The organism is Janthinobacterium sp. 344, assembly GCF_900112025.1.
Taxonomy (GTDB): Bacteria; Pseudomonadota; Gammaproteobacteria; order Burkholderiales; family Burkholderiaceae_D; genus Janthinobacterium.
The window spans coordinates 57,672-288,357 of sequence record NZ_FOKL01000005.1 but is presented as its reverse complement, the minus strand read 5'-3'; the positions used below and the strand labels follow the sequence as shown (position 1 = coordinate 288,357).

Here is a 230,686-nt window from a genome sequence, read left to right as displayed (position 1 = left end):
ACAGCGAGGGCGGCCGCATGCATGCTGCAGCACGGACAATCCATGCGCATCGCGCCCTTGGCGGGATCGGGCGCATCCGTGGACAACTTCACGGGCAGCATGTTCATGCCGCCCGCCACGGAGCAAATCTCGAAACTGGGCACGGCCTGGCCGCTGGCGACGGTGAACGCGCGCGACAGGGTCGGGGCGAGCGCGGCCATGAGGATGGCGAAGCACGCGATCCACAGGACGACGACGGCGCGGCCTTGGCTGATGAACATGGCGGCATTATAGCGGCCGCCCTGCCCCCAGGCCAAGCCCGCAGGTCAAGCCCTCATGCACATGGGATTACAGATCCACCTTCATGCTCAGCTTGATGGCGCGCGGCGCGCCGGACGCCAGGCGCGTGCCGGCGCCGGCCCAGTAGCGCTTGTCGGCCGCGTTTTCCACGTTGAGCTGCCAGACGACGGCCTTGTGCATGAGCGTGCCCGCATAGCGGGCGCCGGCGCTGAACAGTGTCACGCCGCCCAGGAAGGCCTGGTTCAGGTCGTTGACGGGACGGGCGCTGTAGTAATACGCGCCGCCGTTAACGGACAGGCCCGGCACGGTGTCGAAGGCGTAAGCGAGAAAGGCGCTGCCCGTGCGTTTCGACGCGTTTTCCGGCGCCTTGCCGTTGTAGTCGGCGTTGATGTGCTCGAAGCTCGGATCGAGGAATTGGGCCGACGTCTGCCACGACAGCTGGCGCGTCAGCTTGCCCTGGGTGGACAGTTCCACGCCGCGGTAGCGCTGTTCGCCGTCCGAGGTGAACACATTGCTGCTGTTGGTGTAATAGCCGGGGCGCGTGATGTCGAACAGCGCGGCCGAGACCAGGGTGCCGCCCGGCGTCAGCCAGCGCGCGCCCAGTTCCTTCTGTTTGCTGACGCCGGGCGCCATCTTGACGTTCTGGTTGACGGTGCCCGTCGGGCCTGTCTCCCCCTCTTCCAGCCCCCGCGCCGTGGACGCGTAGAACGACAGTTCGGGCGTGGCCTTGTAAATCAATGACGCCATCGGCGTCGTCTTGCTCACGTCGTAGTGGCTGGCGCCCTGGTCGCTCCGGTAGCTGGTGCGGCGCACGCCCACCACGCTTTGCCAGTGCGGGCCGAAGACCAGGCGGTCGAGCGCATACAGGCCCGTGTCGCGCGTGTCCAGCGCGGCCGTCGTCGGCGTCGTCGGCTTGGGACCGAACACGACATTCGTCACGGGCACGGGCTGGTACAGGTTTTGCGCCGCGATGGTGTAATTGCTCTGGTAGATAGGATCTTGCGACTTGTCCGTGCGCGAGGCGCCCAGGGTCAGTTCGTGGGCGATGAACCCCGTCTTGAACGTGCCGGCCAGTTCCGCGCGCAGCAAGTCCGACGCCGTCACGTGGTGCTGCATATTGCCCGTGATGCGGCCCGCGCCCGTTTCCACGGCGGCCGCATTGTTCAGGCGGAAGATGGCCAGGCGGCGGTCGCGCGCCGTTTCCGAGTGGCCCGCCTCCACCGTCAAGGCCCAGCCATCGGTGATGGCGTAATCGGCGCGCAATTGCGCGTTTTTCGTCTGCGCCTCGAAATTCGACCAGTCCGGGCCGATCAGCTTGCGCGGATCGACGGCGCGCGGCAAGGTGATCACGCCCTTCACGGCCGTGGGCAAGGCCACGCCCGCCTGTTCCGTCACCCGGCGGCGGTCGTATTCCAGGTCCGCCTTCAACAGCAGTTTATGCGTCACGCGCCAGTCCAGCGCGGTGGAAAGGAAGCTGCGGTTGCCGTTGCCGACATTGTCCAGGTAAGAGCCCAGGGTGCCGCCGGCCGCGTTGATGCGCACGCCGAATTCCTGCTGCGCGCCAAAGCGGCGGCCAATATCGACATTCGCCACGGCGCTGCCCCGGTCATCGAGACTCAAGCCCATGCTGGTGACGGGCTTGCCGCCGGCCCGCTTGGTGACGAAATTGACGACGCCGGCCGGCGACGTAAAGCCGTAGTACAGGGCCGAGGCGCCCTTCAGCACTTCCACCCGCTCCTTGTTTTCCATGGATACTTGCGAGAAGTTCATGATGGGCAGGGAACCATTGAGGCGGTAATTCGTGCGGTTTTCCACGGCAATGCCGCGTATCACCAGTTGATCCCACGTTTCGCCGCCGTTTTGCTGGCGCGTCACGCCGGCCGTGTTGCGCACGGCATCGTACAGGCCGGACACGGCTTGCTGCTCCAGCAATTCGCGCGTGATCACATTGACGGTCGACGGCACGTCCATGATGTTGGCGCCACGGAAACTGCCCGCCTCCGTGGTGACGGGCACCAGGCCTTGCGCGCGCGCCCCCGTCACCTGCACGGCCTGCATGACTTTCTCATCGCCAGCCGTCAGGTCGTCCTGGCCGTTGGCGCCATTCGCGGCGCTGGCCGCGTGGGCAGCGAAGGCCAGCGACAGGGCCGCGGCGACGGGAAGCAGTGGCAAGGAAGGAAAAGCTGTACGCATAAAGACGGGTCTTTCAACAGAAAACAGTAATGGAAGAAAACTTCAAGTTACCGCGCATAATATTCGTAACGAGAATCATTCGCAATGAATAAGTGATAATGCGTGAGAATGTCCAAGTTTCACAAGATAAACAGTCCGCTACGCAGCCTGTTATCACTTGAACACGTTTGGATTTTGCAGACGAGGCCGCAAAGAGGCATACTGACAGTCACGGCGCGCACGACGCGCCGCCCAACAAGATATGAATAAAAGGTCAGTCCGTGAACACAATCGACAAGAAAAGCGTGCAGACGAAATCATTTCGCTGGAAACGCTGGCAGCGCTGGGCCGTCGGCACAGGCTGCGCCCTGGCCGCCTACAGCGCGGCCGGCTTCTGGCTGGTGCCATATGTCATCAAGCACCAGCTGCCCACATTCGCCGCGCAGGAACTGGCGCGCCAGGCCAGCATCGCCGACGTGCGCTTCAACCCGTTTACCTTGCGCCTGGAAGCGGACAAGATTGCGCTGAAGGAAGCGGCCGGCGCCAATGGGCAGAGCGGCGCGCCGCTGCTGTCCATCGGCGCCCTGGCCGTGCAGCTGGAGTGGAAATCCATCGTGCGCCGCGCCTGGAGCCTGGCGGAAATCCGCATCACGGCGCCGCAGGCGCAGCTGACCATCACGCCGGACGGCAAGTTCAACCTGGCCGAACTGCTGGCCACCTGGCAACGCAACCATCCGGAAAAAAGCGACGGCGGCCTGCCGCGCCTGATCATCGCGCACTTTGCGCTGGAACAGGGCAAGGTCGACTGGCAAGACCAGAAGGCGGGCTACGCGGACAATTTCACGCCCATCGACTTTACGCTGGAGAATATCTCCACCCTGCCCGATGCCAACGGCAGCTATAGCCTCAGCGCCGATGCGGCGCGCGGCGGCAAGCTGCACTGGCGCGGCACGGCATCGCTGAACCCCATCCGCGGCGACGGCGAACTGATCCTGAACGACGCTTCCCTGCCCGGCCTGGCCGCCTACCTGAAAGCCTACACGCGCGCCACGGTGACGAGCGGCAAGCTGTCGGCGCGCCTGCCCTACGCCTTTTCGTATGCGGACGGCAAGCTGGAAGCCAGTATCCAGGGCGCCGGCATGGCCTTGCGCGACCTGGCACTGGTCCGCGATGGCAAAGGGGAAGCGTTTACCTCGCTGTCCACCTTGGGCATCGCCGGCGTCAACGCCGACCTGGCGCGCCAGAGCGTGACGGTGGACAAGATTAACCTGTACGGCGGCAAGGTGGCCGTGCGCCGCGATGCCAAGGGCGACATCGACGTGGCGAACCTGATGTTGCCAGGCAATCCTGCGCCGGCAGCCCCGGCCTCCACCGCGCCAGCCAAGCCCGGCAAGTGGAAAGTGGACTTGAAGCAGGTGGCACTGGCCGGCGTGGACGTCTCCGCCATCGATGAAACCGTCTCGCCCGCCCTGCAATTGAGCGCGCGACAGTTGCAAGTCCAGCTGCAACTGGGCTTGCAACAAGGGCCAGCGGGCATGGCGACCGTCATCGACGGCGCCAGCTTTGCACTGGCCGATCTGGCCATGCAGCGCGGCGCGCAAACGCCGTTCAAGCTGGCCCAGCTGGGCTTTACGGAAGGCAAGATCGACCTGGCGGCGCATGCCGTGCACCTGGGCGCCGTGACGGCCAGCGGCGCGCAGATCGACCTGGCGCGCAACCGGCAAGGCGAATTTGCCATCGCGCAAAAGCTGCCCGTGTTTACCTCCGGCAAGGCCGACGCAGCCAAGGACGCGCCCGCCGCGCCGTGGTCCACGCGTATCGACAAGGTGGAACTGAGCAAGTTCGGCGCCCGCTTCGACGACGCGGGCACGGGCATCAAGGGCAACCTGCAGGATGCGCGCCTGTCCCTGCACAACGTCAGCAACGACATGAAGCAGGCGCTGCCGTTCGAGCTGGGCGTCGGCCTGCGCGAAGGCGGCTTGCTCACCGCCAATGGCAAGGTCGTGCCCGGCACGGGCGCCGTCGATGCGCAGCTGAACCTCAAGCAATTGACCCTGGCGCCCGTGCAACCGTTGCTGGCGCAACATGTGAAACTGAAACTGGCGGGCGGCAGCCTCTCCGGCAGCGGCCGGCTGACGACGGGCGGCGGCGCGCCGAAAGCGCCAAAAGTGCGCTATGTGGGCGGCGTGGATATCGCCGGCCTGGTGCTCAATGAAACGGATGGCAAGCGTTTTGCTTCGTGGAAAAGCGTGCGCGCCGACAAGCTGACGGCCAGCGTGGGGCCCGATTTCGTCGATATTCCCGAGCTGCGCGTGGTCGAGCCGAACGCCCAGCTGATCATCGAAAACGACCGCAGCCTGAACGCCCAGCGCCTGCTGGTGAAGGCGCCGGAGCCGGCGCAAGCCCCAGTAGCGGCCAGCGCGCCCGCCGCTACGGCAGCGCCGGACGCCGCCTTCCCCGTGCGCGTGCGCCGCGTGCGCCTGCAGAACGCCAAGCTGGACTTTGCCGACCTCAGCCTGCGGCCCCAGTTCGCCGCCAAGATCTATGAATTGAACGGCGTCGTCACGGGCCTGTCGACCAAGCGCGATGCGCGCAGCCAGATCGAACTCGATGGCCGCATCGACGAATTCGGCCTGGCCCGCGTGCGCGGCCAGCTCAATCCCTTCGCGCCCACGGACAATACGGATTTGAACGTGGTCTTCAAGAACGTCGACATGGTCTCGGCCTCGCCGTACACAATGAAATTTGCCGGCTACAAGGTGGCAGAGGGCAAGATTTCGCTGGACTTGCAATACAAGGTGCGCAACCGCCAGCTCGACGGCACCAACCAGATCGTGCTCGACAAGCTGACCCTGGGCGAGCGCATCGACAGCCCGGACGCCTTGAAGCTGCCCCTGGAACTGGCGCTGGCCATCCTCAAGGATAGCGACGGGCGCATCGACCTGGGCCTGCCCGTGTCCGGCGACATGAGCGACCCGCAATTCAGCTATGGCGCGCTGATCTGGAAGGCCGTGGGCAACATGCTGACGAAAATCGTCACGGCGCCGTTCCGCGCGCTGGGCAACTTGCTGGGCATCAGCGCCGACAAGCTCGAAGCCATCGATTTCGATCCTGGCAGCGCCGTGCTGCTGCCGCCCGAGCGGGAAAAGCTCAAGCAGGTGGCGCAGATCCTGGCCAAGCGCGAACAGCTGAAGCTGGCCGTGCCGGGCCAGTACAGCGATACGGACGCGGCCGCGCTGCGCGCCCAGGCCGTGCGCCGCGCCGTCGCCGCCAAGGCCGGCATCAAGCTGGAAGCGGGCGAAGAGCCGGGCCCGCTGAACCTGGGCGAACGCAAGGTACGGGGCGCCCTGCGCGACCTGTACGCGGAACGCTTCGGCAAGGCGGAACTGGACAAGCAAAAGAAAGCGGCGGAAGCGGCCGCGCCTGCCCCGGCGGCGGCCTCGGCTGCCGCCTCCGCGCCAGCGGCGGCCAAGATTCCCGTCTGGCAGCGCCTGGGCAAGCTGATCGAAGGCGAGCCGCAAGTGGCCGACACGGGCGCCTTCTACAACGGCCTGCGCGCGCAGCTGGAAGCGAAGCAGCCGCTGCCTGCCGACGCCTTGAGCAAGCTGGGCGCCCAGCGCAGCGCGGCCATCCTGGCCGCCCTGCAGCAGGACGGCACGCCGGCGGCCCGGGTCAGCGCGGGCGCGCCGGAAAAGACGCAGGCCGCGCCGGGCAAGCCCGTGGGGCTGAAGCTGGGATTGGCGGCGCAATAAAAGAAGGCGTTGTCCGCCACAAACTTGCGGACAACGCCTTTCACCAGAAAACAACTTTATTTGAATTTATTTCTTGGGCAAGAATTTTTGAAGATCGAATGTGCCTACATCAAATTCAAATACAGGCGATCCTTCCTGATACATTTCCGCTGCAATGCGCAGTCTTTTTGCTTTTTGCAATTCCTTGAAAAATTTATCTCCATCGCGAAAATGGATCGTTGTCGTGCTTTGATCAGATGAGCCAACGGCCTTGTAATAACCCGGCGGACTGTCGTCGAATCTCACCTGTACCAGGCACTCCTGATAGGATTGGCACAATATCTGGCCCTTCTCGATCGAAAACATCACATTCTTCTTAGGCCGGCTATCACTCGTCAGTGTCAGGCTGGCAGTCTGCACACCGTTGTACGGAAAAGCAAAATCGACAGTATTACTACTATGCACATTGGCAAAGTAGACCATATCGCCGCTCATTTTATCTTCGTTGGTGAAGTAATACCATGGACTTACCGGCTTGACTTCCGCAACAGCGGCAACAGGGCTGCTATTTGCCGCAGCCTGCGTATTGGCATCAGGTGCTTTGGGAGAACAGGCGATCAAGGAAAGGAGAATTACTGTTATTGCGGAAAGTCGTATCTTTGTCATTGAAATCATTCACATATTATTTAAAATGAAATGCCGAATTGCAGTCTAACAAATGGCATTCCCACAAGCAACATGCAAACATAAAAATTTGCAGCGTCAATTAATCCCAGAAACGCTCGCCAATACAATATGCGGCACCGTCAATTGACAGTGCCGCACCGGACTTGCTTACTTCCCTTTCCCCGCCTCCTTCACCGCTTCGTCCGGCAAGGCAAACGCCACCAGGCTGTCGCCCATCTTCGTGCCCAGCGAGCCATGGCCGCCGGCCATCACCACCACATATTGCTTGCCCGTCTTGTCGGAGACATAGCTCATCGGCGTGGCCTGGCCGCCGGCCGGCAGGCGGGCTTTCCACACGGTCTTGCCGTTGCGCACGTCGTAGCCGCGGATATAGTAGTCGAGCGTGCTGCTGAGGAAAGCGACGCCGCCGCCCGTGGTGCTGATGCCGCCCAGGCTAGGCACGCCCAGCGGCAAGGCGATGGGCACGGGGGCGCTGTCGCGCGTGGTGCCGTTCTTGTGCATCCACACTTTTTTCATGGTGCGCAAGTCAACGGCGGCGATATAGCCCCACGGCGGCGCCTGGCATGGGAAGCCCAGCGGCGACAGGAAGGGCTTGATTTCCACGGCGAACGGTACGCCCGTCTGCGGCTGCAAGCCCATTTCCGTGCCCGTGCCGCCCGGCGCATTGGCTTGCGCGCGCGGCACCAGGCGTTCCAGGAAACCCATGTAGTCGGGGTTCACCAGCAGCAGCTGGCGGCCCGGATCGACGGCCGCGCCGCCCCATTCGAAGATGCCGAGCGGCCCCGGCGAGATGATGGCGCCCTTGATCTTGCCTTCGGCCACCGTCTGCGGCGTGAACGGTCCTTCGTAGCGGTGCTGGCGGAAGATGATGCGGCAGGCCAGCTGGTCGAACGGCGTGGTACCCCACATGTCCGTTTCGCTGATGTTTTTCTCGGGCAGGAAGGTCAGGGCCGAGAACGGCTGCGTGGGCGACAGCTTGTCGCCAGGCGCGGCGTTGGCCGTCGGCACGGGTTTTTCCGGCGCCGGCACCACCAGGCTGCCGTCGCGCCGGTCGATCACGTAGATATCGCCCCGCTTGGTCGTGGCCACCACGGACGGCACCTTGCCTTTCGGCGTGTCGATGTCGACCAGGGTGGGCTGGCCGCCGATGTCCATGTCCCAGATGTCATGGTGCACGGTCTGGTAGACCCAGCGCACCTTGCCCGTCGCCAGGTCCAGCGCGACGATGGCGCTGTTGTACTTTTCGCCGTTCGGGTTGCGGTTGCCGCCCCACGTATCGGGCGTCTCGTTGCCCATCGGCACATACACCATGCCCAGCTTTTCATCGATGCTGGAGACGCCCCAGGAATTGGGCGAATTGTTGGTATACGTCTTGCCATCGGCGATCGGCGCCGTATCGTCCGGGTTCGACGCATCCCAGTTCCACATCAGCTTGCCGGTGACGGGATCGTAGCCGCGGATCACGCCCGACGGCTCCTCGGTCGAAAAGTTGTCAGTGACGCTGGCGGCCATCACCACCACGTTCTGCGCCACGGCCGGCGGCGAGGTGGGCATCAAAAAGCCCCGCTTCTTCATGCCCATGCCGTGGTACAGGCCGATCACGCCATTTTCGCCAAAGCTCTTGCAGGCTTCGCCCGTATCCGCATTCACGGCGATCAGGGTGGCGTCCATGGTGGGGGCGAAGATGCGGCGCGGGCACTCCATGCCGGCCGCTTCGGGCGCCGGGTTATCCTTGGCGCGGCCCGCGTTCACGTCCCAGTAGGCCACGCCGCGGCAGATCATGTGCTGGTAGCTCGACGCGTCGCGGTTGATCTTCGGATCGTGGCGCCACAGCTCCTTGCCCGTGTCCGGGTCCAGCGCGATGACGATGTTATGCGGCGTGCACAGGTACAGCATGCCGTTGACTTTCAGGGGCGTGACTTCGTTGGCGATCTCGCCCGGGTCGTTCGGCCCCTTGAAGTCGCCCGTGTTGTACACCCATGCCTGCTTCAGCTGTCCGGCGTTGGCGGGCGTGATCTGCGCGGCCGGCGCGTAGCGGTCGCCATAGCCCGAGCGGCCATACGCGGCCCAGTCGTTGGGCGCCACGCCGGGCGCGTAGTCGCCTTGCGGCGTGGCCGCCATGTTTTCGGCGGGCACCTCGCCATGCAGGGTGTAGTAATCCTGGAACAGCGAGAATACGCCCACGGCCGCCGTCGCCACCACGGCGGCCAGCAAGGCGCTCTTGCCGGCGTCGCGCGGCTTTGCGCCCGCGGTCAATGGCGGATCGAGGCGCCGGTCGACGAAGGGCAGCAGCAGCCAGACGGCGGCGGCAAACCAGATATCGAGGCGCGGCAGCAATTGCCACCAGTCGAATTTCACTTCGATGACGGACCAGATGAGGGTGGCGAACAGCAGCAAGGCCAGGACAGGCTGGGCGCTGCGCCGCCCTTTCCACACGAGCGCGCCGGCAACGAGCATGCCGATGCCCGCCACGACGTAATACCAGGAGCCGCCAAGGCTGACGAGCCAGGCGCCGCCACCGGCAAGCGCCAGGCCCAGCAAGATAAAGATGACTGCGGTGAATACTAACAAGGGTCCAGGCCGGGCAGAGGCAGTCATGATGCTCCTTTACAAGAGTCAGTCGGCGGCGCGCGCCTGCGCACCGGATTTGATGGCGATCAAGGCAATTCCATTTTTTCACTAATTGGCAAAGCGTGGCACACGCGAGAACGAATAGTTGCCCGGTGTTGCTTTTCGCCACATCCCCATGCCCGCCGCCCGTCCGCCGCCGCGCCAGCCGGGCTCTTCCGCAAAGCGATTTTGATGAAAAACATAAAATAAATCAAATAAATAACAAATTTCTCGAATAAACCAATTTTTTATCGTAAAATGGCAATCATGAACCCTGGAACCGCAATTTTCCCGATTTTCAACCTTTGCAGTGGAGCGCCCATCATGACCATCGCCAAACGCCTGTACGCATTGATCCTCTCCGTCGTCCTGGGACTGGCCGCCCTGGCAGGATTCAACATCTACGAGATGGACCGCGTCTACACGGCCGCCAACTATGCCACGGTCAACACGGTGCCCAGCCTGCTGACCCTGAACCAGGCCTTCGTGCCCTTTGCGCAAATGCGTACCGCCGTCTGGCAGCACATGGCCAGCAAGGATGCCGCCCGGCGCGCGACGCTGGAAGCGGGCATCCGGGAGGCGCGCGCGGCCGTCGGCCAGGCGCTCGACAAATATGAGAAGGAAAATCTGTCCGACGAGCAGGACAAGGCTCTGCTGGCCAAGGACCGCGCCGTGCTGCTGCGCTACGATGGCGTGCGCGACAAGGTACTGGCCCTGTCGAAGGCGGGCGAACTCGACGCGGCACGCGACCTGCTGATGCAGAACCAGCCCGTCATCAAGGAGCTGGTCGATGCGCTGGCCGCCCACCACCGCTACAACGAGAGCCTGGCCAGCAAGGGTGCAGCCGACGGCGCCGCCGCCATCAGCAATGCACGCTGGATTTCCAGCGGCCTGGCCCTGGCCGTGACGGTCCTGGTGGCAGGCATGGGCCTGCTGCTGGCGCGGCGCATCGCCGCCTCGCTGGCCAGCGCCATCGGCGTGGCCCGCACCATCGCCAGCGGCGACCTCAGCGCGCAAATCAGCGCCACCTCGCAGGATGAAGTGGGACAGCTGATGACGGCCATGGCCGAGATGAGCGACAGCCTGGTGCGCATCGTGGCCGAAGTACGTTCCGGCACGGAAAGCATCAACACGGCATCGGGCGAGATCGCGGCGGGCAACCTGGACCTGTCGGCGCGCACGGAACAGCAGGCCGGCTCGCTGGAGGAGACCGCCTCGGCCATGGAAGAACTGACGGCCACCGTGCGGCAAAACGCCGACAATGCCCGCCAGGCCCAGCAGATGGCCGTCAGCGCCTCGGACAAGGCGGCGCACGGCGGCGAGGTGATGGACGATGTGATACGCACCATGGAAGCGATCGACAGTTCATCCAGCAAGATCGCCGACATCATCGGCGTCATCGATGGCATCGCCTTCCAGACGAATATCCTGGCCCTGAATGCGGCCGTGGAAGCGGCGCGCGCCGGCGAGCAGGGACGCGGCTTTGCCGTCGTCGCCACCGAGGTGCGCAACCTGGCCCACCGTTCCGCCACGGCCGCCAAGGAAATCAAGGCACTGATCAGCGACTCCGTGGCGCAGGTGGGCCAGGGCGGCAAGCTGGTGCGGCAAGCCGGCGCGGCCATGACGGAGGTGGTCGACACGGTGCGCAGCGTTACCGACATCGTCAGCGAAATCTCGGCCGCCAGCGTGGAGCAAAGCACGGGCATCGAGGAAATCAACCGCGCCATCACGCAGATGGATGAAGTCACGCAGCAAAATGCCGCCCTGGTGGAGGAAGCGGCGGCGGCATCGCAATCGCTGCAGGAGCAGGCGGGCAAGCTCGATGCCGTGGTGAGCGCCTTCACGCTGGCACCGGGCCAGGCCGGGGCGGCGCCGGCAGCAGCGCCCCGGGCGGTGCACGCGCCGGCGGCGCAGGCGGCCGCCGCGCGCAAGGCGCCGCTCAAGCTGGTCGCCACGCGCCGCGCGGCGCCGGCCAGGAGCACGGCCGCCGACGATGGCGGCGACTGGGAAGTCTTCTGAAGCACCGATCACACGACTGATGCACGAGCACCGGCACAGACCGCACTGGAGCACCGCCATGAACGCCTTTCTGACCGTTTATCCCTTCATCCGCTGCGAGGATATCTCGCTGATGCGCCCGGCACTGGCCATGACGGGCCTGGCATTGCTGCTGGCCGCCCTGCTGTGGCGCCGCATCCGCTGGCGCCAGGCGCGCCGCGCGCCGGCCGACCTGCATGCCGGCCTGGAGCAGTTGCTGCAGGCGCGCACGCCCGCCCCGGCCGGCAAGGCGGCAGCCGATCCCGCGCGTGCGCCACAGCCGGCGGCGCACGCGCGGGATCGGCTGCCGTTCGAGCAAGCACGCCTGGATGCCATGTTCGGCCACGACCGGCGCCTGCAGGGCGAGATCCTGACCCTGTTTGTGTCCGAAACGCGCGACCGGCTGGCCGGCATCGGCCATGCGCTGCGCTGCGAGCGCGCCGCCCCGGCACGCGTGCTGGCGCAGGAAATCCTCGACGGCAGCCATGCCATGGGCCTGATGCCCTTGCAGGCGCTGGCGCGCCAGGCCGTGCACGCGGGCTTTGCCAACGACATCGGCGCGCTGCGCCGCCTGCACGCCGACCTGCTGATGGCGCTCGACGCGCTGTCCCAGGCCGTCACGGCGCTGCAGACGGGCGCGGCGCAGGCGGACGACTGCAGCGGCATCGGGAGCCGGCCATGAGCGCACTGATCAACCTGGCGGCCCTGCGCGGCGGCGCCATCCTGCCCTCGCCCGCCTGGCGGCGCCAGCGGCTGACCAGCTTGTGCCAGCAGCAGGTGTCATTCGACGAGCTGGCCGAACAGATACGCTGCGATCCATCCCTGGCCGGCATGCTGATCGGCCTGGCGAACGGCGCCGTGCCGTCCGGCGGGCGCATGCATGCCGCCGTGAGCCCCGCGCTGCTGGCGGCGCTGGGCCGGCCCGCCCTGATCCAGGCGCTCGCCGCGCCGGTTGCCGCCTCGACCCGCTGCGCGCAGTTCGACGAGCCGCGCTTCTGGTGCCACGCCCTGGCCATGGCGTGCGCGGCCCGCCTGGCAGGCGACGCGCTGCAGCTGGCGCCAGCCGACGAACTGTTCACCTGCGGCCTGCTCGCCAATACCGGCCAGCTGGCCCTGGCCACGCTGCGTCCGCGCGCGTATGGGCAGCTGCTGGGGCGCCACGGCGGCGCCGCGTCGCGGCTGCTGTACGAGGAATCGCGGCACTTCGGCTACCACCGGCTGGCCCTGTCCGCCAGCCTCATGCAGGGCTGGGGCCTGCCGGAACCGCTGTGCAGCGCCGTGCGCTGCCATGCCGCGCCTCCTGGCTGGGGCCAGGCAGGCGGCATGCTGGCGCTGGCCTGGCTGCTGAAACTGGCCAGCGCCTTTGCCGACTTGATACTGGTCAGCGGCGCGGGAGCGCGCGGACCGGCCCTGGCCGCCGCGCGGGTGCTGGGCATCGATGCGGACCACATGGAAACACTGCTGCGCCACAGCCATGCCGACTGGAGCGAATGGCGCGACATCCTGGCACCGGAGGGCCATGCCTCGCCGTGCCGCGTGCGCGCAAGGCCGCTGCCCGTGACGGGCCTGGTCTTTAGTGAATTCATCTAATTTGTTGAAATTGATTTTTTTTACGCGAGTGCGTATCATTCCCTTACCTTATCTCCCACCATAAAGCCCATCATGCATACAGCAGACGTCTGCACTACACAGAAGGCCGCCGAAATCCTCGGCATCTCGGTGACATCCGTGCAGCAACTGGTCGAGGCCGGCGTGATCGAAGCCTGGAAGACCAAGGGCGGCCACCGGCGCATTCCCCTCGCGGCCGTGGAGGCATACAAGGGCAACCCCGGCCAGCATGGCCAGGAGCAGCGCACGGCGCGGCCCGCCCGCCCCGCGCCATCGGGCCGCCCGCCGTCCATTCTGGTCATCGAGGACAATCCCATCGAACGCGCGCTGTACGAAAAGCAGATCGGCTCGTGGGGCTTGCAGGCGGACCTGCGCTTCTGCGAGAACGGCTACCAGGCGCTGATGGAGATCGCCCGCGACCAGCCCGACATCCTGCTGGCCGACATCGTCATGGAAGGCATCGACGGCTATGAAGTGATACGCACCATCCTCGCCGACCCGCTGCTGGCCGACATGCACATCGCCATGCTGTCGAGCCTGACATCGGAGGAACTGGAAGAACGGGGCGGCGTGCCGCCCGGCGTCGTGTTCTTTGCCAAGCCGGTCAATTACGACGAACTGCGCGGCTACCTGCGCGCCTGCTGCGCCGGCCATGCGCGGCGCAACAGCCTGGCCGCCTAGCGCGCCACGCCCCCTCGCCCCGGAGCCCTTCATGCAAGCGTTTCGCCACATCGATCCGGCCGTGCTGTTCCAGGCCACCGGCCATGACCTGGAGATGTTCCGCGCCCTGTCGCAAACCTACCTGGACACGGCCCCGGCCATGCAGGCGCGCGTGGAGCAGGCGGTGCGCAGCGGCGCGGCGCAGGCCATCGTGCACAGTTGCCACACCTTGCGCGGCACCGTCGCCCTGCTGGGCGCCAGCGCGCTGACGGCGCGCCTGGCGGCACTGGAGCAACTGGTGCGCCACCAGGGCGTGGCGCCGCCCGGCTGGCTCGACGAGACGGCGCTCCTGCTCGGCGAAGTGGAGCGCGAGGTCCGCCGCAGCATGCTTGAATACACGGGCGCGCAGGCATGAACGCGCGCCGGGCCATCCTGCGCCTGGTACACCGCTATCCGCCACGCACCACGGCGGCCGTGGTCGGCCTGGCCCTGCTGTGCCTGCTGGCATTGCGCATCATCGTCGCCGGCGTGCTGCTGCACCGCGAGGCCGTGGACGACTGGAAACAGGACCTGTCCAACCTGTCGCTGCTGCTGGCCGAAAACACGGCGCAAAGCATGACGGCGGCCCGGCTGGTGCTCGACAGCGTCAGCGCCGAGATCCAGACGGCGGCGCCGGCCGACGCTGCCGCGCTGGCCAGGCTCGCCGGCAACCAGGCCATGCAGCAGACGCTGCGGCACAAGATCGGCGGCGTGCCGCAAGTGGACGTGGTGTCCATCGTCGGCGGCGATGGCAGCGTGCTGGCCTTCAGCCGCGCCTACCCGGCACCGCCCATCCGCCTCGACGAACGCGATTATTTCGATTACCACCGGCGCCACCCGGACGGCGGCATGCATGTCAGCGCCCCCGTGCAAAACAAGGGCAATGGCGCCTGGACCTTCTATATCAGCCGGCGCATCAACGGGCCGGACGGCCGCTTCCTCGGCGTGGTCCTGGTCGGCCTGTCGTGCGACTTCTTCAGCCAATTCTTCCAGCACACGAGCATCGGCGCCAACACCGCCTTTTCCCTGTACCGCAGCGACTACACGCTGCTGGCGCGCTGGCCCGCCGCCCCTGCCATGATGGGCCAGCGCAACCTGACGGGCAGCACCTACCGCCTGCTGGAACAGGGCCGGACGCATGGCGTCATCCAGGTGGCGCTGCCGCGCGCAGCCGAGCAGGGGCGCACGGTGGACCGCCTGGCCGGCATCCGCCTGGTGCGCGACTACCCGCTGGCCATCAACGTGACCGTCACGGACGAGGTCTACCTTGCCGGCTGGCGCCGCATGCTGCGCACCATGGGCGGCGCGGCGCTGGTGAGCCTGCTGGTGGCGGGCCTGGCCGTGGCGCTGATCATGGCCCTGCTGCGGCGCCGCGAACGCGACACGGCCAAGGCGCTGGCGCTGCAGGCGCGGGCGGAGGCGGCGAATGCCGCCAAGTCGCGCTTCCTGGCCATCATGAGCCATGAAATCCGCACGCCGATGGCCGGCATCGCCGGCATGGCGGAACTGCTGCTGGAAACCCCGCTCGACGCGACGCAGCGCCAGTACGCGGGCAACGTCAGCAATGGCGTGCACGACCTCATGCATATATTGAACGACATCCTCGACCTGTCCAAGGCGGAGGCGGGCCAGATGGGCATCGAACTGCGCGACTTCGACCCGCGCCGGCTGCTCGACGACCTGCTGGCGCTGCACCGCGCGCAAGCGGAGCGCAAAGGCCTGCCGCTGGTGGCCCAGGTCGATCCCGGCGTGCCGCCGCTGGTGTGCTCGGACCGCACGCGCATCGCGCAGATCCTGGGCAACCTGGTCAGCAACGCCATCAAGTTCACGGCGGCGGGACCGGTGACGCTGGCCCTGCGTCTGGCGCCCGGGCGGGACAGCCCCGGGCGGGACGGCAGCGGCTTCGCCCTGCTGTTCAGCGTCAGCGACCACGGCATCGGCATGACGCCCGAGCAGCTGGGCCGCGTGTTCCAGCCGTATTGCCAGGCCGACGCCAGCATCAGCGGCGCGTATGGCGGCACGGGCCTGGGCCTGGCCATCTGCAAGCACCTGGCCGAGCTGCTGGGCGGCGACATCGGCTGCGACAGCACGCCCGGCGCCGGCTCGCGCTTCAGCGTGCGCATCCCGTGCACGCCCGCCGCCGGCGCGCCGCCCGCCGATGCGCCGCCTGCCACGCCGCTCGCCGCGCCCGCACCCGCACCTGCACCAGCACCAGCACCCGAGCCCGCGCCTGACGCGGCGCCGGCGCCCCGCATCCTGCTGGTCGAGGACACGGCCATGAACCGCCAGCTGGTCTGCCTGCAGCTTGGCGGCCGCGGCTATGCCATCGAGACGGCGGAAAACGGCGAGCTGGGCTTGCTGGCCCTGGCGGCACAGCGCTACGATCTCGTGCTGATGGATTGCATGATGCCCGTCATGGACGGCTACCAGGCTTGCCAGGCACTGCGCGCGCGGGAACTGCGCAGCGGCGCCCCGCGCACGCCCGTCATCGCCCTGACGGCCGGCGTCACCGACGACGACCGGCAGCGCTGCGTGGCCGCCGGCATGGATGATTTTCTCTCCAAGCCCTTCACGGCGACCCAGCTGCGCGACCTGGTGGAACGCTGGCTGGCGCGCCAGGCACCTGCATCCTGCACGGCAGGCGCGCAACCAATTACAACACTTACCACAAATAATTTAAATTAATCGATAAAATCACGCATATTCGATATAATTGACCACGGAGAAGCAGCGCAGCTCCTGTCCTCGTCCGCAAGCGCGGCGGGGGCGAGGCAGACCTACCGTGGGAGGCGATATGCGGCACGACAAGAAACACCCCTTGCAATGGCAAGCCCTGCCTTGGGAACGCCTCGATACGCGCGTCCTGCTGTCCATGTTCATGGCCCTGCTGCTGGCCGGGCTGTGGGGCGTGACCCTGCTGCAGCTGGACCACGCCTACGACCAGGCCATCGCCGATGGCCAGCGCGATGCGCGCAGCATGGCACGGGTCTTCGACGAGCACGCGATACGCACCATCGAAGGAGCGGACCAGGCCGTCACCTACCTGCGCGGGCGCTACAATGCGCTCGGCGACAAGCTCGACATCGCAAGCGACCTGCAGCAGGGCCTCAATCCCGGCCCCCTGTACAACTTGTTTACCATCGTCAACGAGCGGGGCGACACGGTACTGGCGAGCCGCCCGTTCAAGCCCACCAACCTGGCCGACCGCGAGCACTTCCAGGTGCACGTGCGCGGCGACAGCGGCGACCTGTACATCAGCAGGCCCGTGCTGGGCCGCGTGTCGAAGAAATGGTCGATCCAGCTGACGCGGCGCATCAACCACCCCGACGGCAGCTTCAAGGGCGTGGTGGTGGCGTCGATGGACCCGTACTACTTCACGCGCCTGTATGACGAGGTCGACCTGGGCAAGAACAGTTCCATCGCCCTCATCGGCACCGATGGCGTGATGCGCGCGCGCCGCGTCGGCAGCGCCAACACCATCGGCCAGGATGTGGGCGACAGCGCGCTGTTCGCCCAGATGCACGGCCAGACGCGCGGCAGCTTCCTGCAGCGCAGCCCCATCGACGGCGCCTTGCGCTACTACGCCTTTGAAAAACTGGCGCACTACCCGCTCTACATGCTGATCGGCCTGGACCGCGACACGGTGCTGGCCGACTACGCCTCGCGCCGCGACCAGGCGCTGCTGATGACGGCCGTCACCAGCGCGCTGATCGTGCTGTCGTGGGCGGCGCTGGCCCTGCTGATCGGGCGCCTGATCGACAGCCGCGCCCGCGCCATCGCCGCCAGCGACGCCAAGTCGCGCTTCCTGTCGAACATGTCGCATGAGCTGCGCACGCCGCTCAACGGCATCCTCGGCTTTTCCGAACTGCTGCTGGAGCAGTTGCAGGGCGGCCTGGCCGGCCATGCGCAGGCCATCCGCGCCAGCGGCCGCCAGCTGCTGGCCATGGTCGAGGCGAGCATGGAACTGAGCGCCCTCGAGGGCGGCCAGCTGCAGCTCAGGTGCGTGCCGGAACCGCTGTCCGGCGTGCTGACCCAGGCGCTGGCGCCGTTCCGCCAGCGCGCGGCCGACAAGGGGGTCGCCCTGGCGTGGAGCGCCTGCACGGACACGCCGCCGCAGATCGCGTGCGACCGGCCGCGCCTGGTGCGCCTGCTAGGCATCCTGCTCGACAACGCGCTGCACTTCACGGCCGCCGGACGCATCGACGTGCGCCTCGCGCGCCAGGCCGGCATGCTGCGCATCGACGTGTGCGATACGGGCATCGGCATCGCGCACGCGCAGCAGGCCGCCATCTTCGACAAGTTCTCGCAGGCCGATGACGCGCCCAGCCGCGCACATGGCGGCCTGGGACTGGGCCTGGCCATCGCCCGCCACCTGGCGATCCTGATGGGCGGGCGCATCGCCGTGGCATCGGCGCCGGGACAGGGCGCCGTGTTCAGCCTGTACCTGCCGCTCGCCGACGCGGCGCACGCCGCCGGCCGCTACGACAAATTGACCACACTATCAACTGAGTAGTGATTTGCAAAAGTTGTTCTTCTTCCATAACCGGTATAGCATCGTCACATGATCCGACTTCCAGGTGGCAACGCGGTGCACAGACGACTGATTGAGTGGCTTTTTTTCCTCCTCGCACTGCTGATCATCGGCGCCACCCTGGCTTACCTGCATCTCGCCGAGGCCACGCGCAACGAAACGGCGGAACGCGAGCGGCTGGGCGCCATGACGGCGCTGCTGGCCAAGAATATCGAAGTCGACCTGGCCGCCACCAACCTGGTGCTCGAGGGCGTGATCCGCGACTTTCTCGGCGGCGCGGTGGAAGCGGGCGCCAGCCAGGCCCTGCCCCGGCGCCTGGCGGCGCTGGTCGATGCCATGCCCGGCGTGCGCACCATCCTGGTCATCGATGCCAGCGGCAAGCCCGTCGCCAGCAATATCGAGGAGCTGGCCGGACAGGACTTTTCGCGCCGCGGCTACTTCCAGACGGTGCGCGACGCGCCCGACGCGCACATGCTGTACCTCTCGCCGCCCTTCCGCTCGTTCAAGAACGACCTCGTGATGACGGCCGCGCGCATGGTGCCGGACCGGCAAGGCCGCTTCGCGGGCCTGGTGGTGGCCACTTTCGATCCCGAATACTTCACGGGCAAATTCCGCACCGCCATGTATGCGGCCGACGTATGGGCCGTGGTACTGCACGGCGACGGCCGGCAATTTCTCAATTATCCGGCCAAGGGCGCCGTCGACGGCAGCAACCTGGACGTGCCCGGCAGCTTCCTGCGGCGCTTCCGCGACAGCGGCCATCCGTCGGCCGTGCTGGACGCCGTGCGGGTACCCGGCGTCGCCGCCAGCCCGCCGCGCATGATGGCCATGGCCACGATCGCGCCGCCGGCATTGCACATGGACCGCGCGCTGATCATCGGCCTGAGCCGCGAGGAAGCGGCCATCGCCGCGCCGCTGCAGCGCCAGGCGGCGGGCTACGCCATCTTCTTTGCCATCCTGGCCACGGCCGGCAGCGCGCTGCTGTACTGGAGCCAGCGGCGCCGCCTGTACCTGGCCAAGTGGCGCGCGCAGCAGGAAAGCGCGCGCCAGGCCTTGCAGGCCGTGACGGACAGCGAGACGCGCTTTCGCACCCTGATCGAAGACGCGCCGCTGGCCATCGCCATCCTGCGCCATGGCCGCTTCGTCTATTCCAACCCGCGCTACCGGCATCTGCACGGCTATGCCCTGGAGGATGACTTGAGCGGCATGCCGTGGCGCGCCATGCTCACGGCGCAATCGCAGGCGGCGCTGACTGCCAACGAAGCGCTGATCGAAGCCGATTCGGCCAGCGAGCAGATGTTCGAGGCCGTCGGCCTGGACAAGCAGGGACGCCCCGTGCCCGTCTTCAAGACGACGGCCCGCGTGATGCTCAAGGATGGACCGGCCACGCTGATCTTTGCCCAGGATATCTCGGCGCAAAAGCAGGCCGAGGAAGCCATGCTGCTGGCCCGCGACGCGGCCGAGGCGGCCAACCGCAGCAAGGCGGAATTCCTCGCCAACATGAGCCATGAAATCCGCTCGCCGCTCAATGCCATCCTCGGCATGGCGTGGCTGCTGGAAAGGGGCCGCCTCGATGCGGAAGGCCTGCAGATGACGCGCAAGATCCGCGCCGCCGGCCAGTCGCTGCTGGGCATCGTCAACGACGTGCTGGATGTCTCCAAGATCGAGGCCGGCCACATGTCGATCGAACAGGCGCCGTTCCGCCTGGCCGAGGTGATCGACAAGACCGCCGCCAGCATGGGCGTCGCCGTGAATGACAAGCCCATCACCGTGCGCATCGGCCCCCTGCCCGACGACATAGACCAGGTGCTGGGCGATGCGCTGCGGCTGGAGCAGGTGCTGGTGAACCTGACCAGCAATGCCATCAAGTTCACGGCGCAGGGCAAGGTCGAGCTGACAACGGTGCTGGAAAGCCGCGACGGCGACGCCGCCGTGCTGCGCTTCTGCGTGCGCGACACGGGCATCGGCATCGCGCCCGACGTGCAGGAGACGATCTTCTCCGCCTTCGCCCAGGCCGACAGCTCCACCACGCGCCGCTTCGGCGGCACGGGCCTGGGACTGACCATCTGCCGCCAGCTGGTGCGCCTGATGGGCGGCACCCTGCGCCTGACAAGCGCCCTGGGCCAGGGCAGCGAATTCAGTTTCACGGTGCCGCTGCAGCTGCTGCCGGCCGACGCCCAGTCCTCGCCCGACATGCAGGGCTTGCACGTCCTGCTGGCCGACGACAACCGCGCCACGCGCGAGACGGTGGCCGCCGTCGCCCGGAGCCTGGGCTGGAGCGTGCATGCCGTGGACGGCGGCCAGGCCGCGCTCGAGTACGCCATGTCGTGCGCCGAGGGGGCGCGGCCCGGCGTCGCCCTGCTGGCCGCGCACCTGCCCGACATCGATGGACTGGCCACGGCGCGCGCGCTGCGCGAACGCCTGCCGGTGCAGGATTGCCCCGTCGTCATCCTGGCGGCCAGCGGCGCGCCGGCCGCCATGCCGGCGCGGCGGCATACCGATCCGGCCAATCCGGCCGACGCCGTGCTCAACGAGCCGGTGACGGCCTCCAGCCTGTACAACGCGGCGATGGATGCGCGGCAGCGCCGCGCCGACGCGGCCGGACTCGATGCGCGCCATGAGGCGCCGGCCGAACGCGTGCTCGCCGGCGTGCGCGTGCTGGTGGTCGACGACAGTGAAATCAACCGCGACGTGATCAACCATATCCTGCGCGACCAGGGCGCCCTGCCCGCGTTTGCCTGCGATGGCAGGCAGGCGCTGGACTGGCTGCTGGGCCATCCCGCCGACGTCGACATCGTGCTGATGGATGTGCAGATGCCCGTCATGGATGGCTTGCAGGCGACGCGCGCGCTGCGCCAGCTGCCGCAGTTCCACGACCTGCCGGTGGTGGCGCTGACGGCCGGCGCCTTCCAGACGCAGCAGGCAGCGGCGATGGAAGCGGGCATGAACCATTTCATCAGCAAGCCCTTTGACGTGCCGCAGACCATCGCCCTGATCGCGCGCGCGCATCGCCGCCACGCGCAGGGCTTGCCGCCCCTGCCGCCGGGCGTGGCCACGGCGACGCTGCCGGCCGCGCCGGACGGCACGGACCCGGTGATCGACCTGGCGCAGGGCCTGGCGCAGTGGCTCGACGAAGCCCCCTACCGCCAGCACCTGTCGCGTTTTGGCGTCACGTATCGCCACGCCGTCGGCAGCATGCGCGCCATGCTGGCGGCGAATGCCCGCGCCGATGCCGCCGCCCTGGCGCACAAACTGGCGGGCGTGGCGGGCAGCCTGGCGCTGCCGGCCACCTTGCACGCGGCCCAGCACGCGGAACAATTGCTGCACGCCGGCAGCGATGCGGCGGCCGCGCTCGATGCGCTGGAACAGGCGCTGGCCGATGCCATCGAGGCCGCCACGACGTTCACGGCACAAGCGCCGCCGCCCGGCGCGCCGGCCATGCGCGCCAGCGCGCCGGCCTCCGTGCTGCTGGCGCGCCTGCTCGAAGCGCTCGACCGCGACGAGCCGGCGCCCGCCGAGGCGCTGCTGCAGGAATTGGAACAGGTCCTGCCGTCGAGCTGCCTGGGGGCGTTGCGCAGCCACCTGGCCGACTTTGATTTCCGCGGCGCGAAACGGGCCACGCGCCAGCTGGCCGAGCAACTGACGCCGGGGGTGCCGGGATGAGCCTGCCGACCGTGCTGGTCGTCGACGACGAACCGACCAACCTGAGCCTGCTGCGCTCCATCCTGGCCGACAGCTATCACCTGGTCTTCGCCTGCAATGGCAGGGACGCGCTGGCGGCCGTGCTCAAGCACCGGCCGGCGCTGGTGCTGCTCGACGTGGGCTTGCCGGACATCGACGGCTATGCGCTGTGCCCGCAGTTGCGCCAGATCGACCCCACGCAGGCGCTGCAGGTGATTTTCATCACGGCGTATGGCGGCATGCAGCAGGAGTCGGCCGGCTTCGAGGCAGGCGCCGTCGACTACATCGTCAAGCCCGTCTCGGCGCCCATCGTGCGCGCCCGCGTGGCGGCGCATCTGTCACTGGTGCGCGCCACGGCGCTCGAACGCAGCTACCGCGACGCCATCCAGATGCTGGGACACGCGGGCCACTACAACGACACGGACACGGGCGCGCACATCTGGCGCATGGCCGCCTATGCGGCCGCCCTGGCCCGCGCCGCCGGCTGGGATGCCGAACGCTGCGCCCAGCTCAAGCTGGCGGCCGCGATGCACGATACGGGCAAGCTGGGCATCCCGCAGGCCATCCTGCGCAAGCCGGGGCCGCTCGACGAAGCCGAATGGGCCATCATGCGCACGCATCCGAAGATCGGCTACGACATCCTGTCGCGCAGCGACGCGCCCGTGTTCCAGCTGGCGGCCGAAGTGTCGCTGCGCCACCACGAAAAATGGGATGGCAGCGGCTACCCGGACGGCCTGCGCGGCGACGCCATTCCCCAGTCGGCGCGCATCGTCGCCCTGGCCGACGTCTTCGACGCGCTCAGCATGAGCCGCCCCTACAAGCCCAGCTGGCCCATCGAAACGATCATCGCCCACCTGAAAGCGGGCGCCGGCAGCCATTTCGATCCCTGGCTGGCGCAATTATTCATCGAACTGATGCCGCAGTTGCTGGCCATCCAGGGCCAATTCCACGACGTGGACATGGCGGCATGATGCCCCACCATGCGAGAAAGTCGCCATGCATGCGCCGGCCGATGGTAAACTTATCAAATTGAAAACTTGGAGGACATGATGATCTGGTGCCGTGATCTGCTGCTGAAGCTCCTCATGCTGGGCGTGCTGCTGTTCGTCGTGGGCGAATCGCTGTCCTACTGGACGCCGGAAATCCGCAAACTGCTGGCCTGGCGCCCGTTCTGAGCGCCGCCTAGCCTTCGCGCCCATCCACCCTGGCGCGCCACAGATACGGTGCGTACGCCAGCACAAACCCGGCAAACGCCAGCGACCAGCACAGACCCGCCGCCAGCAGCGCCGGCACATACAGCGACGCGGGTCCCGCCGCGGCCAGCAGGCGCGCCAGCGCGCCCAGCTGGATCAGCCAGTACATGCCCGCCTCCGCCCTGCCCGCCTTGAGGGGGCGGCCCGTGTGGCCCAGGGTGGTGCGCGTCATCATGCCGATGATCAGGCCCGCCATCGAGCCCACCGTCAGTGCGTGCAAGGCGGCGCTGGCCGGCAGCAGGCCGAGACTGGCCAGTCCCAGCAGCGCAAAGCCGATGCCTATCCACGCGTACGACAGGTGCAAGATCCACAGCAGCGGCACGCGCAAGGTGCGCTGCGGCTGCCAGGCCAGCAGATTGGCCAGCGAGACGCCGGCGGCGCAGAAAGCCAGCGGCGCCGTCAGCGCGCCTGGCGCGCCCGCCAGCCACGCGATCGCGGCGGCCGCCATGCAGGCCACGGCGGCCAGCGCCCGTTTCGGACTGGCCGCCGGCGCACTGCCGGGCGCCCCGTTGCGCGTGAACATGGGAATGACGCGCGCGCCGATCACGGACTCGATCAGCACGATGATGAAGATGGCCGCCTGCACGGGCAGCATCGGCGGCAAGGCCAACGCCCCCTGCGCGCCCGCGTGGTACAGGCCGTTGGCCAGCGCCAGCAATGCCAGCAGGCCGACAAGGAACAGGTTGCGCGTATTGCCGGAACGGCGCAGCACGCGGTACAGCGGATACGTGGCCAGCGGCAGGAACAGCCAGTCCACCAGCGCCGCCGCCGCGCCGGGAAAGCACGCCATGGCGACGCGCCCGGCCAGCCACAGTCCCGCCAGCGCCATCAGCGGCGCGCCATGCGGCGTGGGCAGACCCGTCCAGTTGCGCCCCGCCGTGTATAAAAATCCCACGACGACGGCCACGGCGAAGCCGAACACCATTTCGTGCATGTGCCAGCCCAGCCCCAGCCGCGCGCCGCCCGGCAGCCAGCCCAGGTAACTGGCCAGCCACAGGGGGATGGCGATGGCGGCAAACACGGCCGCCAGCAGGTAGAACGGGCGGTAACCCAGCTGCCAGACGGGGTGGCCGCTCTGCCAGGGCGCCGCGCCTTTTGTCATGCCGGGAGGGGTAGCTTCACTGATGGGGGTAAGGGCCATGATGGACTCGCCTTTAAAGATATATTCAATATACTACTTTAAAAGCACAGGAACTGCCATCGGCAAAAAGGACTAGAGAGATAGCGACAAGTCACCATGGGGTCTGACCCGGCGGGTCAGACCCCAACGCGGGCTACTTGCCCTGGCGGTGCTCCACCGCATACACGGCGGCCTGCACGCGGCTGTTCAGGTTGAGTTTTTTCAGCACGTTCTGCACGTGGATCTTGACCGTGCTTTCGGCCAGGTCCAGGGTGCGCGCGATGCCCTTGTTGCTCTCGCCGCGCGACAGGCAATCGATGATTTCCTTTTCGCGCGGCGTGAGCTTGTCGAGTTCCGAGACGGGTTCCTCGCGCCGCGTGCCCGCCTGCAGCTGCGCCACCAGCTTGCCCGTCATGGCTTCGGCGATGACCACTTCGCCGGCGGCCGCGCGGCGGATGGCGCGCACCAGGTAGTCGGCGTCGATATTCTTGATCAGGTAGCCGCAGGCGCCCGCGCGCAGGGCCGTGGCCAGGTCGTCGGCGTCTTCCGATACGGTCAGCATGACGATGGCCGTATCGGGGCAGTCGTGCTGCATCAGCTGCAGCGCTTCCACGCCCGACATGCCGGCCATGTTCAGGTCCAGCAGCACCACGTCGGGCTGCAGCTGGATGGCGCGCTTGATGCCTTCCACGCCGTCGGCCGCCTCGCCCACCACGCAAAACTCGGGTTGCCGCTGCAGCAGCGAGCGTATGCCGCTGCGGAACAGCGCATGGTCGTCCACCAGCATGACGGTGATGGGTTTGTCGGGAGTGTCCATGTTTTTACTTTCAGGTGGTTGCTAGGCGGCGCGCCGCTGTTCGCGCGACAGGTGCAGTTCGATGGTGGTGCCGCCGCCAGGGCAGGCATGCACGTCGAACGTGGCGGCGATGCGCTGCGCGCGCTCGCGCATGATGTGGATGCCGACATGGCTGTCGCCCTTCTCCAGCACGGCGCCGGCGTCGAAACCCACGCCATTGTCGCTGATCGTCAGACTAAAATCCTGGTCATCGGCCAGGCGCACCTCGACGTGGCTGGCCTGCGCGTGCTTGCGGATGTTCGATAGCGCTTCCTGCACGATGAATAATAGCTGTAATTGCTGTTCGCGGGGGAATGGCGCCCCGTCGACGTCGGCCAGCAGGTCGGCGGCGATGCCAGTCTGGCGGCGGAATTTGTCCAGCGCCGCGCGCAGGGAGCCGATCAAATCGTCTTCCATCAGACGGCTGCGGAAATTCGCCAGCAGTTCGCGCACGTCCTCGTAGCTTTCCTTCACGCCCGCGTGCAGGGCCGGGACGATGCTCGCCACTTCGTCGAAACGCGCATGGCGCACGGAGTCGTCGAGCATCTGCACCTGCAGGTTGAGGAAATTGAGGCTTTGCGCGATGCTGTCGTGCAGGCCCTGCGCCACCAGGTTGCGCTCTTCGGAGACGGCCATTTCGCGTTCGCGCGCGGCCAGGCGCAGGTTTTCCAGCGCGATGCCCAGCAGCTGGCCCAGGGTTTCCAGCAAGGCCAGCTCGCGCGCGGAAAACACGCGGGCCAAACGGAAATGCAGGTTGAAGAAGCCCAGGTGCTGTTCGTGCGCGTGGATCTGGAACACGGAGACGGTGGCAAAGCCTTCGCGGTGGCAGCGCAGTTCGTGCGCCCTGTCGATGCGGCGCATGTCGTGCACCTTCGCCACCTTCATTTCGACGGCCGTGCCGCACAGGCAGTCGCCCACCTTCAGGCAGTGTTCGGACGCCACCAGTTCCTCGGACAGGCCCGTATGCACCACCATGTGCAGGTTGCCCCGCTCGGCGTCGAGCACGCGCACGGTGGAGCCATCGGCTTCGAAATGCTCGACGATGCGCTGCATGAAGCCGTCGCAGATAGCTGCCAGAGGCTGCGGGCGCTGCAAAAAGGCGGCGCTTTCGTACAGCAGCGCCAGTTCGCGGTTGCGGTACTCCAGGGTGGCCGTCTTGCTGCGCACGCCCTCTTCCAGGTTGCCGTACAGCGCCTGCAGGCGATCGGCCATCTGGTTGAAGCCACTGGCCAGCTGGCCGAATTCGTCATTGCTCTCGACGGCCAGGCGCACGCTGAAATCGCGCTCCTTCATGCGCTGCATGCCCAGGCGCAGCCGGGTGACAGGCTCGATGATGAGCATGAACATCAGGTAAATCATGCTGACCGTGCCAAGGATGGCCATGGCCAGCAGCACCAGCTGCGAGGCGCGCAGCCAGAAGGTGCGCTGCTCGCTATCGTGCTCGATCAGGCGCACCAGCTGGTCGACCTGGCCGGCGAAGACGTCGGCGTCATGCCCGAACTGGCGTGCCTTGACGCTGGAATCGGCGGCCAGCGCGGCCGGGCGCAGGGAAGCGCGCCAGGCCTGGCCGATGCGCGCGAACTCGGACTTGATGGCGGCGCTGGGCGGCAGGAACAATGGCCGCTGCGGATCGCCGTGGGCGATCTTGGCCAGCGTTTCGTCGATCAGCAGCGCTTGCTGCTGCGCCTGTTCACGGGCCTCGCTGGCGATCAGCAGGGTCAGGCGGTAGGTCTGCATGCGCAGCCGGCCCGTCTCGTTGATGGCGGCCGAACTGCCTTCCAGCTGCCATGACAGGAACAGCGTGCAGCCGATGGCGCTCAAGGCCAGCACCAGCATGAGCAGCAGCGCGCCGACGATCTTGGTCGACAGCTTCTGCCACGAGGAAAACATCGCCTTGAATTTCATACTACCCCTAATAAATGCCTGTTTGTGGCCCCTATGCAGTCAAGTCAGCGACATCACTCCACCCACAGGCAAAGATCCGGGGTCAGACCCGGCGGGTCTGACCCCAGCAGTGACACCTCCACTCAGCCGCCCGTCTGTGCCATGAACCGGATAATCTTGTCCGGCTGCGTATTGAAATCATGCTGCCGCGGCTTGAGTTCGATGGCGGCGCGGATCGCCGCTTCCAGCTCCGCATCCGTGGCCCCGCCGCGCAGCATGGGGCCAAACGCGAATTGTTCTTCCTGGCCCAGGCACAGATACAGGGTACCGTCGACGGACAGGCGCACGCGGTTGCAGGTGGCGCAGAAATGCTGCGACATGGGCGTAATAAAACCGATGCTCGCGCGTCCATCGGGGGTCGCCAGGTAGCGCGCCGGCCCGCCGCCCAGTTCCATCGCCTGCGGCACCAGGCCGAAGCGGGCCGCCAGGCGTTCGCGCACGGGACCGAGCGGCATGTAGCCGGCATTGCGGCCCGTGCTGCCCATCGGCATGGCTTCGATCAGGCGCAGGATGAACTGCTGCTCGATACAGAAGGCCGCCATGGCTTCGATCTGGCCGTCATTGATGCCGCGCATGGCCACCATATTGATCTTGATCGGGTCGAAACCGGCCGCCTTGCCCGCCATCAGCCCATCGAGTATGGGCCGCAGGCTGTCGCGCCCCGTGATCTGCTGCATGCAGGCGCGGTCCAGCGAATCGAGGCTCACGTTGATGCGGTCCACGCCGGCCGCGCGCAGGGCCACGGCATGCTTGCCCAGCTGGGTGGCGTTGGTCGACAGCGACAGGTCGTCCAGACCGGGCAGCGCGGACAGCTTTTGCGCCAGCTCGGGCAGATTGCGCCGCAACAGGGGCTCGCCGCCCGTCAGGCGCACGCGGCGCGTGCCGAGGCGCACGAAAATGCCCAGCAAGCGCTCGATCTCGCCGAACGTCAGCCAGTCCTTCGGCTCCTCGAAACCGCGAAAGCCCTTGGGCATGCAATACGCGCAGCGCAAGTCACAGCGGTCGGTGACGGACAGCCGCACATAATCGATCGAACGGCCAAAACGGTCCTGCAACTTGACGCTACCCATGACGCGACTCCTGTTTCTGCTTCCATTGTACGGGCCGGGGCACGATCTGGCTGTGCCCCAGAAGGCCTAGCGGCCTACGCCTTTTGAGCTACGTATTTCTACTTACTGAACCAGCGGGCTGGTTGTGCCTTCCAGTTCGATGCCGGCGATGTCGGCCCGCCCCGCCAGCAAATGCAGATACTGGTGCACGGCGCGCTGCCACGCCGCGCGCGACAGGCGGTCGGCGATCTGCGCCTGCACGGCTGCGTACGGGATGGCCTGGCCTTCGACCCGGCGCCGCACCTGCACGATGTGGTAGCCGAAGCGCGTTTCCAGCAGGTGGCCGGCCAGCGCGCCCGCTTCCAGGCGGAACACGAGCGCGTCGAACTCCGGCACGCTCTGGCCCGGCGACAGCTGACCCAGACTACCGCCCAGCGCGCCCGAGGGGCAGTTCGAATACTGCGCCGCCAGTTCGCCGAAGCGCTCGGGCGCCAGCTTCAGGGCGTCGAGCACGGCTTGCGCCGTCGTGCGCAGCAGCTCCAGGGGCGCTTCCGGCGTCACCTGGAACAGGATGTGGCGCGCCTCGACCAGCGCGCCGCTGCGAAACAGCTGCGGGCGCTGCGCATAAAAGGTGCGGCAGGCCGCATCGTCGGCGGGCGGCACGCGCACTTCCTGCGCGAACAGCGCCTCGATGCGGTCGTCCTCGCCGGCGCCCGGCACGCCCAGGCGCTGCGCCTCGTCCAGCAGCAGCCGGCGCAGCACCAGTTCATGCACGGCCTGTTTCAGCGGATTGCCGGCACCGTCGTGATGCGGCAGTTCCTGCGCGATGTCGGCATCGTCGATATCGATGCCATTGACGGAGATTCCCATGATGTGACTCCTTTTTTAGCGGCGGCGCACGAGCTGCCAGGTGCGGCCCAGATAGCCGATGGCGCCAAAGCCGCTCCACACGTGCACCAGGCGGGTGAACGGGAAGATGACGAACAGCGACATGCCCATGAACAGGTGCAGCTTGAACACCAGCGGCGCGTCGACGATGAAGCTGGCCGCATCGGCGCGGAAAGTGACGATGTGCTGCGCCCAGGTCATCAGCAAGACCATCATGTGGCCATCCATGTGCGAGGCCGAGACGAAGATCGAGGACAGGCCCAGCAGCAGGGTCAGCAAGATCCACAGCATCACCAGCTTGTCGCCGGCCGTGGTGACGGCGCGCAGCCGGGCATTGCCGAAGCGGCGCGCCAGCAGGATCAGCAGGCCGGCCAGGCACAGGCCGCCCATCACGCCGCCGGCCGCCATGGCCACGCCCTGCTTCAGGCTGTGCGACACGCCCAAGGTATCCCACACCCAGACGGGGGTGAGCAAGCCGGCCGCATGGCCGAACAGCAGGCCGATGATGCCGATGTGGAACAGGATATTGCCCAGGCGCAGGCTGCCACGGTGCAGCAGCTGGCTGGAATCGGACTTCCACGTGTACTGTTCGCGGTCGAAGCGGATCAAACTCCCCAGGAAAAAGATGGCCAGGGCGATGTACGGGTAAATCCCGAAGATGAATTGATGCAGGTAATTACTCATGATGTACTCTCCTCATGCGGGCGCGGTGGGCCATTCAGGCGGCGCGCCGCGGCTGCGGGTGAAAATGCACGGGATGGACGCCGCCCGCGACCTGGCCCTGGCCTTGGCCCGGGCGCAGCAGCGGCTCGACGCCGTCCGCGCCGGGACCGAAGGTTTCCAGCGCTTCGTCCATGTCGCGCACGGGCGGCTCGGCCAGGGTTTCGGCCGCCACGGGACTCAGGCGCTCCAGTACCGCGAAGACGGGCGCATACGGGCTGCCGTTGGCCGCCAGCTTGCGGCCGATGTGCGCCAGCACGTGGACGGCGTCGCCCAGCAGCGGCGCGGAAGCCGCCTCGTCGAGCTGCGCCAGGAACTCCAGGAACAGGGGCACGAAGTCAGGCAAGTCGTCGCCCACCATCTGCAGGCCGTGGCGCTTGTATTCCTCCATCAGGTCGACCATGGCCTGGCCCCGGTCGCGCGATTCGCCGTGGATATGCTCGAACAGATGCAGCGAGTGCGAGGGGTTGCGATCAAAAGTAGCCACGTACTGCTGCTGCAGGTCGATCAGGGCGCTCGTTTGCAAGTGGGCCAGCAGGGGTTGCAGCAGCGCGTGTTGCTCCGGCACGGCCACCAGCGCCGCATCCAGCTGCGGCAGGTACGCGATCAGCTCCGGCTCCGGATACAGCAGCAGGCGCGAGAGGATCTGGTAGTGATGCATAGCGTGTTCCATATGAGTTCCTTAAGCGCCAGGCGCCGTTTTGCGCGACTTCGGCATCTGCATGAAGATGGCCGAACCGTGTTTTTTCTTGCCGAACAAGGTCGGCTCGCTGACCCCGTCCGAGCAGCCATTGCCGAAGCTGAAGCCGCACGAACCCTTCTCGTTGAAGCTGTCCTCGGCCATTTCCTTGTGGCTGCTGGGGATGACGAAGCGGTCTTCGTAATTGGCGATGGCCATGATGTGGTACATGTCCTCCACCTGCGCCTGGGTGAGGCCCACCTGTTTCAGCACCGTGAGGTTTTCCACCTTCTCCACGGTCTTGCTGCGCATGTAGGCGCGCATGGCCAGCATGCGGTCCAGCGCCGAGACGATGGGCGGCTGGTCGCCGGCCGTCAGCAGATTGGCCAGGTACTGCACGGGAATGCGCAGGCTTTGCGTGTCGGGCAGCATGCCGTTCACGCCCAGCTTGCCCGATTCGGCGGCCGCCTGGATCGGCGACAGCGGCGGCACGTACCACACCATCGGCAAGGTGCGGTACTCGGGATGCAGGGGGAACGCCACTTTCCACTCGACGGCCATCTTGTAGACGGGGGATTTCACGGCCGCCTCCAGCCACAGGTCCGGGATGCCCTGGCGGCGCGCCTCGGCGATGATGGCCGGATCGTGCGGGTCGAGGAACAGGCCCAGTTGCGCCTGGTATAAATCCTGCTCTTGCGGCACGGAGGCGGCAGCCTCGATCTTGTCGGCGTCGTACAGCAGCACGCCCAGGTAGCGGATGCGGCCCACGCACGTTTCCGAGCACACGGTGGGCTGGCCCGCCTCGATGCGGGGGAAGCAGAAGGTGCACTTCTCCGCCTTGCCGGACGACCAGTTGTAGTAGATCTTCTTGTACGGGCAACCGGAGATGCACATGCGCCAGCCGCGGCACTTGTCCTGGTCGATCAGCACGATGCCGTCGTCTTCGCGCTTGTACACGGAGCCGGACGGGCACGAGGCCACGCACGTGGGATTGAGGCAATGCTCGCACAGGCGCGGCAGATACATCATGAAGGTGTTTTCAAAGGTGCCGTACATCTCCTTCTGCATGTTGTCGAACAGTTTATCCTTGCTGCGCTGGGCGAATTCGCCGCCCAGGTCATCTTCCCAGTTCGGGCCCCACTCGATCTTTTCCATCTTTTTCCCCGTCAGCACGGAGATGGGACGGGCCGTCGGCGGCGTCTGCGACAGCGGCGCGCTTTGCAGGTGCTCGTAGTCGTAGGTGAACGGCTCGTAGTACTCGTCGATGGCGGGCAGGTTCGGATTGGCGAAGATATTGGCCAGGATCTTCAAGCGGCTGCCCTGGCGCGGCTCGATCTTGCCCGCCTCCGTGCGGCGCCAGCCGCCATTCCACTTGTCCTGGTTTTCCCACTGCTTCGGGTAGCCGATGCCCGGTTTCGTCTCCACGTTGTTGAACCATGCGTATTCGACGCCATCGCGGCTGGTCCACACGTTCTTGCAGGTGACGGAACAGGTGTGGCAGCCGATGCACTTGTCCAGGTTCAGCACCATGCCGATTTGCGCTCTGATTTTCATACCATGCTCCCGTCTTCTGTTTCCAATGGCCCTTCGAGCCAGTCAACCTTGTTCATCTTGCGCACCAATACGAATTCATCGCGGTTGGAGCCCACCGTGCCGTAGTAATTGAAGCCGTAGGCCAGCTGGGCGTAGCCGCCGATCATGTGCGTGGGCTTGGGCACGGCGCGCGTTACCGAGTTATGGATGCCGCCCCGCTTGCCCGTCATCTCCGCGCCAGGCACGTTGATGATCTTTTCCTGGGCGTGGTACATCATCGTCATGCCGGCCGGGATGCGCTGGCTGACGATGGCGCGCGCCGTCAGGGTGCCGTTCACGTTGAAGACCTCGATCCAGTCGTTGTCGACGATGCCGGCCGCCTGCGCGTCGGTCTCCGACAGCCACACGTGCGGTCCGCCGCGCGACAGGGTCAGCATGCGCAGGTTGTCCGAATACGTGGAGTGGATGCCCCACTTCTGGTGCGGCGTCAAAAAGTTCAGCGCCAGTTCCTTGTTGCCGTTCGGGCGGGTGCCCAGCAGCGCCTGCGTCGTCTTGGTGTTGATGGCCGGCTTGTACACGCACAGCCCTTCGCCGAAGTCGCGCATCCACAGGTGATCCTGGTAGAACTGCTGGCGGCCCGTCAGGGTGCGCCACGGGATCAGTTCATGCACATTGGTATAGCCGGCCGTGTAGCTGACTTCCTCGCTTTCCAGGCCCGACCAGGTGGGCGAGGAAATGATCTTGCGCGGCTGCGCCTGCACGTCGCGGAAGCGGATGCTGTCATGCTCGCGCGGCAGCGCCAGGTGCGTATGCTCGCGGCCCGTGATGGCGGACAGCGCGGCCCAGGCTTTCACGGCCACGTGGCCATTCGTCTCGGGCGCCAGCGACAGAATCATCTCGGCCGCATCGATGGCCGTATCGAGGCGCGGCTGGCCTTGCGACACGCCTTCGTCTTGCACCGTGCGGTTGATGCCGCGCAGTACCTCGACTTCATGCCCCGTTTTCCAGGAAATGCCCTTGCCGCCATTGCCGATGGATTCCAGCAGCGGGCCGACCGAGGTGAATTTCTTGTAGACGTCGCGGTAATTGCGCTCGACCACCGTCATGTTCGGCATGGTCTTGCCGGGAATCGCCTCGCATTCACCGGCGCGCCAATCCTTGGGATCGAAAGGCTGGCCCAACTCACCCGGGGTGTCGTGCATCAGCGGCGTGAGGATGATGTCTTGCTGGGTGCCCAGCAGTTCGCCGCCGATTTCCGAGAATTTCTCGGCCAGCCCCTTGTAGATTTCCCAGTCCGACTTCGATTGCCACAGCGGCTGCACGGCTTCCGACAGCGGGTGGATGAACGGGTGCATGTCCGAGGTGTTCAAGTCGTCCTTTTCGTACCAGGTGGCCGTCGGCAGCACCACGTCGCCGTACAGGCAGGTGGTCGACATGCGGAAGTCCAGCACCACCAGCAGATCGAGCTTGCCTTCGGCGGCCGGGCGCACCTTCACCTGTTTCGGCGTGAGGCAGTCGTCTTCGTCGCTGAGCAAGCCGTTCTGCGTGCCCAGCAGGTATTTCAGGAAGTATTCGTGGCCCTTGCCCGAGCTGCCCAGGATGTTCGAACGCCAGACAAACATATTGCGCGGGAAGTTGGCCGGGTTGTCCGGGTCGTCGCACGAGAACTGCAGCTGGCCCGCCTTGATCTGGTCGAGCGCATACGCGGCCGGCGCCTGCCCTGCCGCCTTGGCGGCTTTCGCCACCTCCAGCGGATTGGTCTGCAGCTGCGGCGCCGAAGGCAGCCAGCCCATGCGCTCGGCCTTGGCGTTGTAGTCGAGCAGGGTCAGGTCGCCCGTGCCGCCGGCCGCCGATGGCGAGGCGATGTCGCCCGTTTCCAGCTTTTCGTGGCGCCACTGGCTCGTGTGGGCATAGAAGAACGAGGTGCCGTTCATCTGGCGCATCGGGCGCACCCAGTCCTGGGCGAAGGCCAAGGGCGTCCAGCCCGTTTGCGGACGCAGCTTTTCCTGGCCCACGTAATGAGCCCAGCCGCCGCCCGACTGGCCGATGCAGCCGCACATCATCAGCATGTTGATGATGCCCCGGTACGTCATGTCCATGTGGTACCAGTGATTCAGGCCGGCGCCCACGATGACCATGCTCTTGCCGCGCGTCTGGTCCGCGTTTTGCGCGAACTGGCGCGCCACGGTGATGACGTCGGCGCGTTTCACGCCCGTGTGCTTCTCTTGCCATGCGGGGGTGTACGGCACGTCGTCGTCATAGCTCTCGGCCACGTTCCCGCCGCCCAGGCCACGGTCGATGCCGTAGTTGGCCAGGGTCAGGTCGAACACGGTGGTGACGATACCCGTCGTGCCGTCGGCCAGGCGGATGGTTTTCACGGGCACTTTGCGCAGCAGCATGTCGGCCGCGTCCTTTCCGCCGAAGTAGGCGAAACCCACTTCCGTGACGGCGTCGCTGTCGTTGATCATGGAGAGCATCGGCACGATGGGCGCACCGCTGCCGCCCGCCTTCTGTTCCAGGTTCCATTTGCCCGATTCGCCCCAGCGAAAGCCGATGGAGCCGGCCGGCGCGCAAATCGTCCCCGTGGTTTCGTCGATGACGAGGGTTTTCCATTCCGGGTTGTTGGTTTCGTCGAGGTTGTTGTCCAGGTGCGAGGCGCGCAGGAAGTAGTCGGGCACCAAGGTGCCGTTATGCTCCTTGAGCAGCACCAGCATGGGGAAGTCCGTGTACTGGCGCGCATAGTCGCGGAAGTAGGCGCTCTGCCCTTCCGAGTGGAATTCCTTGAGGATGACGTGGCCCATGGCCAGCGCCAGCGCCGCATCCGTGCCCTGCTTGGGCGCCAGCCAGATGTCGCCGAACTTCACCATTTCGCCATAGTCGGGCGAAATGGCCACGGTTTTCGTGCCCTTGTAGCGCACTTCCGTGTAGAAGTGGGCGTCCGGCGTGCGCGTCATCGGCACGTTCGAGCCCCACACCATCAGATAGGTCGAGTTGTACCAGTCGGCCGATTCCGGCACGTCCGTCTGCTCGCCCCACACTTGCGGGCTGGCCGGCGGCAAGTCGCAGTACCAGTCGTAAAAGCTCAGGGCCACGCCGCCGATCAGCGACAGGTAGCGCGTGCCGGAGGCATAGCTGACCATGGACATGGCGGGAATCGGCGAAAAGCCCACGATGCGGTCCGGGCCGTATTTCTTGATCGTCAGCGCGTTGGCGGCGGCGATGATCTCATTCGTTTCATCCCAGCTGGCGCGCACGAAGCCGCCCAGGCCGCGGATCGATTTATATTGTTTCGAGCGTTCCTCGTCCTGGCTGATCCAGTCCCAGGCCGTGACGGGGTCCATGCTCTTGCGCGCCTCGCGCCACATTTCCATCAGGCGGCCGCGCACCATCGGATACTTCACGCGCTGGGCCGAATACACGTACCAGGAATAGCTGGCGCCGCGCGGGCAGCCGCGCGGCTCGTGGTTGGGCAGGTCGGGCCGCGTGCGCGGGTAGTCGGTTTGCTGGGTTTCCCAGGTGATCAGGCCATTCTTGACATACACCTTCCAGCTGCACGAGCCGGTGCAGTTCACGCCATGCGTGGAACGCACGATCTTGTCGTGCTGCCAGCGCTGGCGGTAGGCGTTTTCCCACGTGCGGTCTTCATCGACGACGCTGCCATGGCCGTTCGAGAACGGTTCGGCGCTCTTGCTAAAAAATTTCAGACGGTCCAGAAAGTGACTCATGCTACCTCCACAATGCGCCGCAGGCAGCGGCGCCAGGTCATAAAAACGCTGCAAGCCGGATGGCCCTCGCGTCGATGCAAGCAGTCTAGCGACGCGCCCCGCGCCACGGTATTGGCAAGAAGTCGGTTTCGCGCACCAGGAATGCATAGATGGCTAGTCACACGGCTAGTCACTTGTACCTATGGGCGCGGCGCGCGCGCTGCGGTATACCTGTGGCGATCGATTAACCAGGAGAAAAACCATGCCCATCACCGATTACGCCAGCCTGCTGCGCAGCGCCCGCAGCCAGCAGCAGCCGCAGCGCCTGCTGTTCACCTTTACCCAGGCGCAGGCCCAGCCTGGCGGCCAGGGCAAGTCGCTCACGCCCGTGATGTGCGCCGACAAGCTGCCCGAGGAACTGGACAGCTTCGAGGCATTGAAGGAGGAGTCGACACGGATGCAGACGCACTGGGACGTGGTCTTCGTGGCGGGATTGGGCGGCAAGGATGGCCAGGCGCCCGCCGCGCAGGAGTGCGAAGCGCCCCTGCGCGCCATGGTGGTGGCCATCGAGCAAGGCCGCGTCGATACATTGCTGGCGTTTGACCGCAGCGGGGATTTGCTGCGGTTTAGCTAGCCAGTTGCTGCCATTTTCACCCCGGGAGCAACCCCTGGGGTCGGAGCCTGAGGGTCCGACCCCGGCATTTCATTCCCGGGTTCACACGTCCGGCCACGGCCGCTCATGCAGATGGCGCGCCCGCTCGATCGGGCAGACCAGCGGCAAAAACTGCTGCTGGCGCGCCGAATAGGCCATCAGCGCGCCGCTGTCGATGTCGAAATACCAGCCATGCAGTTTCAATACCCCCTGCTCCACCCGGCGTTTCAGCCACGGGTAGGTGAGCAGGTTGTCCAGCGACTGCAATATGCTGGCCAGCTCGCACGCATGGTGCTGTTCCTCCGACGAGCGGTGCGCCAGGTCGCGCCGCACGCGCTGCGCCACCGGTTCGGCGATGCGCATCCACTGGCCCACGAAGTCCGTTTCCTGGCCTTGCGCACGCGGCTGCGGCTGCAGTAGCGCGCGGATGCCGCCGCAGCGCGCATGCCCGAGCACGATGACCCTGGCCACCTCCAGCTTGCAGACGGCGAACTCGATGGCCGAACTGACGCCGGGCGGCGCCTCCGGCGTGCACGGCGGCACCAGGTTGGCGATATTGCGCACCACGAACATGTCACCCGGATCGCTGCCCGTCAACAGCATCGGGTCGACGCGCGAATCGCAGCAGCCGATCAGCAGGGTCGACGGATGCTGGCCATCGCGCAGGCTGTCGTACAGGGTCTGCGGCTCGCTGAAATACTGCTGCTGAAACAGGCTGAAGCCGTTGACGAATTTTTCCAGTTCTTCCATGACGCCCCCGGCTATCTAGCAAGGCATCGGCGCATTCTTGCGCGCATAGCACCACCAGGTGATCGCAATGCAGCTGACATAAAAGCCGATGAAGCACCACAGGGCCGCGTCGGGGCTGCCCGTCAGGGCGATCGAAGTGCCGTAGCTTTTCGGGATGAAGAAGGCGCCGTAGGCCGCCACGGCCGACGTGAAGCCCAGCACGGCCGCGCCTTCCTTGTTGGCGTCGATGATCGCCTGCTCCTGCGCCGCCTTGCCCTTGCCGGCCGCCGCGCGCTGGTGCTCCGTCAGGAAGATCACGGGGATCATGCGGAAGGTCGACGCATTGCCGATGCCCGTGCCGGCGAACAGCAGCATGAACATCCAGAAGAAGCCGTTGAAGCTGCCCGCAGTGTGCACACCTTCGCCGGCCTGCGGCATGAAGTACAGCACGCCCAGCACGGCGCCTATCATCAGCAGGAACGACCACAGGGTGACGCGGGCACCGCCCAGTTTATCGGAAATCACGCCGCCGGCCACCCGCGCCAGGGCGCCGACCAACGGTCCCAGGAACGCGTAATCGAGCGGGTTCACGTCGGGGAACTGGATCTTGATCAGCAGCGGGAACGCGGCCGAATAACCGATGAAGGAGCCGAAGGTGCCCGTGTACAGCCAGCACATGAGCCAGTTGTGCTTGCGCTTGAAGATCACGGCCTGTTCGGAAAACGAGGCTTTCGCGGAAGCGAGGTCATTCATGCCGAACCAGGCCAGCAAGGTACTCAAGGCGATGAACGGCACCCAGATGAAGCCCGCGTTTTGCAGCCACATCTCCTTGCTCACGCCATTCTTGACCCAGGTGAGCGAATCGCCGCCCCAGGCGCCGAAGACGGCAAAGGTGATCACCAGCGGCACGACGAACTGCACCACCGATACGCCCAGGTTGCCCAGGCCCGCATTCATGCCCAACGCGAAGCCCTTGCTCGCCTTCGGATAGAAAAAGCTGATGTTGGCCATCGACGAGGCGAAATTGCCGCCGCCGAAGCCGCACAGCAGCGCCAGGATCAGCATGGTCGGGTAGCCCGTGTTCACGTCCTGCACGGCCAGGCCGATGCCGATGGCGGGAATCAGCAGCGAGCCCGTGGAAATGGCCGTCCAGCGCCGGCCGCCGAAGATCGGCACCATGAACGAGTAAAAGATGCGCAAGGTGGCGCCGGACAGGCCCGGCAAGGCCGTCAGCCAGAACAGCTGGTTGTTACTGTAGGTAAAACCGATGTTGGGCAGGTTGACCACCACCACGCTCCACACCATCCACACGGCGAACGCCAGCAGCAGCGCGGGGATCGAGATCCACAGATTGCGCGCCGCCGTGGCCTTGCCCGTGCTCTGCCAGAAACTGGGAGTCTCAGGCTCCCAGGTATTGATCATGTAGCGGCTCATTGGTTTGCTCACAGCGGTGCTCCTGCAGGTTGAGGGATAGTTGCCGCGCGCTGCGACTTGAACGAGAAATGCATCCAGACGAGGGAGACGCAGACGGTGCCGTACAACAGCATGAAGGCGCTCGAACGCACGCCCGTCAAATCGACCAGGGCGCCGAACATCACGGGCAGGATGAAGCCGCCCAGGCCGCCGGCCAGGCCGACGACGCCCGAGACGGCGCCGATGTTGTGGGAAAAATCATCGCCGATGAACTTGAAGACGGACGCCTTGCCGACAGCCATGGCGATGCCGACGATGAACAGCAGCACGGTAAACCACAGCGGCGACAGGCCGATATGGAAGGCCAGCGGCCCCGTGACGGTTTCCACCACCATCTGCGTCTGCGGATACGACAGCAGGAAGAAGCACACCCAGCACACCCACATCACGGCCCACGTCACCTTCGCGGCGCCATATTTGTCCGAGATCCAGCCGCCCAGCGCGCGCAGCACGCCGCCCGGCAGCGAGAAGCAGGCGGCCAGCAGCGCCGCGTGGCTCAAATCAAAGCCGTATTCGGCCACGTAGTATTTCGTCATCCACAGGGCCAGCGCCACGTAGCCGCCGAACACCACCGAGTAGTACTGGCAATAGCGCCACACGCGCGGGTCCTTCAGCACCTTCATCTGTTCCGCAAAGCTTTCGCCCGATGGCGCCAGGTGCGATTTGTCCGTGTACGAAAACAGCCAGAAGAGGATGGCCGTGGCAAGCATGGCCGCCGCGTACACCTTGGGCAGCATCTGCCAGCCGAAGGCGGCGACGATGCCGGGGGCGACGAACTTGGTCAGCGCGGAACCGGAATTGCCGGCGCCGAAAATGCCCATGGCCAGGCCGCGGCGCTCCTTCTCGTACCAGCGCGCCACGTAGGGCGTGCCGACGGAGAACGAGCCGCCCGCCAGGCCGACGAACATGCCCAGCACAAGAAAATGCCAGTACGCGGTGGCGTAGCCGATCAGGTAGATGGGCAGCACGCTGGCCAGCATCAGCCAGAAGAAGACGCGGCGTCCGCCGTACTTGTCCGTCCAGATGCCCAGCGGCACGCGCACGAGGGAACCCGTCAGCACGGGCATGGCGGCCAGCAGGCCGAATTGCGTTTCGCTCAAGCCCAGGCTGGTCTTGATGGGGATGCCCAGCACGGCGAACATCATCCATACCGCGAAGCAGATCGTGAAAGCGAAGGTACTGCTGACCAGCACGGACGCCTGCTTGCGCCGCCGGCCCGGTTCAACCGCCTGGTGATTATTGTTACTGTTCTTGTTGGTGCCATCTAGGGTAGCCACGATGTTTCTCCATGAATGCACTGGCCGTCTGGCCAGCCGTCCCGACCAGCTTACGTGGCAGCGGCGCAAGGCACTATCGGCCACAGGGTGATTCCGGGAAGGCAATCTGGATAGCCGCATCGGCAAAAGTGACTAGACGGGCGGGCACCGCACTAGGCTGAATGGACGGCCGCGCCGGCCGGCGCGCCATCGCCAGGCTGGTGCGGACCGGCGCCGAACCCGGCCTGGAAAAGCCGGCCCGCGGACACGCAATTAGCGCCATCACCTGATCTGCATCAGGAACATGAAATTGCGTGGCAGAACCGCCTTGCCGCGTCACCGCTCTATCGTATTCGCCTCCCGCCGCCAGCATTCCCCCGTTGCGGCAAGGGCGCCACCAAGAGGAGCTAGCATGAAAATATTCTTTTGCACTATCCTGTTGCTACTTTTACAGGCCTTCCCCACATCGCCACGCGCCAGCGGCAGGCTGCCCGCGCTGGCCGCCAGCCAGTCGCAGACTTCCGTTTCCGGCCTGTCCGCAGGCGCATTCATGGCCGTGCAATACCAGGTCGCCTATTCGGGATCGGTGATCGGCGCCGGCATCGTCGCCGGGGGGCCGTATTACTGTGCCACCGGCCTGGCCACGAGTGCCGCCCTGTGCATGGGCTGGATGAGGCCTTTTGAACCGGTGCCGCAGCCCATGCTGCTCGCGACCGAATATTTCGCCAGCATGGGCTTGATCGACCCGCTCGACAACTTGCGGCACGAGCGGATCTATATCTTCAGCGGCCAGAATGACACAGTCGTGGTACCGCCCCTGGTGGACGCCACGGCCGGTTTTTTCAGGGCTGCCGGCGTGCCCGCCGAGAATATCGTGTATATCAAGAATATTCCTGCCGGACATGCCATGATCTCGCCTGCTTATGGCGGCGACTGCCCCGCGAATGGGGGCCAGTTCATCAACCACTGCGACGTCGACGGCACGGCATATGACCAGCCTGGCGCCATACTCGAACACATCTATGGCAGCCTCAATCCACCGGCGCGCAAGCGCACGGGCAAGGCGCGCAGCTTCAACCAGCGCGAATTTTCCGCAGGCTGGACCAGCCTGGATGCCGATGCCCATGTCTACATTCCCGCCATCTGCCTGCGCGAGCCGGGCTGCCGTATCCATGTGGCCTTTCATGGCTGCGAGCAGACCCAGGCCGATGTCGCCGATGCCTTTTATGAAAAAACCGGCTATAACGATTGGGCCGACAGCAATAAAATCATCATCCTGTACCCGCAACTGCGGCGTGTCGGCATCCTCAATCCCCTCGGGTGCTGGGACTGGACCGGCTACACGGGGCAAAACTACGCGTGGCGCTCGGGAGCGCAGATGTCCGCCGTGCATGCAATGCTGACGCGGCTGATGTCCGCCCCGGACTGACGCCAACCGGCCGGCGCCGGATGCGATGTGCCGGCGGGTTGGCCAGTGTGGAGAAAAAGACGCAAGATGAGGGCTGCGGCCAGCGTGGCCGCGCCTGCCCGCCGGCCGATATCGGCAAGGCAACCACCGACTGGAAAGGAGCATGCACCGATGTATGACACAGCAAACAGCGCCGCACGGGGCGACGGGAGCGCCACGCTGGTCCGCGCTGCCAGGCCCGAGGAGATCGACGCCATGCTCGCCTGCGATGCCTATGCGCAGGCGCACCCGCAGCGTGGCGATGCCGTGCGCGCCGCTGTCGGCAAGGGGCAATGCCTGCTCGCCGTGCGCGCCGGGCGGATCGCCGGCTATGTGCTGCTGCAACATGACTTCTTCGGCCACGATTTTGTCTCGCTGGTGGTGGTCTCGCCCGCCCACCAGCGCCTGGGCGTAGGACGGCGGCTGTTGGCCGCCGCCATGGCGGCATGCCGCACGGCCAAGCTCTTTACGTCGACGAACCAGTCCAACCTGGCTGCGCAGCGGCTGTTCGCCAGCGCCGGCTTCGTGCGCAGCGGCCGGATCGACCATCTCGACGAGGGCGACCCGGAACTCGTGTACGTCAAATTGCCGCGCTGAACGGGCGTCCTCCCGAAGGCGTATGGCGCGCTCGGCCAAAGGCGGCTATGCTGGCGCCACCGTCAATCAACGCCCTCCCTTCACGCATGGATTACCTGAGCCTCAAGCATTTCCACATGGGCTGCGCCGCCGCCAGCGGCGCGCTGTTCCTCCTGCGCGGCGCCTGGATGCTGCGCGCCTCGCCCGTCTTGCAGCAGCGCTGGGTAAAAGTGCTGCCGCACCTGGTCGACACGGCCCTGCTGGCCAGTGCCATCGCCCTGGCCGTGTGGAGCGGCCAGTCGCCGGGCAGCCAGCCCTGGCTGGCCGCCAAGCTGTGCGCGCTGCTGGCGTATATCGTGCTGGGCACCATCGCCCTGAAGCGGGGCAAGACGCCGGCCACGCGCGGCGCCGCCTTCGCGGGTGCCGTGCTGGTGTTTGCCTACATCGTGGCCGTGGCCGTCACCAAACAGGCCTGGCCCCTCTGATACATCAGAAGAGATAGCGCAGGGTCACGCTGGCATTGCGCGGCGCGCCCCAGTAGCCCTGGTTGTACATGCCGACCTGGCTGTAGTAGTGTTTGTCGAACAGGTTGTTGACGTTCGCCTGCACGGACAACTGGCGCGACAGCGCATATTTCGCCATCAGGCTGGCCACGGCGTAGCCGCCCTGCTCCACGCGCTCGACGCCGTTCGGGCCCGTGGCGTCGCGGTAGGCGCCGCTCTGCCAGTTCACGCCGCCGCCCACCGACAAGGCACGCCACGCGCCAGGCAGCTGGTAAGTGGAAAACACGCGCGCCAGCGTCTGCGGCACGTAGCTGTTCAGGCGCGCGCCGGTATGGTCCTTGGCCGCCGCATGCGACAGGCTGGCCGAGACGTTCCAGCCCTTCGCCAGCTCGCCCGACAGGTCGAGTTCCACGCCCTTGCTGGTGGTGCCGTCCGCCGCGTAATATGCCTGCGTCAGCGAATTGCCGACAAAGTGGCCCGTGTCTTCCTGCGCCAGGCCATCTTGCGCGATGCGGAACACGGCCAGCGCCGCGTTCAGGCGGCCGCCGAAATACTCGCCCTTCACGCCCGCCTCCAGATTCTTGCCCTGCACGGGATCGAGGTAGCGGCCGAAGCGGTCCTGGTTGCCCTGCGGCTTGAAGATCTTGCTATAGCTGGTGTACAGCGCATGCTGCGCGTCGATATCCCACACCAGGCCCGCATACGGCGTGACGGCATGCTTGGCATAGGCGTAGCTGCCGCCCCAGTCGTCGACGTGGTCCGCCTTGTAGCGGCTGTAGCGCGCGCCGACGATCAGTTTCAAGGGATCGGCCAGCGAAAAGCGCGCCGTGCCATAGATGCCGCGCTGCTGCACCGTGTCGAGCAGCTTCCAGCGGTAGAAGTCAGGGTCGTTCCAGTCCGGCTCCGGCGCCACGCCCTGCCACTGGTAGAAGTTGCCGTAATCGACGCTGCCGCCCGAGATGCCCGGATTGCTGGCGAACTGGTTGCTGCCCGAGACGCCGAACGCCAGGTCGTGCGTGCGGCCCAGCAGCTGCACGGGGCCCTGCACATAGGCGTCGACGCTGTCTTGGCGCCGCGTGCCCGAATAAAACCCGGGGCTGCCCGTCACGCCCTGCCCCGTGGCCTTGTCCGGCCAGGTGTAGGCGAAGGTTTCGGCGGCCGAGTAATTGCCCCAGCCGTGATTCAGCATGGCCGTCAGGTTCCAGCTGCCGCCCAGCTGCTGCTCCAGGCGCAGGAACGCCGTCTGGCTGCTGCTGAACCAGCGGCTCCACGTGGCGGCCGTGGTGGTGGAGCGGGAAAACGTGGCGCGCTCGCCATCCGCATACCACAGCGGCAAGCCGCCATACATGCCGCCGCGCGGGCGGTTGTCCTGGTATTCATAACCGGCGATCAGCACGCTGCCGGGCGCCAGGTCCGCCTCCACGGTGGCGTAGGCCATGGCTTTCTTGCCGTGGTACAGGCGCACATACGATTCGCTGTCCTGGTAGCTGGCCACGACGCGGCCGCGCACCTTGCCATCCGCCGTCAATGGCGTGGACAGGTCGGCACTGGCGCGGGCATTGTTCCAGGAGCCCAGGCTCAGGGCGGCGGCGCCGGCCAGCTGCGCCGACGACGCGCGCTTGCGCACCAGGTTGATGGTGGCCGACGGTTCGCCGGCGCCCGTCAGCAGGCCGGTGGCGCCGCGCACGATCTCGACCCGGTCGTAGGCCGTCATGTCCAGCGTGCTGTCGCCCACGTTGTAGGCATTGTCGACCGTGGTGGGAATGCCGTCGTACTGGTAGCTGGCGATGGAAAAACCGCGCGCGAAGAACGAGGTGCGGTCGCTGTCGTAGCGGTTGATGGCCACGCCGGCCGCGTTTTGCAGCACCTCTTCCACCGTTTGCAGATTCTGGTCGTCCATCTGCTGGCGCGTGACGACGCTGACGGCTTGCGGCGTTTCGCGCACGGACAGGCCCAGGCGCGTGGCCGAGCGCATGGCCTGCGTCGTGTACGACCCGCTGCCTTCCGTCGTGCCTTTGGCATCGGCGGCCGCCGTCACGGTCATCTCGGGCATGGTTTGCCCCATGCTGGCGGGCGCCGTTTCCAGCACATAGCCGCCATTCGCCTGAGGCACGGCGCGCAAGCCCGAGCCGGCAACGATGGCGTCCAGCGCCTCTGGCACGCTGTAGCTGCCCGCCAGGCCGGCGCTGCGCTTGCCAGCCACGCTGGCGGCCTGGTAGGAAATCATGGTGCCCGTCTCCTGGCCGAAGCGCACCAGCACCTGTTCCAGCGTGCCGGCCGGTATCGCCATGGCGACACGGCTGGCATTGGCGGCCATGGCGGCGGGCGCCATGGCCGTGGCGCCGCCGGCGGCCAGCAGCCACAGGGCCTGGCTGACGGCGATGGCGGCCACGCTGCGCTGGCAGCGCAAGGAAACGGCAGGCAAGAGAGAAGGTGTTTTACCAAGCATGGGACGATTTTCCTGAAAAGTGAATGAAGGGTTCACTGGGCTTGTCACGCGAAAACCGCAAACCCCTCACTTTTTCTGAAAATAGTTATGCTGCAGTCCATGTGCGCCCGCCGCCTGGCCGGTGCGGCGTCAGCGTGACCCAGAAACGCGTGGTCTGGCGCACGTCGACGGGCAAGGTACGCGCCAGCATGTCGAGCACCTGCGTCGTATCGGCCAGCGGGTAGATGCCGGACACGCGCAGGTGCGCGATGGCCGGGTCGCAGGCCAGGCGCCCATGGCGGTAGCGCGCCAGTTCCTGCACGAAGTCCGCCAGCGGCATGTCGTGCGCCACCAGCATGCCGGCCGTCCACGCATCCGCGCCGGCCGGCAAGGCTTGCACGGCGCCGGTCTGCGCCGCCGTGAAGCTGGTGTGCCGGCCCGCCTGCAGCCTGCGCGCCGCATCGGGCGACTGCCCCGGGAAAATATCCACGGCGCCTTCGAACACGCCAAGCTGCGTGCGGTCTTCTTCCACGCGCACGGCAAAGCGCGTGCCCACCGGTTGCAAGCGGCCTTGCGCCGTTTGCACGATAAACGGCCGGCGGGCCGCATCGCGCGCGGTCGTGACCATGATCTCGCCCTTGAGCAGCGTCACCAGGCGCTGGCCCGCGTCATAGCGCACGTCGATGCTGGAGGCCGTGTTGAGCGCGATGCGCGTGCCGTCTTCCAGCACGACGTGACGTAATTCTCCCGTGCCCGTGCGGTAGTCGGCCAGCCAGAAGCGCGCCTGCTCATCGCCGCCGGCCAGCCAGGCGCCGCCGCCCGCTGCCAGCAGCGCCACGAGTTTCAAGGACTGGCGCCGCGCCGCATTCGCCTGCGCGGGCTTGCGCGCCAGGGTGCCGTGCGCCAGCGCCGCAGGCAAGCCGCGCATGCGCGCCATGCACGCTTCGATGTGCTGCCAAGCCTGTTCGTTTTCCGCGTGGCCGGCCCGCCAGGCGCGCCAGGCCTGCTCCTCTTCCGGCGTGACGTCGCCGGCCTGCAGGCGCACCAGCCATTCGACGGCCTGCAGGCTGGCCGCTTCGGGCGTGAAGCCGCCCATCACGATGCCGGATGGGCAAAGAAACACTGGTGCATGGCCTTGACCAGGTAGCGCTGCACGGTGGCCAGCGAGACATTCAGTTCCAGCGCGATCGCCGCCTGCGGCATGCCGTCCAGCTGCGACAGCAAAAAGGCGCGGCGCACGGGCGCGGGCAAGCCATCGAGGCGGCGGTCGATGTCGAACAGCGCTTCGAGCAGGATCGCCTGCGCCTCGGGATCGGGCGCGTACTGCGCCGGCAGGCTGGCCAGGGTTTCCAGGTAGGCCGCTTCCAGGTCGCGGCGGCGGTACAGATTGCCCAGCACGCCCTTGGCCACCGTCGTCAAAAAGGCGCGCGGCTCGCGCGCGGCGATGCTTTCGTCGCGGTTGAGCAGGCGCATGAAGGTGTCGTGCGCCACGTCGGCCGCGTCAAAGGCGTTGCCCAGCCTGTGCCGCAGCCAGCCCTGCAGCCAGCGGTGATGATCGTGATACAGGCTGCCCACCTCCTGGTGAACGCCGGGTTGGGCAGCCGACACGGGATATCCTCGCCTACAAACAATAATGATTCGCATTCTAACTGGCAGGGCAAGGCTGGCGCAACCGCCGCGTTGGACGTGGCACGGCGACAACAGGACCTCGCCCTCTGCCCGTCCCTGCCCGGCGTCAGAACTTGTGACGTATACCCACCCCCACGCTGCAGCCGACGTCCTGGTCGCTGATCCTGTCGCGCATGGCGACGCTGTACACGTCGGTGCGCTTCGAGACGAGGTAGTCGTAGCCCAGCGAGACGGTATTGCGCCGCACCGCGCTGCGCCAGCCCGGGCCGCCGAAGTCGCCGCCGGCGCGCAGGCTGCTGCGGGCCCACGAGAACATGGCCACGCCGGCGCCCAGCGGCGCGCTGGCGCCCAGCTGCGCCGTGTCGGACTTCAAGTCGTGGCGGTCGTGGTCCGCGCCATCGGGCAGGCGGTTGTCCGCCTGTTGCCAGGTGCCGAACACTTTCACGGCCTTGAAATCGTAGGCGCCGCCGATGAACCACGTGGTCTGGCGGCTGGCCGCCGCCAGTTTGTAGACGGCGCCCGTGTCGATGTTGTAGGGCGTGAAGCTGAACACTTTTGAGTCGCCCGCCGTGGCATCGAGCGGATTGTTGACGGCGATGCGCTGCACGTAGGCGCCCAGGGTCAGGGGACCGTTGCCGTACATGGCGTTGGCGCCGACATTGTTCTTTCCGCCATTGCCCGCCTGTTCGCCGAACTGGTAGAACAGGCTGGCCGTCAAGCCGCCCATGTTCGGCGTGACGTACATGATCTCGTTGCTCCAGCCCGTGTCGCCGGCCGTCGTCGGCGCCCATTTCTGGCCACGGTAGACGCCGGACGAGGTCTGCGTGTGCACCAGCAGCGGCGCGAAGGCGAAGGAGCCGCCGAACGGATTGAGCGTGATCGACGGCACGAAGTTGGGCGCCAGGTCGCGGCCGATGGAAAAGCGGCCAAAGCCGCCCGCCAGGCCCACGTTGGCGTCGCGGGCAAACAGGGTGTCGGCGTCGTAGCGGCCCGCGCCGCCATTATCGGGACGGAAAAACCCCGTCAGGTTGAACTGCGCCTGCAGGCCGCCGCCCAGGTCTTCCACGCCCTTGAAGCCCCACCATGAGGTGGTCATGCCGCTGCTGTTGACGACGTTGGTGCGGCCCGTTTCACCGCTGCGCTGCAGCGAGCCGGCATACGCGTCGATGACGCCCGTGAAGGAGATGGACGATTGCGCCTGCGCCTGCTGGCCAAACGCCAGGCAAGCGAGTGCCGCCGCCGCGCCCAGGGCGCCGCGTTGTGTCATTTTCATGATGAACTCTCTGTGATGGAATGCGTGGAGGAATCAGCTCTTGCTGGCGTCGGGCAAGGTGGAAATGGCCACCAGGGCGACGGCGGCGGCGCCCATCACGTACAGGGCCGGGGCGAACGCCACGCCCGTCGTGTAGGTGATCCACGTCAGGATGGCCGGCGCGAAGCCGCCCAGCAGGGTGACGGCCGTGTTATACGACAGCGACATGCCGGAGGAGCGTACGGAGGTGGGGAAGATTTCCGACAGCGCCGCCGGCGCCACGCCGACGAACATGGCGATCATGGCGCAGAACAGCGACTGCACGATGACCAGGGTGACGGTGGTGTGCGAAGCCTGCAGCCACATCATCAGCGGATAAACGCATACCAGCAGCAGGATGGCGCCGAAACGCAGCATGGCGCGCCGTCCCAGCCTGTCCGACAGGGTGCCGGCCAGCACGCAGCAGACGATCATGAACAGGTTGCCGATCAGCGAAGCCGTGAAGGCCTGCGACGCCGTGAAGCCGAGCGTCTTTTGCGCATAGATCGGCATGAAGATGATCAGCGAATACGGCGCCGCCGCCCACAGCACCGACAGGCCAAAGCCCGTCGCCAGCTGTTTCGGGCATTCGCGCAGCACTTGCAGCAGCGGCGTCTTCCTGACCACGCCGGCCGCCTTCATGCGCTGCTCCTCCAGCTTGAAATGCGGTGTCTCGTCGAGCGCCTTGCGCATCCACAGGCCGACCGGGGCGATCGCCAGGCCGATGATGAAGGGAATGCGCCAGGCCCACTCGCCGATTTCCTCGACCGTGTAGATGGTGGTGACGACGGTGGCGACGAGGGCGCCGGCCACGTTGCTGATGCCCATGCTGGCCTGCAGCCACGAGGCATATTGGCCCTTCTTCTCGGGTGGCGCATGCTCGACGAGGAACGCCGTGGCGCCGCCGATCTCGCCACCGGCGGAAAAACCCTGCAGCACGCGGCCGCAGACGATCAGCAGCGGCGCGCCCACGCCGATGGCCGCATATGGCGGCGCGATGGCGATCAGCAGGGTGCCCAGGGCCATCAGCATGATGGTCATGGTCAGGGCGGCCTTGCGCCCGGCCCGGTCGCCATAGGAGCCGAGCAGCAAGGCGCCCAGCGGACGCGCCACGTAGCCCAGGCCGAAGGCCATGAAGGAGGCCATCAGCTGCACCGTGGGATTCTCGTTCTGGAAAAAATTCTGCCCGATATACACGGCGAACAAGGCGTACACCGTGAAGTCGTACCACTCCAGCGCATTGCCCGTCGAGGCGGCGATGACGGCGCGCCGGCTCGCTTTCGGGTCGTGCACGATGGCCGCGTGCGCGGCGCCCTCGGCGTTTCCTGTCCCGGCCCTGGAAGGGCTGTCACCGCTCCCATTGCCGCCCCCTTTGCCGCCACCGTCAATCATCATTTCTTTCATTTCCATCTCCCTGTCAGCCATCTGGCCAGTGCCGTTATGTGCCGCCGGAGGTATCCCCCCGGCTGGCTTTGTAGTTGTTATTGCTAGCGATCCCCGATGATCAGCGTGATGATTGCCGGAAGCGGGCCTCCTGCGTATCGATGCGGGCGATGCCCTTCACGGCCACTTCGTCGAGCGCCTCGGCATAGCCGGCGTCCGCGTAGCGCAACACGCCGCTGCTGGTGTCATTGGTCAGCGACAGTTGCAGGCGCTGTGCCGCCGCCTCGCTGCCGTCGGCCACCACCGTCACGCCCGCGCTGGTCATGTAGCCGCTGTAGCCACCGCCGCCCGAGTGGATCGCCACCAGGTCGGCGCTCGACGCGCAGTTGATCATGGCGTTGAGCAGCGGCCAGTCGGCGATCGCGTCGGAGCCGTCGCGCATGTTTTCCGTCATGATGTTCGGATGCGCCATGGCGCCCGCGTCCAGGTGGTCGCGCGTAAAGGCCACGGGAGCGCGCAGTTCGCCCTTGCGCACCATGCGGTTCACTTCCAGCGCCAGCTCCGTGCGCTCGCCGTGGCCCAGCCACGCGATGCGGGCCGGCAGCCCTTCGAATGGCACATATTCGCGCGCCAGGCGCACCCAGTTCGAGACGATCCAGTTGTCGGCGAAGCGCCGGAGCAGGAAATCGTCGATCTTGCGGATATCCTCGGGGTCGTTCGACAGCGCCACCCAGCGGAACGGGCCGATGGCGCGCGCGAACAGGGGCCGCAGGAACGCTTCCGTGAAGACGGGAATATCGAAGGCGCGCTCCACCCCGCCCTGCTTCGCATGCGTGCGTATCAGGTTGCCGTTGTCGAAGACGATGGCGCCTTGCTCCTGGAAGCCCAGCATCGCCTGCACATGGCGCACGATGGAGGCGCGGCTGTCCCGCATCAGGCCTTCGATGTCGCTGTCGCGGCGCGCGATGGCTTGCTGCGGCGTGTGGCCCGATGGCACGTAGCCATATACCAGGTCGTGCGCCGAGGTCTGGTCGGTGACGATGTCGGGCACGATGCCGCGCGCCAGGATCTCGGGATACACGTCGGCCGCGTTGCCCAGCAAGCCCACGGACAGCGGCTGCCTGCGCGCCACGGCATCGGCGATCAGCGCCAGCGCGTGGTCGAGCGAGTCGGCGCGCAATTCCAGGAAACCGTTCTTCAGGCGCTTCTGGATGCTCTCTTCATTGACTTCCACCGTCAGGATGGCGGCGTTGGCCATGCGCCCTGCCAGCGGCTGCGCCCCGCCCATGCCGCCCAGGCCCGCCGTCAGGATGAAGCGGCCGCGCAGGTCGTTGTCGAAATGGCGTTCGGCGATGCGGCAGAATATCTCGTAGGTGCCCTGGATCACGCCCTGCGAGCCGATGTACTGCCAGTCGCCCGCCGTCAGCCCGCCCCAGCAAATCAAGCCCTGCTTTTCCAGCGCATAGAAATGCTCGGCCTTGGCCCATTGCCCCACCAGGTTACAGTTGGCCATGATGACGATGGGCGCCTGGCTGTGCGTGCGCAGCACGCCGATCGGCTTGCCCGACTGGATGACCAGGGTCTGGTCTTCTTCCAGGAACAGCAGCGCATCGACGATGGCGCGGTAGGCGGGCCAGTCGCGCGCAGCCTTGCCCAGCGCCGCGTAGACCACCAGGTCCTGCGGCGCCTCGCCCACCGCCAGCACGTTTTCCAGCAGGCGCAGCAGCGCTTCCTGGCGCCAGCCCTTGCAGCGCAGTTCCGTCCCCGTCTGCACGCTAAAAATCGTCGGCGTCATTATTTCCCCTCCAGCGCATAGTCGGTCAGATTGATGCCCAGGGCTTTTTCCACGGGCGGATACACGGCCGGGTCGCTGACGCTGGACGACAGCGGGATGGCGCTTTTATGGATGTGGAAGATCAGCACTTCCATGCCCTCCCTGACCTGCCCCGCGCTGACGGGATTGCCCTGCATGTCCAGCGTGGTGATCACGTCAGGGTAGCTGGCGATGCGCGCGCCGTGCGCGTCGTCAACGGCCATGTGCTCGTTCATCACGTGGATCAGGCGCTTGCTTGCCCCCTCGCCCACCTCGATCACGCCGATGTCGAACGCTTCGTCCGTGTAGCGCAAGGTGTTGCGCGCCACCTTGCCGCTGCCGATGATGCTGCCGCCCGTCTGCTTGCAGATGGCATCGACGACGGCCGTGCCGCCCCGGCTTTCGGCGGCCAGGATGGTTTCGCCCAGGGCCAGCGCCATGCTGATGCCACCCAGCGCCGCATGCCGGCGCACATAGGCCGCGGGCACGGGATTGCGGCAGCTGGCGATGAAGCCGCCCGACATGTCCGACGCCTTGCGCAGGATGGGCGAGACCTTGGCCGTGGCGCCGCGCACCACCAGTTCGATGTAGGCGTGGTTGGCGCGCTTGCCGCCGGCCGCGCTCTGTATCATGGGCAGCGGGCTGTTGGCCAGGCCCAGCGAGCCCATGTCGCCCGTCGGATGGGCGCGCAAATCGCCCACGGCGTCGATCACCTTCGTCCCCAGCACGGCCGCTGGCAGCCAGCCGTTCAGGGTGCTGGACATGCCGTTCTGGCCGATGATCAGGCCGTGGATTTTCTGTCCCAGCGCCTCCTGCGTCAGCTGCACGGCCTTGACGTAGTCCATGCCCAGCATTTCCCAGTCGGTCAAGCCGCCGGGCGCGCCGATGGCGGCCGCCGTGGCAATCCAGGCCTCGTCCGGCACTTCGGCCATGTCGACCAGTTCCGGCCGGCCGATGGTCACGGCCAGGGTGCCCAGCTCGCGGCCATGTTCAGCCCAGCCGCCTCCGCCGCAGGCAAAGACGGAACCGCCTTTCACGGCCGCTTCCACATCCCTGAGTGTCAAGATACGTCCCATTATTTTTCTCCTCCATGATTGATCTGCATCGGCGCATGGCATGGGGCGGCCACGCTGTGACTGCCCCATGCCTGTCGCGATGGATCAAATATTAGGTAGGATTAATGATAATGTCGCGTTACATTTTGTGATGACCATATAACATTGTGTTAATGCCAGTTCATGGTGCAGGCCATCCCGCTCTGCCGGGCAAGATGACGGTGCGCCCGCCGCACCGCGCTGGTGCGGCCCTTGCTGCCGGGATTGACGGGGTTGACGGCTACTGGCGCAACGATTCCAGGATGGCGATGAATTCCTGCGCCAGCCGCGACAGCGGTTCCAGCTCGATGTGGTACACGTTCACGGGCGCGCTGGCCACGGGGACGACGGGAATGGCCACCACCTTCGACCAGATCGGCCCGCTGATGGTGATCTCGTCGACCAGGGCCACGCCCACGCCCGCCTGCACCATGGCACAGGCCACGTGCGCCTGCTGCACCTCGATGCGCGGCTGCGGGCGCTGTTCCTCGTTGCCGAACATCTGCTGCACCAGCTGGCCGAACGGGATGTCGCTGCTGTAGCCGACGAAGCGGTCGCCCGCCAGATCGTCCGTGGTGATCTCGGCGCGTCCCGCCAGCCGGTGATCGAGCGGCACGACGGCCATGATGCGGTTCTTGTACAGGGGCCGCACGGCCAGGCTGGGGTGCGTGACGGGCATGTAGGTGACGCCCAGCTCCACTTCGTGCGTGAGCAGGCTTTGCAGCATCACGCTGGGAATCAGCGTGTGCAGCACGATGCGCACCTCGGGATAGCGCGCGCAAAAGATGGCCACGGCGCGCGGCATCAGCGACTGTCCCAGGTTCGGGCTGCTGGCGATGCGCAGCTGGCCGATGCGGTTTTCCGCCAGGTTTTCCGCCACCTCGTTGACCCTTTGCACGCTCTGGTAGACGGCGCCCACTTCCTCGAACAGGCGGCGCGCCTCGGGCGTGGGATACAGGCGCCCCTTGATGCGCTGGAACAGCAACAGGCCCAGGCGCTGCTCCGTATAGGAAATCAGGCGGCTGACGGCCGGCTGCGACACGTACAGCAGCTTGGAGGCGCCGCTGATGGAACCGCTCAGCATGATGGCGCGGAAGACTTCGATTTGACGCAGATTGAGTTTCACGGCTGGAGGGTCCTTGCATATAACATGATGTTAATTGGATCGCATATTTAAGCATAAGGCATTTTGGCTTGACCGTCCTACACTTTCATCCATCGTCAATTATGGAGAACGGTGCAACGATGAGCGAATTCGATCTGGTAGTGTCCGGCAATATCGTCGAAGCGGACAAGGTGGTGGAAAACGGCTGGCTGGCCGCGCGCGACGGCAAGATCGTTGCCAGGGGCACGGGCCGCGCGCCGCAAGCGCGCGACCGCGTCGAGGCGGCCGGGCGCTGGATCATGCCCGGCGCCGTCGACGGCCAGGTGCATGCGGGCAGCCAGGCTGGCCAGGAGGGGCTGGGCCACGCCTCGCGCGCGGCCGCGGCGGGCGGCATCACGGTGATGATCGACATGCCGTACGACGACCCGGAGCCGGTCGCTTCACGGCCCCAGCTCGACGCGAAAATCGCCGAGGTGGAGCGCGACTGCCACGTGGACGTGGGCCTGTTCGGCACCCTGAACGACAAATACGGCCTGCAGGCGGCGGCCGGCCTGATCGAGGGCGGCGTCTGCGCCTTCAAGTTTTCCACCTTCGAAGCGACGCCGGGACGCTTTCCCCGCGTCGAGGAAGACCAGCTGTACGAAGCGTTCCGCCTGATCGCGCCTTCCGGTCTCGTGTGCGGCGTGCACAACCAGATGCAGGAACTGACGCGCAAGAATATCGCGCGCCTGCTGGACCAGGGAGACACGGGCTGGGACGCCTTCATGCGCGCCCACACGCCGCTGATCGAAAACCTGGCCACGGCGCTGATCTATGAGATCGGCGCCGAGACGGGCGCGCGCGCGCACGCCGTGCACGTCTCCACCTCGCGCGGCTTCGAGCTGTGCGACATGTATCGCGCGGCGGGCCACCGGGCCAGCATCGAAACCTGCATCCAGTACCTGATGCTGAACCACGAAGAGCACAGCCGCCGTTTCGGCGCGAAGACCAAGCACTATCCGCCCATCCGCCCGCAGGCCGAAGTGGACCTGCTGTGGACGCACATCGCGCGCGACGCCTGCACCTTTGTTTCGTCCGACCATGTCAGCTGGGGCCTGGAGCGCAAGGAAAACCCGAACATCTTCAAGAATGCCTCGGGCGGCCCCGGCCTGGAAACCCTGCTGCCCGCCTTCTGGACGGGCTGCGAGGAGCACGGCATCGGCCCGGCCATGGTGGTGCGCCAATTGTGCCGCAATCCGGCGCGCCACTTCCTGCTGGACGACCGCAAGGGCGGCCTGGACGTGGGCATGGATGCCGACATCGTCATCGTCGCGCCCGAGCGCCACCGCTACGACCCGTCGCACAGCCTGTCGGCGGTGCAGTGGAGCAGTTTCGAGGGCCGCGAATTGTCCGTGCGCGTGGCCGCCACCTGGTGCCGCGGCCAGCTGGTCTACGACGGCAAGGGCATCGTCAACCGCGCCGGCGATGGACGCTTCTTGCGTCCGCGCGCCGCCTGATCACCGAGCATCCACTGATAGAAAGCCCCCAATGAACAGCATCCCCTTCCCCCCTCTGAACGCCGAGCGCCTGTGGGCGCGCGTGGACACCCTGTCGCGCATGACCTTGCCCGGCGTGCCCTGGACGCGGCGCGCGTTTTCTCCCCTGTTCCTCGAAGCGCGCGCCTGGCTGCGCGAGGAATTTCTCGCCGCCGGCATGCAGGTGCACCAGGACGACGGCGGCAACCTGGTCGGCCGCCTGCCCGCACGCAAAGGCGCGCCTGCCCGGCCACCGCTCGTCACCGGTTCGCATTGCGACACGGTGATGATGGGCGGGCGCTTCGACGGCATCATCGGTGTGCTGGCCGGCATCGAAGTGGCGCGCACCCTGCATGAACAGGGCGTCGCCCTGGAACACCCGTTCGAGGTGATCGATTTCCTGTCCGAGGAGCCCAGCGACTATGGCATCTCATGCATCGGCAGCCGCGCCTTTTCCGGCGCCCTGCCGCCCGACATGCTGGGCGCGCGCAATCCCGAGGGCGAAAGCCTGGCCGAAGGCATGCGCCGCATCGGCTGCCATCCGGAAAACCTGTCCGTGCCCTTGCGCGCGGCGGGCGCCACGGCCGCCTTTGTCGAGCTGCATATCGAACAGGGTCCCGTGCTCGAGGCACGGAGCCTGCCCATCGGCGTGGTGACGAATATCGTTGGCATCCGCCGCGTCTCCCTCACCGTGCGGGGCCAGCCCGACCACGCGGGCACGACGCCGATGGATATCCGCAAGGATGCGCTGGTGGGCGCGGCGCGCATCATCGACGCCGCCAACCGGCGCGCCAGCGCGCTGTCGGGCAAGCCCCATTACGTGGTGGCGACCATCGGCCGCCTGTCGCTCACGCCGAACGCATCGAACGCCGTGCCGGGCATGGTGGAGATGATGATGGAAGTGCGCAGCGAAAACGCGCAAGTGCTCGACAGCTTCCCCGAAGCGCTGATGGACGACGTGGCCGATGGCCTGGCGCAGCTGCGCCTGGCGGTGGAAATGCAGACGGTGAGCCGCTCGAAGCCCACCGACTGCGCGCCGCTGGTGATGGACGCCATCGAGCAGGCGTCAGCGAAACTGGGCTACGCCAGCATGCGCATGCCCAGCGGCGCCGGCCACGACGCCGTGTACGTGGCGCCGACGGGTCCCGTGGGCATGGTCTTCATCCCCTGCCTGGGCGGGCGCAGCCACTGCCCGGAAGAATGGATAGAACCGTCGCAGCTGCTTGACGGCGCCAGGGTGCTGTACCAGTCCATCGTCGACCTCGACCGCGCCCTGGCGGGGTAGGCGGCCTTACTGCAGCGGCAAGGCCGCCACGTCGACGGCCGGCGCCTGGCCCGTGGCCGGGCGCGTGAAGTTCTGGCCGTTTTTCCCCACATCGGCAAAGAAACCGCCGTTATGCAGGTAGAACTTGCCGTTCTCCACGCCGCCCGCGTAATCCATGCGCTGCGCATTGGTGGCCGTGGCGTCGCCGGTGAACCTTCCGGCCGTCACTTCCGACCAGGTGCCGGCGCTATTCCTCGCCCACTGGTTGCCGAACTGCACGCGGCGTTCCGTATAGCCCAGGGTGTCGATGAAATTCTCGAGGAAGGAATGCACGCCCGTCAAATACGTGGAAATCGCCGGCCGCTTCCAGGTGGCGATGTAGCGCCATTTGCCCGTCTCGGGCGCGAAGAACCAGGCCGAATAGTCGCTGCCGCCGTTGCCGTCGGGCCGCGCGCGCGTGATGAAGCGGTACGTCGTGCCGGCCGCCCAGTTATACGACAGATAGGTCTGGCCACCCGTGCCCTCGCCGCCGAACGCATTGTCGACCACGCCGGCGCCCTTGCTGACGAGGGTGGTTTTCGCGCCATTGTCGGCATCCCACACGGAAAACAGGATCCAGCGTTCGCTCGGCGATTTCACCTGGATGCCCATGTAGCCCTGACCAAAGCCGTTGGCCATGAAGTAGGAGCCGATGGCGTCCTGGCCTTTGGGAATCGTCATCTCGTTATAAAAATACTCGGTATTGGCCGGCACCGCGTAGCCCATGTGCACGGACGGGCCGCGCCGCGACCAGTAGTAATTGGCAGGGTCGTTGGCATAGGTGAGCGCGGCGTTCGCCGTCACCTTCAGGGCCGCAACGTCGGCAAACGTGGCCTTCACGCGCGACAGTCCCTGCATGTCGACCTTCACATAGCCGGCGGCCGGCACGTTCACCGTGCCGACGGCATAGGTCTTGCGGGCCTTGCCGGCCAGCTTGACATCGAACGGCGTGCCATTGACCGTCACGCGGATGGTGCTGTTGCCGCCATCGGCCAGGCTGGCGTCCAGCGCCACCTGCACGGCCCCCGCCTCGGCCACGCGGAAATACGTGCTGGCGACAGCGTCCGGACTGCTCCAGCCGGCCAGGCCCTGCTCGCCGATGACGGCGCCCTTGTCGCCGCTGGTGATGAAGGCGTTGCCGGCCAGTTCCACCGTCGCGGGCGTCGCCGGCGCGGCCGCGACGGTGGCCAGCAAGGCCGTGTTGCTGTTGCCCGTGGCGGTGGCGCCGCCGCAGGCTGCCAGCAGCAAGGGCATGGCGGGAAGGACTGCATGCAGCCATGAAGTTCTGTGTTTCATCGACGTCTCCTGGTGGTACAGCTTGCGGCGTGCAGCAGACGCAAAGCGTCCTGCGACGCGCGCCGCGGTTGAAAAAAAGGGGAGAGAAAAAACCCGCTACGGCGGCAGGCGCGGTAGCGGGTGGTAAAGGCTTAGTACTTGCCGTCGAGGGCGAAGATCGGCTTGCGCGATTTCCACTGCCCGCCCGTGAAGTCGGGGAAGTCCAGGGTCTGGAAGTTGGCGGCGATCGACTGCTCGGACAATGGCGTGATGGCGCTCCACGTCACGGCGTCGTAGATATCGATCGGCATCGGCGCATTGGCCTTCAATGCCTCAACAAAGGCGTGGATGACGAAGAAGTCCATGCCGCCGTGGCCCGCGCCTTCGGCCTGCGCCGCGTACTTGCGCCACACGGGGTGCTCATACTTGTCCTGGTAGACCTTGAAATCATCCCACTGGTGCGGCTTGCTGACGCCTTCGATGTGGATCGAATTATTCAAGTCCATCCACAGGCCGTCCGTGCCTTGCACGCGGAAGCCCAGCGAATACGGGCGCGGCAGGCTCGTGTCGTGCTGCAGGATGATGGTTTCGCCGTTTTCGCACGCCAGCGTGGTAGTGACGACGTCGCCCAGCTTGAATTTCACCTTGGCGTTCGCATGCTGCGCGCCGCCCGGCTGCTTGACGATGTAGTCGTGCAGGCCGCGCGCCTTGGTGGCGAAGGCGTTAATGCGCGTAAAGCGGTTGCCGCGGTTGATGTTGGTGTACATGGCGCACGGGCCGATGCCGTGGCTCGGATACAGCTCGCCATTGCGCTCGACCGAGTGCTGCGTGCGCCAATGCGCTTCGGACCAGCCCTTCTCGCCGAATTCCACGCCGCCGCCATACGGCTTGGCCGGATTGCCGCTGTTGAATTTCACGGCGCGCAGATCGTGCTGGTAGCCGCCCTGCAGGTGCAGCAGTTCGCCGAACAGGCCGGCGCGCACCATCTGCAGCGCCGCCATCACGTCGCGGCGGTAGCAGACGTTTTCCAGCAACATGTACGGCGTGCCCGTCTTCAGCTGGGTGTTGAGCACATCCCAGTGGTCTTGCAGGGTGATGCCGGCCACCACTTCGCAGCCGACGGCGATTTTCGCCTGCATGGCGGCGATCGCCATGGGCGCATGGAATTCCCACGGCGTGGCGATGATCACGCCATCGAGGCCGCCCGCGTCCAGCATGCGCTGGTAGGCTTTCTGGTCGCGGTCTTCGCCATACGTGCGCGGACGCGGCTTGCCGGCTTTTGCCACCTGGCCCAGCGCGTGTTTCAGCATGATCGGTTCGATATCGCACAGGGCAACCACTTCGACGTCGTCGCGGCGCACCAGTTCGGCCAGCAGCACCTGCCCGCGCATGCCCGTGCCGATCAGGCCCAGGCGGACCTTGTCGCGGCCGGCGGCGGGAGCGGCAGCGGCTTCACCAGGCAGCAGTGCGCTGCCGGCCATGGCGCCACCGGCCAGCGCGGCGCTGGCGGACAGGAAATTGCGGCGATTGAATTGTGTCGTCATTGGTCTCTTCTCACTTCCGTTGGTAATCATGGTCACCGGCCCGCCGCAAGGCAGGCCGGCATGCGGTTAATAGGTGTATTCAGCCGTGAAGCGCACCGAACGCGGCGCCGTGCGGCCAGCCACCTGCAGATAGTTGCGGGCGATGGCGCCATGGTCTTCGCGCGTCTCGTTGTAGCGGGTCACCGTCTGGCTGTTGAACACATTGAAGACGTCCACTTTCAGGCTCAGGCCCTTGATGGCGCTGGGAGTATAGGCCACATTCATGTCGAGCTGGGCTTGCCACGGCAGGCGGCCCTGGCTGCCGCGCGGCGCAGGCTTGCCATTGCAATAGAAGTAGGAATCGCCATAGTCGTTCTCGAACTTCAGGTCATCGGGCAGCGCGCCGATGCAGTTGCGCGGGGCGCCCGAGATCAGCGACATGTTCGCGCCCACCGTCACGTCGGGCATGACCTGCATGAAGCCGTAGGCCTTGAAGGCGTGGCGGTGGTCGCCCGGCAGGTAGCCATACGCGTTGTACATCAGTTCCTTGTGGTCGTCGCTGACCGTCAGGCCCACGTCGCCGCCGCCGATGCTGTCCGTCTGGCCTTCCATATTGCCCTTCAGCGCAGAGAGGGTGTAGGTCAGCTTGCCGTACCAGCCGTTCGTGTACGGGTGCTCGACGAACAGGTTCAAGGCGCGGTAGGTGCGCGATGGCAGCGGGTTGCCCCACTCGGCCGCCGAAATATCCACGCGGCGCAGGCCCTTGCCATCGTCGAAGTCGACCATCAGGCTGTTGTCGCGGCCAGGGTTGATGATGGCGCACTGGAAGCCGCCCCAGTTGCTCGTGTCGACGCTGTTGCGCGCGGCCCAGGCCTGCAGCGGACGCTCGTCGCAGACATCGTCGTTGGTGTCGTTCAGCTTGCGGTACAGGACGCTGGCACCGACCACCAGCTTCTTGCTCAGGGCGCGTTCGAAGCCCAGCGAGAATTCATCCTGCGACAGCGGTTTCAAGCCAATGGCCGTCACTTCGCGCGCATCGCGGCTCTGGCCATAGGCGTTATTGGCCGAATACGGCTTGCTGATGGCGTGCAGGCCCGTCGGCGCGCCCGTCACCGGATCGACGCCCGTGTAGGTGAACATCTCGCTGGTGGCCAGGAAGGGACTGGCCATGTTGCTCGACAAATTCGACGGCACCGGCAAGTGATAGCGGCCGCCGTTGGCGAAGAATTTCAGGGTGCCGTCGCCCAGGTAATCCCAGGTGGCGCCCACGCGCGGCGCGATCATGTTGCGCTGCGAGATGAAGGCCACGCCATCGGTGCTGTAGTTGGTGAACTGTTCGCGGCGCAGGCCCAGGTCCAGCAGCACGCGTTCCGTGACCTGGTAATGGTCCTGGATGTACTGCGCCGACTGCACGCTGGTGGGACGCGCCAGGTTGGCATTCAGGTCCTTGCTGACGTAGTAGCCCTGGGCGCCGTAGCCGCCGCCCTGCGCCGGCGTCTCGAACGCGCCGTTGATGGCCCGGTTCGGGTCTGCCGCCTTCTGGTAGCTCCAGCGGTAGCCGCCGGCCAGGCTCAGGCCCACCTTCGATTCCACGTCGATGCGGTCGATGCCGCCGCGCAGCGAGTGCTGGCCCAGCTTGTACTCGAGGTCCAGGCGCTTGGCTTTCTGGCGGTCTTCCGACGACGGATCGATCAGCGTGCCCGTCACCGTTTGCGGATTGGCATAGCTCAGGCCCGGCACCTGGGTCGAGGCATTCGACGACGTCTGCGCCAGCAGCGGGTCGTAGCCATTCGGCGTGCGGCGGTGCGAGGTGCGCGATTCGCCCATCATCGCCGTCACCGTCAGGTTGTCCGTCAGGTAGCCCGTGTACTTGAAGATATCGATATTCGCGCCTGGCGCGGCCGACGAGCCGCAGCAGTTGGTGGTGCTTTCGCCCTTGCCGGACTGGATGCCGTTGCTCGCATGCGTGTCATAGCTGTAGCCATATGACTGGCTGTCCGTGCGGGTACGGTCATACAGCTTGGTGTATTCGAAGTGATGGTCGTCCGTCAGGTTGTAATCCAGCTTGGCCATCATGCGGTCGACTTTGCTCTGGCTCGTGCTCCAGCCGCGCGACAGGGCCGTGCCCGAATCCGCGGTGGCCGCCACGGCCTGGCCGTCGGTGCGCGTCTGTTCCAGCGCCACGAAGGCGAACAGCTTGTTCTTGATCAGCGGACCGCTGCCATACAGGCCCACCACCTTGCTGGTGCTGCCATTGTCGCGGTTCCAGTACAGCAGCTTGCCGTCCGTCGCGGGATTGGCGCCCGTGTTCGGGTAGTAGGTGTTCTCCGTCTCGCCTTTCAGCGAGCGGGGAATGATGGAGACCTTGCCGCCGAATTCCACCTTGTTGCCGCCGCTCTTGGTGGTGATGTTGATCACGCCGCCCGTGGAGCGGCCGAATTCCGAACCGTAGCCGCCCGACAGCACCTGCATGTTGGAGATCGCGCCGAACGGCAGCTCCGACGCGCCCACCTGCGTCAGGATGTTCGTGATGGGGAAACCGTTCACGTAGAACGCGTTTTCGGACTGGCCCGAGCCGCCGATCGACGGCGCATTGCCGTACACGCTGTTGGTGCCGCGCGCCACGCCCGGCGTCAGCTGCACGATGGAAGCGACGTCGTTGCCGACCGGCAGCGCTTTCAATTCCTTGGCGGTGAAGATCACGCCATTGTTGGTGTTCGACACATCGATGGGATTGCGCGACGCCTTCACCACGACGGTCTGTTCCTGGCCCACGGATCCGGCCGCGCTGGCCGGACCGAAGTTCGCTTCCGCGCCGGCGCCGATCAGGGCTTCGACTTCCTGCGTCGCTTCCACCGAACCGGCGCGCAGCACGCGCACCGCATAGCGGCCCGGCGGCATGGAGTTGGCCACGTAGCGGCCCGCCGTATCGGGCGTCAGGGTGCGCTGCACGCCCGTCGCCAGGTTTTCCAGCACCACGGTGGCGCCGGCCGGCGCGCTCACTTCGCCGAAAATGGTGCTGGTGGCGTTCGACTGTGCCCAGGCCTGGCCTGGCACGCCGGCCGCCAGCGCGATGACGATGGCGGCGGCGCGGCTGATGTCGCGCAATTTGAGTCGGGTGGTATGCATGCTGTCTCTCCGTCTATATCGAGGGTTATGCGCGCCCTCCCCGCTCCAGGGCGAAGTCGGGGGGATGCAATTTTTATGGTGGTCTTCGGCCGGCGCAGCCAGGCAGTTGCGCCTTCCGGGAATCAGTCCGTATCGGCTGATTTTCGTTTTCTTGGGATTACTTTAAAAAGAAAAATAAGTATCGTCAACAAAAAGAAAGTTAGAACGGCAATTTATCGCCAAATCGCGCAAATAAATGCAATTTATCTTTCGCTTTACTTGATATCGCTATGTGTAACTTTCGTTACCGTGGCATCACGGATACACGCAAACGCAAGGCGGCGCGTAATCGCCGTGATCCGGCGCAAAATCCCGGGGAGAAAAACGCGAAAGCAGGCACCGCCATCGTCTTTCACTTACGTTTATCTTTCGTATTGCGCATTTCGCAATGGTGTTTTTTCTTTTTCATGGCAATACCCGGGCCCGCCACAACGCAGGCAGCGCTGGCGGGCCGGGGCAAGGTCTGGCGTTAAAAGAACTTGTAGCTGGCAGAGAGCGCGAACTGGCGGCCGAACAGGTCCTGGCTATGGTTGTAGCCTTCCCAGCCATTCGGGTCGTAGTACGGCTGCTTGTTGAAGGCGTTTTTCACGTTCAGGCCGATGTCCAGGTGCTTGATGGGCTTCCAGCTGAAGGCCAGGTTGACGGTGGTGTACGACGGCGCGCCCTTGCACTGCCCGGCCGGCAGCGCGACGGATGCGGCGGTGCAGTTTTCCGGCGTGTTGTCCTTGTCCCACGGGCCATACGCCCAGCGCGTCTTGCCCGAGTAGTTGATGAAGACGCTGCTGACGAAGTTGCGGTAGCTCCAGTCGGCATTCACCGTGGCGCGGTAGCGCGGCGAATCGTAGTAGCCCACGGTATTGCCCTTGATATCGCTGCCGTCTTCGCTGTCGTGGGTGTCGCGCTTGCGGATGGTGGCGGCGATGCCGGTGCTCAGCTTGCCCCACTCGCCCAGCGCAAAGCGCGTGCGCGCATCGATGTCCACGCCGTCCATCAGCGTGCGGCCGCGGTTCGAATAAGAGTTGATCAAGCCGCCCAGGTTGCCCACCGAGTAGCCGGGCACGCCGCCCGAACACACGCCAGCGTTGGCGGGATTGGCGCACATGGCCGCCACCGCCGCCACATTGGCGCGGTCCGTGTCCGTCAGCTCGTTGCGGATGGCGTCAGGCGCGCCGGCCAGGGTCGGGCCGTATTTATCCACCAGCTCCGTAAACAGCTCGTTGAAGTCCTGGCGCACGATTTCGTCGCGGCGGTTGATGAACCAGTAGTCGATGGAGATGCTCACGTCCTTGGCCGGCTGCAGGACCAGGCCCACGGTGGAAATCTTGGCCTTCTCCGGGCGCAGGTTCTGGTTCGGCGGCGTCAGGCCGCCCACCGTCGTCGAGCAGTTCGAATTGAGCAGGCTCTTGCCCAGGTCCGCATCCGTCGCCACCTTTGATTTCAACAAGGCGCGCGCCATGGCGTTCGTTTCATCGCAGCGCACGGTGTCGCGGATGCCGCCCACCTGCGCAAAGACGCCGCCCGTGCCCGATTCGGCCAGGTTCGGCGCGCGGAAGCCTTCCGAATACGTCCCGCGCAGCATCAGGTCGGGCCGCGCGCGCCAGATCACGCCCAGTTTGGGCGCCAGGTTGGCCGAGAAATGCGGGTATTTGTCCAGGCGCGCGGCCGCATTGATTTCCAGCGTGTCGGAAAGCGGCACCACCACTTCGCCAAACACGGCGGCGATGGTGCGCCGTCCGTCGAACCACGAGCCGCCCTGCTGCGTGATCAGGCCATTGGCTGCATCCGCATTGCCGGGCGTGAGGAAGCTTTCGCGCATCACGTTGGTGCCCACGGCGGCGCGCACTTCGCGTTCGCCCAGCTTGAACAGCGTGCCTTCCACTTTCGCATCCCAGGTCATCAGCTTGGTCCAGGACTCGATGGCGAAGGTCGGGTAGGCGGCGCGCAGCAGCGCCGCATTGGCTTCGCTGATTTCGCCGAACTTGTAGGCGGGATTGTCCGAGATATACGTGCGGCCGCTGACGGGGTCCTTGGTGAACGGGCCGAATGCCTGCTCGAAGCCCTTGATGTTGATGTTCGCCGTCTGGAACAGGGTCGAATGGCTGCCCGCCACGCTGAGCGCCGTCTCGAAATCCCAGCCGCCGCCGATGCTGCCGCGCAGGCCCACCAGCGCGCGGTAGTTTTCATCGACGTTCTTCTGGCCGAAGTGGCCCGTCGCATCCTGCAGCAGGTAGTTCAAGCCGGCCGCGCCGCCCATCTTGGCCACCATGTCGGCATCGAGCTTGCCTTTCAGGTAGACGTTGTTCGGACTCAGGAAAGGCGTGGCGAAGGTGTTCAGGGTAGTGCCCGTGTTGCGCGCGAACCAGTTATTCGTGCTGCCGCTGTTGAAGCTGGACGGGCCATTCTCGCCGCGCATCTTGATGTGGGTGAACGCGCCCTCCGCGAACGCTTCCAGGTCGCCGCCCAGTTTCAGCCGGCCGCTCAGGTAGGCCGTGGCGCGCTCCGAGGTGGGCCCCGTGTCGAGCTGGTTGGGCAGCGCATTCCACACGCAGCGCGTGCCGGACGCCTCGGTGATGCTGGTGTTGCAGCCGGGCGCGGCGCGCTGGGTGCGCGCATTGTTGTTGGCCTTGTCGAAGACAAAGAAGGTACCGGGATTCATCACGCCCGGCTCGCTGCCCACGCCCACGCGCATGTTGGGGATGAAATTGGGATTATTCACATAAAAATACGAGGGGCGCTTCTGCCAGGTGTCGGCCAGGGCGATGCGGTCGCGCTGGTACACGTTCACGGAACCATACACGTTGTAGCCGTCGCTGGCCAGGTCGCCCACGCCATACAGCACGCTGGCCTGGCGCTCGCCATAGGCTTTCACGCTGGGCGAAAACTCGCCGTTGGCGCGCGCTTCCAGCCCTTGATACGATTTTTTGGTGATCACGTTGATGACGCCGGCGACGGCGTCGGAGCCATACACGGCCGAGGCGCCGTCCGTGAGGATTTCCATGCGCTCGATGGCGGCGGCCGGAATCGCGTCGATGTTGACGAACATGGTCTGGAAGCCGGCCGGCGCGCCATAGAACGACAGGCGGCGGCCATTGAGCAGCACCAGCGTGCCCTGCGCGCCCATGCCGCGCAAATTGGCTTGCGAACCGCCATCGGAACCCGTGAACATCGAGCGGAAATCCTGCTGCGCGGGACGGGCGGCGGGCAGGTTGTCGAGCACCTGCAGCAAGGTGAGCGCGCCCATGTTCTCGATCTGCTTGGCGTTGATCACCTGCACGGGCGATGCCGTTTCCGCGTTGATCCGCTTCAGGCTGGAACCCGTCACCTCGACGCGCGCCAGTGTCTCCTCCTCCGCTGCCAGCGCGGTTGAAGCCAATCCTACCGCCACCATGGCGGCCATCAGTTTTTTCAAGTGCATTCTCAACTCCCTTTTTATAAGTGATTTGTTTTCGGCAGGCTGCAAGAGCCCCTCCCCGGTCCGAAGTGGGGCTCTTTTTTAATGAAATGATTGAAGTAGTTAGCGCGGTTTGACCGTCGCGCCTTGCGTGCCGGTCAAGACGGCATTGGCCCAGTTGCCGCAGACCTGGGCCGGGCGGGCGCCGCGCGCGCCCAGGGTGCGCAAACTGAGCTGGCTCAGGCCGCGCACGTCGATTTCGGGCTTGACCACCCCGGGAGCCGTGACCAGGCCGCTGTCGTACAGCAGCCGCTCACCGCTCCAGACCTGGAATTGCAAGCCGCCCGCGCTGCGGCAGCTATCGTCCACGCCCAGATCGGCGCGCAGCAGATTCCAGTTGCCCGCCAGCTGCAAATCGATGCGGCTGGCGGGACCCACGCCGAGGCCCTTGCGGAACCACAGGCCGTTCATGCGCATCTCGGCGGCCTTGCCGGCCGGCCGGTCTTTCGCAATCGTCTTCGGCAGCGCCAGGTCCGATAGATAGCGCTGCACCTCTTCGCCTTCGGCCACGCGGTGCTCGAGCACGCGGAATTCGGACAAGGTCACGGGCGCCACCTCGGTCGCCAGCGCCGCGTCGAACGCGCGCGCCACCGGCCCTGCCTGCGCCGCCGTCACCATCGGGTCGGTGGACGCGGCGCCATCGCCTTCCGGATTTTGCGTGCTCATGACGCGGAAGCGCAGCAGACGCCCGGCCGTGGCGGGGAAATTGATGGTCTGCGCACCCTCCTGCAATGTGAGGGTGCCGCGCACCAGCGGCGCGCCCCACTCGCCGTTGTTGTCGCCGATGTAGATTTCATAATCGCGCACCTGGCCATGCTTCCAGTGCTGGTCGTTGCGCGGCGCCAGCTCGATGCCATCCACCAGGCGCCGCTCCGTGAAGCCGATCACCCATTCGTGCGGCCCGCTTTTCACGGACGGGCTGCGCACGGTGCGGAACCACGTCTCGGGCTTGCCGTCGAACGCGTTTTCCAGCGGATAGCCGCTTTCTTCCGCAGGACGCGCCACCACCTGCATGGCGTCGGCCGGCAAGGCGCGGCCCGGCACGGGGGCGGCCGGGAAATCGGCATCGGTTCTCGCCACGGCCAGCGCGCCGGCCACCTGCAAGGTCAAGGGCTGGCGGATATCCTGCGCCGCCACTTTCACGTGCAGGGTGCCCTGGCGGTCGGCAGGATCGAAGAACCAGGCATCAAGCGCCTTGTCGTAGGCGGCACGGTCGGCCGATGGCGTGAGCTGGCGTTCGCCTGCGCGCACGGCGGCCGGTGCCTGGCCCGCCAGCATGCGCAGCGCATAGCCGCGCCGCGCTTCCTGGCCCTGGTACCGGCCATCGACGGCGCCGATGTCGACCCGCACGTCGCCGCCCTGCTGGCGCAGGCGGATGATCTGCTGGCTGAAGGCCCCGCCCTGGTACTGGCGCGTGTTGCCGTCGTCCTCATACAAGGTGTATTCGGAGTCGCCGTGCGGGTAGATATCCAGCGTTAATTGATCCTTCGGCTTCTGGCCGTCGTACAGCATTTCCGGATACATGGGCAGGATGGCGCCGGCGCGGACAAAAACCGGAAGCTTGTCCAGCGTGACCTGCAAATCCAGGTCGCGCCCTTTCGCGCCCGCCGTGGCCTGGCGGCCATCCCAGTAGTCGTACCAGGTGCCTTGCGGCAGGTGGATGCCCTTGCGCCAGCCGCCGCTGACGGCCTGGCTGCGGTAGACGGGCGCCACCAGCACGTCGCGGCCCAGCAGGAACTGGTATTTATAGGCCTCCGTGTAGGCGGCCGGGTCCTGCGGGTAATCCCACATCAGGCCGCGCACCAGCGGCGCGCCCGATTGCTCCGCCTCGCGCACCAGGGTATACATATACGGCGTCAAGCGCATCTTGAGTTTTAAATAGCGGCGGTTGATGTCGCGGTACGGCTGCTCGAACCACCACGGATGCTTGCGCTCGGCCGCGGCCCAGCCGGACATGCCCATCAGGACGGGCGTAAAGCTTTTCCACTGCAGGTCGCGCAGATAGGTTTCCGGGCTGCCGCCGAAGATGGCGTCCACGTCGCCGGACGCATACGCCTGGCCGGACAGGCCCGAGCCGATCAGGGTGGGAATGTGCCAGCGGATGTAGTCCCAGCTGGCGCTCTGGTCGCCCGTCCACGCCACGGCGTAGCGCTGGATGCCGGCCCAGCCCATCACCGTCCACAGGAAGGGCCGGCTGTCGGAGTTGTTCAGGATGCCGTCGTAGGCCGACTTGTTCGCATCCATGGCGAACTGGTAGCCCTTGCCCGTCCACGCCACGTCCAGCTTTTGCACGCGGCTGCCCGCCTGGCCCACTTCCCAGGCGATCTTGTCGACGCCGTTCTCCGTCCACAGGCCCGTGCGGAAGCCATAACCGGCCAGGCCTTTCACCGTTTCCGGCAAGTTCGTGTAGCCGCAGCCGTAGCCATCGTTGGGCAGGATCCAGCCGCCCGGCATGTCGTGCTCGCGGTATTGTCGCGCCACCGTTTCCACCACGTCCGGCGTCTTGCCCGTCGGGCCGTCGCTCCAGCCCTTCGGCACGGAGCCCGGTTTTTTCACGTTGTCGCCATCGTTGTAGCAATCGGCGTCGCCGTATTCCAGCGCCCAGCGGGGCAGCATGCGCGCGCGCCCCGTCAAGTCCGTGTAGCGGGCGACGACGTCGCGCAAGTCCTTGCCGACGAAGAAATACGCATCGAAGCGCCCTTCCGCGTGCTGCAGCGAGATCTGCTCCGCGTCGCGCAAGTCGTAGTTCCCGTCGGACCAGGTATTGCGCAGCATGCCCCAGCCCCTTGAACTCATGAGGAATGGCGCGGGATTCGGCCGGTCGCCCTCTTCCCAGCCGCCCGAATACGACACGGGCACCTGCCTGCCCTTGAATTCGAAGCGGCCATTCTGCTGGCCGCCGCCGAAATAGCGCTCGCCGGGCAGGCTGGAAAGCACTTGCACGCCCTGCTTGTCGTCGAGCGACAGCGGCTGCACCTCGCGCCACAGCGGCACCGCGTCGCCCTGGCGGAACAGGGTAAAGCGCAAGGGCTGGCGGTCGATGCGCAGGCTCAAGGCATCTGTGGTGATCAGGATGTGGTCCGGCTGTTCCTTGATCTGATATGCCACCTGCGCGGCGGGCTGGCCCACGACGATGGGCGCGGCCTTGTCGCCGGGCCCCGTCAAGCCCCCCTTGCCGCCCGCCTGGATGCGCAGCACGTCCGCCTGCGGCAGGCTGATACGCAGCTGCGCGCCCGTGTCGCTGCGCACGTCCCAGCCCAGTGCCTCGCCCTTGGCCACGTCGGCCGCATGCACGGGGCTCAGGCTGGTCAGGTTGCCGATGGGCGCGGCTTGCAGGCCCGGTGCGGCCAGGGTAGCCAGGGCGGCCAGGACGCAGGCCGCAAGGGCGCGGCGGGGAAGCGGGAGAGGTTTCATCTGGTGGCTTTCAGAAAATCAAAGTGATGGAAATACTTTAAGAAGAAAAATAAATATCGTCAATAAAAAGAAAGTTTTGGCGCCCACTCATTAACAAAATGCCCAAATTTGGCGCATTTTTCTTACGTTTCACCAAAATGTCACAAAAGATACTTTCGTTATCGTGGCATTTCAGCGACAGACGGCAGCACGACCGGGTTTCATGCGGCACCGCAACATGGCTGCGGTCCAGGAAAACGCCAATACGGGGCCATTATTTCGCAAGCCACACAACTATTTACTTTCGTTTTACTTTCGTATTTGACTTTTCGAAATTTAGTATTTATGCTTTCTCACAACAAACACTTTACTGACCTCCCATGACTACCCTTCTTCAGCGTGACATTCAATCCTGGCGCGACATCGGCGGCCTGCACACGGCCGAGGAAATCGCCCACCAGCCCGCCATCTGGCGCGCGCTGGCCGCCACCCTGCGCAACGAACAGGCCAGCCTGGCCGCCTTCCTGGGCGACGCGCTGTCCGATCCGGCACAGCGCGTGATCCTGACGGGCGCCGGCAGCTCGGCCTATGTGGGCGAGATCGTCGTCGATACCTTGAATGCAGCCTGGCCCGCGCAGATCCGCGCCATCGCCACCACGACGTTGCTGACGCACCACGAGCTGTACCTGGAAGCGCACGCGCCCACCCTGCTCGTGTCGTTCGCCCGTAGCGGCGACAGCCCGGAAAGCCTGGCGGCCGTGGAGCTGCTGCGCCAGGTCGTGCCCGGCGCGCGCTTCCTGAACATCACCTGCAACGCGGACGGCAAGCTGGCGCGCCAGGGCGCCAGCGACGCCAACACCTATAACCTGCTGATGCCGGAAGGCAGCTGCGACCGCGGCTTCGCCATGACCAGCAGCTTTAGCAGCATGCTGCTGGCGGCCCTGTCGGTGCTGGGCAAGGAGTCGGATGTGAGGCGCCTGGACACGCTGGCGCAGCTGGGCGAACAAGCCCTGCGCGACTGGTCGGCGCCCGTGGCGGAGCTGGGCTCGGCACCGGTGCAGCGCGTCGTGTACCTGGGCAGCGGCCCGCTGGAAGCGCTGGCCAAGGAAGCGGCCCTGAAAATCCTCGAACTGACGGGCGGGCGCGTGATGGCCATGGCGAATACGCCGCTGGGTTTCCGCCATGGCCCGAAATCGGCCGTCACCACGCAGTCGCTGGTGATCCTGCTACGCAGCAGCAAGCCGCTGGCGCGCCAATACGAAGACGACTTGCTGCAGGAACTGCAGCGCGACAGCGTGGCGCAGCGCTGCCTGACGGTGGGCATCGGCGGCGACCTGTCGGCAGACGCGCCGGCCTGGCCCGACGCCTGGCTGGCGCCACTGTGGCTGCTGATGGCGCAGCAATACGCGCTGCACCAGTCCGCGCTGCTGCAACTGCGTCCCGACAATCCATTCGCCGGCGGCATCGTCAACCGTGTCGTGCAGGGCGTCACCATCTATGGCCATGAGCAATTCTAATCACGTGCAAGGCTTTCACGGCATCGACATCGGCGGCAGCAAGATGGAGCTGGTGGCCTTCGCCGACCGCGACGGCGCGCTGGAAGAAGTCTTCCGCGAACGGGTCGCCACGCCGGGCGACGATTTCAACGCCTTCGTGCAAGCCGTCACCGGCCTGGTGGCGCGCGGCGACGCCGCCCTGGGCGTGACGGCGCCCGTCGGCATCGGCCTGCCCGGCGTGATCGACAGCGCCAGCGGCCGCCAGCTCAGTTCCAACGTGCCGGCCCTGAATGGCCGCCTGGTGGCGCAAACCCTGCAGCAGGCCTTGCAGCGCCCCGTCGCCATCGGCAATGATTGCCAGTGCTTCGCCCTGTCGGAAGCGCAGGGCGGCGCGGCCGACCATGCCGCCAGCATGTTCGGCGCCATCCTCGGCACGGGCGCCGGCGGCGGCTACTGCGTGGGCGGCCAGCTGCTGCGCGGCTTCAATGGCGTGGCCGGCGAATGGGGCCACTGGAGCCTGCCCGCCACCCTGCTGGCGCAGCACGGCCTGATGGACTATGCCTGCCCGTGCGGCAAGGCGGGCTGCCTGGAGCGCTACGTCTCCGGCCCCGCCATGCGCAAGCTGCATGCGCATTTCGGCGGCGACGGCGCCGAGCCCCTGGCCATCGTCGCGCGCGCCAACATGGGCGACGCCGTGGCCGAACGCACGGTGGCCGTGCACCTCGATCTGCTTGGCCATGCGCTGGCCGGCCTGGTGCTGGCCTATGACCCGCACGCCATCGTGCTTGGCGGCGGCCTGTCCAAGCTGCCGCATTTGTACGACAGGCTGCCGGCCGCCGTGAAGCGCCACCTGTTCCCCGGCGTGCACGTGCCGCCCATCCTGCCGCCCCGCTTTGGCGACGCCGGCGGCGCGCGCGGCGCGGCCCTTTTGATCCGACAACAAACAAAGGCTTGAGAACGATGAACCAAGTGGACAACCCGAGTTTTACCCTGTCGCCCATCCAGCAAGTGATCAAGGCGCACCGCCGCGGCGAAGCCGTGGGCCTGTACGCCGTCTGCTGCAGCCACCCCAGCGTGCTGCGCGCCGCCATGCGCGTGGCGCTCGACTACGACACGGTGCTGCTGGTCGAGGCGACCTCGAACCAGGTCGACCAGTTCGGCGGCTACACGGGCATGACGCCAGCCGTCTTCCGCGACAGCATGCTGGCCATGGCCAGGGAACAGGGTTTCCCGGCCGAGCGCCTGGTGCTGGGCGGCGACCACCTGGGGCCGAACGCCTGGCAGCATCTCGATGCGGCCACCGCCATGGACCACGCCGAGACCCTGATCGCCGCGTATGCGTCGGCCGGCTTCCACAAGATCCACCTCGATTGCAGCATGCGCTGCGCTGATGACCCCTTGCAGCTCGACGATGAAACCGTGGCCGCCCGTTCGGCGCGCCTGTGCATCGTCGCCGAAGCGGCCGCCGCCGCCGCCGGCTTCACGCCGCCCGTCTACGTGATCGGCACGGAAGTGCCGATTCCCGGCGGCGAAGCGTCGTTGGCGCAGGCCGGCGCCGTCACCAGCCCGCAAGCGGCGCGCCGCACGCTCGACGTGCATTGCCGCGCATTCCTCGACAACGGCCTGCACGGCGCCTGGCGCCGCGTCATCGCCATGGTGGTGCAGCCGGGCGTCGATTTCGACCAGAACAGCATCCAGCATTACGACGCCGAAGCCGCCGCCGAGCTGTCGGCCTTTGTCGCCGAGCAGCCGGGTCTCGTGTTTGAAGCCCACTCCACCGACTACCAGCGCGAATCGGCCCTGCACGCCATGGTGCGCGACCATTTCGCCATCCTGAAAGTGGGCCCGGCCGCCACCTTCGCCCTGCGCGAAGCGCTGTTCGCCCTGTGCCAGATCGAGGAAGAACTGCTGCCGGCGCCCGCCACCTCGCAGCTGATGCAGGTGCTCGACGATGTGATGGTGGCCAAGCCGAAGAACTGGATCAAGCATTACCTGGGCACGCCGGAAGAACAGCGATTGATGCGCCGCTACGGCTTGAGCGACCGTTGCCGCTATTACTGGGGCGAACCGGACGTGGCGGCCGCCGTCGGCAAGCTGCTGGCCAACCTGGACGCCGTGGCGATTCCGTTGCCGCTGCTGAGCCAGCACTTGCCGGAGCAGTATCTGGCCGTGGTGCAGGGCAGCCTGGCAGCCAAGGCGCCGGCCCTGATCGAGCACAAGATCGGCAGCCTGCTGGCGCAATATGCGCGCGCCTGCAACCGCAATGCGGCAGTGGCCGCCATTGCCGAAGCGGCAATCTGTTAAGCTCGGTATTTTCATTTTTTTACTGAGCCCGCCACCATGCGAAATACCAGCCAACGCCGTGAATCCATCCTCCAAATGCTTGCCCAGCAGGGCTCGGTGCAAGTGACCGATCTGGTGGAAAAGCTCGGCGTGTCCGCTGTCACCATCCGCAGCGACCTGAATGCGCTGGAAGCGCAAGGCATGGCCACGCGCAGCCACGGCGGCGCCACGCTGACGCGCACGCCGCCGCCCGAGCACACGATACGCCAGAAGGATGCCATCAACCACGAGCAGAAGGAGCGCATCGGCGCGTATGCGGCGCGGCTGGTGGAACCGGGCGACAACATCATCATCGACTCGGGCACCACCACCATCTCGCTGGCGCGCCATTTGCGCGACGCCACCGGCGTGACGGTGGCCACGAATGGCCTGAACATCGCGTGGGAGCTGGCCGACGCGCCCGGCGTGGACCTGATCCTCACGGGCGGCCTGCTGCGCAAGCAGTCGCTGTCGATCCAGGGCAGCCAGGCCGAGACCTGTCTGCAAGCCTACAGCTTCGACAAGCTGTTCCTGGGCGTGGACGGCTTCGACCTGCAGTTTGGCGTCACCACCCACCACGAAGCGGAAGCAAGCCTGAACCACAAGATGGTGGAACGGGCGAAGAAAATCATCGTCCTCACGGACGCCTCCAAGTTCGGCCGCGTCAGCCTGCACCGCATCGTGCAGCTGGACCGCGTCGATACCGTCATCACCGATGCCAGCATCAGCCAGGAATACCGCGAAGGGCTGCACAAGCTGGGCATCGAACTTTTTATAGCGGAATAACACATGCTGAGCGGCAGAATCCTTACCCCATCTGGCTGGATCACGGGCACCATCACTTTTGACCAGCGTATCGTCCAGATACAGGAAGACCCTGCCGCCGACAGCGCGCTGACCATTTTGCCCGGTTTTATCGACCTGCACGTGCATGGCGCGGCCGGCGTCGACATCATGGAAGGCGGCAACGCCGGCGCCAGCGTGGCGCAAGTGCACGCGCGCCACGGCACCACGGCCCTGCTGGGCACCACCCTGACGGCCAAGGAGCCGTCCATCGTGCGCGCCCTGCAAGGGCTGGCCGGCGTCATCGCCGAGCGTCCCGCCAATGGCGCGCGCATGCTGGGCGTGCACCTGGAAGGCCCGTTCCTGAATCTGCACCGCCTCGGCGCGCAGCCGCCCGACGTGGTGCAGGCCAGCCTGGCGCTGGTGCAGCGCTTCCACGCCATCGCCCCCATCAAGGTGCTGACCATGGCGCCGGAAATCCCCGGCCACCTGGAACTGATCCCGCAACTGGCGGCGATGGGCATCCGCGTGCAGATCGGCCACAGCGCCGGCACGTATGACGAAGGCGTGGCCGCGCTCAAGGCCGGCGTTTCCGGCTTCACCCACCTGTACAACGGCATGACGGGCATGACGCACTACGACCCGGGCATGGTGGGCGCGGCGCTGGCGCATGCCGAATACGCGGAAATCATCCCCGACCTGCAGCACGTGGCCAAGGGCGCCCTGCGCGCGGCCCTGCGCGCCATCCCGCGCCTGTACGGCGTGACGGACGCCACCTCGGCCACCGGCATGCCCGATGGCGAATACGGCCTGGGCACGCAGCGCGTCTACAAATGCCTGGGCTGCGTGCGCCTGGCCACGGGCTCCCTGGCCGGCAGCGTGCTGACCATGGACCAGGCCCTGCGCAATTTCGTCGAGCTGGGCCTGGACCTGGCCGACGCCTCGCACCGTTTGTCGCTGTACCCCGCCGATTACCTGGGCGAATCCGAACGGGGCCGCCTGGCGCCCGGCGCCTGGGCCGATATCGTCGTCCTCGACGCCCATTTGCAGCCAGTGTCCGTCTTCGTCGAAGGCGCGGCCATCGATCTTTCCACCCGCTAGACCCCTACCACCCACCTCAACCCCGTCCCGGAGTTTTCATGCACGACACGTCACACAAGGCCCCCGTGTGGGCCATGCGCTACCTGCTATTTATTGCCGGCATGGGGGGATTGCTGTACGGCATAGACATCGGCATCATCGCCGGTGCCCTGCCCTACCTGGAATCGACGGCCTCGCTGGCCTGGAAACTGACGGCCCAGCAGCTGAGCTTTATCGTCGCCGCCGTGCTGCTCGGCTCCGTCCTGTCGTCGCTGTTCGCCGGCGCCCTGGCCGACTTGCTGGGGCGGCGCTGGGTGATGTTCCTGGCCGGCGCCCTGTTCAGCGCCAGCATCCCGCTGATCGCCCTGGCCGACGGCTACACGCCGCTGCTGCTGGGCCGTCTGCTGCAAGGCATCAGCGGCGGCTTGATCGGCGTCGTCGTGCCCCTGTACCTGGCCGAATGCCTGCCCGCGCAACAGCGTGGCCGCGGCGCCGCGCTGTTCCAGCTGCTGCTGACCATCGGGCTGGTGGCGGCCGCCCTGATCGGCCTGCTGCAGGCGCAGACGGTGGAAACGGCCACGCAGGCGGCACAGGCCTTGCCGGAAGCGGGCCGCATCGCCGCCATTTTTACCGCCAAGGACCACGCCTGGCGCAGCATCTTCTGGGTCTGCCTGACGCCGGGCCTGGTGTTTACCATCGGCGCCCTGCTGCTGGCCGAATCGCCGCGCTGGCTGGCCCGCCGTGGCCGCGTCGAGCAGGCGCGCCAGTCGCTGCTGCGCACGCGCTTGCCCGCCGCCGCCGACCTGGAACTGCGCGACATGCTCGACACGCCGGAGAACGCGGCCAAGGCCGGCGGCCATGCCAGGGCGAAGGACCCGCTGCTGAGCCGCCGCTACGTGCTGCCGTTCCTGCTGGCTTGCCTGATCCTCGCCTGCACGCAGGCGACGGGCATCAATTCCATCCTCGCCTATGTCGTCAATATCCTCAACCAGGCCGGCCTGTCCGGCGCCTCGGCCAACATGGCCGACGTCTTGCTGAAAGTGCTCAATGCCGTGATGACGGTGGTGGCCGTGCTGCTGGTGGACCGCAAGGGCCGCAAATTCCTGCTGATGCTGGGCACGGGCGGCATCGTCGTCTCGCTGCTGGCGGCCGGTCTGCTGTTCCGCGGCGCCGAGGCGCACCTGGCCGACGTGCGCCCCGCCATCACCGCCCAGGTGCACAACGACGGCCTGACGGTGCACCTGGACGGGGCCACGCTGGCGGCGCTGGGCGCGGCCGCCGACGGCACGCCGCAGCAGCTGACCATCGCCTACGCCTACGGGCCGTTCACCAACGTGAAAAGCGTGCGCAGCGACGATCCCGTGCTGCGCCAGGTGACGATCGCCCGCGAGGACGCCGTGCAGGCCGACAGCGTGATCGGCGTGTTCTTCCGCAAGCTGCACCTGAACCCGTTCGCCGACCCGGCCGCCGGGCGCGAGGCGCCGCTGCGCATCGAAAAGGCCAGCCTCGGTCCCGTGCCCTCGTCCACGCACGGCTGGCTGGTGGCGATCGCCATCTGCGTGTTTGTTTCCAGCTTTGCCGTGGGACCGGGCGTGTGCGTGTGGCTGGCCCTGTCCGAGCTGATGCCCACGCGCATCCGCTCGAACGGCATGAGCATCGCCCTGCTGGTCAACCAGTTCGTCTCGACCGTGATCGCCGCCATCTTCCTGCCGACCGTGGGCTTGCACGGCTACTCGACCCTGTTCTTCTTCGGCGCCGGCTGCACCGTGCTGTATTTCCTGGCGGCCGCGTTTTTGCTGCCGGAGACCAAGGGCAAGACGCTGGAAGAGATCGAGGCGCACTTTTCCAGGTAAGCCCGAGTAACCAACTGTAGCAGTCTCCTTTCCAGCCCCGGCGCAGCCTCCCGGGGCTGTTTTTTTGCCGGCCTGGCAAGGCCGCGGCGCTGGCGCGCACGGCACCGTACGTTTTTCCTTCTGGAATCATGGGCGCCTGGGCTAGAATCTGCCTGCGTCGTGCCACTCACGAGGCGGCAATGGCGCCATGACAAAAAACCACCAGGAGACACAGTGAGCTTATTTAGAACCAAGAATTTGGATGATATGATTGCCCACAGCAAGAAGCCGGGAGGACTGGCCAAGGTGCTGGGGCCGTTTGACCTGGTACTGATGGGCATCGGCGCCATCGTCGGCACCGGTATTTTCGTGCTCACCGGCACGGGTGCGCTGACGGCCGGCCCCGCCCTGTCGCTGTCGTTTGTCGTCGCCGCCGTCGCCTGCTGCTTCGCCGCCCTGTGCTACGCGGAATTCGCCTCCACCGTGCCCGTGGCCGGCTCCATCTACACCTACAGCTATGCGACCTTGGGCGAGCTGGCCGCCTGGATGATCGGCTGGGACTTGCTGCTCGAATATGGCCTGGCCGCGGCCGCCGTCTCCGTCGGCTGGTCCGGCTACTTCCAGTCGCTGCTGTCGGGCTTTGGCATCGCGCTGCCCGTGGCCCTGACGGCCGCGCCCGGCGCGCTGCCCGGCGTGACCACCTTCATCAACCTGCCGGCCCTCGTCATCATGCTGGCCTTGACGGCCATGCTGGGCTGGGGCGTGCGCGAATCGGCGCGCCTGAACAACATCATGGTGGCCATCAAGGTGGGCGTGGTGCTGCTGTTCATCCTCTTCGGCGCGCGCCACGTGCAGCCGGCCAACTGGCAGCCCTACATGCCGTTCGGCTACCACGGCATGCTGAGCGCCGCCGCCCTCGTCTTCTTCGCCTTCATCGGCTTCGACGCCGTCACCTCGGCCGCCGAGGAAGTCAAGAAGCCGTCGCGCGACCTGCCGATCGGCATCATTGGTTCCCTGGCCGTGTGCGCCGTGCTGTACGTGGTGGTGTCGGCCATCATGACGGGCATCGTGCCGTACCAGAAATTCCTCGGCGTCGACCATCCCGTTTCGCTGGCCCTGCAATACGCGGGCGAAAACTGGATCGCCGGCTTCGTCGACCTGGGCGCCATCCTCGGCATGACCACCGTGATCCTGGTGATGGCCTTCGGCCAGACGCGCATCATCTTCGCCATGTCGCGCGACGGCCTGCTGCCCAAGCGCCTGTCGACCGTGCACCCGCGCTTCCACACGCCGTTCTTCGCCACCTGGCTGGTGGGCATCGTCTTCGGCCTGATCGCCGCCACGATCCCGCTCAACATCCTCGCCGAGCTGATCAACATTGGCACCCTGGCCGCCTTCACCATGGTCTCCGTCGCCGTGGTGGTGCTGCGCAAGCGCCGTCCCGACCTGCCGCGCGCCTTCCGCTGCCCTGGCGTGCCGTACGTGCCGGCGCTGGCCGTCATCCTCTGCGTGGGCCTGATGACCTTCCTCAGCTGGATCACCTGGGTGGCGTTTTCCATCTGGCTGGTGATCGGCCTGGCCATCTACTTCGGCTACGCGCGCCGCCGTTCGCTGCTGCACCCGCCACAGTAATTCCCCACGCCGGCGACACGTTTCGCCGCCGGCGCCGTAAGATGGCGGTCTCGCAACCCTGCAGGCCGCCATCCATGCAACGCTCCCCCGACCTCATCAAACAGCTGGACCACAGCACGGACCAGCTCAAGCGCGCGCGCCTGCGCGGCATGCAGTGGCTGGCCGCCGGCTTGCTGCTGCTGGCCGCGCTGGTGTTTGCCGTGGCCCGCTCGCAGCGGGGCGGCCACCCCGCCTGGGGCTATGTGGAGGCATTCGCCGAAGCATCGATGGTGGGCGCGATCGCCGACTGGTTCGCCGTCGTCGCCCTGTTTCGCCACCCGCTGGGCATCCCCCTGTGGCATACGGCCATCATCCCGAACAGCAAGGCCGACATCGGCCGCAGCCTGGGCGCCTTCGTGGAAAACCATTTCATCACCGAGCAAGGCATCGCCGAGCGCATCGAGCAAGCCGATCCCGCCGCGCGCCTGGGGGCCTGGCTGATGCACGAGGCCCACGCGCGGCAGCTGGGCATGGCCGGCGCCGGCGTGGCGAAACAGCTGCTGGCGATGGCCGACCACGACACGCTGGGCCGCCTGCTGCGCCAGCAGGCCAGCGGCTACCTGGCGCAATTGAACCTGTCGGACGTGGCGGCCGACTGCATCGATGCGCTGATCGCCGACGGCAAGCCGCAGCAGCTGCTGGACTTCATGCTCGACCGCAGCGCCGCCTACCTGGACGACGAACGCCACCACGCGGCCATCGGCGACTTCGTGCTGGGCGCCTTCCAGATCGAGAACGCGCTGGTGAAAAAGGCCGTGAAGGCGTATGAGCCGCGCATGATCGCCTCGCTGCAAAAATTCGCCCTCGCCGTGCGCCTCGATCCGCAACACCCGCTGCGCCAGCGCATCGCCGGCTGGATCGCCGACAGCGCCCTGCACCTGAAGGCCGATCCGCAGTGGCAGGACACGGTGCGCCGCCACCAGCTGCAGCTGGTCGCCAGCGACACGGTGCAAGCCATGCTGGGCGAGCTGTGGGACACCATCCGCGCGCGCGTGCTGACCGACCTGCACGCCGACCAGCCGGCACTGGCGCAAGCGATCGCCAGCCTGGCGCGCAACACGGGCCAGGTGCTGGGCGCGGACCAGGCGGCGCGGGCATGGCTGAACGGCGCCATCGTCGCCGGCAGCGGCGCGCTGGTGCGCCGCTACCGGGGCGAGGTGGGCGCCTTCATCGCCAGCCGCCTGGACTTGTGGAGCAAGGAAGAAATGAGCGAGCGCATCGAACTGGCCATCGGCCGCGACCTGCAATTCATCCGCATCAACGGCACCATCGTGGGCGGCCTGGCCGGCGTGCTGATTTACGCCGCCAGCCAGGCGTTTTAAGCGCCCGGCATCAGCCGCGCAGCTTGCCCGTTGCGGCCACGCACGACACCACGCCGCATGCGGTGCTGAACAGGGCCGGCACGCCGGCGCGCCCCGTGGCGATGCAGACCTCGGCCGGCACCACGGCAAACAACAGCAGCACGTAGCCGATCGCCTTCAGGCGCGCCACGGATGCACGGCGCACGCCCGTGCCCGGCCGGTGCGGGTGGCCCTGGCCCGCCTCTACGCTGCTGCTTGCCGACATTCTCGTATGCATGTCCGTCTCCTGTAGCGACCGTGACTGGTGCGTCTTCAGCGCATTTTGCTACATAAATTTACCAAATACAATAAATAAACACATAAAAATGATTTTTTGCGCCCAGGTGGCAAGCCGCGCCATGAAAAAACGCGCCCCGCCACAGGGCCGACGCGGCGACGGCAAGGCCGCAGCACCGCTCGCGCGCGACCCTGTCGCTCAAAAAATCAACACAAATCATGAAAATCATAATATTCGTTGAAATCATTTTTATTTGGTGTATGATGAGCTCAAAGGAGAACGCCAGGCGATGCGGCAAAGCTGATTGCCTCGACTGCCCGGCAGCTCCACCTTCTTTGCAGGGGAGACGAATATGAACCAAATCCTGGCCTTGCGCCTGCTGGACGCCGCCGATGATGCCGCCGTCATCATCGATGCGGGCTCGCGCATCCGCTATGCGAACGACGCCATGTATGCGCTGAGCGGCTATGCCCCGGGCAGCCTGCCGGGCCAGCAGATCGAGGCGCTGCTGCCCGACGCCGTGCGCGAGCAGCATGGCGCGCAGATCGGCGCGTACCTGGCCCACCACAAGAAATCCAGGGTGCTGGGCCACAAGCGCCATTTCGCCATCCGCCACCGCGATGGCACGATGCTGCCCATCATGCTCAAGGCCATGGACCTGGGCAGGCTGGACGACGAGAACTACCTGGGGGCCTTTTTCATCGACCAGCGCCACGAACGCGCCATGGAACAGCAGAATGCGGCCCGCTGGCAGCAGCTGCAGCGCATCGCCCTGAGCGATCCGCTGACCCATCTGCCCAACCGCCGCGCCTTCGAGATCGAAGCCGTGCGCTCGTCGGCGCGGGCCAGGCGCGCCGGCAGCCCGCTGGCCATCGGCATCGCCGACATCGATTTCTTCAAGCACGTCAACGACCAGCATGGCCATGCCGCCGGCGACGCCGTCCTGCAGGCCATCGCCGCCGTGTTCCAGTTCCAGGCGCGGGCCTCGGATGTCATCGCCCGCGTGGGCGGCGAGGAATTCGGCTTCCTGTTCCCGCACACGGACATGGCCATGGCATGCCAGGTGGCCGAGCGCATCCGCCGCGCCGTGGCCGAGACGCATTTCGACTTCGGCAAGCTGCACATTCCGGTAACGATCAGCATCGGCCTGGCACCGCTGCCCGACAACGGCGACTGGAAGGCAGGCTACATGCGGGCCGACGCCGCGCTCTACCAGGCCAAGCACCATGGCCGCAACCGCACCGAGCAAGCCTGAGCGGCGCAGCCGCACCCACCACCGCATCACCTGACAGGAGCAAGCACATGGAAACGTCCACGACACATGCCGCACCCACCAGCCAGCTGGCACAGGCGGGAGCACGCGAATTGCTGGTCTTTGGCCTGGGCCGGGAAGAGTACGCGATCGATATCGGCCTGGTGCAGGAAATCCGCGGCTACGGCGCCGTGACCCGCATCGCCAACGCCCCCGCCTTCCTCAAGGGCTTCATTCACCTGCGCGGCAGCATCGTGCCGCTGGCCGACCTACGCATTGCCCTGGGCCAGGCCGAGCCCGCGTATGACGCCTCGACGGTGGTCATCATCCTGATCTTCGCGCAGGGGGCCACCGGCATCGTGGTCGACCGCGTGGCCGACGTGGTGCCGCTGGCGCCGGCGCAGCTCAAGGCGCCGCCGCGGCTGGACGGCTCGGCCATGGCCGGCCACGTGACGGCCATCGGCACGCTGGACGAACGCATGCTGATCGTGCTCGACATGGCCAGCCTGCTGGCGGGCATGGGCATGCACGCCGGCGGCAAGCTGGCAGCCTGAGTCCGCCACCCGCCCCCCCCTACCGGAAATGCGCCCCGCGCGGAGACACCATGAGCATCCTGATCGTCGATGATAACGACACCAACCTGAGCCTGCTATCGACGCTGGCGCGCAAGGCCAGCAACATCGAGCCGGTCTGCATGAGCGACCCCGTCGACGCCCTGCACTGGTGCGTATCGCACGTGCCGGACCTGGTCTTGCTCGACTACCGCATGCCCAATCTGTCCGGCAACGAGTTTCTGCGCATTTTCCGCAAGATGGACGGCATGGCCGACACCCCCATCATCATGGTCACCACCGAAAATGACCGCGCCGTGCGCAACGAAGCCTTTTCGCTGGGCGTGACGGAATTTCTGACCAAACCCATCGACACCATCGAATTCAGTTTGCGGGTACGCAACCTGCTGGCCTTGCGCACGGCGCAAACCATGCTGGCCGACCATGCCAAGCTGCTCGAACACGAGGTGCGCCGCGCCATCGCCAACGTCACGGCACGTGAAATGGAACTGGTCACGCGCCTGGCCAGGGCGGCCGAATTCCGCGACCCGGAAACGGGCGGCCACATCATGCGCATGGCCCGCTACTCGGCGCTCATCGCCAGGGACCTGGGCACGGACACGCAATGGCAGGAGCTGCTGCTCCACGCGGCGCCCATGCACGACGTGGGCAAGCTGGCCACGCCCGACCACATCCTGCTCAAGCCGGGACGGCTGGACCCCGAGGAGATGGCCATCATGCGCCAGCACGCGGCCATCGGCGGCCAGATCCTGGCCGGCAGCGATTCGCCGCTGATCCGCCTGGCCGAGGAAATCGCCTGCGGCCACCACGAGAAATACGACGGCAGCGGCTATCCGCGGGGCCTGGCGGGCGAACAGATACCGCTGTCGGCGCGCATCGTGGCCGTGGCCGACGTCTTCGACGCGCTCAGCTCGGAACGCCCGTACAAGCCGGCCTGGCCCTTGGAGCAGGCGCGCCAGTTCCTGCAGCAAAACAGGGGCAGCCATTTTTGCCCGCTGTGCATCGACGCCTTCCTCGGCGCCTGGGACGAGGTGGTGGCCATCCGCGACAGCCTGCCGGACCCCGCCCCCCATCCCCACGTCCACCCACTCTAAGCGAGGAACCTGCCATGCGCGTGCAACAACTGATCCTGAAAAACCATGCCGACTTCGATGCCGCCCTGGCGCCGCTGGCGGATCTGCGGCCGCAGCTGGTGCTGGTCTTCGGCGCCTGCGCCTACTTTGCCGCGCCCGGCCTGAGCGCGGCGCTGCGCCGCCAGTTGCCGGGGGCCGTCATCGCCGGCTGCTCCACGGCCGGCGAAATCGCCGGCAAGCGCGTCTACGACGACAGCTGCGTCATCACCGCCATCCGCTTTGCCCACACCGAGGTGGCCATCGCCGACGCCATCATCTGCGACATGGCGGACTCGCGCGACACGGGCGAGCGCCTGGCGCAGGCGCTGCCGCAGGATGGCCTGGCGGCCGTCTTCATGCTGGGCACGGGCGTGGCCATCAACGGCAGCGCGCTCATCGCCGGCCTGCAGGCGAACCTGCCGCCGGGCGTGACGGTCTCCGGCGGGCTGGCGGCCGACGGCGGCGCCTTCCGCCAGACATGGACCCTGGGTCCGCGCGGCGCGGCCGACAATACCGTCGTCGCCGTCGGCCTGTACGGCGAACGCATCCGACTCGGCTACGGCAGCCATGCGGGCTGGGAAGCGTTCGGCCCCGCGCGCAAGGTGACGCGTTGCGTCGGCAACGTGCTGTACGGCCTGGACGGCGCGCGGGCGCTGGACATCTACAAGCTGTACCTGGGCGACCATGCGCGCGACCTGCCCGGTTCGGGGCTGCTGTTTCCGTTTGAAATGCTGTCGGCCGCGCATGAGAAAAGCAATGTCTTCCGCACCATCCTCGCCGTCGACGAGGAACAGGGTTCGCTGACCCTGGCCGGCGACATCCTCGCCGACGGCTACCTGAAATTGATGCATTCGAGCACCAATAAACTGATCGACGGGGCTGAAACGGCGGCGCGCGGCGTGCAGCGCCACGCCGATGCGCAGGGTGACGCGCTGGCCCTGCTCGTCAGCTGCGTGGGGCGCAAGCTGGTCATGGGCGACCGGGTCGACGAAGAAGTCGAAGCCGTGGCCGACCTGCTGGGCGGCGGGGCGACCTGCATCGCCGGTTTCTACTCGAATGGCGAAATCGGCATCGCCCAGCCGCACGGCGCCTGCCAGCTGCACAACCAGACGATGACCGTGACCGTGCTGAGCGAAACATGAACCGCACCCTGGCACGCCAATTGACCCGCGTCTGCAACATCGATTCGGAAGGCGCCCGCGCCGCCCTGCTGCAGCAGGCGCAGGCGCTGTGCGGGCAGGCGGACACGCCCGCCGAACTGGCGGGCTTCCTGGCCGGCCTGCCGGCCCTGCTGCTGCGCATCGACAGCGCCTATGACCAGTCCGAGCGGGACCTGGACCTGCGCTCGCGCAGCCTGGAGCTCAGCTCCACCGAACTGAGCATGACCAATGACCTGCTGCGCGCGGAACTTGCCAGCCGCAACCGCGTGATCCAGTCGCTGCGCGTGGCAGCCGTGCGCCTGCTCGACAACGACGACTCCGGCCTGCATCTGCCGCAGGACGGCGATATCGAGGGCCTGTCGGTGCTGCTGGCCGAGCTGGTGGCGCAGCAGGAGCTGCGCCGCATCGAACTGCTGAACCAGCGCTTTGCGATGGACCAGCACGCCATTGTCAGCATCACCGACACGGCCGGCGTCATCATCTACGTCAACGACAAGTTCTGCGCCATCAGCGGCTATGCGCGCGAGGAGCTGATCGGCAAGACCCACCGCCTGATCAATTCGCACGCGCACCCGGACGCCTTCTTCGCGCAGATGTGGCAAACCATCACCACGGGCCAGGTGTGGCACGGCGAAATCTGCAATCACGCCAAGGACGGCCAGCAATACTGGGTCGACGCCACCATCGTGCCCTTCCTCGATGCGGCCGGCAAGCCGTATCAATACATCGCCATCCGCACGGAAATCAGCGAAAGCAAGCGCATGGCCGAAACCATCGCGAAGAGCGAGCGCGAATACCGCAACGTCGTCAACAGCCTCAATGAAGTGGTGTTCCGCACGGACCTGAGCGGCGCCTGGACCTTCCTCAACCCCGCCTGGGATGCCATCACCGGGTTTTCCATCGCCGACAGCCTGGGCCGGAACGTGCTGCAATTCATCGATGCGCGCGACCGCGACCGCGCCGCCGCCGGCCTGGCGCAGCTGCAGTCGGGCCAGGTGGACAGCATGCGCCATGAAGCGCGCTACCTCACGCGCGATGGCAGCGTGCGCTGGATCGACGTGTGCGCGCGCGCCGAGCACGACGGCCTGGGGCGGCTGGCCGGCATCACCGGCAGCCTGACCGACATCACGGAGCGGCGCCTGGCGGCGCGCGAGCTGCAGCACAACCTCAATTTCGTCGACGCGCTGATCGAGACCATCCCCATCCCCCTGTACCTGAAGGACGTGCAGGGCCGCTACCTGCGCGCCAACCGGGCCTTCTGCGCCTTCTTCGGCCTGGCCCAATCGGACCTGCTGGGCCTGACGGCGGCCGACATCCTGCCGCCGCAGCAAGCGCAGCTGGTGGCGCAGCAGGATGCGCGCCTGCTGCAGGACCGGGGCAACCAGACGTATGAGGAACGGCTGAGCGTCGGCGCGCGGCAGGTCGATGTGCTGTTCAGCAAGGCCGCCCTGCTGAAATCGGATGGCAGCCTGAGCGGGCTGGTGGGCACCCTGGTCGATATCTCCAGCCAGAAGGCGGCCGAACGCGCCCTGCTGCAGGCCAAGGAAGTGGCCGAATCGGCCAGCCGCTCGAAGAGCGAATTCCTGGCCAACATGAGCCACGAGATCCGCACGCCGATGAACGGCATCCTCGGCATGACGGACCTGGTGCTCGATTCCGAGCTCGACGTGCACCAGCGCAAATACCTGGAAATCGTCAAGGCCTCGGCCGACGCCCTGCTGTGCATCATCAACGACATCCTCGACTTCTCGAAGATCGAGGCCGGCATGCTGACCCTGGAAAGCATTCCCTTCAACCTGCGCCAGCTGATGCAGGAAACCACGCGCGCGCATGCCATGCGGGCCCAGTCCAGCGGCCTGGAACTGGTGCTCGATCTCGACCCCGCGCTGCCGCAGACCATGCTGGGCGATCCCGGCCGCCTGCGCCAGGTGCTGACCAACCTGACAGGCAACGCCATCAAGTTCACGCCCCGTGGCGAGGTGATCGTCAGCGCCCGGCTGCTGGCCAGCGGCGACGGCATGGCGCGCTTGCGGCTGGAGGTGCGCGACACCGGCATCGGCATCGCCGCCGACATGCAGGAGGCCGTCTTCGACGCCTTCCAGCAGGAAGACGGCTCGACCACGCGGCGCTTCGGCGGCACGGGACTGGGCCTGTCGATCACGCGCCGCCTGGTAACGATGATGCAAGGCAGCATCGGCCTGACGAGCGAGCTGGGCAAGGGAAGCAGCTTCAGCGTGGAGCTGGCCCTGCCCATCAGCGAGAACCGCCTGCCCCTGCCGCCGCCCGGCAGCTCGCTGGCCGGGCGCGCCATCCTGCTGGTCGACGACAATACCAGCAGCCTGACCATCCTGCGCAAGATCTTCGAGCACGGCGGGGCCACGGTCACCGCCTGCGAATCGGGCGAGGCGGCGCTCGAGGCCTGCAGCACGGCACGGCCGGCGGACTGCATCATCATGGACTTTGCCATGCCAGGCATGAATGGCTTCGAGACGGCGGCGGCGCTGGCCGCCCTGCGCCACTGGAGCCAGGTGCCCATCGTCATGCTGTCGTCGAGCGGCAGCCTGGGCGACGCGGCGCGCTGCCGCGAACTGGGCATCGACGGCTACCTGCTCAAGCCGGCCAGCCCGGAAGAGCTGCTGAGCGTCACCCTGAGCGTGCTGGGCACCTGCCGCGGCCTGCCCAGCGCCGCCCCCGTGGTGACGCGCCACGCCGTGCGGGAAAGCACGCCCAGCCTGGAGATCCTGCTGGTCGAGGACAATGCCATGAACCGGGAACTGGCCACCGTGCTGCTCACCAATGCGGGCCACCGGGTCACGCACGCGGAGCATGGCCGCGAAGCGCTCGCGCGCCATGCCGCCGGCCACTTCGACCTGATCCTGATGGACCTGCAGATGCCGGAAATGGGCGGTTTCGAGGCGACGGCGCAGATCCGCCAGCGCGAGGCGCATGGCATGCCGCGCAGCGTCATCATCGCCATGACGGCCAGCGCCTTCGAGGGCGACCGCGACCGCTGCATCGCCGGCGGCATGGACGATTACCTGTCCAAGCCGTTCCGCACGGCCGCCTTCCAGAGCCTGATCCAGCAGCACGTGTTGCAAATAGAGAAACATGCGCCGGACCCCGCCGCGCCTCCGGCCGGGGCGCCGGCGGCCATGCAGGTCCAGGCCGGCTTCGACTACGGCGCGGCCCTGGCCGGCGCCGACCCCGACGTCGTCGCCATCATCGGCGCGGCATTCCTGGCCGGCTTGCCGGCCCAGCTGGACGCCATGCGCGCCGCCCTGCAGGCCGACGACCGGCCCGCCGTGAGCCGGCAGGCGCATGCCTTGGCCGGTTTGCTGGGCAACTTTCACGCGGTCCCCGCCGTCGCCATCGCCGCGGCCATCGAGCGCGAAGCGCCGGCGGCGGCGGCATCGGCGCTGGGGGCACGGCTCGCGGCGCTGGAGGCCCAGCTGAGCCTCTTCGCGCGGCAGGCGGGCGCGGCTCTCCACGCATCCGGCCAAACTTGATGTAGATCATAATTTTTTGAACAAGCTCTTGCTATCCTGTAAAAAAATGACAGGAGTGCCGGATGAGCAGAACGCAGCAGGTGGCAAGCGAGAAAACAGCGGCGCCCGCCGCGGAGCATGAGCGCCAGGGCAGCGCCTGGCAAGGCATGCCGCCGCCCGATTACCCGGAAAGCGCGCCGGACGGCGCCACGCTGGACTTGCTGCTGAACGCCTGGCTGGGCAAATTCACGGGCGGCATTTCCCCCGCGGCGCTGGGCAATGCGTATGCCGACTGGCTCAGCCACCTGGCGCTGGCGCCATCCAAACAGCAAACGCTGCTGCAGGAAGCGTGGAAGAAGATCGCGCGCTGGCAGCAATACGCCGTGCAATCGGCGCTGACCGGCGGCGCCGGCGAACCGCCCTGCATCGCCCCGCTGCCGCAGGACCGGCGCTTCGACGATCCGGCCTGGCGGCGCTGGCCCTACAACCTCGTCTACCAGGGCTTCCTGCTGCAGCAGCAGTGGTGGCACCGCGCCACCACGGGCGTGCGCGGCGTCTCGCCCCATCACGAGGATGTCGTCACGTTTACCGTGCGCCAGTGGCTCGACATGCTGGCGCCGTCGAACTTCCTGCTGACCAATCCCGTGGTGCAGCAGGCCACCGTGGAAAGCGGCGGCGCCAATCTGGCGCGCGGCATGGCGCACCTGGCCGACGACTGGCAGCGCGCCGCCATGGGCGCGCATGCGCCCGACCAGCGTCCTTACAAGGCAGGTGAAAACGTGGCCGTCACGCCGGGCAAGGTGGTCTACCGCAATGACTTGATCGAGTTGATCCAGTACGCGCCGGCGACCAGCACCGTGCATGCCACGCCCGTGCTGTGCGTGCCCGCCTGGATCATGAAGTTTTATATTCTCGACCTGTCGCCGCACAATTCGCTGGTGCGCTACCTGGTGGGCCAGGGGCACACGGTGTTCATGATTTCATGGAAAAACCCGGGCGAGGAAGACCGCGAGCTGTCGCTGGAAGACTACCGCCAGCTGGGCATCATGGGTGCCCTCGACGCGGTGGGCGCCATCACCGGCGCGCCGCAGGTGCACGCCGTCGGCTACTGCCTGGGCGGCACCCTGCTGGCGATCGCCGCGGCCAGCATGGCGCGCGACGGCGATGCGCGCCTGGCCAGCCTCACCCTGCTGGCGTCGCAGGTGGACTTCAAGGAACCGGGCGAACTGTCGCTGTTCATCGACGAAAGCCAGGTCAGCTTTCTCGAAGCGGCCATGTGGAAGCAGGGTTATCTCGACACGAAGCAGATGGCGGGCGCCTTCCAGCTGCTGCGCTCGAACGACCTGGTATGGTCGCGCCGCCTGCGCCACTACCTGCTGGGTGAAGATGAGCAGGACAGCGACCTGATGGCGTGGAACGCGGACGCCACGCGCATGCCCTGCCGCATGCACGCGGAATACCTGCGCCGCCTGTTCCTGCACAACGACCTGGCCGAGGGCCGCTACCGCACGGCGGGCCGCCACATCGCCCTGCCCGACATCAAGGCGCCCATCTTCGCCGTCGGCACCGTGACGGACCACGTGGCGCCATGGCGCTCCGTGTACAAGCTGCAGCTGCTGACGGACACGGATGTCACCTTCCTGCTCACCTCGGGCGGCCACAACGCGGGCGTCGTCTCGCCGCCGGGCCAGCCGCGGCGCAGCTACCAGCTGGCCACGCACCGCCACGACGATGCCTATGTCGATGCGGACAGCTGGCAGCGCGACGTGCCGCGCCACGATGGTTCGTGGTGGCCCGCCTGGCAGGCGTGGCTGGCCGAACGCTCGGGCGCGCAAGTGGCGCCGCCGGCGATGGGCGCCGCGCTGGGCGATGCGCCGGGCAGCTACGTGCTGCAGGCTTGACTCCACCCCTTTCTCCACCTTCCAGGAAAACGCCATGTCCTACACCACCCTGCTGGTCCATGTAGATAATTCCCGCCACTGCGCCCAGCGCGTCCGCCTGGCCGTGCGCCTGGCCCTCGCCGAAGGGGCGCACCTGATCGGCTCGGCCATGAGCGGCATTTCGCGCTACGCCTATGGCGGCGGCGTGAATGCCCTGCAATTCGCGCCCGCGCAAATGCAGGCGCTGCGCGGCCAGGCCAGCGACGCCCTGCACGACTTCGAGCGCATCGCCCGCGAAGAGGGACTGGCCACCTACGAGACGCGCTTCGTCGACGACGATGCGCAAGGCGCGCTGCTGCTGCAGGCGCGCTATTGCGACCTGCTGATCCTGGGCCAGACGGACCCGCAGGACACGCCCTCGCGCGTCATCGCCGGCACGCCCGAATACCTGATGCTGCATTGCGGCCGGCCCGTGCTCATGGTGCCGCATGTACCGCACGCGCTTTCCACGGCGCCAGCGGCCATCGCCCAGCATCCGCTGCTGGCCTGGAACGGCAGCGCCGAAGCGCTGCGCGCCATCACCGACGCGCTGCCGCTGCTGCGGCGCGCGCGGCAAGTCACGCTGGCCGTCGTCAATTCCTACCAGCACAGCGCCACGCACGGCGAGCAGCCCGGTGCCGACCTGGCCCTGTACCTGGCGCGCCACGGCGTCAACGTCGACGTGCTGCAGCACGACACGCCGCCGGGCCAGGACGTGGGCGCGGCCCTGCTGGCCATGGCGGCGCAGCGCCAGTGCGACTTGCTGGTGATGGGCTGCTACGGCCACATGCGCCTGCGCGAAACCTTGCTGGGCGGCGTCACGCGCACCGTGCTGCAGGAAATGACCTTGCCGGTGCTGGTGTCGCACTAGGGATGGTCTGACGGCGCTCGGGCAAACTGGCTGCCCAGCAGCTCGCAAAAGCGCGGCATGTCGACGTTGCCGCCGCTGATCAGGATACCCACGCGCTTGCCGCGCAGCTGCTCCTTCATCTGCAGGGCGGCGGCGAAGCCCAGGCAGCCCGTCGGCTCGATCACCAGCTTCATGCGCGAGGCGGCAAAGCCCATGCGCTCGACCAGCTGCGCATCGCTGACCGTCAGCACGTCGTCGACGTCGCGCCGGATGATGGGGAACGTCAGCTTGCCCAGGTGCTGCGTCTGCGCGCCGTCGGCGATGGTCTTGGGCGTGTCGATGTGCACGATCTGCCCCGAGCGGAACGATTGCTGGCCATCGTTGCCCGCCTCCGGCTCCACGCCATATAGCTTGCAGGCGGGCGACAGCGCGCGCGTGGCCAGGGCCGAACCGGCCAGCAGGCCGCCGCCGCCCAGGCAGACAAAGAAGGCATCCAGCGGCCCGGTTTCCTCGAACAGCTCCTTGGCGGCCGTGCCCTGGCCGGCGATCACGTGCGCATGGTCGTACGGCGGAATCAGGGTCATGCCATGCTGCTCGGCCAGATCGCGGCCGATCTGCTCGCGGTCCTGCGTGTAGCGGTCATACAGCACCACATTGCCGCCATAGCCGCGCGTGGCGGCGATTTTCGCGGCCGGCGCATCGTGCGGCATGATGATGGTGGCGGGGATGTCCAGCAGCTGGGCCGACAGGGCGATGGCCTGCGCGTGGTTGCCCGACGAGAAAGCCACCACGCCGGCGCGGCGCTGCCGCGCGTCGAACTGCGACAGCGCGTTGTAGGCGCCGCGGAACTTGAAGGCGCCCATGCGCTGCAGGTTCTCGCACTTGAAGAAGACCTCGGCGCCAAATTCCGCGTCGACGGTGCGCGAGGTGATGACGGGCGTCTTGTGGGCGTGGCCCGCGATGCGCCCGGCGGCGGCCACCACGTCGGCATACGTGGGAAGAGACAGGTTCTGCATGCTGTGTGCCTTTCAAAAAGTGAAGAATGGCCCTACCACGGCCAGGAAATGTCGGTGCCGCTGCCGGCCGCCAGCGCCTGGCGGTGGATCAGGCGCGCCACCGTCAGGTCTTGCAGGGCCAGGCCAGTCAGGTCCAGCACGGTGATGTCGCCGGCCTGCCGCGCCAAGGTGGCGCGGCCGTCGAGCAAGTCGCCCAGGGTCTGGCACGCGACATCGGGCGCCCATTGCGCCTCGCCGATGCCGCGCGCCTGCGCCACGTCGTCGACCACCAGGCGCGCCATCGCCAGCAGGCCTGCGGGCAGTTCGCGCTTGCCGCGCGTGTCGGTGCCGATGGCGCTGATGTGGGTGCCCGGACGCACGGCGCCGGCGCTGAACAGGGGACCGCGTCCCGGCGTGGCCGTGATCACCACGTCGCTGGCGGCGACGGCCGCATCAGCGTCCGGCGCGTGGGCGATGGCGATGCGCCCGGAGAAAACGGCCTCGAAGGCGGCATGCGCCTGGCCATTCGCACTGACATAGCGCAGCTGGCGCAGATGCGGCAAAACGCGCAGCGCATACTCGGCCTGCACCCTCGCCTGCACGCCGGTGCCGAACACGCACAGGGTGGCGCTGTCGGGCCGCGCCAGCTGTTGCAGGCCCAGGGCGCCGGCCGCGCCCGTGCGCGCCGTGGTGATCGCATTGCCGTCGATGATGCACGCGGGCCGTCCCGTGGCCGGATCGAGCAGCATGATGGTGGCCTGGTGCGGCTCGCCGCCCACGGCGCGGTTGGCGGGCCAGAAGCCGGCCGCCTTGAAGCCCAGCAGGTTCTCGCCCGGCACATCGCCCGCCTTGATGCCGAACACGCCGCCCGTCGCCAGCGCTTCGCGGATGACGGGAAACACGCGCCCCTGCTCGCGACTGTGCAGCACGAACGCCTCGCGCACGGCGGCCAGCACGTCGTCGGCCTGCAGGTGGAGGGCGACGGCGGCCGCGTTGAGCAGCAGCAGGCGCGCCGCCGACGGATGGGGATCAGGCGAAGGGTGCATGTGCTTACTTGGCATACGTGTAGACGGCGGCGCGCGACACGCCCAGGTGTTCGGCGATGACTTCCATGGCGCGGCGCACGTCGAGCATGCCGGCCGCGCGCAATTCCTGCAGCAGCGCGCGGCGCGCCGCGGTTTTCAGGGTGCGCGGCGAGGCGGCCAGGCGCGCCGCGAACTGGTCGATGCGGGCGCGGATGGCGTCGGCGCCGGCCGGGTCCAGCGATTCGCGCGGCGCGGCGCCCGCGTCGACGGCCACGAACTGGTTCATCGCGCTTTGAAAACTCTGGAACAGGGTCAGGTCCACGTTCAGGCACAGGGCGGCGATATACCTGCCGTCGCCATCCTTGATGCCGATCGAGGTGCTCTTGGCCTGGCGGCCATCGGCAAATTTGTTGGGGTAGTTGGCCACCACCTGGGCAAAGCCCGGATCGAGGATGCGCGCCAGGCCCAGTTCCGTCGCCGGCTGGCCCACGGCGCGCCCCGACAGGTTGTTGTGGATGGCCAGCACCGCGTGTTCGGGCGCCAGCAAGTCGTGCAGCACCACTTCGCAAAATGGCGCGAAGGTGCGCGCCAGGCCGTCGGCCACCTGCTTGAGCTGTTCCAGCAGCAGGACTTGTTCGGCGTTGCGCGCGGTGGCGGCAGGGGCGGCGTGTTTTTTCATGCAGACAGATTATCCATCTTTGGATATCTTGTCAAAGTCTTTTCTTCAGGCGATCTTCACGCGCCGCTCAGCCGCGCTTCATGCGCGCCGCCGATACTCGCCTTGTCACCCCCCTTGTCACCCCCTCCACGAGGAACGCGCCATGCACCAGTCCGACGAGAACACACCGCATTTCCACACCCGCAGGCAGGTGCTGCTAGGTTTCAGGTCCCTGGCTATCAGCTCCCTGGGCATCACGGCCATGGCCGCCCTTTCCGCCTGTGGCGGCGGCCCGCACAGGGCCAGCGTGACGGACCGGCAGATCGGCGCCGCCCCCGGCGTCAGCCTGCACGTGCGCGACTGGCCATGCGCGCGGGGCGACGGCGATGACGTGATCGTCCTGCTGGCCGGCCTGGGCGCCAACGCGCATGCCTTCGACAGCCTGGCGCCCGCCCTGGCGCGCCGCCACCGCGTGCTGGCCATCACGCGGCGCGGCTACGGCGCGTCCGGCAAGCCGCTGCCGACCGGCGCCGCCGGCGATGCCACCTACGCCCCCGCCACCCTGGTGGCGGACCTGCTGGCCGTGCTCGACGCCCTGCACCTCGACCGCGTCATCCTGGCCGGCCACTCGATCGCCGGCAACGAACTGACCCTGTTCGCCGGCAGCCACCCGCAGCGCGTGCGGGGTCTCGTTTACCTGGACACGACGTGGGATTACCTGGCCCTCGGCGGCTATGAGGAAGCCAGGCCGTCGCCGTTCGACGAACCGCCGCCCGGCGCGGCGGACCTGGCGTCGATGGGTGCCTCGATCGCCTATGCCAAACGCCTCGCCAAGCAATGGTGGCCCGCGCTGGAGGCGAACTGGCGCGCCAGCCTGGAGCTGCTGCCCGGCGGCGCCGTGCGGCCGAACACCCCTCCCGCCGTCGCCAGGGCCATGGACATGGCCGCACACAATTTCTCGCCCGACTACCGCCGCGTGCGCGCGCCGGCGCTGGTGATCACGGTCGATCCCGGCACCTTGCGCAACCTGTTTCCATGGCTGCTGCAGGCCGATCGCGCCACCCAGGCCGACGCGCAGGAGCTGCTGGAATTTATCCGCCCGTTTCGCCTGGCCGACGGCGAGCGCCTGGCCGCCGCCCTGCCCGGCAGCAGCCACCTGGTCATCCGCGACGGCTTCCACAGCGATTTCTTCATCGAGTACGAGAGCACCGTGGTGGAGGCCATCGAGGCCATGCGCCGGGATGATCCGCATTGATACCGCCGGCGGCAAAAAAAGCGGGACCAGCAACACGTCCTTATCCATCACATCACGGGCCGCCGGCAGCAGTGCCGTTGCGCCAAAAAAAAGGCTCCTGGAAGCCAGGAGCCTTGTGGCGCCGGATACGCGCTGTCATCCAGGCAGGCGCCTCTGGGGTGGCAGCGCCAGCAGGAAACGGTATCCGCGCCAAGGAGGTCTTGCAGCAGCCTTCGACGCTTCATTTCATCGTAGCAGCTAATTCGGCGGCAAAACTCTCCAATGTTTGCATGCCGGCGCCATGTTCGCGCTACAGCCATCCCTCGCGCTTCAGGCGCCGGTGCAGCCAGTAGCAGCCGGCGATGATGACGACGATCACGGCCGGATAACTGCCGCGCCATTTCAGCTCGGGCATGAATTCGAAGTTCATGCCGTACAGGCTGAAGACCATGGTGGGCACGGCCAGGATGGCGGCCCAGGCGGCCAGGCGCTTGACCACTTCATTCTGGCGGATGGAAATCTGCCCCAGCGCCACCTGCATGGCGGAATTGACCAGCTCGCGCATCTGGTTGGCCGTGTGCGTGACCCGTTTCACGTGGTCGAGGATGTCGCGGTAATAGATGCGGTTTTCCTTGGGCACGATGTCGCCATGGAAACGGATCAGCTGGGTGCAGATTTCATGCAGCGGGTTGACGGCCGCGTCCAGCTTCAAGAGTTCCGTCTTGAGCTGGTAGAAATCCTGCAGCTTGTCCTCGGACAGGCTGGGCTTGAACAGCGCCAGCTCATACTGCTGGAAGCGGGCCTGCAAATGGTCGATGCAGGGCTGGTACTGGTCGACGATGAAGTCGATGATGGAATACAGCACGTAGCCGGGACCGCTGGCCAGCTTCTCCGGCACGCTTTCCTTGCGCTCGCGCAGCTTGGCGTAGCCGGCCGACGGGCCGTGGCGCACGGTGATGATGAAGCGGCAGCCGAGAAAGACGTGGGTTTCGCCATACACGATGGCGTCGCCGTCCAGGCTGGCCGTGTGCATCACCATGAACAGCGTGTCGCCGTATTCTTCCAGCTTGGGCCGCTCGTGCGCCCCTTCCGCATCCTCGACGGCCAGTTCGTGCAAGCCGAACGCCGCCTGCAGCGCCTGCATGGCGGCCGGGTCGGGGCCGGCCAGGCCGATCCACACGAAGCAGGCGGGGTCGTCGAGAAAGTCGCCCACCTTGTCGATATCGAAGTGGGCGATCTTCTTGCCGTCGCGGTAGGCTTCGCAATTGACGACGGCGGCGTGCTGGCTCAAATCCATGTTGATTTCCAAAAATAAAAGATAGTTGCAGCTTAATCCAGGCGAAGTTGTCGCTCTGTTAAGCATTTCACGGCGAAACAAGGCATTCGGGCATAGTATGGAGGAAACTTACCAAAAGGAACGCACCTTGCCCAGATTGCCCGCCCCCGACCAGCGCCGCCAGCCGCTGCTGGACCGCCGCGATGAAAAAATGGCCCGCTCGCCGCACGCCTACGTGCGCGGCAATACGGCGCAGTATTACGAATGGCTGCAGGCGCAGCCGGGCCACAGCCTGCCGGAAGGCCCGCCCATCTGGATATGCGGCGACTGTCACGTGGGCAACCTGGGACCGCTGGCCGGCGCCGATGGCAGCGTGGAAATGCAGATCCGCGATTTCGACCAGAGCGTGATCGGCAATCCCGCGCACGACCTGGTACGCCTGGCCCTGTCCCTGGCGACGGCCGCGCGCGGCTCGTCCCTGCCCGGCGTGGTGACGGCCAGCATGCTGCAGCACCTGCTCGACGGCTACGCCTTTGCCTTCCTGCCCGGCGAACTGCAAGTCGCCCTGCCCCGTCCCGCCGTCGTGCGCACGGCCTTGCGCGGCGCCGCGCAGCGCTCGTGGAAGGAACTGGCCGAGGAGCGTTTCCTGGAAACCCGCCCCATCATCCCCATGGGCCGCAACTTCTGGCCCATCTCCAGGGAAGAAAAGAAGGCCATCGCGGCCCTGTGCGACACGTCCGACCTGCGCGCGCTGGTGACGCGCTTGAAGTCGCGCAGCAAGAAAGTGACACTGGAAGTCATCGACGCGGCCTACTGGGTCAAGGGCTGCAGTTCCCTGGGCCTGCTGCGCTATGCCGTGCTGCTGGGCCTGGGCGATGGCGAATACTGCCTGATCGACATCAAGGAAGCCGTGCAGGCCACGTCCGTGCGCTATGCGGATGCCAGCATGCCGCGCGATAACGCCAAGCGCGTGGTGGCCGGCGCGCGCCACCTGTCGCCGGCGCTGGGCGAACGCACCATGCCGCAGCGTTTCCTGGGGCGCGGCATCTTCGTGCGCGAACTGCTGCCGCAAGACCTGAAGCTGGAAATCGACGAGCTCAGCGTGGAAGACGCGGCCAGCACGGCCAGCTACCTGGCGTATGTGGTCGGCTGCGCGCACGCGCGGCAGATGGACTGGTCGACCGGCATGCACTGGATCAAGGAACTGCAGACGGACCGCCACGACGGCAACCCGATCCCCCCCTGGCTGTGGAACAGCGTGCTGCAGCTGATCGCCAGCCACGAGACGGGCTACCTCGAGCATTGCCGCCGCTATGCGCAGCGGCGCCAGGCCAGCTGAGGCCAGCCTCCATTGACATTCGGGCACGCCGATGTAAAATGAGAACCATTCGCATTCAAGAAGCACCTGCACGCGCCCTCTCCCAGCGGCATGGAGGACTTCAGCGCCAACCTGGAGTGTGCCGTGACGTTTGCCCCAGCCCCCGCCGCCGAGCCACAAGGCCCGTTTTCCATGAGCCAGCTGTATGGCGAGCACCATCCGTGGCTGCTGCGCTGGCTGCGCGGCAAGCTGTCGTGCACGGACCACGCGGCCGACCTGGCGCAGGATACCTTTGTGAAACTGCTGGCCACGCCGGACGAACGGGCCGTCACCCTGCGCGAGCCGCGCGCCTACCTGACGACGGTGGCGCGGCGTTTGCTGATCGACCATTACCGCCGCCAGTCGCTGGAGCAGGCGTGGCTGGCCACGCTGGCGCAGCTGCCCGCCCCCGTCACGCCGTCCGTGGAAGAACGCCTGCTGATCCTGGAAACCCTGCACCAGATCGATGCCATGCTGGACGGCCTGGGCGCCAAGGTGCGCACGGCGTTCCTGCTGTCGCAGCTGGAAGGCCTGGCCTACGCCGACATCGCGGCGCGCCTGAAGGTCAGTGAACGCACCGTCAAGCGCTACATGGTGCAGGCGTTCGAGCAATGCATCCTGCTGCTGGCCTGACATGCGCGCCGGCATCGATGCGCGCGCCGCGCGCGAAGCGGCGCACTGGATGATGCGCCTGCAAGGCGGCGAACTGGACGAGGCTGCCTGGCAGGCGCTGACCCGCTGGCGCGCCGCCCGCGCGGAGCATGAAACGGCCTGGCAGCGGGCCGAGCACGTGTGCCGCACCTTCGGCATGCTGCCCGCGCCGCTGGCGACGACCCTGGCCATGCCCGTGCTGGAGCGTCCGGCCAGCGCCCCGCGCCGCGCCGCCGTGAAGACCCTGGCCCTGCTGATCGTTGCCGGCCCGGCCGGCTGGGCCATGCTGAAGGTGGCGCCATGGCAGGCATGGACGGCCGGCCTGCACACGGCGACGGGCGAGATCCGCCACCTCGCGCTGGCCGACGGCAGCCGCCTGAGCCTGAACACGGCCAGCGCCGCCGATATCGTCTTCAGCGATGCGCTGCGCCTGGTCGCGCTGCGCGGCGGAGAGATTCACGTGGCGACCAGCCCCGATGCGCGCCAGCGTCCGTTCATCGTACGCACCAGCAACGGCAGCATCCGCGCCATCGGCACGCGCTTCACGGTGCGCCAGGATGACAGCCTGCTGGGGGCGCGCAGCCACGTGGCCGTGTCGCAGGGGGCCGTGGAAGTGCGGCCCGCCGACGGCCCACCCGTGATCGTGCAGGCAGGCTGGCAAGCCAGCTTCGACGCGACCCGGGCCAGCGCGCCGCAGCCGCTGGCGCCGCATGCGCACGCCTGGATCAAGGGGCTGCTGTACGCGGACGCCACGCCGCTGGCCGACGTGCTGGCCCAGCTGGCCCGCTACCGCCACGGCATCGTGCGCTGCGATCCGGCCGTCGCGCGCCTGCGCGTCTCGGGCGTGTACCAGCTGCGCGACACGGACGCGCTGCTGGACTTGCTGCAGGCGTCGCTGCCCATCCGCGTGCGGCGCCACGGCCGCTGGTGGATATCGGTCGGGCCCGCATAAATTTTTTGAAAAGCATGTCCCTTTCCCGCATGTGCCCCGTCAATCCACACAGACCAACACATGAACGAAGGGAATCAAGCAATGAAGCACTACCGCCACACCGGCATCACCCTCACCCTGCTGGGCAGCCTGGCCCTGGCGCCGCTGGCGCAGGCGCAGCCGCACCAGGCGCCTCCCGCGCGCCACTACCAGGTGGCGCCCGGCCCCCTCGGCACGGCGCTGTCCGCCTTCGCGGCCGACGCCGGCGTCAGCATTTCCGGCGCCGCCGGCCTGTACGCGGGCTTGAACAGCCGCGGCTTGAACGGCAGCTACCAGGTGGCGGACGGTTTCGCCCGCCTGCTCGATGGCAGCGGCCTCGTCGCCATCGACCAGGGCGGCGGCAACTACGCCGTGCGCAAGCTGCCGTCCGCCGCCGAGGCCACCACCCTGCCGGGCATCGCCGTGCGCGCCACGGCCGAGCGCAGCACCAGCACGGAAGGGACAAATTCGTACACGACGCCGGCCACGGCCAGCGCCACGGGGCTGGTGCTGTCCTTGCGCGAAACGCCGCAATCGGTCAGCGTCATCACGCGCCAGCGCATGGATGACCAGGATCTGCTGAGCGTGCGCGACGTGCTGCGCAACACCCCCGGCATCGCCGTCAACCAGTTCGACACGGAGCGCAGCACCTTTTCCGCGCGCGGCTTCGAGGTCGACAATTTCCAGTACGACGGCGTGCCCACCACGTACAAGGTGCAGTATTCGGGCGGCGAATCGGAAATGGACTCGCTGATCTACGACCGCGTGGAAGTGACGCGCGGCGCCACGGGCTTGCTGACGGGCGCAGGCTACCCGTCCGCCTCGATCAACCTGGTGCGCAAGCGCGCCGGCGCCCGGCAGTTCGAGGGACAGCTGTCGCTGGCGGCCGGCTCATGGAGCGACTACCGGGGCACCGTGGACCTGGCCGCGCCGCTGAACGAGGAAGGCTCCGTGCGCGGCAGGGTCGCCGCCGCCTGGCAAGACCGCAAGTCGTTTACCAATGGCTATTCCAACCAGCGCCAGATCGCCTACGCCACCATCGAGGCGGACCTGGCGCCCGGCACGGTGGCCAGCGTGGGCGCCAGCTACCAGAAGAATGATCCGAAAGGCAGCAACTGGGGCGGCTTCCCCCTGTGGTACAGCGACGGCACGCGCACCGATTTCGACCGTTCCGTCACCACGGCGCCCCGCTGGGCCGCCTGGGCTACCGAGCAGACCAATGTGCACGCCACCGTGGAACACGCGCTGGGCCAGGGCTGGAAGGCGCAGGCGCAAGCCATGTACAGCAAGCACACGGAAGACACGCCCCTGATCTTCCTGGCCGAATGGCCGGACAAGGTGACGGGCCTGGGCATGCTGGGCTACCCGAACCGCTACATCGGCCAGCGCGACCAGAGCAGCGCGGACGTGAAAGTGTCGGGCCCGTTCAGCCTGGGCGGGCGCGAACATGAAGTCATCGTCGGCGCCAACTACACGGCCCAGCACGCCGAATTCAAGGTCAAGGAAGCGCTCGATCCCGAGGACATCGGCAACTTCCTCGCCTGGGACGGCAACTACCCGCAGCCGGCGTGGGGCGAACCCGTGCTGTCGGAAAAATACACGACCAGGCAATACGGCGCCTACGGCGCGGCGCGCCTGAACCTGGCCGACAACACCAAACTGATACTCGGCGGGCGCTTGACGCGCTGGGACAAGGACCGCATCGGCTTTGACGGCAGCGCGCGCTTTGCCTTTGCCAAGAGCAAGTTCGTGCCGTATGCGGGCGTGGTGGTGGACCTCGACGAGACGGTTTCCGCCTACGCCAGCTACACGGACATCTTCCGCCCGCAGGAAAACCAGGACCGCGCGGGCGCCTGGCTGGACCCGTTGACGGGCCAGAGCATCGAAGTGGGCCTGAAGGGAGAATTGGCCGGCGGCCGGGCCAACGCTTCCGTCGGCATCTTCGAGATCAGGCAGGACAAGCTGGCCCAGCCAGACGGCGCCCACCGCGTGCCCGGCACCACCACGCAGGCGTATTACGCGGCGCGCGGCGCCACCAGCCGCGGCATCGAGGCAGAATTGTCGGGCCGCCTGGCGCCGGGCTGGAACGTGACGGCCAGCGCCAGCCACTTCCGCGCCAAGGACCGCGACGGGCAGGACATCAACAGCCTCTCGCCGCGCTCGACGGCGCGCTTGTTCACCACCTGGAAGGCACGCCACGACATCAGCGTGGGCGGCGGCGTCAACTGGCAAAGCAAGTTCTACTATGACGGCGAAGGCCCGCGCGGCACGGAGCGGGTCACGCAGGACGCCTACAGCACGGTCAGCCTGATGGCCAGCTGGCAAGTGTCGCGCCAGCTGCTGGCCCAACTGAACGTGGAAAACGCGCTGGACAGGAAATACATCAACATCAACACCTACGCGCAAGGCACCTACGGCATGCCGCGCAGCGTCAGGGGGACGTTGACGTACCGCTTCTGAGGCAGCCGTCCGCCGCTGGTGCGCGCGCGGGACGGGCACTGGTAGCAACACGATTCGTGCCTATCTGAGCTCGTCCACGCGCGCGGCCGCGTACTTCACATGCAATGCAACGTTAAAAATCGGCATCTCGCAGCGTTGCCAATCAGAGGAAGGCATGCGGACATCCGCCGTGCATGGCCCGGCCAGGCGCCGAACCGCCTGAGTTTCAGCATGCAACCTTCCTTCCGACACGATCTTTATATTATCGTCAGGCAGAAGCTGCCGGATTGCATTCGCCACTCGCCGGGCCCGTAGCTGCGCCTGCTGCACCAGCTGATGGCCATCTTTATCGTCAGGCGCTGCCGCATTCTGGCCACCGCCGAGCACCAGCACCAGCATGCTGCGCGGGACGCCCGCGCCACGCACCGTCAAGACGGCGTCGTGCAGCCGCTCCAGCATCCGCGCATTCAACTCGTCACCACGCGATGCCAATCCCAGCTCATGCGTCAGGTCGAAACACATATCCATCGCCGGACTGCTGCTCATGACACGCAATGAAGCCGAATCAAAACGCAGGGACGTTTCTCTCCGCACCACTTGTTCCGTGCCGAAGATCGTCGATCGATCCGGTCCTCGCAGGCTGAAGCGCACAAGAGAGGTAGCGCCTATGCCTGTCCACAACACATCAGCGCCATGCAATAGCAATCGCCCCGTTTCAGTGCGACGACAGTCGAGAATAGGCCTGCCGATCAATTCGCTGGCGCGTTCAACGGCGCCCAATTCCGCCTCGGCTACCTCGATACTGACATTCGGGATGCGAATACCCATGGCTTCGAACGCCAGCTGCGACAATCTGGTGGGGCCGGCGTAAAAAAGTACGAAGGCAAGGGGCAGGAAGAAGAAAAAAGCATATTGCCACCAAACAATTGGACGTACGGCGCTGCGCGCAACCGCGTCTGCCGGCCGGCCTGACCTCACCGTAATCAGGATCAACAAGGTGAAAAGACCGGCCAGGAATAAGCCTATCCATAGCAAGGTAAAAACCATCACGCCTTTGACGAGAACAAGCCTCAACATCACGACGAATACAGTAATGGAAAGTAACACTGGCAATGCGCCACGCAGGGGAGCCGGAATGTTATCCAGTGGACTCATGCTATTTCTCGTCGCTGCCTTGCGAAACCGGCGTATTCTTTTGGGAATCCAACGCAAGCGGGGCCACCAGCGAGAAGTTGGAAGGGACGCTATTTCCTGGATATATCGCCATGGACGAAACGCCGATAATTTTTTACGTCTGAACCGGCTTTTTTGCCAGAGCCAAATGGCAAGCTGCAGCACCCATAATGCCGAGACAGTGCCATACATCCAGAGTACGCCATAGATAACACTGAAGGCCAGCGCAATGAACACAAACAAAATGACCTCGCCTGGTGCCAGGGCGGAAGGAAAAAAATGAATTGAAAACAGATATGAAAAGACGACGATGGTGCCGATGGCAAGGGCAATCTTGTAGGCCAATGATGCCAGGTGATTGACGTTTTCCAGGCGCACGGTATTGTCTTCGTTTCTCTGTGGCACCTCAACTGGCGTTGGCGTTTCTGTCGGCGTGGAAGATGGATTTTCGGATAACATACCCCTTCCCCCCGTTGACACAATGGACCATGACACCCACAAACGACCTTGCACCGGCGTATAGAGATGTAAAAATCAGACGTCTCGCTGGCAAAATAATTCACGCCTCCCTAAAAATACCAGTACAGCATTGTTTCGTGCAAAGACGATGCGACGCCGCTGGTGCCCTGCCGCTGCCTGAATGACTCCCCTCTCCATCGACGCACTCCCGGTCATTGCGCGGCAATGCCTCGCCGTGGCTTGCCTGCAGCGCTTTTGCATGCGCCACGCCATGCACCATCCGGCCCTCACCGCTTTCATCGACCACGTCTGGAAAGTGGCGCAGCTACAAGCTGGCGAGTTTGCCGCCTGGGAACGCGGCTTCGCCGCCTTGCCGATCAGCGGCATGGGCGACCCCTGGCCGGACGACATCCGCCTGGCCATCCCGGAGACTATGCTCGACGACCTGATGGCGCTGGTGCAGCACGTGATGGAAACGAGCGCATCCACCTGGCATGGCGATGACTTGGCGGCTTCCAGGCGGCAGCTGGAAGCCGTGCTGCGCATCTGCGGGCGGCATGGCGTGGCCGTGCCGGCGCTTGGGCCTCATGCGCAGCACGCTGCGCGGCCGGGCAAGGGCTGGGGGCCGGCGCTCACGGACGCGGAAGTGCGCGCCTGGAAAGGCCTTGCCGCCACATGATGCCAAGCGGGCGTGTACCTGGCGCCGCCATATGGCCAAGCACAAAAATAGCGCGCTGATTCACTGTAACGGCATGGTATGCTAATTTCCTTTCAAGCAATATCGACATTCCGGTATTTGCCTAGCCCCTTTTCATTCGAGCGCCATGAATTATCTTTTGCTTGCTGCCTGCCTTGCCCTTGTTGCCCTGGTATTTGTCATACTGAAAAGAATCTTTTTCCCTGCGCGATATGAGATGGATGAAGGGATGGAGGCACCGGAATTCGATTTGCGCGCAGCGACACTGCCGGATGACATAGCCAACGCGGCCGCGCGCCATGCCCTCGTCAAGACGCTGGCAAAGCAACGCTACACCTTGAATTTTTCCAAGAAAGAAAGCCGCTCGAAAGCGATCCGCCATTTCTTTCGGGGTTACTGAAGCACTGACCGCAAGCTGATCCCAGGCCGACCAATGCTGGCCGGCCTGCGATCACCCACTGCGCCATGCCACGCGCGTCGCCGGGCTGCGCGGCGGCGTCGCAAGACGCGGCATCAGGCCCGCGCCATCGCCTTGCCATCGAGCTTGCCGATCAGCTTGTCCAGGGTCACCGGATACGCGCGCACCCTCACCCCCGTCGCGTTGTACACGGCATTGGCGATGGCGGCCGCCACGCCGCAGATACCCAGCTCGCCCACGCCCTTGGCTTTCATGGGCGAGGACATGGGGTCGGTTTCGTCGAGGAAGATGACGTCCTGGTGCGGGATGTCGGCATGCACGGGCACTTCGTAGCCGGCCAGGTCGTGGTTGACGAAGTAGCCGCGGCGCTGGTCGACCACCAGCTCTTCCATCAGGGCCGCGCCCACGCCCATGGTCATGGCGCCGATCACCTGGCTGCGGGCCGCCTTCGGATTCAGGATGCGGCCGGCCGCGCAGACGGCCAGCATGCGCCGCACGCGCACTTCGCCCGTGTCGCTGTCCACGCCCACTTCGACGAAATGGGCGCCGAACGTGGATTGCTGGAACTTTTTATCCAGGTCGCCGTATTCCATGCGGTCTTCCGCGACGATATCGCCATGGTAGGCGGCCGCCGCCAGCGGCACGCTGCGCTCGCCCTGGCTCACCTGGCCATCCGAAAAACGCACCTCTTTCTCGTCGAAAGCGAGCTTGCCGGCGATGGCCTGGCGCAGGCGCACGCAGGCCGCATACACGCCCGCCGTCGAGCTGTTGCCGCCCCACTGCCCGCCCGATCCGGCCGAGACGGGGAAATCCGAGTCGCCCAGGCGCACGACGACACGGTTCAGGGGCACGCCCAGCATTTCCGCCGCCGTCTGGGCAATAATCGTGTAGCTGCCCGTGCCGATGTCCGTCATGTCCGTTTCCACCGTGATGATGCCGTTGCCATCGAGGCGCACGCGGGCGGCGGACTGCATGACGAGGTTGTTGCGGAAGGCGGCCGCCACGCCCATGCCCACGAGCCAGCGGCCATCGCGGCGCATGCCCGGCTGGGACTGGCGCTCTTTCCAGCCGAATTCCACGGCGCCCGTGCGCAGGCAATCGATCAGGCGGCGCTGGGAAAACGGTCGGCCCGGTTTTTCCGGGTCCACCTTCGTGTCGTTGAGGATGCGAAAGACGATGGGGTCCATCTTCAGTTTATCCGCCATCTCGTCCATGGCGATTTCCAGCGCCATCAGGCCCGGCGCCTCGCCCGGCGCGCGCATGGCGTTGCCTTCGGGCAAATCGAGCACGGCCAGGCGCATGGCCGTCATGCGGTTGGCGCCCGCGTACAGCAAGCGCGTCTGCATCACGGCCGTTTCCGGCTTGCCGCCTTTCAAATCGCCGGACCACGATTCATGGCCGATGGCCGTGATCTTGCCATCGCGCGTGGCGCCGATGCGCAGGCGCTGGATGGTGGCCGGCCGGTGCGTCGTGTTATTGAACATCAGGGGCCGCGTCAGGGCCACCTTGACGGGACGCTGCGCCGCGCGCGCGCCCAGGGCCGCCAGCAAGGCTTCCGCGCGCACGAACAGCTTGCCGCCGAAGCCGCCGCCGATGTAGGGCGAGACGATGCGCACCTTGTCCTTCGGCACGCCCAGGGTGCGCGCCAGGTCGCCCCGGCCCCAGTCCACCATCTGGTTCGCCGTCCACACCGTCACCGCATCGCCATTCCAGCTGGCAATCGAGGCGTGCGGCTCCATCATCGCGTGCGACTGGTCGGGCGTCGTATACGTGGCATCGAGGCGCACGGGGGCGCTGGCATAGGCGCCCGCGAAGTCGCCCGTCTTGCTGTCGGGCTTGTCGTCCTTCGGCTTGGTGGCGCTGCCTTTCGCCTTCGCCAGGTCGAACACGCCCGGCTGTTCCACATAGCGCACGTCGAGCAGCTGCGCGGCCGCGCGGGCCTGTTCAAACGTTTCCGCCACCACCAGCGCGATGGCCTGGTGGTAATGCTCGATGTCCGGCCCGGCCAGCAGCTTCGCCGTGTTCATCTTGCCCTTGCCCAGCTTGCCCGCCGATTCCGCCGTCACGACGGCCAGCACGCCCGGCGCGCGCCGCGCCGCGCTGGCATCCAGCGAGGCGATGCGCCCCTTGGCGATCGCCGCGCCCACCACGTAGCCATACGCGGCGTTCGGCGCGGCGCTGTTCTGTTCATACGCGTACGGCGCCGTGCCCGAGGTTTTCAGGGGACCGTCGATGCGGTCAGTGGGACGGCCCACGACTTTCAGCTGGTCGATGGGATTGGTGGTCGCAGGTGTGGAAAATTTCATGGCCTCAGCCTTTCGTCGTGTGCGCTGCTTGTGCTTCGGCCAGCACGGATGCCACGCTGCGCTGCGCCAGGGTGAGCTTGAAGGCATTGTCTTGCGTCGGCCTGGCGCCCGCCAGCAGGCGTTCGCTCACGGCGGCGGCGCCATTCGGCAGCGCCTGCTCGGCGGCGGCAATCCGCCACGGCTGCGGCGCGACGCCGCCCAGGGCCAGCCTGCCCGTGCCGTTCGGCAAGATCACGGCCGCCACGGATACCAGCGCGAACGCATACGAGGCGCGGTCGCGCACCTTGCGGTAGAGGTGGGTGCCGCCCAGCGGCGGGGGCAAGACCACACTGGTGATCAGCTCGCCCGGCTGCAGCACGGTTTCCAGCTGCGGCGTGTTGCCCGGCAAGCGGTAAAAGTCGGCGATGGGGATGCTGCGCGCGGCGCCGTCGGGACGCACCGTGTCGATGCTGGCGTCGAGCAGGCGCATGGCCACGGCCATGTCGCTGGGGTGCGTGGCGATGCAGGCCTCGCTGCCGCCCAGGATGGCCAGGGGCGGGCTGAAACCGCCGATGGCGGAACAGCCGCTGCCCGGCACGCGCTTGTTGCACGCCTGGTTGGTGTCATAGAAATACGGACAGCGCGTGCGTTGCAGCAGGTTGCCCGCCGTCGTCGCCTTGTTGCGCAGTTGCGCCGAGGCGCCGGCCAGCAAGGCGCGCGACAGCACGCCATAATCGCGCCGCACCGTGGCGTGCGCGGCCAGCGCCGTGTTGCGCACCAGGGCGCCGATGCGCAGGCCGCCGTCCCTCGTCGCTTCCACCTGGTCCAGCGCCAGGCCATTGACGTCGATCAGATGCGCGGGGGTCTCGATTTCCAGTTTCATCAGATCGAGCAGATTCGTGCCGCCGGCGATGAACTTGGCGCCCGGCGTGCGCAAGGCGGCCGCCGCCGCTTCGGCCGGGGTGGCCGCCTTCTGGTAGCTGAAGACTCTCATGCGGGCCTCCCCGCCACCTCGGTGATGGCCTCGATGATATTGGAATAGGCGCCGCAGCGGCAGATATTGCCGCTCATGCGCTCGCGCAATTCTTCCGGCGTCACCGCGGGGCGCGCGGTCAAGTCCGCGCTGACATGGCTGGGGATGCCCTGGCGTATTTCACCGAGCGCGGCGATGGCCGAACAGATCTGCCCCGGGGTACAGTAGCCGCATTGATAGCCGTCATGCGCGATGAAGGCGGCCTGCATCGGATGCAGCTTGTCGGGCGTGCCCAGCCCCTCGATGGTGGTGACACTGGCACCGTCATGCATCACGGCCAGGGTCAGGCAGGCATTGATGCGCTGGCCGTCGAGCATGATGGTGCAGGCGCCGCACTGGCCGTGGTCGCAGCCCTTCTTGGTGCCCGTCAGGTGCAGGTGTTCGCGCAGGACGTCGAGCAGGCTGGTGCGCGTGTCGATTTCCAGGCTGTGGCGCCGGCCGTTGATGTCCAGGCTGACGTGCATCAGGACGGGCGGCACCTGGCCCGCCTGGGCGGCCGTGTTGACCGCTTCCGCCGCCCCGGTGACGCCGGGCACGGCCACGGCGGTGGCCGACAGCGCGCCGGCGATGAGCAGGCCGCGCCGGCCCGCATTCACCTCGTTGATCGGCTTGATCTCGCTCATCTCGCTCATCTCGCGCTTCCTCCTGGCTGGTGGCTGGGTGGGCGCATGCAGGCCCGAAGTTCCAGTCTACCGGCAGGAGGCTTACGCGTCTGTACGCGAACGAACGTTCAGCCGCAGGCCGCGCCGCGTCGTGCCGACGCCGCCCTGCGCCGCGTAGCCCGTGTGGCGGGCGCAGTGGTCGAGCGCCTGGCGCAAGGCCGTATCGACGTTGCGCAGCGACATGTCATGCCGCTGCGCCACTTCCTGGCGGGTCAGTTCGTCCACGCGCAGCGCTTCGAGCACTTGGCGGTGGCGCCGCGGCAGCAGCTCGACGGCCTGCGCCAGGCGCCGCACGTCCGCCTGCAGCTCGGCCAGGCGTTCCGGCCCGGCCGCCGTATCGGCGAGGAACTCGACCAGGCCCGCATCGCCGTCCTCCTCGCCCGCGTCCGCATGCAGCCAGGCGCGGCTGCGGCGCAGGCTGTCCATGGCCGCATTGCACGCCACGCGGAAGACGTAGGCGACGGGGCTGTGCGCCAGCGGCGCGGGGCCGCCCACCGCCAGGGCGCCCAGGCGCAGCCAGGCGTCGTGCAGGCTGTCGCTGGCCAGCTCGGCGCAGCCCAGGTGGCGCGCCAGGCGCCGGTGCAAGCCCGCGTAATTGTCTTCCAGCACGGCCTGCAGCCGGGCGCCCTGCCCTGGCGCGTGCTCCTGCGCCACGTCGTTGGCCGCCGGCAAGCGGGGCCGGATGACGGGCCGGTACCAGGCCATGGCCGCCTGCCGCAGCGCCGGAGCCGCCCCCGCTGCGCCCGCCAAGCCGGCCATCATGGCGACAACCTGCTGCGCTCCTGCGCCGTCAGCTGGCGCGTGGCCGATGCCGGCAGCGCGCCCAGGCCCAGCACGCGCACGGCGCTGCGCGGGTTGTAATCGGCCGCCTCGGCGCGCGCGCCCTCCTGCGGCGCCGCTTGCGCGCTGTCGGGCGGCGCGTCATTGCCGAACCCCAGCACGCGCACCGTGAACACGGAGGGCTGCGCGGCGCGGGTGGCGGCGCGCTCGCGCTGCACCACGTCCTGCGCGGCGGCCGTGGCCTGCGTGGCGGCCGCGCTGGCGTTCGTCATGGCGGCCACGTTGACGGCCGCCACCGCCGGCATGCCCTTCGCTTCGCCCTTGACCTGGATGTTCGCCGCGTTCATCACCGTCAGCGCGGCCAGGTTGACGCTGCCCGAGACGCGGATGCCCGCCTCGCCCGCGTCGATGGTGCCCAGCGGCGCCAGCAGGTCCACGTCGCCGGCCGGCACTTCGGCGATCGGCGCCAGGGTGGCGATGCCGGCGCCCGTGCTGGGCACGTCGGACGCCAGCGTCACATTGCCCCAGTTGTCATACACGCGCTTGGGCGGCGTGTAGACGATGGTCGACTTCGAACCGCGCCCCGCGTTGATGTCGCCCTGCGACGACCAGCCGAGGATATCGCCGCCAAACGTGGTCATGATGCGGCTCTGGCCCAGCAAGATGCTGCCGTGCGAAAACAGGTCGATATTGCCGCCGCCCTTGGTGATGACGCCCGACGTGGCCGGCGGCGCCTCGCCTTCGATGCCGAACACCTGCTTGCCGCCCGGCGTCAGCAGCTGGATATCGCCGCCGAAGTTGGTGTGCACATAGCCGCTGCGGGGCACGATGCGGTCGTAGTTGCCCGAGCCCGCGTTGTAGAGACCAAACGTGCCACGGTACATGACGATGTCGCCCGCATAGGCAATCGCCTTGCCGCTGGCGTCCGTGGCCGGCGCCAGGGCCGCGATGGCATTGCGGCTGCGCAGGAAGCTGCCATGGCGCGGGCTGTCGGCGTCGTTGAACTCGCGCCCGCCCGCCTTCAGTTCCGCAAAATACACATTGCGGGCGAACACGCGCTGCTGCGGCTCGGCCAGGGCCAGATAAAAGGCCAGCGCCTCGGCGGCCGTGCCCTTGAAGCCGTAGCGTTCATTCAGCCAGCCGGCCAGCTCGGCCTCGTACGATTTCACCACCTTGCCGGCCTGCTCGGCCAGCGGCACGCCCGCCTGCGCCACGTTGGCCGGGTCCAGATACGGCTTGACGAAGCGCAGGTAGTCGAGGCCGGCCGCGCCCACGCCCGCCTGCATGGCGATGCCGGCGCCCGCACGCTTGTCGCCTGGAACAACGGGGCCGAGGCTGACGACGCTGCCCTTGTCCTGCATCAATATGTTGCGCCCGGCGCTGATATCGAGCGTGCCGGGGCCGGCCACCTTGAAGGAGCTGCCCAGGATATCGCGCCCGGCCGACACCAGCGACACGTCATGCGCGTTGTTGTGCACGAACAGGTTGCCGTCAGTGTTGAACATCATGCCGCTCAGGCTGTCGTTGCCGGCCACGCCTTCCAGCTGCGCCGTGCCGCTGCTGACGATGTCGCGGCCCGCTTTCATCCAGACGGGCTGCGCTCCCTCATGCCAGGTGATGCCCGCGTGCCTGGCGTCATAGAATTCGACGATGCGGCCCACGCTGACGCCCAGCAGGTCGCCCCTGGCGGCATAGATGCGCGCCGTCTGCGTGCCGCTGTTGCCTGGGCCGGCGGCCGTATCGGGACCGAAGGCGAACAGCGGATATTTGTTTTCCGCGGCCGGCGCCCCCGTGCCGGACAGATTGCTGGCCAGCGTTTCGTTCGACCACGCATTGGGCGGCAGCGCAAGATAAGCTGGCTTGAATGGCGTCGCCATGCTGCCCACCGCCGCGCCGGACTGGCCGATGGAAAAACCGCCCGCATAGATGGAATCGCCGGCCAGCCATTCCAGCTGTGCCTTTGGCGAAGGCGCCAGCAGCAAGGGGGCCGCATAGCTGTTGGCGCCATTGCTGTCCGTAACCGTCTTGCCGTAGTACAGGCTGCCATGCGCTGCGGCAACGCGCACGATGGATGGATAGATGGTGGCGAAATCGGTTTCCGTGCCTATCGCCGCCGCCAACGGCGTCAGGTTGCCGCCGGCGGAAAACAGGTCGAGCGCCGTGTTCGGCGTCCACAGGCTGAACCAGCTGAAGCCGAGGCCCGCTTCGCCGGACGGCCCACGCACGGATGTCGCGTTGACCATCATGACGCGGCCCGGATCGGCCACATCCTGCAGCACCTGGTCGCCCAGGGTCGCCACGCTGAACGTGGCATCGCCCGGCACCAGGGTCATGGCGCCGTGCGGCGTGGCGCGCGTGGCCGTGAAGGCATCGTAGGCCCGCGTTTCCTTCGGCGCATGATCGGTGTTCTGCGTGCCGTATTGCAGCTTCAGGCTGCCCAGCTGCGCGGCCGACGTTTCCGCGTGGCCCCGCAAGTTGACGAGGACGCCATTCATGTGGCCGCCGCCCGCGCCCGGCGCGCCTGCCGGGTTGATGGCGCCGCCTACGCGCAGGTCCAGGTCGCCGCCGCCCGTCAGCACCATGCTGCCATCGGCGCTCACGCGGCCCGTGCCGCCCACCGCCAGCAGCAAGCCCTGCGAACGGGGATTGATATTGCCGTCATAGCTGCTGCCCTGCGCCAGCGCCAGCGCGCCGGCGTCGCCCGCCACGTCGGCGCGCAGGTTGCCGCCACCGAGGGTGCCGAAGCCCGTAAAGCCCAGCACGGCGTCGGCCAGGCTCCTGCGCCCCACGTAGGTGCCGAAATTGACCCACCACGCCACCGGCTGCGCCGCGCCGCCGGTGACGACATCGCCGCTGCCCTGGCGCCACAGCCAGTTGCCCACGGCCGTGCTGTCGTAGCCGCTGTCGGACGTGATGGGGCGCAGATTGATCGCCGCGCTGCCCGTCATCAGCGAGCCCGTCAGGTTGCCCCCCACCTTCAGCAGCAGATTGCCGCCCTGGTCCGGGTACCAGGCGCGGTAAATGCTGTCGGCGCCGCCATCGACCAGCGCCTCATGCGCGCCGTCCGGGTTGTTCAGCACCTTGCCGTCCGCATTGCGCGCCCGCGCCTGGTTGTACGGGTCGCCCGCCGCCGTCGGCACGGACGACATGCCGGCCGTGTACACGCCATACAGGCTGTCCATGCGCAGGTCGCCGCCGCTGACCAGGTCCAGGTCGCCCGTGCCCGTGCGCAGCACGCTGTAGCGCAGGCTGCTCTCCTTGTAGTTGAACGTGGGGTTCGACGTGCCGCACCAGGTGGGATACTCCTCGCACAGGGTGGGCATGCCCAGCGCCACGGGGTCGAGCAAGTCGCCTTCCTTGACGCTGGGATCCGCGAACTCTTCCGCGCCGACCTTGGTCCACACGTAGGCCACCTTCAGCACGCACAGGGACGGGTCACTGGCGCAGAGCTCCGCCACAGTCTGGCCGAACTGGCTGGTGAATTCCTCGGTAATGACTTCCCCCGCCACGATGCCCTCGACGCCCAGATCGGCAGCCGCCTGGCTCCAGTACTGCACGCCCTTCGGCGGCACCAGCACGCCATACCTGCCGTAATGGCTGTCGGCCAGGCGCAGGGTGCCGTGGTCCGGATGCGCCTGCACGGCGCGCGTGTCGGCCGCAGCGAGATCGGCACCGGCCACCAGGCGCATGCCCCACGCCTGCGAGCCTTCGGCCAGCATGGGCGCGATGGCCCACAGCTTGCCCTGGCTGCCCGCCACGTCCGGGCGCAGCGCGATCGATTCCACGCCGGCCATCAGCTTGACGTCCGTGCCGGACGGGATCAGGGAACCGACGGCCAGCGCCAGGTTGCCATTGAGTGCAAACACCGAACGTTCGCCCGCCACGCCGGGCAGCGGCATGCCCTTGGGCCAGGTCATGGCGCCCACCTTCACCGCTTGCGCCAGCACGCTGCCTGCATCGAGGCGCATGCCGGCCGTCAAGGTCTGCGGCGTGGCCAGCAAGGTACCTGCCGCATGGACGATGTTGCCGGCGCCGTCGCGCACGGCGGCGGCCAGCACCGTGCCGGCTGGCAAGGTCACGGCCTGCGCCAGGGTCACTGCCACGGGCAGGCGCGTCTGCGCGTCCAGATTGAAGCCCTTGACGGGCAGGTCGTAATTGAGCACGGCGCCGCCCGGGAACAAGGTGCCGTCGGCCACGGTCACGCCCTGGCCCGGCACGATGATGTCGCTGCCATTGATGTCGCGTCCGGGCAGCAGGACCCAGCCCTTGTCATCCTGGGTGGCCGGTGGCGGCGCGAAGCCGTCGTTGATGCTGCCATAGATGCTCAGGTCGCCGCCGGCGCGCAGCAGCAGGCTGCCCACCTCGCCCGACCCGCGCACGGTCGTCTGCGGGAAGCGCGGATTCAGGCTGGCATAGCGCATGCCGGACAAGTCCAGGTCGCCCCGCACCACCAGGTCGCCATCGGGCGTCTTGCTGACGATATCGACGCCGGGGCGCAGGTGCAGCGCCTCGGCATACGCGGCCGTGGCCAGGCCCGCCAGCTTGCCGTTGCGCAAGTTCGTGTTGGCCAGCGCCGCATCGATGAAGGCCGTGCTGTCCGCATGCTTGCTGTCGAGATATGCCTGGTTGATCACCTGATACGGGCGGCCGCTGGCCGACAGGTCCGTGGCGTAGGCCGCGTCGTCGTAGCGCTGCATGGCGTTGACGGCGATCGATTTCGCGCCGCGTATGGTCAAGCCGCCGCCGGCCGCAATGGCGATGTCGCCAAACGTGGCCGCGTCAAGATCCGTGCGCGCGCCGCCGCTGCCCAGGCGCGGCGCGCTCAATTCCACCGTGCCGCGCGCGGCGCCGTCGTGTTCGCCCTTGCCCTTGCCGGCCACGGCCGCCGTGCCGTGGCGCACGTCGATCTGCGCGCCGCCCGCCAGGCTCAACAGGCCTTCGCCCCCGTTCAGCTCCACCGTGGCGCGGTTCGGGCTGTCGATGATCTTGCCATAGCTGTCGACGCGCAACAGCGTGCCATGCGCGTCGAGCACGGCGTTGCCGGCCAAGGTGAGTCCATGCTGGCCGGCCAGGCGGATGCTGCCCACGCGCTCGCCGCTGGCATCGATCACGCCGGCCACCGTCAGGCGGCCATTGTCGAGCGATACCTGCACCTCGCCCGCCTTGAGTTCATTGCCAATAGTCAAATCGCCCTGTTTCAGCTGGAAGCTGCGCGCGCCCGTCACGCCGCCGTCCGTCAGGCGCGTGTTCAGCGACGCGAACTGGCTGTCCGGCGTGCCGCCCGCGCCCAGCGTCTGCGCGCGCACCTCCACGCTGCCTTTCTTGTAGGGCACCACGGTGCCGCCCGCGTCGTAGCTGCCGCTGGCGCCGCCCAGTATCCTGCCCTGCAACTCCACCATGCCGGCCGCGCCATCGAGGGCCACGGCCTTCAGGCTGCCGGCGCGGTTGTTCTCGGCCGACAGGTCGATCACGCTGCCCGCGGCCTGGCGGATATCGCCGGCGCGGCTGTCCAGGACCACATCGCCGCCCCAGCTGTATTTGTCCACGTCGAAGAAGGTGGACTTGCGGCCCGCCAGGTCGATGCGCGCGCCGTCGGCCAGGGCAATGTCATGCCGCGCGTCAATCGTCAACTTGCCGCTCGGCAGCACCACGGCCGTGGCCACGCTCACGCTGTCGCCGTTCAGCGCCAGTTGCGCGCCCAGCCCGTCGTTGTTCCTGACGGCAGCCGCTGGCGCCGCGCCGGCCGGCGCCGCCACCGTCAGCGCGCCGCCCGCCGTGTAGCTGTGCGACGAACCGGCGTCGCCCGTCAGCAATGGCGTGCTGATATCGAGGTTGCCGCCGCTGTATTGATACCCCTTGCCCGCCTCGTAGGCGCCCTGCGCCTGGTAGACGGACAGGCCACCCTTGTGGTTGGCCGTGACCTGGCCCGACGCCTTCAGGTTGACGTGGCCAAAGCCCAGCGCCAGGCGGTCGAACGAAGCGACGCCGGCCGGCTGCGTGAACGGGCCGAAGCCGAAATCGATGCGCTGCGCCTCCAGGTTCAACGTGCCGCTGCCCGTGCCGGCGCCGTGCGCGATGACATTGCCGGCCGGCGAGACCGCGCCGCCCCAGATCAGGTTGGCCGTGCGGATGGTGGCCACGGCATCAGCGCCGCCCTGGCCGTACATGGCGGGCGTGGTCAGCACCAGGCGTTCCAGGGTCGATTTTCCGCTGGTCTTGTCGTAGGTATCGAGCACCACGTCGCCATAGAAATTGACGCTGTCGGCCGCGCTCAACATCAGCGCCTGCAGGGCCGGCGCGCCCGTGCTGGTGTCGCCGCGCAGCAGGCGGTCCAGCACGCCCTGGTTCATGGCCAGGCCGCTGGAACGCGTGCCGTTGGCCTGGGCCGCCGCCAGCGCCTCGCTGCTACCCATGTTGATGGCGCCCACGGACAGGCTCAGGTTGCGCGTGCCGTAGCGGGCCGAGTCGTCCAGCTCGAAGCCGCCATTCGTCGACAGCAGCAAGGTGCCGTCCGAATACAGGCTGGCTGTTCCCTGGTCCGTGCAGGCGTCGCCGCACGCGCCGACGCGGATGCCGCCACGCGCCGCACCGCCGACCGGCGCCACGTTGAGCAAGCCGTTCGAGGCGGCCAGCATGTGCATGTCCGCGCGGCCCTTGTAGATGAAGCCGTCGTTGGCGTCATACGCCGCCTTGCCCCGTCCCACAGTGTTGATGCCGGCGCCGGGCGCGATATCGATCAGGCCGTCGCCCAGCATGGCATTGCTCGGGTCCATGGCCACGAGGAATACCTCGGGCGCCGACAGCACGGCGCCCGCGCGCAGGTAGATGGCGCGCGCCGACTGCACGCCGAAGTTCACGTAGTTGCCGCCCTGGCCATAGGTCACGGAGGGGATATTGCCCACCACAATGCGGGCCGCGCCGATATTGTTCAGGCTCGAGGCGCGCACGCTGACCAGCCCGGCGACGCCGGTGGCCGGCGCGCCGTCGGCGAGGATTTCAATGGCGCCATCGGTGACATTGCTCGACCCCAGCATCACGGTGCCGCCGTAGCCGCCCTCGGCCGCGCCGAACTTGCCGCTGCCATTGAACTGGAACGCATCCAGGCCGCCGTCCTGCACCAGGGTCAGCTTGAGCGTCTTGGCATCGGACGGCAGCATGGCCCGGGGAATGCCGCGCGTTTGCGCGTCGGCCAGGGCAAACGCGGCATAGCCGGTCTCGTTGTACTGGGAATACGTGCGCAAGACCTTGGCCGGCGTGAGTATCAGCTGGCTGGCCAGCGGCGCGCGGATATCCGTGCCGGCAATCGACAGGGTGCCGGGCGCGGCCCAGGAACCGTTGCGCAGCTGCTGCGCCAGCGTGCCTGCGCTGCCCTGCCCCGCCAGGCCATTCAATTCCACGCGGAAGGCGCCCGGCAGCAAGGCATAGGTCGACGGCATCAGGGTATAGGTACCGGCGGGCAAACCTGCCACGCCATTGCCGATCGTCACCTGCCGGCCCACGGCCGCATCGGACGCGCCCTTTTCGCCGCCGGCGGGCGCCTGCGGCGCCTGCGCGCCGGGCACGATGGCGTACACGGGATTGGTCGCCAGGCCCGGCAAGACGAAGCCGCCATTCGCGCCCGCCTGCAGCAGCGGATGATAGCGCGCATCGGTGGAGCCGCCGCGCCCGGAAATGAAGCCGGCGCCCGCCAGTTCGCCGCCGCCGGACAGGTCGAGCAGCGCGCCCGGCCGCACGTCCACGGCCGCGCCCGCCAATTCCACGCCGACGCGCAAGCTTTCCTGCGCGCCGAAGCCGCCCACGCCCATCAAGGAGGCCGGCTTGCCGTTGACGTTCCAGGTCTGGCCATCGACGGTGCCGCCATATGGCATGACGAGGCCGGCGCCGCTGACGGAGGTGATGCTGCTCGACAGCAGATTGACGCTCAGGCTCTTCTCATGGTCATAGCCGGCCGCGCCGATCGCCAGGCGTCCCAGCGGCGCGCGCACGACGCCGCCCTGCTCGATATGCGCGGCGGCCAGTTCCAGCGAGCCGAAGGCGGCATACGGCATGCGCGGCACGTCAGCCGTGCTGCGGCCGATGGCCAGGCTGCGCGCCGGAGCGTAGCCAATCTTGCCGTTGATCAAGCCATAACCGGCGCGCACGGCGGCGCCGGCGCCCGTTTCCGGATACAGCTGGGCCGCGCTGAGGCGCATGTCACCCGGCGTGGACAGCACCGTCGTCGGCTGGTTGCCATCCCAGCCCAGCGGCGAGAGCAGGAAACGCAGGTCGCCGCGGCTGCTCAGGCGCACGTCGTCGGCGACGATGTTGACGAGGCCGCGCACATCGATCAGGTCGCCTTCGATGCGGATCTGGCGGGCGACCGGCGATGCGCCCGCACTGCCCGGCGTGACATAGAAATCGCGGCCGGCCGGCTTGATGCTGGCCAGGCGCACATACGGCGCCGCCAGGCTGACCGTCGCGTCAGGCGAACTGCCGGGCGTCAGCGCCGGCGCGCCATACAGCTGGAGGCTCTGCCGCATCGTCAGCGCCACGTCGCCGCCGAAGGTGACGGCGCCCAGCAGGGCCAGGTTGCCGAAGCCGCCCGCCTCCACCTGATCGACGGACAGGCGGCCATGGCCGTATTGCAGTGCCTGCGCGGCGTCCTGCGCCGCATCCTGCGCATGCGCGCCGCCGGCCAGGTCGCTGGCAACCTTGCGCTGCGTGACGCTCATCTGGCGGCCCTGCAGCACCCGGGGCGTGGCCAGCGTTTTCAGGTAGACGGGGGAGCCCGTGGCCACGGACAGGCTGCCGCCCGCCGCGCCCGCGCCGCCCGCCCGTGCCAGCAGCTGGCCATCGAGGTACAAGCCATTGTTCGACGCCAGCGCGATGCTGCCGCCCGCGCTGGCCACGTCGATGGCCGCGCCGTTCACGTCCAGCACGGCGTGCGCGCCGGAAGCATCCAATACGGCGCCGTCGCGCACGACGACGAACAGGCTGGCCGCCGACGTGCTGCCCTGCGCATGGTCGATCTCGCCGCCGACGACGATGCTGCCGCCATCGATCACCTTGCCGTAGCGCCGGCCCTGCGCGTCGGTGGCCGTGACGGCGCGCGCCGCCACGTCCAGCACGGCATTGTCGCCGATCCAGATGGAACGGCCATGGCCGGCCGCCTCCACCGCTTCGGACACGTTCACGTCCACGCCCACGCCGCCCAGGCTGATCTTGCCGCCCCAGGCGTTCAGGCGCCCGTCCACCGTCAGCTGGCCCACGCTGGCCAGCCTGATGGACTGGCCCGCATCGACGCCCACCACGGCGCCCTTGCCTATCAGCAGCTCGGCGCCGGCCATGTCGGCCGCGCCGGACTGGATATCTCCCACCTGCAGGGCCAGGCTGGCGCCCTTGCGCTGCGCCAGGCTGCCTTTCAGCGCATTGTCCGTGAACTGCTCCGGCGTCCACAGGGATAATTTCTCGTTATCCACCACGCGCAGCACGGGCATGCGCACGTCGACCTGCGTGCCGTCCGCCACCGTCAAGCCCTGCTTGCCGAGCAGGCTGTAGCTGGAAAAGCCCTTGTCGAAGAAGTCGCCGCCCAGGTGCAGGGTGCCGGCCTCGGGTTTTTCAATTGTGCCGATCACAATCTTGTTCGCCTGCAATTCCAGCTTGCCGCCGCCCGCCACGCCATGGCCGCGCACTTGCGCGCCCTCGCCCAGCACCAGGTCGGCCTTGGCGCCGTAGCTGGCCAGGGTCACGCTGCCGCCCTTGCCGCCTTGCTGTTTCGCCTGCGCCAGGATGGCCGCGCCCGAGCCGGCGTCGATCACGCTGCCATCGCCGATGCGCACGTCGCCAAAGGCCCGCAGCGACACATTGCCGCCATTGATATATGGCAAACCGGCGGCGGCCAGCGGATCGCGCAGCACATTGCTGAGCAGCCCGCTGGTGTCGAGCGTGACGCCGTCGGCCAGCACCAGCTGGCCCGCTGGCCCGCCCGGATTGATGACGGTGTCCAACATGCCCAGCGCACCGACCTGGTTCAGCACATTGCCGGCCAGGATGCTGCCGCCATGGCTGCGCAGGCTGGCATTGATGGCCACGTCCTTGCCATACAGGGTGATATTGCCGCCATCGGCCACCTGCAGCGCGCTGTCGACGGTGATGGCGCCTTGCGCGGCGATGCGGATGGCGCCCAAGTGTTGGTCATTGAGCAAATTGGTATCGAGCAGCAGCCTGGCCTGGCGCTCTGAAGCCAGCGCGCCTGTCACGTCGAGGCCGGCGGCGATGCCGTCCTGCACGCGCGTCAGGCGCACCTCGTCCATGACGGCCGACAGCGCATGCTGCAGCACGCCCGTGCGCTTGTCGAACATCGACTGGTACTGGCCGACGATCAATTGCCCCCGCTGCGCGGCCGCCAGCTGCGACTGCTGGTAGCCGTCCAGCAGCGCCTGCGGCACCTGCGTCTGGCGCTCGCCCTGGAAGACCTCGCCCGCGATCGCCCCTTCCAGCACGGCCGACCCCGTCGCGATGACCAGCTTGCCCGCGTCGCGGCCCACCGTATAGCCGTTTTCCAGGCGCTGTTGCGCGGCGATCAGGGGATTGGCGTAGAAGGCGCTGGCATCCTTGCCCCAGCGCGCATGTTCTTCCTCGTAGCCCTTGTACACGCCCGCATATGCCAGGTCGGCCGGCGCGCTGCCCGCCTCATGCAGCTTGCCATCGGCGCCTTTCAGCCAGGTCTGGCGCAGCATGCCCGTCTGCACATCGAGGGTGCCGCCCGACAGGTTGATGCCGGAGCCGGCCTGCGTGACGACGTCCTTGCCGCCGAAGCTGACCGTGCCGCCCTGCGCCATCCATTCGCTGACGGAATGGCCCTGCGTGCCCAGGTAGCCGGCCACTTCCAGCAAGCCGCCGGCCGTGTACCAGCGGTCGCTGTCATAGCCGTTCGTGCCCTTCGCTACCAGCACCAGCTTGCGGCGGTCGACCCAGATATTGTTGTTGAGCAAGGCCTTGCCGTCGCGGTTGACGGGCGCGTCGCGCTGCTCGTTGCCCTGCACGTTGATCTCGACATTGTTCGCCTCCATCGCCACCTTGACGCCCACGGCGCCGGAAACGTCGAGCTGGGCGCCGTCGCGCAGCAGGCTGCGGCTGGCAGCGTTGACGGCGATCTGCCCGCCCGTGGCCAGGGTCAATGAATCGCCGAGGAATTCCACCGTGCCGGCGCTGCCGATCTCGATGCGCGACTGGTCGCGGCGGTCGTTGACAGCGAGAATATTTTCCGTCGATGCCACGGCCGGGCCGCGCATGGCGTCGCGCTGGCTGTCGAGCGCCGTGGTCTTGCCGTCGTCCTCGATGACGATGGCCGTGGTGGCGCCCCGTCCCACGGTGACGCCCGCATCGCTGCCCAGCGCGTTCAGGTGGATGGTGCCGCGCGTGGCCGCCGTGGTGGAAGCGAGCACGACGCCGTCCTGCTGCACGGTGCGCCCCGCCAGGGTGACGTCGCCTTCGCGCGCCTGGATCAGGCCCGTGTTGACGACCTTGCCCGCCGTGCCGCCGGCCGCGAATTGCGGCGTGACTTCGCTGCCGCGCGTGGTCGACAGCGGATTGCCATCCGTGCCTACGCCTTTTTTAATGGTAAAACTGTCGCCGGCGGCCAGCAGGGCCTGGCCTTTCGGCGTGCTGATCTCGCCCCCGTTGTGCACTTCCTTGCCAAGCAGCATCACGTAACCGCCGCCTTCCGTGCTGCCCTTGGGCAGATTGCTGGCCAGGCGCGCGCCCGCCTGCACCTGCACCTTGCCGCCCGCCTCCGTCAACGTCGTGGCGCCGGCCGTGCCGGGGCTGTAGATGCCGTTCTTCTGGAACTGCTCGTCGCCGATGCGGGCCGCGGCCGCCACCAGGTTGCGCGTATCGACCTGGCTCGTGCCGGTAAATACGATGCCGTTGCGGTTGACCAGCAGCACCGTGCCATCGGCCTTGATCTGGCCCTGGATCTGGCTGGGACGGGACTGCGGATCGTTGACCCGGTTCAGCACGGCCCACTCCTTCTGCTGCTGGAACGTCACTGTCGTGTCCTTGCCCACATTGAATGTTTCCCAGTTCAGGATGGCCTTGTCCGCCGTCTGCCGCACCACCACGGCCGTCTTGCCGTCCGCCACCGTCTGCACGGGCGCCTGGGCGTTGAGCCAGCCGGCCGTCAGGCTGTTGGTGTCGACCTGCAGGCCGCCCTGCGCCAGGCCGTTCGGCACACTGGCGCCGCCGGCGGCCGCCTGGCGCGCCTGCGCCTGGGCCGCTTGCTGCGCGGCGATGGCGAGCGCGGCCAGGTTCAGGTTATTGAGCGAACGCTGCAACTGCTGATTGGCCTGCTGTTGCTGGCCTTCGGGCCGGCTGCCCTGCGGCAGCGGCTGGCCGTTCGGCAGGCGGCCCGACGTGCTGGCCGCGTCTTGCGCCACACCCTTGGCCGCGAACCAGCCGCCGCTGAACGCCTGCTGCGCGCGCGCCGGCGTGCCAAAGGCGCCCGTCACCAGCATGGTGGTCAGTGCGCAGGCAAGCGGCGTGAGCCGCAAGCGGCTGCCCAGCGTGGAGTTACGCTGCGCGCCCGTGTCGACGTTCGGGACGGGGCGCTGGGCAGTGTGAAGCTTGGTCATGGCAATGGTTTCCTGGCTAGAGAGAAGGGAACGGAGCCTGGCTGTCGCGCAAGCGTCCATGCCTCCATGACGTAGCTGGACGACGGAAGGGATACTGTTTTTTGAAAAATATTTTCTGTCAACGGCGCCGCGCGGGAAAGCGCGTCAGCGCAGGAGCACGATGCCGCCCGGCAGGCTGGTCATTTGCGCGCCCGTCAGGTCGCGTATCATGGCCAGCGCGCCATCGATCTGGCTGATGGAAAAGCGCATGCGCACGAGGCGCCGGCCCAGTTCGGGATTACGCAGCAGCACCTTGCCCGGCCGGTAGCGGTTGATCTCGGCCACCACGTCCGCCAGCGGCTTGCCGGCGAAGGACAGCGCGCCCGTGCGCCAGGCGCTGACCTCGCTTGCCGCCGCGCTGGTCGCCGCCTGCACGCCCTGTGCGTCGTACACCAGCTGCTGGCCCGCGTCCAGGGTCTGGCGGCGGTTCTGCCAGAGCACGTCGACGGCGCCCGCCAGGCAGGTGACGCAAACGGCATCGTCCGTGTGGCGCACGTTGAAGCGGGCCGACTGCGCCAACAAGCGCCCGCTGCCCGCCTGCACGCTGACGGGCAGGCGCGCGCCGCTGGCAAGGATTTCCGCCTCGCCGGCCAGCAGTTCGATGGCTTCCTGCGCATTGACATTGATGCGCGTCTGCGTATTCATCTGCACCGTCATCTGCCGCGACAGGGCCAGCTGGCGCTGCTCGCCCGTGCCCGTGCGGTAGTCGGCCCGCAACTCCTGCAACGATGGCCAGGCGCCCAGGGGCGGACGCAGGGCCAGCGCGGCCACGCCGGCCGCCAGCGCGCCGCCGAGAAAGGCGCGGCGCGCCGGCCGGGAGGGAAACGCCAGCACGGCCGCCCGCTGCGGTGTCGCGGCCGACCGGGCCAGCGCGGGATCGAGCGCCTGCCACAGCCGCTGCAGTTCGCCCCAGGCGCGCGCATGCGCGGGACTGCGCGCGCACCAGGCGCGCAAGGCGTCGGCATCGGCGCGCGTGAAATCGGCCGAGCGCAGCCGCGCCCACCAGGCGTCGGCTTGCCGGCCGATGGCGGCGTCGCTGTCGGCATTGTCCGGGAGGTCGCGGCGATCGCCGTCTTCACTGTTCATGAGCATCATCAATATTTACGCCGGCCCGACACATCGCTGCGCTGGGCCGCATCGGCGTCGGCCATGCACGTTTTACAGTGTTGCATGGCGGCCTGCAATTCTTTCTTCACCATCGCCACGGAAATGCCGAAGCGTTCGGCGATTTCCTCGTTGAGCAAGCCGTCCACCCTGGCGCCCGTCAAAATGGCGCGGCGGCGCGGCGACAGGCTGGCCAGCGCCGCATCGAGCGCCTGCACGTCGAGCCGCGCCGAGACGATGCGCGCGGGGTCGGCGATGTCGTCGCTATACGCGGCGGCCTCGCCGATATGCATCAGCTCGTCGCGCTCGCGCTCGGTGACGATGATCTGGTCGCGGCGGTAGGCATCGGTGGCGATATTGGCCGCCATGCGCAGCAGATAGGCGTCGGGATTGTGCACGCTGGCGGGCTGCGCCATCGCTTCCAGGCGCAGCCAGGTTTCCTGCAGCGCGTCGGCCGCATTGTGCTTGCAGCCGACGACGCGCTCCAGGCGTCCGCGCAGCACGGCATAGCGCGCACTCAGGTGGCGCTTCAATGTCGCGCGCAGGTCGGGCATGCTCATGGCGCGTTTCCGCCCGCGCCGGGGGCGCAATCGACTTCGCTGCCCGGCCCTTCCGGCAGCAGCAGGATGGAGACGGGCTGCGGCATCGCGGGCGACGGCGCCGCGCCCACGCGCATGCCCAGCACCAGCCGGGCGATGGCCTTGTCGCGCGCGGGCAAGCCCGTCGTGTCGAGCAGCTGCACGCGGTCGACCACGCCGGCGCGGTTCAAATACAGCTGCAGCGCCAGGCGGTAGGCGCCGGGACGCGTCTGCGCCGCGCGGCACAGCAAGCCCAGCAGCACGTGCTGCAGCCGGCTGACATAGGCCGCATGGTCGCTGCCGCCATGCAGCGCGCCGGGAATGTCGGCGGCCGCCACGACGGCGGGCGGCGGCAGGTCCGCCACGCCGGGCGCGCCGGCCGGCAGATACACGATGACGGCTTGCGCATCGGACTGGCGCGCCTGCAGGCCCGTGCCCGCCAGCAGCGCCTGCAGGGCCGCGCCGGGCGCATACGCGCCGCGCACGGCGGCGGACTGGCGCTGCGCGTGGCGCTGGTCCATCAGCACGGCGATGCCCGTGCGGCGGCTGTACAGGTCGAGCGCGTCGCCCAGCTGTTGTGCCGGAATATCGAATTGCCAGACGCCGGCGTCAAGCGGCTGCGCCCGCACGGGCCCCGCCGCGGCCAGGAAGCCCAGCAGAAGCAGGCACCCGGCCAGCGCAAGCACATGGACGGATGCCGGGCTGCCTGTCATATCGCTCTCTTGTCGCTATCGTGTGAGGAGTGAGCCAGGACGCAGGACGGTGTTTCAAATTAATAATCCTTGCGTCAACTGCAACAGGCTACACAGCAAACATGACGGCTTCGTGACATGCCGGCCATCCCTGTATTTCGTCATGCGTGACGTCGGGCGCGGCGCGGATTTCGGCTACACTGGCCGCTACTCTTCCTTTCAGACGCCTGATGATCGAAAAGAATCTGCCCGAGCTGGTCATGCTGAAACGCCTCATCGACGAAGGCGGCTCCCATCTGGAAGTGGCCGCGCCGTGCAGCATCGCCATGGATGGGCGCGAATTTCCCGTGTATTCGATCGCCATGGGCAATCCCGGTCCCGACGTGCCCGTGCTGGGCTTTTTCGGCGGCATCCACGGCCTCGAACGCATCGGCACGCAAGTGCTGCTGTCGTTTCTGGAAAGTCTGGTCGCGCGCCTGCGCTGGGATGCCACCTTGCACCGGCAGCTGGAGAGCCTGCGCCTCGTGTTCATGCCGCTGGTCAATCCGGGCGGCATGTGGCAAGCCACGCGCTGCAATCCGCGCGGCGTGGACCTGATGCGCAATGCACCGCTGAGCGCGCGCGAAAAAGTGCCGTTCATGCTCGGTGGTCAACGCTACAGCCCCCGCCTGCCCTGGTACCGGGGCGCGCCGGATGCGGCCATGGAAGCGGAAAGCGCCGCCGTGTGCGAGCTCGTCGAGCGCGAATTGCTGTCGCGCCAGTTCAGCATGGCCCTCGACTGCCATTCCGGCTTCGGCTTGCGCGACCGCATCTGGTTTCCCCACGCGCACACCAAGGTGCCGATACAACACTTGGCCGAGATCGGCGCGCTGGAAGAACTGTTCAGCCAGAGCTATCCGAACCACAACTATGTGTTCGAGCCGCAGAGCCGGCAATACCGCACGCATGGCGACCTGTGGGACTATCTGTACTTGAACGGCACCAGCTACAGCCCGCGCGTATTCCTGCCGCTGACCCTGGAAATGGGCTCGTGGCTGTGGGTCAAGAAAAACCCGCGCCAGCTGTTCAACCGGGTCAGCATCTTCAATCCCACGGCCGCGCACCGTTTGCAGCGCGTGCTGCGCCGCCACCTGGTCTGGTTCGATTTCCTCATGCGCGCCGCCAGCAGCCATGGCCGCTGGGTGCCGGAAGGCCTGGCCCGCAAGGCCCAGCGCCGGCGCGCGCTGGCGCAGTGGTACGAAGCATGAGCGGATCGCCCACCTGGATTCTGCTGCGCGGCCTGATGCGCGAACAGCGCCACTGGGGCGATTTTCCCGCCACCCTGGCGCGCGCCCTGCCCGGCGCGCGCATCATCACGCCCGACCTGCCCGGCAATGGCACGCGCCACCGGCAGGACAGCGCCACGCGCGTGCGCGACATGGTGGAAAGCTGCCGCCAGGACCTGCGGGCGCGCGGCATCCCCGCACCGTACCATCTGCTGGCCCTGTCGCTGGGCGGCATGGTGGCCGTGGAGTGGGCGAGCCGCTACCCGCAGGAAATCGTCCGCTGCGTGCTCATCAATACCAGCATGCGGCCGTTCAGTCCGTTTTACCAGCGCCTGCGCTGGCAGAACTACGGCGCCCTGCTGCGCCAGTTGCTGGTCGGCGATGCACGCAGCCAGGAGGCGCTGATCCTGCGCCTGACCAGCCGCCGGCATGCCGCTGGCAACCCCGCCCTGCTGACCGACTGGTTGCGCTTCCAGCAGGAATACCCCGTCAGCCGCCGCAACGCGCTGCGCCAGCTGCTGTCGGCCGCCCGCTACCGCGCGCCCCGCGTCCGCCCGGCCATGCCCGTGCTGGTGATGGCCGGCGCGCAGGACCGCCTGGTCGACCACCGCTGCTCGCAGCGCCTGGCGCGCGCCTGGCAAGCCGATTGCCTGATCCACGGCGACGCGGGCCACGACTTGCCGCTGGACGAGGGAACCTGGGTGGCCGGATCGGTGGCGCGCTGGCTGGGAGTGGCGGAACCGGACGCGGCCGACATGGGGCGATCATCATGCCGACAAGCGACTTGACCGACCCATGCACGGCGCTGGTGGAGGCCGGCGTGCGGCAACAGATTTTTCCAGGCGCCGCCTGGGCCGTCGGCGGCATCGACAATCATGTGCCGGGCGCGGCCGGGCGCCTCACGCCCGATCCCGCCAGCGCCGCCATGCGCACCGATACGCTGTTCGACATCGCCTCGCTGACGAAGATCATCAGCGTCTGGTCGCTGACGGGCTGGCTGGTCAGCCGCAAGCGCCTGCGCCTGGACGAGCGGCTGGCCGACCTGCTGCCCGGCACGGCAGGCTACGCGCTGGCGCCGGTCACGATTTTCCAGCTGCTCACGCACACGGCCGGCCTGCCGCTGCGGGCCCGCCTGCGCGCCAGCTATGGCGACGTGCGCGAAGACATCGTGCGCGGCGTGCTGCGCGAACCGCTGGAAGGCGTGCCGGGCCAGGCGGTGGCCTACACGGACCGCGCGGCGCTGATCCTCGGCTTCGTCATCGAGCGCCTGCTGGGCATGCCGCTGGACCAGGCCCTGGACGAGCACATCCTGCGCCCGCTGGGCATGGACGCCACGCGCTACGGTCCTGTGCCGCCACAGCATGGCAAGCCAGTCGCGCCCACCGAATACTGCGAGCAGGCGGGCGCGCACCTCGCCGGCGTGACGCATGATTTTTCAACCCGGCTGCTGGGCGGCGTATGCGGCATTTCCGGCCTGTTTTCCAACGTGCGGGACCTGCAGCGCTTCCTGCATGCCATGCTGGCGCAGGACCGGCGGCACGGCGAAGTGGTCGATGCCGGCTGGGTACGCGACTCGCTGACGGTGCAAACGGGAACCCTGAACCCGCCGCGCGGCCTGTTCTGGCACCCGGCGGCAGGCAGCGGGCCGCAGGACGACATCTGGTGCCACCTGGGCTTCACCGGCACGGCCATGTGGCTCAGCCCCCGGCGCGGCCGCTACGCCGTGCTGTTGACCAATAAGCTGTATTACACGCGCGATTCCGCCAGGATCAACGCGCTGCGGCGCGACTTCATGCGCCGCGCCTTCGATCTCTGAGCGTTACAGGCGCAGGCTGGCCACGACGGCCAGCAGCAGCACGCCGGCGGCGGCCAGCAGCGCACTATTAAAACTGTGCGACTGCGCATGCAGGCTTTCGGCCAGCACGGGACCGATGATCTGGCCCACGCCATACACCACCGTCATGATGGCCATCATATTGGTCCCTGCCCTGACGGCGGCGCGCTGCGCGGCCGGCATGGCGATCGTCACCGTGCCGACAAAGGTGCCGCCCACCAGAACAGCGCTGAGCAGGTAGCCGGCCGCCGATGGCGCCAGCACGGGCAGCGCCACGCCGAGGGCTTGCAGCAGCAGATTCAGGCGCAGCGCGCGGCGCGTGCCCAGGCGCGCATGCAGGCGATGCCACAGGAAGCACGACGGCGCGGCGCCCAGGCCGAACACGGCCCACACGTGGGCGGCATTCAACGCCGGCAAGGCCGATTGCACCAGCACGGGCAGATAGGTGGCGGTGACGATGTAGCCGAGGCCCGCCAGGCCGTAGATCAGCACCAGCGGCCACGGCGCCACGGGCGGCGCGCTGGCGGCGGCCGGTGTCGCCAGGTCGGCCGGCGTCGCCTGCCCGCTGGCGGCCAGGCCCGGCGCGGCCGCCAGGCCCGCCAGCAGGGCCGCGCCGGCCAGCAGCAGCCACATGCCGCCGCTGTGCAAGCCCCAATGCGCCGCCAGCACCAGCAATTCGGCCGACACGGCAATCCCCACGCCCACGCCCGCGTACAGCAACGGCGCGCCGCGCGCATGGCGGCGCTGCTCCAGCAGCCACAGCGACGCGGCCACCATCGACAAAGCGCTGAAGACGCCGGCCACGCCGCGCACGGCGACGATCAGCCAGACCGGCATGGCTGACGCCAGCACGCCCAGGCACAGCACCGTGCCGGCGACGGACCACAGGCACAGGCGGTGGGCGCTGCGGGCGCGGGCGCGCACGGCCAGGATGGCGCCCAGCAAATACCCCGCGTAATTGGCCGACGCGGCCAGGCTGCCGTCGCGCAGGGTCAGCACGCCCTCTTCCACCATGTGCGGATAGATGGCCGTGAAGGCGAAGCGGCCAAAGCCCATGCCGATGGCCAGGATCAGCGCCGCCTCGATGGCCGGACGCAGGCGGAGAGCGGCGCTCATGGCGCCACCGCGTCCAGTTGCGCCTGCAAATTCCGGAAAGCGGGCAGAGCAAAACCGGCGCGCCACACCAGCAAGGTATCGACCTGGCCCACGGACAATGTCTGCAGGCTGGCCGGCGCGTCAGAGAGCTTGAGCACGCTGGCCGGCAGCAGGGTCACGCAGGCGCCGGCCGCCACGCAGGCGATCATGGTGTGATAGGAGTGCATCTCCTGCACACGCCAGTCGGTCGATGCGGCAATGCCCAGCCGGTCTTCCGCCAGGGCCCGGTAGGTGCAGCCTTGCGGGAACGCCGCCAGCGAGCGTGTGCGCACCTCGCTGGCGTGCCGCACGGGCGCTTCGCTGGCCGGCAGCAGCAGGCACAGCTCTTCGCGCCAGACGGCGTGCGCGGCCAGGCCCAGGTCCGCCAGGGCGGCGGGCGCGTCAAACGCAGGCGGCAAGGCGACGAAGGCGCAATCGAGCAAGCCCGTGCGCACTTGTTCGAGCAGGGGACGCGACGGCCCCGTGCTCAGCACCAGCCGCGTGGCCGGATGGCGCCCGTGATACGCGGCCAGCAGCGCCGGCAGGCGGCTGGCCGCCGTGCTTTCCATGCTGCCCACGCGCAAGGTGCCGCCCTCGCTGCCGCCCGTGACGACGTGCCGCGCTTCCTCTTCCAGGACGAGCAGGCGCTGCGCGTAGTCGAGAAAGCGCCCGCCAGCCGCCGACAGGGCCATGCGCTTGTTGGTGCGCACGAACAGTTCTGCGCCGATATCGGCCTCCAGTTGCTGGATGCGCGTGGTGACGCTGGACGGCGCGCGGCCCAGCCGGGTGGCGGCCTGGGTGACGCTCAGTTCACTGGCCACGCAGCAAAAGATCTTCAGGGATTCGAGGTCCATCATATTCTCTACTTGAAAACGATTATGCTATTATATTCTCAAAATACGAATACTGAGCAATACCCTCAACTTCATGAAAGACACATCATGAGCACCTCCCTCTCCTTCCTCGAACGCCTCGCCCTGCCATACCCCATCATCCAGGCGCCGATGGCGGGCGTCTCCACGCCGCGCATGGCGGCCGCCGTCTCGCAGGCGGGCGGCCTGGGATCGCTGGCCATCGGCGCCGGCAGCGTGGCGCAGGCGCGCCAGATGATCGTGGACACCCGCGCGCTGACGGACCGCCCGTTCAATATCAATGTGTTTTGCCATGCGCCGGCGGTGCGCGATGCAGGGCGAGAAGCGGCCTGGCTGGCCCATCTGGCACCCCTGTTCGCGGGGCTGGGCGCGCCCGTGCCAACGGAACTCGACGAGATCTATCAAACGTTTCTCGGCAATGAGGCGGCGTTTGCCCTGCTGCTGGAACAGCGCCCCGCCGTCGTCAGCTTTCACTTCGGCTTGCCGGCGCGGCAGCAGATCGCCGCCCTGCGCCAGGCCGGCATCTACACCATGGCCACGGCCACCAATGTGCACGAAGCAGCGTTGATTGAAGAGGCGGGCGTCGATGCCATCGTCGCGCAGGGCGTGGAAGCGGGCGGCCACCGCGGCGCCTTCGACCCGCAGGCGCCGGACGAGCGGCACAGTACCAGCGTGCTGCTGCGCCTGCTGGCGGGCCGCACGCGCCTGCCCCTGATCGCCGCCGGCGGCATCATGGATGGGCAAGGCATACGCGCCGCGCTGGACCTGGGCGCGGCGGCCGCCCAGCTGGGCACGGCCTTCGTGCTGTGCCCGGAATCGTCGGCCGGTGCGGGCTACCGCGCCAACCTGCAAAGCGCGCGAGCCGCCAGCACGCGCCTGACCAGCGTGCTCTCGGGCCGCCTGGCGCGCGGCATGGTGAACCGTCTGATCGAGCATGGTGAAGCGCCGGGCAGCCCGCCACCCGCCGATTATCCCGTCGCCTACGATGCTGCCAAGCAATTGAACGCGCTGGCGAGCCGCCACGGCGACAGCGAATTCGCCGCGCAATGGGCGGGCCAGGGCGCGCCGCTGGCGCGCGAAATGGGCGCGGGGGAACTGGTATGGACACTGGCAAGGGAAATGGCGGCTTGATGTACGGATGCCGCTGACATGACACGCCGAGTAGCCGACAAGCAGACGGACTGGGTCCGGCGCGCCGCGCCCGTGGAGGGCGTGGAACGCATCGAAGCCTGGTTTCACGGGAACGCCTATGCCATGCACCGCCATGACACGTATGCCATCGGCCGCACGCTGGCCGGCGTGCAGAGTTTTCACTATCGGCGTGGCAAGCAAAACAGCTTGCCTGGCAACACCATGGTGCTGCATCCCGACGAAGCCCACGACGGACAGGCCGGCAGCGAAGAAGGCTTTCAGTACCGCATGATATACGTGCAGCCCAGCCTCTTCCAGGACGTGCTCGGCGGCCAGGCGCTGCCCTTCCTCGAAGGCGGCGTCAGCAGTGATGCGCGCGTCGCGGCGGCCACGGCGGCCTTGCTGCAGCCCGTCCACCATGCGATCGAGGCACTGGAGCAGAGCGATGGCCTGGCCGAACTGGTGCGCGCGCTGGCCGCCGTCGCGGGCCTGCCCGGGCGGCGCCAGAACGGCGATTTCCTGGCGGCGCGGCGCGCACGCGAGTATCTGCACGCGCGCCATGCACAGCACGTCACCCTGGAACAGCTGGAGCACGCCACGGGGCGCGACCGCTGGAGCCTGTCGCACGACTTTCGCCTGTTCTATGGCACCAGCCCCTACCGTTATCTGACGATGCGGCGCCTCGACGCGGTGCGCCGCATGCTAATCGCCGGCACGCCGCTGGCCGACGCCGCCGTCGGCGCGGGTTTCGCCGACCAGAGCCACATGACGCGCCATTTTTCAAAGGCCTATGGCTTGACGCCGGGGCGCTGGCTGAGCATCGTCCAGGGCGCAGCCCCTGGCTGACGCGGCCACGATCGTTCAATACGCGGGCGCGCCGCCGGCGTATCGTTGGCGCACCTGCATTCAACGGAGAACCGCATGTCCCATCCCCAAGCCCACGCCAGCACGCCCGCCGAGCGCGGTCAATCCACGAGCATCGACCTGGCCGCCAAGATGGCGCTGATCCACGAGCAATGGCAGCCGCGCGTCGTGGCGGAAATGAATGACTATCAATTCAAGGTCGTCAAGGTGCAGGGCGAATTCCCATGGCACCGGCATGCGGGCACGGACGAAGCCTTTTTTGTGCTCGAGGGCGAGCTGCGCATCGACATGCGTGGCGGACCCGCGGGCGACGAGACCATCGTGCTGCGCGCCGGCCAGCTGGCCGTGGTGCCGAAAGGCGTCGAACACAGGCCCAGCGCCAGCGCCGAGGTCCAGCTGATGCTGATCGAGCCACGGGGCGTGCTCAACACGGGCGATGGCGCCAGGAGCGCGCGCAGCGCCGAGAATGACCTGTGGATTTAGACCCCGCGGCGCAGGCGGCCGCCAGCCATCAAGGCATGGGCGCCTTGAGCACGAACTGCAGGCCCTGCGTCAAATCGCTGGCCGCCTGCAACACCAGGCCCGTTTCATCGCTTGCCAACGGCGATGCGGGCTGGATCATCATTTCGCAGCCTTTCTGCCCGTCCCACGCCGTCTGTACCGTGCCAGGCACGACCACGTCCGCCGACTTGAGACTGCTGATGCTCCAGTTTTTTTGACAAACCAGGCGCGGCAAGTCAAAGACTACCTGGAAGGATTTGCCGATTTGTAGCAGGCGCGTGGCGCTGAGCGTCGCGTTGACCAGTTGAACGACCGTCTCATTGATGGTCTTCAAATCCGCTTCCACCGTCGCAATTTCCTGCGAGTTGATGATGTAGGTGTCAAATTGGCTGAACGCGATGCTTTTCGAAAAAGTCGCATTCCCGGCCGTGCTGCCCGAGGCGGACAGCACGCCGATGCCCGCGCTGCCGTTGCCTGACAAATTGGTCTCGCCCTGGAAAGAGGACGCGCCCGCGCTTGAAATCCACACCGCGGGCAGCATCCTGCCCGACGTCACCCTGGTCGTCTCGGGCGCGGCCGGGTCCGCCCCCCTGACTTCCCGCGACAGCGAATACAGGACGCTGATGCGCTGGCGACGGCTCAGATTGCCGCCGATATCAGGGGAAATGGCCAGCGCGATCGGGGAAAAGACGGAGGCCTTCACCGCCAGCATGGATTTCTTTGTCTCCAGCGCATTTTTCGCGGCGATGGCGCCGTCGTTGCCGGAAATGCCGCCAGCAACGCTGATGGACGAATTCAGGAAACCCGAACAATCCATCGCATAGGCAAAATTATTCGTCTGCGTATCCATATTGTGCAGCGGATCGTAGCCGGCATACGTTTCCGCGCCGGTCAACGTCACTTGCCTGGCATTGGACTTCGTGTCGATGAACGTCGCCGTATTCAGGACCTTGAGCACGCTCTGCCCCGAATACTTGTCGACATCGGCCGTCAGGTCGCGCGCCAGTATGTTCTTCAGCTCTCCGGGAATGTACGCCTTGTCTTTCTTGTCCAGCTTTTTCACGAGTTCCTTGGGCAAGGAACAGCCGCCATGCTTGAAAAAGCCATTGAGCTCCTGGCCCAGGTCTACGGCATTCTTTTCCTTCTGGATATTCGCCGTCAGGCTCCTGACGGTGACGACGGCCAGGGCCGACGTGCATGGCAGCGACATGATCAGTGCTGCGGCAAAAAAGCGAGTCCCTTGCATGGCCATCCCCGTTTTTATTATGGAAGAGTCTGTATCTTCCCGCCGGCATGCCAGAAAGACAATCTCCAAATACCACCATGCGGATATTTATTTCGCTGGTTGCACTTGCGCAACAAGTGCACGATGCCACGGCAATGCTGGCGCCAATCAGGGCAGCTTGTGCCGGAACGTCGGCTCGATATGGCGCGCGTGCAGCCAGCGCACGATGTCTTCCAGGGTGGCGTCCTGCAGCAGCAAGCCTGGCTGCGCGACGGGCAGGACCGCTGGCGATGGCGCGGGAACGGGCGCAGGCGCGGGCGCGGCGTCGACGAGCCCCGCATGTCCCTGCAGCTTGGCCAGCGCCTGCGCGAACTGGGCCGGGTTGATGCTGCGCAAGCTGTCCAGGAAGCCCAGCTGGGCGGCAGGTGGCGGCGGCATGTCCAGGCCCGGCTCGTCGACGAAGGCGGCGCCCATGCTGGGGTGGATGAAGGCGGCCCACTTGCCCGTTGGCTGCAAACACGGCGGCAGCGCCACCTGCTCCACATAGGCGGGCGGCGCCACGGCGAGGATATCGGTCGGGGCGGGTAAAAAAGTGGAACGCAGCAGTTGCACGAACTGGCGCGCCTGGGCGACGGGCACGGGCGTGGCCAGCGATAGCCACAGCTGGAACGCCGTGCCCGAGATGCTGACGGCGGGCGCCGGCAAGTCCAGCTCATGCTGCACGGCATTGGCGATCGTGCACAACGCGCTCCAGTGCGCCTCGCCGCCGCCCTTGCCGCCAAACTCCAGCACCAGCGCGCGCGCCAGGCCGCTTTCGCTCACAAGCTGCACGGCCACCGTCTGTTCGCCCGCCAGGTGCAGGGCCAGCACGGCCGGCGTCAGCGGCCGCACGCCGCCGCCCGCATCGACGCAGTGCTGCTGTTGCTCGAACAGGTACAGGCGGGTGAGTTCGGAAATCAGTTTATGCATGGGCGGCCTCGTAATGACGTTGAGCAACACTTGTCAACGTGCCCGGATTATAGCCTCCCCGCCCCTTGGCGCGCTCGTCCTCCCGGCGCCAAACACCAGCCAGCTGGCCACGGCGAACAGGCAGGCAGCCACACCGCCGTACAGCATCACGGCGCCAAAGCCTTGCGCCAGTGCAAGCTTGACGCCGCCGCCCAGCGCGTCCGGCCGATTGCTGCGCGAGTGCTCAGCCGCGCCGGCGGCATGACAGCACCAGCAGCAAGGCCAGCGCCAGCATGGCGGCCGCGCTGCCCAGGGCCACGGTGACGCGGTGCGCCAGCAGCGGCACGCCCGCCAGCTGGTGCGCGCCAACAGCCGAGATCGCCACCAGCGTCGCCAGCCCCAGCGAACTGCCCAGCTGGTGCGCCACGTTGACGATGCCGGATGCCGCGCCCGCATCCTGCACCGGCACGCCGGCCACGCCAGCCGCCGTCAGGGGACTCAGGGCCATGCCCTGCCCCGCGCCGATCAGCACCATCGGCAGGGCCACGCCCAGCCAGTAGAGCGTGTCCGCGTCGACTCTGCTCAGCCACGCCATGCCCAGCAAGGTCGTTGCCAGTCCCGTGGCCAGCAGGCGCGCATTGCCCAGGCGGCGCGTCAAACGGGGCACGCACAGGGCCACGCCGAAATTGACCAGGGTCATGGGCAGGAAAGCGAGGCCCGTCAACGCTGGCGGATAGCCGAGCACCACTTGCAAAAATTGCGTGGTGAAAAAGAAAAAACCGATCATGGCGCCCAGGAACAGCACCCTGGCCCCGTACGCGGCATTGCGCTGCCTGTCGGCAAACAAGCGCAGCGGCAGGATCGGCTGCGCGGCGCGCCGCTCGATCACGATGAAAGCGGCCAGCAGCAACATGCCCGCCGCCAATGCGCCTTGCGTCAGGACGTCTCCCCAGCCGGCGCCGGCCGAGCGGATCAAGCCATACACGAGGGCCGACATGCCGAGGGTGGAACTGGCCGCGCCGGCCACGTCGAAGCGGCCCTGGCGCGTTTCACTTTCCGCGATGCAGCGCTGCGCGGCCACCAGCATGGCGGCGCCGATGGGCAGGTTGAGGAAGAACCCGACCCGCCACGACAGCCATTCGGCCAGCACGCCGCCCAGCACCAGCCCCACGCTGGCGGCGATGCCCGCCACGGCGCTGTACAGGGCGATGGCCCGCGTGCGTTCGCGTGCTTCGGTGAAGGTGGTTTGCAGCAGGGCCAGCGTCGATGGCGCCAGGATGGCCGCGCCCACGCCCTGGATGGCGCGCGCGCAGATCATCATGGCGGGCGAGCGCGCCAGGCCGATGGCCAGCGACGCCACCGTGAACAGCGCCAGGCCCAGCTGCAGCAGGCGGCGCCGGCCGTACGTGTCGCCGGCGCGCGCGGCCAGCAGCAGCAAGCCGCCAAAGGTCAGCGTGTAGGCGCTTTGCACCCAGGCCAGGCCCGTGTCCGTCAAGCCCAGTTCCTGCTGGATTTTCGGCAAGCCCGTCAGCACGATGGACGTGTCGAGCACGATCATCACATAGCTGACGAGGATAATGGCAAGAATGGCCGCCTTGTGCGGCATGGCGGCGGTGGCCGCCTTGACTGGAGAATTTTTCATGCCTCCACTGTAGGGCTTCCGCATTACCATGAATAGATGCTAAAGTCTGCATGAACTTATTAGCCTGACTAATGAATGAGAGAGGCAACCGAGCATGGCGCAGACCAATTTCAATGACTTGCTGGCCTTCGTCGCCGTGGCACGCGAAGGCAGTTTTACCCGGGCGGCGGCCAGGCTGGGCGTGTCGCAATCGGCGCTGAGCCAGACCGTGCGGGCGCTGGAAGAACGGCTCGGCCTGCGCCTGCTGGTGCGCACCACGCGCAGCGTCTCGCCCACGGAAGCGGGGGAGCAGCTGCTGCGCACGGTGGCGCCCCGCTTCGACGAGATCGAAACGGAGCTGGCCCTGCTCAGCGAACGGCGCGACAAGCCGGCTGGCAACATCCGCATCAGCGCGGGCGAGCATGCTGCGCTGACCATCTTGCAGCCGGCCATCGCGCGCCTGCTGCCGCACTATCCTGACATCAACATCGAAGTCGTCGTCGACAACGGCATGACGGACATCGTCGCCGCCCGTTGCGACGCGGGCGTGCGGCTGGGCGAGCAAGTGGCCAAGGACATGATCGCCATGCCCATCGGCCCGGATTTCCGCATGGCCATCGTCGCTTCGCCCGCGTATTTCCGCCGCCAGGCGCCGCCCGCCACGCCGCAGGACTTGACGGCGCACAATTGCATCAACATGCGCCTGCCCACCCTGGGCGGCCTGTTCGCCTGGGAATTCGCCAGGGACGGCCATGAGCTGAAGGTGCGGGTCGAGGGACAGATGATTGTCAACAACCTGGCCATGCGGCTGCACTCGGCGCTCGACGGCCTGGGCCTGGCCTGCTTGCCCGAAGACGTGGCCGCGCCGCACCTGGCCGATGGCCGCCTTATCCGCGTGCTGGACGACTGGTGCCCCCGCTACCCGGGCTACAAGCTGTACTACCCCAGCCGGCGCCACCCGTCGCCCGCGTTTACCGTGCTGCTCGACGCGCTGCGCTACCCGGCGCCGGCGGCAAGCCCCGCTACGCCACCTGCCTGAACAGCCATTCGCGGATGGGCGCGATGTCATAGGCGATGCGCCAGGTATTGCGGTGGCCGCTGGCGCCCGCCGCCGACTGGCCCGGCGGTATTACCGTGCCCTTGCGCAGCGCCACGTAATTGATCTGGTTCGCGTCCGCGTGCAGGCGGTCGTAGGCGGCGCGGAACTGCGCCGGCGTCCAGGTGCCGTCCCAGATGGCGCGGCCGATGCGCGCGCCCTCCTGCTCCAGCACGGCCGTGATGGCGTTCTGTCCCGGATACGCCTTGGCGTCGTCCTGCGACACCAGTATCCACAGCTTCTTGCGCGCCAGCGGCTTGACCAGCGCCGCGTCCCACTGGCCGGCGACGAGGTAGGAGGCGGCAAACAGCTGCGGATACCGGATATTCATGGCGATGGCCTGCATGCAGCCGCCCGACTGGCCCGTCGCGTACAGCCGCCGCGTGTCCAGCCCGTACTGCCGGCTCAGCGCCTGCACCAGGTGCACGGTGGTGTCGAGCAGGCTGGTGGTCTCGGAATTGTCGTTCGCGATCAGGCTCGCATACTGCGGCGCCAGCACGAAGCACGGGCGTTTTTCCTGGTCTTCCGGGCTGGCCCAGACGACGGCGCCGCGCCCTTGAAGCAGGGTGGTGCGCGTGTTCTCGCTGGTCGCGCCCGCGTCATGCATGAACAGCACCAGCGGATAGGCCTTGCCCGCTGCGTAAGCGCGCGGGATGAACAGGTTGTAGCGCAGCGTGTCGCCGGTGACGGGGTCGTGGAATTCCAATTGCTTGAAGTCGTCCACCACCAGGTTCTTCACGGCGCTGCTGGTCAGCGTTTTACCATCAGGCAAGATGATGCTGCCATCGCTGGCGAGAACGGGGGCCACCTGGGCCACCTGCACGCTGGCGCTGCGGTACACCGTGTCCGAACCGCCGACGGGCGGCCCGCCCAGCGGCCCCGGCCCGCCGGCGTCCGCCGCCTGGGAGTCCGCGCCGCGCTGCGGCTGGACGTGCTCGGCGAGGATGGCGTCCGCATCCTCGGGCGACAGCGCCAGGATGACAAAGCGCCCCGCTTGCGCCCGCTGCGCCGGATCGGCCGCCGTGCTGGTATAGGCGTCCGTGATGCGGCGGCCCGCCACCTGGAATGCCGAGCCTTGCAGCTTCGCGCCGTCGATGGCCACCGTGTATTCGATGGCGGCGGCCGTCAGGCGGATGCCATCGCCAAACACTTGCGTGATGGCGGTGACGCTGCGCATGCGCGCCGCCCCGCCCTGCGCCAGCGCGGGCGCACCCAGCGTCACCAGGGTAGCGGTGCTGGCGGCCAGGAAATGTCGTCGGGATGGCATGCGTCTTCCCCCATGTGGTGTCCGGGCGCCGGGCCTGGAGTTTCTAAAAATTAAGTTGCCTTTCAACACATTAGCACGGTGCCTGGCCGCCTCAGCGCACGCATGGCTTTTCCATCCCCGCTGCCGGCAACGCCAGGCGTTTGCGCCGGCGCAATGCTTGGACCGGCATGCACGCGCGTCAGGCGAACACGTATTTACCGTGCGGCGGCACAGGGCTATAGTGGCCTCTTTCCCACCTGTTCAAGGATCGCCATGAAACTGTTCTACTCGCCGGGTGCCTGCTCGCAGGCACCGCACATCCTCCTGCGCGAAACGGGGGCAGCCTTCACCCTCGTGAAGGTGGACCTGGGCCAGCACCGCACGCCGGAGGGCGACAATTACTATGAACTCAACCCGAAGGGACAAGTGCCCCTGCTGGCGCTCGACGATGGCACCACCTTGAGCGAAGGCCCCGTCATCGCCCAGTACATCGCCGAACGGGCGGGCAGGCAGGATTTATTGCCGCCGGTGGGCAGCCTGGTCCGCTACAAGGTGCTGGAATGGCAGAACTACATCACCTCCGAACTGCACAAGTCGTTCAGCCCCCTGTTCGATCCCCGCTTCGATGCGGCCACCAAGGCCCTGCACGTGCAACAGCTGGGCAAGAAATACGCGTGGGTCAACAGCCGCCTGGAAGGCCAGGCCTACCTGACGGGCGAGCAATTCACCGTGGCCGACGCCTACCTGTTCGCCGTGACGAACTGGGCGCCAAACGTGGGCCTCGACCTGTCCGCGCTGGCGAACGTGCTAGCCTTCCTGGCAAGAGTGGCGCAGCGCGACAGCGTCAGGGCGGCGCTGGCGGCGGAAGGCCTGGCCAAGGCGGCCTGAACGCCGTGGCGCGGTGCACGGCTCACGTCTTTTCGGACTTGCCGTGCATCACCATGATGGTTTGCTGCATCAGCGCGCACAGGGTTTCCACGCCATCGCGCACGGCGAACACTTCCGCCTGCGTGACGATCAGGGTGCGGCCCGGCCGCACCACCTTGCCGCGCGCAATCAGTTTTTCGCCATCGGCGGGCGCCAGCAAATTCATCTTGTATTCCACCGTCAGCACGGACGCGCCGTCCGGCACCATGGTCATGGCCGCGTAACCGGCGGCCGAGTCCGCGATCATGCCCACCACGCCGCCATGCACGAAGCCGTGCTGCTGCTCGATGCCGCGCCAGTGCGGCACGTGGATTTCCGTGCCGCCATGCGCCACCACGGGCAGGCTGGCCCGGATCAGGGTCATGGCGTGTTGCAGCTCGAAGCTGGCGCGGACTTTCTCCGCGAATTGCGGATCGGGAAGACGGGACGGGCGATTGCTCATGGACGATACGCTTTCAAGGAAGAAACCTGATGACCAGCTTGCACTGTACCCGCGAAAGCCGCCGCCCGCCATCGTGCGGCGCAGCACGGGAAAGCGATGATCGCGCAGCGCAGGACAGGCAGGCTTCAGGCGGCGGGCACGATTCCCGTCCAGCCCGGCAAATAGCGGGCTTGCTGGCCGCGCGCCAGGTGCAGGCTGCGCTCGGCATCGACAAAGAACAGCGGTTCGTCGAGGCGCATGATCAGCAGGTCGGGCCGCGCGCGGGCGGCCGGATACAGGGCCAGCTTCACGTAATCGTGGCTGTCACCCAGCCGGCCCGGCACGGACACGCCTGGCCGGGACAGCCGCCGCGGCATCAGCAGCATCAGCAGCAGGCTGATGGCCATGGCGATGGCCACCAGCAAAGGCCAGGCCGCCGCGCGGCGGCGCGACGAGCGGGGCATCCGCCCTCAGCGCCCCGCCCACTCCCGCACGGCCTGCGCAAACAGCGACAGCGCCGTGGGTGCATGGCGATTTGCCGGGTAGTACAGGCACAGCCCGTCGAAGGGCTGGCTCCAGTCCTGCAATAAATGCACGAGGCGGCCCGCCGCCAGGTGCTCCGCCACTTCATTTTCCGGCACCCAGGCGATGCCGATGCCGGCCAGCGCCGCTTCCACCATCAAGTTCAAATTGCCCAGGGTCAGCGGCCCGTCGACGGCGATGCTGGCGCTGCGGCCATGCTGCTGCAGGTCCCAGCGGTACAGGGCACCGCTTTCAAAACGAAACCCGATACAGCGGTGCTGCGCCAGGTCATCCGGCGCGCGCGGTGGCTGGCGGCCCTGCAGGTAGGCGGGCGAAGCGATGGCGGCAAAACGCATGTCGGGACCGAACCGGACGGCGATCATGTCGCGCGGCACGGCTTCATGCACGCGGATGCCCGCGTCATAGCCGTCGGCAACGATATCGACGAGTCGCGTGTCGACGACGAATTCCACGCGGATATCGGGGTAGCGCTCGACAAAGGCGGGCAGCACGTGGCGGATCAGGGGAATGGCGCCCGCCTCCGAGCAATTGATGCGCACCGAACCGGACGGCTTGCCGCGCGCGGCGGCCGCCTCGTTGACCGCCTGTTCCAGGTCGGCCATGGCCGGACGCACGCGCTGCAGCAGGCGCTGGCCCTCTTCCGTCAGCGCCACGGAACGCGTGGTGCGGTTGAACAGGCGCACTTCCAGGCGCGCTTCCATGCTGCGCATGGCGTGGCTCAAGGCCGACGGCGACACGCCCAGCGCGCGCGCCGCCGCGCGGAAGGTGCCGGCATCGGCAATGGCGATGAAAGCGGTCAGTTCGGACAGGCCGGCACGCAACATTGGTGAAATTTCCTCACTAGTACATACAGATTTTTGCGGATTGTTGAATCATACGACGACTCCTACACTACAGGAACTCGGCGCATGGCGCCAGTTTTCTGATCGTTCATCGCAATCTCACAGGAGGACATATGCAACAGCGTCAATTGGGTAACAGCGGTTTGCAGGTATCGGCCATCGGCCTGGGCTGCATGGGCCTGAGCTTCGGCCTGGGGCCGGCTGCCGACAAGCGGCAAGGCATCGAAATCATCCGCGCCGCCTTCGCGCGGGGCGTGACGTTTTTTGACACGGCCGAAGCCTACGGCCCCTACACGAATGAAGTGCTGGTGGGCGAGGCGCTGGCGCCCATGCGCGGGCAAGTCGTCATCGCCAGCAAGTTCGGCTTCGACATCCGCGACGGCGCCATCGCCGGCCTCGACAGCCGTCCCGAACACATCCGCGCCGTGGCCGAGGCATCGCTGCAGCGCCTGGGCACGGATTACATCGACGTCTTTTACCAGCACCGCGTCGACCCGAACGTGCCCATCGAGGACGTGGCGGGCGCCGTGCAGGACTTGATCCGCGCCGGCAAGGTCCGCCACTTCGGCCTGTCCGAAGCCAGCGCGGCCACCGTGCGCCGCGCGCATGCCGTGCAGCCCGTGTCCGTGCTGCAAAATGAATACTCGGTGTGGACGCGCGAACCGGAAACCGAGGTGCTGCCCGTGTGCGAAGAGCTGGGCATCGGCTTCGTACCTTGGGGGCCGCTGGGCACGGGGTTTCTCACCGGCACGCTGAAAGCCGATACCACCTTCGACAGCGCCACCGACTTGCGCGCCACCTTCCCCCGTTTCACGCCGGAAGCCATGCGTGCCAACATGGCCGTGGTCGACATGCTGCGCCATCTCGGCGCGCACAAGAACGCCACGCCGGCGCAGATGGCGCTGGCCTGGCTGCTGGCCCGCAAGCCCTTCATCGTGCCGATTCCGGGCATGAACGCCATCGCCCACCTCGACGAAAACCTGGGCGCCGCCGGCGTGCACTTGAGCACGGACGACCTGGCGCAGATCGACGGTGCCTTTGCGCAGCTGGCCGTGCTGGGCCAGCGCCTGCCGCCGGAACACATGGCCTTGCTGGACGGAAAGGTGGCAGCATGACGCATATCCTGCTCATCGGCGCCAACGGCCAGCTGGCGCGCCACGCGACGGCCCGCCTGCTGGCCGCCACGGATGCCCGGCTGAGCCTATTCCTGCGCCGCGCGCACCGCCTGCCGAATCCCGCTCCGGCCCGCGTGCGCATGCTGGAAGGCGACGCCACCGATGTGGCCGCCCTGCAAGCGGCCATGCAGGGCGTCGATGTGGTGTACGCCAGCCTGTCGGGCGACTTGCCGCGCATGGCCACGGCCATCGTCGCGGCCATGCGGGCGGCGGGCGTGCGTCGCCTGATCTTTGTCAGCTCGATGGGCATCCATGGCGAAGTGCCGGGCGAACCCTATCGCAGCGTGCTCGATCCGTACCGCGATGCGGCCGCCATCGTGGAAGCTTCCGGGCTCGATTACACGATTTTGCGCCCGGGCTGGTTTACGCACCAGAAAGGCGAGCGCTACCAGCTCACGCAGAAGGGCCAGCCGTTCATCGGGCACGACGTCCCGCTCAATGCGCTGGCACAATTGAGCGTGGACCTGGCCACCACCCCAGGCTTGCACACAGGCTGCAGCGTTGGCGTCAGCACAGCATAGAAAAGGAGCAACAACATGCCGCACATCATGGAAGTCGTCATCTTCCCCGCCAGGGATGGCGTGGACCCGGCCCGCCTGCAGGCGGCGGCGCTGGCCATCACGCCCGTCTTCGCCGCCATGCCGGGCTTTATCGCGCGCCAGTTCGGCGCCACGGACGATGGCCGGTATGCCGACGTGATCACCTGGCAAGACCACGCCGCGGCCGACCTGGCGGCGCGGCAAGTCATGGAAATTCCCCTGTGCCGCGCGTATTTCGCGCTGATGGACGAGGAAAACATGCAGTTTACGTATTTCAAGCAGCTCAGCTAGCCCGGCTAGTGCCGGCAAGGTCCCGCTCTGTGCGAAAATGCCCGCCTTCGCCATTGCCGGACTTTACTCATGCCGCACGCTGCCCTCGCTACCCTTGCCACCCTTTCCGGGCGCGACGCCCGGCGCATCGCGCGCCATGCGCCGGCGGCCGATGCCGCCCGCTTCCTGCATCCGGCCCAGCAGGCCCTGCTGCACCGGCGCGGCTGGCTGACCATGCTGGCGCCGCGCAGCGCGGGCGGCGCGGAACTGCCCCTGCCGCAGGTGGTGCGCCTGGAAGAGGCCGTGGCAGCCATCGACGGCAGCATGGGCTGGGTGCTGACCCTGTGCGCGGGCGCCGGCTGGTTCGCGGGGTTCCTCGAACCCGGGCTGGCGCGCAGCATCATCGGCACGCCGCGCGCCTGCCTGGGCGGCAGCGGCGCGGCCACCGGCCATGCGGACGAGGAAGGCGACGGCTACCGCCTCACGGGCAGCTGGGATTACGCCAGCGGCGCGCCGATGGCCACGCACTTCACCCTGAACGCCCGCCTGCGGCGCGCTGGCCAGCCCCTGCTCGACGAGAACGGCCAGCCGCGCATCCGCGCCTTCCTGGTGCCGGCCGCGCTGGTGCAGCTGGTGCCCTCGTGGAACAGCCTGGGCATGCGCGCCAGCGCCTCGCACAGCTACCGCATCGATGGCCAGTGGCTGGGCAAGGAACACGGTTTTACCATCAGTCCCGGCACCGCGACGGCCGGCGGCCCCCTGTACCGCTACCCCTTCTATTCACTGGCGTATGTCACCCTGGCCGCCAACGTGGCCGGCATGGCCGGCCATTTCATCGCGCTGGCCGAAGAGTGCATGCGCCACCGGCGCCATGCGCGCGCCGGTCTGCCCCTGCTGGACGTGCCGCAAGTGGCCGCCATGCTGCAAGACAGGAAAAACGCATTTTCCGCCGCCCGCGCCCGCTTCTACGCCGTGCTCGATGACAGCTGGGCGCAGGTGGCCGCCGGCGCGGCGCTCGACGAGCACGCCATGCAGGCCGTGCAGGCCAGTTCGCTGGATTTGGTCGCCGCCTGCCGCGCCGCCGTCGATGGCCTGTATCCGTATTGCGGCCTGTACGCGGCCCGCGAAGACACGGCCATCAACCGCGTCTGGCGCGATTTCCACACGGCCAGCCAGCATGCGCTGCTGTTGCCATAAGCGGCAGGAACCCGGCATACCGCCATGCCGCGCATGGCCGCTTCGGCATGCGAACGCCATGCAAGCGGCAATTGCCTGATAATATCGGGCATCGCGACTTCCCGGCCCCCATCCATGCACGTCAACAACCTCAGCAGCCTGGCGCAACTCCTGGCCAGCGCCGAAACGGAAACCCTGGCCTTCCCCACCAGCGTCAACACGGCGCTGCTCCTGCAAAAGGAACTGGCCAATCCCGATTGCCATTCGGCCGACATCAGCCGCCTGCTGCTGTGCGAGCCCACGCTCTCGGCGCGCGCCGTGGCGCTGGCCAACTCGGCGCTGTTCGCGCCGGGACTGGCGCCCGCCATCACCAGCGTGCGCGCGGCCGTCGAGCGCCTCGGGCACCGCAACCTGTATGCGCTGGCCACGGCGGCCGTCATCCGGCAGCTCAACGCAGGCATCAAGGATGCCGACCTGCGCGCCCGCGCCAGCCAGCTGTGGGCGCACACCGTGCACGTGGCCGCGCTGTCGCATGAGATCGCCCGCGCCGTCACGCACACGGACGCCGATACCGCCCTGTTCGCCGGCATCGTGCACGAGGTGGCCGGCGTCTATCTGCTGGCGCAGGCCGACCGCACGCCGGGCCTGTACGCGCAGCTGGAGGCGCAGATGGCGTCCACGCTGGAAGTCATCGGCCGCGCCCTGCTGCAGCAGCTGGGCGTGCCGCCATCCGTGGCCGACGCCGTCAATGCCTTGCCCGGCTCGACCATCATGCTGCCGCCCGTCGGCTTGCGCGACACGCTGCTGCTGGCCAAGGCGCTGGCGCCCGTGCCTTCGCCCCTGCCGCAGGCGCCCGTCACCGTCAGTGCGGCGCTGCGCACCTACCTGGACACCGATCCCGTGCTGCAGGCGCTGCGCGAGCAGCCGTCGGCCGAGGCGAAGGGCCTGATCGCGGTACTCCTCAGCTGACTGGCCATCTGCTATGATGGCGCAGGCCGGGATGGACCCGGCTTGCGCTTTTTACATGCATGCGCCATCGCCCCATCAGTACACTGGAAAACTGCCTTGACTACCTCCCTACGCATGCTCGGCCTGGCCGCAGCCCTGACCGTCGCGTGCAACGCCAGCGCCGACAGCTTCGTTTCCTCGGCCTCCAGCGCCGGTTCCCAGTCGAGCGGCAGCATTTCCGATTCGCTCAAGGGATCGAGCAACAGCTCCTCGCGCGACAACAAGGTGGCCAACGGCCCTTACCGCATCATCGACGTGGCGACCTTGCCGGGCCGCGACGGCATGACGCGCCTGACCCTGCAGGCCGATGCCGCGCAGGCGCCCGTCGTGCTGGACCTGCCGCAGGCGGCGCTGGACAAGCAGCAGCTGGCGCAAGGCGACATGGTGCACGCGCAAAACCGCGCCTACGGCATCGAGTTTTCGCGCAACGACACGCGCGCCGCCTTCTTCCTCGTGCTGGCAGACGACTGGTACGGCGAACTGGCCACGCGTCCCGTCAGTCTTTGATTCCTCGCTTCACCCCACGCTGGACCTCGCGGCTGCTGGCCGGCTGCGCCGCCCTGGCGCTGGCTGGCGCCGCCCACGCGGGCACGTCGCTGGCCTCCTCGCGCTTTTGCGACCGCGGGCAGGAACTCACGGCCGCGGAACAGGACCGTTTGCTGCGCTTTGCCGCCGTCGTGCGCGACGAGCTGGCCGCCAGCGAAGGCGGCGTGGCCCTGATCAGCCGCTCGGGCCTGGACCTGGCGCGCTTCGGCATCCGCTATTCGCATGCGGCCCTGGCCTGGCGCCACGATGACGGTGCCTGGTCCGCGCGCCAGTTGTACTACGCCTGCGACGAAGGCCGCCCGCGCATCTTCGACCAGGGCACGGCCGGTTTCGTCATGGGCACGGACAATCCCGCGCTCGGCTATATCTCGCTGGTGAAGCTGCCGGCGGAAAGCACGCCGCCGCTGCGCCGCGCCCTGCTCGACCCGGCGCGCGTGCAGCACCTGCTGGCGGGCCGCTACAGCGCCAACGCGTATGCCTTCGATTTGAAATACCAGAACTGCAACCAGTGGGTGGTGGAATTGATGGCCGCCGCATGGGGCGAGCTGGCGGACGGCGCCGACCTGCGCGCCCGCGCGCAGGACTGGCTGCGCGCCGCGCCCTATGCGCCCGCGCCCGTCGACGTGGGCGCGCGCTGGCTGATGCTCGGCTCCATCTTCGTGCCCCTCGTGCACATGGACGACCATCCGCCCGAGGCGATACGCTCGATGCGGCTGGAAGTGAGCCTGCCGGCCAGCCTGGAAGCATTCGCGCGCCAGCGCCTGCCCGCCAGCGAGCGCGTGGAAATCTGCCACGACGGCAAGCGGGTGGTGGTGCACCGGGGCTGGGAACCCGTCGCCGACGGCTGCATGCCGGGCGCGGACGACCGGGTCATCGCCCTCGACTGATCACGTATCCGCGTCGAGCGCCTCGCCGATCGCATAAAAACGCCCGCCGGCGATGTAGTGCAGGCTGCGCCAGGATGGATCGGCATCCTCGAAATGCCAGTGCCCGTCGCGGAACACGCGCGTGTCGGCCCAGGCGCCCGTCACCTCGCCGATGAACAGGTCATACGCCTGCTGGTTATGCGGCTCGGGCAGCAGCCGGCAGGCCAGCCAGGCGGAACACCCCGCCACAAACGGCAAGTCCACCCCTGCCATCCGAAACAGCCGCACGCCGGCGCGCGCGAGTTTATCGGGCTGCGCGTCGAGGCTGTGCGTGCCCACGGCATGCGTCAGCTGCAGCTGCGCCGCCGTCGGCACCTGGATGACGAAGGTGCCGCTGCCTTCGACCAGCGCGCGCGTGCGCGTGGCCTTGTCCAACACCACCGTGAGCTTGGGCGGCGCGAAGTCGAGGGCGCAGGCCCAGGCGGCGGCCATCACGTTGTCCACGCCCGCATGGCGGGCCGAGACGAGGATGGAGGGACCGTGATTGAGCAGGCGGTAGGCCTTTTCCAGCGGGACGGCGGCGATATGGCGCGGCATGGATATTCCTTCAGACAAGAGTGGCTTGCGGGCGCGCGGCGATGTCATGCCAGCTGCGCCGACGTCACCACGTGCACGCCGGGTACGGCCCGGATCGCCGATTCCAGCAACGCGGCGGCAATGCGCGGCGCCGGATTGATGCGCCAGCGCGCCGGCAGCACGGGACCCAACACGCGCAGGACGCGCAGCGCGGCGCCCTCGCCCGCCCGCGCCGCGTCGCGTTCGCCGCCGATCAGGCCCGGACGCACGTGCGTGAGCGAGGCAAAGCCCAGCGCCGCCAGGTCGCGTTCCAGCTCGCCCTTGACCCGGTTATAGAAGATGCGCGAGGACGGATTGGCGCCCGCGGCGGAATTGAGCACATACGCGGGCGTGCCGGCCGCCAGCGCCAGGCGCGCCACGTCCAGCGGATAATCGTGGTCGATCCGCCTGAACACCTGCCGCGTGCCGGCCACCTTCATGGTCGTGCCCAGCGTGCAAATGACGGCATCGGCCCGCCACCATGGCGCCTCCTGCGGCAGCTGGTCGAAATCGACGAGGGGCGCATCCAGCTTGGCATGTGCGGGCAAGGCCCTGCGCGCGGGGGCAACGACGCCGCTGACGCGCGCGTCGGCCAAGGCCAGCGCCAGCACATGGCGGCCCACCAGGCCGGTGGCGCCGACGAGAAGTAGTTTCATGGTTTTCCAGTTCAAGTTGCGGTCAGCCACTACGATACACGCAAATACACGCCACTCAGGACAGGCGCAGCGCCAGCGCCGCCAGCGTGGCCAGCAGCACGGGCACGGTGAGCACGATGCCGACACGGAAATAGTAGCCCCAGGAAATATGGATATCCTTGCTGTCGAGCACATGCAGCCACAGCAAGGTGGCCAGGCTGCCGATGGGCGTGATCTTCGGCCCCAGGTCGCTGCCGATGACGTTGGCGTAGATCATCGCCTCGCGCACGGCCCCCTGCGCCGTCGTCGGGTCGATGGCCAGCGCGCCCACCAGCACCGTGGGCAGGTTGTTCATCACGGACGACAGCAAGGCCGTCAGCACGCCCGTGCCCATGGCCGCGCCCCACACGCCGTATTGCGCGAAGTGGTTCAGCATGCCCGTCAGATAGGCCGTCAAGCCCGCATTGCGCAAGCCGTACACGACCAGGTACATGCCCAGCGAAAAGACGACGATGTGCCAGGGCGCATGGCGGATCACGTGGCGCGTGGAAATCACGTGGCCCCTGCCCGCCACCCCCAGCAGCAGCGCGGCGCCCACGGCGGCGATCAGGCTGATGGGCACGCCCAAGCTTTCTTGCGAGAAAAATCCCACCAGCAGCAGCGCCAGCACCAGCCAGCCGGCGCGGAAGGTGGCCACGTCGCGGATGGCGGCGCCCGGGCGTTTCAGCTGCGTCACTTCATAGTCGCGCGGGATATCCTTGCGGAAAAAGAGCAGCAAGGCCGCCAGGGTCGCCAGCACGGCCACCACGTTGACGGGCGCCATCACAGACGCGTATTCGGCAAAGCCGATCTTGAAAAAGTCGGCAGAGACGATATTGACCAGGTTCGACACCACCAGCGGCAGGCTGGCCGTGTCGGCGATGAAGCCGGCCGCCATGACGTAGGCCAGGGTGGCCCTGGCGGAAAATTTCAATGCCCGCAGCATGGCGATGACGATGGGCGTCAGGATCAGCGCGGCGCCGTCGTTGGCGAACACGGCGGACACCAGCGCGCCCAGCAAGACCAGCAAGGTAAACAACTTGCGCCCGCTGCCGCCGCCCCAGCGCGCCACGTGCAGGGCGGCCCACTCGAAGAAGCCGGCCGCGTCCAGCAGCAGGCTGATGATGATCACGGCGATGAAGGTGCCGGTGGCGTTCCAGACGATATGCCAGACGACGGGGATGTCGCCCCAGTGGATCACGCCCGCCAGCAAGGCCACGCCGGCGCCGATGACGGCGCTCCAGCCGATGCCCAGGCCGCGCGGCTGCCAGATGACGAGGATGAGTGTGGCGAGAAAGATCAGGAAAGCGGTCAGCATGCGGCGAGGGTCCCGTGCAATGCGGCGTCGCGGGCACCATGCGCCGCAGCCTGTGTATGTCAACAATAATTCCATAATACTGGAATTATTGAATGAATGCAAAGGCCGCGGCGGCACTGCCTTATTTCAGGGCGATGGCGATATCGGTCAAGCCCACCGTCCCATTGCCGATGGCGGAGGCGGCCGGCGTGGCCGCGCCGCCGCTCAGCAACGCCGCGCCCGTCGCCAGGTCGATGCGGTACAGGGCGCTGGGGCCGCCGGCCGCCGTGCGCAGGGCCGCCAGCGCCAGACCGTTGGCGCCGCCCGCGATATCGAAGCCCACGTCGCCCGCCACGGCAACGCCGAGCGCGCCCGCCCCCACCGTGGCCAGGGTGCCGTCATTCGGCGGATTCTGCAGCGCGAGACTGGCGCTGGCCGTGTCGATATCGAACAGCATGGTCGCCGCCGCGCCCGCGAAGCTGTTGGTATAGGCGGCCGCCGTCACGGCCGGCGCCGCGCCCGCCCGGTTGATGGCGCCATCGGTGGTGGTGGCGCCCGTGTCGACATTGATGCGCAGGCTTTGCCCCGTGTTGCCGATCACGCGCAGGCGGTCGGCGACGGGGTTGAAATCGACGCCGAAGGCGGTGCCGGCGATGGCCGTGTACGGCGCGCTGGTATCGAGCGCGTCGGCCGCCAGCGTCGCCTTGACGGCGACGGCGCCCGTGGCCGGATCGATGGTGACGATGCGGGCCGCCGAGGAAATGCCGTACAGCAAACCATCCTTGGGACGGATGTCAAAGCCCAGCAGGCGCTCGCCCGCCGCCAGGCCCGTGACGGCCACGTTGGCGTCGAGCGTGTTCGGCGTGGCCGTCTTGAAGGTGACGATGCGGCCATCGTCCGTCAAGCCGTAGGCGACGGGCGCCGCCGGCGGCGTCAAGGCGATGCCGCGCAGCTCTTCCGTCACGCCGATGGCCGCCACCAGGGTCGCCGGCGCCGTGGCCGCCGCCAGGTTCAGGGTGTACAGATTGCGCACGCCGGCCACCGTCATGACGGCGTAGCCCGTATTCGTGCGCGCGTCGATGTCGAAGCCGGCCACGCTGGTGGCCGCCACGCCCAGCGGCACGGCGCCGGCCAGGGTGCCGTTGTTCGGCGGATTTTGCGTGTACAGCGTGGCATTGGCCGCATCGATCACAAACAACGTGGTGCTGGCCGTGCCCGCGAAACTGTTGGTATAGGCGGCGGCCGTGATGGCCGTATTGCCTGCGCCGCCATTGATGCTGCCATCCGTGGTGGTGGCGCCCGTATCGGCATTGATGCGCAGGCTTTGCCCCGTGTTGCTGACGATGCGCAGGCGGTCGGCGACGGGATTGAAATCGACGCCAAAGGCCGTCCCGGCCAGCGCCGTGTAGGGTGCCGTGGTGTCGGCCGCATCGGCCGCCAGGCTCGCTTTCACGGTGGCCACGCCCGTGCCGCCATTCAAGGTGTAGAGCCGGCCCGTGCTGCCGACGCCGTAGAGCTGGCCATCGGCGGGCCGGAAATCGATGCCCAGCAGGTTTTCCCCCGCCTGCAAGCCCGTCACGGCGACCGTGCTGCGGATGGTGCCCGGCGCGGCGCGGTCGAACGACAGCAGTCGATTGCTGGCCGTGAGCACAAACACGTCGCCCGTGACGACGGGAGGCGGCGCTGGCGTGACGACGGCCTCATCGCGGTGGCCGCCGCCCCCGCAGGCGGACAAGGCGATGGCGACGGCGGAAACGAGCAGCAGCCGGGAAAAGGGCAAGGATGGCAGCGTGGACATGAGCGTGGCTCCGGTAAGTGAGTGAAGGGACGTGCCGCCCAAGCCGCGGTCGCGGCGAGCGCACCCCGGTACTACCCGCCATGCGCGCATTTGGATGCAGCGGCGCAAAAAAAAGTGGGCACGCCGCCGTTTGCAATTGTCTTTAAGCAACTTATCCGGTGTATAGTCGCAGGCACGATTGACATTGGAGTCAGGAAAGTGGCGCGCATCTATCAGACCAACAACATGGGCGAGGCCGACGTGCGGGTGGCCATCGTGCAGCGCGGCAATGCCGACCTGCTCGTGCACCGCGCAGCCAGCTGGGGTCTCGCGCATGGCGATGCGCAATGGTTCATCACGCGCGAGCGCCAGGACGCCACGGCCAGCGTGTACTTCACCTCGCCAGGCTTTGCGCAGCTGACCATCTGTTTTGTCGACCACGCCAGTGAGGCCGGCTGGACCAGGCCACACCGGCTCAAGGGCTGTCTGTCGCACGGCGGCAGCTGATACTCACGCGGAGGAAGGCGTCATGGATGTGATTTTGCTCGAACCCGGCAACGGGGAATGCGTGTTCGGCAAGGGAGCGGACAGCGGCGGCAGCCTGATCGACAGCGCCTGGCGCGATGGCGGCGCGCTGCCGGACATGGGCCGCTGCATCGAACTCGTGTCATTGCATCAGGGCATGAAGCAACAGGTCACGACGGACGTCGGCAATGCGGCCCGCACGTCGGGGCGGCCCGTGATCACGGAATTTACCTGCGTCAAATATGTCGATGCGATCTCGGTGAAATTGTATGAATTGTGCCTGAGCGCCCAGCCGCTGGGCAGCGGCGCGGCGCAGCCGACCAAACTCCACATCGCCCGCCACTCGGGCGACAAGACGGCCAGCATCATCACCATCGCCCTGCGCGACGCCCTGATCAGCGAAATCCAGCTGCAAACCCATCCCAACGACATGCCGACCGAGCAGTTCAAGCTGAACTTTACGGAAATCCTCTGGAGCTACAGCGTGCAGCAGGCCGACGGCCAGCCCGGCGCCCGACACACGACGGGCTGGAGCCTGGCGCGCAACCGCCCGATCCATACGTTTACGGTTTGACACCGAGCACGGCTTCGACTTCCGCCTTGCACTGCAATAGCGCCGACAGCAGCTGTTCCCGCTGGGCGTGGAAACGCAGGGCCGGCACGCCCAGCGACAGCGCGTAGCGCTCGCTCGTGCCCGTGTCCAGGGCCACGCCGATGCCGCACACGCCCGGCGCGTGCTCTTCGATATCGACGGCGTAGCCCTGCGCCCGCACCTGCGCCAGGTGCGGCAGCAGTTGCGCAAGCGCCGCGATGGTCTGGCCCGTGCGCGCTTCCAGGCGTTCGCCGAACAGCCGGGCCAGCGCCTCGTCCGGCATCTGCGCCAGCAAGGCCTTGCCGTGCGCGGTGCAGTGGATCGGGTAGGCCGTTCCCACGGCCGAGACGACCCGCAGTTCATGGTCGGAACAGTACTGGTCCACCGACACCGCATGCAGGCCGCGGTACACGCACACGTCCACCGTTTCGCGCGTGCGCCGGCCCAACGCTTCCGCATACGGCCGCAGGACCGCCACCACGTCCGTATGCGCCGACGCCGCCAGGCGGGCGATGGCCGGCCCCAGCTTCACCCCGCCGGCGCCGGAACTGACCAGTTGCTGGGCTTCCAGCGCGGCGACGATGCGGTGCACCGTGGTGCGCGGCAAGTCCGCGCCCTTGGCGATCTGCGCCAGGCTCAGGCCGCCCGTCTGGTTTTCCAGCGCGCGCAGCACCGCCGCCGCGCGCGCGATGACTTGCTTGCCGCTATTGCCTTCGTTTTCTTCACTCATCTCTTTACCCAATTGTGCATGACGATAGCTGCCGTGACGGCATTGACCGGCATTGTACATGGCCCTATAATTGTTCCATCATTCGGAACACTGTTCCGCCAAACGGTTAACTTATCCGACCACCAGGGAGGCGCATGTCCAGCCGCAGTATATCGAAGCCAGCCACGTGCACGCTCCTATCCGTTGCCAGCCTGACCATCATGGTGGGATGCGTGCTGGTCCCGGGCTTGCCGTCCATCGCCGCGCGCCTCGGGGTGGCCGACGCCGCCAGCTGGCTCATCACGCTGCCCTCGCTGGGCGTGGTGCTGTCCGGCCCCTTCGCCGCCATGCTCATGCAGCGCCTGGGGCTGCGCCGCAGCCTGCTGGCGGGGCTGTTCCTGTACGGCTTGCTGGGCGTCTCGGGCATGTTCTTGCATGGCCACCTGGCCGTGTTCGCCAACCGTTTCCTGCTGGGCGCGCCGACGGCGCTGGTGATGGCCTCGGGCACGGGGCTGATCTCGGCCTTGTTCAGCGGCCAGGCGCGGCTGCGCATGATCGCCAGGCAAGGCATGACGATCGAACTGGGTGGCGTGCTCTTCCTCGCCCTGGGCGGCCTGCTGGCCACGGCGGGCTGGCGCTATCCCTTCCTGCTGTATCTGGCCTCGTGGGTGCTGCTGGCATGCGCCTGGCGCTGCGTGCCGGCACCCGGGCCGGCCGGGGATGGCGCCGAGGCGCCTGCGCCGGGCCAGCCGGCGGCACCGTCGCGCGCCCTCGGCAAGGTGTACGGCCTGGCCGCGCTGTCCATGACGGTGTTCTTTGCCGCCATCATCGTTTTACCGCTGCGCCTGCAGCAGCTGGGCTGGAGCGAGGACCGGGCCGGGTATCTGCTTTCCTTCGTGTCGCTGGTGGCCGTGGCCGCCGCCTGGCTGATGCCCCAGGCGGTCCGGCGCCTGCATGAACACGGCACCCTGGGCGCCGCCTTCGCCTGTTATGCGCTGGCACACCTGCTGTTTGCGGGGGCCGCCGCGCTGCCCGCGCTGCTGGCCGGCGCCGTGGCGCTGGGGATGGGCTTCGGCCTGTCGGTGCCGCTGTGCACGCACATGACGGTCGAGCGCAGCCACCTGCCCAGCCGCAACCGCAACCTCGCCTATCTGTCGATGGCCGTCTTCGGCGGGCAATTTCTCTCCTCCTTCATGACCTGCCTGCCCGGCAGCCACGCCACGATGTTTGCCGCCACGGCCGCGCTGGCCCTGCTGGGCGCGGCCGTGGCGGCCGCCCCGCTGCTGCGCCGCCGCACCGCCGGCGCCGCGACTGTTTCCACCACCCGCACTGAAAGGTAAAACCATGGATCTCAACGACGTCCACGCCCTGCTGCACCCCGCTCCCCTGGCGCTGGAAACGGGCTACAAACGGCTGCCCAGCGGCGTGCTGCACGTGGCGTGCCGCACCGACTTGCCAAATTGCACTGGCGAGATGTTTGAATGGTGGTTCCGCTCGCGGCCCGACACGGAACGCTACCTGATGTGGCACCCGGTCGACCACCTGGCCAGCGGCTGGATCGAAGGCAGCGCCGGGACGCACGTCGGCTCGATACACCTGGCGGAAGAATTTTTCAGCGGCATGCCGGCCGAACAGCTGGCCATCCAGTTCCGCGATCCGCGCGAATTCTTTGACGTGCAAGAATACGAGGCGGCGCGGGCCGAGGGCCGCATTGCGGCCGCCGTGTGCGCCAGGGTGGGCATGAGCTATGCGCCGCCCCGCACGGCGGACGGCGCCGTCATCGGCGGGCGCCTGCTGCACATGGGCCGCGACACGGCCTGGGGCATGACCTTGCGCAGCCATTTCTACATGGGCCAGGACTTGCCGGCCGCCGGCCACAGCCCGCAAGAGATCGCCGCCCTCTTCCCCGAGGCATTCGCCCGCGCCCTGCTCATGCATTGCTACAACGAATTCACCTTCCTGGCGCAATTCCTGCGTTCCCACTACCAGGCGAAGCACCGCGACAGCGTGCCCGTGGCGCTGCCCTGGTAGAGGCGGTCACTCCGCGAGCCCGCCCCCCAGCGCCTGGTACAGGGCCACGGCCGATTTGAACTGGTCGCGCCGCGCGTCGAGCAGGGCTTGCTGCGCCGCATACGACTGGCGCTGCGCGTCGAGCAGTTCCAGGCGGCTGTCCTGGCCCGCGTCGTAGCGCAGCTGCGACAGGCGCTGGCGCTGCCGCGCCGCCGCCACCACGCGCTGCTGCGCATCGATCTGCTGCGCAAACGTGGCGCTGCCGGCCAGGCCGTCGCGCACCTCGCGGAAGGCCGTCTGGATGGCGTGCTCGTACTGCAGCACGGCCACGTCCTTGCGCAGGCGCGACAGCTGCAGTTCCGCGCGCAGCTGGCCGCCCTGGAACAGCGGCTGCGTCACTTGCGGCGCGAACGACCAGCTGCGCGCGCTGCCGCGGAACAGGTCGCCCAGCTCCGGGCTGGCCAGGCCCAGCGACGCCGTCAGCGACAGGCGGGGGAAGAAGGCGGCGCGGGCGGCGCCGATTTCCGCATTCGCCGCCACCAGCGCGTACTCGGCCTGCAAAATATCGGGCCGGCGCGCCAGCAAGTCCGACGGCAGGCCGGGCGGCAGCTGCGTCAGCACGGGCTGGCCGTCGAGCGGCCGGCCGGCGGGCAAGTCCATGGGCAGCGGCGCACCGAGCAGCAATTCCAGGTTGTTGCGCGAAAGCAGACTGGCCCGTTCGCGCGCCTGCACGTCCGCTTCCGCCGTGGCCGCCTGGCCTTCGGCTTGCGCCACGTCCAGGCCGCTGCCCTGCTGCGCGCCGTGCAGGCGCTGCGTCAGGAGCAGCGCCTGGCGCCAGTCCAGCAGCGTTTGCCGGGCCAGCGCCAGCTGTTCCTCGGCCAGCCGCTGCTCCAGGTAGGCGTCGGCGACGGCGCCGATCAGGGCCATGCGCGCGGCGCGCTGGCCCTGCTGCGTGGCCAGGTAGCGGGCAAACGCGGCGTCCGACAGCGAGCGCAGGCGGCCGAACAGGTCGATCTCGAATGCGCTCATGGCGATGCCGGCCGTGAACGTGTTTTGAACCGTGGCATCGGCGCCGCGCTGGCGCACGCCGCCCGCATTCGCGCCGACGGCAGGATAGCGGCCCGCATCCTGGATCTGGTACTGGGCCCGCACGGCTTCCACGTTGAGCGAGGCCACGCGCAAGTCGCGGTTGTTTTCCAGCGCGATATCGACCAGGCGCTGCAGGCGCGCATCGAGCAGCATCTGGCGCCAGCCCAGGTCGGCCGCGGTGTCGGCCGCGGCTGGCGCAGCAGATTCTGCATAGCTGGCCGGTATCGGTGCCGCCGGCTTGACCAGCGGCGGCGTCAGGGAACACGCCGACAAGGCCAGCGCGGCCAGGGGCGTCAGAAAAAAGAAACGCATTACAACTCTCCTTCCACCGCCTTGACGGCGATGCGATCACTGCGTTTGTTGAAGTACGTGCCCAGCCTGCCGGCGGCGCCCAGCACCACGACAAAGAACACGGGCACGAAAAAGACGGCCAGCACGGTGGCGGTGATCATGCCGCCGAAGACGCCCGTGCCGATCGCGTGCTGCGTCTCGGCGCTGGCGCCCGTGGCCAGCATCAGCGGCACCACGCCCAGCGCGAACGCCAATGACGTCATCAAGATCGGCCGCAGGCGCAGGCGCGCCGCTTCCACCGTCGCCTCGACCAGCCCACGCCCTTGCGCCTGCAGCTGGCGCGCATATTCGACGATCAGAATGGCATTCTTCGCCGACAGGCCGATGATGGTGATCATGCCCACCTTGAAGAACACATCGTTCGGCATGCCGCGCAACATCACGGCCAGCACGGCGCCCAATAAGCCCAAAGGCACGACCAGCATCACGGAGACGGGAATGCTCCAGCTTTCATACAGGGCCGCCAGCACGAGGAAGACCACCAGCATCGACAGCGCCATCAGCATGGGCGCCTGCGACGCCGATTCCTTCTCCTGCAGCGACTGCCCCGTCCACGCCAGCGCGAAGCCGGGTGGCAATTGCTTCACGAGCCGCTCCATTTCCAGCATGGCGTCGCCGCTGGACACGCCCGGCGCGGCGCTGCCGGAAATGCGCGCCGCCGGGTAGCCCTGGTAGCGCACCAGCTGCAGCGGCGACTCGCTCCATACGGGGCGCACCAGCTCGCCCAGGGCCACCATGCCGCCCGCGCTGTTGCGGATGCGCAGGGACAGCACGTCGTTGAGCTGCATGCGCGCAGGGGCATCGGCCTGGATGATCACCTGCTGCATGCGGCCCGCATTCGGAAAATCGTTGACATAGGTCGACCCCATGGCCGCCGTCAGCATGTCGGCGATGGCCGTGAACGACACGCCCAGCGCTTCCGCCTTGGTGCGGTCGATATCGAGGCGCACGCTGGCGCCGGGCGGCAAGCCGTCCGGATACACGCCCGCCACCTTGCTGCTTTGCGCGGCCAGGCCCAGCAGCTGGTTCTGCGCCGCCTGCAGGGCGGCGATGCCCTGGCTGGCGCGGTCTTGCAGGCGCAGGGAAAAGCCGGACGAGTTGCCCAGTTCATCGATGGCGGGCGGCATCAGGCTCATGATCACGCCCTCCTTCGCCTGCGCCATGGCTTCCTGCGCCAGCGCCACTTCTTCCTGCGCCGTGGCGCCGTTGCGCTGTTTCCAGTCCTTCAGCATGGTGAAGGCCAGGCCCGCGTTCGGTCCCGCGCCGGAAAAGCTAAAGCCGAGGATCGACTGGTTCACTTCGATGCCGGGGCGCGTGGCCACGTGCTGTTCGTACAATTTGACGACATCGAGCGTGCGCTCCATGGTGGCGTCGGACGGCAGCTGGATCGAGGTAATGAAATAGCCCTGGTCTTCTTCCGGCAAAAAGGCCGATGGCAGCTGCAGGAAGGCCACGCCCAGCGCCGCGACGATGGCGCCGTACAGCACCATGGAACGCCCGGCGCGTTTCAGCATCGCCACCACGCCCTTTTCGTAGCGCGCCGTCATGCGCTCAAACTGGCGGTCGAACCACAGGAAAAAGCCTTTCTTGTCGTGGTCGTGCGGGCCGATCGGCTTCAACATCGTGGCGCACAGGGCCGGCGTCAGGGTCAAGGCCAAAAAGGCCGAGAACAAAATCGACACGGCCATCGCCAAGGTGAACTGGCGGTAGATGGCGCCCACGGAGCCGCTGGCCAGCGCCATCGGGATGAACACGGCCGTCAGCACCAGGGTGATGCCGACCACGGCACCGGTGATTTCGCGCATGGCTTTCGAGGTCGCTTCCTTCGGCGACAGGCCCTCGGTCGCCATCAGCCGCTCGACCGCTTCCACCACCACGATGGCGTCATCGACGATGATGCCGATGGCCAGCACCATGCCGAACATGGTCAGCACGTTGACGGAATAGCCGGCCATCAGCATCACGGTAAATGTGCCCATCAGGGCGATCGGCGCGACGATGGCGGGAATCAGGGTGTAGCGTATCTTTTGCAGGAACAGATACATGACGAGGAAGACCAGCACCATCGCCTCCAGCAAGGTGACGACCACCTTCTCGATCGAGATCTTCACGAACGGCGCCGTGTCGAACGGCACCGAATACTTGATCCCGGCCGGCATGGTGTGCGCCAGTTCGGCCATGCGCGCGCGCACGGCGGCCGCCGTCTGCACGGCGTTGGCGCCGGGCGACAGCATGATGGCGGCGCCCGACGCGGGCTGCCCGTTTTCGCGGATGCTGAAATTGAAGCTTTGCGCGCCCAGCGACACCTTCGCCACATCGCCGATGGTCACTTTCGCGCCGTCCGCATTCGCGCGCAGCACGATGGCGGCAAATTCGGCCGGGGTTTGCAGCTGGCCCTGCACCGTCAGCGGGATCGTCACGCGCTGGCCGTGCACGGCGGGCGAATCGCCCAGGCGGCCCGGCGCGATCTGCGCGTTCTGCTGCGCCACGGCAGCCGTGATATCCCCCATGGCGATGTTGTACGACACCAGCTTGGCCGGGTCGACCCAGATGCGCATGGCCCGCTCGGAACCGAACAGCTGCACCTTGCCCACGCCGGGAATGCGGCGCAGCTCTTCCGTCACGTTGCGCGCCAGGTAGTCGCCCAGCGCCACTTCGTCGTGCTGGCCCTTCTCGGAGATCAAACTGACGATCATCAAAAAGCCCGACGACGCCGACTCCACCGTCAAGCCGTTTTGCCGCACGGCTTGCGGCAGGCGCGGCTCGATGGCCTTCAGGCGGTTTTGCACGTCCACCTGGGCCATTTCCGGGTCCGTGCCCGGCTGGAAGGTGACGGTGATCGAGGCCGAACCCGAGGTATCGGTGGACGACTCGAAATACAGCAGGTGCTTGACGCCCGACAGTTCGCGCTCGATCAGGCCCACCACGGAATCGTTCATGGTTTGCGGCGTGGCGCCAGGGTAGTTGGCGCTGATGCTGACGCTGGGCGGCGCCACGGAAGGAAAACGCGCAATCGGCAATTGCGGTATGGCGATCAGTCCGAACAGGACGATGAAGACCGCCACCACCCACGCAAAGACGGGGCGGTTGATGAAAAATTGAGGCATGTCGTTAGACTTTCATTGGATTCAAATGGCGCATCAATGCGCTTTGGCGGCAGCTGCGGCCGCCACGACGGCCGGTTTCCACGGCTGCGGCGCGGCGGTGGCGCCGGGCTGCAGGCGTTCCTGGCCTTCGATGACGACGGTGTCGCCCGCCTTCAGGCCGCCGCTGACCACGTACTGGTGGTTGACGACGTCGCCCACGGCGATCGGTTTCAAGCTGGCTTTGTGCGCGCCATCGAGCACCCAGGCCTGCGCCTGGCCGTCGCTGCCGCGCAAGACGGCTTGCTGCGGCAGCAGCACGCCGTTTTCCTGCACGGCGCGGGCGATGCGCGCGCGCACGAACATGCCCGGCAAGAGCTGGCGCTGCGGGTTATCCACCAGGACGCGGATGGTGGCGTCGCCCGTGCCCGCGTCGATGCTGATGCCGGAGAATAAAATGCGCCCCGTGACGGGATGCGGCCGGCCATCGGCGCCTAAAATGGTCACGGGCAGCTTGTCCGCGCCGCCGTTACCGTCCGAACCTGCGGCCCGCAGCGCGGCCAGCGCGGCGGCCGGCTGGCGCACATCGACATACACCTTGTCGATCTGCTGGATGCGCGCCATCGGCGTGGCATCGGCCAGGCCCACCAGCGCGCCTTCCGTCACCAGTTCGGAGCCGATGCGCCCGGCGATCGGCGCGTCGATGCTGGCAAAGGCCAGGTCCAGGCGGCGCCGGGCCAGGCTTGCGCGCGCCTGCGCCACGGTGGCCACGGCCTGCTCGCGCTGGGCCACGGCATCGTCATATGCCTGGCGGCTGATGGCGTCCGCCTCGACCAGCGGTTTCAGCCTGTCCGCCTGGCTGCTGGCGCGGTTCGCCGTGGCCACCGCATGCTGCAGGGCGGCGGCGGCCGAATCGACGTCCGCCTGGAACGGCGCCGGGTTGAGCTGGAACAGCTTCTGTCCCGCCGTCACGTCGGCGCCCTGCTCGAACTGGCGGCGCAGCACGATGCCGCCCACCTGCGGGCGGATGTCGGCCGTGCGGAAGGCGGCCACCCGGCCCGGCAATTCATCGCTGAGGACGACGGGCGCCGCCTGCAGCTTGAGCACCGTGACGGCGGCGGGCGGCGCGGCCGCCTCGTCCGGCGCGGGTTTGGAACAGGCGGCAAGGCTGAGCAGCGCCGCGGCGATCAACATGTTTTTCTTGGTGAAGTGGCTCGGATGCATGGTCTTTCTCTATGGCAGATCCCAACCGGCGGTCCGGTCGACAGATAGGCGCAGCATAAAAGCCTTGCGTGGATGTTCCGTCAAAGAAATGTGGAGATTCGATGGAGAGAAAGAAGAATGCTAGACTTCTCGAATGAACTATCTTCACAGCGCCAGCCAGCCCTCGTTTCTTGCCACCACGCCCCCTTCCGCCCTCGTCCTGATCGCCGAGGATGAACCGCAAATCGCCCGCATCCTCGCCGGCTACCTGGAGCGCGACGGCTACCGCACGGCCTTCGCGCCCGATGGCCAGGCGGCGCTGCAGCAGCACCTGGCGCTGGCGCCGGACCTGCTGCTGCTCGACGTGCAGATGCCCCGCGTCGACGGCTGGGGCGTGCTGGCCGAAGTGCGGCGGCGCGGCGAGACGCCCGTCATCATGCTCACGGCCCGTGACCAGGATGCGGACAAGCTGGCCGCCCTGCGCGTGGGCGCCGACGACTACATCATCAAGCCCTTCAATCCGGCCGAAGTGGTGGCCCGCGTGGCCGCCGTGCTGCGCCGCTCGCGCGTGCGCCACCACCCGGTCGGCGGCCAGCGCCTGCGCTGCGGCCCTATCGAAATCGACCAGGAAACGTATGTGGCCAGCGTGCTGCGCGATGGCGCGCCCGTGCCACTCTGCCTGACATTGACGGAGTTCCGCCTGCTGGCGCACCTGGCGCGCACGCCGCGCCGCGTGTGCACCCGGCTGGAACTGCTGGAATCGTGCATGCCCGAGAGCAATTCGCTGGAGCGCACGGTGGACAGCCACGTCAGCAAGCTGCGCAAGAAGCTGGAAGAAGCTGGGGTGATGAACATGCCGGCCAGCCTGCGCGGCGTGGGCTACCGGCTGGAAAGCGACGCCTGATGCGCCTGACTGGTTTGAACCGGCAGATCATCCTGTCGATGTCCGTGCTGATGGTGTGCAGCATCCTGATCATCTGGATCGGCTCGTGGATCTTCTTTGCCGTCGCCTTCAAGATCGACCCCGGCATGCTGTCCGAACCGGACGACTGGTCGCCCAGCACCGTCGAATGGCTGTGGATCTTCGCCATCACCATCTTCGGCCTGCTGCTGGCGGCCTTTTTCGCCATCAAGCTGGCCTCGCGCATTCTGAAACCGATCAATTCCGTGATGGACAGCGTGCGCCGCGTGGCGCATGGCGACCTGTCGGCGCGCGCCTTCGCGGGCGACCGCAGCCTGGGCGAGACGGCCATGCTGGTCGACGACTTCAACAGCATGGCCGAGCGCCTGCAGCGGGGCGCCAAGGAGAGCGAGACGTGGAACGCGGCCATCGCGCATGAGCTGCGCACGCCCGTGACCATCCTGCGCGGCACCCTGCAGGGCGTCGTCGATGGGGTCTTCAAGCCCGAGGAAGTGCCGTTTTCCAGCCTGCTGTCGCAAGTGGAAGACCTGGGACGCCTGATCGAGGACTTGCGCACCCTGAGCCTGGCCGACAGCGGCCACATGCAGCTGCGCATGGCATGGACGGACCTGACCCTGGAAATCGAGGAAGTGCGCCGCCTGCTGGCGCCGGACATGGAAGCGGCCGGCTTTGCGCTGCAGCTGCACCTGTCCGACCACCCCGTCTGCTGCGACGCGGCGCGCATCCGGCAAATCGTCCTGGCCCTGCTCGACAACGCGCGCCGCTACGCGCATCCGGGCCTGCTGCGCGTGCGCACCCGCGTGCGCGCCGGCGAGTATTACCTGAGCGTCGAGGATGCGGGCCCCGGCATTGCCAAGGAACTGGCGCCGCACGTGTTCGAGGCGTTTCGCCGCGGCGACAACGACGGCGCTGAGCCAAACGCGGGCAGCGGCCTGGGCCTGGCCGTGGTCGAAGCCATCGCGCGCGCGCACGGCGGCAGCGCGGCCTGCACGCGCGGCAAGGCGGGCGGCAGCGTGTTTACCGTCAAGTGGCCGGTCGAGCACGGCGCGCCGCCGGCCGCTGCCTAGGCAGGACCGTCGGCGCGCAGCATGTCGACAAAGGCGCGCAGCACGGGCGGCATCTGCCGCCGGCTCGGGTAGTACAGGAAATAGCGGGGCGGCGGCGGCAGGCAGCGCTCCAGCACGCACGCCAGGCGCCCCGCCGCGATATCGGCGCGCGCATCGGCCTCGTACACATAGGCCAGTCCCGCCCCGTCGCGGGCCGCGCGCAGCATCAGTTCATCGTCATCGAACACCAGCGGCCCGCCGACGGCGATGCTGACGCCCTCGCCCGCCGGCCCGAATTCCCACGCATACTGGCGCCCGCTGGGAAAACGCCGGCCTATGCAGGCATGCGCCAGCAAGTCGCGCGGCGTTCCTGGCGCGCCATGCGCCGCCAGGTAGGCGGGCGACGCCACCACCACGAACGGTTGCGGCGCGCCCACGGGCACGGCGATCATGTCGGCCGCCACCTGTTCGCCGAAGCGGATGCCCGCGTCAAAACCGTCGCGCACGATATCGATCATGCCGTCGTCGGTGACCACCTCCACCTGCACGCGCGGATAGCGGGCGACAAAGCCGGCCAGCATGGGCCCCAGCAGCAGCCGGGCGGCCGGACGGGGCACGTTCAGGCGCAGCCTGCCCGCAGGCACGTCCTGCAAGGCGCTCAAGTCCTGCAAGGCATCGTCGATTTCGCGCATGGCCGGCGCCAGCCGCGCCAGCAGCTGCTGCCCCGCCTCGGTCGGCGTGACGCTGCGCGTGGTGCGGTTCAGCAGGCGCACGCCCAGGCGCTCTTCCAGCGCGCGCAATGCGTGGCTGAGGGCGGAGGCGGACACGCCCCGTTCGAGCGCCGCCTTGCGAAAGCTGCGCAGGCGCGCGACGGCGGCAAAGGCCGTCAATTCGTTGAGGTCAGCCATTGTCGGGGAAAAGATTCATGAACAAAATTCAGTAATGCATGCAGGATTGGCCATCTTATCGCATGCTGTTGCTTCATCCATACTCCTTGCATCTTTTTTTGAAGAGGAGTGAAAAATGGAACACAGAACGCTGGGCAACTCCGGCTTGCGCGTCGCCCCCATCGGCCTGGGCTGCATGGGCATGAGCTTTGCCTACGGCGGCGCCGACGAGGCCGCCTCGCTGCGCGTGCTGCACCGCGCCGTGGAGCTGGGCGTGACCCTGATCGATACGGCGGAAGTGTACGGTCCCTACGCCAACGAGGACTTGCTAGGCCGCGCCCTGAAAGCATTGCGCGGCAAGGTCAGCGTGGCCACCAAGTTCGGCTTCAAGATCTTGCCGCACGGCCAGGGCGTGGAACGCATGGCGGGCGTGGATAGCCGGCCCGAACACATCGTGCAAGCCGTGGAAGGCTCGCTGTCCCGGCTCGGCATCGAGTGCATCGACCTGCTGTACCAGCACCGGGTGGACCCGGCCGTGCCCATCGAAGAGGTGGTGGGCGCCATGGCCGCACTGGTGCGGGCAGGCAAGGTGCGCCACCTGGGGCTGTCGGAAGTGTCGGCCGCCACCCTGCGCCGCGCCCACGCCGTGCATCCGATTGCGGCCGTGCAGTCCGAATACTCGCTGTGGAGCCGCGACGTGGAAGCGGACGTGCTGCCCGCCTGCCGCGCGCTCGGCATCGGTTTCGTGCCCTACAGCCCGCTGGGCCGCGGCTTCCTGACGGGCCGGCTCGCCTCCGGCGCCGCACTGGCGCCCGACGATTACCGCCACAGCCTGCCACGCTTCCAGCCGCAGGCGATGGCGGCCAACGCGCACCTGGTTGCCGAACTGCAGCGCCCGGCGGCGGCGCGCGGCGCCACGGCGGCGCAGCTGGCCCTGGCCTGGCTGCTGGCGCAAGGCACGGACATCGTGCCGATTCCCGGCGCCCGCAGCCTGGCCCACCTGGAAGAAAACGTGGCCGCCGCGCAACTCACCCTGGGCGAGGCCGAGCTGGCCGCCATCGGCGCCGCCATCGCGCCCGCCAGCGTGCAAGGCGCGCGCTACCCGGCAGTGGAGCTTGCCATGGTTGGCCTGTAGACAACTGTGCCTGAGTGCGCTAGCGTGAGGTCGACAAGCAGTTTCTTTGCCCCTTTGCACTTGAAATGCCTGAATCCGCTATCATTTCCAATCTGAACTATTCATTATGAAAGGGATTTACATGTCCGCACTGCTCGAAACACTGCAATGGCGCTACGCCACCAAGAAAATGGACCCGACGAAAACGGTGCCGCAAGAGAAGGTCGAGCGCATCCTGGAAGCCGTGCGCCTGACGGCCAGCTCCAGCGGGCTGCATCCTTACGAAGTCTTCGTCGTGACGAATCCGGCCCTGCGCGAGCAGATCAAGCCGCACGCATGGAACCAGGCGCAAGTGACGGACGCCTCGCATCTGCTGGTGTTCGCCGCCTGGGACAATTACACTGTCGAGCGCATCAACAAGATGTTTGACCTCGTCAACACCGTGCGCGGCTTCAAGAATGAAGGCTGGGAAGCCTACCGCCAGCAAATCCTCGCCACGTATCCGCAGCGCGACGCGGAAACCAACTACCAGCACGCGGCGCGCCAGGCGTATATCGGCGTGGGCACGGCGCTGATCGCCGCGGCGGAAGAGAAAGTCGATTCGACGCCGATGGAAGGCTTTGACCCGGCCAAGGTCGACGACATCCTGGGCTTGCGCGAAAAAGGCCTGCGTTCCGTCGTCATGCTGCCGCTGGGCTACCGCGCCGACGAAGGCGACTGGCTGGTGGACCTGAAAAAAGTGCGCCCCGCGCGCGAACAGTTCATCACCGAGCTGGCGTAAGCGCCGAGCGAGACTGAACAGCGGATGCCCTCACCGGCATCCGCTTTTTTTTCGTTCACGCCGCCTGCGGAAAGCGCACCGTCACCTGCAAGCCCCGCCCCGCCTCGCCGTCGGCCAGCGCGATGTCGGCCTGGTGGTGTTCGGCGATATGGCGCACGATGGACAGGCCCAGGCCGCAGCCCCAGGCATCGTTGCCATCGGGGCGGAAGAAGCGGTCGAACAAGCGGCCGTGGTGCTGCAGCGGCACGCCGGGGCCGTTGTCGGACACGCGCAGCAGCGGCCGCCCGCCTTCCAGCGCCGCCTGCAAGTCGACCTTGCCGCCGCGCTGCGTGTAGCGCAGGGCATTGTCGATGAGGTTATTCAACAAGACCTGCAAGCCGTCGGGATCGGCCTTGACCAGCACGGGCGCGGCGGCGGCGGCACCCTGCGGCTCCAGCACGCCCAGGTCGATCTCGCGGCTGTCGGCCAGCGCGCTGTGATCGGCCACGGCCGCTTCCAGCAATTGTCCCAGATCCACCGTGTGCAGCTGGCTGGCCGTCAGCGCCGTTTCATGGCGCGCCAGGCTCAATAGCTGGCGCACCAGGTGCGTGCTGCGGTCCAGCCGGCCATGCAGCTTGGCCAGCGCGGCGCGGCGCTCGTCGTCGCTGCCCGCCCGTTCGGCCACCTGCAGCTGCAGTTTCAGCGCCGTCAGCGGCGAGCGCAGTTCGTGCGCGGCATCGGCGACAAAGGTGCGCTGCGCCGCCAGCGCCGCCTCGAACTGGCCCATCAAGCCATTCAGCGCCAGCGCCACGGGCCGCAGTTCGGGCGGCATATCGTCGGCCGCCAGCGGCGTCAGGGTATCGGGCGAGCGGCCCGCCACGGATTCGGCCAGCCGGTGCAGCGGCGCCAGCGCGCGCGCCACCACGACGACGATCAGCAACGCCAGGATCAGCGCAAACACCAGCAGCGGCGCGCCGGCGCGCACGGTCATCTGCCAGGCCAGCTGGTCGCGCACGGCCTGTGCCTGCGCCACCTGCACGTAGCGGCCGCGCCGCGTCTCGCCATACAGGCGCCAGTCCTCGCCGTGCACCGTGACATCGGCAAAGCCGGACAGCGCATAGCGCGGCAGCGCCGGCTGGCCCTGCAGGACGGGCAAGGGATGCCCCTCCTCGTCCCACGCCTGCAGCACGAACGCCTCTTCCGGCTCTTGCGCGGCGGCCAGGCCCGTCTGCGGCTCGAACTCATCGGGCAAGGCCACGGCCAGCTGGCGCAGCTGCAGGTCGGCCAGCTCATTGGTTTCTTCCAGCAGCGAGCGGAACAGCGAAATCCCCGCACCGAGCACGCACAGCAAGGTGGCGGCCAGCAAACCCAGCAGCAATTGGCGGCGGATGGTCATCATGGCGCCACCGGCATCTTGTAGCCCACGCCGCGCACGGTCTGGATGCAGTCCGCGCCGAATTTCTTGCGCAACTGATATACATACACGTCGACGGTATTGCTTTCCACTTCGCTGTCCCAGCCATACAGCTTTTCGCCCAGCTGGCGCTTCGACACCACCTTGCCCGGATGGTCGAGCAAGGCGCGCAGCACGGAAAATTCGCGCGGCGGCAGCTTGATCAGCGCGCCCGCGAACGTGACGTCATGGCTGGCCAGGTCCAGCGTCAGCGCGCCATGCTCGATGACGGAGCGCGAACGGCTGACGCGGCGGCGCAGCAAGGCGCGTATGCGCGCCAGCAATTCATCGAGGTCGAACGGTTTCACCAGATAATCGTCGGCACCGCTGTCGAGTCCTTCCACGCGGGCCGGCGTGCCATCGCGCGCCGTGATGATCAGCACGGGCAAGTCGCCACCGCGCGCGCGCGTGGCGCGCAGCACGTCCATGCCTTCCTTGCCGGGCAAGCCCAGGTCCAGCAGCATCAGGTCGTAGTCGAAGCCGGCCAGCGCCAGCTCCGCATCCTTGCCGTCGCGCACCCAGTCCGCCGCATAGCACTCGCCGCGCAAACCATCGACGATGCTTTCCCCGATCATCGGATCGTCTTCCACCAGCAACACGCGCACCCGGGCCCCTCAAGATATTCAACAATACCGTCATCTTACCTTGGCATGCGGCAAGCCGTCGGACACCCGGCCAGATGGGGTCGTAGAACAGCCGGTCCACATGGCGCCCGCCCCAGGTTTCTCCCGCTTCCTGCGAGCGTATCCTGCGCGTGCGGTTCTCCTTCGACGATGCAGGCCTGGTAGCACACATGCGCTCCCCGGCGCGCACCTCCGCCAGCACAGGCGGCACGCGCCGTGGCGCGCACAATCGCCGCTGCGGCACGCCGGAAAATACGTGGCCTGGCCGGCTTCGACGACCTGGCCGTCGAGGTGCAAGCAGGCCAAGCAACGCCGTGCCAGCGCGCTATCTGGCGCCGAAGTCGAAGTCCCACAGGCCCTGCTTGCGGTTCACGGTGACATCCACTTCGGTGGCCGTCACCGGCATGGTGTAATGCGTCATGTCCGAGAAATTCTGCACGATGTAGGTCTGGCCCGCCGCGGGTGGTGTCGTCACCATGAAGTAGAAATTGGGCAGGTACTCGAAGCTCACCGTCATTCTCGCGTCGACATACGGCATGCTGACGACGGGTTTGTCATTGACGTACCAGTTGCTGTCGAACTGGATATAGGGGTTGGTGTGGTTGATGACGCCGCACTGCTGCGGCGTCAACTTGCTTTGCGCCAGCGCGGTGGGAGCGGGCTGCAGCTCCGGCAGCAAACTGGTCGGGTTCACGGCCTTCCATAGCTGGCCCGGCTCGATCGGTTGGCGCGGCGAGACGACCTTGACGTCCTGCGCGCCCAGGCAGGTCACGTCGGTCGTGATGGTGTCAGCGTAGGTAAATGATTCGGTGGCGCCGGCCGCGCCGTTCAGCACCTGCCAGGCATGGATCTGGTAGTTGCGCTGCGGATTTTGCGGTTTCAGGAAGACCAGCACGCTCTTGCCTTGCAGCTCGTCGTTTGACACGTTGTAGTGGATGTTGAACTGGGTTGCCATGAATTGCTCCTTGCCCGGGTCTGCACGAACTCACGAAAAACAGCGCCGCAGGACGAGTCCGCGATTCCCTCCGGCGCCGGTCATCACTGCAGGGCGTGCCGCCCGCCTGGCAAAAGCACCGCGCGGCAAGCCCCGGCAGGGCCCGCGCGCGGCGGAGCAACGCGATTACTGCGCCAGGTAGCGTTCCGAACGGGGACCATACAGCAGGCCGTTCGGCACGCCGGCCGACAGCAGGCGCGCATTCGCCGTGCCGGCGATCGGATGGCTGGCATCGGTCGTGGTGTTGATGATCTGCTTGACGGCCGCCGTCACCAGCGCGCCGATCAGGCCGCCGCCACCGTTGTTGTTGCCTTCATTGCTCGATGCACTGGCCGCGCCCTGCCACAGCAAGGCGCCCGTCTTCAGGTCGACCAGTTTGGCATCGACCGCAACCACCGTCACGCTGTCGATCACGGCGTACGTCGTGCCGTACTTGGAAATCGTCACGTACAGGCCCGCATCGGCGCCGAAGATCTCGTTGAGCTTCTTCGCATCGACGCCGTGGATATCGGCGGCATTCGTCAAGCCGTTCTGCTTGAAGGTTTCGCCCACCACGGCCACCGGCAGCACATAGTAGCCCGCCTCGGCCAGCGGATAGGTCACTTGCGCGTAGACGCTGTTGCCGGCATTGACTTCCGGCGAGTTGTTCAGCGGCGGCAAGACCACGATCGAGCGGGGCTTGGCGGCCTTGAAGGCCGTGTAGTCATAGGCGGCCTGCTTGGTGGCGCAGCCGACCATGAAGATGGCGGGACCCAGGCACAGGGCCATTTTCAACATGCGCGACATCATAATTTCTCGCCTTTTTTCATTTTACCCAACAGGAAGTCCATGTACGGCGCCGACTCCGGGAACAGCTTCTTCTCGTCCTCGAACTGCGCGGCGACCTGCTCCGGCTTGCCCGCGATCGAGTACAGCATGCCCAGGTGGGCGTGGAAACCCGGCGGCGCGTGGTTGCCCTTGGCGGCGATCACTTGCAAGTCCTTTTCCATGGCGGCGATCTGCTGCTCCGGGCTTTCACCCTTCAGGTACTCGTACACCTGCGGCTGGTAGCCTTCCCATTGGTACAGGGTCTTCGATTGCGTGGCGCAACCGGTCAGGGCGGCACAGGCGAGCAGCGCCAGCACGGCAGCGCCCTTGTTCATCATTGTCTGTTTCATGGGATACCTTATTGTGTGCGCAGTGCGCCCGCTTCGACGCCGGCGACCAGGCGCTCGACGGCTTCGCGCATGGCCAGGTCCAGCACCTTGCCATTCAGGGTGGCGTCATAGCTGGCGGTGCCGCCAAAACCCAGCACTTCACGGTTCGACAGGCTGTATTCGCCGGCACCGCCAGCCGAGTACACGACTTCCGAGGTGGCGATATTGACGACGTTCAAGGTGACCTTGGCATACGCCACTTGCGTCTTGCCGCGGCCCATGATGCCGAACAACTGCTTGTCGCCCACTTCCTTGCGGCCGAATTCGGTCACGTCGCCCGTGACGACGAAATCGGCGCCCTTGATGTTCTGGCCCTGTTTCTTGAATTCCGCTTCCTGCTTGAGTTCCGCCATGTTGTCGCGGTCGAGCACGTTAAAACGGTTGGACGTCTGCAGATGCGCAATCAGGATGGTCTTCGACTGGCTGCCCAGGCGGTCGACGCCATCGGAAAAGATGCCGCGCATGAAATTGGAGCGGTTGTCGAATTTGCCGACCGCGATCAGGGTGCGCGGACCAACGTAGGGACGTGCCGCGCTGGCGACCGTGGGTACGGCCAGGGCTTGCGACGATTCGGAAGCACAGCCAGCCAAGGCCGCGCCAATCAGCGCTGCGATCAACAACGCGCCGGGTTTATTCTTGTTCATAGTGCCCTTATGAGATGTGGGATCAGGAGAAACTCACGAAATTGAATTTAGGCAAGTTAATTTCCTAGATGCAATTATATGATATTGCATGTCTCACAATTCTCTCCAAAAGTAACGGTGGCAATCATTGCATGATTTCCAGCAACAATGCTCGACGGCATGGCGGGCAGCGACTGCTTGACTTCTAAAACAATATTCATTAACTTGATAGTAAAAATGCCGCGCGGCGCGCACCTTGCGCAGCCTGGTCGCGCACAGCCCGCCCCGCCCCGCCCGCCACATGGCGGCGCCGGTTTCACCACCGCTTTCACCGTCACGGATCCCCATGCCGCTACACGATTCCTCCCCGGCCCATCCGCTGGCCACGGCGCTGGCGCTGTCGCTGGGCGCCGCCGTCGCCCTGGGCCTGTCGCGCTTTTCCTACGGTTTGCTGCTGCCGCCCATGCGCGCCGACCTGGGCTGGTCTTACCTGCTGGCCGGCGCGATGAACACCTTCAATGCGCTTGGCTACTTTCTCGGTGCGCTGGCCACGCCGGCCCTGATGCGCCGCCTGGGCGTATGGCGCCTGCTGATGGCGGGCTGCGTGCTGGCCAGCCTCTTCATGCTGATGTCGGGCCTGGTCAGCGATACCACCGCCCTGTTCCTGCAGCGCGTCTGCGCGGGCGTGGCCAGCGCCTTCATCTTCATCGCCGGCGGCGTGCTGGCGGCGCGGCTCGGTTCCATGCACAGCCAGCGCGCCGGTTTTTATATCGGCCTGTACTACGGCGGCACGGGCTTCGGCATCGCCCTGTCGGCCCTGCTGGTGCCGGCGTCGCTGGCCTGGGCGCACGCGCACGGCGCCGCGCACGCCTGGCAATGGCCGTGGCTGGCGCTGGGCATCGCCTGCCTGGCCGCCACCGCCCTCATGGCCTTGCCGGCCAGGGCCATCGGCGAGGCGCCGCGCGCGCCCGAGGCGGGCCGGCGCTTCGCCTGGCGCGACTTTGCCCCCAGCCTGGCCGGCTACGGCATGTTTGGCGTCGGCTACATCGGCTACATGACCTTTGTCATCGCCCTGCTCAAGCAGCAAGGCATGAGCGCCACCTTGATCACCGTGTTCTACACCTTGCTGGGCCTGGCCGTGGTGGCGTCGTCGCGCATCTGGGCGCGCATGCTGGACCGCTACAAGGGCGGCGAATCGCTGGCCATACTCAACGCCGTGCTGGGCACGGTCACCATGCTGCCCGCGCTGACCAGCAACGTGCCCATCGTCTTCCTTTCCGGCCTGGTCTTCGGCGGCGTGTTCCTGTCGGTGGTGGCTTCGACGACGGCGCTGGTGCGGCACAACCTGCCGCCAGCCTCCTGGACGGCCGGCATCAGCGCCTACACGACCGTCTTCGCGCTGGGCCAGATCGTCGGACCCGTCATCGTCGGCTGGATCGCCGACGGCCCGGCGGGTCTGGAACGGGGCCTGATCGCCTCGGCCGTCGCCCTGTTCATCGGCGCGGCGCTGGCCACGCGGCAAAAGGCGCTGGCGCCGCCAGCCCTCCGCCAGCCGGCATAACGGCAGGCGGGCGCGGCGAATTGCCGCGCGGTGCGACAATGGATCAGGCGCAGGGCAAAGCCCTGTTCGAACAACCGACATGAGGAGCGACGTATGAAAAGGTTATTGACGGCAATGCTGGTACTCGGTGCGCCACTGGCGCAGGCGCAAACGGTGGACTTGTTCTTTGCGGGACCGAATGGCGCGGAACAGGCGGCAGGCACGGTCAGCATCACGCAAACCCCGTATGGCGCCCTGCTCACGCCCGACCTGAAAGGATTGCCCGCCGGCACGCATGGCTTCCACCTGCATGACAAGCCATCGTGCGACGCCACCGTGACGGATGGCAAGCCGACGCCTGCCGGCGCGGCGGGCGGCCACTGGGACCCGGCCAGGACGGCAGCCCACAAGGGGCCGTACGATGCGACCGGCCACAAGGGCGACTTGCCCGCCATCTACGTGGGCGCCGATGGCACGGCCACCTACCCGGTGCTGGCGCCGCGACTGAAGGCCGAGGAATTCAAGGGCCACGCCCTGATGGTGCACGTGGGCGGCGACAACCACAGCGACCATCCGGAAAAACTCGGCGGCGGCGGCGCGCGCATGGCCTGCGGCGTGGTGAAATAAACGCTGTCGACAGCGCATGCCGGGGCGCAGGCATAGTAAGCTGGGCGCCTTGACCACCCTTGCGGAGAGAACCCCATGAACGCCGATGCAAAAAAAACCCCGCCGACGATGGATGCCGACACGCTGGCCTTTATCCAGGGCCTGTTTAGCCTGGTGCGCGAAGGCGATACGCAGCAGCTGGGCGCCATGGTGGCCCAGGGCGTGCCCGTCAACTTCCGCAACGAAAAAGGCGACAGCCTGATCATGCTGGCCAGCTACCACGGCCACCTGGACACGGCGCGCCTGCTGCTCGAAGCGGGCGCCGACCCCGATGTGCCCAACGACCAGGGCCAGACGCCGCTGGCCGGCGTGGCCTACAAGGGCCACCTGGAGATCGCCGAGCTGCTGCTGCGGCACGGCGCCAAGGTCGATGGCGCCAGCCCGGACGGCAAGACGCCCCTGATGATGGCCGCCATGTTCAACCGCCTGGCCATCCTGGAACTGCTGCTGCGGCATGGCGCCCGCATCGACGCCGTGGACAGCCGCGGCATGAATGCCGTCACACTGGCCAAGAGCATGAACGCGCAGGATACGCTTGGCAAACTGAACAGCCTGGGGCAGACGGCCTGAGCGCAGTGAACGGGTCTGCCCGGGGAAGGCGCGGCGCGATTTCAGGACGGGTCCGTGCGGACGTGGCGGCACGCACGGCGGCACCAGACGACACCGCAGCATGACGTGAAACACAGAGGCGCCCTAGCGCGATGCCAGGTCATACGAAGCATGGCGCAGCACATCGCTGGGATTGAACACGGCGGCCCCGGCGCCGGCAAGCAGATCCCTCAGCAGCGTCCGCCCCAAGCGCGACAACTTGCAATAGCCTGCGTCCAGCCAGGGCGCCCACAGCGATTCAAGCGGCTGCTCCAGCAGGTTGCCCATGCTATATGGCGCGCCGAAACCGTAGCTGACCGGGTTCACCACACCATCGGGTTCGAGCACCAGCACGCCCAACAGGTCGGCCGGCCGCGCATCATGGCGAGCTTCGCTGTCTGCAGCGGCGTAGATCAGGCTAGGCTGCGCGATGACGCAACTACGGTGTGCCAGGTCGGTGTGGACGCCCATGCGCCCCTGGTAAGCCGCGGCGAGCAACATGCCGGTGAGATACAACAGGTTGGCGTCATCGGCCCCGAGTAGCGCATCGGCCATGCCGCTGCGCGCGCGGCCCGCCGCCGAGACAGGGTGCAGCTGGAGCGCCGCCGCTCCCCTGTCGCAGGCCAGCGCGGCCAGGTCTTCGACATCCTCGAGATTGTCGCGGTTGACACCGCAGATAATGTGGAAATCGATGCCGGCATCGGCCAGCAGCGCAAGCGCACGCAGTACGTCGACAAAGGCGCGTGCACGCTGGCGCAGCCTGTCATGGGCAGCGCCCAGGCCGTCGATACTGACCGCCACCGTGTCGACACGCCGCAGGATGGCGAGCTTGTTCTTCTGCGCCACCAGCAGCCCATTGGTAATGAGCGCTGTTCGCATGCCGCACCCGGCGGCCAATGCCACGACCTCGTCCAGCCATGGATATAGCAGCGGTTCGCCTCCAGAAATGGCCAACCGTTGATAACCCCATGCCGCCGCCTGGCGGATTGCGCCGGCCACCGACTCGAAAGCGAGCATATCAGTGGCGCGCGGCGTGCTGTTGGAATAGCAGTGTGCGCACGCCAGATTGCATCGGCGTAGCGGATGCAGATGCAACACGGCGCCAGCAATGGGCCCGGGATTCATTTCAGGCCGACCCTGCCCTGTCCCCGCCACAGGTCCCGCACTGGAATACCATCCGGTAAAATCTCGATACGCTGCAACGTCGCTTGATGCTGCAGTTGCAATATGGCCTGGCCGAGTTCGGCCACGGGCACCGATGTTTTCATAACCAGGACATCGGGCTTGGGCATTCCATCTGGAAAGACGTCATCGATCTTGAGGCCCGTACGGTGCACTTGAGCCAATACCTGGCCCCATTCCGCGATTTCTTGCGGGGAGTACAAGCGGCGCAGTCGGGCTGTCAGCGTCGCATTGAGTTCAAAGGGTTCAGTCATGGCTGGGCTCCGCGATGGTTTGGCTAACGAGGGATGAAAGATCCGACAACAGTTTAAGCATGGCATCGTATTGCTTGACTGCGTTGGTCCAGTTCTGCAAATCGTCGGTCAATGCCTTGGTCCGCTTCACGGTCTGGGGGGACGGCGGCTCGATCGTTATCCGCGCTTGCAGCAGATCGACAAGAGCGTTGTTGATCGTCGTGCGGCGCTCGCGCAGCTTGGCCAGGAGCATATACATGCGCGGCCTGTCCTTCAGAGGGGCCGCGTCATACAGTCTGCTGGCCTTGGTGACAGCGGCTTCCAGCGAGGTCTCAATCTCTTGCAGCCAGTGCAATGCCGAATCCGTCATGATGTGCTCCTAGTTAAGAGTTGATGGTAATGTTGCCGCGCTATCGGGCGGTGGATTTGGCCGTTGCCGCCTGAGTGCTGTCCGCTGCTTCCAGGTTTTTCCTCGCCTCGTCTTGTACTTCCTTGAAAAACGATGCGGCCAGGGCTGCGCGTTCGGCAAAAGACAGTTCCTGGCCCAGTGCGCCAAATGCCTTGCCTGTCGCGCCCAGTGCCTTGGCTGGCGTCGACTGCGGCGCGATGGTCTGCCGGGCCTGGTCTGCGACCTGGGCGGCGTCCGCCACCGGATCCATTGCCGCCGTTCGCAGCAACGCGACTCTGCTGCGCAATTGCTGAATCACCGCCACCTGCCTGGCCTGCCCGCTGAACGCATATAACTGCTCGTCCAGACGATGTTGCAGCAAGGCCTCACGGGTTTCCGCACGCGTCCTGTCGATCTCCTGTCTGCGCATCGCGTCGATCACGGCCTGGCGTGTGGCGTATGTCGCCAGTTGCCCCTCGAGCTGTGTGGCCAACGACATGCCATGATTGGCGACCTCCAGCTCCAGCGGCGACGTGGCGCAGCCCGCCAGGAGCAGCATGGCTGCCATGGCACTGGTGCACGGGCTGTTCATTTGTTGACTCCCTTCCCTATCCACAGCAATGAAAATAGCTGGATGACGTCTTTATAATCCGACGCCTTCTGTCCCGACGCGGCAGCGGCCACCGACTGGCCCGCGGTAGCGTCGATCAGCACCGCCCACTGTTCGGCGTTTGCTTGATTGTAGGCAAGCGACTGTTCGTATCCGAGCTCGCTGCGCCGCTGTTCCAGGCCTTGCGTCCGCGCACGCAGGGCGCCCATCACGTGACCATAGTCGCCGGCCGCGTCGTATAGGGCGGCCCTGCTATCCGGATCGTCACAGGGGGGATGGGTCTTCGCTGCGGGAAGCGCCACAGCATCGAGAAAGATCATGCCCCTGTAGCAGGGTTTGATCCTATCGAGCTGTGCGCGTGCTCCTATCAGCTTGGTCGCCTCGGTCATTTTCGAGGCGAGGATCGCCCGGAGCAGCTCAAGGTCTGTTCGGTAAATATCCGCTTGCACGCGTGCCAGGTCGGCACGATTTTTTTCCAGATCGCGTTGAATCAATAAACTCATCGGTATCACCGGCTTGTGCAAGTCTGCCAGCACCTGTGCGTCATCCGCGATACGGGTAACCAGCACGGCCGCCAGTTCGGCACGGGTGGCATCCTTGCCGGGATCGTCTGTCGTTCCCAGCTTCTTCACAATGGCGTCTATGCGCTTGATGCGGTCATTTGCGACAGCCTCCTTGCCAAGGACATTGCTGGAAAACTCGATTGCGGCCAGCGCTGCCCGCACTTTGACGCCAGCGCCGAGCAATGCCTGCGAGGGAGCGGCGCCGGGCTCACTGGCGATGGCGGCGGCGGCGTACTTTTCCTGCGCCTGCCGATACCGCGCCATCTGCGCGGCGGCATTCCTGCTGGCGTTTGCGTACGCATTCTCCCCACGATGCAAGTCATCAAGGCTATCGTGCAGGGCCCCGGCCGGCAAACAAGCCAGCGCCGTGTTCTGCTTTTCCACCATGCACGCTTCGGCTCCGCGCAAGGTTTCCAGCTCCGACAGATATTCCGCAACCTGGCCCTGCGCAGCCGCCGCGTCCGGTTGTTTGTCCGATGGGCAAGCCTGACCGTCGGCACCTTCGGCAGCGGACAAGCTCCGATAGACCTTCTGCCTGGCCCGATTTATCCTTAGTTGCCATGCCTGCTCCAGCCAGGTATCGATCCACTCTTTGTCGGCCGCGCTGCCAAGGTGATCGCCCAAGTTGTTGAGCTCTTCAGACAACAAGCCATAAACGCTGTCCTGTCCAGTGCCAGCGTCACGGATCCGGCTACCGGCCAACCGCCATAGCGCATTGTCTGCCTGGGCGCTGCGCGAGTCGGCGATGGCATCCTGTTTCTCCTTGTATAGCTGAGCGGGTGATTCGCGCATCGCCGCGAAGTACCCCTTCAGGTCGACGGCGGCCCATGCGGCCTTCAGGTCCTTGCCGTGCTGGTCACGTTGTTCGCTGTACATGTGCATGCCTGCACAGCCCGACAATTGCAGACACAGCAACACACACATGCAGCGATAAGTGATGTTCACGTCAGCCCCCTTCTGCTCGCTCAAAGTGGAAATCGTCGCCTGCCGGCGTCGTGGAACCAGTATAGGAAGTGGCTGCGAGCGCCGATATTGGGCTCTCGTCTGATACGAAGGGCCACGCCGCATGGTCGATGTGCTAACGTATAGGGCCACCTGGCCATTTGGCCTATCACCGAGCCGAGCACTGAAAACCGGATTGTTGGCAAAGGAGTCCGTCGTGCGTGTTTTACTTGTTGACGACCATCAAATGTTCACGGCCGGCCTGAAGTCGGCCCTCAACGGCCTGCAGCCAGGGCTCACCTTGGTCGAGGCGCAAAGTCGCGGGCAGGCGCTGGACTATGCGTGCCAGGGCCAACGTTTCGATGTGATTCTGCTCGACCTGCACATGCCCGGCAATGACGGCATGGACAACCTGCTGATCCTGCGCGACGCCTTCGATACGGCCTGCATCGTCGTCCTGTCGGGCGAAACCGATCCCGATATCATTTTGCAGACCATCAAGCACGGCGCCGCCGGCTACGTCCCCAAGACCTCGGGCGTCGCCGAGCTGCTTGAAGCGCTCAGGATAGTGCTGCAGGGTGGCGTCGCGCTGCCCGGTCCACTGCTGCGCGCACCGTACCAGCGCGCGATGGCGCCCGCGCGTCCGCCCGTCCAGCGCGCACCAGGCAATGCAACGCTCGCTACCCTGTCACCGCGCCAAAAGGAAGCACTGTTCAGCGCGATACGGGGGCAGAGCAATAAGGTCATCGCACGTGAAATGCAGGTAGCGGAAACCACGGTGAAACACCATCTGGCGATTGCGTTCAGGGTCCTGGGTGTGAGCAACCGCACGGCGGCGGTATATGAGGCCAACCGCTTGCGGCTGTTCCCCGACATGGCGGCGCCGGAAGGCGACCAGTCCCATGCGGTCTGAGCACGTCAGGGCGCGCGGTCGAAGCTGCAATCGACTCGCCACTGGCCGTCGTGCCGCGCCGCCGTCACCAGTGCAAAACCGTCGCCGCGGACATAGTCCGCCGTCACGCTGCAACTGAACGTACCGCTGAATACCTGTGACGGATCGGTAAAGCTGAAGACATCCTCGTTGTCGGCAAAGTCTTCCTGCACCGAATTGGCGAACGGATACGGGGCATACAGTGCCGAACTGTGTATCGACCGGATGGAAACCGCCGGTGCCGCGCCGGGCGGCTGCACCAGCAGCGTTGCCACGCAGGAGATATGCTCGTCGCCCGAGAGGAACACGACATTGCGCATGCCGTGCCCCGCAATATACGCCAGCAAGCGCCGCATTGATGCCGGGTAGCCATCCCACGCATCCGAGCGCAGGCAATGCGCATCGAGGCTGCCGTGGATGGCTCGCAATCGGCGCGGCGCCAGGATCGATGGGGAGGCAATGAACTTGGGACGGTCAGGGTCGGTCTCGTGCTGTTTCAGCAGCCAGCGCAGCAGTGCGCCGAATTGGCGCTCACTCATGATGGCAGCCGTGCTGGAATTCGTCGCGGAACGCGCTTCGCGCTCGGTACGGGTATCGGCGATGAAAAAAGCGAAGCCATTGAGCATGCTCGCCGATTCGAGGCAATCGGGGGCCTGTGCCGCCGCCAGGGACGGCACCAGTGCATTGGTGCGCTGGAAGCGCAGATAGCCCAAGCGTCCCGCCGTCAGATGGGGGTCTGCGCGCCTCGCGTGCGCCAGCGGCTCCCAGTTATCGGCGATTTCATGGTCATCAAGCATCATATAAGTGGGCAAGCGCCGCATCACTAATTTGACCTGCCTGCTCGAGAACAGCTTTTCGTACGGCCGCACGTAGCGATCGTCCAGCGTACTGGGATCGAACAGGCCGGCGGTGGCATCGCTATAAATCTGATCGCCCATCAAGAGCAGGAAGGCTGGCGCCATCCTGCCTCCCCTGTCGAGGCGTGCGCCAAGCCGCTCGAAGGAAGCGAACGCCGGCTGTTGATCGAGCAGGCCGGCCGGATACTGGCAGCTGGCCAGGGCGAAGCACAAGTCGCACGGCGGCTCGCCGCCAGGACTGGCCGCGGGCATGGCATCGACGGGAGCGGCAAACACCAGCAGGCCGGACTCCAGCCTGGTCACCGGGCTGGCGGCGAGTTCGCGCTCGATGCTGCCCACGAGGTCATCGAAGACCTTGTCCACGAAATCGAGCAGTTCGGCAAGGATCGTCGCCAACGCCACCGGATTGCGGGCAGGGACAGCGGCCGCCGCTGTGGCGGGCCGCGCCTGCAGAAGGCCCATCAATTCCTTGTCGCGCAAGGACGGATGGTGGAATCGCGGCGATGGCGCACTCTTGTCGAAGAAAGTGGGCTTTTCGTCGTACAGCAGCAGCATCAGCAGGCCGTCGGGAGCCTCCGCCGCGCCAGCGTCGGGGGGCTTGGGCGCGAACTGCATCCATCCATCCTCGTCGGCGGCACCGGCGTACAGCTGCAGGCCCTGCAACAGCGCCGCCCTGGATGTGGCGCCCGCCATGCCGGACCAGATATGGTAATGGTTGTCACGCGCGACCACAGGCACGAACGCGACCAGGACTGCGCGGGTGTGGGTGGGATCGCAACCCGCTCCCACCATGAAGGCATCCGCTGTCGCCAGGCCGGTGCGTACCGGTCCGCTCCAGGGCGTACGCGGTGCCCACCGGCCAGGACCGGCCGATACGCTCATTTTATAGTCCGACAGTGGTGTCGCCGCCGACTCCGGTCCCAGAAAAGCGGCAATGGTATCGAACACCTTGTGCGCATCGCGGCCGATAAAGCAATCTTGATGGCCGAAGCCCTTCATTGGCCGGGTGACGTAGGCAAACAGCGTGTCGGTAAACATGTCATCCATGCGCGCCAGCGTGGCCGGATCGGACAGGCCGTTATCAAGTCCATGCAAGCTCATGGTGTCAAAAGTCCAGCGCTCCCTGAGGCGTTCACGCGAGACGTACACATTGTGCCCGGCGCTATTGGCAATGGTTTTCAGGCGCGCGAAATGCATCGCCTGCGATACGGTATCGATGCTCAGCGGTCCGAAAAAATCATCGATGCGCTTGAGCACTGCCCGTTCGACATTGCACAGACTGAAATCGCGGCCGTACAGGGCATCCATGCGGTGTCGGGTACGCACGAAATCCGCCTTTCCCCATGGCCACCACGGGTTTTCCAGATGAAACTCTTCCCTGGGATAGGGCGTAGTGGCCAGCAGGCGATCTATCAATTCATCCATGAGACTGGGCTCGCCCTCGATGCGAAAGGCAAAGGCCCGCAGCGGCAGCAGCTGGCGCAGGTAGGCCAGCAGATAGGCACGAAAGATGTTCGCCTCGCTAAATACCACGAGCGGTCCCACCTGCGACAGCACCAGGCGCCGGATCAGGCCGTTCATCCACAGTCGTTGCGCGGCAAAGCGCTCTCCCGCGCGCGGTTCGGCCAGTATCGCCATGCTGATCATGGCCGCTCCCATGCAGTGGGCCACGACGTCAACATAGTCGAAGCCGGTGGCATTGCAGATATGTGCGATGGCTGCCGGGATGTCGGCGTGGGCAGCGTCTTCGAACGTCCACGGGTGGCGCGCGTGCGGCATGCCGCTGCTGGTGCGCAGGTCGACAATCCAGATGTCGCGCTGACGCGCCCACAGATAGGATGCCAGGTTGGGCTTCACTGCGGGATGGGCAAATGTGGTGCCGCTGGCGCTATATCCGTGGATCATGACGACGGGCGGCCGGTCGGCAGCCTGCTCGGTGCGCCGGTAGCGCGTCAGCCGCACATGCACAGGCGTGCCGTCGGGCAAATGATCGACTTCGAGTTCCGTGATCTCGGGCGCCGGCAGGCCGGGGATCGGTCCGGGCAGCCGTTCGGGCACGCGCATCGGCGTGGCATCGGGCTTGCGCAAGCTCCACACGTGGATGCTGAGCAGCAGACGCAGCAGGTAGGCGCCGAGCGAGGCCACATCGGCCAATGCGCCGGGCTGGTCCGGCTGCCCCAGGATACGAAACAGCGCCACGTTTTCACGCACCAGGAAACCGGTGTCGAGTGCGAATTGCGGCCGGGTGCCCGCCTTCAGGCATGGGAAAGCGTCGACCTCCATGCGCATGAGCTGGTTCCAGGGATTGCCGGCGCGCTCGTAAGTAAACCGCTTCGCGCCGAGGATGCGCCGGCCGCTGAACTGATCCGCGGCCAGCTGCGGCGATCCGCTCGTGCTCTTGCCGATCTCGATGGCATAGTCGAACAGGCGTACCTCGCCGGCATGCGAAGCGAGGGCCTTGGCACTGGTGAACCGCGCCCCCAGCTCGTCCCACAACCGGCCCGGCGCATCGCGCGGGAACGGCGCTCCGCCTTGCCGCCAGCGCTCGACGCCCCATTGCCAGAAATCGCGCAGGCCACGGTTGAGCAGCCAGGCCGGCACGCTGCTTGCCCTGCGCTGCGCAAGCGTCGACGCTTGCCGATGAAAAAAATACAGCGTGCCCGCCACCGGCGCCGTCAGGAGCGGCGCCGGCGGCACCTCGCCTGGCACCTCGCGCCGCATCTTCCAGTTTTCCCATGCACCGGCGTCGAAGATTTCCAGCAGGCTGTGCGCAGGATCGACCTGCAGCGCGCGCCGGGCAGGCACCGGCTTGCCGTTTTGCGGCAAGACCAGGCTGGCCAGCTGTATGCTGCGAAAATGCAGGCTCAGCTCGACCACGCACGCCAGCGGCTCTTTCCTGCTGCCGACGATCGTTACGGGACCGGCCATGCGCTCGATGAATTGCACCTGCGTCGGCGGAGCCGCTTCCATTATCGGCTCGGCGCGCGCGCGGGGCCGCACGGCCGGCGGCGGTGCGGCATGCGGCGTTCCGGCTTGCGCCGTGTCCCACCGCCACTTGGTCTTGAGCTTGTCGATCGCGCGCAGCGCCAGCGCGGTGATGGTCAGGGCCGGATTGACGCCCAAGGCGCCTGGCAAGATCGCGCCATCGAGGACAATCAGGCCCTCATGGAGCAAGTCGTCATCCTGCGCCAGTGCACGAAATACTTCACCGCAATCGTTGACCACGCCATCGGCTGCCGTCCAGCCCATGCCGCAGCCGCCCAGAGGATGGACGGTAAACAAGGGGCCGCGCTTGGCCGACAGCAGGAAGTCCATCGATTCGGGCAGCATCTTCCAGAGAGGATTGGGCAAAATGGTGCCGTTGGGGCCAGGGCCGGGGCCGGCCTCTTCGCCCTCTGCCAGGCCGGCGAGCAGACGTACCTGGCGCGCAAACAAAGGCCGATCGCGCAACTCGGGCCAGCGCACGCGGATCGCGCCATCGCCGTTGTCGTCGTCCTTGCCGCCGACGAGTTCAAGCGAGCCATTGAAGCGCTCGTCCTGCCCGACGCCATCGTCGCCCATCACGGCCAGGATCGCGCTGTGACCGAGCTTGTCCTGATCCACCGCGCACGGGTCGCGCTCATCAGGCAGGCCGGTATGCGTGCTCGCATCTTCCCTGCCGAGTTCGTGCAAGGTGTGCGCGGTGGTGACCACCTCCTGGAACAGGCGCCGCAATGGTCCCGGTACCGCCAGGTCTTCAACCAGCAGGCCGCCTGATGCTGCGGGAAGGTCGATCATGCCGGTGATGGTGGGCCCCACCCGACGCGCGCGCAGCGGCTGCGCTTCATCGGCAAAACCGTTGATCAGGTCCGGTCCGTCGTACGCGACGGCGATCATGTCGCCATTGCTTGAAAACGCCTTGCCGATATGCGTCGAAAACGCCAAATCGTCGCGTTGGGAGCGCAGCAGGATTTCGGTGGAGCCGAAGGTGCCAGCTGCCAGGATCACCTTGCGCGCGCGGATTTTGTAGGGCAGCTCGCGGCGCGCACGCAATTGGGCGTCGGTGAAATTGACATGCACGCACCAGGCGCCGAGCTTGGCGTCACGCTCGATGCGCAGCACCGTCGCCCCCGTATATATCCTGGCGCCCTGCCTGGCAGCCCGGTACAACAGGTTGGTATCGAGCGACTCCTTGGCGTTCAGGTTGCAGCCGGTGGCGCAATCCCCGCACATGGCACAGGCATCGAGCGCCACGCCGCCAGCGCTGGCCCTGTCCCGCATGGCGATGGTGACGGCAGCGGGGCTGAATACGCCATCGGCCGGGTGCAGCCTGGCGGCCATTTTTTGCAGCGCCACATACTTGGCGGGGAGATCGCCGGCGTGCTGCAAGATGGTATTCGGCGCGCCGTTCACCCGTGCGCCCAGCACCTCGAGCGCCTTGGCGAAGTATGGTTCGAGGCCATCCACGAGCGCGCTCAGCTTCTTCAGCGCCGCGCCGCGCGGAGCGACCATGACGCCGGCGTTGATCAGGGACCCGCCGCCCAGGCCATTCGCCACCAGGGCGCTCACGTCAGGGCCGACGCGCACATCGAACAGGCCCTCACGGTTGCCGACCGGAACGGCGCCGTTCGGCGTATTGAAACGCACATGTCCGGCCAGGTCGCGCAGATGACCGGGGAAGGAGCCGGGCAGATACTCCTTGCCGCGTTCGAGTACGCCAACCTTGACGAGCTTGCCATTGTCGCGGCTGCCAGCCAAACCGGCCGCTGCCACGGCGCCGCCATAGCCACTGCCCACGATCAGCACATCAAAATCGATCACGGGCACCTGTTCGTCAAGCGTGGCGAACAGGGTTTCAATTCCCTCCGAGAGCCATGCCGCCGCACGCTTGCCGCCATTCTCTTCAACCATGGGGTGCTCCCGATGATAGTGCGCTGACGTCGCTCAAGGCTTGCCTCAAGACATCCACCGCAACGGGTTTATGCAGCAAAAGCAGGCCCCCGTCGGCCGCTTCGCGCAGGCGGCCGGGAGCGGTATCTCCGGTAATCAGGATGACCGGCAGCTGCGGGTGGAGCGCGCGCAACGCCGCGGCGGTAGCCAGACCGCTGTCATCGCCACGCAAGCGAAAATCGACCAGCAGCACATCGGGGCGCCAGCGTCTGGCCGCGTGGCGCGCTTCTGCGGTACCGCCAGCCAATACCACCTGCATGCCCAGTTCCTGCAGCAAGGCTTGCATTGCCGAACGGACCGTATCGTCATCGTCCACCACCAGTACGTGCAGGGCCGGCAGAGATGCCGGCGGCAGGCGGACAGGCGGATCGGCGCCAGCCAGCTGGCCATGCCGCGCGATTATCAGGTAAAAGCTGGTGCCCAGGCCAGGCCGGGATACCATTTCAAGCCGGATCCGCAGCAGCTGGGCCAGGCGACGCACAATCGACAGGCCCAGGCCCAGTCCCCGGCGCTGGTCGCGCTCCACATTGCCCAGCTGATAGAACTCCTCGAACACGCGCTCGTGTTCAGGCAGGGGAATGCCTCTGCCGGTATCGCTCACGCCCAGCACGATGTCCCCGTCCTGCTCCAGCAGGAACAGGCCGACCGTGCCCTGTTCCGTGTACTTGATGGCGTTGTCGACCAGGTTGCATACAAGCCGCCCCAACAGGACTTCGTCCGTCATGAGCACGGGCGTGCAGGCCAAATCGACAGTCAGCAGCAAGCCTTTCGCCTGCGCCGCCGGCAGATACTCGCCATGCACGCGCAGCAGGAACGGTGCGGCCGCCAATGCCGCCGGTCTGGCCTCGACGATGCCGGCATCGAGCTTGGAGATATCCAGCAAGGCTTCCAGCTGGCCTGACAACATTTGCAAGGCCTGATCCATGTGGCGCGCAATTTCACGGCCGGCCTCGCTGAGCGGCTGCATGCTCAGTGCCGCCGCAAACAAGGTCAGCGCATGCACCGGCTGGCGCAAATCGTGGCTGGCCGACGCGAGGAAACGGGTTTTGGCGTGGTTGGCGGCGTCGGCCGCCATCAGCGCCATATTGAGCTGTTCGTTGAGCCTGGCCTGCTGCAGCCTGATTTCAAACGACTCACGGAACAGCCGGTACGAGTCGTTGGCCAAGGCGAACAGCAATGCGCCGAAAATGACGAGTATCACCGCCGTCAAGCCGTCGATCCAGCCCGCATGGCGGTTGGTACCGGTCCACGCCCACATGGCGACGAGGGGAGCCATGACCGGCACCACGAAAGCGAGAAAAATCGGACGATAGCCGACGGTTGTGGCGACCGCGCCCGTACACAAGCCCACCAACAGCAAAGACTGGATGGCCCGCTGGACGTCAGGCAATGCGGCAAAGAACGCCAGCGATAGCGCCTGAACGCAGCCATTCAGCCCACTCAGGGCGACCGCAACGCGCAGGCGCGCCCCATCGCTCAAGCCGGGCGCCGTGGGCAGGCGGCCAAGGATGGCCCAGCGAACTGCCAGCACCAGGACAACGAGCAGCAGCCACGCGCCGAGGCCAAATACAGGCACGCGTCCATAGGCCATGGATGCGTTCATCAGGGCGGCGAGGAACACGGGTATCGGCATACGGCGCCCCTGGCGCGCAAGCAAGCCAAGGAGCTCGGCCTCCAGGCCGTGCGCGGCTTTGACGCTGGCGGTTGAAGTCATCCAAGTCACCTTTTTGCGAACGCAGTACGGTGGCACTTAGCAGCACGAACAATGACATTAGATCAAAATAAATAAAAACACAACAAAAATGACGCGCCAGCGTGACAAATACGGGATGCGGCAAGCATGCATGGGCGGCGCTGCCAGGAAACACTTGGCGCGTGGCCATAGCAGCTTGCGAGGTAGCCGCGTCACGAGCCGTTCGTCGAGGGTCGCAGCTCGGCGGGAAGAGATCGGGGATTCAGACCGAGCAACGGGCAGCCAGGCGACCACCCCGTATTTGCGGGTCAAAATTAAGGTAGAGGAAGCAGCACAGATCCAGGCTTTGGTATCGGCATATTGAGCTCCATGCCGAACTGTAGCACTTGCTGTTCAATTTGACCCTGTTCGTCGTAGTAGGTTTTTTGTTGAACCAAAATTTTTTCGGCCTTCCCGCCAGAGTCTTTCGCCATCGATTGCAGTTTGTCGACGACCGCCTGGGGCGAGGAAAAATCAGTCGGGTTCCCAATTGAACTTCCGATGGCGTTATATACGGAGTTCAACATCGAAGCAGTGGAGAGAATGCCCTTGAGTGCATTCATTGTTGCGGCAGCGTCAGCAAGGTCGCGCTGACGCCGCATCTCGGCTGCATACGCCGCCTCAATTGTTTTGATTCTGTCCGTTACTTCCTTGCGCTTGGCCTCGATATCAGCGAGCTCTTTTTTTCGCTCGTTCGTGGCTGCCTTTGCTTGCAGGCGCTCAATGTATCCGGCAAACGCCTCTCCCTTGATGGCTTGCCTGAAAGTTGCCCGCATCGCTAGGTTCAAATAGACCTGACTTGCCCTGGTTTCGAGCAAGTTCAACCTATACATGCTTTGCACATACTTGCCGTCGGGCTGCCTCTCGATCCATACATATCCCGACCCTTCGGCCAGTGACGCGCCGGGAGGAATAACTACGTCGAGTCCCGGCTGGAAACACTTCTGACTGAAGCAGACAGCGTCCGCATTTGGCCCAACGCCAACAAGGTTCGCACCGTCTCCGCGGAGCTGATAGTAGGGGCCTGCAGCGGTTTGCGATGTCAATATTTGAGTCCTTAACAAGACCCCGCGCTGTCCGGTCTCGTCAGCCTCTTGAAAGCCACGCCTGACCTCTTCGTCAAGTCTTTTTTCGAGCAGATAATGTACCGCAAGATCATTAAACTTTGGACCCAGTGCGCTAATCAAATCTATTGTTCTCGTCATTCCGGTTGATATCTTCGTGACATAGGGCGCATTCAGGGACGGCATCGGGTTGCTTGGGATTAGCCTGATGTAGTCGTCTGCGGAGACGAAATGCGTAAGAACAAGAGAAGTCATTGTGGCAAAAATCTGAACCAACCGCATTGTTGATGTTGTCACATCACCCCCCTTTATCAAAATGCCGAAGGAGTCGCTGCCGCGTTGCCAAGATAGCGACCATTGCCACGCCATCAAGCGCTGCCGTGCCGTTAGCAATGTTCAACTTATCAACGCTTTTGATAGTTTCATCCATCTGCGCTTTTGCCTTTATGAAAAGCGGAGACGCATTTGCCGATTGCTGGGGATCAACCATGGTCTCGCCAAACACATGCTGAGCGTGTTCGGGATAGGTGCCGTTCGCATACGCCCGCCCCAGCTCGGCTGCGGTAAATGAATGTGTTTTTATCCGCACCGCCTGAGCAGGACTCGCTGTGTACTGCAACACTTCCACCCCGCCGTCCTTGGCACTTTGCTCTGCGTAATAGGATGCACCGATTTGTGACCTCACATCAAATTCGTGAAAATCGATGCTTCGACATTCTCGACCACGCGGCAGGCACGAATCGTCCATTGGTGGAAGTGGCGCCTGCACTACTATTCCCCCAAAATTTACCGCAGTAGTGGTATCCGCCGCAGGGAGCGCGGAAATGCCCGAGCGATCCAAAATATCCTTGGTTATCGTCGCAATGCTGGCTGGTGAAGATGCGATCGCGGAGGAAAGAGAATCTGGCTTCATTGGGTCCGTGAACAGGGCAAAGATATCCAAGTAGCGCTGGGCCTCCGCCATGAGCTGCGGATTCTGCTCGCCGAGTGCCGCGCGTACACCAATACCAGCGAATGCTGCGGTGCATAGATAAAGAGCCGTCATGGCGTCAAGCCAACGATTTTGCTCCACTTGGGTCACAGCATCTTCAAGCCTGTTCGCAATGTCACCTAGTGTATTTCGGGTACCGACATCGCGCATCCATGCTTCATATGGCACGAAGCTGCTGGCCCGGGACGTGATCTCATGCTCGTAACGCCTTATCTGCGTCCCAATGGTACTTTGGAGCTCAATCACTCGCTGCTGCTTAAACATTTCGCGGATTGCCCCCTCCAGCGCCTCGATCCTCCGCAAGACCAACGTCAGCCCTTCCTGAACGTCGAGCAACTGCTTCGAGATTATGCGCTGGTACTCTAGCGTGGCCTTCATGGTCGCAGCTAAGCCACCATCCCCCTGATTCTGGGAACCAATCATGTTTGCCACGCTGCTCGCGGCAGAGAGCGCAACGCCAAAAGGAATCATCGCATGAGATTTTGGCGCGACCGCTAATAGCAGCGCGCCGAAGCCAAGCTGGAGTGATGAGCGTGAATACACCCACAGACCTAAGGAACCGATTTTCCCCATCGCCAAGCGACGAGGTGGGGGTGAACGGTCGAAGTTTCGCATTAGCTCTCCGGGAAATTACGCGTGGCAATCATAAACGCAGCAGCTGGTAAAGCGTTCCTTCTGAAACTGTCCAGACAAATCCCGCTGTAAATATATCCCGGCCATGCCTCTGTAATCGGCGATCGCGCGCCGACGATTTCCATCACTTTTTGTCACCCCTCCTGTTCAGCCTCGGCGACATTGTTATTTTTATATAATTATTACGCAATATCTTTACGATTTCTCAAAACGTTTGTGCTTTGCCCACCAAACGGCACACCTGCTCCACCGCGAACTGGACACCGCCTCCGCTCAAAAATCGGCCAGTCTGAAGCAAGCTGAGTAGGCCGACGACGGCAAGGTGATAACTGTGTCAATCCGCGCGATTTCTATGCTAAGGCTTGCTTGCATCGCGACCAGCAGCCTGGACTCTCCTGCCCCATAATTCCAAAAAAAAAGAAGAAGCGATGATCATGCTGGGGCCTGGGTGTCCTGCCACGCGCCTGGTGTGCGATCTCGTCGCTGCCTGATCCACCGATGAGCTCGGCTCTGGCCTGACTATCCCCTGCCCTGCAGCGACTCATGGCACGCTCAAGCAATAGTGGCTTCGGCAGGTACGTGCATTAACGTTCCCATGGCCAAACCTCTTGCAACGTTAATCTCGGATTTCGCGTGTCGCGGCGCAATCGATTTGAGTTGTCCTTCGCATCATTTCCGTTCTGCAACGATGCATTTAAGTTAAATTGTTACGTTGAACGATTGAAGCCACAGGCAATACATGACAACGACGGCAACGGTGATAATACGGATTATCACGGAAGGCAAGATCCACCCGATGCGTTGTTTAATGTAAACGCACGCACCTGGTGGCATTTTTGGACTGCTTGGTAGCGCCGGCCTACGATGATCTAGTACGGTCGGGCCTGACTATGGTTCATGGCAAATAGCAACATGCCTTTCTCAGTTCGGACTCCTGAAAGTACGCAGCAAGTCTGTAGTTCCTACACTGCTCCTGACTTTGGCGATGACGTTGCACCTCCTAAAGGTTGCGTGGGTTCTTCGACGGTTGTCCCTCCTCATCTCCACGATCCCCGCCTCAAACGTCAAATCCATGAAAAGAGGAAGAGTGAATGATGAGCCACGTCCGCAGTGGCGGTAGCGGCCGGCCGGGACAGTCCGTGACTTTTCTAACGGGCAACCTGGTACGCTGCTCGGACGGCGATTGCACCAAATACTGCAACGAAGAAAATCTAGGACGGCCGATTGCTGTCACGTGCCGCAGCGCTGCAACGTGCGCCGCTTCCATTGCGGGCGGTCGGCTTACCCGGCAATCAGCCCGACGCGGCGTGATCGGCAGGTCGAACGCGCCGGCGGCGTCCGACCTGCGTAGTTACGTTGGCGCAGTCCAGGCGAGTTGCGGATCGCGGCGATCGCCAACAACCGCGGCGCCGGTCCTGAACTGCGCCGCCAGCCCAGCCAGTGCCTCGGCCTGCTGCGTGAGACTGGCGGCGGCAGCGGCCGCTTCTTCGACCAGGGCGGCGTTTTGCTGGGTCACCGTGTCGATGCCGGCAATCGCCTGGCCAATCTGCATGATGCCGCCCTGCTGCTCCACGCTGGCGCGGCTGATCTCGCCCATGATCGCGCTGACACCCAGCACGCCGGCCACCACGTCATCGATCGTCGTGCGCGCCTCAGCCACGAGATGCAAGCCTGTGTCCACCTTGCTGGCCGCGTCGCCGATCAGTTCCTTGATTTCCTTTGCCGCTGCGGCCGACCGCCGGGCCAGATTCCTCACTTCGCTGGCGACGACCGCGAAGCCGCACCCCTGCTCGCCCGCACGTGCGGCCTCCACGGCCGCATTGAGCGCCAGGATATTGGTCTGGAATGCGATCGCGTCGATGACGGAGATGATATCGGTGATCCGGCGCGACGCCGTGCTGATGGCGCCCATGTTGTCGACCACCTGCGCCATGACCTGCCCGCCCTTGCACGCGGCAAGCGACGCATGCTCGGCCAGAACGTTGGCCTGCAAGGCATGTTCGGTGTTCTGCCTGACAGTGGCTGTCATCTGCTCCATCGACGACGCCGTTTCCTCCAGCGCGCCGGCCTGCTGCTCCGTGCGCGCGCACAGTTCCAGGTTGCCGTTGGCGATTGCGCGCGCAGCGGCCGCGATGTCGTCGCTGCTGCAGCGCAGCTGCGCCACCATGTGCCCGAGCGCTGCGTTCATCGTCCGCATGGCCTGCATCATGCGGCCTGCCTCGTCGTTGCGGCCGGTTTCAATCACGCCTGTCAGGTCGCCGGTGGCGATCACGGACGCCACCTCCACAGCACGGCGAAGCGGCCGCACCACCGAGCGCGTGATCACCACCGCGGCAATGAGCGCAAGCAACACGGCTGCCGCCTCGGTGCCCCCAACCACTTTGACGGCATCGGCGAAGATGGTGTTTGCCTGCTCCGCGGCGCCATGGAACTGACGCTCCTGGAGACTGACCTGTTGCGCCAGCGTGGCGGCGAACGCTTGCAACGCGAGCGTGGCCGGGCCGAAGGCCAGCGCCCGCGCTTCGTCCAGCCGGTCCGCGCCAGCCAGTTGCCGGACCTGCATGGCGACGGCGACGTAGGCGTCACGGCGCTGTTTCGCATTGGCCAGCAGCGCCCTCGCCTGCGGCTCCGTCAGCGAGAGTTCAAGTTGCCCGAGGGCCTGGTCGACCTTGGCCAGGCTGCGCTCGAACCCTTGCATGCCTGCGGCGCGAACCTGCGCTGCGGGCGCGGCCGCGATCTGCCCCAGATCGTTCATGCTCTGGCGGGCACTGTCGAGCGCCGTCACGGCCTGGCGGATCCGGGGCCATGCGTCGCCGGCCAGTTGGTTCGTGCCCTGATGGAGCCGGTCGACCGAGCGCATGCCCGTGAAGGCAATCACCACGATCATCACGATTAACAGGCCGAAGCCCAGACGGAGCCGGTTTGCGATGCTGAGATGAAGACGTGGAATCATGGCAATGACCAAGGCAGATCTGCGCGGGCGCCTAGCGGCTGGCACGGATCAGTGAAAAGAACAGCGCCGCCACGCCCCCGAATGCCGCCACCCCGATACCTAGTCCTCCATAACCGAAGGCGACGAGCAGCGTGCCGCCCAGGGCCGGCCCCACCGCCGAGCCGATCATCAGCATCGCCGGGGTTGCCGCCACCGCCCTCCCACTGGGATCGAGCCGGGCCATCAGGCCGAACAGGAAGGTGTGCACGAACAACATGGGAGCGGTCAGGATCGCCACCAGCGGCACGTACACCTCGAGCCGGGACACCTGGGTCACCAGCACCACCAGCACCATGTGCAACACGACACCACCGACGATGGCGCGCTCGGGGCGCAAGCGCCGCTCGAGCAACGCCGCCAGCGGCGACGGTATCAGGTTGGCAAAGCCTATCGACGCCAGCACGCCGGCGACAAGGCCCGCTCCGTAGCCACGCTCGATGCCCATGCGCTCGATGAACGGAAAAATCATCGAGTGCGCCATGCACAGGATGCTCATGCCGATGATGGCGAACCAGACGTTGCGCGAAATGCGCCGCGTGGCCCCTTCTGCAGGCTGCCGGGGCGCCGGCACCTTTGGAAAGGCCGCCAGTGCCAGCAGGGCCGCCAGCCCCATCACGCCAGCGAAGACGAACCAGAGCGCCGTCCCACCTGCCCTGGCGATGATGACCGGCCCGCCGCCGAGCACCACGATACCGAACAGCGCCACGGCCACGCCGCCATAGGCAAACATGCGGTGGGGATTGTCGCTGCGGCCTATGCTACCGTCGACCATCGTCAGCGCGCTGCCGGCGCCCAATCCGCCGATGGCATGCAGCGCAAGCATCGCCGGATAGTAGTCGCCCGCGACGGTGGCCAGCGCCACGAAGGCCAGCGCCGCCACGGTATAGCCCACCACCGTCACCGTCTTCGGCGACAGGCGGCCATACTGCGGCGCGAGCAGCATGCTCGCCACCACGGCGCACAGCAGGAATGCGGTCGCCAGCAGGCCCGCCTTTTGCGGGTCGAAGTGGTAAAAGCCGATCAGGTTGGCGCCGACCCACAGCGGCAGCGCCACCAGGTCGAGCATGCCGGCGCAGTGCCCCAGCAGCAGCGCGCAGATATTGCCTTTCGTAAAGCCATCGGCGCGCGTTTGCGCTGCCATGACCGTGCTAGTGCCTGATACCATCATCGTGTCCCGCCCATGCTCTTGTAATAGGTTCGTCATCGCGTCAGAAATCCTGGATCAGGCGCAAATTCAGGTGCAAGCCGCCCGGCGTGTTCCTGACCGTCACGGGCAGATACACGTTGGCAAACACCAGCGTTTTCGGGCCCGCTTTCCACAACAGGCCCGGCCCCATCGACAGATCGGTGGTTCGCACGCCGCGGGCCATGACGCCGCTGACCGGATCGCGTCCGCCGTTCAGCTTGTCGTCCGTGATCTGGCGAAACCAGTAGCCATTGACGCCAACGTTCAAGTTCGGAACAACCTGGTAGGACGCGGCAAAGTTGGCCCACACGGCCTGCCCTGCCTGCACATGGCGAATCGCCGGGCCGAAGCCGGGATCGGTGTTGCGTCCGTTGTAGAGGTAATGCAGGCGCGTCGACAGTTCGAGTGCCGGCGTTGGCAGGAACGTCATCGCCCAGTACGGATTGAAGGACCAGCTGTTCGAACCGATGTTGGCCGTGTATGTGGTGTCGTACTGGCCGGTGGGGGCGATCACGTCGACTTCAAAACGCTGGGAAAATACCGGACGGCCATGCTCGAAGACCGGGGGCATTTGCAGGAACAGTCCCAGCGTCACGTCGCCGAGCTTCGTGTTCTCGGGCGAAGTGAGCGGGATGAATGAATCGGGCGCGGCCGACGATCCCAGCCGCACCACCGGCAGCAGCGCGGTTGCGCCCAGCAGGCCGCCGAACACCTGCATGTCGCTGGTATAGGCGAGCTGGTTCAGCATCACGGTCGAACGCAGCTTGGGCTTGGAAAAGGCGCGGTTGTCGTTCCCGTCATTGTCGTAGAACTTGTCGTTATTGCGGTATTGCAGCAGGCCGATATAGGCGAAACCAGGGCCGGCCTTGCCGAAGCCATCCATGAAGGATGTGCCGCCCAGGTTCAGGCCGGACGGCTGCAGCGTTGATGCCTGCACGGCAGGGATGGCTGTGGCCAGCGCCAGAGCTGGCAGGATGCGGGCGAGCGATGTGAGATGCTTGTTCATTGAATTTTGTCTCCTGAAATTGGTTTATTTTTTTTCTAGGAATAATTTTTTTCTTGGTTATCTGGCCCTTTCATGAAAAATCGTGCGTGACTGTCCGACAGCCGCCTGCCTGGAACGAGGAACGTCCCGGGCAGGCGTGGCTGGAGAATGCCAATGACGGAACGAGCGGCTTCTTTCGCCGCTTACTGCGGGGCTGGCGGTGCGACAAACGGCAGCACAAGACGCGACAGATGCGTGGCATCGCGGTAAATGCTGTGTTGCACCGGCCGCCCGACCGGCAGGTGATAGGCATCCGGCGGCAGCAGCGAGTTGTGCTCGTCCACCAGCGGTTCATTGCACATCAGTTCGACGACCAGCTTGTGGCCAATCCGGAAGTCGTTGGCAAAGGGTGACAGCCGCACGACGTATTCGTTGATTTCGCCGGCTTGCACGGCAATGCTGCGCGTATGCGGGTGGTACGGATTACCTTCGGTGGTCCGCTCGTCGAGTTCCCGATGCGACGCCTTGAGAAAGCCGGTCGTGACCAGCTGGCGTTTGCCGGTGGGCGCCTCGTCCCACAGGCGCAGGATCAGGTTGGTATCGTCCTGGTCGATGGCGACAAACAGGTGCGCCGCACCCACGCCGTGGATCGATGCCATCTGGGCAAACGGTTCGGTGGACCAGGTGACCTTTTCGACTTTGTCGGTGATGGTCAGCGGCGCCTGGTAAAAACCGTCGGGATGGGCGTGCTCGGGGCCATACGGTTCCGGCTCAAAAGCCAGCTTGCCGCGGGTACGCAGGTAGACCGGGCGGTACGCAACCTGCTTGACGGGCCAATGCTCGCCCGTGGCCCACTGCCGGCTGCCCTCGACATGCACTTTTACCGCAGGCTCATCCATGATGCCGTTGTCGATGCCCTTCAACCAGTAGTCGTACCAGCGGAACATGGTGTCGTGGTCGTCCACCCAGGGGCGGGTTTGCATCGGTGGGTATGGTCCGATTTCCAGTTTCTTCGGGCCCTGCAACACATCGAACAGCTCGATCGTGCCGTCGACGGTCCAGCCGCGGCCCTGGTTGATCTGCAAGTACACCGGGATGTCGATGTTCTTCGCCAGGTTGATCGGGTTCTGCTCTTCATACCACTCGCCATCGAGCGGGTTCATGATGATGTCGAACCAGGACTCGTGGTGAATTGGGTAGTTCAGTACATGCACCAGATTGGGCCAGGCCGCCACATCGGGATCGGCCAGCCGTTCGGCCACGCGCCGCTTGATCTCCTCCTCCGGGTAAGTCTCGAGCATGCGCGACTTGTGGCGATGGGTGAAGGCCCAGCCCGAATCGCCGCCCCGGCCCTCGCGTGCGGCACGTGGCATGAACCACATGATGCCGCCGTGGTAGGTGGTTTCATAGAAGTCGAAGTGGCCGCCGCTCACAAAAATCGCTTTCAATGACGGCGGCCGTTCGGCAGCCGCGAAAATCTGCATGGACGCGAAGTACGAAATGCCGATCATGCCGACCGAGCCGTTGCACCAGGGCTGGGCCGCGACCCATTCGATAAAATCGTAGGCGTCCTGGCCCAGCGGCACGCCACCGGCGTTGTAGTTGCCGATGTGTTCGCCCTCGGAACCGCCGGAACCGCGCACGTCGCCGATCACGTGCACATAGCCTTCCTTGACGACGCGCGCGATGTCACCGGCCTCGATGCAGCCATCCCACAACGGCGACGGACGGCGCTGCGGCGGCATGGTCAGCGCCAGGGCCTGGAGTTCCTTGCCGTACGGGCTCAGTGCAATCAGCGCCGGGCGCGGGGTATCGCCTTTGGCGTGGTAAGCATCTGCCGCCATGTGCGCGCCATCGCGCATCGGCACACGTAAATCCTTATGTACAACAATCATGACCGATAACCTTTGTGAAAATAGCCGTGCATGGTGGTAAAAAATGGTGAAGGCTCGAGGGTCGGATCGCCCTCGTAGCGCAGCAGTTGGGCAATGCCGCAAAACGGTGAACAGGCATGGCCGCCGACAGCCGGGCTATCGAGGCCCCTTTCCGCGGCGGCCGCGCGCACCCTGGTCTCGATGTCGAGGCTTTCCTGGATCTTGGCTGCCGCCTGTTCGCGGTCGAGCACGACGCCCAGCGATTCCGCGCCCTGACTGCGGTATGGATGGCCGAGGAACAGCCGCTCGGGTTGGACGACGTCGCGCAGACGCAGCAGGCTGGCGCGGTAGGCGTCGGGATCGGCGTAACTTGGAAAGCCGTTGGCGGCCCCGTGGATCTGCACGGCGTCGCCCGCAAACACGTCGTTCTGCCCCTTGATGGCATACGCCACGGAACCTGCGGTATGCCCGGGCACGCAGTGCACCTGGATCGTCACGTCCGGCCCGAGCACGATTTCGTCGCCGTCGCGCACCAGCAGGTGCGGCTCCATTTCGCCCGAAATGGCGCGTTCACAAATGGCTGTCAGCTTCGCTTCGCCATCGGCATCATTGATATAGCGCCCGCGCGCCGCCAGGTATTCGTCCACGTGGGTGCGGCGCGAGCGCAGGAACGGCGCGTCGGCCTCGTGGATGACGACTTTGGCCTGGCGGCCCGTCATTTCCCACAGTGCATGGGCGCCGCCAATGTGGTCGATATGCCCGTGCGTGAGAAAAATCCAGCGCACGTCTTCCACGCGCCGTCCCAGTTGCAGGAGCGCCGCCGCGATGCCGTCGGCCGGCGACGAAGCGATGCCCGTGTCGATAATGGCCGGCTCGCTGCCGTCGATGAAAAAGCTGTACAGGCCGAAACGCCCCCACGGCGAGTACAGCGGGTGTACGTCCACGGCGCTCATCGTTGCCCGCCGTTGAGGAAATGCGCCGTCTCGGCAAACACGCCCTGAAACTCGGGCAGCCAGGAGAAATACTGGACAAAACCATGCGCGGCCGCGTCGTAGCGGCGGACGGTGGCCGGCACCCCGGCGTCACGGAGCATGCGACCATACAGCTCGCCCTCGTCGCGCAGTGGATCGTATTGCGCCGTCACGATCAGTGCCGGCGGCAGCTGGGCGAGGCTGGTTCGCTTGATCGGCGAGACCAGCGGATTGGCCGGGTCGGCGCCGCTGTCGACGTAGAACGCATTGAACGGTTTGAGCGCGGCGGTCTCCAGCCCGTTGCCCACTGCGTTGGCGGTGAGCGACGGGTAGCGCGCGACATCGAAGTCGAGGTCGAGCGACGGGTAGTACAAGACCTGGTGCGTAATACACCGCAGGCCTGCGTCAAGCGCCTTGGCTGCCACCGCGGCGGCGAAATTGGCGCCGGAACTGTCGCCCATCACGGCCAGCGTCTGGCCATTCCATCCTATTCCGCTGGCTGGATCGCGGCCGTGCTCGGCGATCCATTGCAGCGCCGCGTAGCAGTCGTCCAGCCCTGCCGGAAAGGCGTGCTCGGGCGCCAGGCGATAGTCGACCGAGACGACGACGCAGCCGCTCGCATTGGCAAGGGCGCGCGCCACATGATCGTGCGTGTTGAGGCTGCCCAGAAAGAACGCGCCGCCATGGAAATACACGATGACGCCGTGCGATGGCGCCGCCGTCGGCGTGTAGACGCGCACGGGCACCTCGCCGGCGCCAGTCGGCAGGACCCGGTCGGCGACCGCGTGCACCGGCTGGCGCTCGGCCACCGGCTTGACGTGGCTTTCGTCTGCCGCCCGCATGGCGGCAGGGTTCAGGGGGCCGGGCGGCGGTGGCGGCAACGAGGCGATAAACTGGGCAACAACAGGATGCAGTGCCATATCAGCTCCTCGCTCCAATTTCGCCCTGGTGCTGGTTGGGGAAGACGGAATTGATTTCGTCCTCGCTCCAGCCCTGGCGGGACAGGCGTTGCAGTTCGTCGGTGACCGGTTTGCGGTCGGCCTGGAATTGCGCCAGTGCGGCGGGAACCGAAGCTGCCTCAGCGAGCGCATCGGCCAGCGCGCCGGCATCGAGCACGGCCGAATTGGCGCCCTGCCCCTGGTGATGCAGCATCGCGTGCGCCGCGTCGCCGATCAGGACCACGGCATTTGAATGCCAGCTTGGAATCGGGTCGATGTCGTACACGGCGCGCAAGTTCACCTGGCGCATGTCGAGGCCTTTCGTGATCGCGACCAGGCGCTCGTCGAAGCTCTCCAACATGCCAATCAGGGTGTCCCGGTCGCATGCCGGCGCCGGCGTGGAATCCGTCGCCAGGCACGTGATGTCAAAGGACACTTCCTTGCGATGCAGCAGCGGCAGCAGGTAGATTTTGGTGCCCCGCCCCACGTACATGCGCAGGTTGCCGTCGTCGACCATGCCGAACGTGTCGGCAGCCGGGATCACGGCGCGATAGGCGTGTTCGCCGGCAAACACCGGGGCCTTGTCGCTGAACAGATGCTTGCGCACTTGCGAACGGATGCCGTCCGCACCGACCACCAGATCCGCATTGACCGTGACGCCGTTTTCGAATGTCAACGTGGCACTGTCGCCATTGTCGATAATGCTGGCCAGGCGGTGGTTCATCTTCAGGATGCCCTCCGGTAGCACGCACAGCAAGGTATCGATGAAGTCGCCGCGATGCACGAAATGGGTAGTGGCGCCAAACGCTTCCTTTTCAGGCCACTCTTCCATCGCGATCCGTTGGCCATGGGCCAGCAAAATCTCGAAATAGTCGCTTGGCGACGTGACGGCATTGATCGCATCGAAGATGCCGAGCTTGCGGAACTGGTCCATGGTCGAGGGACGCAGGCCGATGCCGGCGCCGACTTCCTTCACTTCCTGTGCCTGTTCGTAAATAGTAACTTTGGCGCCCAGGCGGCCCAAGGCAAGGGCTGCGGTTGCGCCTGCATAGCCGGCGCCGATAACGGCAATATTGAGGTTCTTCAGCGTATCTGGTGACATGGTTTTCTCGTCTCTTGAGATTAGTTTTTACTGTTATGGATTCGGTTGCAACGCCAGGAAATCGGCGGTGTTGTGCACAAATAGCTGGTCGATGACTGTCTCTGCGATGCCTTCGGCACGCAAGTCGGGCAGGAGTTGCTCGAACAAATAGTTGACCGTGTGGCCTTTTACGCCGGCCCAGCCCAGCGGCGAGCAATTCGCATCGGCCGAAGCCAGCACCTGTCCCACCAGCCCATCGTTGAGGAAGCGCAGGAAGTGCTGCAAGCGCTCCTGGCGATGGCGGCCCCAGAACGGCGGGTCAGGCAGTTCGAGGTCGTAGCCGAAGGTATCGAAGCCGATCCGGCCGCCGGCATCCAGGATGCCTTTCTCGTTGATCTTGCCCTGGCTGACACCGTCGTCGGCGTGGCCGAACAGCACCCGGTGGCAAGGCAGCTCCTCTTCGGCGAAAATGGCCAGCGCCGGCGCCGAATCGACCGCAAGATGGGTGAAGATCGGCGCGCCCGTGACACGCGATGCGCGCGCTGCGGCGCGGTAGATGCGCAGGTCGAGCTCTTTCATCTTGAAGCCCCGGCTGACGCCGACCTTGATGATGCCGGCTTTCGCCCCCGTGTTGCCGATGCCGACCGTGATTTCATGGACGAACTGATCGGTCAGATACTCGACGCTGGCCTGCTCGAAAAATGGCAAGGCCGTATCGCCACCGACAAACCCCGTGCTGGCGACGATGTGTACGCCGGTCTTGTCTGACAGCGACTTGTAATAGTCGATATCGCGCCCGTTGCAGATGCCGGTCGCTTCCACAAACGTCGCCGCGCCCCACGGCTTGCTGTTTTCATGGAAGGCGCGCAGCTTCGGCACCGTATCCTCATAGCGCTGTTCCGGGGTTTTCCACCAGCGGCTGTCGAGTTCGCAGCCAGGCATGCCGTAGCCGATGTGCTCGTGGATGGCCACAAAACCGAGTTCCGAAGCTGAAATAGTGCCAAGCACCGTGTTCACGCGCGTCATTTGACTTCCCCAGTGACGCTCAATAGTTGCGCCGTGTTAGTGATCAGGATTTGTTCGATCTGTTCTTGCGTCACGCCCGCCTCCCGCAGCATGGGCAGGAAGTGCGTCAGCACGTGGCTATACGCGATGTCATTGCCAGCCACGCCAAAGGCAACGCCCGTGGCGCTCGACGCGATCAGGATGCGGCCGGCATACCCGGCGCCGATCAGTTTGACGATCAGGGCCACGCGCTCCGCATCGTCGAGATAGCGGGAATCGGTGGTGCCCACGTGATTGATGCCCACGCATGCACCCGCGCGCGCCACCGCCATCGGCCAGTCGTTGGCAACGGCATCGCGCCGGTCCATGTCCGCCATGACGATGCGTTCCGGCTGCAGCGTTTCGTCGATGGCCAGCTGCAGTTCCGCGACGGCATCGGCGCCGCAGCGGATGGATACCGGCACGCCATAAGTGGCGCCGGCGCGCGCGGCACCGCGCACCAGGCTGCCATCGGTCGCGGTCATGCCACTGACGCTAACCGCCGTGGCAATCATCCCGGCAGGCGCGCGGCGCTCCAGGCGTGGCACCACCATGCCTTCGTTCACTTCGCGTCCGAACATGTCGGCGAACTTGTGCGCCGGCCAAGGCGCCGGGGGATTCGTCTGCGGCGTCAGGAAGTAGCCGCCAAGCATCGCCTCCGGACCCTGCCCGGTGGACGCCACAATATGCACGCCGGTAGCGCGCGACAATGCTTCGTACAGGCGCAGATCGCGGCCTTCGAACATGCCGGTGGCGTCGACGATGGTGCCGCCACCGGCCGCCTTGAACGCGACCAGCTTGGCGGCGATGGCATCGAATACCTCGGCGCGGTCGATCCGGATGTCGTAGGCGTACTGCGCGCCCGGCAGCACATACATCAGCGATTCGCTCACCAGCGTGACGCCGAGGTCGCTGGCGGCAACCGGGCCCAGTACCGTATTGACCGACTGTGTGTCGAGGCTCCTGGGGCCGGGCTGCGCCAGGAAGAGCGAGGTGAATGGCGGGATCGCCTCGGGCGCGCCCTTGCTGTGTTTAACGCACATGTGCGGCTCCTTTCAGTGCACAGGCCGGCTGCTTGTCTCCTGCCGGCGAATTAGTAGCATCATTCAAATGAGGTCTCCTTTTGATTGTTGTAATGTTGTATTGTTATACCAAAGTTTGCGGCAAAAAAAAATATCTGTCAACGACTCAAGGCGAACGAATACTTGAAGTCTTCGGCGCGGTGCAAGGCACGCCGCCAGCCGCCGGATTGCCCGTCACTCGTAAACATGGTGGTGACCGTCACCAGCACCGGCGCGCCCACGTCGACCTCCAGTGCAGCGGCCTCCTCCGCGCTCGCGGCGGCAGCCCACACCTGCTGCTCGCCCCGCGTGAACGTTACGCCCAGTTCTTGCTCGATGATGGCGAACACGGTGCCGGTGCGCTCCAGCGTTGCTATATCAGGAAGGAAATCCGGTGGCGTGCAAAGATAGGTATAGGCCAAGGCAAGCGGCGCATTCTTGACCGAGATGACGCGCTCGATGTACAGCAGCTTCTCGGGCGACTCGAGTCCGAGTGCCGTCATCACTTCCTCGGGCGCGGCCACCCGTGCCAGGCCGGTGACACGCGAGGTCGGCTCCAGTCCCAGTTCTGCCAGATAGCGGGTAAGGCCGCCAAGTTCCATGGCGGGCGGGAGACGGACATTCACACCGCGCACAGGAAAGGTTCCCTTGGCGCGCTGGCGCACCACATAACCGTCATCGACCAATTCTTTCAGGGCCTGCCGAATGGGAGCCCGGCTGACGTGAAAACGTTTGATCAGGCTCGCCTCGGTGAGGGTGGGCGCTGTGCCGTTTTGGGCGCCCTGCAACTCACGAATCAGGATTTGCTTGATCTGGCTGTACAGAGGAACGGTGGAGCTTCGGTCGATGGCATTCATGCTGCTCATATTAGCCTATTGTTATACCAATGTACAGCCCATGATGTGTTGCACTGTCGCGCATGGCTCAAGGCACCATCAGCGACTGTTCCAGGCCCTGCACCAGGATATCCTTGGGTAAGTCGATTCCAATGAACACCATTTTGCTTTCGCGCACTTCATCAGCTTTCCACGCTGGCCCCATATCGCTGCCCATCACCTGGTGCACCCCCTGAAAGATCACTTTGCGGTGGGTGCCGTGCATGTGCAGCACTCCCTTGTAGCGCAATATGTTCGGGCCATATTTTTCCACCATCGCACCCAGGAAATTTTCCAGTCGCGCCGGATCGAAGGGGCGTTCGGCCCGGTAGACGAAGCTCTTGACGTCGTCATCGTGATGGTGGTGATGACTGTGCGCATGCGATGCGTGGCCGCAGTTGCCATGCGCATCATCACAAGCGCCATGCGCATGCTCGTCCGCAGCCAGGAAATCGGGCGCGATGTCTAGTGTGGCATTCAGGTTGAAGCCCTGCAGATCCAGCACCTGGCTCAGCGGCACAGCACCGAAGTGCGCCATCTCGATGGGCGCGCGCGGGTTCATGTGCCGGAGCCGTTGCGTCAGTGCGGCCAGCGCCACGCCATCGACCAGATCGGCCTTGCTGACAAAGATCCGGTCTGCGAAGCCGACTTGCCGGCGCGCTTCCTGGCGGTCGCTCAGCTGCAGCTGTGCATGTTTGGCGTCCACCAGCGTGACGATGGAGTCGAGCAGGTAGTACTCGACCACCTCGTCATCCATGAAGAAGGTTTGCGCGACGGGGCCGGGGTCTGCCAGGCCGGTGGTTTCGATGATCACCCGATCGAAGTGCAGCAGGCCTTCATGCTTCTTGACGGCCAGCGTGGCCAGCGTGCTGCGCAGGTCTTCGCGGATGGTGCAACAGATGCAGCCGTTACTCATCTGAATGATCTGTTCGTCGCTGTCGGTCACCAGGATCTCGGTGTCGATGTTTTCCTCACCGAACTCGTTTTCGATGACTGCTATTTTCTGGCCGTGCGACTCGCTGAGTATGCGCTTGAGCAGCGTCGTTTTGCCGGAACCCAGAAAGCCGGTCAGGATGGTAACGGGAGTAATTGCCATAGTGCTTAACCTTGGTAGTGAATCGGATGGGATAGGCAATCGTTGCGTTGTACCCTGCGCAACGATTGCCACGTCGGCGCTGCCACAGCTTACCCCTGCACCAGGTCGCCCGTGGCTTGCGCGAGCAACGGCGACTGGCGGGCAAGCGCGCGTAGTTTCGCGATGGGCATACGGCAGTTGACCGACACGCCGGTACCGGCGCCGCCGCCATTGTGCCATCGCATCAGGGCTGGCTCGGCGTCCGGCATGCCGGTCAGGTACTCTGGCGCGCCCGTCACCGGCAACGGGCCGCAGACCTTGATCGCCAGGCCGAACTGGTCTGTCCAGAAGTATGGCTCGTGATCGAGTGGTGGAGCCGCGTCGCCAAACAGCAAGGCCTGGGCGGCCACCTTGGCCTGCGCAATCGCAGTCATCCAGAGTGGCACGCGGCTGTATCCGTTGCGGCCAGGAATGGCCGCGACATCGCCGGCGGCGACCACGCCCGGCGCCAGTCGGCCACGACTGTCCACCCGCAGTTCACCGTCGGTCAGCAAGCCCGCGCTCGCCAGCCACTCCGTGTTCGGCACGTCACCGATGGCCGTGAGGACCAGGTCAGCGGTGACGGTCGATCCATCGGCCAGCACGACGTCGCAGGCGCCGTGCTCATGCACTGAATCACGTACGTCCAGCGCTTGGGATGGCACCAGTTTTACCCCGTGCCGCATGGCGGCGCCCGAGATCAGCTCTGCCAGGTAACTGCCAAGGCTTGCCTGCATCGGTTTGCCGCGACAGATCACGCTCACGCGGCTGCCGCCGGCAGCGCAGGCGCTCGCCAATTCCATGCCCAGCACGCCTGCGCCAATGACGGCAACGCGCGGCTTCGAACGCAACAGCTCGCGCACGCACTGCGCATCCTCGATATTCCGGAACGTCTTCTCGTGAGGCAGGTCGGGCCGCAGTTTGCGCGGACGGATGCCGCTTGCAATGACCAGGCCGTCGAAGTCGCAAGCGCCGCCGTCGCTCAGTATCAGCCGGCGCTTGGCCAGATCGAGTCCGGTGGCTGCGACACCGAGCAGTATCCGCGCCTCATGGTCTGCCGCAGGCAGCAAGTGGGACACGATGGTATCGCCGGCGCCCGTTTCGTGCAGCGCCGACTTGGAAAGCGCGGGGCGACTATAGGGTGCGTGCTTCTCGGCGCCGATGATCGTGAGCCGCCCGCGGTAGCCGTGCTCGCGCAGGGTCGTCGCTGCTGTGGTTCCGGCAATGCCATTGCCGACCACGACGATATTGTCCATGCCAGTCATCGCCGCCACGCCTAGCAAAGTTTCAGGGCCGCAACCGGGCAAACCCGTACCGCCGCCTTTGCTGCCTGCACTGCGGCGTGATCGGCGTCGTCGACCTGCTCCACGTCCAGAATCAGGTTTCCCTTGTCATCGAGGTGCATGAGCTTGGGCGCCACCTCTGCGCAGAGTCCATGCCCTTCGCAACGCGCGTGGTCCAGAATAATTTGCATATTGTCTCCTATGGTGTCAAAAAAATTGGCTCTGTGGCCACTTCGAGGCTTGCGTTGTGACGGTAAAAAATCTCCCGTCATCCACATTTGCATATTATTATAATATACGGATTAAGCGAGTTTGGCTAAAAAAATCCGCTGAGCTGCAGCTGTTTCCAGCGCTGCCCAAGCAATGAAGTTCCATTGAGCACGCCGGATTCATTAGAACAACAATCGCAGACACCGGATCGGCAGTGATGCGGCGCCACCGCTGTCGGCTTTCTGCCGGGCGGGTAGCCGCATGAAGCAGGCCAGGCGTGGAATCAGTCAGCCGCAGAAAAAAAACAGCGTTCCAAGTAGTAAAAACCAACCTGAACATAAGGAGACAAGATGACAAAAACCGTTGCGATATCAGACATTGACCTTTGGTCTGACGACAATTTGAGCAATCCTTACCCGAGCTATGCCATCCTGCGCGATCAGGCTGCTGTGGTAAAACTCACCCATTCGAACGTGTGGGCGCTGACCCGCTACGCGGCGATTCGTGATGCACTCGGTGACTGGGCGACCTTTTCGTCGGAAAATGCAGTTGGCTTCAACGAGGGCGTGAACCAGGCGCTCGCTGGCACCACACTTGCCACCGATCCGCCCCTGCACACGACCTTGCGCGCCACGCTGTCGGAAAACCTGACCCCGCGTGCATTGCGTGGGATGAAGGATGCGATCGACCTGAAGGCCGATACGATCGTGCGCCAACTGGTGGCCCGGGGTACGTTTGACGGCATCGAGGATCTGGCGCGCGAGCTGCCGCTTCAAATCGTCGTCGACCTCATCGGCGTGAACGACGACCACGTACGCCGCAACATCCTGGAATGGGGTTCGGCCGCCTTCAACGTGCTCGGTCCGATGAATGCCCGCACGCAAGCGAACTTTCCGCTCGCGGGGCAGCTGTACCAATGGGCGTCGCAACTGAGCATTGACCAGCTGGCGCCAGGAAGCATCGGTCACAGCATCTTTGCAGCAGCGCAACGAGGCGAGATTCCGCCAGAAAGCTGCGGCCATATCATTCACCAGTACGTCGCCGCCGGCCTCGACACAACCATTGCCACGATTGGCAATGCCTTGCATCTGTTCGGCCAGCACCAGGACCAGTATCGGTTGCTGCGCCAAAATCCCGCGCTGGTGCCGTCCGCGCTCAATGAAGTGCTGCGCTACTGCGCGCTGATGATTGCCACGGGCCGGCATACCACGCGCGATGTCGACATCGACGGCACCGTCATACCGAAGGGCTCGCAGGTAGCCCTTCTGTTTGGTGCCGGCAACCATGACCCGCGGCACTTCGAGAATCCGGAGCAATTTCTCATCGAGCGCAACCCATTGGATCACCTTTCATTCGGTTACGGGGTACACAGTTGTGCCGGACAAGGCCTTGCCCGCCTGGAGATTTATGCCGCCCTGGAGGCGCTGATCAAACACGTAAAAAGCTTCAAGATTGGCCCTGCAGTTCGCAAAATCAACAATTCGAGCCTGGCACTCGACAAGCTGCCCATGTTCGACATAATGCCTGCGTAGCGGGAAAATCGCCCATTGTCGCACCGACGCCAGCCACGAGCTGGCATATGGTGTTCATGGCAATCCATGCTTACCCGCCGCTGCTCAAGCTTGCTTCGCCGATCCGGTAGCCGGAAAGTGATGCCACTAACGGTCTCCTGGCGTCCGTTGATGACGGAGTTACAGCGGAACGCGATTGCGCCGGCAGTCGTGACGGCGCTCCCAGGCAGTGCCAGACAAAATAAAAAAAGCCCGTGAAATCACGGGCTTAGGTGTGGTTTACTGCCTATCGGTGCCAGCAGTTGCTAGACATCAAATCATTCCCATTCGATTGTCAATGAGGTGGCTAAGCGTTTGATTTTTCGATGTTTGCCAAACCATTCAGTTACCGATACCATCAAAAATACCCTCAGCGGATCTATCTGCCATTGCCGGTTCGTCGCGGACAGAACGGAAGAGGAAACTCCGCTCGCTCAAACCGGTCACCATATTTTCCCGGCCGATGACGCTTTCGTTTCGGCACATCAGCAATCGCAGAGTTCCGATGCGTTCAAAGATACACCAAGGCAGCAACGCCGAGCTGTCACGCTGTCGTTAGCGCAATATCAAGCCCACAATGACAGAGACGAGGCAATGACACGCTTATCTGTCCACCGCCTTTAGCATGTCCCGCATCGCCGCCGCTTTCCACGTATCGAACATGGCCCTCAGTCGAGCCATAGCAGCATTTAACAAAGCGCAACTTGCCGGAGATCGAGATGGCCAAGGCTGAGCTCGCGTACGAATGGCGGACCTGACACCGTTCCATGACACCGTTCCACAACTCCCATGAAAGCTGACATCGTGTACGGATGCCGGACCTGCCCCCAACTCCCTATGACCCCAACTCCCTAAGGCTGAGATCGTGTACTAATGCTGGACTTGACCTCGACCCTAAAGTGAATGCGTTCCTTTGCTGGCCCTGATCTCTCAAAATAGCTGGCAATCCGGGAAAATTCTTAGCGTGCTATTTTTTCCGAATTCAGTGGGTAACCTTACTACATCCCGATTTTCCTCAGTCCTGTTTACCAGAGATCCGCCGCAAACCTTCACGAGCTTTTTTCATTACATCCGCATCGTCGCCATAAATTAGGTAGTGCTTATTATCTACTGGGCAGACTAGCCCCGATATGCGCCCAGTCCGTGGTGCAACACCAGCCGGAATGGAATCAAGCACGACATCGCAAACTGGGCAGCTTAAGTGCTGCCCGCCTTCGAATATTCGAAGTGCTCGCACTGCTGATACTTTATCAGTCATCACATTAATTGGCTTCACAATTATTTCCCTCCAAGTGTTGGCAAGTTCCCGCTTGGCAATTGCGGGGACAAAGGCTTTACTACGTCGTTAATGATCTGTTGGCGCTCCATAAATGTCGGTCGCCTAACGTTCTGGAACAGGAACTCGTTCCTAAATGCCAGATACTCTTCAAATTGCGTTCCCGGGGAGGCGGGGTCAGGGAGGCGGGGTCAGGGAGGCGGGGTCAGGTCCGGCATTCAGACACGACCTCAGCCATGCCAATGTCCCAACCTCTGCGCGATCTCAGTGCCAATGCGTACGGATCAGATAACGTCTACCGCATGACGCTCGCCCTACGCCTCGAATTTCCCGGCCCCCTCTACCACGTTACTTCGCGCGGAGACCGGCGTGGCACCATTTACCGGGACGATACCGATCGCCTTGCCTGGCAAGAGGTACTAGCCTTGGTCTGCGAGCGGTACCATTTTGTCGTGCACAGTTTCCTGCCATATGAGCAATCATTATCATCTGCTCGTTGAAACGGTGGAAGCGAATCTGTCGCAGGGCATGCGCCAACTGAATGGCGTTTATACCCAGCATTTCAATCGGCGCCACAAGCTTGTCGGACACGTATTGCAAGGCCGCTATAAAGCCATCTTGGTGCAGCAAGAAAAGTATCTGTTGGAATTGGCCCGCTACATCGTCTTGAACCCAGTCCGGGCGCACATGGTGAGATCACCCGACGACTGGTACTGGAGCAGCCATCACTACGTTTTGGACGAAGCGGTGTCTCCATGCTGGTTGACACGGGACTGGCTCTTGAGCCAATTTGGCGCCACGCGCGACGAGGCGGTCGCCAACTATTCTCGGTTTGTCGCGGCCGGTATGGGTGAAACTAGTCCGCTCGCCCACACCTGCCACCAAGTGCTACTGGGCGATGACGCCTTCGTTTCGGCACATCAGCAATCGCAACGGTCCAATGCATTCAAAGATGCGCCAAGGCAGCAACGGCGCGCAGTCACACTGTCACTCGCGCAATATCAGGCCCGCTATAGCGGCAGAGACGAGGCAATGGCACGTGCTTATCTGTCTACCGCTTTTACCATGTCCCATATCGCCGCCGCTTTTCACGTCTCGAGCAGGACAGTCAGTCGAGCCGTATCGGCATTTAATAAAGCGCAACTTGCTGCAGATCGAGACGGCAAAGGTTGAGCTCGTGTACGAATGGCGGACCTGACCCCGGCTCTCGCGGAGATCGTTTACAAATGAAGGACCTGACCCCGCCTCTGCAAGCCCCACAAGACAAAGCATAGAAGGAAACTTGAGCGGAAAATAAGCTTATCTTGAGTGGATGGACTCAAAAACGCAGCGCCCCGCAAGGGTCAAATTTTTATCGGCACGATGGGGCAGTATCGGGGCGGCGCCAACACTCAACATCTCTCCACTCGAATAAGATCATCATATTCACCAAAAACTGGCTTCTCAGTAAAATTATGAGAGACATCTACGGATGAAATCGATATCTCACTTTTCCTTGGCTTCATTTCTACTCTTTCCATATTCAGATTCCCATCTTCTCCGAATATATACGATACTGCCCTCACAATTTCATCGCTATCACCTTGAAACTCACGATAAATAGCGACAGTCAAAAATAGCCTATTATCCGCTGCCTCCTGAAAAGTGTAAGTCAATATCTCCCGCAGCTGACCATCAAGAAATCCAACAACAACAACAGAATCAGTCACATCAATAAAATAAGATGGACTTTCTACCGAACCAACCAAAACGGTGTATTTCAACTTATTTTCGTGATTTTTTTTCGCCTCCGCCTCAGAATAAATGTCAACAGCACGTTTCATTGCCCGAAACCACGCCTTACAGAAAAAAAATTTCTTTTTCATCAAATCACCATTTAGTTATATATTTTACCATTTACATCTCGAATAATCACCCTCTCCTTATTTGCCACATCAATAACTCTCTGTGGAATAGGATTATTCTGAACAGGGATTTCCACGGCTCAAATCCTGCGGCTCGGCCAGCACGCGCGTGGTGACGTAGCCGCGCGCGATGATGGCGTTCTGCATGCGTCCCATCAGCACATTGATGGCTTGCGTGCCCAGGCAACGGCCCAACGGCGAGTCCGGCCCCCCAAGTCGTCACGCCCGGCGGCGGCCAGCGCCCACTGGAACTCCACGCTGCCCTCGCCCCGCAATGCCAGGTGATCGATGGCAAAGCACGGCGATTCGCCTGTGGGCAAACGATTGGCGGAAGCGGCCGCAGGCGCGTCGAGCAGGCGCACGTCGGGCGCGCGCTCCTGCTGCTGGCGCAGGAGGCGCTCGCGTTCTTGCTGGCGTATCAGTTCTTGGCTGGCATCGTCGCGCTGGCTCGCGCCAGGCGGATTGGGAAGGGGCGGCGCGATTTCAGGACGGGTCTGCGCGGACACGGCGGCACACAAGGTGCCGCTAAACAAAAATACACCGCACCATGGCGTCAAGCGCAGGTGCATATGTTGCCTTAAGTAATTATTTACGTAAGGAAATTATAAATTGATTATTTCTATTGGGCAACTTTATTTATTTCTTGAGAACTTTACCTCTTTGGTAACTGCCTTTCAACTATCCAATTACCACTAGTAAAAAGGTGTGCAGCTTGCGACAGGAGAGCAGGCAACGACAGGCGGCATAGACCGATGAACTGCTGCCCCTCCAAATATCCTCTCTGGATATTTCCATCTTGGCCGATTTGTTGCGAACTGCAGAGCAGAGGCAAGCCCGTCCTCTCATATCGCTCACCGTACCTGGCGCTGTTCAGTGCTAGAGCAACACAATCAGTCAAATCGTATACATTTGCACAGTTGAGAAGCTGATGCGTACCTGACAAAAGAGCATGCTAGGCTGGGAGCGAAAAAAAATGCCTGCTGGCCTTCGCCCCCTCACATGGCGGCCCTCGCTGGGTCCCGGCACCCCACTGGCTTGATCGACAATCTGCGCGCCAGGTACATGCAGCGGAACAAGCCTAAGGTCGTGTAAGATTCGCGCATCTGACCATCTCCGACTTTCGCCAGCAAGACCATCCACTACGCCATCCGCCTGATGAAGGCGCCGACACGACCAATCAAGCAGCCAAGGATGAGCTGCAGCAGAAGATCACTGAGGCCAGGTACAGGAGTCGAGCACGCCGTGATTAGCCGTTTTAAAACTTGCCTGGCTTCACCCTGGCTTCAAGGAAGGTCATCATGCAAGATGATCGGCACCTGACGTCAGCCCCCCCCCCTGAGCGTCCCGCCAGGGCCACCTACGATGACGCCACCACCCGTGTCTGTCAGGCATATCCGAATGTGATCGCGGATGGCGCATTGACGAACGTTGTATATTGAAAGGCAATACATATGTCCGGCAACACCCGTGTTTCTGAGCGGCTCAAAAGCCGCCGCGAGGATCTTCATCTCTCACAAATACTGCTTGCCGAACTGGCGGGCATCAATCCCACGCAACTGTATCGCTATGAATCAGGCAAAGCCAGTCTTCGTATGGACGCGGCAGAGAGAATTGCCGCCGCCCTCGGCGTCAGCACCGCTTGGCTTGTGCACGGGACCTTGCCCATCGCCAGAGGGACGCACATCGCCCCGCCAGTGCTGGCGGGAGGGGGACTGATCCTGAATTCTCTGGAACTTCCCCCTGTGCTTGCCTCCGCCGTGAAGCGCCTGTCCATGCAAAATGGCAGCACCGTCGAAATAGCGCTGCTGGACCTCGCGCGTCAAGGCCTCGAAGCCATCCAAAAAAAAGCCTTGGATTGCGCCGAGTCCGCAGGCAAGAGCGAGAAATAAGCGCCTCACACCCCTTGCTGACAGACCTGCACGGCAGCTGGGGGGGCAGTTCACGGGGAAAATACGCGCAGCGTGATCCATGCGCTGGCCTGCGAGGCCAAAATCTGACTGATCGCTGGATGGTGTCAGTAAGCTGGGCTCGTGGTGCAGGCGTCAATGCCGGCATTTCCCCGGCGCGACGGATCAAGCGCACGCACATAAAAAAATGGCCGTTGATCATTCTTTTGGAATCATCAACGGCCATCTATTTTTCACTTTAAAATCAAATAGTTAAAGCGAACTCATCACTCCCACTCAATTGTCAACAATCTTGCTAAGCGCTTGATTTTTAAGTGTTTTCCAAACCACTCAGTTACCGATACCCTTAAAAATACCCTCAACTGAAAAATCCGCTATTGCCGGTTTGTCGCGGCCGGGATGGGAGACACCAGTCCGCTTGCTCGCACTTGTTATCCGATTCTTCCGGGCGACCACGCCTTCATTTCAGCACAGCAGCAATCGAAGCGCTCCGATGAATTTAAGGATACGCCGATCTTCAGCGCCACGCTGTCACCCTGTCACCCGCGTAATATCACGCCCGCTATAGCGACAAAGACGAGGCAATGGCACGCACGTATCTGTCTACCACTTCTACCATGTCCCATATCGCCTCCGCTTTTCATGTCTCGAGCAAGACAGTCAGCCGAGCCGTATCGGCATTTAATAAGGCGCAACTTGCCCAAAAAAGAGACGGCCAAAGCGGAGATCGGCTACAAATGGCGGACCGCCCTCCCCTCCCCTCCGGCCAAGCACATCCCAGCGACCCTGAAATAATATTAAAATTATAACTATATACCATCGTCAACCAAGCTTTTTTTAATAATCAATCATTAAAGCAGACTTGCTTCACTCGAACCGCTGTTCGCGCTCCTTATGCTCTCGTTGTTCACGCTCCTTTTCTCGCTCGATTCGATTCGCAAGTTTTTCAGATATTGATTTTGCCGCTGCAGCAATCTTCACGTTCTTATGTTCAACCAACATGCCAATTGCAGCAGCTCTAGGTTCCATCGCGTTCGCCAATCCACCTGACCAAATTGAAGGTAATACGCGATCAGCAATAGCATCCAAAACAACCTCTGGATTGCTTGAAGCCTCCAACAGTTTCATCGCTGAATCGGACAACTTAACCGTCTCCGTATCTCCCTGGTTAGACCAAACGGTGATACCTGCCGCAACAGATGCCCAAACGCTGCTATCGTTTCGGGCATTACACCATTCAATCAGCTCGTCGACATTAATTTGCGTGAGCGGTGGCTTCTCAAGGCTGCCATTACTAATAAACAACAATCGTAGATCTTGTTGCTTTTCAGTACCTTGAAAAGCGCGATCGAGGAACGCCTTTGGCATCAGTGCGATTGTCGCCTGAATGGCATTTTCAAACGCATAGACATGACCATAGCTCGCATCAATAACCGCGAAAATTGTATCAAGCCACACCAACTTTTCGGTGTCATTGCCATCAAAGCGCAACGCGGCACTTACGACGTTCTCCATGGCATAATCCACATTTCCGCCAAAATCATTTTGATCCCTTTGTAGCCTCTGGATCGCAGCTCGCAGTCCGACCAGTCGCAATTCGGGACCAAGAGTGTCCAATGCTACATCTTTGTCGTGCAATTTCATACTCAGCGCATCCAAAACCACATCATCGCCATTCGTTTTAGTCAGGAGTCGCTGCGCGAGATTGAGTACACGTCGCGCGGGCAAATTGGCGTACCCGTCTTGCCAAAAGATTGGCCCAAACATCCCAAGGTAAGTGGCTGGATGATCTAGAAGCACCTCGCAACGGCTTAGGTCAGATTCCTTGAAATCGCGCTGCGGGTGCAAGCCGACCAATACCTGTCGAAGTTCTGGATGCTGTAAGCATTGGTCGAGCAACTCCTGCACTAAAGCAGGATTGACAGAATTAGTCTCCTCGATAAAGCCGCCAAGGACTGCAAAATTCTTGCTGGCTTCGGTCTGCTGTTCCAGATGTTCAACGAGTTTTCGCCATCCAGCTCGCAGATCAAGAGCCCCCTTCGCCAACCCCCTCCCAAACGTGGCACGATAGGGCATCCAATCATTGGAAAACAAGTTGGATCCCAATTCATCAAGTTCATGGGCCGATGTAGCAAAGTCCTCACCTAAGCGCAGTGCCTTGGCTTGGAGCCGCCTCTCAGCTTCATCATAATTATTACCTCCATGACAAAAATCGGTATCCAGCGACCCGTAGCTTCCCTTAGTTAGCACATATGTCTTTATTGACGGCACCAAGTCGTTGGGTTTCAATTCTCTATCCAAGGCGGCGAGCTCTTCTGGTAAGCGATGGAAATTTTCCTTGCCTTGGCGATTGGAATAGTCGAAGTTAATCGTTGATCGAACGGCTCTCCAACCCTCGCCAAAAGGTTGGTAAACATGCAACTTACGGGCCGCATCGACGAGTTTCCCCCTCATTGCTTCCTGGCGCCACATCACCCGAAACGCATTCGCCAAAGTCCGCCGTGCGGGCCCCTCAAGATCAGTATCACCACATGTGCCCAATTTCACTGTGACGTCGACGAAGGCACTACGCCACTCCACGAGTTCTTTATGGTTTGGATGAAATCCAAAGTTTCTGGGACGAGCACCGAATTCGCTCATAACGCTCCCCGTCCACCGCGGCCCACCTAAGGCCGCTGAAAGCATGCGGAAACCTAGCGACTTCCGTCCCGCCACTTCTGATGAAAAGCACTCGTTTATGATCGTGATCCGCTGTCCTAATGAAGCATGCGTGCCAGATAAGTATGCTTGAAAAAAAGTACTGATCTTGGCTCGAACCGCGTCAAAGTTGTTGCTCTCATCTTCGTAATCCGCCGCACGGATCAGCAGTCTAAGGCAACGGTCAAAAGCTTCTGCTTCGTATGCCAACAATCGCAATAGATTAAGAATCGTAGTCCGCTGCAACTTGTAACGAGGATGCATACCTTTGAAATCAGGTGTAGAAAGTTCTGCTTCTATCCTGTCAAGGAGAGCTTCAGGCGCAACTGGGCTGATATAGTCCAGAATTCGGAGTGACATCTCATCCAATTCTGATATCTTCCCTAGCAGACCATCAGACTGGAGCCAAGTCTCAACGATCTCCTTTGCTACCGGATGGTCGTGCAACAGACCTAACCTGTGTGCAAATGACATTAGTAATCGTTGATGGCCCGGTCTTTCAAAGACTGCCCTGAGTTTATCAACCGGGATACTATCGAGTGCCGACGCCGCCAGTTTGTTCGCAATAGCATGCGGCAGGATGGCTCTCCAATGTGCCCGTTTTTGTACCACATGGCGTTCCGATAGCTTGTTTACGGATCTAAACAACTGGGTACGAGAATGGCCAGAGATCGAGCCAAGTGTGTCCAGCTCCTGGTCACCAACCTCCCCGTTTGAGATCGAAAACGAATATACCAGGGAAAATATCTCAGCCTGTTCCCGCAACTCGTTGTCCGGCTGATTACGCTGTTCGAATAAGCGACTGAACAACTGAGTGTCAGAAAGCTGAGCCAAGCTCTCGCCTGCCTCTACCCTCTCGGCGATTGCCAAGGATACTCTCGCGTTCCCATCTGCAAACTCTGCTATACGGCGAGCGTTGTTCTGGCCAATACCCGGGAAGCGGCGGATCAGAAGCTGCTCCGCCATCTCGGACCCGACTGCTTCAATGTGGATTACCTCGGTTGTCTGAGGCTTATCATCTCTGATGTCATACTCAACGGTGATAAGTCTCACTTCACCGCCTGCGGCTGATACCCTGCTGGCAAGCAAAGAGTGTAATTCTGATGGGCAGTTATCCAGTATCAGAACGGCACGCCGGCGCTCTGCAACAAGCCTGTCCAACATCGCCGTAGCCGAAGGGTCCGGATTCGCACCAGTATCGACGTAGACTGCCAATGTGCGATCGAGTGCATTTTTACCAACCGCCTCATCGAACAGTGCCTGCACGATCCTGGTCTTTCCTACTCCAGATAACCCAGTGATGCGAACCGCTTTAGCCGTAGTCCTGATGAGGTCTCTCATCGGTTCGATGGCATTTTCAAGGCTAAGCTTTTCATGCCTTTGCGAAGGCAACGTGACTGAGACGCCTGATGCCGAAATCAGCGTATCGTCAACACCTCGAGGCGGATTACTCCAAGCTCCGTATGCCTGCCAACCCGAGTTTCCTTGCCCAAGTTGCCCCTTTAACCACAGCATAACTGAAGGGTGTTGTCGTACCCATTGAACTAGTTTTGAGCGGTCGTAAAAGTCCAAATGGATATTGGATTTGTTGGGATCGTCCTTCAAAGCATTGCGCATCGCCAACATCCGTGCATTTTTCATCGGGGGCGAGCAATCATCGGCCAAACTGACAATGATGTAACTACCACCTTTCGCACCTTGCGCCCTAATCGTTGATGACAAAACTCCACGCGTGACCATTTCGTTCGTCACATCCCCCTTTGGCATCGAATGTTTCTTGGCCTGAAGAATGGTATCCGCCCTTTCAAGGAACCCTGTATTGAGTTTGTCTACAGGAACCTGGACGCGAATATCAATTCCTTCGTCCGGAGCATTGATCGAACCTGACCAACTTACCCAAGCGGGGCTATGCCCGTGCGCTGCTACTTCTGCTTCGGCAAGGCGAGCAATGAAATTCTCCAGTTGTGTCTCCGACAAACGCAGTAGGTCGTCTTTTTCGATGTCAAAAATTGCCAAAAAATCACCTTAATAAAACGATTTATGAAGGATAACGTAAGCGCTGCAGTCCAAAAAGTACTGGAACAACCAACCGATGCTGTAACTATTTATTGCGTGACCTTATCACGAAGTTTAAGCATTGTTTTCATTTTTATTATTGGTAGTTTTTCGTTCTTCCTTTCCACACTCCTGTCTGTCACCGCCGTAATCCCCTCGAACTGGAACGTATCGCAAGCTCTAGCACAAAGTGGCTTGGCCCAGTCCACCAAATGGAGCTGTTAATTTACCTGGCCATGGGATCGTTGCTACTGCACCGACTAAATTTCCGCTAAATTATCCAACCGTCTCTAATAACTTGCGCTGGGACTTAAATCTGCAAATGGATTAGACGGGCAAATGGAAAACTAAACTGAAGTACTCCCCCTAAAACTTAAATCGCCCCATTTAATTCGTGCAAGAACTCACAGCAGGTCACGATGTTCCCACCCCCAACTGCTAAAATCGGAAAAAGCATGAAGTACAAAGCAAATGTAGAGGTACTTGAGCGGATCAGCATTGGCGCTATCGCCATGGACTGTAAAGCACGAAAGCGTGTTTAGGGTAGCTTTTCGATGGGATAATCTATTAAATATCTGAGGTGATTCACGCAACGGAAAATGAGCTCTTTCTCCCTCGCGCAGGAGGCGACCCAATTCCTCGGAACTTTGCAGCATGGCCTCACGTATGCCTGCATGTTTCTTCTGTATCGGATAAATTATTTTATCAACCCTATCAGAGAACTCAGTAGCAAACTCCGTTTTTAAACGCTTAGAAAATAAACTCACCAATCTATGAAAATTGCCATTAATAAGTAAGTCTTGTTCCTGCCATTTATCGCGATCCTTAAAATATTCGAATCTAGTTGCATTACGAAAATCAGTCCCAATGTCCGCACTTTTTGCCAGATCGTGATCAACTTCGAACCGCTTGAAGGCTTGAGCACGGTGCAGAAGGTTCAATCCTGCCTGCCATCCCATTTGCCCTTTAAAAGCAACAAAGATCATCTCGGAAGCTTCATGAAGTAAATGACGCATATAGGGATGTGATGCAACTTCTCGGTCGTAAGAATCAGCTAAAACGATCACTTGGCTTAATGCGTCGCTTGCCAAACTCATGAGGTCTCTCAACTCACCGGCATGCTTCTCCTCTACGTCCAAAACCTTCTGATAGTAGTATCGGTGCGCTTCGGTCAACTGTGCTCGATAACTGTTTTGCGCGTCTATGTGTGCATACTGACTTTGACGTTTCGCGTAAAGCACACTAAATATCGAAACAAACAAGCCCAAAGCGGAAACGGCTAAAGCAATGCTAGCAATAAAATCACTGGTTCCCAATGCAACTCCCAATTTCCAAAAAAGTAGTCATATATAAATTAAGTCAGCACTACAAAATACCGCCAACTCCAAAATACATTTACCAGCTCCTTTCAAACAACCTCAAAAAATACCCTCCCGTATAAATTTCGCATTCGTTTAATGTCAAAATCGCCTGCTTAGAGGTAACAGCATTTCGTAGTCGTTACAGGTTACCTTGTATCAAGTCGTTCGTCTTTTTCCTTCCTACCAAAGACTCGATCGCCATACAAAGGTCAATTACTAAGTCACCCAAATGGCGTAGACTGAGCGCAAAATTAACCCGTTCCAATGCTACACATATTTTTGGCTGTATCTGAGCGTCAAGTCCTAGAAAATCTGAAATTATCTGTTGAACATCCGCAATATCCAACTGCTGATGAGACTGGCCTCCGATCGGAAAGACCCCGAAATGCCCAGGCAGTTAAAGTTATATACGTAATCCATCAAGTGATTGATGCCTCTCCAGCCAGGACTTGACCCACAAAGGTTGGCGCCCGCGACCACTCCATTGCTGTTCGTGATTGTCAGGGTTGCGATACTGCGCAGCAACCGCTTTCTTCTCCCCCTTTGCTGTATTTTTCGGTACGCCAGAGATCAACTGTGTTAGTGGCACGCCGACCCGCTGTGCAATTGCGAGCATTTCCGCACGGGCTTTTTCCAACTCGCCTTTTTGTCGGGCCTTGATTTCTTGAATTGCTTGCGCTTCTAGCTTTTTTAACTCGGCCAGTGATAATGATGAGATATCCATATGAACTCCTTAAAAGTAGTACAAGTTTTGGGTGTCGCCTGTCTGCGACTTGAGGACGCATGCCAAGTCAACGCCATTCTAAGACACTTCATACATGCTTTTGCAGTCTTCTTTCTCCTTGTACCATCGAAACACCTTGTTTAAAGGGGCAATTTCGACTGGAGCCATGCAGCTGGCCCGGCAAGAATCGTGAAAAGCACCGTTGCCACGCAGGCCCAAATATGGAACCACGCCCCCCTTCCTTCGCATCGACCTGGCTTCTGGCCATGCTTCAAGGGCAGACCTATGACCAGATTGCAGCGCGGTTCCGTGTAACGAAGTCGACTGTCTCCAAATCCGTCACGGATTTGGCGCGGGATCTGCAGACAGTCGTTGGTGTGGTCGGCCTCGATGAGGACTGTGCTCCCACTGCCCATGTCATCCGCGCGCATGGAAAAGACTACCTGGAGGCACTGGAACACTTCGTGCCGCTGGCGAAACAGGCCGCCACAACCTCACCGCCGATCATTACCCAGGCACACGTTGACCAGCTGGTGCTGCACACGGCACGGCATAGCCGCTGCAAACAGCGCGATATCGCCCTTCTCCTCATGCTTATCCATACCGGCGCACGTCCGAATGAGATCGCCAGATTGACCGTTGCCGATTACGTCGATGCGGTGGGCCAGCACCGCTCTCCGCCATGGCTGCCGGCAAGTGCCGCTTCGAATGGCATAGCACGCCCCCTTCTGCTGCGCGACGCAACAGCCCTGTATTGGCTCGACGCCTATTTGGCGTGGCGCCTGGCTGCTGGATTCGGTGTCAGCGATCGGAGCGAATACCGGGGACTCCAGGGCGAAAGTAGCCTGTTTCTCAGCCGGACCGGTGAGTCGTTTAGTTCGTCATCGACGAAAGCTGCTGCCGAGAAGGGCTTGCACGATGTCCTGCAACGCATCTTCCGCTATGCCAATCCGCCTGGCCTTGGTGTGCTGGGCGCGCGCCGCTCGGTCGCGCATCGCCTGCGCGCCGACCGCTGCACACCCGAGGAGATCGCGTTTTATCTTGGGACACGCACCGGTGCCGTGCGACGCCTGCTGGCGACAGGTCCCCGCAAGCCGCCACATCCAGGCGCCTTCCGCGCCTGAATTCAATCAATCTTGCCATCCCTTCACTACCTACGTTCGCTCGCCCGGTAGGAGAGCGTCTGGAAAAGGATCACGGGGTTGACTCGCTACCGGCCAATGAGAGGATGGTTCATCGCTTATTTTTATGTAAAGGAGACCATCATGGATAAGGAAATCGTCAATCGCTCGCTTGCGCAAGGCGCTCCGCCAACGGTCCTTGGCGAACGGCCGGCCCGCATTCCCACGGGCGGCACGATCCGCGCCGGCATCAAAGTGCTGACCAAGGCGGCCGCGAACAATCCGCAAGCGAAGGCGATCTACGAGCAAGGGTTGGCCTCAAACTGTTCGTTTGAAGAGATCGGACAAAAGATTGCCGAGGCATTCCCGGACATCAAGACACCGCTGGTACCCAAAAATGTGGCCTGGTTCACCGTACGTCCGAATGACTTTCCCAATCCGGCCTTGGCAGCGCAGATTCTTGCAGCGTTTGGCGAGGATCGCGGCGACGGCGTCATCCGGCTGTATCGTTTTCCGGTTATTTTCCCGGCCGACACCTGGCAATTGGTCATGCCACATGAGCTGGCCGCCTGGGCACGCAATGACAAGCGCTACTGGAGCGAATATGCGTCAGATGGCCATACGCGCTACTGCAAAATGTATGCGCCCGTGCGTTTTGATGAGCGCAGCCAACGCGTGGTTCGTACCTTCGGCGGGCGCCCAGTGCAACTACGACCAGAAAACAACGGCGTCTGCGATCCCGAAAATTGCCCGGAATTTCAGAACCGGCAATGCAACCTGACCGGGAAATTCATTTTCTACATTCCCGGCATTGCCTCGATCGATGCTTTCGTCCTGCACACAAATAGTTTTTATGCCATGAGCCGCGCCATCGAGCGCTTTGAAACCATCTCGTTCATGCGCGGCGGCCGCCTGGCCGGTTTCCTCGATCAGCACCGCACACCCTTCTATTTCAGTAAAAAGCTGCGCGATGTCTCGCATATCGATCCAAAAACGGGGCAATCCGTGCGCAGCGCACACTGGATCATCGAGCTGGAAGCACCAATCGATGTCTCTTCCCTCCTGATCCAGCATGACGATGAAAGCGCTCTACACCTAGCCGATCAGGCCGCCCATATCCTGCAAGGGCAAAACGAACAACAAGACATTGCCTCAGTACAGCTCCATCCCAATGAGGCACCTGACGTGCCACTGGAGCAACCGGCACAGAGTGAAGCCTCCATGCAGCAAAAAGCGGCCTCTGACTCCACGCCATTGACGCCACATCAGCAGGCCAACAACTGCGGCGAAGATGAAGCGATCAGCACCCTGTTTGACCTGGCAGCGGCCTATGGCGTAGACCGGGAGCGCTTTGACCTCTTTGCTGACCGCCAATGGGGATCCGGCTGGCGACGCAATGCAAATGGCCGCCAACGCGTGCTGGCCGAACTGGAACGCTATCAGAATGATCCTGAAGGCTTCTGCGAAAAGGTCAACGCCCGCCTGCGCGCGTCGGACACGCCGTCATCCCGGCAGCGTGCGCCAACAGCGCCAGCCAAGGGAGAATAGGCATGCGCATCGCTCATTTCTCCGATTTGCACTATGCCGTATCGACCTTGCCCGAGGTCGGTACGTGCTTCACCTATGCCGTGGACCAGGCGATCGCAAGACAGGCAGAAGTCGCCGTCATTACCGGCGATACCACCGATCATGCCCTGGATGCCCATTCGCCGGCGTTGATGGCGCTCGCGCGCCAGATCCGGCGCCTGGCCGATCATTGCCCGGTGCTGATGCTGCAAGGGACGTTTTCACACGAACCACCCGGTACGCTGGATCTGCTTTCCCTGCTAGGGGGCCGTTATCCCATACACGTGGCCAACCGCCTGCAGCAGGTCATTCTCAACAGTCGGCGTGAATGGACGGCTTCCACACACTCGCGCTTCGATGCCAATGACTGGCGCGACACGGACTGCGCCCTCCTCTGCTCCTGCGTTCCGACCATGAACAAGGCGAACTTGGCCGCCAGTGTCGGTGCCGAACAAGCCGGACAGGCCATGGGGCACTATTTGGCTGACCTTCTGGCCGGCTACGCGCCAGGCAATCTACTGGCGCGCCAACGGGACATTCCCACCATCGCGCTCTCCCACGGTACCGTCATCGGCTGCATGACAGAACATGGGGTACCGATGGCGGGACTCGACCATGAATTTACCGCAGGCGCGCTGTTTCAGGCACAGGCCAATGCGTTCATGCTGGGGCATATTCACCTGCATCAGGCGTGGGACCACAACGGACAGGTGATCGCCTACCCCGGCTCCATTGGACGCTTGCATTACAGCGAACAAGGCAATAAGGGTTTCCTGATGTGGGAAGTCACCGCGGACAGCGCTAGCTGCGAACTCGTCGCAACGCCGGCTCGCCGCACGCTGGAGCTGGCGTTTGCCGGGCCACCGGAGATGGATGCACTGCACCAATACGTCGCTAACCACCCCATCGAAGGCGCCTGGGTGCGTATCCGCTGGCAGTGCCTCGAAGAGGAACGCGCCACCATCGACCGAGAAGCGATCACGGCACTGTTTCGTGGCGCGGCAGGCATCAAGCTCGAAGGCCGAGTGCTCCCGATCACGCGTGCCAGAGCAGAGGGAATGGCTCGCTGCCATCAACTTGAAAAGCAAATCGATGCCTGGGCACGCCAGGTCGACACGCCAGCACCACCACTATTGGCTTGTTTGGCCCAGTTAGCTACTCACTCACCCGCCGACATTGCGATGGCTGCGCTGTCAAGAGAGGCAGTTGCAGACGACGTTTGCACAAGCCGAGGCCACGCTGCGCGAAACGGGACTGTGGAGCCTTGAGGCGCGCGTGCGCCGCTTCATACTAAAGACCGGAAGACACCTTGACCAGGAGAGATCACCATGCGCCCTCTTTCCCTCACCTTGACGGGTTTCATCGGCATTCGCGATGGGATGAACAGAGAAACATTGGCGCTCGATTTCGAGCGCCTCACGGCCGGCGCCCAGCTAGTGGCCATCGTCGGCCCGAACGGACGAGGCAAAACTACCGTGCTAGACAATATGACGCCCTATGCAACCATGCCGTCCAAGGCAGGTGCTGACGGCCTTGGCAGCTTTTCCTACTATGACGAGGTGTATTTGCCGGTCAACCGCAAGGAACTCCTCTGGGAAATGGGGGGACAGAGATACCGTACACAGATCATCATTCGGCTCAACGGCAAACGCAGGAGCGAGGCCTACCTGCATCAGTTCCGCGCTGGCGCATGGCAGCCCGCACAACTGCCGGACGGAACCGTGTCGGACGGTCGGATGGAATCGTACCAACGCTGCATCGAGGATATCGTCGGACCAGCCGCCACTTTCTTTACTACGGCGTTTTCGGCGCAGAACAGGCGCCAACTGGCCCACTACCGCAACGCGGAAATCAAAACCCTATTGAGTGACCTGCTTGGACTGGAGCGCGTGCGGACAAAGGGGCTACAGGCTGCGGAGACGGCGAAACTGCTGCGCGGCGGGCTTTCCGGATTGCAGCAGGAGCGGCGGCTACTACAGCAACAGATCGATGATCATCACGCGCTTTCACGGCAATTGGCCGTGCCCGACGGTGCGCTCGATACCCTACAATGCCATAGGAAGGCAGCATTGGCAGAACTGGATGAGGCCAAAAATGCCCTGGCGACGCTCAAGGCGGAACAGGCAGTCGCTGCGACCTACGTGAACCAGCGCCAGCAGCTCAACCAAACACTGCAGAACCTGCGCGATCGGATGCAGACACGCAATCAGCAAATCGACGAGCGAGAACACGACCTCATCGCTGCAGGCCAGGCCATCATCCAACAGATCTTGCAGCGGCGGCACGAGCATGCGCAGGAATTTCAAGCTGCAGTCAGCCGGCATGCGAACCTGCGGTTGCTCAACGCCGATCACCGACGCGTGACCCGCGCCGTTCACAGGCTGCCGATCCTGACACGCCTGCAGGAATACCGCAGCAATCATGCCGCAACCTGCCGCCAATCCCATGATCGGTATATGCAGGCAACATCAGAGCGTGCGCTAGCCCAGCAAAAGATCGATGGGTTCAACCGGGAAATCGGTGAGACGGTATGTCAAATCCGCACACTGCACCAGCGCCTCTCACTCACCTCCCTCGTTCCCTGCGCGGGGACCGCGCTCCAGGGACAATGCCAGCTACTCGAACATGCCCGCTCAGCCCGTCCCATCATTCCCCAGCACGAACAATCGCTGCGCCGCCTGGAACACGCCCAGCGCCATCAAACCGAGGTGCTGTCGCAGCTGGACGCGCAAATCGCAGCAATGCCGGACACGGCAGAGCGCTTGGCACGAGCACTACGCCGCCTGGATCGTACTCGGGAACGACGCTCAACCAATCAGCAAGTCGCTGCGCGCGCCAGCGAGATCGAGCAGACACGAGACAGTATCGACGATGTGATCCGCCGGATTCACCTGCTCGCGCAGGCCGTCGACCATGAAACGGATGCCGAAAAACAGGAAAAAGCACGCGTCGACAAGGATCTGACAGCCATTGCTGCTGAGCGCGCTCAGATCGCACATGGTATTCGCATAGAACGTGAGCATATTGAACAGCAACTCTCCGCTCTGCCTTTGCCGTTCGATCCGATTCGACTCGCGCAGACCGATCAGGAAATCGTTCACTGCGCGGGCAGGCTGGCAGAGTGCGAAACACAACTGCACGAAGCGATCGGGCGCCAGCACCGCCTGACTGAGATTCAACGCCAGTTACTGGCTCACCAGCAAACGCTGGCATTGCTGGATGCCCGCATCGCTCATATTGAAGAGCAAACAGCAATCTGGTCTCTGTTCGCCACATGCATGGGGAACGACGGGGTCATCGCCCTGGCCATCGACGACGCGGGGCCCGTCCTGTCGATGCTCACGAACGATTTATTGATGGCGTGCTATGGGCCACGTTTTACGGTATCCATCCGCACGCTGCTTGAGTCGGGCAAAGGGCAATCCAGGGAAGGATTTGACGTCATCGTGCACGACGCCAACACCGGCTTCGCCAAGAGCGCATCCAAGATGAGTGGAGGCGAACGCGTGTGGATCAACGAATGCCTCACGCGCGCCATGGCCTTGTATCTGGCCGAGTCTAACTGCCGGCGCAGCGAAACGCTCTTCTCGGACGAAGCAGATGGCGCCTTTGATGCCGAACATAAACGCATGTTCCTTGCGATGAAGCGCCAGGTCATGCAACTGGGTGGCTATCAACAAGAGTTTTTTATTTCACATACGCCGGAATTATGTGATTTGGCTGACGTCACCCTCAACCTCGGCTAAAGTAATAAAGATTAGCGTAAATGCCCGCGTCAAGGAGCACCAGCGCTAGGGCATACTCAACGATTCACATGTCACAATATGGCTTGCTAGCGATCGACTCGCAAAAAAAAAAGCGCCTCTGGTAGAGGCGCCAACTGTTTCTATGCCAGTATTTAAACACTGTCTTCACCAATCGCGGCAAAGAGGGCAGCCCTGCTCTGCCTCTCGCTCATGATGAACTGCCGTAGCCCATTTCTCCAACAGACCCCGTCAGGCCTTTGAGCACATGTACATCTCCAGCCACCGTGAGCACGACATAAGCGCATTGCTGCTGCACTCTTGGCCATCTGATGTCCCTCGAACCACACCTGTTGCAATGACTCGTTGAACAGGAAAGTCATCGGCATTACTTCACGTCCTGCGAAGTAATCTTCGTAACCCAAGTGCAGTGCGGCCTGAAATGCTTCCAGATGCACCAACTCATCACTGTCCGGACGCCACCTCTCGGACGCATCCATGTATTGCAGGACGACAGCAAGACCATGAACCTCATTAGCATCGTCCATCATCGCCTCCGTGAGGTTCTACCGCTTCGGCAGGATCCCGCTGACGCTTCCTTTGCAGCTCCCGCAACTGCTCCACACTGTCGCTGATCGCGGCCTGCGCAAAACCCATCAGCCAGGCGTCCCGCAATCCGACCTCCTGGTGAAACAAGCGCGGCACCTGCTCATTGCCCCGCTTGTAGTCGTCATATCCCATCTCCTCGGCGCGATACAACATCACGCTCATCAAGTCGTGTCGCCGCCGTTCGTCGTAACGGATGTCAAGCGCACGGCGGTACTCGTGATAAATCAAACCAATGGTTATGTTGATGACTTCGTTCATGACAATACTCCTCAGTGCAAATGCCCGATCTCACCGCCAGTGGAACCTCCATGTACATAGCAAAGGTCCTTTGCTGAACACAGATGCCCTGTCGTCAGGTCGCAAAAACAAATGCACGTCCTGTTTGTTCGAATAAACTGCGCGCCGTCCCGGGTCACAACCCGCGTACCGGGAGGCAGCGCCTCTAACTGCTCGATGAGCGGGTCGACTTGTCCAGCTGCGCTGGCGCAGGGTGTCCCACTCCTCTTCCAAGGTGAAAATTGATGTTTCATGATGACCTCCATGCTTGAGGGGATTGAAACGCCCTGGGCAATCGATGCCGGCAAATAGCACGAGCCTGGACGAGGCCAGCCTTGTACATGCTGGCAACTTGAAATCTGCTCGATGGATGACTATCCTGAGCAACACATATACGGAAAACGATCTGTGCTGGATGACGGATCTGATGAGGGCTGCAATCGGAGAAAATATGTTGCAACTTGGCGTACATATCCGCCTGACGTCGAGAGACGTCGAGCGTCTGCGCTACATCACCGGCTTCGAACCAGTCGGTATCAGAAAGCTCGCCGATCTCGACGCCTACGTCGAGCAATGCAAACAGCATTTACAGGGACGGGCTGACGAGACGCGGCTACTGCATAAGCTTATCGACGAGACAGTGGCATCGTGCCGCATGTCGGCCTGCTCAATACTTCACCGATAGCTGGCTTTCTGGTAGTCCGCCCAGGCATCAGGCGGCTCCCAGAGCTCACATCATCAGCAACAACACTTATCCTTGAAGGGCGACCTCATCGCCGCCCTTCCACATGCGATCGTGAATTAACGCTCCCTTCCCCCAGCGCGCTTTGCCGAACGTTGAGATGCGCCGATATTGGCCTGTTGCCCAGCGTCAGCCGCTGCGTTGTCACGCAAGGGGTGAGCAATTTCTGACGGAGATACCCCCTGGCCCGAATCCACCGGATTGGCATCCCCAGTGGTCAACCTGCGTAGCTGAGCGCCAGCCTTTTCCTCGCGTTCCGGCAGACAGGCCAGGAAGATCGTTCCTGTCGACCTGCACAGCCTTGTAGCAAAGCCAAGAGGAGCACCGATCGCCATATGCATGACCCAACGGATCCCCGCTCCCATCCTTCGAAGGCGCACCTGGCGCGCTTTTTCCCTTCGCAGCACATGTTTGCAGCGCAGGTACAGGCCACTATGCTGAAATCGCAATTCACTGCTCTTTTCCAGATGCGCCACCAGCTCGGCGGCAATCATCGGGTCGGCCGCGCGCCGATAAAGGCTCGCCCAAACCCGTTCTTCTTCAACCTCGACCAAGGAGCGCCGCCGCTTTCCGGTCCTTACCTCTCCACCGTTTTGCATGATGTCCTCCACCAAAAACAAAAGGGAACGCCGGCATCCCATCGGATGCTGGTGTTCCCTCATCGCCCCACGCCTCGCTCCTTCAACAAGCAAACGAGACAATCTATTTAGCACTCTCCCTCGTCGGGTAACGAATAACCGCATGCGGGGCAATCAATGCTCCAGTGCTGATTAATCGTGCCAGACTCGGCGCTTTCCCAGCTGTGATACCTGGCACGTTCATGCGAACATGCCGGGCACTCCGCCTCAAAGTGCTCATTGTCGAGTTCCATTCCACCAGGCTCGACGCCCCTTCCAAATACCCTGGTTCCCATATCGGCCTCCTCAGCAAGCGCCTTGTCTGGAATGTGAATCACTCCGGGCAAGGCGCCGCATCAGCTGGGTTCGCCGCAACCAAAGCTTGGTCGCGATGTGAACAACACAGGTAAACAACGATCCTATGCCTGACCTCAGGTACGGGAACACACTGCCAGGATGACACTGAGTTGGCATCTGCACGCGTGCCGAAGCGTGCGATATCCGAGGGTCGCCTGAGCTTGACCGGAGCAGTGCACACGCGACATGCACCTCCCCGCTCACCTCACGTAACCCAGTGCCACCGAGCAAAATGCAAAGCGGGTATGGCTGATCCTGTAGAAATTGTCGTTGGGACATGATTGCTCTCCAAAAAAAGAAGGCACCATGGCCCCGCACGGGGACCGCGATGCCCCGCACACGAGAAGATATGCCTGGCTATCGTTAAGAACCGATAGGCAAGCGAAAGAAGGCCCACCATTCCTAAGAACAGGGGCCTAACCTGAGAAGTATCCAGTGAACTGTACTTCCTTGACGCAAACGATCCTCTGCTTGCGCAAATCAGCCTGGCAAGTGACCAAGCAAAGATCGGTTGCCGAAGCAACGTGTCGAAATCCTACTCGACGACTGAATGACGGGTGACGACCGCAACGCTCACCACGTGAGTGGCAAGATCCTGCCAGACATCCGCGATGGATGCGGCAGGAGCAATGTGAGAGCGATTCTCACAGAAAGCACTCTTATTTTTGCAGTAGTTATTGACGAATTCAAGCCGCACCAGGACGAAAGTTCACCGAAAATCGATAGTTCAAGGTTGCTCGATGCGTTCCCAGGCAGATCACCGATAGCGATCCGGACACAGTCATCGGCTGCTGTCATCCTTCAGCAACCGGATGCCTGTCAACCCGTTACTGCTGCGAAGAAGTTTGGAACAGTCGACTCACCTGCTGAAATACATCCGGGTCCGAAAAAATTATCTGCCTATAACAACCCGCTGCTTTGACGGGCACGTCGTTCATTCTCAAATTTGGCTTGTTTGCAGCAGTCTAAAGCGCTCATGCACCAATTGATCAAAACAGCGCATGAATTCTCCCCCATCGTCACAAGTCACGATCACATGCTTTTCCAGACGACCACATCGCGAAACGCGCCGCGTGTCAGCAATCACGCACGATGTGTGACTGAAATTGCAGATAACAAACGGCCGCCCCTCCACTGGCGCATCATAATAAGCTTGCGCCGCGAGGCGGGCATCGGCCACCTCAATACCCTTGCTCCCGCTCTTCTCGATCACCGTGTAGGTGGATCCAGCCGTCCGGCATGCTCGCAACAACTGGCGGCTCTCCGCATTCAGTTCCATACCACCTCCCCCGCGCGCCTCCCCAATACCAGTTGTACCAAACTGGCTCCGCTGACCAGCACCACTTTGCTTTTGGCCAGATGCGAATACACGGCAGCACCACTACGCCCGGTATGCAGAAATAGTCCGGCCCCAACCCCATGACGGCAAATGGCCTCGCCAAAGGCCGCCACGTGATGATGGTTCACATGGCCGCCATAGCGCTTCGACTGCACCGCATACCAGCCATGCCCAGGCAACCACACCTTGCCGTCAATCCCGCCATCCCCGGAATACCTCTGGTTGCGCAGGATAAATAGCCCGGCGTCTTCCAGGGCCGACAGCACCACTTCTTCGAACACCAGCGGATCCACACTGCGCAAATAAGCCAGGCACCGTGCTGCGTATCCCTCCCCCGTGAACTGCCGCACCGCCCGCAGCACCGCGCGCGATTGACTAATACGCCGGCGATGGTCTGGTAGCCGGCGCATGCGCATCGCATTGAACAACTGCGACGCACATCGAAACAGCATGCCGCTCACACCGTGTGAACGGGCCAGAACGGCTCCATGGCGCTCGCGCGGCGCACGCGGCGCACGGGAGCCGCCAGTTTTTCCATCCTCGATTCGCTCTTCTCCACCATCACCGGCCACGGTGCGCTTGCCCCACCGCGCACGCGGATTCCCTGACGACCAACGCTGCCAATGTCCCCGTTTCATGATACCGCTCCCATTAAATCCACTTCACCACTGCGCCGGCCCACCGGCGATCCCAGATACGCGTTGCTGATCTGCTTCCGACAATGCCCCAGCTGTTCGGCCACCTGCCGATAAGCGTCCGCCATGACCTCCCGATCGATGAACAACTCGCCGCCCCGCACAGGCGGCTGCACCTGCGTGATATCAAAGTACAGATCACCGGCAAACTGGTGCCGCAAGCCGTGTGGCGTGACGCCCAGGTTATTCTTGGTCAACCCAACTGAACGCACCACATTCGAAAACAGGTCCAGCGACTGTTTCAAGGACAGTCCAGGATGGCCGATATGCCCCCAGTCCTGCCGGGCGAGACAGCGTGCACGCGCCAGCGCTTGCCTTTGCTGGGCTGTACGCACTGCCGCATAGCGCAACCGGCCGCCCTTCGTCCCGCGCTTGATGCGCAAAAAACTAATATAGTGATCGGATCGAGGATGCTGGGCCGGCAAGGCATACGCCGGTACTTCGGCTGCGCGCGGGCAAAACATCACGGCTTCCTTGCGGCGCAGGCCAAAAGCGATCATCATCGCCAGCTGCCCTCCCACGTGGCTGTCCACCGCATCGACGGCGGCAATGACCTCATCGACGGCAAGACCATGGCTCTCCCACCCCTTGTCGATCAGCGCCCCATAGGAGCGGCGTACCAGCGCCGGATCGCTCACATAGCTCTCGGCACTGCGCACCAGGCCCGGCTTGCCGATCCAGCTGGCGAAGACCCGGATAAAGCTCATTTGCTGCTGAATGTAGGCTGCGCTGCAGGGATACGCCCGGCGCGGTATGCTCATCGGCATGTCGAGCAACACATCTGCCGGTACCGGCTGCGCCGTCCAGTAGGCCATCAACGCGCGCACATGCCGTTCCGCCAGGTTTTCAGGTACTGGCTTGAATCCCAATTTGCGCAGTAACGCGAAGATCCGGTACAAGCCCTGGCTGCGCGCCTGTCTGGTGCTATGCGAAATCCCCTTCCCTAAGCTGGCATGCTTTTCATTAAACGCGTCCAGCAACGCATCGAGCTGCCCCCTCCATTGTGTGTTGTGGGTCATGACTTCTCCCTCCCGAAACTCAGGATTGTCGATTTAGCATGCTGCACTGTCTGGCGCGCATGCCCCCGGTGTGGCCTTCAACTGGCATCGGCGCCCGGCCTGCTGCGCCAACGAGGGAGATGTACTCTAGATATTCCAACGCGCTGTCCCTATCTCAGCGTCGATGGCGGATTTTCTGTTTGCCCGAAGGCGCGGTGTCTTAAAAATGCTCATGCGAATAACCAGCGAATTTCTCCTTCTGTGTTAGTCCCCGCGTCTTGCGCGAGCAGTGCGGCGCTTGCGCCACAAAGACATTTAGGTGCCCCGGCAACTCTCAATTGAACCAGGACCTTGCCCCTCTTCCCTCACGGTCATCCCATCAGCCCTACCACCAGGCCGCTTCGTGATTGCGCACTAACCAGGTTGATCGAAGCTTCTCCGGCAACGTCACAACAAGGCACCGCGATAGGCTCTTCGTACAGCAGGAAGATTGAATAGGTGATAAATCACTCTCCTGCGGTTCGCGGCCGCAGGCGATACATCGACACTACCAGGATCGTAAATTAGCGACGGAGCGCCGCAAGGCCCTCTCCGATTTGACAAGCGTCTCTTGACGAGAAATCACGCGCGAGCATTTACCCCCGGCAGGGGCAGCCCGACCTACTTCTTCACTGACATACCACTCAACTCGACCGCAGGGCGCGGCCGACCAACTTCGCTTCGATAGACAGGTAACGACTGCAACGGCATACCACGCTTGCCAGCGCCACATTCGGAACGCGATGTCCCTGGAAGTGGGTCCAGACAGTCGTCACAGAATATGATCAGTTTTTTCGAATGTCAAGCCGATTTTCGGCGCTGAAAATTTGTGATTGAGGTCGAATTTATTTGGTAAGTGCTTCTGGCGAGGATTTCTCCCTATGAAGAACGCCGCGTCGTCATTCCTCTGATTGTAAATGGTATTGAACATCGGAACGGACTGAACCAAGCGCACAGATGAACAACCAACGTACGTCTGCGGTGCGGCACGATTCCAGCGCAGATGCGATGCATTCTCACGCCAGTATAGCTGCGCCGCAGCGCGACTCCAGTCGTTCCCCAACGCGTCTGGAGCCGTACTCACTACAAGTTCTGCCAAAAAAGCCGGGCTTTTCTCATGGAGTACCTACCACCCCACTATTACTGTTGATCACTTGCAGCAATCAGGAGGACGAAGTGGAACCCATCGTGCGGGCCGTGGACGTTGGCCGGGGAAACACCAAATTCATTGCAGCGGTCAGCGCTGGCGACGTGCGCTGCGCGATGTTCCCGTCACAGGCCCACCCATGTGAAACGGCCTTTGAGCAAGAAACCTGGGGCACTAAACGCCGTACCATCTGCGTCCCGGTTGACGATTTGAACTACGAGGTCGGACCCGACGCACATCTCGCTTCCGACATCTTCAATGCCAACGTGCTGCAACACGACAGCTACAGTGCAACGCCTGAATATCTGGCTTTGCTACTGGGTGCACTGCATTACATGCGTCTCGACCGGATCGATCTCCTGGTACTTGGTCTGCCGGTGGCCACGTATAAGCTCAAGAAGCAAGTAGCGGCGCTGGAACGCCGCGTGACCGGTGAACACGTCCTGGCCGAAGGCAAAAAGATCACGGTTGCGCGCGTCAAGGCAATTGCACAGCCGTCCGGGGCCTTGATGTACTGCGGACTGACCCATGGACGCCTTGCTCAGATGCGCAAGGAACGGAATCTGATCATCGATCCGGGTCGGCGAACGTTTGACTGGCTGGTGACGCAAGGCATGCAGCAAATTGACAAGCGCAGCCATTCGGTACCGCGCGGCATGTTTGACGTGCTCCACTCGATCACCGAAGGCATCAGCCGAACCACAGGCTCTCACTACCGGGAATACGACGCGATCGATGTGGCGCTGCGAACGGGGAAAAAGCCGGTCATCTTTCAAAAGGAGTACGACATTGCCCAACACCTGCCGCTCGCGCAAAAAATCCCGGAGCAGGCTGTCGCCGAAATGCTGCACTACGTGGGCGACGCTGCCGACATCAACAATATTATTCTGGTCGGCGGTGGCGCCTTCTTCTATCGCAAAGCACTGAAAACCGCCTTCCCGCATCACGAGCTGCAGGAACTCAAGGATCCGATCTTTGCCAACGTCAAAGGTTTTCAGTTTGCCGGCACTGAGCTGGCCAAGCAGGCCGACGCGTCATCGGCTCGGACAGATGGCACTGAGCAGCTAAACAGGACGGCTTAACCATGGTCGGGTCCCTCACCATCCGCTTGAGCGTGGAACTGGAACGCGCGGACAACCCGCCCCTGTATGACGATCTCATCAAGTTTCCAAAGGGGCCGCGCCGCGTGAACCGTCTGCGTACCTTGGCCTATGCCGGACTGGTGGTACAGCAATGCGGACAAACCACGTCGACCTCGGAGGCGCTGCGGCTCGGCAAGCCTGTGACTGAACCGAACACGCCAAGTCAGGATACGGTCGTCGCCTTGGCATCGATGGAGCTTTTTGGCCCATCAAGAAGCGAATAGGAGTGAACATGGAAAACGACGAGCTACCTCGTATCAGTGCTAGCCAACTGGCCGAGATGGGATACTGCGAACGCAAGATCGTCCTGGCCGACAGATTTGGCCCGCGCTGCTCGCCAGAACGCGAGCAGGCACGAGCCTATGGAGAGCTTCAACACGTGAAGTTCTTCATCGAAACATTGGACTTGGATGCCGCTTCACTAGCGCTCCCAAGCCTGTCGGAACGGGCGTTCATCAGGCCCGACCAATTGGCTACACGCACTCCCAAACTCCACAGGCGGCTGTTCCAAGTCATGCCGGCATGGCTATCGGCCGCACGCAAGATGCGCTTACACATGGAGAGATTCGTTCGGACGGTGTTTTTGCGTCTACGCGAACAACTATGCTGGCCGCGATATCGACAAGCACAAAAGAGGCGCCAGGCGCCACTTCGCCTTGTCACCCGCACTCACGAAAAAAAATGAGCACTTCCACTGTTCTATCGATCCTCTTGCATGTGGGTTGGGTGCTTCTGCTGCTCTGTATTGTAC

181 protein-coding genes (2 of these 181 only partly in view) are annotated in these 230,686 nt (G+C 65.0%); 80 read left to right on the top strand and 101 right to left on the bottom strand.

The window, feature by feature from the left end; genetic code table 11:
* Together BM193_RS15690 and BM193_RS15685 are read right to left on the bottom strand one after the other, a co-directional pair.
* Positions 1–260, bottom strand: partial view of a DUF2946 domain-containing protein gene (locus BM193_RS15690; RefSeq protein WP_139176094.1) — the 5' portion only. Its footprint begins 133 nt before the window's first position; the window shows 260 of its 393 coding nt (coding positions 1–260); it begins with the start codon at positions 258–260; its stop codon lies beyond the left edge, outside the window.
* 67 nt (positions 261–327) lie between these two features.
* Entirely contained in the window at positions 328–2,472 is a 2,145-nt protein-coding gene (locus BM193_RS15685) for a TonB-dependent siderophore receptor (protein ID WP_254786256.1), read from the bottom strand.
* Positions 2,473–2,732: 260 nt separating this feature from the next.
* Here BM193_RS15685 and BM193_RS15680 point away from each other — a divergent pair, with 260 nt between their 5' ends.
* Positions 2,733–6,203, top strand: coding sequence for a DUF748 domain-containing protein (locus BM193_RS15680; protein ID WP_254786252.1), 3,471 nt, complete (start codon positions 2,733–2,735; stop codon positions 6,201–6,203).
* A gap of 66 nt (positions 6,204–6,269) precedes the next feature.
* Here BM193_RS15680 and BM193_RS15675 read toward each other — a convergent pair whose 3' ends face one another.
* Positions 6,270–6,848 (bottom strand): hypothetical protein, encoded by a 579-nt coding sequence (locus BM193_RS15675; RefSeq protein ID WP_139176093.1) that lies wholly within the window; start codon positions 6,846–6,848, stop codon positions 6,270–6,272.
* Positions 6,849–7,016: 168 nt separating this feature from the next.
* Positions 7,017–9,440, bottom strand: a complete 2,424-nt coding sequence (locus tag BM193_RS15670; protein ID WP_368087080.1) for a membrane-bound PQQ-dependent dehydrogenase, glucose/quinate/shikimate family — start codon at positions 9,438–9,440, stop codon at positions 7,017–7,019.
* A 363-nt stretch (positions 9,441–9,803) separates the two neighbouring features.
* On the opposite strand from BM193_RS15670, the gene BM193_RS15665 reads away from it, so the two are divergent.
* From BM193_RS15665 to BM193_RS29285, 10 genes are all read left to right on the top strand, one after another.
* Positions 9,804–11,498, top strand: coding sequence for a methyl-accepting chemotaxis protein (locus tag BM193_RS15665; protein ID WP_092797398.1), 1,695 nt, complete (start codon positions 9,804–9,806; stop codon positions 11,496–11,498).
* Between the two features lie 58 nt (positions 11,499–11,556).
* Positions 11,557–12,198, top strand: a complete 642-nt coding sequence (locus tag BM193_RS15660; protein ID WP_092797397.1) for a hypothetical protein — start codon at positions 11,557–11,559, stop codon at positions 12,196–12,198.
* Positions 12,195–13,106: an HDOD domain-containing protein gene (locus tag BM193_RS15655; protein WP_092797396.1), complete on the top strand. Its 912-nt coding sequence runs from the start codon at positions 12,195–12,197 to the stop codon at positions 13,104–13,106. Before BM193_RS15660 ends, BM193_RS15655 begins: the two co-directional genes overlap by 4 nt.
* A gap of 72 nt (positions 13,107–13,178) precedes the next feature.
* Positions 13,179–13,805: a response regulator gene (locus BM193_RS15650; RefSeq protein WP_092797395.1), complete on the top strand. Its 627-nt coding sequence runs from the start codon at positions 13,179–13,181 to the stop codon at positions 13,803–13,805.
* A 31-nt stretch (positions 13,806–13,836) separates the two neighbouring features.
* Positions 13,837–14,199 (top strand): Hpt domain-containing protein, encoded by a 363-nt coding sequence (locus BM193_RS15645; RefSeq protein ID WP_175533305.1) that lies wholly within the window; start codon positions 13,837–13,839, stop codon positions 14,197–14,199.
* Entirely contained in the window at positions 14,196–16,508 is a 2,313-nt protein-coding gene (locus tag BM193_RS15640) for a hybrid sensor histidine kinase/response regulator (RefSeq protein WP_092797393.1), read from the top strand. The genes BM193_RS15645 and BM193_RS15640 overlap by 4 nt, the downstream gene beginning before the upstream one ends.
* Positions 16,509–16,617: 109 nt before the next feature.
* Positions 16,618–18,336 (top strand): sensor histidine kinase, encoded by a 1,719-nt coding sequence (locus BM193_RS15635; protein ID WP_254786249.1) that lies wholly within the window; start codon positions 16,618–16,620, stop codon positions 18,334–18,336.
* Between the two features lie 75 nt (positions 18,337–18,411).
* The gene (locus BM193_RS15630) at positions 18,412–22,017 is read left to right on the top strand and encodes a response regulator (protein WP_175533304.1); all 3,606 of its coding nucleotides are present in this window, start codon (positions 18,412–18,414) and stop codon (positions 22,015–22,017) included.
* Positions 22,014–23,006, top strand: a complete 993-nt coding sequence (locus BM193_RS15625) for a response regulator (RefSeq protein WP_092797391.1) — start codon at positions 22,014–22,016, stop codon at positions 23,004–23,006. Before BM193_RS15630 ends, BM193_RS15625 begins: the two co-directional genes overlap by 4 nt.
* Before the next feature lie 75 nt (positions 23,007–23,081).
* Positions 23,082–23,210, top strand: a complete 129-nt coding sequence (locus tag BM193_RS29285; protein WP_302847645.1) for a hypothetical protein — start codon at positions 23,082–23,084, stop codon at positions 23,208–23,210.
* 7 nt (positions 23,211–23,217) lie between these two features.
* Here the strand turns inward: BM193_RS29285 and BM193_RS15620 are convergent, their stop codons facing one another.
* The 9 genes from BM193_RS15620 to BM193_RS15580 all read right to left on the bottom strand — a co-directional run bounded on the left by BM193_RS15620 (position 23,218) and on the right by BM193_RS15580 (position 35,781).
* Positions 23,218–24,429, bottom strand: a complete 1,212-nt coding sequence (locus BM193_RS15620; RefSeq protein WP_092797390.1) for an NnrS family protein — start codon at positions 24,427–24,429, stop codon at positions 23,218–23,220.
* 133 nt (positions 24,430–24,562) lie between these two features.
* Entirely contained in the window at positions 24,563–25,225 is a 663-nt protein-coding gene (locus BM193_RS15615; protein ID WP_092797389.1) for a response regulator, read from the bottom strand.
* A gap of 21 nt (positions 25,226–25,246) precedes the next feature.
* Positions 25,247–27,148, bottom strand: coding sequence for a type IV pili methyl-accepting chemotaxis transducer N-terminal domain-containing protein (locus BM193_RS15610; protein WP_092797388.1), 1,902 nt, complete (start codon positions 27,146–27,148; stop codon positions 25,247–25,249).
* Positions 27,149–27,270: 122 nt separating this feature from the next.
* A complete protein-coding gene (moaA, locus tag BM193_RS15605) occupies positions 27,271–28,257 on the bottom strand; it encodes a GTP 3',8-cyclase MoaA (protein ID WP_092797387.1) in 987 nt (328 codons plus the stop codon).
* 102 nt (positions 28,258–28,359) lie between these two features.
* Complete coding sequence (locus tag BM193_RS15600; protein WP_092797386.1) at positions 28,360–29,106, bottom strand: peptidylprolyl isomerase; 747 nt, start codon at positions 29,104–29,106, stop codon at positions 28,360–28,362.
* A 15-nt stretch (positions 29,107–29,121) separates the two neighbouring features.
* A complete protein-coding gene (narI, locus tag BM193_RS15595; RefSeq protein WP_092797385.1) occupies positions 29,122–29,808 on the bottom strand; it encodes a respiratory nitrate reductase subunit gamma in 687 nt (228 codons plus the stop codon).
* 34 nt (positions 29,809–29,842) lie between these two features.
* Positions 29,843–30,517, bottom strand: a complete 675-nt coding sequence (narJ, locus tag BM193_RS15590; protein ID WP_254786241.1) for a nitrate reductase molybdenum cofactor assembly chaperone — start codon at positions 30,515–30,517, stop codon at positions 29,843–29,845.
* 9 nt (positions 30,518–30,526) lie between these two features.
* Positions 30,527–32,077, bottom strand: coding sequence for a nitrate reductase subunit beta (narH, locus tag BM193_RS15585; protein WP_092797383.1), 1,551 nt, complete (start codon positions 32,075–32,077; stop codon positions 30,527–30,529).
* Complete coding sequence (locus BM193_RS15580; protein WP_092797382.1) at positions 32,074–35,781, bottom strand: nitrate reductase subunit alpha; 3,708 nt, start codon at positions 35,779–35,781, stop codon at positions 32,074–32,076. The genes narH and BM193_RS15580 overlap by 4 nt, the downstream gene beginning before the upstream one ends.
* 241 nt (positions 35,782–36,022) lie before the next feature.
* On the opposite strand from BM193_RS15580, the gene BM193_RS15575 reads away from it, so the two are divergent.
* The gene (locus BM193_RS15575; RefSeq protein ID WP_092797381.1) at positions 36,023–36,394 is read left to right on the top strand and encodes a ribonucleotide reductase subunit alpha; all 372 of its coding nucleotides are present in this window, start codon (positions 36,023–36,025) and stop codon (positions 36,392–36,394) included.
* Positions 36,395–36,475: 81 nt separating this feature from the next.
* Here the strand turns inward: BM193_RS15575 and BM193_RS15570 are convergent, their stop codons facing one another.
* From BM193_RS15570 to BM193_RS15560, 3 genes are read right to left on the bottom strand one after another with little or no spacing between them, the layout of a single operon-like run.
* Positions 36,476–37,162, bottom strand: a complete 687-nt coding sequence (locus BM193_RS15570; protein WP_092797380.1) for a carbonic anhydrase — start codon at positions 37,160–37,162, stop codon at positions 36,476–36,478.
* Positions 37,163–37,177: 15 nt separating this feature from the next.
* The gene (locus tag BM193_RS15565; protein WP_092797379.1) at positions 37,178–38,575 is read right to left on the bottom strand and encodes a NarK family nitrate/nitrite MFS transporter; all 1,398 of its coding nucleotides are present in this window, start codon (positions 38,573–38,575) and stop codon (positions 37,178–37,180) included.
* 8 nt (positions 38,576–38,583) lie between these two features.
* Positions 38,584–39,807 carry an MFS transporter gene (locus BM193_RS15560; protein ID WP_092797378.1) on the bottom strand — a complete coding sequence of 408 codons (1,224 nt, stop codon included), beginning with the start codon at positions 39,805–39,807 and terminating at the stop codon, positions 38,584–38,586.
* Between the two features lie 475 nt (positions 39,808–40,282).
* Here BM193_RS15560 and BM193_RS15555 point away from each other — a divergent pair, with 475 nt between their 5' ends.
* The 3 genes from BM193_RS15555 (at position 40,283) to BM193_RS15545 (ending at position 42,378) form a co-directional block, all read left to right on the top strand.
* On the top strand, positions 40,283–41,299 hold the full coding sequence (locus BM193_RS15555) for an extracellular catalytic domain type 2 short-chain-length polyhydroxyalkanoate depolymerase (protein WP_092797377.1): 1,017 nt from the start codon (positions 40,283–40,285) through the stop codon (positions 41,297–41,299).
* 150 nt (positions 41,300–41,449) lie between these two features.
* Positions 41,450–41,914: a GNAT family N-acetyltransferase gene (locus tag BM193_RS15550; protein ID WP_092797376.1), complete on the top strand. Its 465-nt coding sequence runs from the start codon at positions 41,450–41,452 to the stop codon at positions 41,912–41,914.
* Positions 41,915–42,000: 86 nt separating this feature from the next.
* Positions 42,001–42,378 carry a SirB2 family protein gene (locus BM193_RS15545; RefSeq protein ID WP_092797375.1) on the top strand — a complete coding sequence of 126 codons (378 nt, stop codon included), beginning with the start codon at positions 42,001–42,003 and terminating at the stop codon, positions 42,376–42,378.
* Positions 42,379–42,382: 4 nt separating this feature from the next.
* Here BM193_RS15545 and BM193_RS15540 read toward each other — a convergent pair whose 3' ends face one another.
* From BM193_RS15540 to BM193_RS15505, 8 genes are all read right to left on the bottom strand, one after another.
* Positions 42,383–44,845, bottom strand: a complete 2,463-nt coding sequence (locus tag BM193_RS15540) for a TonB-dependent siderophore receptor (RefSeq protein ID WP_254786238.1) — start codon at positions 44,843–44,845, stop codon at positions 42,383–42,385.
* 85 nt (positions 44,846–44,930) lie between these two features.
* Positions 44,931–45,947 carry a FecR domain-containing protein gene (locus BM193_RS15535; protein WP_254786237.1) on the bottom strand — a complete coding sequence of 339 codons (1,017 nt, stop codon included), beginning with the start codon at positions 45,945–45,947 and terminating at the stop codon, positions 44,931–44,933.
* Positions 45,920–46,432 (bottom strand): sigma-70 family RNA polymerase sigma factor, encoded by a 513-nt coding sequence (locus BM193_RS15530; protein WP_217638444.1) that lies wholly within the window; start codon positions 46,430–46,432, stop codon positions 45,920–45,922. The genes BM193_RS15535 and BM193_RS15530 overlap by 28 nt, the downstream gene beginning before the upstream one ends.
* 127 nt (positions 46,433–46,559) lie before the next feature.
* Positions 46,560–47,726, bottom strand: a complete 1,167-nt coding sequence (locus BM193_RS15525; RefSeq protein WP_092797372.1) for a porin — start codon at positions 47,724–47,726, stop codon at positions 46,560–46,562.
* Positions 47,727–47,759: 33 nt separating this feature from the next.
* Positions 47,760–49,148 (bottom strand): MFS transporter, encoded by a 1,389-nt coding sequence (locus BM193_RS15520; RefSeq protein ID WP_092797371.1) that lies wholly within the window; start codon positions 49,146–49,148, stop codon positions 47,760–47,762.
* 100 nt (positions 49,149–49,248) lie between these two features.
* The gene (locus tag BM193_RS15515) at positions 49,249–50,922 is read right to left on the bottom strand and encodes a urocanate hydratase (RefSeq protein WP_092797370.1); all 1,674 of its coding nucleotides are present in this window, start codon (positions 50,920–50,922) and stop codon (positions 49,249–49,251) included.
* On the bottom strand, positions 50,922–52,016 hold the full coding sequence (locus BM193_RS15510) for a DUF917 domain-containing protein (protein WP_092797369.1): 1,095 nt from the start codon (positions 52,014–52,016) through the stop codon (positions 50,922–50,924). Before BM193_RS15510 ends, BM193_RS15515 begins: the two co-directional genes overlap by 1 nt.
* A 259-nt stretch (positions 52,017–52,275) precedes the next feature.
* Complete coding sequence (locus BM193_RS15505) at positions 52,276–53,160, bottom strand: LysR family transcriptional regulator (protein WP_092797368.1); 885 nt, start codon at positions 53,158–53,160, stop codon at positions 52,276–52,278.
* A 119-nt stretch (positions 53,161–53,279) separates the two neighbouring features.
* On the opposite strand from BM193_RS15505, the gene BM193_RS15500 reads away from it, so the two are divergent.
* Both BM193_RS15500 and BM193_RS15495 read left to right on the top strand, forming a co-directional pair.
* The gene (locus BM193_RS15500; protein WP_092797367.1) at positions 53,280–54,635 is read left to right on the top strand and encodes a dihydroorotase; all 1,356 of its coding nucleotides are present in this window, start codon (positions 53,280–53,282) and stop codon (positions 54,633–54,635) included.
* A gap of 31 nt (positions 54,636–54,666) precedes the next feature.
* Positions 54,667–55,938 carry a Zn-dependent hydrolase gene (locus BM193_RS15495; RefSeq protein ID WP_092797366.1) on the top strand — a complete coding sequence of 424 codons (1,272 nt, stop codon included), beginning with the start codon at positions 54,667–54,669 and terminating at the stop codon, positions 55,936–55,938.
* Between the two features lie 6 nt (positions 55,939–55,944).
* Here the strand turns inward: BM193_RS15495 and BM193_RS15490 are convergent, their stop codons facing one another.
* From BM193_RS15490 to BM193_RS15480, 3 genes are all read right to left on the bottom strand, one after another.
* On the bottom strand, positions 55,945–57,252 hold the full coding sequence (locus BM193_RS15490) for a DUF3472 domain-containing protein (RefSeq protein WP_254786234.1): 1,308 nt from the start codon (positions 57,250–57,252) through the stop codon (positions 55,945–55,947).
* A gap of 131 nt (positions 57,253–57,383) precedes the next feature.
* Positions 57,384–58,775, bottom strand: a complete 1,392-nt coding sequence (locus BM193_RS15485) for a Gfo/Idh/MocA family protein (RefSeq protein WP_092797364.1) — start codon at positions 58,773–58,775, stop codon at positions 57,384–57,386.
* 66 nt (positions 58,776–58,841) lie between these two features.
* Complete coding sequence (locus tag BM193_RS15480; RefSeq protein ID WP_092797363.1) at positions 58,842–61,883, bottom strand: TonB-dependent receptor; 3,042 nt, start codon at positions 61,881–61,883, stop codon at positions 58,842–58,844.
* Between the two features lie 269 nt (positions 61,884–62,152).
* Here BM193_RS15480 and BM193_RS28985 point away from each other — a divergent pair, with 269 nt between their 5' ends.
* On the top strand, positions 62,153–62,395 hold the full coding sequence (locus BM193_RS28985; protein WP_217649397.1) for a hypothetical protein: 243 nt from the start codon (positions 62,153–62,155) through the stop codon (positions 62,393–62,395).
* Here BM193_RS28985 and BM193_RS15475 read toward each other — a convergent pair.
* Positions 62,392–65,337, bottom strand: a complete 2,946-nt coding sequence (locus tag BM193_RS15475; RefSeq protein ID WP_092797362.1) for a TonB-dependent receptor plug domain-containing protein — start codon at positions 65,335–65,337, stop codon at positions 62,392–62,394. The genes BM193_RS28985 and BM193_RS15475 overlap by 4 nt on opposite strands.
* A 99-nt stretch (positions 65,338–65,436) precedes the next feature.
* The gene (locus BM193_RS15470) at positions 65,437–68,787 is read right to left on the bottom strand and encodes a TIM-barrel domain-containing protein (protein WP_092832422.1); all 3,351 of its coding nucleotides are present in this window, start codon (positions 68,785–68,787) and stop codon (positions 65,437–65,439) included.
* A 359-nt stretch (positions 68,788–69,146) separates the two neighbouring features.
* On the opposite strand from BM193_RS15470, the gene BM193_RS15465 reads away from it, so the two are divergent.
* From BM193_RS15465 to BM193_RS15430, 8 genes are all read left to right on the top strand, one after another.
* Positions 69,147–70,283 (top strand): AgaS family sugar isomerase, encoded by a 1,137-nt coding sequence (locus tag BM193_RS15465; protein ID WP_092797361.1) that lies wholly within the window; start codon positions 69,147–69,149, stop codon positions 70,281–70,283.
* On the top strand, positions 70,270–71,217 hold the full coding sequence (locus BM193_RS15460; RefSeq protein ID WP_092798017.1) for an ROK family protein: 948 nt from the start codon (positions 70,270–70,272) through the stop codon (positions 71,215–71,217). The genes BM193_RS15465 and BM193_RS15460 overlap by 14 nt, the downstream gene beginning before the upstream one ends.
* A 5-nt stretch (positions 71,218–71,222) precedes the next feature.
* Positions 71,223–72,566: a D-tagatose-bisphosphate aldolase, class II, non-catalytic subunit gene (locus BM193_RS15455; protein WP_217638443.1), complete on the top strand. Its 1,344-nt coding sequence runs from the start codon at positions 71,223–71,225 to the stop codon at positions 72,564–72,566.
* Positions 72,567–72,602: 36 nt separating this feature from the next.
* Positions 72,603–73,370, top strand: coding sequence for a DeoR family transcriptional regulator (locus tag BM193_RS15450; protein ID WP_070223655.1), 768 nt, complete (start codon positions 72,603–72,605; stop codon positions 73,368–73,370).
* Positions 73,371–73,373: 3 nt separating this feature from the next.
* On the top strand, positions 73,374–74,468 hold the full coding sequence (locus BM193_RS15445; RefSeq protein ID WP_092797360.1) for an N-acetylglucosamine-6-phosphate deacetylase: 1,095 nt from the start codon (positions 73,374–73,376) through the stop codon (positions 74,466–74,468).
* A 38-nt stretch (positions 74,469–74,506) separates the two neighbouring features.
* On the top strand, positions 74,507–76,300 hold the full coding sequence (locus BM193_RS15440) for an MFS transporter (protein WP_092797359.1): 1,794 nt from the start codon (positions 74,507–74,509) through the stop codon (positions 76,298–76,300).
* A 213-nt stretch (positions 76,301–76,513) separates the two neighbouring features.
* Positions 76,514–77,911: a branched-chain amino acid transporter BcaP gene (locus BM193_RS15435; protein WP_092797358.1), complete on the top strand. Its 1,398-nt coding sequence runs from the start codon at positions 76,514–76,516 to the stop codon at positions 77,909–77,911.
* A gap of 74 nt (positions 77,912–77,985) precedes the next feature.
* Positions 77,986–79,272, top strand: a complete 1,287-nt coding sequence (locus BM193_RS15430; protein ID WP_092797357.1) for a DUF445 domain-containing protein — start codon at positions 77,986–77,988, stop codon at positions 79,270–79,272.
* A gap of 10 nt (positions 79,273–79,282) precedes the next feature.
* Here BM193_RS15430 and BM193_RS15425 read toward each other — a convergent pair whose 3' ends face one another.
* Positions 79,283–79,528: a hypothetical protein gene (locus BM193_RS15425; protein WP_139176092.1), complete on the bottom strand. Its 246-nt coding sequence runs from the start codon at positions 79,526–79,528 to the stop codon at positions 79,283–79,285.
* A 352-nt stretch (positions 79,529–79,880) separates the two neighbouring features.
* On the opposite strand from BM193_RS15425, the gene BM193_RS15415 reads away from it, so the two are divergent.
* The 7 genes from BM193_RS15415 (at position 79,881) to BM193_RS15385 (ending at position 89,899) form a co-directional block, all read left to right on the top strand.
* Positions 79,881–80,783: a GGDEF domain-containing protein gene (locus tag BM193_RS15415; RefSeq protein WP_092797354.1), complete on the top strand. Its 903-nt coding sequence runs from the start codon at positions 79,881–79,883 to the stop codon at positions 80,781–80,783.
* Between the two features lie 47 nt (positions 80,784–80,830).
* Positions 80,831–81,334, top strand: coding sequence for a chemotaxis protein CheW (locus BM193_RS15410; protein ID WP_092797353.1), 504 nt, complete (start codon positions 80,831–80,833; stop codon positions 81,332–81,334).
* A 50-nt stretch (positions 81,335–81,384) separates the two neighbouring features.
* Positions 81,385–82,446, top strand: coding sequence for an HD domain-containing phosphohydrolase (locus BM193_RS15405; RefSeq protein WP_092797352.1), 1,062 nt, complete (start codon positions 81,385–81,387; stop codon positions 82,444–82,446).
* Between the two features lie 14 nt (positions 82,447–82,460).
* A complete protein-coding gene (locus BM193_RS15400) occupies positions 82,461–83,606 on the top strand; it encodes an FIST signal transduction protein (protein ID WP_092797351.1) in 1,146 nt (381 codons plus the stop codon).
* On the top strand, positions 83,603–87,130 hold the full coding sequence (locus tag BM193_RS15395) for a PAS domain-containing hybrid sensor histidine kinase/response regulator (protein ID WP_092797350.1): 3,528 nt from the start codon (positions 83,603–83,605) through the stop codon (positions 87,128–87,130). The genes BM193_RS15400 and BM193_RS15395 overlap by 4 nt, the downstream gene beginning before the upstream one ends.
* A gap of 146 nt (positions 87,131–87,276) precedes the next feature.
* Positions 87,277–89,010: a PHA/PHB synthase family protein gene (locus BM193_RS15390; protein WP_092798015.1), complete on the top strand. Its 1,734-nt coding sequence runs from the start codon at positions 87,277–87,279 to the stop codon at positions 89,008–89,010.
* A gap of 34 nt (positions 89,011–89,044) precedes the next feature.
* Positions 89,045–89,899: a universal stress protein gene (locus tag BM193_RS15385; protein WP_092797349.1), complete on the top strand. Its 855-nt coding sequence runs from the start codon at positions 89,045–89,047 to the stop codon at positions 89,897–89,899.
* Here the strand turns inward: BM193_RS15385 and BM193_RS15380 are convergent.
* From BM193_RS15380 to BM193_RS15370, 3 genes are read right to left on the bottom strand one after another with little or no spacing between them, the layout of a single operon-like run.
* Complete coding sequence (locus tag BM193_RS15380) at positions 89,896–90,894, bottom strand: threo-3-hydroxy-L-aspartate ammonia-lyase (protein WP_092797348.1); 999 nt, start codon at positions 90,892–90,894, stop codon at positions 89,896–89,898. The two genes, BM193_RS15385 and BM193_RS15380, sit on opposite strands and share 4 nt — an antisense overlap.
* A gap of 32 nt (positions 90,895–90,926) precedes the next feature.
* Positions 90,927–91,919, bottom strand: coding sequence for an ornithine cyclodeaminase family protein (locus BM193_RS15375; protein ID WP_092797347.1), 993 nt, complete (start codon positions 91,917–91,919; stop codon positions 90,927–90,929).
* A 4-nt stretch (positions 91,920–91,923) separates the two neighbouring features.
* Positions 91,924–92,577: a helix-turn-helix transcriptional regulator gene (locus BM193_RS15370; RefSeq protein WP_092797346.1), complete on the bottom strand. Its 654-nt coding sequence runs from the start codon at positions 92,575–92,577 to the stop codon at positions 91,924–91,926.
* Positions 92,578–92,719: 142 nt separating this feature from the next.
* Here BM193_RS15370 and BM193_RS15365 point away from each other — a divergent pair, with 142 nt between their 5' ends.
* Positions 92,720–93,811 (top strand): alpha/beta hydrolase, encoded by a 1,092-nt coding sequence (locus BM193_RS15365; protein WP_175533302.1) that lies wholly within the window; start codon positions 92,720–92,722, stop codon positions 93,809–93,811.
* A gap of 289 nt (positions 93,812–94,100) precedes the next feature.
* On the opposite strand, the gene BM193_RS15360 is transcribed toward BM193_RS15365, so the two are convergent.
* A complete protein-coding gene (locus BM193_RS15360; protein WP_092798014.1) occupies positions 94,101–95,087 on the bottom strand; it encodes a magnesium and cobalt transport protein CorA in 987 nt (328 codons plus the stop codon).
* A 127-nt stretch (positions 95,088–95,214) separates the two neighbouring features.
* Here BM193_RS15360 and BM193_RS15355 point away from each other — a divergent pair, with 127 nt between their 5' ends.
* The 4 genes from BM193_RS15355 (at position 95,215) to BM193_RS15340 (ending at position 100,504) form a co-directional block, all read left to right on the top strand.
* The gene (locus tag BM193_RS15355) at positions 95,215–96,405 is read left to right on the top strand and encodes a DUF2252 family protein (RefSeq protein ID WP_254786230.1); all 1,191 of its coding nucleotides are present in this window, start codon (positions 95,215–95,217) and stop codon (positions 96,403–96,405) included.
* Between the two features lie 171 nt (positions 96,406–96,576).
* Complete coding sequence (locus BM193_RS15350; RefSeq protein ID WP_092798013.1) at positions 96,577–97,056, top strand: sigma-70 family RNA polymerase sigma factor; 480 nt, start codon at positions 96,577–96,579, stop codon at positions 97,054–97,056.
* 1 nt (position 97,057) lies between these two features.
* On the top strand, positions 97,058–98,026 hold the full coding sequence (locus BM193_RS15345) for a FecR domain-containing protein (protein WP_092797343.1): 969 nt from the start codon (positions 97,058–97,060) through the stop codon (positions 98,024–98,026).
* Positions 98,027–98,086: 60 nt separating this feature from the next.
* Positions 98,087–100,504 carry a TonB-dependent siderophore receptor gene (locus tag BM193_RS15340; protein WP_254786228.1) on the top strand — a complete coding sequence of 806 codons (2,418 nt, stop codon included), beginning with the start codon at positions 98,087–98,089 and terminating at the stop codon, positions 100,502–100,504.
* Between the two features lie 60 nt (positions 100,505–100,564).
* Here the strand turns inward: BM193_RS15340 and BM193_RS15335 are convergent, their stop codons facing one another.
* Positions 100,565–102,115 (bottom strand): hypothetical protein, encoded by a 1,551-nt coding sequence (locus BM193_RS15335; protein WP_139176091.1) that lies wholly within the window; start codon positions 102,113–102,115, stop codon positions 100,565–100,567.
* A gap of 181 nt (positions 102,116–102,296) precedes the next feature.
* Between BM193_RS15335 and BM193_RS15330 the strand changes: the two genes are divergently transcribed.
* Positions 102,297–102,794, top strand: coding sequence for a hypothetical protein (locus tag BM193_RS15330; protein WP_139176090.1), 498 nt, complete (start codon positions 102,297–102,299; stop codon positions 102,792–102,794).
* Positions 102,795–102,939: 145 nt separating this feature from the next.
* Complete coding sequence (locus BM193_RS28435; RefSeq protein ID WP_139176089.1) at positions 102,940–103,212, top strand: hypothetical protein; 273 nt, start codon at positions 102,940–102,942, stop codon at positions 103,210–103,212.
* Positions 103,213–103,325: 113 nt separating this feature from the next.
* Here the strand turns inward: BM193_RS28435 and paoC are convergent, their stop codons facing one another.
* The 8 genes from paoC to BM193_RS15290 form a co-directional block, all read right to left on the bottom strand.
* A complete protein-coding gene (gene paoC, locus BM193_RS15325; RefSeq protein ID WP_092797339.1) occupies positions 103,326–105,536 on the bottom strand; it encodes an aldehyde oxidoreductase molybdenum-binding subunit PaoC in 2,211 nt (736 codons plus the stop codon).
* Positions 105,537–105,540: 4 nt separating this feature from the next.
* Positions 105,541–106,509 carry an FAD binding domain-containing protein gene (locus tag BM193_RS15320; RefSeq protein ID WP_092832419.1) on the bottom strand — a complete coding sequence of 323 codons (969 nt, stop codon included), beginning with the start codon at positions 106,507–106,509 and terminating at the stop codon, positions 105,541–105,543.
* Positions 106,506–107,180, bottom strand: a complete 675-nt coding sequence (paoA, locus tag BM193_RS15315; protein WP_254786223.1) for an aldehyde dehydrogenase iron-sulfur subunit PaoA — start codon at positions 107,178–107,180, stop codon at positions 106,506–106,508. Before paoA ends, BM193_RS15320 begins: the two co-directional genes overlap by 4 nt.
* Before the next feature lie 72 nt (positions 107,181–107,252).
* The gene (locus BM193_RS15310; protein ID WP_092797337.1) at positions 107,253–107,972 is read right to left on the bottom strand and encodes an RNA polymerase sigma factor; all 720 of its coding nucleotides are present in this window, start codon (positions 107,970–107,972) and stop codon (positions 107,253–107,255) included.
* A complete protein-coding gene (locus BM193_RS15305) occupies positions 107,969–120,601 on the bottom strand; it encodes a filamentous haemagglutinin family protein (protein ID WP_092797336.1) in 12,633 nt (4,210 codons plus the stop codon). The genes BM193_RS15310 and BM193_RS15305 overlap by 4 nt, the downstream gene beginning before the upstream one ends.
* A 144-nt stretch (positions 120,602–120,745) precedes the next feature.
* Positions 120,746–121,726 carry a FecR family protein gene (locus BM193_RS15300; protein WP_092798011.1) on the bottom strand — a complete coding sequence of 327 codons (981 nt, stop codon included), beginning with the start codon at positions 121,724–121,726 and terminating at the stop codon, positions 120,746–120,748.
* An 8-nt stretch (positions 121,727–121,734) separates the two neighbouring features.
* The gene (locus tag BM193_RS15295) at positions 121,735–122,304 is read right to left on the bottom strand and encodes an RNA polymerase sigma factor (protein ID WP_092797335.1); all 570 of its coding nucleotides are present in this window, start codon (positions 122,302–122,304) and stop codon (positions 121,735–121,737) included.
* Positions 122,301–123,035, bottom strand: a complete 735-nt coding sequence (locus tag BM193_RS15290) for an STN domain-containing protein (RefSeq protein ID WP_139176088.1) — start codon at positions 123,033–123,035, stop codon at positions 122,301–122,303. The genes BM193_RS15295 and BM193_RS15290 overlap by 4 nt, the downstream gene beginning before the upstream one ends.
* A gap of 209 nt (positions 123,036–123,244) precedes the next feature.
* Between BM193_RS15290 and BM193_RS15285 the strand changes: the two genes are divergently transcribed.
* From BM193_RS15285 to BM193_RS15275, 3 genes are read left to right on the top strand one after another with little or no spacing between them, the layout of a single operon-like run.
* Positions 123,245–124,261, top strand: a complete 1,017-nt coding sequence (locus BM193_RS15285; protein ID WP_092797333.1) for a M14 family zinc carboxypeptidase — start codon at positions 123,245–123,247, stop codon at positions 124,259–124,261.
* On the top strand, positions 124,258–125,067 hold the full coding sequence (locus tag BM193_RS15280) for an alpha/beta fold hydrolase (RefSeq protein WP_092797332.1): 810 nt from the start codon (positions 124,258–124,260) through the stop codon (positions 125,065–125,067). The genes BM193_RS15285 and BM193_RS15280 overlap by 4 nt, the downstream gene beginning before the upstream one ends.
* On the top strand, positions 125,049–126,095 hold the full coding sequence (locus BM193_RS15275; RefSeq protein ID WP_092797331.1) for a serine hydrolase domain-containing protein: 1,047 nt from the start codon (positions 125,049–125,051) through the stop codon (positions 126,093–126,095). The genes BM193_RS15280 and BM193_RS15275 overlap by 19 nt, the downstream gene beginning before the upstream one ends.
* 3 nt (positions 126,096–126,098) lie before the next feature.
* Here the strand turns inward: BM193_RS15275 and BM193_RS15270 are convergent, their stop codons facing one another.
* Together BM193_RS15270 and BM193_RS15265 are read right to left on the bottom strand one after the other, a co-directional pair.
* Positions 126,099–127,229, bottom strand: coding sequence for a YbfB/YjiJ family MFS transporter (locus BM193_RS15270; RefSeq protein ID WP_092797330.1), 1,131 nt, complete (start codon positions 127,227–127,229; stop codon positions 126,099–126,101).
* The gene (locus BM193_RS15265) at positions 127,226–128,101 is read right to left on the bottom strand and encodes a LysR substrate-binding domain-containing protein (RefSeq protein ID WP_092798010.1); all 876 of its coding nucleotides are present in this window, start codon (positions 128,099–128,101) and stop codon (positions 127,226–127,228) included. Before BM193_RS15265 ends, BM193_RS15270 begins: the two co-directional genes overlap by 4 nt.
* 87 nt (positions 128,102–128,188) lie before the next feature.
* Here BM193_RS15265 and BM193_RS15260 point away from each other — a divergent pair, with 87 nt between their 5' ends.
* The 3 genes from BM193_RS15260 to BM193_RS15250 all read left to right on the top strand — a co-directional run bounded on the left by BM193_RS15260 (position 128,189) and on the right by BM193_RS15250 (position 130,597).
* On the top strand, positions 128,189–129,250 hold the full coding sequence (locus tag BM193_RS15260; RefSeq protein WP_092797329.1) for an NAD(P)H-dependent flavin oxidoreductase: 1,062 nt from the start codon (positions 128,189–128,191) through the stop codon (positions 129,248–129,250).
* An 18-nt stretch (positions 129,251–129,268) separates the two neighbouring features.
* Positions 129,269–130,096 (top strand): AraC family transcriptional regulator, encoded by an 828-nt coding sequence (locus tag BM193_RS15255; RefSeq protein WP_092797328.1) that lies wholly within the window; start codon positions 129,269–129,271, stop codon positions 130,094–130,096.
* Positions 130,097–130,171: 75 nt separating this feature from the next.
* Complete coding sequence (locus BM193_RS15250; RefSeq protein ID WP_092797327.1) at positions 130,172–130,597, top strand: cupin domain-containing protein; 426 nt, start codon at positions 130,172–130,174, stop codon at positions 130,595–130,597.
* Between the two features lie 28 nt (positions 130,598–130,625).
* Here the strand turns inward: BM193_RS15250 and BM193_RS15245 are convergent, their stop codons facing one another.
* The 3 genes from BM193_RS15245 to BM193_RS15235 all read right to left on the bottom strand — a co-directional run bounded on the left by BM193_RS15245 (position 130,626) and on the right by BM193_RS15235 (position 134,430).
* Complete coding sequence (locus BM193_RS15245) at positions 130,626–131,825, bottom strand: hypothetical protein (protein ID WP_092832417.1); 1,200 nt, start codon at positions 131,823–131,825, stop codon at positions 130,626–130,628.
* 183 nt (positions 131,826–132,008) lie between these two features.
* Positions 132,009–132,809 (bottom strand): TOTE conflict system archaeo-eukaryotic primase domain-containing protein, encoded by an 801-nt coding sequence (locus tag BM193_RS15240; RefSeq protein ID WP_092797325.1) that lies wholly within the window; start codon positions 132,807–132,809, stop codon positions 132,009–132,011.
* 223 nt (positions 132,810–133,032) lie between these two features.
* The gene (locus BM193_RS15235; protein ID WP_092797324.1) at positions 133,033–134,430 is read right to left on the bottom strand and encodes an MFS transporter; all 1,398 of its coding nucleotides are present in this window, start codon (positions 134,428–134,430) and stop codon (positions 133,033–133,035) included.
* 94 nt (positions 134,431–134,524) lie between these two features.
* On the opposite strand from BM193_RS15235, the gene BM193_RS15230 reads away from it, so the two are divergent.
* Complete coding sequence (locus BM193_RS15230) at positions 134,525–135,448, top strand: LysR family transcriptional regulator (protein WP_092797323.1); 924 nt, start codon at positions 134,525–134,527, stop codon at positions 135,446–135,448.
* On the opposite strand, the gene BM193_RS15225 is transcribed toward BM193_RS15230, so the two are convergent.
* Entirely contained in the window at positions 135,432–136,772 is a 1,341-nt protein-coding gene (locus tag BM193_RS15225; RefSeq protein ID WP_092797322.1) for a PHB depolymerase family esterase, read from the bottom strand. The two genes, BM193_RS15230 and BM193_RS15225, sit on opposite strands and share 17 nt — an antisense overlap.
* A 252-nt stretch (positions 136,773–137,024) precedes the next feature.
* On the opposite strand from BM193_RS15225, the gene gstA reads away from it, so the two are divergent.
* Positions 137,025–137,639, top strand: coding sequence for a glutathione transferase GstA (gene gstA / locus BM193_RS15220; RefSeq protein ID WP_092797321.1), 615 nt, complete (start codon positions 137,025–137,027; stop codon positions 137,637–137,639).
* A gap of 22 nt (positions 137,640–137,661) precedes the next feature.
* On the opposite strand, the gene BM193_RS15215 is transcribed toward gstA, so the two are convergent.
* The 3 genes from BM193_RS15215 to BM193_RS15205 all read right to left on the bottom strand — a co-directional run bounded on the left by BM193_RS15215 (position 137,662) and on the right by BM193_RS15205 (position 139,466).
* Positions 137,662–138,120 carry a PaaI family thioesterase gene (locus BM193_RS15215; RefSeq protein WP_217638441.1) on the bottom strand — a complete coding sequence of 153 codons (459 nt, stop codon included), beginning with the start codon at positions 138,118–138,120 and terminating at the stop codon, positions 137,662–137,664.
* Positions 138,121–138,245: 125 nt separating this feature from the next.
* A complete protein-coding gene (locus BM193_RS15210) occupies positions 138,246–138,563 on the bottom strand; it encodes a hypothetical protein (RefSeq protein WP_092797320.1) in 318 nt (105 codons plus the stop codon).
* 6 nt (positions 138,564–138,569) lie between these two features.
* Complete coding sequence (locus BM193_RS15205) at positions 138,570–139,466, bottom strand: LysR family transcriptional regulator (RefSeq protein ID WP_092797319.1); 897 nt, start codon at positions 139,464–139,466, stop codon at positions 138,570–138,572.
* Between the two features lie 131 nt (positions 139,467–139,597).
* Between BM193_RS15205 and BM193_RS15200 the strand changes: the two genes are divergently transcribed.
* The 7 genes from BM193_RS15200 (at position 139,598) to BM193_RS15170 (ending at position 145,085) form a co-directional block, all read left to right on the top strand.
* Positions 139,598–140,599: an aldo/keto reductase gene (locus BM193_RS15200; protein WP_092797318.1), complete on the top strand. Its 1,002-nt coding sequence runs from the start codon at positions 139,598–139,600 to the stop codon at positions 140,597–140,599.
* On the top strand, positions 140,596–141,180 hold the full coding sequence (locus BM193_RS15195; RefSeq protein ID WP_092797317.1) for an NAD(P)H-binding protein: 585 nt from the start codon (positions 140,596–140,598) through the stop codon (positions 141,178–141,180). The genes BM193_RS15200 and BM193_RS15195 overlap by 4 nt, the downstream gene beginning before the upstream one ends.
* Positions 141,181–141,195: 15 nt before the next feature.
* Positions 141,196–141,489 (top strand): hypothetical protein, encoded by a 294-nt coding sequence (locus BM193_RS15190; protein ID WP_092797316.1) that lies wholly within the window; start codon positions 141,196–141,198, stop codon positions 141,487–141,489.
* 69 nt (positions 141,490–141,558) lie between these two features.
* The gene (locus tag BM193_RS15185) at positions 141,559–142,665 is read left to right on the top strand and encodes an acyl-CoA dehydrogenase family protein (RefSeq protein WP_092797315.1); all 1,107 of its coding nucleotides are present in this window, start codon (positions 141,559–141,561) and stop codon (positions 142,663–142,665) included.
* 114 nt (positions 142,666–142,779) lie between these two features.
* The gene (locus BM193_RS15180) at positions 142,780–143,613 is read left to right on the top strand and encodes an HDOD domain-containing protein (protein ID WP_254786218.1); all 834 of its coding nucleotides are present in this window, start codon (positions 142,780–142,782) and stop codon (positions 143,611–143,613) included.
* Between the two features lie 114 nt (positions 143,614–143,727).
* The gene (locus BM193_RS15175; protein WP_092797314.1) at positions 143,728–144,159 is read left to right on the top strand and encodes a hypothetical protein; all 432 of its coding nucleotides are present in this window, start codon (positions 143,728–143,730) and stop codon (positions 144,157–144,159) included.
* 32 nt (positions 144,160–144,191) lie between these two features.
* Positions 144,192–145,085, top strand: a complete 894-nt coding sequence (locus tag BM193_RS15170) for a DUF2145 domain-containing protein (protein ID WP_254786278.1) — start codon at positions 144,192–144,194, stop codon at positions 145,083–145,085.
* Here the strand turns inward: BM193_RS15170 and BM193_RS15165 are convergent, their stop codons facing one another.
* The 4 genes from BM193_RS15165 to BM193_RS15150 form a co-directional block, all read right to left on the bottom strand.
* A complete protein-coding gene (locus tag BM193_RS15165) occupies positions 145,086–145,661 on the bottom strand; it encodes a flavin reductase family protein (protein ID WP_092797313.1) in 576 nt (191 codons plus the stop codon). It abuts the gene before it with no gap.
* 44 nt (positions 145,662–145,705) lie between these two features.
* Positions 145,706–146,335: a Rossmann-fold NAD(P)-binding domain-containing protein gene (locus tag BM193_RS15160; RefSeq protein ID WP_092797312.1), complete on the bottom strand. Its 630-nt coding sequence runs from the start codon at positions 146,333–146,335 to the stop codon at positions 145,706–145,708.
* A gap of 55 nt (positions 146,336–146,390) precedes the next feature.
* Positions 146,391–147,671, bottom strand: coding sequence for an arsenic transporter (locus tag BM193_RS15155; RefSeq protein ID WP_092797311.1), 1,281 nt, complete (start codon positions 147,669–147,671; stop codon positions 146,391–146,393).
* 121 nt (positions 147,672–147,792) lie between these two features.
* Complete coding sequence (locus BM193_RS15150) at positions 147,793–149,448, bottom strand: DUF4394 domain-containing protein (protein WP_254786216.1); 1,656 nt, start codon at positions 149,446–149,448, stop codon at positions 147,793–147,795.
* 198 nt (positions 149,449–149,646) lie between these two features.
* Between BM193_RS15150 and BM193_RS15145 the strand changes: the two genes are divergently transcribed.
* Together BM193_RS15145 and BM193_RS15140 are read left to right on the top strand one after the other, a co-directional pair.
* A complete protein-coding gene (locus BM193_RS15145; protein WP_092797310.1) occupies positions 149,647–149,934 on the top strand; it encodes a 7(1) septoil knot domain-containing protein in 288 nt (95 codons plus the stop codon).
* A gap of 22 nt (positions 149,935–149,956) precedes the next feature.
* The gene (locus BM193_RS15140) at positions 149,957–150,526 is read left to right on the top strand and encodes an Hcp family type VI secretion system effector (protein ID WP_092797309.1); all 570 of its coding nucleotides are present in this window, start codon (positions 149,957–149,959) and stop codon (positions 150,524–150,526) included.
* Here BM193_RS15140 and BM193_RS15135 read toward each other — a convergent pair.
* The gene (locus BM193_RS15135; protein WP_092797308.1) at positions 150,516–151,274 is read right to left on the bottom strand and encodes an IclR family transcriptional regulator; all 759 of its coding nucleotides are present in this window, start codon (positions 151,272–151,274) and stop codon (positions 150,516–150,518) included. The two genes, BM193_RS15140 and BM193_RS15135, sit on opposite strands and share 11 nt — an antisense overlap.
* Before the next feature lie 134 nt (positions 151,275–151,408).
* On the opposite strand from BM193_RS15135, the gene BM193_RS15130 reads away from it, so the two are divergent.
* Both BM193_RS15130 and BM193_RS15125 read left to right on the top strand, forming a co-directional pair.
* Positions 151,409–152,593 carry an MFS transporter gene (locus BM193_RS15130; RefSeq protein WP_092797307.1) on the top strand — a complete coding sequence of 395 codons (1,185 nt, stop codon included), beginning with the start codon at positions 151,409–151,411 and terminating at the stop codon, positions 152,591–152,593.
* Positions 152,594–152,597: 4 nt separating this feature from the next.
* A complete protein-coding gene (locus BM193_RS15125) occupies positions 152,598–153,284 on the top strand; it encodes a DAPG hydrolase family protein (RefSeq protein WP_092797306.1) in 687 nt (228 codons plus the stop codon).
* Between the two features lie 6 nt (positions 153,285–153,290).
* Here BM193_RS15125 and BM193_RS15120 read toward each other — a convergent pair whose 3' ends face one another.
* Genes BM193_RS15120 through BM193_RS15110 form a run of 3 tightly spaced genes read right to left on the bottom strand, consistent with a single transcriptional unit; the run spans position 153,291 to position 159,010 of the window.
* The gene (locus BM193_RS15120) at positions 153,291–154,664 is read right to left on the bottom strand and encodes an efflux transporter outer membrane subunit (RefSeq protein WP_092797305.1); all 1,374 of its coding nucleotides are present in this window, start codon (positions 154,662–154,664) and stop codon (positions 153,291–153,293) included.
* Positions 154,664–157,810 (bottom strand): efflux RND transporter permease subunit, encoded by a 3,147-nt coding sequence (locus tag BM193_RS15115; protein WP_092797304.1) that lies wholly within the window; start codon positions 157,808–157,810, stop codon positions 154,664–154,666. The genes BM193_RS15120 and BM193_RS15115 overlap by 1 nt, the downstream gene beginning before the upstream one ends.
* A 33-nt stretch (positions 157,811–157,843) precedes the next feature.
* Positions 157,844–159,010 (bottom strand): efflux RND transporter periplasmic adaptor subunit, encoded by a 1,167-nt coding sequence (locus BM193_RS15110; RefSeq protein WP_254786214.1) that lies wholly within the window; start codon positions 159,008–159,010, stop codon positions 157,844–157,846.
* 133 nt (positions 159,011–159,143) lie between these two features.
* On the opposite strand from BM193_RS15110, the gene BM193_RS15105 reads away from it, so the two are divergent.
* Together BM193_RS15105 and BM193_RS15100 are read left to right on the top strand one after the other, a co-directional pair.
* On the top strand, positions 159,144–159,893 hold the full coding sequence (locus BM193_RS15105; protein WP_092797303.1) for a response regulator: 750 nt from the start codon (positions 159,144–159,146) through the stop codon (positions 159,891–159,893).
* Positions 159,893–160,978, top strand: a complete 1,086-nt coding sequence (locus BM193_RS15100) for an ATP-binding protein (RefSeq protein ID WP_092797302.1) — start codon at positions 159,893–159,895, stop codon at positions 160,976–160,978. The genes BM193_RS15105 and BM193_RS15100 overlap by 1 nt, the downstream gene beginning before the upstream one ends.
* Here BM193_RS15100 and BM193_RS15095 read toward each other — a convergent pair.
* The gene (locus BM193_RS15095; RefSeq protein ID WP_092797301.1) at positions 160,975–161,865 is read right to left on the bottom strand and encodes a LysR family transcriptional regulator; all 891 of its coding nucleotides are present in this window, start codon (positions 161,863–161,865) and stop codon (positions 160,975–160,977) included. The two genes, BM193_RS15100 and BM193_RS15095, sit on opposite strands and share 4 nt — an antisense overlap.
* A gap of 115 nt (positions 161,866–161,980) precedes the next feature.
* On the opposite strand from BM193_RS15095, the gene BM193_RS15090 reads away from it, so the two are divergent.
* Together BM193_RS15090 and BM193_RS15085 are read left to right on the top strand one after the other, a co-directional pair.
* Positions 161,981–162,979, top strand: a complete 999-nt coding sequence (locus BM193_RS15090) for an aldo/keto reductase (RefSeq protein ID WP_092797300.1) — start codon at positions 161,981–161,983, stop codon at positions 162,977–162,979.
* A gap of 121 nt (positions 162,980–163,100) precedes the next feature.
* Positions 163,101–163,739: an NAD(P)H-dependent oxidoreductase gene (locus tag BM193_RS15085; protein ID WP_092797299.1), complete on the top strand. Its 639-nt coding sequence runs from the start codon at positions 163,101–163,103 to the stop codon at positions 163,737–163,739.
* Between the two features lie 55 nt (positions 163,740–163,794).
* Here BM193_RS15085 and BM193_RS15080 read toward each other — a convergent pair whose 3' ends face one another.
* The 6 genes from BM193_RS15080 to BM193_RS15055 all read right to left on the bottom strand — a co-directional run bounded on the left by BM193_RS15080 (position 163,795) and on the right by BM193_RS15055 (position 168,628).
* Positions 163,795–165,117, bottom strand: a complete 1,323-nt coding sequence (locus tag BM193_RS15080) for an ATP-binding protein (RefSeq protein ID WP_092797298.1) — start codon at positions 165,115–165,117, stop codon at positions 163,795–163,797.
* The gene (locus BM193_RS15075) at positions 165,114–165,776 is read right to left on the bottom strand and encodes a response regulator (RefSeq protein WP_092797297.1); all 663 of its coding nucleotides are present in this window, start codon (positions 165,774–165,776) and stop codon (positions 165,114–165,116) included. Before BM193_RS15075 ends, BM193_RS15080 begins: the two co-directional genes overlap by 4 nt.
* Before the next feature lie 343 nt (positions 165,777–166,119).
* Positions 166,120–166,749, bottom strand: a complete 630-nt coding sequence (locus BM193_RS15070) for a hypothetical protein (protein ID WP_092797296.1) — start codon at positions 166,747–166,749, stop codon at positions 166,120–166,122.
* A gap of 165 nt (positions 166,750–166,914) precedes the next feature.
* Complete coding sequence (locus BM193_RS15065) at positions 166,915–167,526, bottom strand: DUF799 domain-containing protein (protein WP_254786276.1); 612 nt, start codon at positions 167,524–167,526, stop codon at positions 166,915–166,917.
* Between the two features lie 47 nt (positions 167,527–167,573).
* Entirely contained in the window at positions 167,574–167,945 is a 372-nt protein-coding gene (locus tag BM193_RS15060) for a DUF4810 domain-containing protein (protein WP_254786211.1), read from the bottom strand.
* Positions 167,946–167,953: 8 nt separating this feature from the next.
* Positions 167,954–168,628: a CsgG/HfaB family protein gene (locus tag BM193_RS15055; protein WP_092797294.1), complete on the bottom strand. Its 675-nt coding sequence runs from the start codon at positions 168,626–168,628 to the stop codon at positions 167,954–167,956.
* A gap of 325 nt (positions 168,629–168,953) precedes the next feature.
* On the opposite strand from BM193_RS15055, the gene BM193_RS15050 reads away from it, so the two are divergent.
* The 3 genes from BM193_RS15050 to BM193_RS15040 all read left to right on the top strand — a co-directional run bounded on the left by BM193_RS15050 (position 168,954) and on the right by BM193_RS15040 (position 171,383).
* Entirely contained in the window at positions 168,954–170,168 is a 1,215-nt protein-coding gene (locus BM193_RS15050; protein WP_092797293.1) for a YbfB/YjiJ family MFS transporter, read from the top strand.
* Between the two features lie 93 nt (positions 170,169–170,261).
* Entirely contained in the window at positions 170,262–170,774 is a 513-nt protein-coding gene (gene sodC, locus BM193_RS15045) for a superoxide dismutase family protein (RefSeq protein ID WP_092797292.1), read from the top strand.
* 75 nt (positions 170,775–170,849) lie between these two features.
* A complete protein-coding gene (locus BM193_RS15040; protein WP_092797291.1) occupies positions 170,850–171,383 on the top strand; it encodes an ankyrin repeat domain-containing protein in 534 nt (177 codons plus the stop codon).
* 123 nt (positions 171,384–171,506) lie between these two features.
* On the opposite strand, the gene BM193_RS15035 is transcribed toward BM193_RS15040, so the two are convergent.
* Genes BM193_RS15035 through BM193_RS15015 form a run of 5 tightly spaced genes read right to left on the bottom strand, consistent with a single transcriptional unit; the run spans position 171,507 to position 175,322 of the window.
* Positions 171,507–172,496: a radical SAM protein gene (locus BM193_RS15035; protein WP_175533301.1), complete on the bottom strand. Its 990-nt coding sequence runs from the start codon at positions 172,494–172,496 to the stop codon at positions 171,507–171,509.
* A 26-nt stretch (positions 172,497–172,522) separates the two neighbouring features.
* Positions 172,523–172,837 (bottom strand): hypothetical protein, encoded by a 315-nt coding sequence (locus BM193_RS15030; RefSeq protein ID WP_139229968.1) that lies wholly within the window; start codon positions 172,835–172,837, stop codon positions 172,523–172,525.
* Positions 172,830–173,186 carry a hypothetical protein gene (locus BM193_RS15025; protein WP_092797288.1) on the bottom strand — a complete coding sequence of 119 codons (357 nt, stop codon included), beginning with the start codon at positions 173,184–173,186 and terminating at the stop codon, positions 172,830–172,832. Before BM193_RS15025 ends, BM193_RS15030 begins: the two co-directional genes overlap by 8 nt.
* 40 nt (positions 173,187–173,226) lie before the next feature.
* Complete coding sequence (locus BM193_RS15020; protein WP_092797287.1) at positions 173,227–173,772, bottom strand: hypothetical protein; 546 nt, start codon at positions 173,770–173,772, stop codon at positions 173,227–173,229.
* Between the two features lie 20 nt (positions 173,773–173,792).
* Positions 173,793–175,322 carry a hypothetical protein gene (locus tag BM193_RS15015; RefSeq protein ID WP_139176086.1) on the bottom strand — a complete coding sequence of 510 codons (1,530 nt, stop codon included), beginning with the start codon at positions 175,320–175,322 and terminating at the stop codon, positions 173,793–173,795.
* A 214-nt stretch (positions 175,323–175,536) separates the two neighbouring features.
* Between BM193_RS15015 and BM193_RS15010 the strand changes: the two genes are divergently transcribed.
* A complete protein-coding gene (locus BM193_RS15010; protein WP_175533300.1) occupies positions 175,537–176,232 on the top strand; it encodes a response regulator in 696 nt (231 codons plus the stop codon).
* Between the two features lie 5 nt (positions 176,233–176,237).
* Here the strand turns inward: BM193_RS15010 and BM193_RS15005 are convergent, their stop codons facing one another.
* The 17 genes from BM193_RS15005 to BM193_RS14925 all read right to left on the bottom strand — a co-directional run bounded on the left by BM193_RS15005 (position 176,238) and on the right by BM193_RS14925 (position 202,051).
* On the bottom strand, positions 176,238–181,997 hold the full coding sequence (locus tag BM193_RS15005; protein WP_092797284.1) for an alpha/beta fold hydrolase: 5,760 nt from the start codon (positions 181,995–181,997) through the stop codon (positions 176,238–176,240).
* Positions 181,990–183,750, bottom strand: coding sequence for an ATP-binding response regulator (locus BM193_RS15000; RefSeq protein WP_092797283.1), 1,761 nt, complete (start codon positions 183,748–183,750; stop codon positions 181,990–181,992). The genes BM193_RS15005 and BM193_RS15000 overlap by 8 nt, the downstream gene beginning before the upstream one ends.
* Positions 183,751–184,043: 293 nt before the next feature.
* On the bottom strand, positions 184,044–185,018 hold the full coding sequence (locus BM193_RS14995) for a hypothetical protein (protein ID WP_139176085.1): 975 nt from the start codon (positions 185,016–185,018) through the stop codon (positions 184,044–184,046).
* Positions 185,019–185,130: 112 nt separating this feature from the next.
* Entirely contained in the window at positions 185,131–186,438 is a 1,308-nt protein-coding gene (locus BM193_RS14990) for a hypothetical protein (protein WP_139176084.1), read from the bottom strand.
* A 1,369-nt stretch (positions 186,439–187,807) separates the two neighbouring features.
* Complete coding sequence (locus BM193_RS14985; RefSeq protein ID WP_139176083.1) at positions 187,808–189,409, bottom strand: methyl-accepting chemotaxis protein; 1,602 nt, start codon at positions 189,407–189,409, stop codon at positions 187,808–187,810.
* Between the two features lie 31 nt (positions 189,410–189,440).
* A complete protein-coding gene (locus tag BM193_RS14980) occupies positions 189,441–190,589 on the bottom strand; it encodes an MFS transporter (RefSeq protein WP_254786210.1) in 1,149 nt (382 codons plus the stop codon).
* Between the two features lie 67 nt (positions 190,590–190,656).
* Positions 190,657–191,640, bottom strand: a complete 984-nt coding sequence (locus tag BM193_RS14975; RefSeq protein ID WP_092797279.1) for a SphA family protein — start codon at positions 191,638–191,640, stop codon at positions 190,657–190,659.
* A gap of 182 nt (positions 191,641–191,822) precedes the next feature.
* Entirely contained in the window at positions 191,823–193,514 is a 1,692-nt protein-coding gene (locus BM193_RS14970) for a CocE/NonD family hydrolase (protein WP_076573067.1), read from the bottom strand.
* Positions 193,511–194,446, bottom strand: coding sequence for an MBL fold metallo-hydrolase (locus tag BM193_RS14965; RefSeq protein WP_092797278.1), 936 nt, complete (start codon positions 194,444–194,446; stop codon positions 193,511–193,513). The genes BM193_RS14970 and BM193_RS14965 overlap by 4 nt, the downstream gene beginning before the upstream one ends.
* Positions 194,443–195,384 (bottom strand): alpha/beta hydrolase, encoded by a 942-nt coding sequence (locus BM193_RS14960; protein WP_092797277.1) that lies wholly within the window; start codon positions 195,382–195,384, stop codon positions 194,443–194,445. Before BM193_RS14960 ends, BM193_RS14965 begins: the two co-directional genes overlap by 4 nt.
* A gap of 1 nt (position 195,385) precedes the next feature.
* Positions 195,386–196,504 carry an FAD-dependent monooxygenase gene (locus BM193_RS14955; RefSeq protein WP_092797276.1) on the bottom strand — a complete coding sequence of 373 codons (1,119 nt, stop codon included), beginning with the start codon at positions 196,502–196,504 and terminating at the stop codon, positions 195,386–195,388.
* A 33-nt stretch (positions 196,505–196,537) separates the two neighbouring features.
* Positions 196,538–197,509: a phosphotriesterase family protein gene (locus BM193_RS14950; RefSeq protein ID WP_076573063.1), complete on the bottom strand. Its 972-nt coding sequence runs from the start codon at positions 197,507–197,509 to the stop codon at positions 196,538–196,540.
* Positions 197,506–198,570 (bottom strand): phosphotriesterase family protein, encoded by a 1,065-nt coding sequence (locus BM193_RS14945; RefSeq protein WP_092797275.1) that lies wholly within the window; start codon positions 198,568–198,570, stop codon positions 197,506–197,508. Before BM193_RS14945 ends, BM193_RS14950 begins: the two co-directional genes overlap by 4 nt.
* Positions 198,571–198,707: 137 nt before the next feature.
* Positions 198,708–199,445: a GntR family transcriptional regulator gene (locus BM193_RS14940; RefSeq protein WP_083708601.1), complete on the bottom strand. Its 738-nt coding sequence runs from the start codon at positions 199,443–199,445 to the stop codon at positions 198,708–198,710.
* A 67-nt stretch (positions 199,446–199,512) separates the two neighbouring features.
* Entirely contained in the window at positions 199,513–200,559 is a 1,047-nt protein-coding gene (locus tag BM193_RS14935) for a CobW family GTP-binding protein (protein ID WP_092797274.1), read from the bottom strand.
* An 89-nt stretch (positions 200,560–200,648) separates the two neighbouring features.
* On the bottom strand, positions 200,649–201,833 hold the full coding sequence (locus tag BM193_RS14930; RefSeq protein WP_217638440.1) for an NAD(P)/FAD-dependent oxidoreductase: 1,185 nt from the start codon (positions 201,831–201,833) through the stop codon (positions 200,649–200,651).
* A 20-nt stretch (positions 201,834–201,853) separates the two neighbouring features.
* The gene (locus BM193_RS14925) at positions 201,854–202,051 is read right to left on the bottom strand and encodes a ferredoxin (RefSeq protein ID WP_076573059.1); all 198 of its coding nucleotides are present in this window, start codon (positions 202,049–202,051) and stop codon (positions 201,854–201,856) included.
* 369 nt (positions 202,052–202,420) lie between these two features.
* Between BM193_RS14925 and BM193_RS14920 the strand changes: the two genes are divergently transcribed.
* Both BM193_RS14920 and BM193_RS14915 read left to right on the top strand, forming a co-directional pair.
* A complete protein-coding gene (locus BM193_RS14920; protein ID WP_092797272.1) occupies positions 202,421–203,602 on the top strand; it encodes a cytochrome P450 in 1,182 nt (393 codons plus the stop codon).
* A gap of 1,765 nt (positions 203,603–205,367) precedes the next feature.
* Positions 205,368–206,069, top strand: coding sequence for a transposase (locus BM193_RS14915; protein WP_254786207.1), 702 nt, complete (start codon positions 205,368–205,370; stop codon positions 206,067–206,069).
* A gap of 218 nt (positions 206,070–206,287) precedes the next feature.
* Here the strand turns inward: BM193_RS14915 and BM193_RS28430 are convergent, their stop codons facing one another.
* The 3 genes from BM193_RS28430 to BM193_RS14910 all read right to left on the bottom strand — a co-directional run bounded on the left by BM193_RS28430 (position 206,288) and on the right by BM193_RS14910 (position 207,369).
* Positions 206,288–206,761: a lytic transglycosylase gene (locus BM193_RS28430; protein ID WP_139176082.1), complete on the bottom strand. Its 474-nt coding sequence runs from the start codon at positions 206,759–206,761 to the stop codon at positions 206,288–206,290.
* 93 nt (positions 206,762–206,854) lie between these two features.
* A complete protein-coding gene (locus BM193_RS29375; RefSeq protein ID WP_368087286.1) occupies positions 206,855–206,956 on the bottom strand; it encodes a POTRA domain-containing protein in 102 nt (33 codons plus the stop codon).
* Positions 206,956–207,369, bottom strand: a complete 414-nt coding sequence (locus BM193_RS14910; protein ID WP_368087078.1) for a hypothetical protein — start codon at positions 207,367–207,369, stop codon at positions 206,956–206,958. Before BM193_RS14910 ends, BM193_RS29375 begins: the two co-directional genes overlap by 1 nt.
* Before the next feature lie 882 nt (positions 207,370–208,251).
* Between BM193_RS14910 and BM193_RS14905 the strand changes: the two genes are divergently transcribed.
* On the top strand, positions 208,252–208,689 hold the full coding sequence (locus BM193_RS14905) for a helix-turn-helix domain-containing protein (protein WP_092797271.1): 438 nt from the start codon (positions 208,252–208,254) through the stop codon (positions 208,687–208,689).
* 885 nt (positions 208,690–209,574) lie between these two features.
* Here BM193_RS14905 and BM193_RS14900 read toward each other — a convergent pair.
* From BM193_RS14900 to BM193_RS14890, 3 genes are all read right to left on the bottom strand, one after another.
* The gene (locus BM193_RS14900) at positions 209,575–213,420 is read right to left on the bottom strand and encodes a P-loop NTPase family protein (protein ID WP_092797270.1); all 3,846 of its coding nucleotides are present in this window, start codon (positions 213,418–213,420) and stop codon (positions 209,575–209,577) included.
* Positions 213,421–213,863: 443 nt separating this feature from the next.
* Positions 213,864–214,775, bottom strand: coding sequence for a hypothetical protein (locus BM193_RS28425; protein ID WP_139176081.1), 912 nt, complete (start codon positions 214,773–214,775; stop codon positions 213,864–213,866).
* A gap of 448 nt (positions 214,776–215,223) precedes the next feature.
* Positions 215,224–215,544, bottom strand: a complete 321-nt coding sequence (locus BM193_RS14890) for an H-NS histone family protein (RefSeq protein ID WP_092797268.1) — start codon at positions 215,542–215,544, stop codon at positions 215,224–215,226.
* 221 nt (positions 215,545–215,765) lie between these two features.
* Here BM193_RS14890 and BM193_RS14885 point away from each other — a divergent pair, with 221 nt between their 5' ends.
* The 4 genes from BM193_RS14885 to BM193_RS14870 all read left to right on the top strand — a co-directional run bounded on the left by BM193_RS14885 (position 215,766) and on the right by BM193_RS14870 (position 221,977).
* Entirely contained in the window at positions 215,766–216,668 is a 903-nt protein-coding gene (locus BM193_RS14885) for a site-specific integrase (RefSeq protein WP_092832409.1), read from the top strand.
* A gap of 141 nt (positions 216,669–216,809) precedes the next feature.
* Positions 216,810–218,213 (top strand): recombination directionality factor, encoded by a 1,404-nt coding sequence (locus BM193_RS14880; protein ID WP_092797266.1) that lies wholly within the window; start codon positions 216,810–216,812, stop codon positions 218,211–218,213.
* A gap of 2 nt (positions 218,214–218,215) precedes the next feature.
* Entirely contained in the window at positions 218,216–219,499 is a 1,284-nt protein-coding gene (locus BM193_RS14875) for a metallophosphoesterase family protein (RefSeq protein WP_092797265.1), read from the top strand.
* Positions 219,500–219,559: 60 nt separating this feature from the next.
* Positions 219,560–221,977 (top strand): AAA family ATPase, encoded by a 2,418-nt coding sequence (locus tag BM193_RS14870; protein WP_092797264.1) that lies wholly within the window; start codon positions 219,560–219,562, stop codon positions 221,975–221,977.
* 152 nt (positions 221,978–222,129) lie between these two features.
* On the opposite strand, the gene BM193_RS14865 is transcribed toward BM193_RS14870, so the two are convergent.
* Complete coding sequence (locus tag BM193_RS14865) at positions 222,130–222,525, bottom strand: hypothetical protein (RefSeq protein ID WP_175533299.1); 396 nt, start codon at positions 222,523–222,525, stop codon at positions 222,130–222,132.
* The gene (locus tag BM193_RS14860) at positions 222,509–222,841 is read right to left on the bottom strand and encodes a hypothetical protein (RefSeq protein WP_092797262.1); all 333 of its coding nucleotides are present in this window, start codon (positions 222,839–222,841) and stop codon (positions 222,509–222,511) included. The genes BM193_RS14865 and BM193_RS14860 overlap by 17 nt, the downstream gene beginning before the upstream one ends.
* A gap of 316 nt (positions 222,842–223,157) precedes the next feature.
* Here BM193_RS14860 and BM193_RS29130 point away from each other — a divergent pair, with 316 nt between their 5' ends.
* Entirely contained in the window at positions 223,158–223,544 is a 387-nt protein-coding gene (locus tag BM193_RS29130) for a hypothetical protein (protein WP_254786204.1), read from the top strand.
* A 116-nt stretch (positions 223,545–223,660) separates the two neighbouring features.
* Here BM193_RS29130 and BM193_RS14850 read toward each other — a convergent pair whose 3' ends face one another.
* Positions 223,661–224,263: a hypothetical protein gene (locus tag BM193_RS14850; RefSeq protein WP_092797261.1), complete on the bottom strand. Its 603-nt coding sequence runs from the start codon at positions 224,261–224,263 to the stop codon at positions 223,661–223,663.
* A gap of 862 nt (positions 224,264–225,125) precedes the next feature.
* On the opposite strand from BM193_RS14850, the gene BM193_RS28420 reads away from it, so the two are divergent.
* Positions 225,126–225,497: a hypothetical protein gene (locus BM193_RS28420; RefSeq protein WP_139176080.1), complete on the top strand. Its 372-nt coding sequence runs from the start codon at positions 225,126–225,128 to the stop codon at positions 225,495–225,497.
* 18 nt (positions 225,498–225,515) lie between these two features.
* Here BM193_RS28420 and BM193_RS28415 read toward each other — a convergent pair whose 3' ends face one another.
* Genes BM193_RS28415 through BM193_RS14840 form a run of 3 tightly spaced genes read right to left on the bottom strand, consistent with a single transcriptional unit; the run spans position 225,516 to position 227,628 of the window.
* On the bottom strand, positions 225,516–225,854 hold the full coding sequence (locus tag BM193_RS28415) for a hypothetical protein (RefSeq protein WP_139176079.1): 339 nt from the start codon (positions 225,852–225,854) through the stop codon (positions 225,516–225,518).
* On the bottom strand, positions 225,845–226,552 hold the full coding sequence (locus BM193_RS14845; protein ID WP_092797260.1) for a restriction endonuclease: 708 nt from the start codon (positions 226,550–226,552) through the stop codon (positions 225,845–225,847). The genes BM193_RS28415 and BM193_RS14845 overlap by 10 nt, the downstream gene beginning before the upstream one ends.
* Entirely contained in the window at positions 226,549–227,628 is a 1,080-nt protein-coding gene (locus tag BM193_RS14840; protein ID WP_092797259.1) for an integrase domain-containing protein, read from the bottom strand. The genes BM193_RS14845 and BM193_RS14840 overlap by 4 nt, the downstream gene beginning before the upstream one ends.
* Positions 227,629–228,822: 1,194 nt before the next feature.
* Here BM193_RS14840 and BM193_RS14835 point away from each other — a divergent pair.
* The 4 genes in view from BM193_RS14835 to BM193_RS14825 are tightly spaced (at most 8 nt apart) and all read left to right on the top strand, a layout consistent with a single transcriptional unit that may run on beyond the window.
* Complete coding sequence (locus BM193_RS14835) at positions 228,823–229,875, top strand: PRTRC system protein D (RefSeq protein ID WP_092798001.1); 1,053 nt, start codon at positions 228,823–228,825, stop codon at positions 229,873–229,875.
* A gap of 2 nt (positions 229,876–229,877) precedes the next feature.
* On the top strand, positions 229,878–230,159 hold the full coding sequence (locus BM193_RS14830; protein ID WP_092797258.1) for a hypothetical protein: 282 nt from the start codon (positions 229,878–229,880) through the stop codon (positions 230,157–230,159).
* Positions 230,160–230,167: 8 nt separating this feature from the next.
* A complete protein-coding gene (locus tag BM193_RS28785) occupies positions 230,168–230,620 on the top strand; it encodes a hypothetical protein (protein ID WP_175533298.1) in 453 nt (150 codons plus the stop codon).
* Positions 230,617–230,686: the 5' end (the start) of a PD-(D/E)XK nuclease family protein gene (locus BM193_RS14825; RefSeq protein ID WP_175533297.1), read on the top strand. The gene runs 488 nt beyond the window's last position; only the first 70 of its 558 coding nucleotides appear in the window; it begins with the start codon at positions 230,617–230,619; its stop codon lies off the right edge, out of view. The genes BM193_RS28785 and BM193_RS14825 overlap by 4 nt, the downstream gene beginning before the upstream one ends.

What these genes read in the sequence shown, in the direction of transcription:
- BM193_RS14970 (WP_076573067.1), bottom strand. Translation starts at nt 193,514, where the DNA reads ATGATTGTTGTACATAAGGATTTACGTGTGCCGATGCGCGATGGCGCG.
- BM193_RS15185 (WP_092797315.1), top strand. Translation starts at nt 141,559, where the DNA reads ATGCCGCACGCTGCCCTCGCTACCCTTGCCACCCTTTCCGGGCGCGAC.
- BM193_RS15125 (WP_092797306.1), top strand. Translation starts at nt 152,598, where the DNA reads ATGGATCTCAACGACGTCCACGCCCTGCTGCACCCCGCTCCCCTGGCG.
- BM193_RS15340 (WP_254786228.1), top strand. Translation starts at nt 98,087, where the DNA reads ATGAACGAAGGGAATCAAGCAATGAAGCACTACCGCCACACCGGCATC.
- BM193_RS15235 (WP_092797324.1), bottom strand. Translation starts at nt 134,430, where the DNA reads ATGAAAAATTCTCCAGTCAAGGCGGCCACCGCCGCCATGCCGCACAAG.
- BM193_RS15575 (WP_092797381.1), top strand. Translation starts at nt 36,023, where the DNA reads ATGCCCATCACCGATTACGCCAGCCTGCTGCGCAGCGCCCGCAGCCAG.
- BM193_RS15330 (WP_139176090.1), top strand. Translation starts at nt 102,297, where the DNA reads ATGACTCCCCTCTCCATCGACGCACTCCCGGTCATTGCGCGGCAATGC.
- BM193_RS15425 (WP_139176092.1), bottom strand. Translation starts at nt 79,528, where the DNA reads ATGCATACGAGAATGTCGGCAAGCAGCAGCGTAGAGGCGGGCCAGGGC.
- BM193_RS15335 (WP_139176091.1), bottom strand. Translation starts at nt 102,115, where the DNA reads ATGTTATCCGAAAATCCATCTTCCACGCCGACAGAAACGCCAACGCCA.
- BM193_RS15375 (WP_092797347.1), bottom strand. Translation starts at nt 91,919, where the DNA reads ATGCACCCTTCGCCTGATCCCCATCCGTCGGCGGCGCGCCTGCTGCTG.
- BM193_RS15150 (WP_254786216.1), bottom strand. Translation starts at nt 149,448, where the DNA reads ATGTCCACGCTGCCATCCTTGCCCTTTTCCCGGCTGCTGCTCGTTTCC.
- BM193_RS15050 (WP_092797293.1), top strand. Translation starts at nt 168,954, where the DNA reads ATGCCGCTACACGATTCCTCCCCGGCCCATCCGCTGGCCACGGCGCTG.
- BM193_RS29130 (WP_254786204.1), top strand. Translation starts at nt 223,158, where the DNA reads ATGCCGGCAAATAGCACGAGCCTGGACGAGGCCAGCCTTGTACATGCT.
- BM193_RS15215 (WP_217638441.1), bottom strand. Translation starts at nt 138,120, where the DNA reads ATGAGCAATCGCCCGTCCCGTCTTCCCGATCCGCAATTCGCGGAGAAA.
- BM193_RS14880 (WP_092797266.1), top strand. Translation starts at nt 216,810, where the DNA reads ATGGATAAGGAAATCGTCAATCGCTCGCTTGCGCAAGGCGCTCCGCCA.
- BM193_RS15285 (WP_092797333.1), top strand. Translation starts at nt 123,245, where the DNA reads ATGATCGAAAAGAATCTGCCCGAGCTGGTCATGCTGAAACGCCTCATC.
- BM193_RS14950 (WP_076573063.1), bottom strand. Translation starts at nt 197,509, where the DNA reads ATGACGCGCGTGAACACGGTGCTTGGCACTATTTCAGCTTCGGAACTC.
- BM193_RS15300 (WP_092798011.1), bottom strand. Translation starts at nt 121,726, where the DNA reads ATGAACAGTGAAGACGGCGATCGCCGCGACCTCCCGGACAATGCCGAC.
- BM193_RS15615 (WP_092797389.1), bottom strand. Translation starts at nt 25,225, where the DNA reads ATGGACACTCCCGACAAACCCATCACCGTCATGCTGGTGGACGACCAT.
- BM193_RS15685 (WP_254786256.1), bottom strand. Translation starts at nt 2,472, where the DNA reads ATGCGTACAGCTTTTCCTTCCTTGCCACTGCTTCCCGTCGCCGCGGCC.
- BM193_RS15080 (WP_092797298.1), bottom strand. Translation starts at nt 165,117, where the DNA reads ATGATGACCATCCGCCGCCAATTGCTGCTGGGTTTGCTGGCCGCCACC.
- BM193_RS15275 (WP_092797331.1), top strand. Translation starts at nt 125,049, where the DNA reads ATGCCGACAAGCGACTTGACCGACCCATGCACGGCGCTGGTGGAGGCC.
- BM193_RS29375 (WP_368087286.1), bottom strand. Translation starts at nt 206,956, where the DNA reads ATGGGACGCATGCAGAACGCCATCATCGCGCGCGGCTACGTCACCACG.
- BM193_RS15130 (WP_092797307.1), top strand. Translation starts at nt 151,409, where the DNA reads ATGTCCAGCCGCAGTATATCGAAGCCAGCCACGTGCACGCTCCTATCC.
- BM193_RS15620 (WP_092797390.1), bottom strand. Translation starts at nt 24,429, where the DNA reads ATGGCCCTTACCCCCATCAGTGAAGCTACCCCTCCCGGCATGACAAAA.
- BM193_RS14975 (WP_092797279.1), bottom strand. Translation starts at nt 191,640, where the DNA reads ATGAACAAGCATCTCACATCGCTCGCCCGCATCCTGCCAGCTCTGGCG.
- BM193_RS15400 (WP_092797351.1), top strand. Translation starts at nt 82,461, where the DNA reads ATGCGCGTGCAACAACTGATCCTGAAAAACCATGCCGACTTCGATGCC.
- BM193_RS15660 (WP_092797397.1), top strand. Translation starts at nt 11,557, where the DNA reads ATGAACGCCTTTCTGACCGTTTATCCCTTCATCCGCTGCGAGGATATC.
- BM193_RS15270 (WP_092797330.1), bottom strand. Translation starts at nt 127,229, where the DNA reads ATGAGCGCCGCTCTCCGCCTGCGTCCGGCCATCGAGGCGGCGCTGATC.
- BM193_RS15115 (WP_092797304.1), bottom strand. Translation starts at nt 157,810, where the DNA reads ATGCCTCAATTTTTCATCAACCGCCCCGTCTTTGCGTGGGTGGTGGCG.
- BM193_RS15500 (WP_092797367.1), top strand. Translation starts at nt 53,280, where the DNA reads ATGAGCGAATTCGATCTGGTAGTGTCCGGCAATATCGTCGAAGCGGAC.
- BM193_RS14845 (WP_092797260.1), bottom strand. Translation starts at nt 226,552, where the DNA reads ATGAAACGGGGACATTGGCAGCGTTGGTCGTCAGGGAATCCGCGTGCG.
- BM193_RS15410 (WP_092797353.1), top strand. Translation starts at nt 80,831, where the DNA reads ATGGAAACGTCCACGACACATGCCGCACCCACCAGCCAGCTGGCACAG.
- BM193_RS15180 (WP_254786218.1), top strand. Translation starts at nt 142,780, where the DNA reads ATGCACGTCAACAACCTCAGCAGCCTGGCGCAACTCCTGGCCAGCGCC.
- BM193_RS15025 (WP_092797288.1), bottom strand. Translation starts at nt 173,186, where the DNA reads ATGACGGATTCGGCATTGCACTGGCTGCAAGAGATTGAGACCTCGCTG.
- BM193_RS15085 (WP_092797299.1), top strand. Translation starts at nt 163,101, where the DNA reads ATGTCCGCACTGCTCGAAACACTGCAATGGCGCTACGCCACCAAGAAA.
- BM193_RS15120 (WP_092797305.1), bottom strand. Translation starts at nt 154,664, where the DNA reads ATGCGTTTCTTTTTTCTGACGCCCCTGGCCGCGCTGGCCTTGTCGGCG.
- paoC (WP_092797339.1), bottom strand. Translation starts at nt 105,536, where the DNA reads ATGAAATTTTCCACACCTGCGACCACCAATCCCATCGACCAGCTGAAA.
- paoA (WP_254786223.1), bottom strand. Translation starts at nt 107,180, where the DNA reads ATGAGCGAGATGAGCGAGATCAAGCCGATCAACGAGGTGAATGCGGGC.
- BM193_RS15405 (WP_092797352.1), top strand. Translation starts at nt 81,385, where the DNA reads ATGAGCATCCTGATCGTCGATGATAACGACACCAACCTGAGCCTGCTA.
- BM193_RS15190 (WP_092797316.1), top strand. Translation starts at nt 141,196, where the DNA reads ATGCCGCACATCATGGAAGTCGTCATCTTCCCCGCCAGGGATGGCGTG.
- BM193_RS14980 (WP_254786210.1), bottom strand. Translation starts at nt 190,589, where the DNA reads ATGGCAGCGCAAACGCGCGCCGATGGCTTTACGAAAGGCAATATCTGC.
- gstA (WP_092797321.1), top strand. Translation starts at nt 137,025, where the DNA reads ATGAAACTGTTCTACTCGCCGGGTGCCTGCTCGCAGGCACCGCACATC.
- BM193_RS15460 (WP_092798017.1), top strand. Translation starts at nt 70,270, where the DNA reads ATGAGCAATTCTAATCACGTGCAAGGCTTTCACGGCATCGACATCGGC.
- BM193_RS15525 (WP_092797372.1), bottom strand. Translation starts at nt 47,726, where the DNA reads ATGAAAATGACACAACGCGGCGCCCTGGGCGCGGCGGCGGCACTCGCT.
- BM193_RS15105 (WP_092797303.1), top strand. Translation starts at nt 159,144, where the DNA reads ATGAACTATCTTCACAGCGCCAGCCAGCCCTCGTTTCTTGCCACCACG.
- BM193_RS15265 (WP_092798010.1), bottom strand. Translation starts at nt 128,101, where the DNA reads ATGGACCTCGAATCCCTGAAGATCTTTTGCTGCGTGGCCAGTGAACTG.
- BM193_RS15350 (WP_092798013.1), top strand. Translation starts at nt 96,577, where the DNA reads ATGAGCCAGCTGTATGGCGAGCACCATCCGTGGCTGCTGCGCTGGCTG.
- BM193_RS15520 (WP_092797371.1), bottom strand. Translation starts at nt 49,148, where the DNA reads ATGAAAGAAATGATGATTGACGGTGGCGGCAAAGGGGGCGGCAATGGG.
- BM193_RS15450 (WP_070223655.1), top strand. Translation starts at nt 72,603, where the DNA reads ATGCGAAATACCAGCCAACGCCGTGAATCCATCCTCCAAATGCTTGCC.
- BM193_RS15485 (WP_092797364.1), bottom strand. Translation starts at nt 58,775, where the DNA reads ATGACGACACAATTCAATCGCCGCAATTTCCTGTCCGCCAGCGCCGCG.
- BM193_RS15250 (WP_092797327.1), top strand. Translation starts at nt 130,172, where the DNA reads ATGTCCCATCCCCAAGCCCACGCCAGCACGCCCGCCGAGCGCGGTCAA.
- BM193_RS15320 (WP_092832419.1), bottom strand. Translation starts at nt 106,509, where the DNA reads ATGAGAGTCTTCAGCTACCAGAAGGCGGCCACCCCGGCCGAAGCGGCG.
- BM193_RS28785 (WP_175533298.1), top strand. Translation starts at nt 230,168, where the DNA reads ATGGAAAACGACGAGCTACCTCGTATCAGTGCTAGCCAACTGGCCGAG.
- BM193_RS15385 (WP_092797349.1), top strand. Translation starts at nt 89,045, where the DNA reads ATGTCCTACACCACCCTGCTGGTCCATGTAGATAATTCCCGCCACTGC.
- BM193_RS14870 (WP_092797264.1), top strand. Translation starts at nt 219,560, where the DNA reads ATGCGCCCTCTTTCCCTCACCTTGACGGGTTTCATCGGCATTCGCGAT.
- BM193_RS15135 (WP_092797308.1), bottom strand. Translation starts at nt 151,274, where the DNA reads ATGAGTGAAGAAAACGAAGGCAATAGCGGCAAGCAAGTCATCGCGCGC.
- BM193_RS14925 (WP_076573059.1), bottom strand. Translation starts at nt 202,051, where the DNA reads ATGCAAATTATTCTGGACCACGCGCGTTGCGAAGGGCATGGACTCTGC.
- BM193_RS14840 (WP_092797259.1), bottom strand. Translation starts at nt 227,628, where the DNA reads ATGACCCACAACACACAATGGAGGGGGCAGCTCGATGCGTTGCTGGAC.
- BM193_RS15570 (WP_092797380.1), bottom strand. Translation starts at nt 37,162, where the DNA reads ATGGAAGAACTGGAAAAATTCGTCAACGGCTTCAGCCTGTTTCAGCAG.
- BM193_RS15465 (WP_092797361.1), top strand. Translation starts at nt 69,147, where the DNA reads ATGACTACCCTTCTTCAGCGTGACATTCAATCCTGGCGCGACATCGGC.
- BM193_RS15100 (WP_092797302.1), top strand. Translation starts at nt 159,893, where the DNA reads ATGCGCCTGACTGGTTTGAACCGGCAGATCATCCTGTCGATGTCCGTG.
- BM193_RS14910 (WP_368087078.1), bottom strand. Translation starts at nt 207,369, where the DNA reads ATGCACCTGCGCTTGACGCCATGGTGCGGTGTATTTTTGTTTAGCGGC.
- BM193_RS15365 (WP_175533302.1), top strand. Translation starts at nt 92,720, where the DNA reads ATGCACCAGTCCGACGAGAACACACCGCATTTCCACACCCGCAGGCAG.
- BM193_RS15290 (WP_139176088.1), bottom strand. Translation starts at nt 123,035, where the DNA reads ATGACAGGCAGCCCGGCATCCGTCCATGTGCTTGCGCTGGCCGGGTGC.
- BM193_RS15600 (WP_092797386.1), bottom strand. Translation starts at nt 29,106, where the DNA reads ATGGGAATCTCCGTCAATGGCATCGATATCGACGATGCCGACATCGCG.
- BM193_RS15090 (WP_092797300.1), top strand. Translation starts at nt 161,981, where the DNA reads ATGGAACACAGAACGCTGGGCAACTCCGGCTTGCGCGTCGCCCCCATC.
- BM193_RS15675 (WP_139176093.1), bottom strand. Translation starts at nt 6,848, where the DNA reads ATGACAAAGATACGACTTTCCGCAATAACAGTAATTCTCCTTTCCTTG.
- BM193_RS15230 (WP_092797323.1), top strand. Translation starts at nt 134,525, where the DNA reads ATGGCGCAGACCAATTTCAATGACTTGCTGGCCTTCGTCGCCGTGGCA.
- BM193_RS14990 (WP_139176084.1), bottom strand. Translation starts at nt 186,438, where the DNA reads ATGCGAAACTTCGACCGTTCACCCCCACCTCGTCGCTTGGCGATGGGG.
- BM193_RS15005 (WP_092797284.1), bottom strand. Translation starts at nt 181,997, where the DNA reads ATGGTTGAAGAGAATGGCGGCAAGCGTGCGGCGGCATGGCTCTCGGAG.
- BM193_RS15225 (WP_092797322.1), bottom strand. Translation starts at nt 136,772, where the DNA reads ATGCCATCCCGACGACATTTCCTGGCCGCCAGCACCGCTACCCTGGTG.
- BM193_RS15305 (WP_092797336.1), bottom strand. Translation starts at nt 120,601, where the DNA reads ATGACCAAGCTTCACACTGCCCAGCGCCCCGTCCCGAACGTCGACACG.
- BM193_RS15655 (WP_092797396.1), top strand. Translation starts at nt 12,195, where the DNA reads ATGAGCGCACTGATCAACCTGGCGGCCCTGCGCGGCGGCGCCATCCTG.
- BM193_RS28430 (WP_139176082.1), bottom strand. Translation starts at nt 206,761, where the DNA reads ATGAAAAAGAAATTTTTTTTCTGTAAGGCGTGGTTTCGGGCAATGAAA.
- BM193_RS15440 (WP_092797359.1), top strand. Translation starts at nt 74,507, where the DNA reads ATGCACGACACGTCACACAAGGCCCCCGTGTGGGCCATGCGCTACCTG.
- BM193_RS14945 (WP_092797275.1), bottom strand. Translation starts at nt 198,570, where the DNA reads ATGTGCGTTAAACACAGCAAGGGCGCGCCCGAGGCGATCCCGCCATTC.
- BM193_RS15565 (WP_092797379.1), bottom strand. Translation starts at nt 38,575, where the DNA reads ATGAGCCGCTACATGATCAATACCTGGGAGCCTGAGACTCCCAGTTTC.
- BM193_RS14960 (WP_092797277.1), bottom strand. Translation starts at nt 195,384, where the DNA reads ATGGCACTGCATCCTGTTGTTGCCCAGTTTATCGCCTCGTTGCCGCCA.
- narI (WP_092797385.1), bottom strand. Translation starts at nt 29,808, where the DNA reads ATGAGTAATTACCTGCATCAATTCATCTTCGGGATTTACCCGTACATC.
- BM193_RS15360 (WP_092798014.1), bottom strand. Translation starts at nt 95,087, where the DNA reads ATGGATTTGAGCCAGCACGCCGCCGTCGTCAATTGCGAAGCCTACCGC.
- narJ (WP_254786241.1), bottom strand. Translation starts at nt 30,517, where the DNA reads ATGGAACACGCTATGCATCACTACCAGATCCTCTCGCGCCTGCTGCTG.
- BM193_RS14920 (WP_092797272.1), top strand. Translation starts at nt 202,421, where the DNA reads ATGACAAAAACCGTTGCGATATCAGACATTGACCTTTGGTCTGACGAC.
- BM193_RS14905 (WP_092797271.1), top strand. Translation starts at nt 208,252, where the DNA reads ATGTCCGGCAACACCCGTGTTTCTGAGCGGCTCAAAAGCCGCCGCGAG.
- BM193_RS28435 (WP_139176089.1), top strand. Translation starts at nt 102,940, where the DNA reads ATGAATTATCTTTTGCTTGCTGCCTGCCTTGCCCTTGTTGCCCTGGTA.
- BM193_RS15490 (WP_254786234.1), bottom strand. Translation starts at nt 57,252, where the DNA reads ATGAAACACAGAACTTCATGGCTGCATGCAGTCCTTCCCGCCATGCCC.
- BM193_RS15310 (WP_092797337.1), bottom strand. Translation starts at nt 107,972, where the DNA reads ATGATGGCCGGCTTGGCGGGCGCAGCGGGGGCGGCTCCGGCGCTGCGG.
- BM193_RS15160 (WP_092797312.1), bottom strand. Translation starts at nt 146,335, where the DNA reads ATGAAACTACTTCTCGTCGGCGCCACCGGCCTGGTGGGCCGCCATGTG.
- BM193_RS15070 (WP_092797296.1), bottom strand. Translation starts at nt 166,749, where the DNA reads ATGGCAACCCAGTTCAACATCCACTACAACGTGTCAAACGACGAGCTG.
- BM193_RS15455 (WP_217638443.1), top strand. Translation starts at nt 71,223, where the DNA reads ATGAACCAAGTGGACAACCCGAGTTTTACCCTGTCGCCCATCCAGCAA.
- BM193_RS15395 (WP_092797350.1), top strand. Translation starts at nt 83,603, where the DNA reads ATGAACCGCACCCTGGCACGCCAATTGACCCGCGTCTGCAACATCGAT.
- BM193_RS15550 (WP_092797376.1), top strand. Translation starts at nt 41,450, where the DNA reads ATGTATGACACAGCAAACAGCGCCGCACGGGGCGACGGGAGCGCCACG.
- BM193_RS15555 (WP_092797377.1), top strand. Translation starts at nt 40,283, where the DNA reads ATGAAAATATTCTTTTGCACTATCCTGTTGCTACTTTTACAGGCCTTC.
- BM193_RS14995 (WP_139176085.1), bottom strand. Translation starts at nt 185,018, where the DNA reads ATGCCGTCCCTGAATGCGCCCTATGTCACGAAGATATCAACCGGAATG.
- BM193_RS15495 (WP_092797366.1), top strand. Translation starts at nt 54,667, where the DNA reads ATGAACAGCATCCCCTTCCCCCCTCTGAACGCCGAGCGCCTGTGGGCG.
- BM193_RS15055 (WP_092797294.1), bottom strand. Translation starts at nt 168,628, where the DNA reads ATGAACAAGAATAAACCCGGCGCGTTGTTGATCGCAGCGCTGATTGGC.
- BM193_RS15000 (WP_092797283.1), bottom strand. Translation starts at nt 183,750, where the DNA reads ATGACTTCAACCGCCAGCGTCAAAGCCGCGCACGGCCTGGAGGCCGAG.
- BM193_RS15110 (WP_254786214.1), bottom strand. Translation starts at nt 159,010, where the DNA reads ATGCATCCGAGCCACTTCACCAAGAAAAACATGTTGATCGCCGCGGCG.
- BM193_RS14935 (WP_092797274.1), bottom strand. Translation starts at nt 200,559, where the DNA reads ATGGCAATTACTCCCGTTACCATCCTGACCGGCTTTCTGGGTTCCGGC.
- BM193_RS14965 (WP_092797278.1), bottom strand. Translation starts at nt 194,446, where the DNA reads ATGAGCGCCGTGGACGTACACCCGCTGTACTCGCCGTGGGGGCGTTTC.
- BM193_RS14860 (WP_092797262.1), bottom strand. Translation starts at nt 222,841, where the DNA reads ATGAACGAAGTCATCAACATAACCATTGGTTTGATTTATCACGAGTAC.
- BM193_RS15415 (WP_092797354.1), top strand. Translation starts at nt 79,881, where the DNA reads ATGAACCAAATCCTGGCCTTGCGCCTGCTGGACGCCGCCGATGATGCC.
- BM193_RS15210 (WP_092797320.1), bottom strand. Translation starts at nt 138,563, where the DNA reads ATGCCCCGCTCGTCGCGCCGCCGCGCGGCGGCCTGGCCTTTGCTGGTG.
- BM193_RS14850 (WP_092797261.1), bottom strand. Translation starts at nt 224,263, where the DNA reads ATGAGGGAACACCAGCATCCGATGGGATGCCGGCGTTCCCTTTTGTTT.
- BM193_RS14875 (WP_092797265.1), top strand. Translation starts at nt 218,216, where the DNA reads ATGCGCATCGCTCATTTCTCCGATTTGCACTATGCCGTATCGACCTTG.
- BM193_RS15515 (WP_092797370.1), bottom strand. Translation starts at nt 50,922, where the DNA reads ATGACGCCGACGATTTTTAGCGTGCAGACGGGGACGGAACTGCGCTGC.
- BM193_RS15540 (WP_254786238.1), bottom strand. Translation starts at nt 44,845, where the DNA reads ATGCTTGGTAAAACACCTTCTCTCTTGCCTGCCGTTTCCTTGCGCTGC.
- BM193_RS28420 (WP_139176080.1), top strand. Translation starts at nt 225,126, where the DNA reads ATGACGGGTGACGACCGCAACGCTCACCACGTGAGTGGCAAGATCCTG.
- BM193_RS15140 (WP_092797309.1), top strand. Translation starts at nt 149,957, where the DNA reads ATGGATGTGATTTTGCTCGAACCCGGCAACGGGGAATGCGTGTTCGGC.
- BM193_RS15155 (WP_092797311.1), bottom strand. Translation starts at nt 147,671, where the DNA reads ATGCTGACCGCTTTCCTGATCTTTCTCGCCACACTCATCCTCGTCATC.
- BM193_RS15295 (WP_092797335.1), bottom strand. Translation starts at nt 122,304, where the DNA reads ATGAGCATGCCCGACCTGCGCGCGACATTGAAGCGCCACCTGAGTGCG.
- BM193_RS15060 (WP_254786211.1), bottom strand. Translation starts at nt 167,945, where the DNA reads ATGAAACAGACAATGATGAACAAGGGCGCTGCCGTGCTGGCGCTGCTC.
- BM193_RS15380 (WP_092797348.1), bottom strand. Translation starts at nt 90,894, where the DNA reads ATGCAGAACCTGTCTCTTCCCACGTATGCCGACGTGGTGGCCGCCGCC.
- BM193_RS15200 (WP_092797318.1), top strand. Translation starts at nt 139,598, where the DNA reads ATGCAACAGCGTCAATTGGGTAACAGCGGTTTGCAGGTATCGGCCATC.
- BM193_RS15245 (WP_092832417.1), bottom strand. Translation starts at nt 131,825, where the DNA reads ATGTCGCTGCCATGCACGTCGGCCCTGGCCGTCGTCACCGTCAGGAGC.
- BM193_RS15095 (WP_092797301.1), bottom strand. Translation starts at nt 161,865, where the DNA reads ATGGCTGACCTCAACGAATTGACGGCCTTTGCCGCCGTCGCGCGCCTG.
- BM193_RS15580 (WP_092797382.1), bottom strand. Translation starts at nt 35,781, where the DNA reads ATGAGTCACTTTCTGGACCGTCTGAAATTTTTTAGCAAGAGCGCCGAA.
- BM193_RS15040 (WP_092797291.1), top strand. Translation starts at nt 170,850, where the DNA reads ATGAACGCCGATGCAAAAAAAACCCCGCCGACGATGGATGCCGACACG.
- BM193_RS28415 (WP_139176079.1), bottom strand. Translation starts at nt 225,854, where the DNA reads ATGGAACTGAATGCGGAGAGCCGCCAGTTGTTGCGAGCATGCCGGACG.
- BM193_RS15545 (WP_092797375.1), top strand. Translation starts at nt 42,001, where the DNA reads ATGGATTACCTGAGCCTCAAGCATTTCCACATGGGCTGCGCCGCCGCC.
- BM193_RS15205 (WP_092797319.1), bottom strand. Translation starts at nt 139,466, where the DNA reads ATGTTGCGTGCCGGCCTGTCCGAACTGACCGCTTTCATCGCCATTGCC.
- BM193_RS15470 (WP_092832422.1), bottom strand. Translation starts at nt 68,787, where the DNA reads ATGAAACCTCTCCCGCTTCCCCGCCGCGCCCTTGCGGCCTGCGTCCTG.
- BM193_RS14890 (WP_092797268.1), bottom strand. Translation starts at nt 215,544, where the DNA reads ATGGATATCTCATCATTATCACTGGCCGAGTTAAAAAAGCTAGAAGCG.
- narH (WP_092797383.1), bottom strand. Translation starts at nt 32,077, where the DNA reads ATGAAAATCAGAGCGCAAATCGGCATGGTGCTGAACCTGGACAAGTGC.
- BM193_RS15175 (WP_092797314.1), top strand. Translation starts at nt 143,728, where the DNA reads ATGCTCGGCCTGGCCGCAGCCCTGACCGTCGCGTGCAACGCCAGCGCC.
- BM193_RS15475 (WP_092797362.1), bottom strand. Translation starts at nt 65,337, where the DNA reads ATGCACTTGAAAAAACTGATGGCCGCCATGGTGGCGGTAGGATTGGCT.
- BM193_RS15610 (WP_092797388.1), bottom strand. Translation starts at nt 27,148, where the DNA reads ATGAAATTCAAGGCGATGTTTTCCTCGTGGCAGAAGCTGTCGACCAAG.
- BM193_RS15480 (WP_092797363.1), bottom strand. Translation starts at nt 61,883, where the DNA reads ATGCATACCACCCGACTCAAATTGCGCGACATCAGCCGCGCCGCCGCC.
- BM193_RS15165 (WP_092797313.1), bottom strand. Translation starts at nt 145,661, where the DNA reads ATGCCGCGCCATATCGCCGCCGTCCCGCTGGAAAAGGCCTACCGCCTG.
- BM193_RS14885 (WP_092832409.1), top strand. Translation starts at nt 215,766, where the DNA reads ATGGAACCACGCCCCCCTTCCTTCGCATCGACCTGGCTTCTGGCCATG.
- BM193_RS15510 (WP_092797369.1), bottom strand. Translation starts at nt 52,016, where the DNA reads ATGGGACGTATCTTGACACTCAGGGATGTGGAAGCGGCCGTGAAAGGC.
- BM193_RS29285 (WP_302847645.1), top strand. Translation starts at nt 23,082, where the DNA reads ATGATGATCTGGTGCCGTGATCTGCTGCTGAAGCTCCTCATGCTGGGC.
- BM193_RS28985 (WP_217649397.1), top strand. Translation starts at nt 62,153, where the DNA reads ATGTGTAACTTTCGTTACCGTGGCATCACGGATACACGCAAACGCAAG.
- BM193_RS15665 (WP_092797398.1), top strand. Translation starts at nt 9,804, where the DNA reads ATGACCATCGCCAAACGCCTGTACGCATTGATCCTCTCCGTCGTCCTG.
- BM193_RS15255 (WP_092797328.1), top strand. Translation starts at nt 129,269, where the DNA reads ATGACACGCCGAGTAGCCGACAAGCAGACGGACTGGGTCCGGCGCGCC.
- BM193_RS15020 (WP_092797287.1), bottom strand. Translation starts at nt 173,772, where the DNA reads ATGGCAGCCATGCTGCTCCTGGCGGGCTGCGCCACGTCGCCGCTGGAG.
- BM193_RS14940 (WP_083708601.1), bottom strand. Translation starts at nt 199,445, where the DNA reads ATGAATGCCATCGACCGAAGCTCCACCGTTCCTCTGTACAGCCAGATC.
- BM193_RS14915 (WP_254786207.1), top strand. Translation starts at nt 205,368, where the DNA reads ATGAGCAATCATTATCATCTGCTCGTTGAAACGGTGGAAGCGAATCTG.
- BM193_RS15625 (WP_092797391.1), top strand. Translation starts at nt 22,014, where the DNA reads ATGAGCCTGCCGACCGTGCTGGTCGTCGACGACGAACCGACCAACCTG.
- BM193_RS15065 (WP_254786276.1), bottom strand. Translation starts at nt 167,526, where the DNA reads ATGGTCGGCTGCGCCACCAAGCAGGCCGCCTATGACTACACGGCCTTC.
- BM193_RS14930 (WP_217638440.1), bottom strand. Translation starts at nt 201,833, where the DNA reads ATGGACAATATCGTCGTGGTCGGCAATGGCATTGCCGGAACCACAGCA.
- BM193_RS15260 (WP_092797329.1), top strand. Translation starts at nt 128,189, where the DNA reads ATGAGCACCTCCCTCTCCTTCCTCGAACGCCTCGCCCTGCCATACCCC.
- BM193_RS14830 (WP_092797258.1), top strand. Translation starts at nt 229,878, where the DNA reads ATGGTCGGGTCCCTCACCATCCGCTTGAGCGTGGAACTGGAACGCGCG.
- BM193_RS15370 (WP_092797346.1), bottom strand. Translation starts at nt 92,577, where the DNA reads ATGAAAAAACACGCCGCCCCTGCCGCCACCGCGCGCAACGCCGAACAA.
- BM193_RS14955 (WP_092797276.1), bottom strand. Translation starts at nt 196,504, where the DNA reads ATGTCACCAGATACGCTGAAGAACCTCAATATTGCCGTTATCGGCGCC.
- BM193_RS15645 (WP_175533305.1), top strand. Translation starts at nt 13,837, where the DNA reads ATGCAAGCGTTTCGCCACATCGATCCGGCCGTGCTGTTCCAGGCCACC.
- moaA (WP_092797387.1), bottom strand. Translation starts at nt 28,257, where the DNA reads ATGGGTAGCGTCAAGTTGCAGGACCGTTTTGGCCGTTCGATCGATTAT.
- BM193_RS15640 (WP_092797393.1), top strand. Translation starts at nt 14,196, where the DNA reads ATGAACGCGCGCCGGGCCATCCTGCGCCTGGTACACCGCTATCCGCCA.
- BM193_RS15390 (WP_092798015.1), top strand. Translation starts at nt 87,277, where the DNA reads ATGCCGCCGCCCGATTACCCGGAAAGCGCGCCGGACGGCGCCACGCTG.
- BM193_RS14985 (WP_139176083.1), bottom strand. Translation starts at nt 189,409, where the DNA reads ATGATTCCACGTCTTCATCTCAGCATCGCAAACCGGCTCCGTCTGGGC.
- BM193_RS15430 (WP_092797357.1), top strand. Translation starts at nt 77,986, where the DNA reads ATGCAACGCTCCCCCGACCTCATCAAACAGCTGGACCACAGCACGGAC.
- BM193_RS15445 (WP_092797360.1), top strand. Translation starts at nt 73,374, where the DNA reads ATGCTGAGCGGCAGAATCCTTACCCCATCTGGCTGGATCACGGGCACC.
- sodC (WP_092797292.1), top strand. Translation starts at nt 170,262, where the DNA reads ATGAAAAGGTTATTGACGGCAATGCTGGTACTCGGTGCGCCACTGGCG.
- BM193_RS15030 (WP_139229968.1), bottom strand. Translation starts at nt 172,837, where the DNA reads ATGACTGAACCCTTTGAACTCAATGCGACGCTGACAGCCCGACTGCGC.
- BM193_RS15345 (WP_092797343.1), top strand. Translation starts at nt 97,058, where the DNA reads ATGCGCGCCGGCATCGATGCGCGCGCCGCGCGCGAAGCGGCGCACTGG.
- BM193_RS14865 (WP_175533299.1), bottom strand. Translation starts at nt 222,525, where the DNA reads ATGATGGACGATGCTAATGAGGTTCATGGTCTTGCTGTCGTCCTGCAA.
- BM193_RS15240 (WP_092797325.1), bottom strand. Translation starts at nt 132,809, where the DNA reads ATGCATAAACTGATTTCCGAACTCACCCGCCTGTACCTGTTCGAGCAA.
- BM193_RS15280 (WP_092797332.1), top strand. Translation starts at nt 124,258, where the DNA reads ATGAGCGGATCGCCCACCTGGATTCTGCTGCGCGGCCTGATGCGCGAA.
- BM193_RS15195 (WP_092797317.1), top strand. Translation starts at nt 140,596, where the DNA reads ATGACGCATATCCTGCTCATCGGCGCCAACGGCCAGCTGGCGCGCCAC.
- BM193_RS15635 (WP_254786249.1), top strand. Translation starts at nt 16,618, where the DNA reads ATGCGGCACGACAAGAAACACCCCTTGCAATGGCAAGCCCTGCCTTGG.
- BM193_RS15650 (WP_092797395.1), top strand. Translation starts at nt 13,179, where the DNA reads ATGCATACAGCAGACGTCTGCACTACACAGAAGGCCGCCGAAATCCTC.